Origin of the sequence: Paenarthrobacter sp. YAF11_1 (assembly GCF_052113445.1) — a bacterium.
Taxonomy (GTDB): Bacteria; Actinomycetota; Actinomycetes; order Actinomycetales; family Micrococcaceae; genus Arthrobacter.
Genome location: NZ_JBFRDF010000003.1, coordinates 114,606 through 345,291 on the forward strand (window position 1 = coordinate 114,606; position 230,686 = coordinate 345,291).

A 230,686-nucleotide genomic window follows, 5' to 3' on the forward strand; every position below is an offset into this window, starting at 1 on the left:
CACGTAGTAGTCCACGTTCTCGGTGTTCAGGAGCAGGCGGTCGTAGGCGATGATGGTCGCGCCGGATTCCTTGGCCTGCTGGAGCTGCGTACCCAGCTGGGCGCCGTCGATGGCTCCCACAATGATGACCTTGGCACCCTTGGTGACCATGGCACTGATCTGGTTCTGCTGCTCGGACACGCCGCCGTTGGCGAACTGTACGTCCGGCTTGAAGCCGGCGCTGGTGAGGCCGTCGTTGAACAGCTTCTCCGCGAGGACCCAGTTTTCACTGGTCTTCTGCGGAAGTGCGACGCCGATCAGCGAGTCCTTGGGGAACGCTTCCCCGCCTGCCGTGCTGGTGCTTGAGCCGCTGTCAGAGCGGCCGCAGGCTGTCAGCGCCAGTGCCGCGATGGCAGCGACTGCTGCTGCCTTTCCTGCTTTACCAAACATTCGCATATCTTGGTTCACTTTCTGTGTGGGTGGGGTGGAGCGAGTCTGTCAGGACGCGGATTACGCTTCCTTGGAGATGACCTCTTTGGTGGATGTGGTTTCGTCGGGCTTGATCTCGTTGTTGCGCTGGAAGTTCTTCATCAGCAGTCCGGTAATGGAACGCTTGCCCTGCGACTTGTTGTAGACATCGAAGGCGACTGCTGCCAGGAGCACCAGGCCCTTGATGATCTGGGTAAGGTCGGCGCCAACGCCCAACAGCTGGAGGCCGTTGTTGAGGACGGCCATGACCAGGCCACCAACGATTGAGCCGATCACGGTGCCAACACCACCGGTGACTGCTGCGCCACCGATGAAGACGGCCGCAATGGCGTCCAGTTCCCAACCGACACCGTCGAACGGGCCGGATGCGGTGGAACGTCCAACGAAGATCATGCCTGCCAGGCCGGCAAGGACGGACATGTTCATCATGACCAGGAAGTTGACCTTCTTGGACTGCACACCGGACAATTCAGCTGCGTGGCGGTTGCCACCCACGGCGTAGACGTGGCGGCCCAGGACGGTCTTGTCTGCGATGAAACCATAAATGAGGACCAGGACGGCGAGGATCAGGCCGGGGATGGGAAAGGAAGTGCCGGGGCGGCCCGTGGCGAAGAGGTACGTGGCGTAGAGGATGGCGCCGCAGATCAGGACCAGTTTGGTGACCTCGACCCAGAGTTCGGGAACGTCGGCGCCAAGTGCCTTGGCGGTAGCGCGGGCACGCAGGGACATGATGACCACGAAGGCTACGGCCACCAGGCCGAGCAGTACCGTGAGGTTGTTGAAGCCTGTATCCGGGCCAACCTCCGGCAGGTAGCCGGAACCGAGGAACTGGAACTCTTTGGGGACGGGGATGGTGTTGGACTTGCCAACAAACTGGTTGAAGCCTCGGAACAGGAGCATGCCTGCCAGGGTCACGATGAAGGCAGGTATGCCCACATACGCCACCCAGAACCCTTGCCAGGCGCCGATCACGGCTCCCAGGACCAGTCCGAAGAGCACGCCGGCCCACCAGGGGAAGCCCCAGTCACGCATTGCCAGGGCTACGAAAACGCCCACGAAGGCGGCCACGGACCCAACGGAAAGGTCAATGTGTCCGGCGATGATGACCAGGACCATGCCGATGGCCAGGATCAGGATGTAGGAGTTGCCGTTGAACAGGTTGATCACGTTGCCGGGGGTCAGCGTGCGGCCCTCGGTGAAGATCTGGAAGAAGACGATAAGTGCCACCAGGGCGAAGATCATGCCAAACTGGCGGGTATTGCCACCAAATAGCTTCTTGAGCGCGTTCATTGTTTTGGTCCTTGTGTCAGGAAGGGGCGAGGCTGGGCCAACGGTCAGGCGGTTTTGCGGGCGGAAGTCATGAGCTTCATGAGGCTTTCCTGGCTTGCTTCGTTCTTGTCCAGGACGCCGGTGATGGCGCCTTCAAAAATGGTGTAGATGCGGTCGGACAGGCCCAGAAGCTCCGGGAGCTCCGAGGAAATGACAATCACTCCCTTGCCCTGGTTCGCGAGCTTCTGGATGATGCCGTAGATCTCGTACTTGGCACCGACGTCGATTCCGCGGGTGGGTTCGTCCAGGATCAGGAGGTCCGGATCGGTGAACATCCATTTGGCCAGCACCACTTTTTGCTGGTTGCCACCGGAGAGCTTGGCTACGCCTTCTTCAACCGACGGGGTCTTGGTCCGCAAAGACTTCCGGTACTCCTCGGCAACGGAGAATTCCTTGCGGGTATCCACCACGGAGTAGCTGCTGATCTTGTTCAGCGCCGCCGACACCGTGGTGGTCTTGATGTCGTCCAGCAGGTTCAGGCCCAGGGATTTGCGGTCCTCAGTGACGTAACCGAGTCCGGCGTCGATCGCTTGCTTGACGCTGCGGAGGTTGACCTGCTTGCCGTCCTTGTAGACCTGACCTTTGATGAATCGGCCGTAAGAGTGTCCAAAGAGGGAACGGGCCAGCTCTGTGCGTCCGGCGCCCATGAGTCCTGCGAAACCGACAATTTCGCCGCGGCGTACATAGAAGTTGGAGCCCTTGCAGATCAGGCGATCCTGGATCTGGGGGTGGCCCACGGTCCAGTCCTTGACCTCGAAGAAAACTTCACCGATCGTCGGCTCGTGGTCCGGGAAGCGGGACTCAAGCGTCCGGCCCACCATGCCCTTGATAATCCGGTCCTCGTCTACGCCATCACGCTTGACGTTCAAGGTCTCGATGGACTTGCCGTCACGGATGATGGTGATCTCGTCCGCAATCTGTTCGATCTCATTGAGCTTGTGGGAAATGATGATCGAGGTGATGCCCTTGCCCTTGAGGCCCAGGATCAGGTCCAAGAGGTGCTGGGAGTCGGATTCGTTCAGAGCTGCCGTGGGCTCGTCCAGGATCAGGAGCTTCACGGACTTGTTCAGTGCCTTGGCGATTTCCACCAGCTGCTGCTTGCCGACGCCGATTTCCTTGATGGGGGTATCGGGATCCTCGCGGAGGCCAACGCGGGCCAGGAGTTCGAGGGAGCGCTTGCGGGCCTCGGCCCAGTCGATCACGCCCCACTTGGTGGGTTCGTTGCCGAGGAAGATGTTCTCCATGATGGACAGTTCCGGGATCAGCGCCAGTTCCTGGTGAATGATCACGATGCCGGCCGCTTCACTGGCGCGGATGTCCTTGAACTGCTGGGTTTCGGCTTGGTACACGATGTCGCCCGTGTAGCTTCCGTACCCGTAAACGCCGGAAAGAACCTTCATGAGCGTGGACTTGCCGGCACCGTTTTCCCCGCAGATTGCGTGGATTTCGCCGGCCATTACACGCAGGCTCACGTTCGACAAGGCCTTCACGCCGGGGAATTCCTTCGTGATCGAGCGCATCTCCAAAAGGATGGGATCACCTTGCGTGTCGAGGGATGTCATCAGCCCTTACGCCTCCAATGCATGACTTCGTTGTCGGCCCCGCAATGGCGAGGCTGTCTGATGAAAAAGTAAACTGGATCACCCGTCTTGTCGTCAAGACTTGAACGCATGATCCAGCTAACGATTTCGTTACCTACCGGTAATGCCCGCGTGTTGGAACACCAAAGCGGCGGCTCCCAAGGCCTCTGCCCGCGCCCCGAGGGACGACATTGCGAGGTGGGTTGTCTCGCCCACCACTGGCACGGCATGCCGCACCAGGCCCCTGCGGATGGGGTCCAGCAAGAGGTCGCCGAGGCCCGCCAGAGGGCCGCCCACCACGATCACTTCCGGGTTGATGAGGTTGGAGACGTTGCCCAAAGCGCGTCCTACCGCCAGTCCGGCGTCGTCCACCACCCGCTGTGTTGCGGAGTCGCCGGAGAGGCAGTTGCGGACAATGTCCTGAGGTGTCAGCAGGGTCTCCTGGCCGCGGCCCAACAGCTCGATCATGGTGGTGGTGGACGCTATCGTTTCGAGGCAACCCCTGTTCCCGCAGCGGCACACCAGGCCGTGCTCGTGGATGGTCGCATGGCCTATTTCACCCGTGATGCCAACGTTGCCGTAGTAGGGGAAGCCGTTGAGAATCAAGCCCGCGCCGATGCCCGAGCCGATCTTGAGGAACATCAGGTTGGAGACGCCGCTGTGGGGCCCCCATGTCACTTCGGACAACGCGCCGAGGTTGGCGTCGTTATCAACAAATACGGGGCAGTTCAGCGCCTCCTCCAGTCGGTGGAGGATATCGATGCCCACCCATTCCGGGAGGATTGCCCCTTGTGCCACTGTGCCGGAACGGCGGTCGATCGGGCCGGGAATGCCCGCGCCCGCGCCCACTACGGCAGTGCGGTCGATGCCGTATTCGCGGAGCAGTTTCTCCAGCAGCAGGACAGCCGCGGCGATGCCTTCTTCTGCCTGATGGCCCAACGGCAACTCGATGTAATCCTCGGCAATGACGTGGTAGCCCAGTGAAGCGAGGACTACGCGCAGGTGGCGGCGTCCGAAGTCGATGCCGACGGCCACCGCACCGTTGCTGTTCAGTCTGACGTTGGTTGCGCGGCGACCGGAACTGGTGGTGGGCTCGGTGGAAACGAGGCCCGCGTCCTGCATGATTTTCACGATGTTCGAAATCGTTGCCGTAGACAGCCCGGTCTGCCGCGAGAGCTCAGCTTGCGTGGAAGGACCGCTCAGCAGGCACTCGATGATGCGCTGCTGATTCAGGTGGCGCAGTGCGGACTGCGAGCCAGGTTTTCTTGGATGGCTCTTCGTTGAGCGCTGCGTAGCGGGCATGACAAGAAGATTGCCCCACAAACAACCTTGTAGTCAAGAAGTGAACACAAGGAGTCAACTCACTGCTACATACTCCAACGCAAGATCATGGGATACGTACCCCTTGTGAGGCCCGCTAAGCGTTCCACAACCACGTTGTGGGGCGCAGAGCGGGCCCCACAACGGGAGAGTTGCGGGCAATGCGTCCCGCTTTGGCGGCGTGCGGGTCCAAATGCCCCACCCCATGGACAGGTCCCGCGCCTACGCTGGAACCAAGAAACGTCCGGGCACCCGTGTGCGCCGCGACCAGGCGAAACCCTAGGTGGTAAAGATGCTGCTCTCCGTCCTGCAGGCGAACGCTTCCGTCATGGACGTCGACGCCAATCTCCGAACGATCGACGACGCCGCCCAGCGCGCCGCCCAGGCAGGAGCAGGCTTGCTGCTCACTCCGGAGCTGTTCCCCGTTGGCTACGCGCCACTGCGCTTGCATGCCGAATTGGATCCAGCCACGCTTCCCGGCATCCGGGAACGCCTGGCCGACATCGCCCGCCGGCACAGCATTGGCCTGGTGTACAGCCTTCCGGCCCTCAGCCAGCAGGGGATCGGGCACCAACAGCACCAGGCAGCGCACGACGACGGCGCGCAGCCGGCTGCCGCCGGGAGCGGCTGGCACATCACGGCTACTTTGCTGGACGCCGCAGGCGCCGAGATCCTCAACTACGCCAAAGTGCACCTCTTCGGTGCGGAGGAGCACAAGGCGTTCGTCGCCGCCCAAGAACCTCCCGCCGTCGTGGATTTCAACGGTATCCGCACCTCGATGCTGATCTGCTACGACGTCGAGTTCCCGGAAGCCGTGCGGGCAGCAGCAACCCGTGGCGCTGAACTGCTGCTGGTGCCAACAGCCCTTTCCGCCGGGTTCGACAACGTTCCGCAGGTCCTGATCCGAGCCCGGGCTCTGGAGAGCCAACTCAACGTGGCCTACGCCAACCACAGCGGGCACGAGGATGTGTACAACTTCCTGGGTGGCAGCGTCGTCGCCGGTCCGGACGGATCGTTGCTCGCTGCTGCGGGGGAGTCCCCAACATTGCTGTTCGCGGAGGTCGGCACGGACACGGTGAAAGCGGCGCGGGAGGAAGTCCCGTACCTGCGCGAACGCCGGCCGGAACTCTACAAACAGTGGGACCAGCGCAACTAGGCGACGATCCCGTCTGACCCCGGCCCGATCAATTCCTCCACGTACTGCAACGCAAACCACAACTCGGCACGCACCTGGGCATGGTTGAGGTCCATGTCCAGCAGTTCGCCGAGCACGCCGATCTGCCGCCGCACACTGTTCCGGTGCAGTCCGAGGAGTTTTGCCGAGCCGTCCCAGCTGCCGTTCTCGCTGAGCCAGCCACGCAGGACTGCCAGCAACGGATCGCGCCGGTCCGGTTCGAGTGAGAGCACGGGCGCGAGGAGACGCTCCGCCAGCATGGTTCCGGCTTCGCGCCCCAGCAACCCGGCAACCGACCACGTCACTTCATCCACCCGGGCGCTCTTGCCGGTGGTGACCACGCGGCTGCGCAGGGACGTGGCCCGCTGGTACGCGGCGGCGAGTCCAGTGAGCTCGGTCGGTTCGCCCACCACCAGGCGCCATCCCAGTTTCTCGACGTCGGCCAGCAACGCGTCGTCCACCTTCAACCGGGTAATCGCCGCGAAACCATACTCCGTGATCTCCACGAGCTTGGTGTCGAAGAGCCTCCGCCATTGCAGCAGTTCACGGACAGGCCCATCGTCAGCAGCGCCATCCACCCGGACGCCTTGCACCACGCGCATCTGCCCGGATCTGGTGGAGGACAGACTCTGGGCCAGCAGGTCCTTCAGGCCGTTGACATGCTTGGTGGGGCCGGACGTCAACGAGTCCGGGTGCAGCAGCACCGCCGTGGCCAGTTGGCTGGGGGCCAAGGACCCACTGGTCCTTTGTCGCACCAGCAGTTCCAACAAGCCCACAGCGGACTGCACCACGTTGTTCTGCGCAGGCGTCAGCGGTGCATCCGAGCCGAGGATCAACGCCCCCAGGTTCGCATCCTTGGTGCTCCGCAGCGGATGCCCAAACACCAGCGCCGAACCGGGTTGTTCGAAGCCGTCCATCTCAACGCGCGGCCCGCTGCCGGACAGCAGCCGCTCCAGCATGGGTGACAGCAATGAATGTTCGACGCCGGTGCTGCCGCCGGTATTGTGCCTGCGCGCCCGGACCCGTCCGTCGGCCCCCACCAGCACGGCCCACACCGGCACCCGCTGCACCAGCGCCGCCAGTAGTTCGTGTTCGGGCCTGGGGGAGAGGACTGCCCGCATGAGTTGGCGGTTGGTCTCGGCAAGTTGGCGGAAGACCCGCGCATTGTCCGTCTCCAGCAGCTGGGAGAATTCCAGGCCAATCGCTGCGAACGGCACGGATTCCGGGACCTCGAACAACGTGAGGTTGTGCTTGCGGCAAGCGTTCAGCAGCACATCCGGCACGCCGTCGAAGTAGGGCCTGATGCCGAACCCCAGCGCCGCCACTTTCGCGTCCACCAGTCGCTGGACGTAGGCATCCACCTTGGCCGCCGAGCCGCCCTTCCCCAGGAAAGGCAGCCCAGCGGTGAGGAGGAACTCACCCTCGGGCAGGTACGGGGTGGGGTCCTCCAGCTCACTCGGTTCCACCCACCGCAGCAACGAGGTGCCGCTGCCGCCGTCGTGAAGCATTTTCAGTTCCGGCGGCAGCTGCTCCACGAACTGTTCGAGCGTGACGAAACTCAGGCGGGCGGTGGCGGGCTCAGGCGACATTGCCCTGCCCGGCGGCGGCCGGCTCCTGGTAGTCGGGGCACTCGTAGGCGCTGTCCCGGTCGGCACCGCCGGCGTAGGCACGCGGCAGGCGGGGCGCGATCCTGTTGATGATCTCGTCCCCATGGCTGCCGATCGCAGCACCCCAGTCGTCGGCGCTCGCCGCCCCGGACTCAGGGCCGCCGAACAACACCGCGGTGTCTCCGACGTCGATTCCCGACGCATCCGGGCCGAGGTCCACCATGAACTGGTCCATGCAGACCTTGCCGATCACCGGCACGGTGCGGCCCGCGATGTTCACCACGGATCGGCCGCTGATGCCCTTGGGAATGCCGTCTGCGTAACCGAGCGGAATGAGCCCGAGGTAGCGCGGCTCGTAGGTGATGGCCTGGTGTTCGTAGCTGACACCGGTCCCGGCCGGGACTTTTTTGACCATGACCAGGGGTGCCGTCACGCTGAGCGCCGGGCGCAGGCCGAAGTCCGCCGGGTTCAGGTGATCGGCGGGTGCCAGGCCGTAGATGGCGAGCCCCGCGCGGACCATGTCGAAGTGGAATTCGGGCCGGTCCAGGATGTTCGCCGAGCTGGAAACATGCCGGAGCTCGGGGTTCAGGCCTGCGTCACGGGCTTCCCGTACAGCGTCCTCGAACTCCGCGACGGCGGTGGCGTTGCCCGGGTGGGCGGGCACATCGGCCCAGGCCAGATGGGTCCAAAGCCCCCGGACGCGGAGGGTGCCGTCCAGTTCGGCCTTGCGGGCGGCGGTGACGAGTTCCGCCCAATCTTCCTTGCGTGCACCGCCGCGGCTCAGGCCGCTGTCCAGTTCAAGATGGACGACGGCGGGACGGCCAACGCGGTCTGCGATACCAGCCAGAACCTCGAGCTGCGTGACGCTTCCGAGGGAAACGTCGATGTCGTTTTCCAGCGCCTGAAGAATGGTGGAGCTTGTCTGGGATGCCAGATACAACCACGAAAGGATGGGGACCGTGATGCCTGCTTGGCGGAGCGCGATGGCCTCGGTGAGCTGGGCGGTTCCCAGCCAATCCGCCCCCGCCTCTACTGCGGTGCGGGCCACTTCCACCAGGCCATGTCCGTAAGCATTCCCCTTCACTACGGCCATGAAGTACGGCGCCTCGGTGCGCTTTTTCAGTGCTGTGACATTGTCTGAAATCGCGGACAGGTCGACGGTGACCTGTCCGGACAGGGCGGCCGGAGCAGCTCCTTGATAGTGTGCATTACGTCTCATGGTTGAACACTATAGGTCATTTTGCACCGCGGTGAGAGGTGGCTCACATGCCAGTCTTGTGGCGGGGAAATCGAAACTACTTTGAAGGGACGTCAAGGGTGACTGTGCCTGTGAACACCAAAAACCCAGCGGAGGTGAGCGTCGTGAGGCCAAGCCTGGGCGCGCAACTTTTGCGCCGCAAGCCGATCGGCCAGATGGTCAGCGAAGCCGGAAGCGGCGAGGGCGGAAACCAGTTGGTCCGCAGCTTCGGCGTGCTCCAGCTGACCATGATCAGCGTGGGAGCCACTCTTGGCACCGGCATCCTGGTGATCCTTGGCGAATCAGTGCCACTGGCAGGGCCGGCCATCTGGATCTCGTTCGTCATTGCCGGTATGGCTGCGCTGCTCTCCGCAGTGTCCTACGCCGAAATGGCCGGGCTGGTTCCGGTGGCCGGCTCCAGTTACTCGTACTCCTACGCCACCATGGGCGAGGGCATGGCGTGGATTTGTGGCTGGTGCCTGGTGCTGGAATACGCCGTCTCAGTGGCGGCCGTTGCTGTTGGCGCCGGGCAGTACGTGAACGAGACCTTGGCTGCCTTCGGCCAAGTCCTGCCGGATGCCATGAGCCAGCCGCCGGGGGATGGCGGCCTGGTGAACGTGCCGGCCTTGGTGATAGTGGTCCTGGCCATGGTCCTGCTGGTCCGCGGAGCCCGCGAGAGCGCATGGATCAACACGGCGATTGTCATCATCAAGGTGGGCATCCTGATCTTCTTCTGCGCTGTGGCCTTCACCGCCTTCAACGCAGGCAATTTCGAGCCGCTGCTGCCGATGGGTGCCGCCGGTGTTTCTGCTGCCGCGTCGAGCGTCTTCTTCTCTTACATCGGTTTTGACGCGGCCTCCACAGCAGGCGAGGAAGCCAAGAACCCCAAGCGTGACCTGCCCCGGGCCATCATGCTCTCCATGGTGATCGTCACCAGTATCTACGTTCTGGTTGCCGTCGCAGCCATCGGTGCCCGTCCCTGGGACTGGTTCGACGGTACCGAAGCTGCGCTGGTGCAGATCCTGCACGAGATCACGGGCCAGCCGTGGATTGCTTTGGTCTTCTCCATCGGTGCTGTGCTGGCCATCGCAAGCATCGTGCTGACCGTTCTGTACGGCCAGACCCGCATCATGCTTTCCATGTCCCGCGATGGCATGGTGCCCAAAGTCTTTGGCCGCGTCTCCCGCCGCACCGGCACTCCGGTGGCCGGAACGCTGATCATCGGGACCGCCGTCGCCCTTACCGCGGGCTTGGTTCCACTCGGAGCACTGGCGGACGCCACCAGCATCGGCACACTCTTTGCCTTTGCCCTGGTCAACGTTGCGGTCATCTACCTGCGGCGCAACCGCCCCGACCTGAAGCGGAGCTTCCGGGTCCCGCTCTACCCGATCACTCCCATCCTGGGCACGCTGATGTGTGCCTACCTGATGCTCAACCTGGGCGCCGACACCTGGATCACGTTTGGTGTCTGGATGCTGGTAGGCATCGCCATTTACCTCGGCTATGGACGCCGGAACTCCAAGGTAGCCGAGCTCAGCGAGCAGGACTACCGTGAACTGACCGCCAGGGCCGTGAGCCCGGAATCTGTGAAAGCAGCAAACTCATGACCATCGCCACCGAACTCCCTGTTATCGAAGAACCAGGCGCGCCTGCTGGAGCCCCCATCACCATGCTGAACCCGGACTTTCCGTTCAGCTACGACCACTACCTGGCACACCCGGACGGACTGGGCTCCGTTCCCGAGGAGCTCTACGGCACGGAAGTCGCCATCATCGGCGCGGGCCTGTCCGGGCTCGTCACCGCCTACGAGCTGATGAAGCTTGGCCTCAAGCCGGTCATTTACGAGGCCGACCAGATCGGTGGGCGCCTTAGGACGGCGAGCTTCCCGTCCGCGCCCGGCGTGGTGGCGGACCTTGGCGGCATGCGCTTCCCGGTCTCAGGCAAGGCGTTCTACCACTACGTGGACCTGCTTGGCCTGGACACCAACGAATTCCCCAACCCCATGGCGCCGGCCACCTCGAGCACAGTGATCGAGCTCGCGGGCAAGAAGCACTACGCCACCACTGCTGACGAGCTGCCGGAGTTCTTCCTTGAAGTAGCCGATGCGTGGAAGGCCGCAGTCAACGACGGCGCAGCGTTCGCGGAGATGCAGGAAGCCATCAAGGCCCGGGACACCAAGCGGATCAAGGAACTCTGGAACGCGCTCCTCCCGGAACTCGACGAGCAGACCTTCTACGGCTTCATCGCTGCCAGCAAGTCCTTCAAGGAAGCCGGCTTCGCGCACCGCGAGGCGTTCGGCCAAGTGGGCTTCGGCACCGGCGGTTGGGACACGGACTTCCCCAACTCCATCCTCGAAATCCTCCGCGTGGTCTACACGGACGCGGATGATCAGCACCGCTCCATTGCGGGAGGAGCGCAAAGGCTCCCCGAGGCACTCTGGAACCACGCGCCGTCGAACCTTACTTACTGGCCCCAAGGCACCTCGCTGGCATCCCTGCACAGCGGTTCCCCGCGCGGAGCCGTGGACAACATCCGCCGCGCAGGGAACGGCGACCTGCTGGTCCGCGAAAGCTGGGGACGTGAAGCCACCTACCAGGCCGTGGTGACCACCTGCCAGTCATGGCTGCTGTCCACGCGCATCCACACTGAGGAAGCGTTGTTCCCGGCAGGGCTCTGGACCGCGATCGAGCGTTCGCACTACATGCAGTCATCCAAGACCTTCGTGATGGTGGACCGTCCATTCTGGAAGGACATCGATCCCGAAACGGGCCGCGAGGTCCTGTCCATGACGCTCACCGACCGCCTCAACCGGGCAACGTACTTGCTCGACGACGGGCCGGACAAGCCTGCTGTCATGCTCCTGTCCTACACATGGAATGACGACGCCCTGAAATGGCTGGCCCTCAGTGCCGACGAGCGCGTGAAGCTGATGCTGCACTCGCTACAGCAGATCTACCCGGGTGTGGATATTGCCAGCCACATCGTGGGGCAGCCGATCACCGTGTCCTGGGAAGCCGACCCCAACTTCATGGGTGCGTTCAAGGCCAACTTGCCGGGGCACTACCGGTACCAGCAGCGACTGTTCACCCACTTCAAACAGGATCAGTTGCCGGAGCACCAGCGCGGCATCTTCTTGGCCGGAGACGACGTGTCCTTCACCGCAGGCTGGGCCGAGGGCGCCGTGACCACTGGCCTCAACGCTGTCTGGGGTGTGGTGAACCATCTGGGTGGCGCGTCCGCTGCCGGAAACCCGGGCCCGGGCGACCTCCTGGACGAGCTCGGCCCGATCAGTCTGGACTAAGTTCTGTACGTTGCGGGGCCCGCACTGCGTCCCAAACCCATCGGGTGTGGATGCAGAGCGGGCCCCGCATTCGGCGTTAAGCGTGCATGTCCCGGTGCGCCGCCGCGAGTTCCTTGTAGTGCGCGGCGTTGTGCTTCACACCCTCAAACTCCTCATCGGTGAGTTCACGGCGGACCTTCGCGGGCACGCCAGCCACCAGGGAGCGTGGGGGAATGACCGTGCCTTCCAACACCACGGCGCCCGCGGCGATGAGTGAGCCCGTACCGATCACCGCGCCGTTGAGGATGGTTGCGCTCATGCCGATCAGGCAGTCGTCCTCCACAGTGCACCCGTGGACTACTGCGCTGTGCCCCACGGACACGCGCTCGCCCACAGTGCAGGGGAAACCGGGGTCGGCGTGGAGGACTACGTTGTCTTGGAGGTTCGAACCCGCGCCGACGCTGATCGGAGCCGTGTCCGCGCGGACGGATACGCCGTAGAAGGCGCTGGAGTCCTGGGCCAACGTGGCCTTGCCGATGATGGATGCAGTGGGTGCCACGAAGGCGGATTCATGGATGGCCGGGGTGTCCCCGGCGAACGCGTAAGAGGGAGCCATGGTGCCCAGCTTAGTTCCCATGTAGGTCGCAGTTGAGGTCGTTCCCAACGCTGGGAACGACCTCAAATGCGACCTAGTTGGGTGCCGGGGTGCGGAGGACCAGGAATTGGTAGTGCTGGACCCAGTTGCCCGCGCCCGGCCCGGACTCCACGCCCACACCCTCAGGCCACGTTTGGAAATGCTCAACCGCGCCATGCCCGCCGAAAACCCTGAGCACGGTGTCATCACTGCGGCGGCTGAAGAACCGCCGCGGTTCCTCAAGGTCCTCCGGGTTGAGGACCTCGCAATCCTCACCTGACCAGAGTCCGACGGCGATTGGCGCACCAGGTGCGGTGACCCGCACAAGTTCGCTGACGACGTCGTGAATTCCGCTGTTGGGGACATGCAGAAGCGTGCTCATGGTCCACGCAGCTGAAAAGACAGCATCCGCGAAGGGCAGGCTGAGGCCGCTGGCAACCGTAGCCTCCAACCCGGCCGAGCGCGCCAGGTGGACGCTCTCAGAAGACAAGTCCACCCCGGTGTAGTGCAATCCGGCGCGGACAAACTCCAAGCCCTCAACACCCGTGCCGCACCCGAGTTCGAACAAGGAATGACGGTGTTCAGATTTCAGGAGCCGGACGAACCATTCTCTGCACTCGACGCGGTGTGGCGTGAGCGCGCGGGTGTTCCGGACAGGCGCCTGACGGTCGTAGTAGACTGCCAAATCAGCCTCGTGCTCGGCGTGAGGAATGCCCCGCATACCCTCAGCATAGGAGCGGCGTCAGTTGAATACCACGGTCCGGGTGCCGTCGAGGAGCACCCGGTGTTCGGCATGCCACTGGACCGCCTGGGCCAGCGTGCGGCCTTCGACGTCGCGGCCCATCTGGACGAACTGGGCAGCCGTGCGTGCGTGGTCGACGCGGATGACTTCCTGCTCGATGATCGGGCCCTCGTCGAGGTCGGCCGTCACGTAGTGGGCGGTAGCGCCGATGATCTTGACTCCGCGCGCGTGGGCCTGGTGGTACGGCTTGGCGCCCTTGAAGGAGGGCAGGAACGAATGGTGGATGTTGATGGCCTTGCCGTTCAACTCCGTGCAGAGATCGTTGGAGAGGACCTGCATGTAGCGGGCAAGTACGGTCAGTTCAACATCGTGTTCGGCAATGAGCTTCAGCAGCTGCGCCTCGGCCCGGGGCTTGGTTTCCGGCGTCACGGGGATGTGGTGGAACGGGATGCCGTAGAACTCCGCCAACGACTCAAGGTCCCGGTGGTTGGACACGATGGCCGGCACGTCGATGGGCAGGGTGCCGGTGCGCTGCTGGAACAGGAGGTCGTTCAGGCAGTGCGCGTCCTTGGAGCACAGGATGATGGTGCGGACCTTTTCGCCAACAGGATTGATCTGCCAGGTCATGCCGAACGATTCGGCTACCGGACGCAGCGCGGCCGCCAGTTCGTCCTGGGAGGACGACGTCGATGCCTCCACGCGCATGAAAAAGTTGCCTGTGCTGGGGCTTCCGTACTGCTGGGAATCGGCGATATTGCAGCCGGCCGAAAGCAGGGCTCCGGCTACCGCGTGGACGATGCCGGGGCGGTCGGGGCAGGAAAGTGTTACTACGAAAGCGGTGGATTCAGTCACACGATCAAGCCTACCTGTGCCGCGTTGTTGTACTGTTAATGGGTCGCAACTGGCGTTGGGTGGACTACCACCAGGGAGCGGCAATCATGAAGACCACGGATCGTACGCCTGGGCCGAGGGTCATGTCTTACCGCTGTACGCACGTGACCGATCCCTCCGTCAAAAAGGGGACGCGGGAATGCTGCTGCCGGTAGCCTGACCTGTAGCACCACCCGTTGCCTAGCCAGGAGATTTCCGTGACTACCACAACCACTTCCGCGTCTGTCAGCAACCAGTCGCTTGCCGATCTCGATCCCGAGATCGCAGCAGTCCTTAACCAGGAACTTGGCCGCCAGCGCGGCACCCTGGAAATGATTGCGTCCGAAAACTTCGCCCCCCGCGCCGTCATGGAAGCCCAGGGCTCCGTCCTGACCAACAAGTACGCCGAGGGCTACCCGGGCCGCCGCTACTACGGCGGTTGTGAATACGTCGACGTCGCCGAACAGCTTGCGATCGACCGCGTCAAGGAACTCTTCGGTGCTGAGTTCGCCAACGTCCAGCCGCACTCCGGTGCGCAGGCCAACGCTGCCGCTCTCTCCGCCATGATCACTCCCGGCGACAAGATCCTGGGCCTGTCCCTGGCACACGGTGGGCACCTGACCCACGGCATGAAGCTGAACTTCTCCGGCAAGCTCTACAACGTAGCTGCTTACCAGGTTGAAGAAGACAACTTCCGCATTGACATGGACAAGCTGCGCGAGCAGGCCATCGCCGAGAAGCCGCAGGTCATCATCGCCGGTTGGTCCGCTTACCCGCGCCACCTCGACTTCGCTGCCTTCCGCTCCATCGCCGACGAGGTTGGCGCGCTTCTCTGGACGGACATGGCGCACTTCGCCGGTCTGGTTGCAGCCGGCCTGCACCCGAGCCCGGTCCCGTACTCCGACGTCGTCACCTCCACGGTCCACAAGACCCTGGCCGGCCCCCGTTCCGGCGTGATCCTTGGCAAGCAGGAGTGGGCCAAGAAGCTCAACTCCAGCGTTTTCCCGGGCCAGCAGGGTGGACCGCTCATGCACGTCATCGCCGCCAAGGCCGTTGCCTTCAAGATTGCCGGCGGTGAAGAGTTCAAGGAGCGCCAGGAGCGCGTCCTCGAAGGTGCCAAGATCATCGCTGACCGCCTCAACCAGCCCGATGTCGCCGAAGCAGGCGTCTCGGTCCTCACCGGCGGCACCGACGTTCACCTGGTCCTGGTTGACCTCCGGAACTCGCAGCTGGACGGCCAGCAGGCCGAAGACCTCCTGCACTCCGTGGGCATCACCGTGAACCGCAACTCTGTTCCGTTCGATCCCCGCCCGCCGATGGTCACCTCCGGCCTCCGCATTGGTACGCCTGCCCTGGCTACCCGCGGATTCGGTGCCACCGAGTTCACCGAGGTTGCCGAGATCATCGCCACCACGCTCAAGGCCGGTTCCTCGGCAGACGTCGAGTCGCTGCAGTCCCGCGTCGACAAACTCGCAGCCGACTTCCCGCTGTACCCGCAGCACGAGCAGTGGTAAATCCGCGTTTCCGCGGCTAAGCAACGCATCACCCGGGCACTGATCCGGAGCCCACGGGATCCGCCGCCACACCAACGGCGGCGGGTCCCGTTGGCATGAGCCAATAGGTCACCCACCAGAAAGAGCAGATGGAATGACACAGTCCACCGCACAGATCCTTGACGGCAAGGCCACCGCCGCAGCCATCAAGGCAGAACTGACCACCCGCGTTTCCGTTCTCGCCGCCAAGGGAATCGTCCCCGGCCTGGGCACCATCCTGGTGGGTTCCGACCCCGGCAGCACCTGGTACGTGGGAGGCAAGCACAAGGATTGCGCCGAGGTGGGCATCCAGTCCATCCGCCGCGACCTCCCCGAAGACATCTCCCAGGAAGACCTCCTGGAGGTTGTTCGTGAGCTCAACGACAACCCGGAGTGCACCGGTTACATTGTCCAGTTGCCGCTGCCCAAGCACATTGACCAGGACGTCATCCTGGAAGCCATGGACCCTGACAAGGACGCCGATGGCCTGCACCCGATGAACCTTGGCCGCCTGGTGGCCAACGTCAACGGTGCGATGAAGTCCCCGCTTCCCTGCACGCCCAAGGGCTGCGTGGAGCTGCTTCGCCGCCACAACATTGAACTCAAGGGCAAGCGTGTCCTGGTGGTTGGCCGCGGCGTCACCATCGGCCGCCCCATCGGTCTCCTGCTGACCCGCAAGGAAGTCAACGCCACGGTCATCCTGGCCCACACCGGAACGGTGGACCTGCCCGCAGAACTCAAGCAGGCCGACGTCGTGATCGCCGCTGCCGGCGTGCCGCACATGATCAAGGCTGAAGACCTTAAGCCGGGTGCAATAGTGCTCGACGTCGGTGTCAGCCGCGTGGACGACGGCAACGGCAAGGCTGTTGTCACCGGAGACGTGGACCCGGCAGCTGCCGACGTCGCCGCCTGGCTGTCCCCGAACCCGGGCGGCGTAGGTCCGATGACCCGTGCCATGCTGCTCGCGAACGTCGTGGAGAGTGCTGAGCGCCAGGCGGGCATCGCCTAAGTTCCCAAGCCTGAAACGAGAGGGCTCTTGCAACAATATGTGCAAGAGCCCTTTCACATGTCCGTGGGCGCTACTAGTCTGCTGAGGGTGCACAATGAAGCAACCCGCTCTCCGACACCGTCACCAACACCGTCAGAATCCTCGCAATCCAGCGTCGACATGAACCGACCAACCGTCATCAGCGCCCGGAACCTCACCAAGACCTATGGTGAGCTCACCGCCGTGGACAACATCTCCTTTGACGTACCTGCGGGGGAGTCCTTCGGGCTGCTGGGCCCCAACGGTGCCGGCAAGTCCACCACCATGAAAATGATCGGTGGAGTCTCCCAGCGCACGTCCGGTTCGTTGACCATCATGGGGCTGGATCCTGAATCCCATGGTCCCGAAGTCAGGGCACACCTTGGAGTGGTTCCGCAGCAGGACAACCTCGACGAAGAGCTCAAGGTCCGTGAAAACCTGATCGTCTACGGGCGCTACTTCGGCCTGCCCCTGAGCTACTTGCGGCCGAAAGCCGACGAACTGCTGGAATTCGCGCAGCTGACGGACAAGGCCAATTCGAAGGTCGACGCACTCTCCGGCGGCATGAAGCGGCGCCTCACCATCGCCCGCTCGCTCATCAACGAGCCACGGATCCTCCTCCTGGACGAGCCCACCACGGGCCTCGATCCGCAGGCCCGCCACATCCTGTGGGACCGGCTGTTCCGGCTCAAGGAAAATGGCGTCACCCTGATCCTCACCACGCACTATATGGACGAGGCCGAGCAACTCTGCGATCGCCTGATCGTGGTGGACAAAGGCCGGATCATGGCGGAGGGTTCGCCGGCCACCCTGATCCGCGAGCACTCGTCGCGCGAAGTACTCGAGCTCCGGTTCGGATCCGAGCGGAACGCGACCATCGGCGTCGAAATTCAAGGCATCGGTGAGCGGCTCGAAACGCTGCCCGACCGCGTACTCATTTACGCGCACGACGGCGAGGCCGCGCTGGAGCAGGTCACCGCGCGCGGGCTGCGGCCGATGACCTCGCTGGTCCGCCGTTCGTCGCTGGAGGACGTGTTCCTGCGGCTGACCGGCAGGAGCCTCGTTGACTAGGGGACCGTCGACTGGCGGAACCGCCAAACCACTCACGACGGCGGAGCGTCCGCTGCGGGCACACTCGCCTGAGGTTTCGGCTGCGAGGGCGCGGCGATGGGGTTCCTTCTTCTACGCCGAGCAGGTCCTCCGCGTCATGCGGAACTACGGCTGGTCCGTGGTGCTCTACAGCGTGGGGCAGCCGGTGGCGTATCTCTTCGCCATGGGAGTTGGGCTCGCCAGCCTGGTGGACGCCAACAGCGAGTCGGCATTCGGCGGCGTCAGCTACTTGGAATTTGTGGCTCCGGCGTTGTTGGTTTCGGCGGCAGTGATGACGGCGTCGGGGGAGTTTTCCTATCCCGTCATGGACGGCTTCAAATGGCGCCGCGTGTTCTATGGCCCGCACGCCTCGCCGCTGATTCCCGAGCAAATTGCCAGTGGCCACATCATGGCCAGCACCCTGAGGTTCCTCCTGCAATCGGTGGTGTACTTCGTGGTGGTGGCACTTTTCGGCGCTTCGCCGAGTCCGTGGGGCTGGGTATCTTCGCTCGTGGCCACCGTGGCGGCGCTGTCCTTCGGCCTGCCGCTGATGGCATATGCGGCCAGCATCAAACAGGACAAGGGGCAGTTTGCGCTGGTGCAACGCTTTATTGTGATGCCGCTCTTCCTGTTCTCGGGGACGTTCTTCCCGCTGGATTCCCTGCCGATCGCCGTCCGTTGGATCGGGTGGATTTCACCGGTGTGGCACGGGACTGAGCTGGGCCGGGTCTTCACCTACGGGATGGATCAAGATCCGTTGCTGACCATCATCCACGTGGTGTTCCTGCTGGTGACCGCGGCCGTAGGGTGGCTGCTTGTCCGGCGCCAGTTCGTGAAAAGGATGGGCTCATGAATGTCTTGACGGGTGGCCACAGCGCCACGGATCGTGCCCGTGAGCGGAAGTTCGGTTCCCTGTACTCCCGCAACGCCAAGGCAGTGGTGGGCCGCGGATTGATGGCGGCCAAGTCCAGCACCTGGCTGGTCATGGTGTCAGGATTCTTTGAGCCGGTGTTGTTCCTGTTGGCCATGGGAGTGGGCATGGGTTCGATCGTGGGCACGGTCCAAGGCCCAGGCGGCGAGGAGATCAGTTACGCGGCCTACATTGCCCCGGCGCTGCTGGCCGTTTCGGCCATGAACGGCGCCATTTACGACTCCACGTGGAACGTCTTCTTCAAGATGAACTTCGCCAAGCTGTACCAGGGGATGCTTTACACGTCCCTGGGGCCATTGGATGTAGCAATCGGCGAGATCTTCCTGGCCCTTCTGCGCGGGCTTCTGTACGCCACTGGATTTACCGCCGTCATGGGCGTCATGGGTTTGCTCACCAGTTGGTGGGCCATCCTGGTCATTCCCGCCTCGGTACTGATCGCTTTCGGCTTCGCGAGCTTCGGGATGGGCATCACCAGCTTCATGAAGACCTTCCAGCAGATGGACTGGATCAACTTCTTCCTGCTGCCCATGTTCCTGTTCAGCGCCACGTTCTACCCGCTCAGCGTCTACCCGCAGGTGATCCAGTGGTTCATCCAGGCCATGCCACTGTGGCACGGCGTGGAGCTGCTGCGGCAAATCAGTGTGGGCTCGTTCAGTCCGGCTACCGCCATCCATGTGGGCTACTACGTGGTGATGATTGCGCTCGGCATCATGCTGACTACCGGAAGGCTGCGCCGGCTGTTCCTCAAGTGATGGAGTTTTTGTACAGCTAATGCCCCGAAAACGGCGTCTTGGGGGCATTAGCTGTACAAAAACCCGGGGCTTGGGGGCCGGTGTTCGCCGTCCGTGGAAGCGGGCGCAGGCACCTTCGTGGATTTGAGAGAATGGGTCCATGCAATCTCTCGGTGACCCGCACCCGTCCACGTCCCCCGCCGGCAAAGGCATGTTCAAGGGCTTCCGCATTGGCGGCCTGGGGATGACCGTCGTCATCATCGCGTTCCTGGTGGCCGTCATTTTCGCGGCAAACCAGAACGATGTTGTGGGTTGGGTCGTCGCAGTAGTGGCCTTCGGCTGGCTGGCTCTGGCCGCTTTCGTGGTGTTGAGCATCCGCAAGGCCGCGCAGCGGGCCGGCGCAAAGCTGACCGAAGCGCAGAATGCCTTCAACGCCGCAGCCGGCCGCGCGCCGTCGTCGTCCGCTGCCGACAGTGGCGGCACGCGCGTCGTAGCCGAACGCAGCAAGTCAGATGAGGTTCGCGACCTCAAACTGGACCACTCCTTCAAGATCGTCCAGGTACAGGTCCGTGTTGTGGATGAAGAGCGGGCCAAGGGCGGTGCCGCCGATCAGGACACCATCAACCGCGCACTGGAAACCATCGCCATTACGGCCACCAATGCGCGCGACATGATCAAGTCTTCCGGCGGCTCGGACGAGCCCGTAGCCGGCACCATCATCGACTAGAGTGGACCGGGTGAGTACGGCATTGAAGAAGGACTTCCTTCGCATCGCGTCAGTTAACGTCAACGGCCTGAGGGCTGCCTACAAGAACGGCATGGCGGAATGGCTGGAGCCCCGCGACGTTGACATTCTCTGCCTGCAGGAAGTCCGCGCACCTGATGACATCGTCAGGAAGCTGATCGGCGAAGGCTGGCACATCCTCCACACCGAAGCTGAAGCCAAGGGCCGTGCCGGTGTCGCCATCGCTTCCCGCGAGGAGCCTACGGCTACCCGCGTCGGTATTGGCGACGACTACTTCGACACCTCGGGGCGCTGGGTCGAAGCCGACTACACCGTCAAAAACGGTGCCGGCGAATCCACCACTCTCACCGTCGTCAGCGCCTACGTGCACTCCGGAGAAGTGGGAACACCCAAGCAAGATGACAAGTTCCGCTTCCTGGACGCCATGACTGTGCGCCTGCCTGAGCTCGCCAAGCACAGCGACCACGCTTTGGTGGTGGGCGACCTCAACGTCGGACACACAGAGTTGGACATCAAAAACTGGAAGGGCAACGTCAAGCGTGCCGGCTTCCTCCCGGAGGAGCGGGCGTACTTTGACCGCTTCCTCGGCGAAGAAATCGGATGGAGGGATGTCCACAGGGGCCTGGCAGGTAATGTCGCCGGCCCCTACACCTGGTGGTCCCAGCGCGGTAAAGCCTTTGACACTGACACAGGCTGGCGCATCGACTACCACCTGGCCACACCGGGCCTCGCAGCAGCTGCTTTCTCCGCTGTCGTGGACCGGGCGCCTTCGTGGGACACCCGCTTCTCCGACCACGCACCGCTGGTAGTCGACTACCGGCTCTAAGCTTCCTAAGGTATTCCTCCATGACTAGTTCCACCACGACTGAAACCGGCACTGCAGCGGTACCGCAGACCACCACATCCACCAAGCTTGCCGTTGGCGCGAAGCACCGCGTCTTGTCCGGCATGCAGCCCTCCGCTGACTCCCTGCACCTGGGCAATTACCTCGGCGCCCTGGTCAACTGGGTCCGGATGCAGGACGAGTACGACGCCGTGTACTTCATCCCGGACCTGCACGCCATCACCGTGCCCCAGGACCCGGCCGAGCTCGCCCACCGCACCCGCGTCACCGCTGCGCAGTACATTGCGGGCGGCGTGGACGTGGAGAAGTGCACCCTCTTCGTCCAGTCCCAGGTCCCTGAGCACGCCCAGCTCGCGTGGGTCTTGAACTGCATCACCGGCATGGGCGAAGCCGCCCGCATGACGCAGTTCAAGGACAAGGCACAGAAGCAGGGTTCGGACCACGCCAGCGTTGGCCTGTTCACTTACCCGATCCTGCAAGCCGCCGACATCCTCCTCTACCAGCCGCACGGTGTGCCGGTGGGCGAAGACCAGCGGCAGCACGTGGAGCTCAGCCGGGACCTCGCCAACCGCTTCAACAGCCGGTTCGGGGAGACGTTCCAAGTGCCGGAGGCCTTCATCCAGAAGGAGTCGGCCAAGATCTACGATCTCCAGAACCCCAACGCCAAGATGTCCAAGTCTGCGGAGTCACCGGCCGGCCTGATCAACCTCCTGGATGATCCCAAGACGGTGGCCAAGCGCATCAAGTCGGCCGTCACGGACACTGAAACCGAGATCCGCTACGACCGCGAGAATAAGCCGGGTGTATCAAACCTGCTGACCATCTACTCGGCCATCAGCGGCACACCGGTAGAGAAGATCGTGGCTGACTACCAAGGCAAGATGTACGGGCACCTCAAGGTTGACCTCGCGGAACTCGTCTCCGGGCACCTGGCACCTATTCGGGAGCGCGCCAATGAGCTCCTTGCCGATCCCGCTGAACTGGACCGCCTCCTGGCCCTCGGCGCGGACAAGGCACGCGACATTGCTTCAGCCACTCTCGCGGACGTCTATTCCAAGGTCGGTTTCCTGCCCTACCGCGGAGATGCCCACCGCGACCTGGGAGTCCGCTAACTCCATGTGCTCCGCTGGCCAGCTCAACGTCAAGACCGACACCCGCAAGGGTGTCGGTCCGGACGACTCTCGCCAGACGGGTGTGACCGGCACCGACTGCGGCGACGGGGACACCATGTGTGTTGGTGTCATCCTCGGCTTTCCGCCGGAGATCGCCCGCGAACTGCAGGAATGGCGGGCTTCTTTCGGTGACCCCATGGCCGAGGTCATTCCCGCCCACATCACGCTGATTACCACCACACCTACCCAGGACTGGGCCGCTACGCGCGAGCATGTGCGGGAAGTGGCCCGGACCCAGGAACCCTTCCACATCACCATTTCCGGAACAGGTTCTTTCCGGCCGGTCTCACCCGTGGTGTTCGTCAACGTGGAAGAAGGCTTTGAAGAGTGCGTGCAGTTGCACGAGAAACTCCAAACCGGGCCCCTCGAACGATTGCTGCCCTTCCCGTACCATCCTCACGTCACCGTGGCGCACGATGTAGCCCAGGAAAATCTGGATGAGGCCGAAACGGTCCTCAGAGATTACCGGGCGACCTTCCCTGTGGTTAGCATGGGACTTTACGAGCACGACACCAATGGAATATGGCAGCTACGGGAAGAGCTCGACTTTGGCGGCGATACTGACGAAGAACAGCAAGCGGATTCACGCCACGCAGGCGGACGCTCCTCCGCTGCCAACTGAGCTGGCCAAGCTCAAACTTGAGATGCTTCGCAAGAGGCAGGACTGGGGCCAGTCCAAGCGCGCCGGTGATGGCCTGCCGAAGAAGGCCGGGGCATTCTTTGCCCTTTTCATGGCAAGGCTGAACACCAACCGTGCCTTGCGTTCCTTCCAGCACTACACACGCCAGCATGGGCCTCTGTTGAGTGCGGGTATTGGCTTCAACATGTTCTTCTCCGTGACGGGTCTGCTGACCACCGGCTTCGCGATCGCCGGCATCGTCTTGGGCGGCAACCCGGTACTTGAAGACGCTGTCATCGGCAGTGTGGCGTCCGCGGCGCCTGGCCTCCTGCAGGTCAATGGCGGTGAAGGGCTGGTGGATCCGCAAACACTGCTGAACCCGTCCGGCCTCGGCTGGACCGCCCTCATCGCCGCTGCCGTGACCGTCTTCACGTCCCTCGGGTGGATTGCCAGCGTCAGGGAGGGCCTGCGCGGCGTCATGAACGCTGACCCTCTCCTCCGCAACGGACTCCTGCAAAAACTGATCGACGCCGGCACCCTGTTGCTCCTCGGAGTCATTCTGGTGGTCAGTGCCGGGGCCTCCCTGATTTTTGGAACAGCTGCTGACTGGATCTTCGAGCTGCTGAAACTGGACGAGGCAGTGGCCTCGCCCATCGCCGCCACCGTCAAGATCGTGGTTCCGCTCCTCCTGAACTGCGCGACGGCGGCGGTACTGTTCCATATTGCAGGTGGCCTCAAGCTGGGGCGCCGCGCGTTCTTGGAAGGCGTGGTGCTCGCGGGCGTTGGTACCACGGTCCTGCAATTCTTCAGTACCGAACTTCTGGCCCGGTCCGGCAACAACCCCGTCCTGGCATCGTTTGCCATCATCATCGGCCTGCTGATCTGGTTCAACCTGGTGAGCCAGGTGTACCTCGTCTCGGCGTCGTGGTCGGCCATTCGCGAGGCCGATACTGAGTCGGGGGAGACCCCGCGCAAGAAGGTCCTTGGGTCGCGCCGTGTAGCGCCCCGCACCTGAGATTCTCTTCCCGGGAGACGCCATGAACAACCCACTATGGATCGGCTGCCTCCTTGGGGCTGCTGTTGGCCTGATCGTCGGCCAGTTGATCTTCAAGTCCCCTTTCCTGGGCATCCTCATCGGGGTAGGGCTTGGGGCTCTTGTCGGGGCTGCCGTGGGACCTCGAAAGAGCTGATTCGCCCGGGCGCCGGCCTCGGTTATGCGCGACCACGGAGATGCTCATTCATCGGATGTAAGCGCTCCCAGCTCTGGATTCACCGAGGATTTCGTCTCATATAGTGAGATATGAATTTAAACATCAGATGTACGCTTTCCCTGACATTCTGCGGAAAACGGTTTCTTGGGCGAGTCTGAATCGTGTCAAAGCTCTTGACGGCCTTGTCATGCGGTGGATGAATGTTGTTGACCCAACCGCCTTGAAAGGATCGACGATGATCTCCCGCAGGGAATTCCATACCTTCAGCGCCGCAGGAACCACTCTGGCCTTCGCCGCCGTCGCAATTGCCCAAACGCCGGCAGTAGCCGCTCATGAGGGTCCCGCCAGCGGCCCTGCGCCGAGCTATGCGGAGAACTCCGCCCAGATCACCGTGGACAACGGGCGAGTCCAGGCTGTGTTCGACAAAGCCAGCAACGCCCGCCTCGTATCCCTGAAGCTTGACGGGCAGGAATTATTGGGCAAGACAGGCCGGGGCCGGTTCGACCAGGTGACCAGCGTCCTTGGTGCCCCAGGCGGCGAATATGCTCCGGGTACGAGCTTTTCCGTGCGTCAGGAGCAGGACTTCGTAGTGGTCTCCGCAGTGCTCAATGCCTCGGAGTCCGGCCCCTACACCCGCCAGTGGAACTTCATCTTCCGCTCCGGCGAGCCGGGCTTCCACTTGGCACCGCGCTTTTCCCACAGCTCCGCACATGCGGGGGTGCACGTAGAGCAGCACCGGTTCGTTGCTTGGGTCGACCCGCAAATCTTCACCCATGCCAGTGTGGAGGAGGACTCCTTCGGGACGCCGTGGCGCTCTGCGGCCGCCCGGATGCCTACCCCTCAGGATCTTCAGGCCGGGCCGATGGTCATGGACGCCACGCATGACCTTGCCGGCACAGGCAGCGCGTACGCGCGCCGGTATTACACCAAGTACGATTGGGCCGTTTCCATGCGGGACCACTCGGTCCATGGCCTGTATGGCAATGGTTACGGGATCTGGTCGGTCACGCCCAACCGTGAATCCTTCAATGGTGGCCCCTTCCGGCAGGACCTCACCCTGCATCAAACGACGGAAGCGCCCGTGCTGCTCGTAGAGCCCCACGCCACACACTTTGGCGCCATGCCCGTAGATACCTACGGTGACTGGGCCAAGACGTACGGTCCGTACTTCGTGCTGCTGACCCAGGGAACGGATCCTGCCCGGATGCGCCGTGAGGCGTTGTCCTACGCCCTCTTCAACAAGCACGCGGCCTTCTACGATCGGGTAGCGCTGGAGGGGTGGGTCCCCAGCACATCCCGGGTCACGGTTACCGGCAAGGTGAAGGTCCCCGGAGAGAAGAGCATGGAGGGCGCCCTGGTCATTCTCTCCGATAACAGGGTGGCTGCCCAGGACACTACCGAAGGCTTTCAGTACTGGGCGGACATGGAACGGAACGGTTCCTTCGCGCTGGCGAATGTTCGGCCTGGCACGTATCGGCTCACGGTCACCAAGCCTGGCGTGTGGGGTGAGTACTTCATGGATGATGTGGTGGTGGATCGCGGGCAGCTCAAGATCAAGAACGTGGAGTGGAAACCGGCTGCCAACGGTAAAACCCTCTGGCAGCTTGGCACTCCTGACAGGACGTCGGCTGAGTACCGCCGCGGCGAAGAATCCCGCCGTTACGATGCCTTCGCTCTCTTCGCGGGCGACTTTCCCGAGGGTGTGCAGTACACGGTGGGGAAGAGCGGGCCGCAGGACTGGGGCTACATCCAGCACCAGGTGCTGGAGGGGAAGCCCCAGGCGCCGTGGTCCCTTTCCTTCGACCTCGCAGCCTTCGATGCGGATAAAGCTGCCGGAAAGGGGCGGAAGGCCACGCTCACGGTGGCCCTCGCCGCCTGGGCCATGGGCTCAGCCATTCCAGTGCCCAATGTGACCACCAATCTCACGATCCGCGTCAACGGGGAGCCGTTCGTCTGGGAGTTCCAGCCCTCGGACGCCAAAGGTGCCACGTACCGCAGCTCCCATGCCGGCCGGAACTTCTGCCGTGAATTCCGGTTTGATGCAGCTCTTCTGAAGAGGGGCAACAACACACTGACGTTCACCATCAACGACGGAGCGGACCCCGTGGCAGTCAACCAGGTTGCCTACGACGCCATCCGGCTCGAGTTGGACTAACAAGCTCCGGAGCGGACCCAGGCCGGGCTCCTTACCGGCCGCGTTGGAGTTGCTGGGAACTTCCCGACGCAGGTGTCCGCTCCGGTCACTTCTTCTGAAACGTATCAATCAAGGCGTCTTCCCAGCGGCGTACCTTCGAAGGGTGCCGTATGTCAACGGAAACAGACCGGAAACCACCAACGTCCCTGACCGAACCAGCCCAACCCGCAGCCCGTCGAAAACCTGCTTGGTGGCAGCGGCTGTGGCGGGACAGGATGCTGCTCGCGTTCGCGCTGCCCGGTATGGTGCTGCTCTTGTTGTTCCACTACGTCGCCCTCTTGGGGAACGTCATCGCCTTCAAGGACTACCAGCCCTTCCTGGGCATCTGGGAGTCGATGTGGACGGGACTGGAGAACTTCGACGTCCTGTTCAACGGAGATCCGGACTTCTTGAATGCCCTCCGCAATACCCTGGTGCTGACGTTCATTCAGACAGTCTTCGTCTTCCCCGTTCCGATCGTCCTCGCCCTGCTGCTCAACAGCTTGCTGTCAGAACGCATCAAGCGGCTGGTCCAGTCGATTCTCTACCTTCCCCACTTCCTCTCGTGGGTGATTGTGGTGGCGATCTTCCAGCAGATGTTCGGCGGGTCGGGGATGGTCAACAACTTCCTCCGGTCAAACGGCTGGGCCGCCGTGGACGTCCTGGGGAACCCGGACACTTTCTTCGCCTTGCTCACCTCCCAGGTGGTCTGGAAGGACACCGGCTGGGGAACCATCCTGTTCCTTGCCGCGCTGTCCCAGATCGATTCCTCGCTCTATGAAGCCACAGCCGTGGACGGGGCAGGTCGCTGGCGCCAACTGTGGCACATCACGCTCCCCGGCCTGCGGGGGATCATCATCCTGCTCCTCATCCTCAAGCTCGGCGACTCCCTCAGCGTGGGCTTCGAACAAATCATCCTCCAGCAGGCCGCAGTAGGAGTCCAAGCGTCCGAAGTGCTGGACACCTACGTCTTTAACAACGGCATCGTCGGCGGCAGTTGGGGTGTGTCCACCGCCGTCGGGTTGGTCAAGGGACTCATCGGCGTGGTCCTGGTGCTGGCCGCCAACAAGATCGCCCACGCCTTCGGAGAGAACGGAGTGTACAAAGCATGACCACCACCCAGGACTCCACGCGAACAGCAAACACCGCGACAAGGGGTGCCACTGCAAAGGCGCCCCCGGCGCGACGGAAACGCAGGACCGTTAACGGTGTCGAACCGCCCGGGCCGGTGATGCGTGCCATCAAAGGCGTGATCCTCACCGCGGCGTGTGCCGCCGTCGTACTTCCTTTCCTTGGCATTTTGTCGACGAGTATCTCCAGTCCCGAACACGTCACGCGCAACGGCGGGTTCGTGATCCTCCCGGACACCGTGAACCTGGGGGCCTACCAGTCCATCCTGTCCGGCGGGGTGGTGACCCAGGCGTTGGCGGTGTCGGGGTTCGTCACCATTGCCGGCACGTTGTTATCGCTCCTGGTGACCAGCCTCCTCGGTTACGCCCTGGCCCGGCCGGGGGCATTCGGAATGAAGACCATGCTGTTGCTGGTGCTCTTCAGCCTGCTGTTCTCGCCGGGCATGATTCCCTCCTACCTGGTGGTCAAGGAAGTGGGCCTCATCGACTCCCTGTGGGCGCTGATCGTCCCGTCCATGGTGAGTGGCTTCAACGTGATCGTGATCCGTGCGTTCTTCAGCCAGATCCCGTCAGAGCTGCTGGAGTCCGCCAGGATCGACGGTGCAGGGGAGTGGCAGATCTTCAGCCGGATTTGCCTGCCGTTGTCCAAAGCCGTGCTTGCCGTTATCGGTCTCTTCTACGCGGTGAGTTACTGGAACGCCTTCTTCAACGCCCTGCTGTATCTCAATGACAGCGCCAAGTGGCCGCTCCAACTGGTGCTGCGAACCTACGTGGTCAACAACGCCCAGCTGGACCAAGGAGACCTGAGCGGGGTCATGGAAAGCATGCCGCCGCAGCCCTCCATCCAAATGGCCATCCTGGTCCTCTCCCTGGTCCCCATCCTCATTGTTTATCCCTTCCTTCAAAAGCACTTCGCCAAGGGCGTCCTCACTGGCGCCGTGAAAGGTTAGAAAAACCATGGCCGTACACGAATACGCTTCACAGAAAGAGTTCAGCCGCAGGAATTTTGGTCGCGGCTCCTTGGGAGTCCTGGCGCTGGCAGCACTGGGTGGACCGCTGCTCGCCGCCTGCACGCCAGGCGCGTCGGGAGGTGCTGGGGGCGCCCAAGCCAAGGGAACCTTGCCGGACTTCATCCGCTACGAAGGGGTGACACCGGACCTCAAGGGCACCGATCTTGGTATCCCTGACGTGTTCTATCGCTACCCTGCGCAGCCGGTGAAGGCGTTGGCCAAGGCACCCGGGGATGGAAAGGCCATCACGTCCATGGTCCAGACGTCCTCACCCATTCCGCCGGGGATGGACAAGAATGCCTACTGGCAGGAACTCAACCGCAGGCTGGGCTCGGAGCTCCAGATATCCATGACTCCCGCCACCGACTATCCCAGCAAGTTCGCCACAGTGGTGGCTGGAGACTCCCTGCCGGACATCTTCCAGGTAGCCCGTGGGGCCAACTCTGTCCCGCAGCTCCTCCAAGCCAAGGCAGCAAACCTCACCAAACACCTCTCCGGCAGTGCCATCAAGGATTACCCGTTCCTGGCCAACATTCCAACGGAGTCGTGGTCAGCTGCGATGTTCGGCGGCGAGATCTTCGCCATCCCCATTCCCCGTGGCGTCCTCCAAAGCACCATCCAATACAGGCGTGAGGACCTGCTTGCGGAGAAGGGCATCACCGCCCAGCCGGCGAGCTTCCAGGAGTACCTTTCCCTCTGCAAAGACCTGAGCAACCCCAAGGGCAACACGTGGGCACTGACCCAGGTACCCATCAACTTCATTGCACAGACCCTCAACGTGCCCAATGGCTGGCGGGAAGAAGGCGGCAAGCTCACCAACAAGGATGAGACGCCGGAAATGAAGGAAGCATTGGAGGCGGGGCGAAAGATGTTTGCCGACGGCGTGGTGAATCCGGATGCCTTCGCCGCCAACGCCGGCCAGTACAAACAGTGGTTCCTGGCGGGGACAGCCTACTTCACGGGAGACGCCTACAGCGCCTGGCCCGCCTACTACCAGCAAGCCGCTGGACAGAAGGGCTTCAAGATCTCAGCCCTGGACGTCCCCGGATTCGATGGCGGCAAGGGTTCCCTGTGGATCGGCTCACCCACCCATAGTGTGGTGGCCTTCAACAAAAATGCCGGGGACAGGCTTGAGACCTTCCTGCAGGTGGCCAACTGGCTGGCCGCTCCCCTTGGCACAGAAGAGTACCTGTTCCGCAAGTACGGAGTGCAGGGCGTCCATTACGCGTTGTCCGGCACTGACCCCGTGCCGCTGGATACCGGCGTGGGGCAAACCCAGCTCGGCCAGCAGTACCTGGCGGACGCACCCACAGTGCTGTACCTCCCTGGCGAGGAAGCTGTGGTCAAAGCCCAGTATGAGCAGATGGGCCGGGTACTGCCCGATGGCACCGCAAGCCCGGTTGAGGGACTGTATTCCGAGACCGAGGTCCGGAAGGGCAGCCAGTTGGAGAAGAAGCTTCGCTCAGTCCGTGACGACATCCTCCAAGGCAGGCAGCCGGTGACAGCCTGGGATGATGCCGTTAAGGAGTGGCGCTCCGGCGGCGGGGACAAGATCCGTTCCGAGTTGGAAGAAGCGCTCGCCGCCAGCAAGGCCTGACAATATCCCCTGATCACACCGCAGGCCCGCTGGTACGTCGTTGGGAAACGACCTACCAGCGGGCCTGCCATGTTCACAGGTGTTCAGTCGACCGGGAAGCCCAGCTCACTGATGCGTGAAACTTCGCCTGTGGCTATGGACCTGTTCGCAGCGATCCCGACGGCGATACTCCGCAAGCCGTCCAGGTAACCTGCACGCCGGGCCAGGTTTTCTTCGCCTGGCAAGGCGCCACCCGTACCGGGTGAAACTGCACCCCGGAAGACGTCATCGAGCAGTTTCAGGTCGCCGCCACCGTGTCCCCCCACACCTACAGGAATGGGGATCTCCACGGGCCGTTCAAAGTGCTTTTGGAGGAGCAGCCTGCTGGACCGTGGTCGCATGGAATCGCGGGCGGCTGCGTCCGCCAGGGCACCCGCCGATGATTCATCCTGGGCGCTTGGGTCCACGGCCTGGTCGGCGTCCCGGGAACGGTGCGGCTTCTCCACCACGTCCAATTCCAACCTTCCGCGCGTGCCGTTGATGGCCACCCGATAGCCCTCCCACGGCGCGTGTGCGTGCAGGGTATAGGCCAGGCTGGCCCCGCTCCGGTAGCCCACCAGAACGCTCATGTTGTCCTCGATGCTGACGCCTGGGGCAAAGACGTCCTGGTCCCGGCGGTACCCGTCCACATGCTCGGCATCCTTGAACAGTTGCTGCATTCTGGAGTCGTCCGCGAGGTCCATGCTGAACCGCCCGTCCACCGCCCCCGGTGAGGACACGCCGGCATTGCCGTCGCCGTAGAACCGCAGCCCTCCCAACGCGAATACGGTCTCGGGAACGCCGGAGGTCCACCAGTTCACCAGGTCGAAGTGGTGGGTTGCTTTATGGACCAGCAGGCCACCGGACTTCTCCTTCTCCCGGTGCCAGCGCCGAAAGTAGTCAGCGCCGTGCCCGGTGTCCAAAAGCCATTCGAAGTGGACCGAAGTCACTGAGCCGATCTCTCCGGCGTCGATCAATTGCCGGACCAGTGTGTTCCGTGGTGAGTACCGGTAGTTGAACGTGACCGTGACCTTCGCTTCCGACGCGGCGGYGGCCTCGGCGATCGCAGCGGCCTTCTCCGCGTCCACCGTCAGGGGCTTTTCCACCACCACGTCCATGCCCAGCTTCAATGCGGCGATCACATACTCGTGGTGCGTGAAGTCGGGAGTGGTGATGACTACGGCATCGGCGCCTGTCTCGTCCTTCATGCGTTCCAGTTCGGCAGGGGAGTACGACGGCGGCGGCGCGGCTCCCGGCCGCAATTCGCCAAAGAGGCGGTCGTAGTAAGCCATCCGCACCGGATTGGAATCCACCCACGCAACGGGAGTGCCGACGTCGGAATGGCTGCCCAGCAGTGCGCGGACGTACATTTCGGAGCGGCTGCCCGTACCGATCATGGCGTAGCGGCGGGGTGTTTGCGAAAGGGAAGTACTCACGGCGCCTGCACCAGCCCTTCCCACGACACTGTCCAGTCGGGCGGGAATCCCGGAGCGTGACGGTCAGGTCCGTTGTCCCAGCCGGCCGCCATCAACGCGACAGCGGCCAGAAGCCCGCCATTGCCGGGCAAGTACAGCGGCAACGAATCGGTCTGGCGGTTGTGGCCGTTGGCGAGGACGGTGTTCTTGCCGGCGCTCAAAAGGAGTGCCTCCACGGCAGCTTCCGGGTCCTCCAACCGGGCGGCCGTCATGGCCATTACCGGGTAGTCCCAGCCCCAGGTGCTGCCCCAGTCCCAGTCGGCCAGGACATCCGAGAGCGTGGCGCGCATGATGTCGGGGTCGATGATGTCGGTCAGCGGGAGGACTCCGAGGGCGCAGAGCATGGACGGGTGGTCGGTGCGGATGGTGAACGGTTCACTATCGATCGCCGCGTACACGCCGTCGATCACCCGCGGAGGAACCATGCCCTCTGCAACGTCGGACCATCCAGGCACCGGTTCCAGGCCCAGCCGCTCACGCCACGCAGAAGCCGTGCGCAGGCCCCACTGCCAGTAGGCCAGCTCGAAGGTGGGGTTGGTGACCTTGGCCCGGATGGAGCCGTAGCTCTCCTGCGCCGGAATCAGGGGTGGTCCCAGCTCGAATCCCCGCGATGTGGGATGGGCAAAGCTGGCCATGAAGGCAGCTGACTCGAACACGATCTCCGCGAACTCTTCCAGGACTTCGCGGCTGGGGTTGGCCCGGTACACCAATTCGGCCAGGTGGATGGGGTGTGGCTGCTGCCAAATGAGGAATGTGCCGATCGGGCTGGGGCTCTCCCGCCCGTCCGGCCCCACCTGCTTGGGCCAGCGAACGCCGTCGAATCCCTGCGCTTTGGCCGTCTGCCGTGAAGTCTCCAACACCGTTGAGTACCACCGCAACGACGGCAGAAGCAGCTCCACACGGTTCCAATGCGCAAAGTGGGCCGCATGCCACCAGTGCATCTCCAAGTGAAAGCGGCCACGCCACGAGTTGCATACGAGCCCCGTCTCCTGCGGCGGCAATGAACCGGCACAATTGATCGCCGTGAGGTATTGGGACAGTACGATCCGGCGTTCCAATTCCTTGGCGCGCGGATCATCGGTGGCATCGAGCTCGATCGCCCCGCCCGAGGACCAGAACGCCGGCCAGTAGGCGGCGGATGCTTCGATGACTGAAAGTGCAGGTGAAAGTTCGACGCCGGTACCCGCCTCCGCGAAGCCGTCCGGCTGCTGGGCGTGGTTGGGTGGCCTGTTGTTGCCTCTCGGGATGCAGTCACCATCACCTGGGGAAAGGAAGGCAACGGAGAAGTCCAGCACAGCATCGCTGCCCGGAGTTCCGGGCGAGGCCGGGGCAATGTGGAGATGGTGGAGACCGGCCTGTTCCACGACCAGGCCCTGACCGGTGATCACCACCTGGTAGCGGGAATCGTCCAGTTCGCGGTGGGCGGTCCATGCTGCGGATCCGTGGTGTCCCACCGGCGACGGTCCACTGAGCGTCGTGGTGTGGGCATCCGGTCGTTTCCAGTCCGCGGCGTCATGCCAGGCCTCGGATCCGTAGGGGAAGCCGACGCCGACAATCAATCCGGCAGCAAGCGCCGGCGACTCCACGCTGAAGCCGAGCTCATCCCGGTCCGGGTGGCACGCCGTCGTCACTTTCACGCGGTGACCTGCCACGGTGAACAGGCTGGTGACAGAGCCTGTCCAGAGGTCCAGTGTTTGTTCCGTGTCAGTGATGTCCGCTGCCGAGAGGGGACGGTCCTGGCCGTTCTCCCTCCATCGGAAGCCGATGCGTCCAAGGTCCAATCGGTGCGCGTTGGCCCTCAGCCACGTTTCCGCCACGGAGGTGTCGGTTTCACGATCATTCACGATGTCACCCACCATGTCCACGTAAGGGACCGGGCCGCGGGGCGAATCGTAAAGGACAGTGGATCCGATGAGGTCGTAGGGATGGGGTGGTGGAACGGAGTGCCAGCCCCACTGCGCCTGCGTCCCCAGGAGTGTCCCGGGCGGTAGGTCATCACGTGCGCCCACGGGGTAGCCGGTGGGTAATGACTGCAGTCCTGTGAGGTCCATGGTGAAAGCGAACTCGCCGTTGCCCACGGAGACGGGGCTGCGCGGGTCCAGCTGCTGCTGCCGGACGCTGTGCCGCTGGACCAGTGCCTTGCGATCGATGGTGGGGGAATCCGAACTCTTGCTGTGGCTGTGCACTCTGCACGCCCTCCTGATGCTGTCTGCTTTGACTGCTGCTGGGGACAATCCGGTCAAATGGAGTTTCGGGGACGGTGCCGCCCGATGATCATCATCGCTCAGAAACCGTTTTCCGAAACGATTCAATCCTTGTCGCTGGGGTTAGGGACTGTCAACCCCTGAGGGGATGACGTGCCCGCTGCGGCGGAATCTGCCAGGACGACTGTGTCCTCGAGTTCAAGGAGAGGGAAAAACGCTGCCCGCTCGTAGGGGGTTTTGTTCGGCTGGTGCAATGTCAGGAACAGGCTCCCGTCCAGGTGCCGGCCGATCATTCCATGGCCACCATCTGTGCTCCAGAGTGGTTCGGGCTCCTGGCTCCATGGGCCCAGCACTGTCCCGGATTCGCTGTGCGCAATTCCCATGGCGTAGCCGTTGTCACCAAAGCTGGACCACAGCATGATGAGTTTCCCACTGCTGAGCCGGAAGAGGAATGGTCCGTCAGTGACGTAGACGGGAAACTCCCGGTCCCGGACTGAGGGTACATCCAGGGGCGCGGGACCAGGGCGCCTCCGAGGCGCTGAAGAGAAACGCGGGCACGCCCACGGCGCTGCTCAGGTCCGGGCTGAGGCGCTGGGCCATCATGGCGCCGTCGTGCACTTGCTTCCATTCGTGGCAGAAGACAATCCAGGGCACTCCTTCCCCGTCCACATGGAGCGTGCCATCCAGGCATTGCCAATTGACGGGAGTAACCGGCCCGTCACTCCATGGTTCGTAAGGCCCCTCCGGCTTGTCCGCGGCAAGTACCTGCGTTCCGCGGAGGCGTCCAGGCGCAATGAAGGTGGCGAACATGTAGAAGCGCCCTTGGTACTCATGGACCTCGGGTGCCCAGTACTGCTCCTGGCTCCAAAATCCGCGCGGCGGCCTGAACGCCTCAAGGGGGCCCTCCCAGGCCAGGAGGTCGCTGCTTCGGTAGCAATCAAATCCAGTGGCCTGTCCTGACCAGATGTTCTTGTCCGTGCTGCCGAACAGGAGATAGTCGCCGGACGACGGCCGGGTCAGCACGTAGGGGTCCCGGATCTGGATGTGGTCCAAGCGTAAGGTCACGGCGTTCTCCTTGAAGGATCGAAATAGTTCATACCCCAAACTATTGACGAATATACACGGCCTTGATACGTTTCAGGAACCGTTTTCTTGAGCCTGAAAGAAGCTTACCCAATGACGCGTAAACCCCTCCGACATCTCCGCAAATCCATCGCTTTCGTAGCAGCCGTCAGCATGCTGGGCCTCACGGCGGCCTGTTCCAGCCCCTCCTCCAACCAGCCGGAAGACGGGCCAGTCGAGATCAGGTTCTCGTGGTGGGGCAACGCCACCCGGGCGGACCTGACCAACAAGGCCATCAAGGAATTCGAGGCTGCCAACCCCAACATCAAGGTCAAGCCGGAATACGGCGACATCGGCGGCTACTTCGACAAACTTGCCACCCAAGTGGCAGCCAACGACGCCCCCGACGTCATCACCATGGGTGGCGCCTATCCGGCCGAATACGCCAACCGGGGCGCCCTCCTGGATCTGTCCAAGGTGGAGGGTTCACTGGATCTGTCCAAGATGGACCAGGGAGCACTGGAAAACGGCCAGGTCCAAGGCAAGCAGTACGGCGTCTCCACCGGTGCCAACGCCCTGGCCATCGTCGTCAATCCTGCTGTGTTCCAGGCTGCGGGTGTTGCCTTGCCCGATGACAGCAAGTGGTCCTGGGACGACTTTGCCAAGACGGCCGAGGACATCACGGCCAAGAGTCCCAAGGGAACCTACGGCACGGCTACCGTCCTCACCCATGACTCACTGGATGCGTTCGCCCGCCAGCGTGGGAAGTCCCTCTATACCCAGGACGGCCAGTTGGGTCTGGACAAGGAAACCGTGAAGGATTACTTCGACTTCTCGGCAAAACTCAGTGAATCGGGCGCCGCTCCCAGCGCGTCGGAGACCGTGGAGAAGCTCAACGTCAGCACCGAGCAAACACTCATGGGCATGGGCCAGGCCGGCATGATGCTGACCTGGACCAACTCCCTGACTGCCCTCAGCAAAGCCTCCGGGGCAGAGTTGAAGCTGCTAAAGCTTCCCGGTGAGACGCCCACGCCCGGGATCTGGCTCCAGTCCTCGCAGTTCTACACCATTTCAGCCCGGAGCAAGCACACGGATGCCGCCGCCAAGCTGGTCAGTTTCCTGGTGAACAATGAGGCCGCAGCAAAAATCATCCAGAGCGACCGTGGCGTGCCCAGCAATTCCGGCATGCGCACAGCCATCCAGGACCTCCTGACGCCGCAGGGCAAGGTGGAAGCCGCCTACATCGACCAGATCGGCAAGATGGACTTCGCTCCAACGTTCATCGGTCCCACCGGTTCCACGGCGGTCTCCGAGATCACGGCCCGCATCAACACTGAAGTCCTCTTCAAGCGTCTGAGCCCGGAGAAGGCAGCGGAGCAGTGGCTGAGCGAGAGTAAAGCGGCCATCGGCAAATAGGTACCCAACTAGGTGACAGCAAACGCTCTACTGAGCCGTCAGTAGAGCGTTTGCTGTCACCTACATGGGCGGGCAGGGTCCTCAGCCGGCGTCGCGGAGCTAGCGGACTTCCAGGTAGGGGTCCGCCCACGCCCCGATGATGCGCGCAACCCGTGCGGCCTGGCCCTTCCCGGTGAGCAAATGCTCGCTGCCCTCCAAGGAGATGAAACTCCGGGGGTGCCGGGCCGTACGGAAGATCTCGCTGGCGTTGTCGATCCCCACAGTGTTGTCAGTGGGGGAGTGCATCACCATCAGCGGTTTGTGAAGGGTGCGGATGCAATCGCGCAGGTCGGCGCGTTCCACGTCCTCCACAAAGTGGCGTCGGACCTCCATGGGCCGGCCGCCAAGGTCAACCACGGCGCTGCCGTCGCGCAGGATGTCCTCAATCTCGGTGTCGAACATGTGCTCAACATGCTTGGGCTCATACGGTGCGGCAACGGTCACCACGGCGTTCAGGCCAGGGACATCGCGCGCTGCGGCCAAGACGGCCGCCCCGCCGAAGGAATGGCCCACCAGCAAGGAAATTCCCCGGCCCTGCTCCCGCATGAACTCAGCGGCCAAGATGGTGTCGGACACCTTCACGCTGAACGACCCCGCCGACCATTCACCGGCAGAACCGCCCAAACCCAGGTTGTCGAAACGCAGCATGCCGACGCCCTGGTCAGCCAGTCCCTTGCAGATGCGGGACGCCGCGGGGCTGTCCTTGCCGAGGGTCAAGCCGTGCGAGTACAGGCCCCAGCCGCGGACAGGACCTTCCGGCACGTCCACGATTCCGGCCAAGGTGTCTCCGGTACTTCCCGTGAAGCTGATCTTTTCAGAGCGTGACACGCTGATCTCCTTGCGTTGCGGTGACGATTGCCGTGATGACCGGTGATGTCGGTTGATTAACGACGACGGCGCCCCTCACCAGCAGTGGTGAGTGGCGCCGTCGTCGTGGTGGTTCTTGTACGAAACGCGAACTAGATCTTGCGGGACAGGATGGCCTGCTTGACTTCTGCGATTGCCTGGGTCACCTGGATGCCACGGGGGCAGGCTTCCGAGCAGTTGAAGGTGGTGCGGCAGCGCCACACGCCTTCTTTGTCGTTGAGGATCTCAAGGCGCATGTCGCCGGCATCGTCACGGGAATCGAAGATGAAGCGGTGCGCGTTGACGATCGCTGCCGGACCGAAGTACTGGCCGTCGGTCCAGAAGACCGGGCAGGACGAGGTGCAGGCAGCGCACAGGATGCACTTGGTGGTGTCATCAAAGCGCTCACGGTCCTCAACGGACTGCAGGCGTTCCTTGGTGGGCTCGTGGCCCTTGTTGATGAGGAACGGCATGACTTCGCGGAAGGACTGGAAGAAGGGTTCCATGTCCACGATCAGGTCCTTCTCCACAGGGAGGCCCTTGATCGGCTCGACGGTGATGGGCTTGGTGGTGTCCAGGTCCTTCAGCAGCGTCTTGCAGGCGAGGCGGTTACGGCCGTTGATGCGCATGGCATCGGAACCACACACGCCGTGGGCGCAGGAGCGGCGGAAGGAAACGCTGCCGTCGATCTCCCACTTGACCTTGTGGAGGGCATCCAACACGCGGTCCGTGCCGTACATGGTCAGCTTGTAGTCATCCCAGCGTGCTTCGTCCGAGATTTCGGGATCGTAGCGGCGCACGCGAAGCGTGATGTGGAACGTGGGAATTTCACCGTCGCCGGCAACGCTTGCCGGGAGCTCGATCTTGGAAGCGGGCTCTGCCATTTCGGTCGTCATTAGTACTTACGCTCCATCGGCTCGTAACGGGTGAAGATGACGGGCTTCGTCTCAAGACGGATGCCCGCAACAGATTCCGCCGAGGAGTCGACGGTGACGGAATTGTCCAAGTAAGCCATGGAGTGCTTCATGAACTTTTCGTCATTGCGGTCCGGGAAGTCCTCGCGGTAGTGGCCACCGCGGGATTCTTCACGGTGCAGTGCACCAACGGTCATGACCTTGGCCATGTCCAGCAGGAAGCCCAATTCGACTGCTTCCAGCAGATCCAGGTTGAAGCGCTTGCCCTTGTCCTGAACGGTGACGTGCTTGTAGCGCTCTTCGAAGGAATCAATATCGCGGAGCACCTGCTCCAGGGATTCCTTGGTGCGGAACACCTGCATGTTGGCGTCCATGGTGTCCTGCAGTTCCTTGCGGATCTGGGCAACACGCTCCGTGCCGTTGCCGGTGAGCAGGCCGTCCAGGATGCTGCGGGTCATTGCCTCGGGGTCCTCGGGGAGCTCGACGTAGTCGGCTGTCTTCGAGTACTCCGCAGCGGCGATGCCTGCACGCTTGCCGAACACGTTGATGTCCAGGAGCGAGTTGGTGCCAAGGCGGTTGGAGCCGTGCACGGACACGCAAGCAACTTCACCGGCTGCGTAGAGGCCCGGGACGATGGTGTCGTTGTCCTGGAGCACTTCGGTGGTGATGTTGGTGGGGATGCCACCCATGGCGTAGTGCGCCGTGGGGAACACGGGAACCGGATCGGTGAACGGTTCCACACCAAGGTAGGTGCGGGCGAACTCCGTGATGTCCGGAAGCTTGGCTTCGATGTGGGCGGGCTCAAGGTGGGTCAAGTCCAGGAGGACGTAGTCCTTGTTGGGACCACAACCGCGGCCTTCACGCACTTCGTTCGCCATGGCACGGGCCACGATGTCACGGGGTGCGAGGTCCTTGATGGTGGGGGCGTAGCGCTCCATGAAGCGCTCACCTTCGGAGTTACGCAGGATGGCACCTTCACCACGTGCACCCTCGGTAAGGAGGATGCCCAGGCCGGCGAGGCCGGTCGGGTGGAACTGGAAGAACTCCATGTCTTCCAGGGGGATGCCACGGCGGAACGCGATGCCCATGCCGTCACCCGTGAGGGTGTGGGCGTTGGATGTGGTCTTGAAGACCTTGCCGGCGCCGCCTGAAGCGAACACTACGGACTTGGCCTGGAAGACGTGAAGTTCACCGGAAGCGAGGTCGTAGGAGACCACGCCGGCAACGCGCTTCTGCTTGTACGGGGTACCGTCTTCGCGCACTGCGTCTTCTTCGACGATCAGCAGGTCCAGAACGTAGTACTCGTTGTAGAACTCAACGTTGTGCTTGACGCAGTTTTGGTACAGCGTCTGCAGGATCATGTGGCCCGTACGGTCGGCCGCATAGCAAGCACGGCGGACGGGAGCCTTGCCGTGGTCACGGGTGTGGCCACCGAAACGGCGCTGGTCAATCCGGCCTTCGGGCGTGCGGTTGAACGGCAGACCCATCTTTTCCAGGTCCAGCACGGCGTCAATGGCTTCCTTCGCCATGACCTCGGCTGCGTCCTGGTCAACCAGGTAGTCGCCACCCTTGATGGTGTCAAAGGTGTGCCATTCCCAGTTGTCTTCTTCGACGTTGGCCAGTGCCGCACACATTCCACCCTGGGCTGCACCGGTGTGCGAGCGGGTGGGGTAGAGCTTGGTCAGTACCGCTGTGCGTGCGCGCTGACCGGACTCGATCGCGGCGCGCATGCCGGCGCCACCTGCACCGACAATAACGACGTCGTACTTATGGACCTGCATACCAGATGCTCTCTCTTTCAAAATTCAGATGGTCTGCGGAGGCTGCTCCGCTACGTCAGGCGAACCGGTTCACTCCGCGGAGCCACCGGAAACGCCGCTACGGGGCCGGGCAGAATCCGCCAGGAAGCTGAACGCCGTCAACAACAGGGCACGGGTTGAAGGTGAAGATCACCAGCGTGCCCAGGATGATGATGACCAGGGTGGCCGCGTAGAGGACCGTCTTGAGCCAGAAGCGTGTGGAATCCTTCTCGGCGTAGTCATTGATGATGGTGCGGACGCCGTTGGTTCCGTGCAGCATGGCAAGCCACAGCATGGCGAGGTCCCAGAACTGCCAGAAGGGATCGGCCCACTTGCCGGCAACAAAGCCGAAGTCGATCGCGTGGATTCCTTCGCCGACCAGCAGGTTCACGAAGAGGTGGCCGAAGATCAGCACCACCAGGACGATGCCGGAAAGGCGCATGAAGAGCCAGGCGATCATCTCGAAGTTGCCGCGGCTGGAGCCTGTGCGGTTGTACTTCGGGGCGATCTTGCCGCCCCCGATTTTTCCGCTGCGTGGTGATTCGATGGTTGTCATGGCTTAGTGGCCTCCCAGCGCGAGGGAAAGGTGGCGGATGGCGAAGCCGGCGAACGTGACCAGCCACAGCGCAAGCACGATCCACAGCATCTGGCGCTGGTACTTCGCGCCCTTCTTCCAGAAGTCGATGGCAATCACGCGCAGGCCGTTGAAGGCGTGGAAAATGATCGCAGCGACCAGGCCCGTTTCCCCCAGGGCCATGAGGGGGTTCTTGTAAGCACCAATGACGGCCGTGTAGGCCTCAGGGGACACGCGCACCAATGAGGTGTCCAACACATGGACCAACAAGAAGAAAAAGATCACTACACCGGTAATACGGTGTCCAACCCAGGACCACATGCCTTCACGGCCGCGGTACAAGGTGCCAGCTGGTTTTGTCGGCACTGATTAAACCTTCCTGCAACACAGCGGCGCTGGCATGGGATCCACGCGGGGGGAACGCCTGCTGCGAGAGCACTCGTAGCTCACGCCTAAATCTAGGCTTCGCTCACAGCATATTCAATTTAGGACGGGCTTCTCTCCTTGTTAATTCCATGTTTCCTGCCAGTATTCAGGCGATTTTGCCCAGTCCCTGAGACGAACGCCACATGCGTGGCGTACTGCAGGGCTTGGCGCTTGCGTCGGATAAAGTGTTGCGGTGAGTACAGAAGACGCGAAATACCCGGAATCGCCCATGAACCGCTTCCATGCGGTTATTCCGGCCGGCGGTGTGGGGACCCGGTTGTGGCCACTCTCGCGGGCCGCTGCGCCCAAGTTCCTCCACGACCTGACCGGTTCCGGCAGTACGTTGTTGAGGGCCACCTATGACCGCCTGGAGCCCCTGGCCGGCGAGCGGGTGCTCGTTGTCACCGGCGAGGCACACCGTGCCGCCGTTTGCCGCCAGCTCCCGGAAGTCGGGGACGACGAACTGGTGCTCGAAAGCGAGCCCAAGGACTCCGGCGCTGCGATCGGACTGGCTGCTGCCATCCTGTACCGCCGTGACCCGGACACCATCATGGGTTCGTTCGCCGCGGACCAGGTCATCAGCCCGGACCATCTTTTCCAGGAATCGGTGCGCGAGGCGATCTACACAGCCGCCACGGGGAAGATCGTCACCATCGGCATCAAGCCCACGCACCCCTCCACCGGCTTCGGCTACATCCGATCCGGTGCTGCCCTCCATGTGGAAGGGGCACCGAATGCGCTGGCAGTGGCTGAGTTCGTGGAGAAGCCCAGCCAGGAAGTCGCCAACAAATATGTAGAAGCAGGGGACTACGTCTGGAACGCGGGTATGTTCGTTGCCCCGGTGGCGCTCATGCTCAAGCACCTTGAAGCCAACCAGCCTGAATTGTTCAAGGGCCTCCAGGAAATCGCGGAAGCCTGGGACACCCCGCAGCGCGCCGAGGTCACCACACGGGTATGGCCCACGTTGCCCAAGATTGCAATCGACTACGCCGTGGCCGAGCCCGCAGCGGCAGCCGGCGATGTCGCCGTCGTGCCTGGCACTTTCCGTTGGGACGACGTTGGCGACTTCGCCGCGATCGGCCGCCTCAACAACGCCGGCGACGTCGATGAAGTGACGGTCCTCGGTGAAGGCGCCCGCGTGTTCGCGGAGAACGCCAGCGGTGTGGTGGTCTCCGATACCAAGCGCGTCATCGCCCTGATCGGTATCAAGGACGTAGTCATCGTGGACACCCCGGACGCACTCCTTGTCACCACCAAGGAACACGCGCAACTGGTCAAGGGGACCGTTGACGCCCTCAAAGCCAGCGGCGATACGGACGTGCTCTAACGCCGCTCCTTATACCGTGAGCCACCTCTTTGGTTGTCCTGCGTCTGAACGCAGCGTAACCAAGAGGTGGCTTTCGTTCTTTGCGTGCTGCGGATGGCTAGAGTTGTGACGTGCGCAATTACACGACTGAAACCGAGCCCGCTCCCGTTGTGAGTCCTTGGGTTGATGAACTGCTGCCCGGACTCATCGAATTCCGGCGTGACCTCCATGCGCACCCCGAACTCTCGTTCAAGGAATTCCGCACTACGGACAAGCTCGTGGAGCGTCTGGAAGCAGCCGGGTTGAAGCCGCGGCGGCTGGAGGAAACCGGGCTGACGGTTGACGTGGGCGAGGGCCCCATTGCCACCGCCCTTCGTGGCGACATCGACGCACTGCCGATCATCGAGGAAACCGGCCTGCCGTTCGCTTCGAAGAACCATGGCGTCACGCACGCTTGCGGGCACGACGTCCACACCACTGCCATGCTCGGCATAGCCTTGACTCTGCAGCGGATGCACAAGAACAATCCGCTGGGTGGCACGGTCCGGATCATCTTCCAGCCGGCCGAGGAAACCATGCCGGGTGGCGCGCTGTCCTGCATTGAGCAGGGAGTCCTTGAGGGCGTGCCGCGCATCCTGGCACTGCATTGCGATCCCCGGATCAACGTGGGCCAGATCGGCACCCGCATCGGGGCGATCACCTCAGCCTCGGACACCATCAAAATTGAGCTCTCAGGCCGCGGTGGCCACACGTCACGGCCGCACCTGACCGAGGACCTCGTGTTTGCATTGGCCCAGATAGCGGTCAATGTCCCGGCAGTCCTTTCCCGCAGGGTTGACGTCCGCAGTGGCGTGTCCGTTGTCTGGGGCCAGATCTCCGCAGGCTCTGCACCCAACGCCATCCCCGGCTCCGGCTATATGGCCGGCACCATGCGTTGCCTTGACCGCGATGCCTGGCACAGCGCGGGGGAGTTGTTGGACGACGTCGTCCGGCAGGTTGCCGCGCCGTACGGCGTGGACGTCCACCTGGAACACACCCGTGGCGTGCCGCCTGTGGTCAACTCCGAGCACGAGACCGCCCTCATCGAAGCTTCCGCCCGCGCAGAGCTGGGTGAAAACGCAGTGGTCCTCACTCCGCAGTCCATGGGTGGCGAGGACTTCGCCTGGTTCCTGGCAGACCTGCCCGGTGCCATGATGCGCCTGGGTACGCACACGCCCGGCGGTGAAGAATACGATCTCCACCGCGGTGACTTCATCGTGGACGAGCGTGCCCTCGGCTACGCCATCCGCGTCTTGACCGCAGCTGCGCTCCGGACCATCCGCGACCTCGAGCAGTAGTACCCAGCTGAGTCGCAGTTGAGCGCATTTTGAGCTGTCAGGACGCGCTTAACTGCGACTCAGTTGGGTCCGGCCGGCGCAGATGAGTTGTGCACAATTGAATTGTGCACTATCGTTTTATACATGAGTGACGCACCCCGCCTCCGCCACCAGGTCTGCTTTGCGTTGTATTCGGCGTCCAAAGCCGCGACGGCGGTCTACCGCCCCGTGCTGGAGGACCTCGGCCTGACGTACCCGCAGTATCTTGTGATGCTGGTCTTGTGGGAGCAGGAGCCGCGGAGCGTTCGCGACCTCGGCGCCGAACTGGGTCTCGATTCAGGCACGTTGTCACCCCTCCTGAAGCGCCTTGAGGGCCTGGGACTGGTGGAACGCCGCCGCTCCGCCGACGACGAGCGCCGCGTGGACGTGGTACTGACCGACGCCGGGACCGCCTTGAGCGACCGAGCCCAGGCCGTGCCCCAGCGCCTCGCCGACGCCGCCGGACTTTCTGCCGGTGAGATCGAACAACTCCACGCCACCCTCGGCAAGCTCACCAAAGCCCTCAACGGCTCACTCTGAGGACAGCTCACTCTGACAAACTCCCGGAAAATCCCGAGACGTCCATTCCCGAAGAGAAACGGAAACACCATGAAGACTCTCTACACTGCCGAGGCACTGGCCTCCGGCGAAGGCCGCGACGGCAACGCCCGCACCAATGACGGCAAACTGGATGTCGCACTCGCCAGCCCCGTGGAACTCGGTGGCAACGGTGAAGGCACCAACCCGGAGCAGCTTTTCGCCGCCGGCTATGCAGCCTGCTTCCACTCCGCGCTGCGCTTGGTGGGCCGCAAGGAACGCGTTGACCTCAGTGATTCCGCAGTTGCCGCCAAGATCCACTTCGGTGCACTGACTGACAGTGAAGGCTACGGCCTGGCTGCCGAACTCGAGATCGCACTGCCTGCCCTGGACCGCACCACTGCTGAAGAACTGATGGTCAAAGCGCACCAGATCTGCCCGTACTCCAACGCAACCCGCGGCAACATGGCCGTAGACCTCAAGCTCGTGGAGTTCGCAGCATGAGCGCCGTCGCAACCGAAACCCGCGAAATCCAGCTTGCCTCCCGCCCGGTGGGCCGTCCGGCTCCGGAGAACTTCCGGCTGGCGGAAGCGCAGCTCCCCGAGCTCGCCGAAGGGCAGCTCCTGGTGAAGAACCAGTTCATGTCCGTGGACCCCTACATGCGTGGCCGCATGAACGACGTCAAGTCCTACTCGGCGCCGTTCCGCCTGGATGCAGCGCTCGACGGCGGTGCGGTAGGTGAGGTGATCGCGTCCCGGTCGGACGCGCACAAGGTGGGTGACGTCGTCGTGCATCAACTCGGCTGGCGTGAGCACGCCGTAGTGGACGCCGCGGCAACCACTCCGGTTCCGTCGGGACTGGCCCCCACCTCCGCGTTCCTTGGCGCCCTGGGCATGACCGGCCTGACTGCCTACGCCGGTCTGCTCAAGGTGGCGGAGTTCAAGGAAGGCGACGTGGTGTTCGTCTCCGGCGCGGCAAGTGCGGTGGGCTCGATGGTTGGCCAGATCGCCAAGGCCATGGGCGCCTCCAGGGTCATCGGCAGTGCGGGATCGCCGGAAAAGGCAGCCCGGCTGCTGGAGCTTGGCTTTGACGCTGCCTTCAACTACAACGATGCCCCTGTGCTGGAGCAGCTGAAGGAAGCTGCGGGCGAGCGTGGCATCGATGTGTACTTCGACAACGTCGGCGGCGAACACCTGGAAGCTGCCTTGGCTACCCTCACCGTTGGTGGCCGGGTTGCCATGTGCGGAGCCATCGCACAGTACAACTCCACCGAGCCTCCGGTGGCGCCGAGGAACCTGGCGTTGGCGATCGGCAAGCAGCTGACAATGCGCGGATTCCTGGTGGGCGGACAGCGGCAGCATGCCGCTGAATTCGCGCAGAAGATGGCCGGCTGGCTCGCCGACGGGTCCGTCAGCTACGACGAAACGATCGTCGACGGCTTGGAGAACGCACCGCAGGCCTTCATCGACCTCCTGGATGGCGCCAACACCGGAAAGATGCTGGTCCGCCTGTAATCCACAGGTGAATCGCGTGTGACTTGCGCACCCAGCTACTGCTTGGTAACAAAAGGTCAACAATCTGACCTGGAGTGATCAATTGTGGTAGCTGGGTGTGTTCCAGGCCACTAGTGTGGGTTTCATCAATGCGCTTCGGCGCAGCTGCGAGCATCAGTGAAAACAGAATTTCTGCCTCAGGTATAGGAAACGGACACTCATTGACCATCCGTCGTAGCGCCAATCACTTTCTTCCTGGAGGAAAATTGAAGAAACCACTGCGTGCCACCCTGAAGCGCGGTTCAATGGCCGGTGTTGCCACTGTCGGCGCAGCAGCGCTCCTGCTGACCGGCTGTGGACAGGCCCCCGACGCCGGATCCGGCGCCGCTACCAAGAGCGACTTTGTTGGATGCATCGTGTCCGACTCCGGCGGATTCGACGACCAGTCCTTCAACCAGTCCTCGTTCGAAGGCCTCAAGAAGGCCGAGACCGATTTGGGCATCACGGTGAAGTCGGCCGAATCGAAGGCCAACAGCGACTTCGAAACCAACCTCAACGGCATGATCTCCGCCGGCTGCAACCTCACGGTGACCGTTGGCTTCCTCCTGGGAGATGCCACCAAGGCCGCCGCCGAGAAGAACACCGACAAGCACTTCGCGATCGTCGATTACACGTACGAGACTCCGATCGCCAACGTCAAGCCGATCGTCTATGACACGGCACAGGCGGCATACCTGGCCGGTTACGCGGCTGCGGCTACCACCAAGACCGGCAAGGTGGGCACCTTCGGCGGCATCAAGATTCCCACAGTCACCATCTTCATGGACGGCTTCTACGACGGCGTCCAGGCCTACAACAAGGCCAAGAACAAGACCGTCCAGGTTGTTGGCTGGGACAAGACCACCCAGGACGGTTCGTTCACGGGTGACTTCGAGAAGCAGGACACGGGCAAGCAGGTCACCATCAACCTGCTGGACCAGGGCGCGGACATCATCATGCCTGTCGCAGGACCTGTTGGTAAGGGTGCAGGCGCTGCACTGAAGGAAGCCAAGGCAGCCGGCAAGGACGTCAAGCTCATCTGGGTTGACTCCGATGGCTACCTCACCGCTCCTGAGTACAAGGACCTCATGCTGACCTCCGTGGTCAAGCAGATGGGCGAAGCTGTTGAAGCCGTGGTGAAGGATGACACGGAAAGCAAGTTCAACAACGCAGCCTACGTCGGCACGTTGGAGAACGATGGCGTTGCCATCGCTCCGTTCCACGATCTTGACTCCGCCGTCACCGCTGAAACCAAGTCCGAGCTCGATGCCCTGAAGGCTGACATCGTCTCCGGCAAGCTGGTTGTCGAATCGGCAGCGAGCCCCAAGAAGTAAATCAATTCCTGGACGCGCCGCCAGTACCGAGCCCCGGTACTGGCGGCGCGTTTTTGCCCTGACTACGCTGGGCCTCAAAGCCAGTGGCTTTGGAGCAGTACAGCCGTCCCTCGGACTCACAGAACGGTGGGAGTTGTGAAACTCGAATTGAAGGGGATCTCGAAAGCCTTCGGGACCTTCTACGCCAACCAAGACATCGACCTCGTGGTCGAATCCGGCCAGATCCATTGCCTCCTCGGCGAAAACGGTGCCGGCAAATCTACCCTCATGAACGTGCTGTACGGGCTGTACGAGCCCACAGCCGGCCAGATCCTGGTCAATGACCAACCGGTCAACTTCCGTGGCCCCGGTGATGCCATGGCCGCCGGCATCGGCATGGTGCACCAGCACTTCATGCTGGTCCCTGTCTTCACGGTCGCCGAAAACGTGGCCCTCGGTGCGGAACCGACCTCGTTCGGCGGTGTGCTCAGCATGGACGACACCCGGAAGAAAATCCGGGAAATCTCAGATAAATACGGCTTTGACGTGGATCCCGACGCCTTGGTGGAGGACCTGCCCGTGGGCGTCCAGCAACGGGTCGAAATCATCAAGGCACTGGTCCGCGAAGCCAAGGTCCTCATCCTGGATGAGCCCACCGCAGTGCTGACGCCGCAGGAAACCGATGAACTTCTGGACATCATGCGGCAGCTCAAAGCCGGCGGCACGTCCATCGTGTTCATCTCGCACAAGCTGCGTGAAGTGAAGGCTGTCTCCGACGTCATCACCGTCATTCGCCGCGGCAAAGTGGTGGGGGATGCGCCTCCCACGGCATCAGCCACCGAACTGGCGTCCATGATGGTGGGCCGCCCTGTCAGCCTGAGCCTGAACAAGGCACCCGCGCAGCCGAAGGAAACCACGTTCGTGGTGGAAAACCTGACGGTCCGCGCTGCCAACGGCACCAACGTGGTGGACGGGATCAGCTTCCACATCGCCCAAGGCGAGATCCTCGCCGTCGCGGGTGTCCAGGGCAACGGCCAAACCGAACTGACCGAAGCCATCCTGGGCGTGCAGGAGCACGTCACAGGTTCCGTAACCCTGGACGGCAAGCAACTGCTGGGCCTTCCGGTCAAGGACGTGCTGCGTTCGGGAGTCGGCTTTGTTCCGGAGGACCGCACCGTGGATGGACTGGTTGGTCCCTTCTCGGTGGCCGAAAACCTGGTGCTTGACCTGTATGACCAAGCACCGTTTGCCAGCGGCATCAGCATGAAGCCGGCCAAGGTTGCCGAGCATGCCAAGGCCAAGATTGAAGAATTCGATATCCGGACTCCTTCTGCGGCGTCGGCCGCCGGAACGCTGTCCGGCGGCAACCAGCAGAAAGTGGTCATGGCCAGGGAGTTGTCCAGGCCTCTGCGGTTGTTCATCGCAAGCCAGCCGACCCGTGGCGTGGATGTCGGCTCCATCGAGTTCCTGCACAAGCGCATCGTGGCCGAGCGCGACGTCGGAACGCCGGTCATGATCGTTTCCACTGAACTTGATGAGGTCATCGAACTCGCCGACCGGATTGCCGTGCTCTACAAGGGCAAGCTCGTGGGCATCGTCCCCGCCGGAACGCCCCGCGACACCCTCGGCTTGATGATGGCCGGCGTCGGCCCGGAAGGAGGCTCTGATGACTGAGAACGATCATTCCAAGAGCGAACCAACACCCGTCCCGCCCACTGGGGAGCAATCCGCAGCGGACCTCCGTGCGGCAGATGTCTCACTCGATACCGCGGGAGGCATGCTGGAACCGTCCATCGTTCCGGTGTCTTCCCAAAGCGGCGATTCAGGAGCGCAGCAGGGCAGCCTCATACGCCGCATCGTGATGGGCAACGGCTTCGTGTCCGTCCTGGCCGTCATCGTGGCGCTGTTCCTGGGTGGCCTGCTGATTGCCAGCACGGACGCCCAGGTTGCCAAAACAGCAGGCTACTTGTTTGCGCGGCCCGCTGACTTCCTGAGCGCGTTGTGGTCTGCCATGACCGAGAGCTACGTGGCACTTTTCCAAGGGTCAGTCTTCAACCCGCGGCAGGGACTGCAGCCGCTGCTTGAAACCATGACTGTGGCAACCCCACTGATCTGTGCCGGCCTTGGCGTTGCCCTGGCCTTCCGTGCCGGCCTGTTCAACATCGGCGCCCAGGGACAGATCATCATCAGCGCCACGCTCGCTGCTTACGTAGGTTTCGCCTGGCACCTGCCGTTCGGCCTGCACCTGCTGGTGGTCATCATCATGGGTGTCCTCGGCGGTGCACTTTGGGGGGCCATCGTTGGCATCCTCAAAGCACGGACCGGTGCACACGAGGTGATCGTCACCATCATGCTGAACTACGTGGCTTTGTTCCTGCTGGACTTCCTGCTGAACACTGCTGCGTTCCGGCGTCCGGGGGACAACAGCCCCATCTCGCCACGCCTGGACGAATCGGCAACGTATCCCGTCCTCATCCCCGGCTCCCGTCTCCACCTCGGATTCCTCGTGGCCATAGCGCTGACCTTCGGCGTGTGGTGGCTGCTGAACCGGTCCACCATCGGCTTCGAGTTCCGTGCCGTCGGCGCCAACCCCATCGCCGCCCGGACCGCCGGCGTCAAGGTATCCCGCGCCACCATCCTGGTGATGGCCATGGCCGGTGCCCTCGCCGCCTTCGGTGGTATTGCCCAGGTGGCCGGTACGGAAAAGGTGCTGACGGGCGGGGTCGCTGCCCAGATCGGCTTCGACGCCATCACGGTTGCCTTGCTGGGACGCAGCACGCCGTGGGGGACGTTCTTCGCCGGCCTGCTGTTTGGGGCTTTCCGTGCAGGGGCAGTTCAGATGCAGATCCAGACGGGAACTCCCATCGACATCGTGCTGGTGGTGCAGTCCTTGATCGTGCTCTTCATCGCAGCTCCTCCGCTCATCCGGTCGATTTTCCGGCTTGAGCCCAAGAAGAAGAACAAGACACCAAAAGCGGCTCCCAAGGCTGCCCTCGTCAACGCCTCCGGAGGTGCCAAATGAGCGCGACAACCACCGCTCCGAAGTCGGGTTCAACGGCCCTGCCGGCGTTCCGGCCTTCCATGAAAGTCCCGCTCTCGCTCGGCATCCTTGCCCTCATAGCCTTGGTCTTCTTCGGCTTCCTGGGCCCGGACCAGACAGCCGAGATGAAAATCAGCGACGCCGGTGACGCTGTTGCCGTCCCGGCGCTCATGATTCCGGGGCAGGTGGGCGGGGTGGTCTTCGGCATACTGCTGCTGGCCATGGCCGCCTATTCCATCTACCTCTGGACGCAGGGAGAGCGGTCACCCAAGTGGCTGCCCATCGCGTTTGCCGTGGTGTTCGTGTTCGCATTGCTCGTTTGGATCGTGGCCGGCGCACGGCAGCCGTCCATTTCGCTGGCCGGCCTTGTGGCGGGGTCGGTAACTCTGGCCGTGCCGCTGGTGTTCGGTTCATTGTCAGGCGTGCTCTGTGAGCGCGTGGGCGTGGTCAACATCGCTATTGAGGGACAACTTCTGGGCGGTGCCTTCACCGCTGCGCTGGTCGCCACCATGACGGGCAGCCCCTACATTGGCCTGATCGCAGCAGCTGCCGCAGGTGCCGCTGTCTCCATGGTCCTGGCGGTCTTCAGCATCAAATACCTCGTCAACCAGATCATTGTGGGCGTTGTCCTCAACGTGCTGGTCTCCGGCCTCACGGGCTTCCTTTACGGCACGCTGATGGTCCCCAACAAGGAGCAGTTCAACACCCCGGGGCGCCTGGACATCCTGCCGATCCCGCTGCTCTCGGACATCCCCATCATCGGGCCCATCCTGTTTGAGCAGTCCATTGCCGGCTACCTCATGTACATTGCCGTGGCCGTGGTGTGGTTCGGCTTGTTCAAGACCCGGTGGGGCCTGCGGGTCCGCGCCGTCGGCGAGCACCCGCAGGCTGCCGACACCCTGGGCATCAACGTCAACGCCACCCGCTTCTGGAACGTCACCCTGGGTGGTGCCATCGCAGGTATCGGTGGCGCCGTCTTCACCCTGGTGACCATCGACTCCTTCACCAAGGACATCTCCGGCGGCCGCGGCTTCATCGCCTTGGCAGCGTTGATCTTTGGCCGGTGGAACCCGATCGGCGCGTTCCTGGCATCGCTCCTGTTCGGCTTCGCGTACAACCTGCAATCCATCCTGGGCATCATCGGTACCCCGGTGCCCAGCCAGTTCATGGCCATGCTGCCGTACTTGGTGACCATCTTCGCCGTCGCCGGTTTGGTGGGTAAGTCGCGGCCACCGGCCGCAAGCGGCATACCGTACGTGAAGGGTTGACGATGCCGGCGAATGACATCGATTGGCAGGCACTGGAAGAGGCAGCACAGCAGGCCATGCGCCATGCCTACGCGCCGTACTCCAAGTTCCCGGTGGGGGCTGCGGCCCTCACCGAGGACGGCCGGATCGTTACTGGCTGCAATGTGGAGAACGCCAGCTACGGACTCACCCTCTGCGCCGAATGCGCACTTGTTGGCCAGCTCCATATGACCGGCGGTGGCCGGCTCGCCGCGTTCTACTGCGTGGACGGCCAGGGCAACATCCTCATGCCGTGCGGGCGTTGCCGCCAGTTGCTCTACGAGTTCCGGGCGCCCGGCATGCAGCTCATGACCCCGCAGGGAATCAAAACCATGGACCAGGTGCTGCCTGATGCCTTCGGTCCCGAAAACCTGGAGGAAACCACGTGACCACCACTGAAGCGTTCGACGCCGTCCAGATTATTTCCATCAAGCGGGACAAAGGCACCCTCACTCCCGAGCAGATTGACTGGACCATCGATGCCTACACCCGGGGTGTCATTGCCGAGGAACAAATGGCCGCGCTGAACATGGCCATCCTGCTCAACGGAATGGACCGCGCCGAGATTTCGCGGTGGACCTCCGCCATGATCGCCTCGGGCGAGCGGATGGACTTTTCGTCCCTGACAAGGCCCGACGGCGGCATGAAGGCTACCAGCGACAAACACTCCACCGGTGGGGTCGGGGACAAGATCACGCTCCCTCTGGCGCCGCTCGTTGCCGTGTTCGGCGTCGCGGTTCCACAGCTGTCAGGCCGCGGCCTGGGCCACACGGGTGGAACGTTGGACAAGCTCGAAGCCATCCCCGGGTGGCGCGCCAACTTGAGCAACGACGAGATCATGTCCCAGCTCCAGGACGTGGGCGCCGTCATCTGCGCGGCAGGTTCCGGGCTGGCTCCTGCCGACAAGAAGCTCTACGCACTGCGTGATGTCACGGGCACCGTGGAGGCGATCCCGTTGATTGCATCCTCGATCATGAGCAAGAAGATCGCCGAAGGCACGGGCTCGTTGGTGCTGGACGTCAAGGTGGGTTCCGGCGCCTTCATGAAGGATGAGGCCCGTGCCCGCGAGCTGGCCGAGACCATGGTGGCCCTGGGCAAGGATGCCGGAGTGCACACCGTCGCCCTGATCACCGATATGTCCACGCCGTTGGGTTTGACCGCCGGAAACGCGATCGAAGTTGAGGAATCCGTGGAGGTCCTTGCCGGCGGCGGTCCGGAAGACGTCGTCGAACTGACCGTCCGCTTGGCTGAGGAGATGCTGGCCGGTGCCGGCATCCACGACGCCGACCCCGCGGCCGCCTTGAAGGACGGCCGGGCCATGGACGTCTGGAACCGGATGATCACAGCACAGGGTGGCGACCCGCGTGCTGCGCTTCCGGTGGCAAAGGAATCCGAGGTTATCTACGCTCCCGCGGACGGTGTCTTGGTGGAACTTGATGCGCTTTCTGTGGGTGTAGCTGCCTGGCGCCTGGGCGCCGGGCGGGCCCGTAAGGAGGACCAGGTCCAGGCCGGTGCAGGTGTCCGCATGCACGCCAAACCGGGCGCGTTGGTCCGTGCAGGGGAGCCCCTGATGACGCTCCTGACGGACACTCCCGAGAAGTTCGAGCGGGCCAAGGAAGCGCTCCAGGATGCCGTGGTGATCGCGCCCGAGGGTTCACGCCCGGCGCATCAGCTCATCATCGACCGCATCGCCTAGGCTTAAGTGTTCCGGGCCGTTCGCCAAGGACGGCCCGGAACACCAGTCATCCGGCGCCTGTGGGGGAGCCGGCTACCGTAAGGAAACCGTGCAGGGCATCAACGATTTCATCCTCGCCGCGGCGGAGCAGCCATGGGTGTTGTTCCTGGTGCTGGCCTGCTGCGTGATAGATGGCTTCTTCCCACCGATTCCGAGCGAATCCGTGGTGGTGGGCCTGAGCGCCGTCTCCGGGAGCAGCGGCTCGCCCAATGTGTGGCTGCTCGGCGTGATGGCAGCCCTGGGGGCGTTCTCGGGGGACAACATCGCCTACATCATCGGCCGCCGCATCGGGATCCAGCGGTGGCGGTGGATGCGCACGCAGCGGATGCAGGGCGCCTTCCGCTGGGCAGGCAAGGAACTTCGACGCCGGTCGGCCTCGCTCATCATGGTGGCCCGCTTCATCCCCATTGGCAGGGTGGCCGTCAACCTGACGGCCGGCGCCACGCACTTCCACCACCGACGCTTCGTGGCCCTTACAGCCATGTCCGCCGTCCTGTGGGCCACGTATTCGGTGATCCTGGGCTACTTCTTTGGTGTCTGGTTCGAGGACAACCATCTCCTGGGTGCTGTCATCGCGATCGTGGTTGCCGTGATCCTGGGAATCATCATCGATCGGATCATCAGCAAAGTCCGTGGATCCGTGCCGCTGGACGGCAAGAACATCCCTGAGGAAGACGCCCCGACTCCACCCACGGTATGACGCTTCAGGCCCCGGAAGATCAGCCCGGCGGTTGACGACGGCACCCTATCAGCACCTATAGCGTTAAGCGTGTGATCCCAAGGCTGGGACGTAGCGAACGACGTCCCGGCCGTGGGACACTAGAGCGACTTCCGTCACACCGTCAAGTCATATTCGTCTAGGAGCTACCGCCGCGTGGAGTTTTTGAACCAAATGCTCGAGCATGCAGCCGGGCAGCCCTGGATATACCCGGTCCTGCTGGTCTTCTTCTTTATTGACGGATTTGCCACCATCCTTCCCAGCGAAACAGCCATCGTTGGCCTCTCGGCGCTGTCCCTTCACAGCGGAGAGCCCAACCTGTGGATCCTGGGAGCCACCGCACTGGTAGGTGCCATGGCAGGCGACAACATGGCCTACATGCTGGGCCGGAAAATCGGCCTCACCCGATGGAAGTGGATGCGACGGCCCAAGGTCCAGAAGATGTTCGCCTGGGCGCAGTACGAGCTGGACAAGCGCGGCGCGGTCCTCATCTTCACGGCCCGCTACATTCCGTGGGGCCGCGTGGCCGTGAACTACGTGGCCGGACAAACCGGCTTCCGCCACCGTACATTCTTCTGGTTGGACGCCTTCGCCTGCATCACGTGGGTAGGTTACTCCATCGGTATCGGCCTCCTCGCGGGCCAGTGGGTGCATCACAACCCGCTCCTGGGAGTCGGCATTGCGGTTGCCTTCGCCGTGGTCCTGGGCATTGTGGTGGATCACGCCCTCCGTTGGTGGCACAAATACCTGGAAAAGAAGGACCTCGCCAAGGAAGCTGCTGCCAGCACCGAAACGGCAGCAGTTGATCCCGCGGAAAAGGCGATCGCCGGCGTCGACCTCTCCAAGCCCGCCAGCTAGGCCACCAGCAGTATCAGCCAGAGTGGCTGTGGGGACTAGTCTTAGTACGTGACTGAGCCCATACTTGACGCCGCCCCTGCCCTCGACTTCGATCTGAAGAGCCTCCCCAAGGTTTCCCTCCACGACCACCTGGACGGAGGCCTCCGCCCCGCCACCATCATCGAGCTCGCTGAGGCGGTCGGCCACACGCTGCCGTCCACCGACCCCGTTGCGCTGGGTGAATGGTTCCGCGAATCAGCCGACTCCGGCTCTCTGGTCCGCTACCTCGAAACGTTCGACCACACCATTGCTGTCATGCAGACCAAGGAAGGCCTCTTCAGGGTCGCCAAGGAATTCGTGGAAGACCTCGCCGAGGACGGCGTGGTGTACGGCGAAGTCCGCTGGGCACCGGAACAGCACTTGCAGAAGGGCCTCACCCTGGACGAGGTTGTTGAGGCCGTCCAGACCGGCCTTGAAGCCGGCGTCGACGCTGCCGACGAGCGTGGCCAGCAGATCCAGGTGGGCCAGCTCATCACCGCCATGCGCCACGCCGATCGTGGCCAGGAGATCGCAGAGCTCGCTGTCCGCCACCGTGCCAACGGCGCTGTGGGCTTTGACATTGCCGGCGCGGAAGACGGCTTCCTCCCGTCCCGTTTCAAGGACGCCTTCACGTACCTTGCCGAAAACAACTTCCCGGCCACCGTCCACGCCGGTGAAGCAGCGGGCCTGGAAAGCATCCAGTCAGCCCTGGTCGATGGCCGCGCCCTGCGCCTTGGTCACGGCGTCCGGATCGCCGAGGACATCTCGGTGGAGTTCGAGGACAATTCCGACGACGACGGCGAGGACACCATTGGCATGGTGACCATCGGCAGCGTGGCGGCCTGGGTCCGCGACCGCGGCATCGCCCTGGAAATCTGCCCTTCCTCCAACCTTCAGACCGGTGCCATTTCCGGCCTTGGCGATGGGATCGAAAGCCACCCGGTGGACATGCTCTTCCAGCTCGGCTTCAACGTCACCATCAACACGGACAACCGCCTCATGAGTGGCGTCACCCTGACGGATGAGTTCGAGCTGCTGGTGGAAACCTTCGACTACGACCTCGATGACCTCCTCGAACTGACGCTCAACGCCGCCGAGGCAGCCTTCCTGCCGCTGGACGAGCGCGAAGCCTTGGTTGAGTACATCAACGATGCCTACGCCAACCTCGACTAAGGACTCCAAAGAGCTCGAAAAGCTCATCCGGACGATCGCAGCCCTGCGTGAGCACTGCCCCTGGATGGGTGGGCTGACGCACGAATCGCTGGTGGAATACCTGATCGAGGAAGCCTACGAAGTGGTGGATTCGATCGAAGCAGGCGACTCCCCGGAAAGAGACAGCGAGCTCCTCGGCGAGCTGGGTGATGTATTGCTTCAAGTAGTGCTTCACGCCCGGCTCGCCGAGGAGCGCGGCAGCTTTGATTTTGCTGACGTAGCCCGGGGCATCAACGCCAAAATGGTCCGGCGAAACCAGCACGTCTTCAAGGCGGACGGTTCCCTCCGGAAGAGTTTTCCGGCCAGCGTCGAGGAAATCATCGTCAAGTGGGATGCCGCCAAACGTGCCGAGAAGCCGGAACGGAAGGATCCCTTTGAGGGCATCCCGCCGCACCTTCCTGCCTTGGCAGCAGCACAGAAGTCCCTGGACAGGGCAGCCCGCGCAGGGTTGGACGTTTCAGGGCTTGATGGTGATGCACGGTTGGTCGATCAACAAGGTGCGCCGGCCGCCGTCGGACTTCCCGTTATCCCGGCCTCGGAAGAGGCGCTCGGTGAGCTGCTGCTCGCCGTCGTGGCCGGTGCCCGGGAGCAAGGACTCGACGCCGAACGGGCCCTCCGTTCCGCAGTTCGATCGTTTCAGAACAGCCGGGCCCAGCCTTCATGACGTGAGTCTTTGGAAGTTGTTCCGTAACCTAAGCCACTCTCGACTACGCTAGTAGCGACGAGGACGTTGAGAATTTCCCTCCTCATTCCTGTAATTTGCCCATAAGGAGCACATCCATGGCGCTTATCGATGCCATCCACGCACGCGAGATCCTTGATTCCCGCGGAAACCCGACCGTAGAAGTTGAGGTCCTGCTCTCCGACGGCCAGATCGGCCGTGCAGCAGTTCCCTCCGGTGCTTCCACCGGCGAGCACGAGGCCGTTGAGCTTCGCGACGGCGACAAAGGCCGTTACCTCGGCAAGGGTGTCCAGAAGGCCGTTGACGCCGTCATCGACGAGATCTCCCCGGCCCTGATTGGTTTCGACGCCACTGACCAGCGCAGCATCGACCAGGCCATGATCGACCTCGACGGTACGCCCAACAAGGGCAAGCTCGGCGCCAACGCCATCCTGGGTGTTTCCCTGGCCGTTGCCAACGCTGCCGCAGCTTCCGCTGACCTGCCGCTCTACAAGTACCTGGGTGGCCCGAACGCCCACGTACTGCCCGTTCCCCTGATGAACATCCTCAACGGTGGCTCCCACGCCGACTCCGATGTGGACATCCAGGAATTCATGATCGCCCCGATTGGTGCCGAGACCTTCTCCGAGGGCCTGCGCTGGGGCGTTGAGGTCTACCACAACCTCAAGGCTGTCCTCCAGGAAAAGGGCCTCTCCACTGGCCTCGGCGACGAAGGTGGCTTCGCCCCCAACCTGCCGTCCAACCGCGCTGCACTGGACCTGATCCAGGAAGCCATCAAGAACGCCGGCTACACCCCGGGTACGGACATCGCCCTGGCACTGGACGTTGCCTCTTCCGAGTTCTACAAGGACGGTGCTTACCAGTTCGAGGGCAAGGCGCTTTCCGCCACCGAGATGAGCGCCTACTACGCTGAGCTCGTTGCCGACTACCCGCTGGTTTCCATTGAAGACCCGCTGGACGAGAACGACTGGGAAGGCTGGAAGACCCTCACCGACACCATCGGTGACAAGGTCCAGCTGGTGGGCGACGACCTCTTCGTCACCAACCCGGTCCGCCTGCAGCAGGGCATCGAGACGGCCACGGCCAACTCCCTGCTGGTCAAGGTCAACCAGATCGGTTCCCTGACCGAGACGCTGGACGCCGTTTCCCTGGCCCAGCGCTCCGGTTACACCACCATCACCTCGCACCGCTCCGGCGAAACCGAGGACACCACTATTGCTGACATCGCCGTTGCCACCAACGCGGGCCAGATCAAGACCGGTGCCCCGGCCCGCTCCGAGCGCGTTGCCAAGTACAACCAGCTGCTGCGCATCGAAGAAGAACTCGACGACGCCGCACGCTACGCCGGCCGCAGCGCGTTCCCGCGTTTCAAGGGCTAGCCTTCAGCGAAAACACGTAACCGGTGGCTATGGTGGAAAGACCATGGCCACCGGTTCTGTTTAACGCGGGCCAGGTCAACAACAGCAAGCGCAGCAACCCGCCAGGCAAGCACCGGGCATTACAGGAGTGTCATGGCCACCCGTCGTCCAAAGGTCCCCAGGGCGGACGCACTGGGCCCCTCCAGTGCAGGCCGTTCCTCCGGTGCGGGCCGCCCCGCCGGCGAAACCAGGGCTACCGGCGCCAGTCCGCGGACTGCTGCCAAAGGCACCGCGGGTGCAGGGACGACTGGTTCAGCTTCCGGTAGCGGCGATGTCATCAAAGCCGAGTTTGGCGGCCCACGGATTACCGCCAAAACCTCGACGTCGGCAGGCGGCACCAAAGCACCCGCCGCCGGCAGGGAAGCCGCTGGTCTGAAGACTCCCACGGCGGGCAAAACCACCGGCAGCGCGGCAACTGGCAAGACCACCGGCAAGAAGCCAACCGTGGGCCCATCGAAGCCCGTGGACAAGACTTCCGGCAAGCCGGGCGCCAAGGCCACAGCTGAACATGATGTGGATCCAGTACCGGCCAAAGCGTTCTCCGGCAGGATGCTGGCGCTGGCAGTGGTCATGATTGCGATCACCATTATGCTGGCCCCCACCGTGAAGATTTTCCTGGAGAAGCGCGCCGAAATTTCGGCCTTGGAGGCCGAAATTGCAGGACGGAAAGCAGAGCAGACCGAGCTCAACAAGCAGCTTTCCCGGTGGCAGGACCCCAACTACGTGAAACAACAGGCCCGCGACCGCATTAACATGGTTATGCCGGGTGAAACGGGTTACTGGGTGTTTGGGGGAGAAGAAGCCGCCGGCACGCCGGGTGGCCGCACCGGCTCCGGATCGTCTGCAAACCCGGAGAATCTGCCCTGGGTGGATGCTCTTTGGGAGTCAATCAGACGATCGGCAACTGACTAGACGCGGTGCCCACCGCCGTCGTGTCCGCAGTGGACACGGCAACAAGGGCAGGAAGGGTGGCAGCGAAGTGGAAGAGAACACGGCAGCCGTGCCGCAGGAATCCCGCCAGCCATCAGCACATGATCTTGAGGTCCTCAGCCGCCAGCTCGGCCGGCCGGTTCGGGATGTCGTTGAGATCCCTGCACGGTGTGTCTGCGGCAATCCGCTGGTGGCGGCTACTGCACCGCGGCTCAGCAACGGAACACCGTTTCCCACCACGTTCTACCTGACCCACCCCGTCATCACCTCGGCGGTGTCGCGGTTGGAAGCGGGCGGGCTCATGAACGAGATGAATCACCGCCTCACGGCCGAGCCGGACCTGGCGGGCGCCTACCACAGCGCCCACGAGGCCTACCTCCAGGCCCGCAATGACATCGCCGGCCGTTCCGGAACCGGGGCTGTCCCTGAAATCGACGGCATCTCCGCCGGCGGTATGCCAACACGGGTGAAGTGCCTCCATGTACTGGTAGGGCATTCCCTGGCTGCAGGGCCGGGGGTCAACCCGTTGGGAGACGAAGCCCTGGACGCCATCACGGAGTGGTGGACCAAGGACCGTTGCTACTGCGATGGCGCGTGGGACACTTCCGGTGAGGCACCCTCCCGGGACCTGAGCCGGCACGGGCCGCAGGGGCTGCCGGAGATGGTGGGCCGCCCGGCGCCGGTTCGCAAACCGAAGACGGATACCCCGGTCCATGAGGAAGGCACTGCATGAGCCGCGTTGCAGCGATCGACTGCGGAACCAACTCCATCCGCCTCCTCATCGCCGATGTTTCAGCACACGGCGCACCGGGCCCGCTGGCCGACGTCGTGCGTGAAATGCGCGTGGTTCGGCTCGGCCAAGGTGTCGATGCCACCGGCGAGCTTGCACCTGAGGCTTTGGAACGCACGTTCGCAGCAACACGCGACTACGCCGAACTCATCAAGGTGCACGGCGCCGGGCGAGTCCGTTTCGCGGCGACGTCCGCCACCCGTGACGCCCGCAACCGGCAGGTTTTCGTGGACGGCATCCGGGATCTCCTGGGTGTTGAGCCTGAGGTCATTTCCGGGGACGAGGAAGCCGCGCTGTCCTTCGCCGGGGCCAGCAGCGTCCTGCCGGCCATGGGGGAGGACCCCATCCTGGTGGTGGACCTCGGTGGCGGCAGCACTGAGTTCGTCCTGGGCGACTCCACTGGCGTCATCGCAGCACGCTCCGTGGACATCGGCTGCGTGCGGCTCACCGAACGTCACCTTCGCAGCGATCCGCCAACCGCTGCGCAAATCGCGGCAGCAGAGGCCGACGTCGACGCCGCACTTGATCTTGCCGCGCAGACGGTCCCGCTGGACCGCGCCACGGCCGTGGTGGGCGTTGCGGGTTCCATCACCACCATCACCGCGCACGCGCTGGGACTGAGTGAATACCAGCCGAACCGGATCCACGGTGCGTCACTGGATCTCGAAACCATCACCGACGCATGCACCAACCTGCTGGAAATGACACGGGACGAGCGCGCAGCGCTTCCGTACATGCATCCGGGTCGCGTGGACGTTATCGGCGCCGGCGCCTTGGTGTGGCGCCGGATCCTGGACCGCCTGGCCAATGTCAGCAGTGGCAGGATCGCCACCGCCGTCTCCAGCGAGCATGACATCCTGGACGGCATTGCCCTCAGCATCCGGGACGCCGAATGACGTTGCGTTTTCGCCGTACCCTCTCCGCTGCCCTTGCCACAGTCTTGGCAGGCGGGGCGCTGGCGGGTGCGTTGGTGACGGCTCCTGCCGCCACTGCAGACGCGTGGCGCGACAAAGAGTTCTGGCTCAAGGATTCGGGTGTCACCAACGCCTGGCAGGTATCCAAGGGTGCCGGCGTCAAGGTGGCGATCATCGACAGCGGCATTGACGGAAACCACCCGGACCTCAAAGGCGTAGTGGTGGGCGGGACGGACGTGTCGGGAGCGGGAGCACCCAACGGGCAAAAGAGTATTGGTGCCAAGACCGAACACGGGACCCTGGTTGCCACGATGCTCGCCGGGCGCGGCCACACCACCCCCACGGCCTCGCCTTCACCAACAGCGTCAGCGACCCCTCCGGGGCCACCCACGGTCCCTCCCGCCGGGGGCCCGGACGGGATCACCGGTGTAGCTCCCGAAGCGCAAATCCTGGCAGTCTCCACCTGGCTCGGATCACCCAACCCGGGCGGCAAAACGGATCAGGAGCAGATTCCGGACGCCGTGCGCTGGGCCGTGGACAATGGCGCCAAGGTCATCAACATCTCCTTGGGCAGTACCTCGCCGGACTGGCCGCAGAGCTGGGACGCGGCGTTCCTTTATGCAGAGCAGAAGGACGTGGTGATCGTCGCCGCCGCCGGTAACCGCGTGGGCGGCAACGTGCAGGTCGGAGCCCCGGCGACCATTCCCGGTGTCCTGACCGTCGCCGGACTCGACGGTGAGGGGCGCGCCAGCGTCGATTCCTCGTCACAGGGCATCAGCATCGGCGTCGCCGCGCCGGCCGAGAAGCTGGTAGGCGGCATCCCCGGCGGCGGATACGCCGAATGGGCGGGAACGTCCGGTGCTGCCCCCATCGTTTCCGGTGTGGCCGCCCTCATCCGTTCCAAATGGCCGGAGATGAGTGCCAACCAGGTCATCAACAGAATAGTGAGCACGGCCAAGGACGCGGGAGCTCCGGGCAAGGATCCCCTCTACGGCTACGGCATCCTTAACGCCGAGGCTGCCCTTAAGGACGATGTGGCTGCCACCAGCAGCAACCCGCTGGGTTCCATCGCTGACTGGATCCGCGTCCACCGCCGGGGAGATTTCAGCGAGCCGTCGCAGGCTCCCGTGGCGAGCCCCACCAGCGCAGCACCCACGCTCGCCGATCCGACTGTCCCGGCAGCGAAGACGCCGGCGACCGTCGACGACGCCCTGCCGGCCGCCGTCGTGCTTGGGTTTGGAGCCTTGTTCCTTGCCCTGGTGACGGGCGCCGCGATCCAGTTGAGGAGGGTCTCCAAAAACGCGCCTGTGGTGGCCGAGGAGGCCGAAACCGGCGCGCTTCTGAAAGTGGATCCGCCCGCCCGGACGTAGTTAGTGAAGATTTTCACAAAGTACTGTACTCTGGACTCATGGCAACCACCCCAGAGCTCATTGACCGTCCCCGGGTTCTCGTCGTCGGCGGCGGCTACGTCGGCCTGTACGTAGCCCTCAAACTGCAGAAGAAGATCGCGAACGCCGGCGGCATCGTCACCGTCGTTGATCCACTGCCGTACATGACCTACCAGCCCTTCCTCCCGGAAGTAGCCGGTGGCAACATTGAGGCACGCCACGCCGTCGTCTCCCACCGTCAGCACCTGAAGCAGACTGAGCTCATCCAGGGCCGCGTCACCAGCATTGACCACGCCAACCGGACCGCGGTCATCGCCCCGTCCGACGGCGGCGACAACTTCGAAATCCCGTACTTCGATGTCGTCATCGCAGCAGGCGCCATTACCCGTACCTTCCCCATCAAGGGCCTCGCGGACAAGGGCATTGGCCTGAAGACCATCGAGGAAGCCGTTGCACTGCGCAACAAGGTGCTGGAGCGCATTGAAGCTGCTTCCACCATGACCGACCCCGCAGAGCGCGCCAAGGCACTGACCTTCGTAGTGGTCGGTGGCGGCTTCGCCGGCATCGAGTGCCTCACCGAAATGGAAGACCTCGCCCGCGCCGCGGTCCGCAACAACCCGCGCATCCGCCAGGAAGAAGTCCGCTTCATCCTGGTCGAAGCCATGGGCCGCATCATGCCCGAGGTCACTGCCTCGCAGGCCGAGTGGGTTGTGGAGCACCTCCGCAGCCGTGGCATCGAAGTACTCCTCAACACTTCCCTTGACAGCGCCGAAGGCAACCTCAAGCTGATCAACCTCCCGGACAAGACCCCGGCCCAGGAAGTTGAAGCAGACACCCTGGTATGGGCTGCCGGCGTGCAGGCCAACCCGATGATCCGCTCCACCGACTTCCCGCTGGAACCCCGTGGCCGTGTCCGCGTCCTCCCGGACCTGCGCATCGCAGGCGACGAAGGCATCGTGGAGAACGCCTGGGCTGCCGGCGACATCGCCGCTGTTCCGGACCTCACGGGCAAGGGCCTGCCGGACGGCACCTGCGTCCCCAACGCCCAGCACGCCCTTCGCCAGGCCAAGAAGCTTGCCAAGAACCTGTGGGCTTCCCGCTGGGACAAGCCGCTGCACGACTACAAGCACAAGAACCTTGGTGCTGTGGCCGGCTTCGGCGAGTGGAAGGGTGTTGCCAACATCAACCTGCTCGGCCGCATCGGCCTCAAGGGCGGCCTCGCCTGGCTGGCACACCGTGGTTACCACGGCATGGCCATGCCCACGGTGGAGCGCAAGTTCCGCGTGGTCTTCGGCTGGATCCTGGCCTTCTTCGCCGGCCGCGACACCACTCAGCTGATCGACCTCGACAACCCGCGCGGCGCGTTCGTTTCCGCTGCGACGCCGGCTCCCAAGCCCGCAGCTGCTCCGGCACCTGCTCCGGTGGAAGCCAAGCCGGTTGCCGAGGAAGTCAAGACCCCGGTAACTGCTGACGCCAAGTAGTCCACGCACGACGGCGGTCGCTCCCTGTGAGGGGAGTGGCCGCCGTCGACGTTTAAGCAGGTGTGCTCACCTCGGTGCCGGGTTGCTGGGCCCCTAAACTATTGCCATGTCCGGCGAAACCGATCTGAAGACACTCCTGGAATCCCTCCACCCCGTAGCCCGCGATGGCGACTACGTCTACGCCCTATGGCCGCACGGCAAACCGCTGGAGGGCGGGATCGAGGCGGCTGTCCGCGAGGCGGAGGGCCTTACGGTAGTCCTCCGCCGGGACGAGGCTGACTCGCTGGGTCTCAGCTATGACTTCGTGGCCACGTGGATCACGCTCCAGGTCCACTCGGCGCTCGAAGCGGTGGGTCTCACAGCTGCCGTGAGCGCCGCGCTGACCCACGCGGGAATCAGCTGCAACGTCCTGGCGGGCTTCCATCACGACCACCTCCTGGTGCCTTCCGCCGACGCGGGCCGGGCCATGGATGTGCTCCGGCTTTTGGGTAAAGGTCTGGTGCTCAGAAGTGAGCGTCCCGAGGACCGCGCCGAGATCCTGGACCTGACGGCCCAGGCCTTCTCCATCTCGCCGGTAACCGGTGAGCCCGTGGAAGGCGTGCCGATTGAAGTAGGCCTGTTGCGCAAGCTTTTTGGGTGCCCTGAGTATCTTCCGGAGTTCAGTATCGTCGCCGAAATGGGTGGGGAGATTGTGGGTCATGCCATCAGCACCCGGGGTTGGATCGGTGACCTGGAACTCATAGCCCTTGGCCCCATCGGCGTGCTTCCCCATTTTCAGAAGCGCGGGGTCGGTTCAGCCTTGATGCGCGAGACCGCGGCCCGTGCCACAGCCGCAGGGGAGCCCGGCATTGCCCTGCTCGGCAGCCCCCTGTACTACCCGCGCTTCGGTTACGTGCCGGCAACCTCTGTGGGTGTGCAACCACCGGAGGCGATGTGGGGCGATCACTTCCAGTTGTTGACGCTTCCCGGATGGCCCGACGACGTCCGCGGCACCTTCCGCTACGCCGGGCCATTCAATGAGCTATAGCTGGGATACCATGGTGCGGGCGCCCCAGTAGCCCAATTGGCAGAGGCAGCGGACTTAAAATCCGCGTGTTGTGGGTTCGAGTCCCACCTGGGGCACACACGAAAAAGCCTCCGAATCCCTTGCGAACCAAGGGGATTCGGGGGCTTTGCCGGTGCCTCGGGTTCGGCGCGCCGAAAGGGCCTTGGTGGCCTGTCTGGTGGTTGCCTGCCCCGCTGGAATCGCTTCCGCTGTGCCCAAGAGGATCCTCCGCGGAAATTCCCAGCCGGCTCGTAGATTCCCCACAGGCAACGAGTGTTATAGGGATGTGACCTGAATCACTTATGTTCGCCGCCCAATTGCATTAGTTTGAGTCTTAATCAGGAACACCTGAGTAATCGCATCAAAGGCAGTTCGCACCTTTCGATCGAGGAGACAACGCATGTTTGATCTTTCCCCAGCGGCGCCCCGAGCCGCCAAGCTAACAGCGCTTGGCATTGGGGTCGCTCTCTTGGCCACGGCTTGTGGTGGGTCTTCGACCCCTACCCAGACCGGGTCTTCCTCCGCCGCGGCCGCAGGCATTTCCTGCCCGGCTCCCAGCGGCGGGGCGGGAGCCGGCAACAGCCAGGCTGCCACCAACACGGGACCAGTACCTCCCTCGACCACCACCACTGACGCCCCACTGAAACTTGGATCGCTCCTGCCGACGACGGGGTCGCTGGCGTTCCTTGGCCCGCCCGAAATTGCCGGCGTCAACCTCGGCATCAAGGAAGTCAACGACGCCGGTGGCGTGCTCGGCGCGCCTGTCTCCGTTGTCCACCGCGACTCCGGTGATACCAAGACGGACATCGCCACCCAGTCCACCACCGCCCTCCTGGGCCAGGGCGTGAGCGCCGTCATCGGTGCTGCATCCTCCGGCGTTTCCAAGACGGTCATCAACCAGATCACGGGCGCCGGTGTCATCCACTTCTCGCCCGCCAACACCTCGCCTGACTTCACCACGTGGGACGACAAGGGCCTCTACTGGCGAACTGCACCGTCCGACGTCCTGCAGGGCAAGGTCCTTGGCAACTACATGGCTACCTGTGGAGCACAGACCGTTGGCATGATCGTTCTGAACGACGCTTACGGAACCGGTCTCCAGAAGAACGTCAAGGAAGCCTTCGAGGCAGCCGGCGGCAAGGTTGTTGCTGAGGAACTCTTCAACGAGGGCGACTCCCAGTTCAGCAGCCAGGTGGACAAGGTCCTCGCAGCCAAGCCGGATGCGATCGCACTGATCACCTTCGACCAAGCCAAGAGCATCGTCCCCCTGATCACCGGCAAGGGCATCAAGCCCACGCAGCTGTTCATGGTTGACGGCAACACCTCCGATTACAGCAAGGACTTCCAGGCCGGCACCATGAAGGGCGCACAGGGAACCATTCCCGGTACGTTCGCCAAGGACGACTTCAAGAAGAAGCTCCTCGCCATCGATCCCGCCCTGAAGGATTACAGCTACGCAGGCGAGTCCTACGACGCCGTGAACCTGATCTCACTGGCCTCCGAGGCCGCCAAGAGCACCAAGGGCACGGAAATCGCAGCCAAGCTGAAGGAAGTCTCTGAAGGCGGCGAGAAATGCACCACCTTCGCAGCCTGTGTCACGTTGCTCCGCGAAGGCAAGGACATCGACTACGACGGCCAGTCCGGTCCGGTCACGTTCTCCGACGCTGGTGACCCCACCGAGGCATACATCGGCATCTACGAATACCAGGATGACAACACCTACAAGCCGGTCCGTGAAGAGTTTGGCAAGCTCTAAGCCGCAGCTGATCTGAACCGCAGTCGGTAACAGGCCCCCTTCCTCATCTGGAAGGGGGCCTGTTCTGTGCTTGGCCTGTTCTCTGCTGGGCTGCGATCGCTATCCGCCGCGATCGTTACCCGCCGAAGGGGAGGAACCCTTCAAGGACCCGGGTCACCATTTCCACGCCCTGACGCTCAAAGACTGCGTCACCCACGTGGTGTGCCCACACCACTGTGCCCACTGACTGGTTGAGGTTCTCCAGCGTCCACAGGTGGTGCTCCTGCTCAGTGGTGACAACCTTGCCCAAACCCTCATGGAAGGCAGCGGCAAGCTTTGGCTGAGCGAGCAGCTGCTGGTGGCTGAGCCGGACCAGGTCATGAACCCAGGGGCGAAGCTCAGCACGGCCAAAATCGATCACCTTGATCAGTCCGTCGTCGTCCAGCCAATTCCTGGGCTGGTAATCGCCATGGGTTGTCACGAGCGCGGCAGGTCCCGGCTCCAGCGCATCAAGGGTATCTTGCAGCCTTCTCTGCGTCTCCGCGGGCAGGAGGCCGTGGGCGCGTTGAATGAGGGAGCCCGTCCTTGCAGCCAGTGCCCTTGCGTAGCTGCGTGAGGATCCCGCCGGCAGGTGCATCCTGGAGAGCAGCACGCCTGCGTCGCGGTACGTCCTGGGATCGGACTCGGAAGAGGTTCCGGCCACCAGGGTCCCGGGCAAGTACCCGGTGACCAGGAGGCCTGCCTCAGGCGCCGCGTGCCTCAGGGTGGGTACCCTGCCGTGCAGCCCTGGCAGGCCCCGCGAGTAGGCTGCAATTTCCCGCCGGATGTGGTGGCTCGTGGTGCTGGCTTTGACGATGTACTCCTGGCCATCCGGGGCAGCGACCTGAAGAACGGTGGTGTCCTGGAGGGGCCATGAGTGGTCACGAACCACGGTGAAGCTACCAAGCCATGACGAGAGGAGGTTTTGCTGCAGTTCCGTGATGGTTGCCGTCATCAGTCCAGCATGCCATTGGGTGTCATTCCGCATTGGCTGAAGTGTCCAACCGGTCTATCCAAGGTCCCGAGCACTTGGTAGGAGTATGTCTTAAACAGCGGAAGACCCCGGGTGTTGTCCCGGGGCCTTCCGTGGTGTGTGGATGCGGTGCTTAGACCTCGTCCGCCAGGGTGCCCAGATAGAGCTGAATGACCTTGGGGTCCTTCATGAGCTCACGGCCGGTACCCGTGTACGCGTCCTTGCCCTGGTCCAGCACGTAGCCGCGGTCGCAGATCTGCAGGCAGCGGCGGGCGTTCTGTTCCACCATGATGACCGAGACACCAGCACGATTGATCTCATGGACCCTGAGGAAGGTTTCGTCCTGTTTGACGGGGGAGAGGCCTGCCGACGGCTCGTCGAGTAGCAGGACGGCCGGGTCCATCATGAGCGCCCGGCCCATGGCCACCATCTGGCGTTCACCGCCGGAGAGTGACCCCGCCCGCTGGGCGCGACGCTTTGCCAGTTCCGGGAAAAGGCTGGTCACAAAGTCAAAGCGCTCAGCGAAGGCCTTGGGACGCTGGAACATGCCCATCTGGAGGTTCTCTTCGATGGTCAGTGCAGCGAACACGTTGTTGGTCTGCGGGACGAAGCCGACGCCCTGGGTGACCAGCTTGTTGGCTTTCAAGCCCGTGAGATCCTGGCCCCGGACCACCACGGTGCCGGAGTGGACCTTCACCAGGCCGAACATGGCCTTCAGCAAGGTGGACTTGCCGGCGCCGTTGGGGCCGATGATGCCGATCAACTCACCCTTGCGGGCCTCGATGCTGCAGCCGTTAAGGATGTTGACGCCGGGAATGTACCCGGCTACGAGGTTGGTGACTTTGACGACGGAATCGCCTGCCGGAGCATCTGCTGAGGCGGGCATTGCGGCGGGGCTGCTCATTTCCCATCCTCCTTCTTGGTTTCAACGATGTCGGACAGGATGCCGGCGTCCTCAGTACCCACCACCGACTCTTCGTCGGCCTCGAGCTCTGCCTCAAGCACCTTAATACCCTCTGCGTCTCCGAGGTCGACGTCGTGGTGGGCGCCAAGGTAGGCGTCGATGACGGCAGGGTTCTTCATGACTTCGCCCGGAGGTCCTTCAGCCACCACCTTGCCTTCGGCCATGACCACAACCCAGTCCGCGATATGCCGGACCATGTTCATGTCGTGTTCTACGAAGAGCACGGTCATGCCTTCAGCCTTCAGGTTCTTGATGTGGTCCAGCAGTGACTGCGTCAGCGCCGGGTTCACGCCGGCCATGGGCTCATCGAGCATCACCAGCTTGGGCCGCACCATCAGGGAACGTGCCATTTCCAGCAGCTTCCGCTGGCCACCCGAGAGGGACGCAGCGTAGTCGTCCTTCTTGGAATCCAGCTTGAACTTCTCCAACAGCACGTTGGCCTGGGCCGTGATTTCCTTCTCGCGGCCTCCCCACATGCCCTTGAACAGGGCCTTGGAGAGTCGTTCGCCGGGCTGGTCCGCTGCGCCGAGCCGCATGTTCTCCATGACGGTCAGCTTGCCCATCACCTTGGTCAGCTGGAACGTGCGCACCATGCCCATGCGTGCCACCTTGTAGGAGGAAACGCCTGCCAGGCTGTTGCCCTCGAACTGCCACTTGCCCGTATTGGGAGTGTCAAAGCCCGTGAGCAGGTTGAACAGGGTGGTCTTGCCGGCGCCATTGGGACCGATCAAAGCGGTAATCTTGTGGCGCGGAATCTCGAGGTACTCGACGTCCACTGCGTTGATGCCGCCAAAGGACCGGGTGACGTCCTCTGCCACCACAATGGGATCGCGCTTCTTGCAGCCGGGGGTGTTTTCCCCGACGGCGATGGGCCGCGAATCGGTCATGTAGTCGATATTTTCGGTATTGCGTTCGTTGGTCTCACTCATGCGAAAGCAAGCTCCTTCTTATTGCCGAAGACGCCTTGCGGGCGGAAGATCATCAGGAGCATCAGCGCGACACCCACCAGGATGTAGCGCAACTGGCCGGCCTGGACGGTGGTCAGCCAGGTGACTGCCCCTGATTCGATAAGGCCGTAGAGCAGGCTCTGGGTCAGGGACAGGACAACCCAGAAGATCATGGCTCCGATGACCGGCCCCAGGACAGTGGCCATGCCACCGAGGAGGAGGCAGGTCCACAGGAAGAACGTCAGTTCCGTGCCGTAGTTGGACGGCTGGACAGCGCCGCGGGGGAGCGTGAAGATCATGCCCGCCAAAGCGCCCAGCACACCACCGATGATCAGCGCCTGCATCTTGTAGGCGTAGACGTTCTTACCGAGCGAGCGGACAGCATTCTCGTCTTCGCGGATGCCCTTCAGGACACGGCCCCACGGGCTGCGCATGAGGAGCCACACCAGCACGCAGCACACGATCACGAGTCCCCAGCCGGCTACGCGGATGAAGAAGTCTCGGTTGTTCATGCCCATGTAGGACCCCTCGGGGAAGGGATTCATGGCGTAGAACGTGTTCTCGAATGCTGCCAAACCGTTGGCCGAGCCCGTGACGCTGGTGAGCTGGTTGGTGGTGACTACGTAGCGGACAATTTCCGCCGCTGCGATGGTGACAATAGCCAGGTAGTCGGCGCGTAGCCGGAGGGTGGGAATACCGAGGATGAAGGCGAAAACCACCGAGCAGAGAATGGAAATGATCAGTGCAAGGAAGAACGGAGCGTCGAAGCTCAGGGTAGAGATGGCGAAACCGTAGGCACCAACCGCCATAAAGCCGGCCTGGCCGAAGTTCAGCAGGCCTGAGTAGCCGAAGTGAACCGCAAGGCCCAAAGCGGCAAGTGCGTACGCCGCCGTCGTCGGACTGAATAATTCGCCAAGGGCGCTGGAGAAAATGAATCCGAAGTCCATGGCCCGCTCCTAACCCACACGCTCACGCCGGCCGAGGATACCCTGCGGTCGGAACAGAAGAACAACAATCATGATGAACAGTGCACCGACGTACTTGAGGTCGGCGGGAAGGCCGAACACAGTAGTCAGTTCCACGAAGATGCCGACGACGATCGAGCCGATCAAGGCGCCGAAGACGGTTCCCAAACCACCGAGTGTCACGCCGGCGAAGATGAGAAGCAGGATCTGCGAGCCCATGTCGAAGGTGACGCCCGGACGGTAGTACGCCCACAGGATGCCACCGAGGGAGGCGAGGACGCCGCCAACGATCCAGACGATGCGGATGACTGAGTCGACGTCGATGCCGGAGGCAGCTGCCAGTGCCGGGTTGTCCGCTACAGCGCGGGTTGCCTTGCCCAAACGGGTCTTCAGCAGGACGATGCCGATCAAGGCGATGACCACGGCGCTGATGACCAGCGACCACAGGTTGTTCGGGGAGATGGATACAGGCCCTATCTGGATTTCCGCGCTTTGCGCGCCGGGCAGCTGCTGGGTTGCTCCACCGAAGAAGAACTGGATGACGTAGCGGATGGCCAAGGCCAGGCCAATGCTGACGATCATCATGGGAACGAGGCCGGAGCCGCGCTTCCGCAGTGGACGCCAGAGTCCGGCGTCCTGGACGTAGCCGAAGAGCCCGCCACCTATCAATGCCAGCAGGATCGCCAGCCAGAAGGGGAGTCCGAATCCGTTGAACATGAAGACGAGGACGGCGCCCAACGTCACCATCTCGCCGTGGGCGAAGTTGGTCAGGCCCGTGGTTCCGAAGATCAGGGACAGGCCCACGGAGGCAAGGGCAAGAAGGAGGCCAAAGCTCAGGCCCGCTACCAGGCGGTTGAGGAGGTTCTGGCCAAAGTCCTGCTGTTGGACCACGATGCCCTCACCGAAGGCGAAGATCACCGACAGGTTGGAGGTCTGGCTGAACGTGACATCGCGGGGATTGTCCTGGCCCTCGGCCAGTGCGATGCCCTCCGGCAAGGTGGAGGTGTCCAGCTCGATGGTGTAAGTACCTTGGACGGGGACACCGATGGTCCACGCGCCATTGGCTCCGGAGGTGGCGTCACCTTCGAACCCGTTGCCTGAGGCTTTGATTTTGACGCCGGGTATGGGTGCCCGGGCATCATCGCGGAGGAACCCGCTGATGTTGTTTTGGAATGTCGTCGGTGACGGCGAAGGCGATGGGGTGGTTGCCTGTGCCGAGGGGGCGGCGATCAACAGAGTGGCGATGAGGGCTGCGAACAGCGCCCCCACAACTCTCTGTAGTCCCTTGGACCGTCTGATGGACGGGTCGCGCAGTGTGCTTCTCAAAATGGAAACCTCCACAGTGGGGGTGGTCCCGGCTGCGCCATTGCAGCCGGTGCGAACGGTAAATGGGGCTTGTGAACAGTTCTTGCCTAGCTGCCTCGATTGTGATCTAAGTCACCCATGTGTGGCCTATGTTACCGCTCAGTGGGCTGAATAAATGCCCAGTTCGGGGGTGCAAACATCGCGATCGGATAACAACTGTGAAGCTATAGGCAACTTATGATGTAGCTGTACTTAAGTAAACCTTTGTTGAGTAAGGGTGCTTCTAAACGTTCCGGAGGGTCCCCGCCGCTGCCACTCTGCCGCTTTCGTGTCACGGTTGCGTTTCGTCTGGGTGAACAAGGGAACTTTCCCTGCCACGCGCGCGTGGTAATTGGTACCGTGAATTATCACTTAGCCCTTTTTCAGGAGGACACCCGCAATGGCACTTGGCGGAAACCCAGTCTTCAACGGAAAGAATTTCCGTGGAGCAAAGCAGGCCCCGCCTGTACCGCAGAACCCGTACGGCCAGCAGTTTAACCAGGCACCCGGTCGGGCGCCTGCCCAGGTGATGGATGGCCAGGCCGCGTGGTCTGCCCAGCAGCAGAACATGACCAATGAACAGCTGCAGCAGATGTACAACCAGCCGGCTGCCGGCCCCGCCGACACCGGCCGCATGACCTATGACGACGTCATCATGAAGACTGTCGCCTGCCTCGTGGTCCTGGTGATCGGTGCCGGTGTGACGCTCTTCGTAGCTCCCGCCCTCTCCACCATGCTCATGATCGTTGGCGCACTGGGCGGCTTCGTCCTGGCACTGGTCAACACCTTCAAGAAGCAGCCTTCACCGGCACTGATCCTTGCTTACGCCGGTCTGGAAGGCCTGTTCCTGGGCGGCCTCACCCGCATCCTCGACGGCATGTACCCCGGCGTCGGCCTCCAGGCTGTCATCGGTACGCTGGCAGTCTTCGGCGTCACCCTGGTGCTCTTCAAGAGCGGCAAGGTCCGCGCCACCCCCAAGATGGTGCGTTTCTTCATGATCGCCACTATTGGTTACGCGGTCTTCGCGCTGATCAACATGGTCATGATGTGGACCGGCGCTGTCCAGGAGCCGTTCGGCCTCCGGACCAGCATGGAAATCGCAGGCATCCCGCTGGGTGTCTTCATCGGCATCCTGGCCATCGGCCTGGCAGCTTTCTCGCTGATCATGGACTTCACCAGCATCGAAGAAGGCGTCCGCGCCGGCGCCCCGGAGCGTTACTCCTGGGTTGCAGCCTTCGGCCTCACGGTCACGCTGGTTTGGCTCTACGTCGAAATCATCCGCCTCCTGGCCATCCTGCGAGGCGACGACTAACTGCTGCGGGCCCAACCTGCAAAGTAAGCCAACGCGAAATGCCCCCGAAGACTCTTCGGGGGCATTTTTGTGTCCGTGAGGGGCGAGGTCTCGACTGTAAGCGAAGGCTCAAAGAGGCGAGATCCAACCCCTCGCGGTCAGCCAACCCCTCGCGGTCAGCTCAGGCGCTCGAAAACCACGGCCATTCCCTGCCCGCCACCAACGCACAGCGTTGCAAGCCCCAGGGTTCCATCGCGCTCCTTGAGCCCGTTCAGGAGCGTACTGGTCATCCGTGCACCGGTCATGCCAAAGGGGTGTCCCAAGGCGATGGCGCCACCGTGGACGTTGAGCTTGGCAGGGTCGATGCCCAGCTCACGTGCACTTGCCACCACCTGCACGGCGAAGGCTTCGTTGAGCTCCACGAGATCAATGTCGTCCATGGTCAGCCCGGCCAGTGCCAAGGCCCGCCGGGTGGACTCAACGGGGCCCATGCCCATGAGCTCTGGGGAGAGGGCGCTCACTCCGGTGGACACCACCCTGGCCAGCGGTTGCAGGCCCAGCTCGCGGGCCCGGGTATCGCTCATGACCACCACGGCCGCGGCGCCGTCGTTGAGGGGGCACGCGTTGCCGGCGGTGACCGTCCCATCGGAACGGAAGACGGGCTGCAGGGCGGACACTGCTTCAAGGGTCACTCCCGCCCGCGGAGAATCGTCCCGATCTACCACGGTGCCGTCTTTGCGGGTGTAGGGGGTGATGTCGCGGGAGTAGAAGCCCGAGGAGATGGCCGCCTCGGCGCGGTTTTGGCTCAGGACGCCCCACTCATCCTGCTCGGCCCTGCTGATGCCATGGCTGGTGGCAACGTTCTCTGCTGTCTGGCCCATGGAGATGTAGATGTCCGGCAAACGGCCTCCCAATCGGGGATCAGTCCACGGGATATTGGATGCGGCGCGGGACGCCGTGCGTTGGGCCGCCGACTCGAAAAGAGGGTTGTGGTTGGCGGTGTCCGTTTCGCCGGCACCTGCCCAGTTCTGGTAGCGGGATACGCTCTCCACCCCGGCGGAAACGATCGCGTTGGCTTCCCCGGCTTTAATGGCGTGGAAGGCCATCCGCAGCGTCTGCAGACTTGATGCGCAGAAGCGGTTGATGGTGGCTGCCGGTACCCGGTCCATTCCGGCCAGGACGGCCACCACGCGTGCCATGTTGGAGCCGGCTTCCCCGCTGGGTTCGGCGCAGCCCAGAAGGAGGTCGTCCAGCCCCCGACCATCCTCGGCGCCTGGCTCAAACGCCGGAATTTTAGCGAGGGCGGCCTGCACCATGGCGGTGGCGAGATCATCGGGGCGCTCGTCCCTCAGGGCACCTTTGAAGGCGCGGCCAATGGGGCTTCTGGCAGTGGAAACAATGACAGCCTCAGTCATGGCCACAGCTTACGCCCGGCGCCTGCACCAGCGCCGGGCGGTTACTGGAAATCACCGAAGTGTCAGGCCAAACGGCGGGCGCCTGCCGCCGGAGTTACCGTGAAGATGTCCGGCGCGGTGTAACCGGCCTCAGCGAAGGAACGCACGACGGCGTCGCGCACCTGCTGCTCCTGGCCCACCGGTGTCAGCGCGATGGCCGAGCCACCGAACCCGCCGCCGGTCATGCGGGCACCGATGGCGCCGTTGGCGCGCGAGGTGTCCACGGCGAGATCCAGTTCAGGGCAGGAGATCTCAAAGTCGTCGCGCATGGAAACGTGGCTCGCATCCAACAGGGGACCAATGCTGGCGGGTCCTTGGCTGCCGAGAGCGTCCACGGTTTGCAGCACGCGGTCGTTCTCGGTAACCACGTGGCGCACGCGCTTCATGGTGGTCTCATCCAGCAGTCCGGAGGCTTCCTCCAAACGTTCCACACCGACGTCGCGCAGTGCTTTGACGCCCAGGATCTCGGCACCCAACTCGCAGGACGCGCGTCGGGATGCGTAACCGCCGTCGGCATGTGAGTGCGAGACCTTGGTGTCGATGACCAGCAGGACCAGGCCGGAGGCTTCGGCGTCGAACGGGACCAGGTCCACGTGCTGGTCGCGGCAGTCCAGGAAGACAGCCTGTCCCTTGGCGCCACGCAGGGACGCCGATTGGTCCATGATTCCGGTGGGTGCGCCAACGTACACGTTTTCGGCCCGCTGGGTGGCCAGTACGAGGTCCTCGGCGGCGAGTCCGGCTCCGGTGAGCTCATTCAGGGCGCTGATGACGGCGCACTCAATAGCGTGGGAGGAAGAAAGGCCGGCGCCAGACGGAACGTCAGAGTCGAGCAGGAGATCGAAGCCGGGCACTGTGATTCCACGCTCCGTGAGGGCCCAGGCGACACCCAGCGGGTAGCGGGACCAGCCTTCGCCCGAGCCCGGCTCCAGCTCTGAAAGGTCGGCCTCCACCAGTCCGTGACCGCCGAACGTGGACAGCATGCGTACCCTTGAGTCGTCGCGGACGCGCAAGGCCACTTTTGCTGTCTTGTCGATGGCGAAGGGCAGCACGAAGCCCTCGTTGTAGTCGGTATGCTCGCCGATCAGGTTGACGCGTCCCGGTGCCTGCCACACGCCGTCGGGGGCTGCTCCGAACGTTTCCTGGAAGCGGGCGGCGAGGACGCTGGTATCGGTAGTGGTGGTCATGCTCGGGTGCCTTCCAGGGTCTTGGGGGATGCCGGTGCTGCGGCAACGTTGCGGAGACGCTCCGCCACGGCTTCGGGGGTGGTGTCGTTGATGAACGCTCCCATCGCGGCCTCCGAGCCGGCCAAGTACTTGAGCTTATCGGCTGCGCGACGGGGCGACGTCAACTGCAGGTGGAGCTGGCCCGCAGGCCGCAGGGACGGCTCCAGCGGTGCCTGGTGCCATGCGGAGATATACGGCATGGGGGTTGGGTAGAGGGAGTCGAGGCGCTTGAGCAGGTCAAGGTAGACGTGCGAAAGTTCATCGCGTTCTGCACCCGTGAGCGCTGCGAGGTCCGGGACACTGCGGTGGGGGACCAGGTGGATTTCCAGGGGCCAGCGCGCGGCGAAGGGGACGTAGGCGCTGAAGTGTTCGGCCTCCAGCACCATGCGGCTGCCGTCTTGGCGTTCAGCCTTGAGGAGCGACGCCGCCAGCGTTTCCTTCCCGTCGACGTCGTCGTAGTACTTCCGGGCGACAGCACCGAGCTGGGCGGCGCGCGGCGTGACGTACGGGTACGCGTATATCTGTCCATGCGGGTGATGCAGGGTGACGCCGATGTCCGCGCCGCGGTTCTCGAACGGGAAGACCTGCTGGATGCCCGGCAAGGCACTGAGCGCTTCGGTCCGCTGCGCCCACGCCTCAATGACCGTGCGTGCGCGGGTCTCGCCGAGTTCTGCGAAGGAGCCGGTGTGCTGCGGGGTGAAGGCGACTACTTCGCATCGGCCGAATGCCGGCCCGGTGGTCCCGTGGCCACTGGCGCCCGGTGCGGGCAGCGGGGGAATGTCACCCAGGGCAGGGCCCAGGGAGGGGAAGCGGTTCTCGAACACCACAACGTCGTAATCCGATGCCGGGATTTCCGAGGGGTTCGCCGCCGTAGTGGGGCAGATAGGGCACTGGTCCGCAGGCGGCAGATGCGTGCGGGCCTGGCGGTGCGCAGCGACGGCGACCCAGTCACCCGACAGGGCGTCGTACCGGACTTCGCCGGGCTCGCCACGGGCTGGAAGCTCGCGGTGGTCCACCAGTGATTCCGGTGTTCGCTCCGGAGTGCCGGGGTCGTCGAAGTAGATCAGCTCGCGGCTGTCCGCAAGGCGGGTGCTGGTGATGCGACTCATGGGTTTATTATTCCACAAGTGACCAAAAACGCATAGTTTCTAACAAAAGCTAACATTTGACGTTGAGCTCCGGATTTCGGAATGAAGTACGGTATTGCCATGTCTGCCTCGCCTTCACCCGCCGATAACCCGCTCACGTCCGAATCCCGCCGCTTCGCCACGGGCAGGCAGTTCGAGCTTCGCAGGGGCGATGCGCTCGCCGTCATCACCGAACTTGCTGCCGGGCTGCGCCTCTACTCCCGTGGCGGCGTGCAACTGACGGAAAGCTACGATGACCACCAGATCCCCCCGGGCGCCACGGGCATCACCCTGGCGCCATGGGCCAACCGCGTGGAGGACGGGGTCTGGTACCTCGAGGGCAAGAAGCAGCAACTCGATATCACCGAGGTCTCCCGCAACAACGCCAGCCACGGGTTGCTGCGGAACGCCGCTTACACCCTGGTGGACGAATCAGAGTTCAGCGTGACGCTCGAAGCCAGCGTCTTCCCGCAGCACGGCTACCCTTTCCTGGTCCGGCACCTGGTCCGCTATGAGCTGGACGAGGCACTGGACCTCCGCGTCCGACAGACCTTGGTTAACGATTCCGAGGACAGGGCGCCCTTTGTGCTCGGGGCGCACCCCTACCTGCGCCTGGGCGACGTCGCTACCGAGGACCTGGTCCTGACGGTGCACGCCCGTACCCGGCTGGTGGCCGATGAGCGGCTGATTCCCCGCAGCACAGCTGCGGCTGACGGCCTGTACGATCTTTCCGCCGGCACTGCGGTGAATGACCTGTTGATTGATGTCGCCTTGACCGACCTGGCGTACGACGGCGGCGTGGCCCGCCATACGCTGACAGCGCCTGATGGCCGCAGCGTCAGTCTCGAACAGGACGAGCTGTCTCCGTACGTCCACGTTTTTGTCACAGATACCTTCCCCGGCCGCTCCAAAGCAGTGGCCATTGAGCCCATGACGGGCCCTGCCAACGCCTTCAACAGCGGTGACGGCCTGCGATGGCTGGTCCCCGGCGAGGCGTTCACCATGAGCTGGGGTGTTACCGCATCCCTCTAGGCATTTGGTACGTGCTGCCTCATCGTTTGCTGCCGGCTGCGCGGGCCGGTTTCCCATACGGCGTGGCCTACGGAATTATGGGTTCATGACGCCAACACCGGACGCCAAATCCCGCTCTGACCGCCAAATTGCCGAAGACATCCCCTACGGGGTGCGAATTGCTGCTGCCTGGTCGTGGCGGGCAGGGCTGATCCTGCTCATGATCGGTGCCCTGGTCTGGCTCCTGGGCAAGGTCAGCTTCCTCATCATCCCGGTCATGGTGGCTGCCCTTCTGGCCGGCCTGCTGTATCCGGTGGTGGCCTGGCTCCGCGGCCGCAAGGTGCCTAACGGGGCTGCCGTCGCCATCACCGTGGTGGCCTTCATCGGCGTCATCGCCGGCGCCCTCGCCCTGGTGGGACGGCAGCTTGCCTCCGGCTTCGGCGAGCTCTGGCAGGAGGCTTTGGCCGGCATCCAACAGATCCAGACGTGGCTGGCAGATGGTCCCCTCCACCTGACGGCAGACCAGATAGACCAGTACATTGCCGATGGTGCCAACGCGCTGCAAAACAACAGCAGCAGCATCCTCAGCGGCGCCTTGTCCTTTGGCAGCACCGCCGGACACTTTGCCGCGGGACTCGTCCTGGCACTCTTCATCCTCATCTTCTTCCTGCTCGAGGGCAGCCGCATTTGGGCCTTCCTGGTCCGTCTCCTGCCCAAGACCGCGCGAAAGGCCACTGACGGCGCCGGGCGTCGTGGGTGGACGTCCATGGTCAGCTACGTGCGCATCCAGATGTTCGTGGCGTTCGTGGATGCTGTGGGCATCGGTGTGGGCGCTGCCATCATCCAGGTTCCCCTGGCACTTCCCTTGGCGGTCCTGGTGTTCATCGGCTCGTTCATCCCGGTAGTGGGTGCCCTTGTTACGGGAGCCATTGCGGTGCTTCTTGCGCTCGTAGCCAACGGGCCCATCAACGCCCTCATCATGCTGGCAATCGTCCTGCTGGTCCAGCAGCTCGAAAGCCACATCCTGCAGCCGCTGGTGATGGGCAAGGCCGTGTCGCTGCACCCCGTAGCCGTGATCCTCTCGGTGGCAGCAGGCTCCTACCTCGCAGGCATCCCCGGAGCGCTGTTCGCGGTCCCGTTGCTCGCCGTAGTAAATACGGCGGTTCGGTACATTGCCGGGCGGACGTGGGAACATGATGAAGGATTGGGCGGTTTGGAGCTTCAACCGGCTACCGCTTCTGCGGGGCCGGGCGGAGACGCCAATTTCAAGGAGGTTCACCTCCCCAAGCCCGAATCCCGCCTCGGAAGAGGCATCGCAGGCAAGAACAAGGCCGCAGGACGCCCCTCTGCTGAGGACCCTGCCGCCGACACCACTAAAGGAGAATAGTCAGTGAATACCCTCGAAACCCTGCCCGTCACGCTGGACGATGTCCTCAAGGCGCAGGAGCTGCTCGAGGGCATTATTACCAAGACTCCGGTGGAGTCGTCCCGTGCTCTTGGCAGCCTCGTGGGCGGCAACGTCTTTTTCAAGTGTGAGAATCTGCAGCGTGCAGGGTCCTTCAAAGTCCGCGGCGCCTATGTCCGCATGGCCCGGCTGACGGAGGAAGAAAAGAAGCGCGGCGTGGTGGCCGCCTCCGCAGGCAACCATGCCCAGGGTGTGGCGGTGGCCGCAAAGAGCCTGGGCATCAACGCCCGCATCTACATGCCCCTCGGTGTGGCCCTTCCCAAGCTGGCAGCTACCCGCAGCCACGGCGCGGAAGTCATCCTCCACGGCCACAACGTGGACGAAGCACTCGCCGAAGCGCAGCGCTACGCCGACGAGACCGGCGCTGTGTTCGTCCACCCCTTTGACAATGTGGACGTCGTTGCAGGCCAGGGAACCATCGGACTGGAGATCCTGGACCAGATCCCCAACGTGGACACCATCCTCATGGGCGTCGGCGGCGGTGGACTCCTGGCCGGAGTGGCAGTGGCCATCAAGGCCAGGGCCAAGGAGCTCGGCCGTGAGATCCGGGTGATCGGCGTCCAGGCGGAAAATGCCGCCGCCTACCCGCCGTCGCTGGCCGCTGACGCACTGGTACCGCTCAAGAAGGTCACCACCATGGCTGACGGCATCGCCGTGGGCCGTCCGGGGCAGCTGCCTTTCAGCATCATCCGCGAGCTGGTGGACGATGTTGTCACTGTCAGTGAAGACTCCCTGGCGCGGGCGCTGATCTTCCTCCTGGAGCGGGCCAAGATGGTGGTCGAGCCTGCCGGTGCCGTCGGAGTAGCCGCGCTGATGGATGGCAAGATCGAAAACCCGGGGAACACCGCCGTCGTGCTTTCGGGTGGCAACATCGATCCCATGCTCATGCTCAAAGTCATCCAGCGCGGCCTGTCGGCCGCAGGGCGGTTCATGACCGTCCGCATGATGCTGGATGACCGCCCCGGCTCCTTGGCCACGATCGCGCGGATCATCGCCGAGAACGACGCCAACGTCACCGGGCTGGATCACACCCGCTTGGGTGGTTCCATCAGCATGGGCGACGTCTCCATCACCATCAACCTGGAAACCAAAGGCCACGAACATGGGGAGCAGGTTCTCGGCGCACTGCGGGCCGAGGGCTTCCAGCCGATCGTGGTGCACTGACGGGAGGAGCACCCATGGTGCTGGGAACGCCTGAAGGATCCAAAGAAGCGGACCGGGAGTCGCTGGCCGGCCGGGCGAAGGGTGGCCTGCTCTTCATGGGCGGCTTCGTCGTCCTGCTCTATGTCATCGAGATTCTCAACACGCTGATGCGCCACGGCCTGAACTCCACCTTTGGACTGCGCTCCCGTTCCATGGACGGTGTGCTGGACATCCTGACGTTCCCGCTGTTGCACGCGAACTTCAACCACCTGCTCTCCAACACTCTGCCTCTGATCATCTTCGGCTTCCTGGTGTTCCTGTCCGGCCTTCGTGTCTTTATCACCGCGCTGGCCTTCAGCTGGCTGGGCTCCGGGCTTGCTGTGTGGCTGATCGGCGGGGGAGGGGTGACGGTGGGAGCGTCCGGACTGGTGTTCGGATTCTTCGCGTTCTTGCTGGTCCGCGGTTTCTTCAACCGGAACTGGTGGCAGATTCTGCTCTCTGTGGTGCTGTTCATGGCCTACGGCAGCATTCTCTTTGGCGTGCTGCCCACGGTGATGGGTTACGTATCCTGGCAGGCGCACCTCGGCGGAGCTGTTGGCGGCATCATCGCAGCCGTCCTGTTACGTCCCAAGTCCACGCCCGCCGCCCTCTGACCCAACTGAGGGACAGCACCTGCTCTATTGAGTGCTCATTGGAGCATGTGCTGTCCCCTAGTTGGGTGAATGCGCGCCTGGGTGCCCGCACGAAAAACGCCGGCCCGCCCCGCTAAGGGGTGGGCCGGCGTCGTGTGTTTCGGGCCGGTGAGCCGCTGATCAGGCGACGTAAGGCTTGGCGGAGACGATCTCCACCGGAATTTCCTTGCCGTTGGGGGCGACGTAGCTCAGGCTGTCGCCTTCCTTGTGGCCGATGATGGCAGCACCCAGGGGTGACTTCTCGCTGAAGACGTCCAGATCCGAGTCCCCGGCGATTTCGCGGGAGCCCAGCAGGAACGTCTCTTCGTCACCGGCGATGCGGGCAACGACCAGCATGCCGGGCTCGACGATTCCGTCATCGGCAGGGGCCTCGCCAACATGGGCGTCGCGAAGCAGGGCTGTGAGCTGGCGGATGCGGGCCTCGATCTTGCCTTGCTCTTCCTTGGCTGCGTGGTAGCCGCCGTTTTCCTTCAGGTCGCCTTCCTGGCGGGCAGCTTCGATCTTCTGGACGATTTCCGCCCGGCCAGCGCCGGAAAGGTGGTCCAGCTCAGCCTGCAAGCGGTCGAAAGCTTCCTGGGTGAGCCAAGCCGCAGTGGCGCTATTGGTGGTAGACACGGATTTCTCCTCTAGATCTGACAATGCAAAAGACCCCGCCGAGGTGGCCACTAGTGGAACTCAGTAACCAACTTAACGGGGTGAAGGTTTCATCCATTGTAGTAAATCCTTTGGACGAACCCAAACCGGTTGAGGCATGGGTCACATGAATGTTATTTACCGCTGTCCGTGATCCAGCAGTTGTCCACCACTCCTGAAACAGCCGGTGACTCGGTACGCAGGACCGTGCGCTGAACGGTGGTGCTGCCGCCGTCGGGGTCGTCCTGGGGATCGTTGGGGCCGATTTCCACGACCTTCCAGCCCACCACCGCGAACTTGGAATCCAGCGCTTTAATGGCGCATTGGGCCGTGGCTCCGGGATATTTAGTGACCTGGTAGTCCACCTCCGCCTGGGTTCCGTCCACGGTGCTGTACCCAATGTCCTTGAAGGTGACAGGGGCTTGCGCGGAACCGGTGGCCACATAGGCGGCGAACCCAATCCCGATGACCAGGGCACCGATGACGATGTTCCGCTTGGTTTTGCGGGTCATGGCGCGCTTTTGACCGCCGTAGCGATTGGCTAGGCTGGTGCTTGCCGGTACTTGGGTGGCCGATAGGTCCTCTGAAGTCACCCGTCCAGTTTAGTGCCGATCCCGGCGCCCCATCACCGCCCACACAGCTTGATCCACGAAAGAGGAGCCGTCACGTGACAGCGTCCAGCAGTTCCGACCAGCAGCTGCGGCTGCTCGCCGTCCACGCCCACCCGGATGATGAGTCCAGCAAGGGCGCGGCAACCATGGCAATGTACGCCGCCGCGGGAGTGGACGTGATGGTCGCTACGTGCACTGATGGCTCACGCGGTGACATCCAGAACCCCGCCATGGAAGACGCACCCCACCCCAAAAGGGATATGGCCGGTGCCCGGCGTCTGGAGATGGCCAACGCCGCTGCCGTCCTGGGAATCCAGCAACGGTGGCTCGGTTTTGTGGATTCGGGCCTTCCGGAGGGGGATCCGCTGCCGCCGCTGCCGCCGGAATGCTTCGCGCTCCAGCCCCTGGAACGGGCCACGGCGCCCCTGGTCCGGCTGGTCCGCAGTTTCAAGCCACACGTGATTCTGAGCTACGACGAAAACGGGGGCTACCCGCACCCGGACCACATCATGGCCCACAAGGTGGCGGTGGAAGCCTTTGATGCGGCCGGCGACCCGGACCGCTATCCGGGCATGGGGGAGCCGTGGGCCCCGAGCAAGCTTTACTACGACCGTGCCTTCAGTCCGGAACGTTTCCGCGCGCTGCACTTTGCGCTGGAAGAGGCCGGATTGCAGTCTCCCTACGCCGAGCGACTGGCCGCGTGGCTGGAAGCCGATGCCGAGGGGCATACTCCCGTTCCCCCGGGACACCAGACCACCACCCAGGTGGACTGCGGCGATTTCTTCGAGGCGCGCGACGACGCTCTCCGGGCGCACCGGACGCAGATCGATCCTCTCGGGTTCTTCTTCGCAGTATCGCCGGATCTGCAGCGCACTGCGTGGCCGTGGGAGGACTACACCCTCATCAAGTCCACCGTCCCGTCCGAGCTGCCGGAGAAGGACCTGTTCGCGGGGATAAGATAGACACTCCGGCAGTTTCTATCGCCCGTAGAAATTGCCGCCAGGCCAACCAGCTTCCGGCTACGCTGCCTGTCGGCATGCATCAGCTCCCATAGAAGGTTTGAACGTGCACCACTTGATTCTCGCCCTGACCGTCACTCCGTCGCCCAACCCCTCGGGCACGCTGCGGCCCGGCCTGTCCGAGGACCAGGTGACGCCCGGTACGTGGGGCTTTGTCCTCACGGCCTTCATCGTCATCCTGACCACGTTCCTCATCGTGGACATGGTTCGACGCATCCGACGCGTCCGGTACCGGGCACAGGTGGAGGAAGCACGCATGGCGGCCGAGGACGGCCCGGCTGCGGAGGACCAGGCTGCGGAGGACCCGGTTGCGGAGGCCGGCAATCCGGCCGACGACGGCACTGTCGGAGCGCCTGGCGCATCGTCTGCCGGCCGCGCCTCGGATGAGAACGACGATGCCGGTCCCCGGACCCGCTGAATCCTCCGGTAGCGGTTCGCCCTGGGCCAGCAACACCCTGGGCTCGGAACCTTCTGCCTATTTGCGGCAGCACGCGGACAACCCCGTGCACTGGCGCCCGTTCGGCGACGAAGCTTTTGCTATCGCCGCCGAACGTGATGTCCCGGTTTTCCTTTCCATTGGCTATGCGGCATGCCATTGGTGCCACGTCATGGCCCACGAGTCTTTTGAAGACACGAAAACTGCCGGCTACCTCAATGCCCACTTCGTCCCGGTAAAGGTGGACCGGGAGGAGCGCCCGGACGTCGATTCCGTCTACATGGCCGCAACGCAGGCCATCAGCGGTGAGGGCGGCTGGCCGATGTCCGTCTTCCTCACGCCTGACGGACTCGCCTTTCATGCGGGAACCTATTTCCCGCCCGTTCCGCTGCCCGGCAAGCCGTCCTTCCGCAACGTCCTCGAGGCCGTCCATGAAGCCTGGATGGAGCGTCGTGATGGAGTGGAACAGAACGCCCGCGGACTGGCAGCCAGCATGGCCGATGGGCACGTGTCCGCGGCGGTGCGGCTCGACGACCCACCCGGGTTGCTGGATGCTTCCCTCCTTCCGGATGCCGTGGCGCTGCTGGCCCGCTCTGAAGACCCCGACGCCGGTGGGTTCGGCAACGCGCCCAAGTTCCCGCCGTCGGCGGTTCTGGAGTTCCTCATCAGGCACGCGGCTGTGCCTTCCGATACCGCTGACGCCGCCAGGGATATGGCTGGACGAGCCTTGGCGGGCATGGCGCGCTCGGCCTTGCGCGACCAGCTCGACGGCGGATTTGCCCGCTACTCGGTGACGGCGGACTGGTCCGTCCCGCACTTCGAGAAGATGCTTTACGACAATGCCCAACTGCTCCGTGTCTATGCGCACTGGGTGCGGTTGGGTGGCAACGAGGTCTATTCAGCCGACGAAGCGGCGGCTGTGGCGTCACGATGCGCAGACTGGATGCTGGAGTCGCTGAGGCTGCCAGGCGGCGCTTTGGCTTCCTCCCTGGACGCCGACACGGTTTTTGACGGCGTTCATCACGAGGGCGCCACGTATCTGTGGACGCTGGAATCCTTGACCGACGTCCTGGGCGCCGATGACGCCGTGCAGGTGGCGCGCATGATGAACATTGGACCTGAAGGGACAGTCTCGGAGTTTGGCTCGCCGCTTCACCCGGCACGGAAGCTGTCCGACGCCGATCGGCGGCTTTGGGAGCGTGTGGCGCCCGTATTGCTTTCGGCGCGCAACCTCAGGAACCAGCCAGCCAGGGATGAGAAGGTGGTGGCCGGCTGGAACGGGCTCGCGGTAGCCGGACTCGCCGAGGCCGGGGCCGCACGTGGAATTGGCGGTCTGCTGGAGGACTACGCGTTCTGCGCTGATGGCTTCCTTGCCCTCTATGCGGTGACGGGCAATACACGCTGGTACCTGCTGGCGGAGAAGTTGGTGCTCGCTGCGTGCACTCGTTTCGTGGAGAACGGACAGCTTGCCGACTCGACAGGGGAGTCCGCGCAGGTCTTCAACGCCCAGGGTCAGCACTTAGGCCTGGACCCGTTCGACAACGCCATGCCCAGCGGTGCTGCGGGGTTTGCCGGTGTTCTCCTGTCTTATGCCGCCTATTCCGGATCCCACGGGCATCGGCTCATGGCAGGCACCATCCTGGGCCTGCTCCCGGCCCTCGCAACCCGTGCACCGCGCGTTGCCGGATGGCTCCTGGCCACCGCGCAAGCCGCGCTCGCAGGGCCGGTGGAGGCCGCCGTCGCAGGCCCTGATTCGCCGCTGAAGCGCCAACTGCACCGCACGCTGTTGACGTCTCCCAGCCCCGGGCTGGTGGTCGCCGTGCAGGCGGACGACGGCGGGGTACCGGCACGGGATCCCAGCGAGCCGCTGCTTCTCCACCGGTCGGGCACGCCGGACGGCTTCCCGCAGGTCTACCTGTGCCGGGACATGGTGTGCGAACGGCCGCTGGGGGACGCAGCTGCTGTCCGGGCCCGCTTGGCGGCCATGGGAGCAGGCGACTGAGTCGGTCGATGTCGGCCTAGCTCAGCACTGCCATCATGATGGCGATGAAGTGGGCCGCGAAGGCCAATACGGTGAAGGCGTGGAAGAGTTCGTGGAAGCCGAAGTGCTTGACGCTGAAGTTGGGCTTCTTGGTGGCGTAGAACACCGCGCCTGCGATGTACAGGGCGCCGCCCACGCAGATCAGGATCGCGGCAGGGGCATTGGCAGTGAAGAACTGCGGCAAGTAGAACAACGCTCCGCAGCCAAGGGCGATATAGACGGGAACGTAGAGCCAGCGCGGTGCGTGCGTCCATAGGATCCGGAAGAGCACTCCCACGATCGCCCCGGACCAGACAAGCCACAGCAGAGTGACAGCCTCGGAACGTTCCAGCAGGGACCAGGCCAGCGGGGTGTAACTGCCGGCAATGACCAACATGATGTTCGTGTGGTCCAGCCGCTTCAGGACCATGCGGACCTTGGGGGACCAGTTTCCCCGGTGGTACACGGCGCTGACTCCGAACAGGAGGAAGCCGGTCAACGCGTAGATGGCGGAGGTGATTTTGCGGTCCGGTGTAGGTGCCACTGTGATCAGGGCGATCCCCGCAGCGAGGGCAAAAGGAGCCGCAACAGCATGGATCCACCCGCGCCAGACGGGCTTGGTTTCGAGGAGCTCAGCCATGGTTAAACCATAACTTACGTTCCGGTAAGTTACTGCAGGGTAACAATGGGTGGAGGGAATTTGACCCCCGACTGCACCAGCTCGCCAGCTGGGGACGGTAGCCTAGGATGTGCGTCGTCGTCGTACAAGCAAGGAAGTCAGGTGAGAGTCCGGTGGAGCTGCCCGGTTTCCTCTATGGCTTCTATGAGCGCAAGCTCCTGCGCTCCCTCAAGCAGGACCAGATCCCGCGGCACATCGGTGTCATGGTGGACGGCAACCGCCGGTGGGCACGCCAGTTCAATGCACCCACCAGCCAGGGACATCAGGCCGGAGCGGACAAAATCCACGAATTCCTCGGCTGGTGCCAGGAGCTCGGCGTCAAAGTAGTGACGCTCTACATGCTTTCCACAGACAACATGAACCGCTCCGGTGAAGAGCTGGACCTCCTCATGGGCATCATTGCCAACACCATGGACCGTCTCGATGAGGACTCGGACGTCTCTGTCCACGCCATGGGTGCTCCCGAGCTCCTGCCCGACTATCTCGCCGAACGCCTCAACAAACTGACGGCCCGCACGCCGGTCCACGAAAAAATCCACGTCAACGTTGCCGTGGGCTACGGCGGCCGCCGCGAAATTGTCGACGCCGTACGGGAACTCCTGCACGACGCCGCCGCCAAGGGGCGGAAGATGACCGACGTCGCAGATGAACTTTCGGTGGACGACATCTCCCGGTTCCTTTACACCCGCGGCCAGCCTGATCCTGACCTGGTCATCCGCACGTCCGGCGAGCAACGGCTCTCGGGCTTCCTGATGTGGCAAAGCGCTTACAGCGAGTTCTACTTCTGCGAAGCACTCTGGCCGGCATTCCGTAAGGTCGATTTCCTTCGCGCACTCAGGGATTATGCCGGGCGCCAGCGCCGCTATGGAGCCTAGGGCTTTCCGGTTCATCAAAAATTAACGAGCCGGACATGCGACTTGCCGGGCGTGGGTTGCGGAAATGAATGTGTCCGGGATTACGTTAATCACATCAGCAGGCAAAACCGCCCGCTGATCGGGGAGGCCAGTACATGGAGCGGATCATCGCACCAGTTACATGGGAGGCCACGCCCGGCCTTCCGGCCGAGCCGCTTCACCATTAGGCCGGGCGAACTGCCCGGGGCTGGAGTCGATGTGGCTATTTCTGAGCAACTGCCCGCAATGGTTTCCGACGGGGAAAGTGCAGCTACCTCTCGCGCCAAGAGGGTCCCACAAACAGCGCGGACCAAAAAGTCCGTCACAGGCCGGAGCTACGTGATCGACACGTCCGTCCTGCTGTCCGACCCCCATGCCTTGTTGCGATTCGCTGAACACGAAGTCATCGTCCCCATCGTGGTCATCAGCGAACTGGAAGGAAAACGCCACGATCCCGAGCTCGGATACTTCGCCCGCAAAGCATTGCGGCTCCTGGACGATCTGAGGATCGAACACGGCGGCCTTGACCATTCCATTCCCATCGGGAAGGACGGCGGAATGCTGCGGGTGGAAATGAACCATATTTCCCCCGAGGTGCTGCCGGCAGGATTCCGTGGAGGCGACAACGACAGCCGCATCCTGGCTGTGGCCAAGAACCTGGCCAACGAAGGCCACAACGTTACCGTGGTCTCCAAAGACCTCCCCATGCGCGTCAAGGCATCCGCCATGGGACTTCAGGCCGACGAGTACCGCAACGAACTCGTCAAGGACTCCGGCTGGACCGGGATGGCTGAGGTGGAGGCCAACGACGACGAAATCACCACCCTTTACGGCCACGAACCGGTCTTCATCCCCGCTGCCGCAGAACTCCCCGTCAACACCGGACTGGTCCTTCTCTCAAATCGCGGATCCGCGCTGGGCAGGGTAGGGGCGGACAAACAAGTCCGCCTCGTCAAGGGCGACCGCGATGTCTTCGGCCTCCACGGACGCTCGGCCGAGCAGCGGCTCGCCATTGACATGCTCATGGACCTCGCCGTCGGCATTGTGTCCATCGGTGGGCGAGCGGGCACGGGCAAGTCCGCGCTGGCCCTCTGTGCGGGCCTGGAAGCCGTCCTGGAACGCCGTGAGCACCGCAAAGTGGTGGTCTTCCGCCCCCTGTACGCCGTAGGCGGCCAGGAGCTCGGCTACCTCCCCGGATCCGAGTCCGAAAAGATGAACCCCTGGGCCCAGGCCGTGTTCGACACCCTTGGCGCCTTGGTGAGCCAAGAAGTCGTTGAGGAAGTCATGGACCGGGGCATGCTCGAAGTCCTGCCCCTGACCCACATCCGCGGACGTTCCCTGCACGACGCCTTCGTGATCGTGGACGAAGCACAGTCACTCGAGAAGAACGTCCTCCTCACTGTCATGAGCCGTATCGGGCAGAACTCCAAGATCGTCCTCACCCACGACGTCGCCCAGCGCGACAACCTCCGGGTAGGGCGGCACGACGGTGTTGCGGCCGTCGTCGAGACGCTCAAGGGCCACCCGCTGTTCGGACACATCACGCTGACCCGTTCGGAGCGGTCGCCGATTGCAGCGCTGGTGACGGAGCTGCTCGAAGGGGCTGAAATCTAACCCCATCGAGGCCGTGCCCGCCTAAGGTGAAGGCCAGACATCCTCTGCGTGCTAGCTCGTTCCTCGCTTCTGACGCACGCTGCCGGATGCCTGGCCTTCGCCTTTCAGCCACCCGCCGGACGTTGTCCGATTCCGAGGTAGGAGGAGAAGGCTTCGTGGCCTTGGACTTTGAGGGTCCAGTCCGGGCGTTTGAAGGTGCTTGGGGTGAGGCGGACTTTTTGGACTTCCTGGACTGAGTCTCCCCAGCCATCGCGGAAAATGCCGTTGGGTTCGTAACCAAGGCTGGTGGAGACGCCCAGGGACTGTTGATTCCAGGAGGCAGCCTCGGACTCGGCGACTTCGGCACCGAGGTGATCAAAGGCATAGCTGACGACGGCGGCCCGCATCTCCTTGCCGAACCCCCGCCGTTGGGCGGACTGCTTGAGCCAGGAGCCAGTGCCGACTGTTTTCAAGGTGTTGAAGTTCTTGGCGCCGATGTCCTGGACGCCGAGGAACTCGTTGTCATTCCAGACCGCCAGGAGGAGGGTCCAGGATTCCTTGGTGAAGTTGGCGCGGCAGCGCCAGTACCACTGGGCCATATTGGGAGCGAGTTCATTGTCCGGGAGATCGGTCCACGGGGTGCTGAACGGGCTCTTGCCGGGCTCGTGGACACCTGAACGCGCCGCGGCGACAGCGGCCGGGATGTCGTCGTCGAAAACTGGGCGGATGATCAACCTCGGGGTGGTGAGGGTAAGTCCGAACGGGGGCCAGATGTCTGCCAGCGATGTCATCGCCGTAGCTTAGCCCGGCGGCGGGAGCCATGCGAGTCACGTCGCAAGAAGCTCGTCGAGGGGTTGGGTCTCGGGACTTTGGCGCTTCGATACTGCCGGGAGCTCGCTCCTCGGCGAGGGCGGGCGCTCGTCAGGCGGCCGGGCCGATGTCCCACGGGATGTGGCGTCGAACGTCCGTGAGGTTCATGGACTCAGCCAGGAAAAGGTCGTCCAGCATGTACTCGTCCACGGCCAGGATCTTCAGCCAATGTCCTTTTCCTGACGAGTCCCCGTCGAGGCTTTGGCTGGCAACGCAAACCCCTGTGCCGGCGTCGATCCTGATCAACGTTCGTCCGGTGTGGGCCAAAGGCTCGGCAGGATCCGAGGGAACATAGGTCCTGCTGCGGGTGACGATGGTTTCCAACGCGAGGCGGCCTTCGTGGTCCACTTCCCGGGGTTCCTCCAGGAAGACGCGGTTCGTGTCCGGGAATTCGAGGGGAACCGGCGCGTTGCCGGCTAGTTCCACGGGATCCAGGGCAGCGGCAAGTCGGCCGTTGCCGAAGGAGGGCTCACCGTAGGCAGCCTCTGGACGCCGCCTGACCAAACCGGCGTCGTCGTAAACGGGTGTCACCAGATGGGCCGGAAGCAACCATGAGCGGCGTGTTGAGGACACGTACAGATCATCCCGGGAGTCGTTGATGCCCGTGGTGCTGTGCAGCAATTGGCCGTCCGGTGTTTCCAGGCGAAGAGCGCCCGGCCGCCTCAGCCATGCGCGGACCATGGTGGCGCCCGTCCCGGGCCGTTCCAGGTATTCGAAGCGGAGGCTCGTCCATTTCCACGGCGAAGAACGGCAAAGATTCCGGAATGTGGAGGACAAGTCGAATCCCTGTCCTCTTGCGCTGTAGCTCCCCATATCCACAGTTTACCTAGCCCTTCAAGCGTGCCCTGCGGCCAAAGCGGGATAGCATCCGAGGGTGATCCGACGACTCTCCGACCTCTGGGACGCCAGCCCGCTGGGCTTCTGGCTGGTGATGGCCGCGTGCCTGTACTTCGTGGTGATGGCTGTTCGGCTCACGGTGATAGACGTGCGGAGCCACCTGTTGCCCAACCGCATTGTGTTTCCGTCGTACGCCGTGGCAGGGGCGTTGTTGCTGGCGGCATCGCTCCTGACATTCTTCGCCGATGCCGGTCCGGACCGTCACCTGTCTGCGGACCTGTTCGCTGTGCCCGGACTCAGGGTCCTCGCAGGAGGCGCTGTGCTGTGGCTTTTCTACTTCGTGTTGAGGCTCATCCACCCGCCCGGCATGGGCTTTGGTGACGTCAAGTTGGCGGGTGTGCTGGGCCTCTACTTGGGGTACCTGGGGTGGAGCCACGTGTTCGCGGGGACATTCGCCGCTTTCATTCTGGGCGGACTGTGGAGCCTGGCCATCCTGATGTCTCGCCGCGGTACCCTGCGTTCGGCCATTCCTTTTGGTCCGTTCATGTTGGCGGGGGCAGCAGCTGCCATGGTGCTGATACCCGCATGAGGCTTCCCACCGCGCCAACTGCGGCCGAACTGCAACCGTGCCCGTATTTTCGCCTTCACCGTGCTGCGGCATGCTTAGCCCAGCGAGTGTTTGGATGTGCTTGAAGGCAGCAGGAGGGTGCTGTGGGACAGATCAGGTTGAAGCTCATGCTGGGAGCCTGCCTTTTCTTTGCGCTGCTGCTGACCGGATGCGGGCAGGCCATCAACAGTCCTGACCAAGCGGCCCTGTCCAGCAGCCAGCAGGGTACTACTCATCAGCCCGGCACTACCGAACAGCCCTACCCCACACGGGGGCCGGAAACTCCCTGCGAAGGAGGACCGTTGGGCTGTGCCGAGTTCACGTCCGTGCGGGGGACCGACGTGACGGGCGACGTGGCGTGGCTCGGAACGGAACCGCTGGAGATCAGTTCGTCGCAGGTGAATGGTGAATGGATCTTGTACGTTACGACGCCATGCAACTGGCTGCAGGTGACAGTTTCGGTAGGCGATGATGTCCTGACGCCGCTTTGGAGGGTCGCCACTGACAAAGGCTGCGAGGGGTCAACCGCCAGCTATCAGGCCTGGACAGAGGAGCTCTTTGAGCAGCCCGTGCAGTGGAGGCTCGAGGGCGACACCCTCACCTTGAAGAACTCACATGCCACGATCGAATTGAAGGAAAGCTGACACCATGGGTGCACCAGAGTTCGTGCTGAAACTGCGGGAAAAGATCGGCAACGATCCCCTCTGGCTGCCGGCCGTGCGGGGAGTGGTCCTAGACGACGAAGGCAGGGTGTTGTTGGGCCAGCGTGCCGACAACGGTCATTGGGCACTGATCACCGGCATGTTGGAACCGGGGGAGCATCCAGCACCTGGGCTCGTACGGGAAATCTTCGAAGAAACGGCGGTGGTGGCCGAGACTGAACGGATCATCGGCGTCGGGGTTGTGGGGCCGGTGACCTTCCCCAACGGCGACGTCTGCGACTTCCTGGACATCACCTTCCGGTGCCGATACGTCTCCGGGGAAGCCCGGGTCAACGACGACGAATCGCTCGCCGTGGGATGGTTCGGGTTGGATGAACTCCCGGAGATGAGCGCCGGAAACCTTGAAGCCATCAGGCTTGCCACGGAGCCCGAAGGCCCCGTGGCGTACCAAGTGGAGGACTAGCGTTACCGACGTCCCGCATCGGCTGTGGGGCGGTCCTTGTCAACGCCATCCGAAGCTTCAAGTTCCGCTTCCAAACGCGCGGTCTCGAGTCGCTCGGCCTCAAGGCGGTCAGCTTCCTCACCGCCCACAGCCTCACCGCGTGCCACCATTCCTGCAGTATCGGAGAGGGGGATCTGCTTGAGCGTGATGGCCAGGATCAGAGCGATGGCAATGAACGGCACCAAGTACCAGAACACGGGCGCGAGGGAATTGGCGTAAGCATTGACGATCGCGTCCCGCAACTGCTCAGGGAGCTGTGACAATGCCTGCGGATCCAACGTGCTGGTGGACTGCGAAGCCTGCTCGGCAGACGCGCCGGCGCCGGTGAAGGCCTCGGTCAACGATTCGGACAAGCGGTTGGTGAAGATCGCACCGAAGACTGCGACGCCCAGCGATGCACCTACCTCACGGAAGTAGTTGTTGGTGCTGGTGGCCGTGCCGATCTGGTCAGCCGGAACAGAGTTCTGCACAACCAGGACGATGACCTGCATGATCAGGCCCAGGCCTGCGCCGAAGATGAAGAGCTGGACACAGATCACCCAGATGGGCGTGGAGGCTGCGAGAGTGGTCAGCCACAACATCGCCGCGATGGTCAGGGCCGCACCGAGGATGGGGTACATCTTGTACTTACCGGTCTTGGAAATCCGGATACCGGAGTAGATGGACGTACCCATCAGGCCAACCATCATGGGGAGCATCAGCAGGCCCGACTCAGCCGCCGAGGTGCCCGAGGACATCTGCAGGAACGTCGGGACAAAAGCGATGGCAGCGAACATGCCCAGGCCCAGCGTGAAGCCGATAGCCGTTGCGTTGATGAAGATGGGGTTCTTGAACAGGCTCAGGGGAATGATGGGATCCTCGGCCCGGCGTTCAACCATCACAAAGGCGAAGGCAGCCAGGACCATGCCGGCGCCGAACGCCCAGGTAAGCGGCGAGTCCCAGCCCTCATCCTTCTTGCCACCGAAGTCGGTGAAGAAGATGAGGCACGTGGTGGCTGCGGAGAGGAACAGGACACCCAGGATGTCGATCTTTTTTTCGGCCTTCTTGTTGGGCAGGGTCAGGGTGAACCACGCGGTGATGAACGCCGCGATGCCAATGGGGATGTTGATGTAGAAAGCCCACTCCCACGTGAGGTGGTCCACGAAGAACCCGCCCAGCAGCGGTCCGGCCACAGCGGAGAGACCGAAGATGGCGCCCAGCGGGCCCATGTACTTGCCGCGTTCCTTGGCCGGAACGATGTCCGCGATGATGGCCTGCGACAGGATCATGAGGCCACCGCCGCCCAAGCCCTGGATGGCACGGAAGATGACGAAGCCCCAGAAATCGGTGGCGAAGGCGCAGCCCACGGACGCGAGCGTGAACAGGGCAATGGCAATGAGGAACAGGTTGCGGCGCCCCAGGATGTCACCAAACTTGCCGTAGATGGGCATCACGATGGTGGTGGCAAGGAGGTAGGCCGTGGTGATCCAGGCCTGGTGCTCCACCCCGCCGAGCTTGCCCACGATGGTGGGCATGGCGGTGGAGACGATGGTCTGGTCGAGGCTGGACAGGAGCATGCCTGCGATCAGCGCCGAGAAGATGATCCAGATGCGTTTCTGGGTCAGCAACAGCGGTTCTGCTGCCTTCGAGAGTGTACTCATGCGGGGTCCTTCGAGGTTTCAAGGGGGTTGGGGCCCAATTGCTGGTTCGTGGCCAGTGGCTGGGCAAAGAGTTTCCGTGCGGCGTTGAGGTTCTGTTCGAGGATCCCGCGGTACGGGCGGGTGTTCTGCTCCGAGAAAAACTGCTGGGCTGCCTTCTTCGAGACCGCCCCGAACAACGCCGTCGCAGTCATGACTTCGGGATGCTCAGGATCCAGCCCTTCGCGGGCGGCCACCAGAGCAGCGAATTGCCGTTCCCGGGCTTCCCCTTCCAGCGTCAGGCGTGCCAGAAGCTGCGGTTCAGCTGTGATGGCGGCGATGAACTGTTGGACCTCGGTGCGGCTGATGGACGAACGCTCCATCAGGGTCACGGTGAGTACATGCAGAGCTGCCAGAAGAGTCCCGGAGATGCTGTCCGGCGTGCGTGCAGAGTTCTGGTTGAACGACTCCAAGGCGTCTGCGGGCAACTCATCCGAGAAGGAGCCGATCACAGCGTCTTCTTTGGAATGGAAGTAGTTGAAGAACGTTCGGCGCGAAATCCCCGCCGCTTCGCAGACTTCCTCAACAGTGAAACCGCTGAGGCCATGCTCAGCGGTCAGGGAACGCGCGACGGCGGTGATTGCCGTCCGCGTGGCAGCCCGCTTGCGCTCGCGGAGGCCGCCGTCGATATTTGCACTATTGCTCACAAAGTAAAGTTTTGCACTCTAAGCTGTAAAGTGCAAAAAGAGTAGGAAGTTCTTGTACAGCAGATGCCCTTGAGGGAGGGTCTTAGGGGCATCTGCTGTACAAAAACTCCGGGGGACGACGACGGCCGGCACCTTTTCGAAAAAAGGTACCGGCCGTCGTCGTGCTATTGAGTTTTAGACCAGGAGTCAGGCCTTGTGGGCCGGTGCCGTCATGGTGGTGACGTCCAGGGCTTTGTCGAGCTCGGCCTCAGTGACCTTGCCTTCGCCCTCGCCGACGAAGCCGAGCTGCTCGGTGGCCTGGCGGATGGTCAGGCCTTCCTTGACAGCGATCTTGGCGATCTTGGCAGCGTTTTCGTACCCGATGAACTTGTTCAGCGGGGTGACGATGGACGGGGAAGCCTCGGCCAGGAAGCGTGCACGCTCCACGTTGGCGGTGATGCCGTCGATCATCTTGTCAGCCATGACGCGGCTGGTGTTGGCCAGCAGGCGGATGGACTCCAGGAGGTTGGCGGCCATGACGGGGATGCCGACGTTGAGCTCGAAGGCGCCGTTGGTGCCGGACCAGGCGATGGCGGTGTCGTTGCCGATGACCTGGGCGCAGACCATGATGGACGCTTCGCAGATAACCGGGTTGACCTTGCCAGGCATGATCGAGGAGCCGGGCTGAAGGTCCGGAATGGCGATTTCGCCGAGACCGGTGTTGGGGCCAGAGCCCATCCAGCGGAGGTCGTTGTTGATCTTCATGAAGGAGATCGCAATGTTGCGGAGCTGGCTGGAACCCTCGATGAGGCCGTCGCGGTTAGCCTGTGCTTCGAAGTGGTCACGGGCCTCGGTCAGCGGCAGGCCGGTGTCGGCCGCGAGCAGTTCAATGACGCGCTCCGGGAAGCCGGCAGGGGTGTTGATGCCTGTGCCCACGGCGGTGCCGCCCAGGGGAACCTCGGCAACGCGGGGGAGCGCTGCGTTGATGCGCTCGATGCCGTAGCGTACCTGCGCAGCGTAGCCGCCGAACTCCTGGCCCAGCATGACAGGTGTTGCATCCATGAGGTGGGTACGGCCGGACTTGACGACGTCCTTGAACTCCACGGCCTTGCGGTCAAGGGAAGCAGCCAGGTACTCGAGGGCCGGGATCAGGTCGTTGATCAAGGCCGACGTAGCGGCGACGTGCACGGACGTCGGGAAGACGTCGTTGGAGGACTGCGAAGCGTTCACGTGATCGTTCGGGTGGACAACTTTGTCACTCCCGGCGGCTGCGAGGGCGCGCGATGCCAGCTCGGCAATGACCTCGTTGGTGTTCATGTTGGAGGAAGTGCCCGAACCGGTCTGGAAGACGTCGATGGGGAAGTCGCCGTCGTACTTGCCGGTGGCTACCTCATCGGCGGCAGCGGCGATAGCCTCGGCGAGCTCACCATCGAGCACCCCCAGTTCGGCGTTCGCCAGTGCAGCGGCCTTCTTGACGCGGGCCAGGGCTTCGATGTGGGTGCGCTCAAGCGTCTTGCCGGAGATCGGGAAGTTCTCCACAGCACGCTGCGTCTGGGCGCGGTACAGGGCGTTCACGGGGACGCGAACTTCGCCCATCGTGTCATGTTCAATACGGAACTCAGTGGTGGAAGTCATGGGGCTAGCTTAGGGCGATGGGACGCCGCACAGAAAACCCGGAGGGGAGTGCTACGTGCTCCGGCGCCATGGCCGGAGCACGTCTTCCTAGAGCTTGCCGATCCCGGAAACGAGGGCCGCACGGCCCTCATCGAGCTTGTAGGACAGGCCAATGACAGCCACCCGGCCGTCGTCGATGGCGTCGGAAATCACACGGGAGCTGTCAGCCAGGCGGGCGGCGGTCTGCTTGACGTGCTCCACCACCATGTCGTTGACGTCTTCCTGGCTGTTGCGCTTGGCCGTCAGTACCGAGGGCGTGATGCGCTCCACAAGGTCACGGATGAAGCCGGGAGGCATCTCGCCCGTTTCCACCGCAGCCTTGGTGGCCTTCACTGCGCCACAGCTGTCATGGCCCAGGATCACAATCAGCGGAACCCGGAGTTCGCTGATGCTGTACTCGAGGGAGCCAAGCACGGCATCGTCAATGACCTGGCCGGCGGTGCGGACCACGAAGGCGTCACCGAGGCCCAAGTCAAAGATGATTTCGGCGGCCAGCCGTGAATCCGAGCAGCCGAAGATGACAGCAAACGGATTCTGGTTCTCAATGAGTGAGGATCGTCGCGAAGCATCCTGGTTGGGGTGCAGGGATTCGCCGGAAACAAAACGTTCGTTGCCCTCGCGGAGACGGCGCCACGCCAGGGCTGGGGTCAGGTAAGTAGGCACGAGCCTTACTTTACGACGCAGACAGGGCAGTCCGTGAAACTGTTGCGAGGGTTAAGCGGACGGTTGCGTCGAAGCAGGGGCCGAGGCGGGCGCACTTGCGGGCGCCGCCTGCTCTGCAGACTTCACGACGGCGGCAGCGAGCGTTGCGAACTCGTCCAGGCTCGCGGTGCCGCTCAAGATGATGGTGGTACCCCGGTACTCCAGGACCATGCTGCGCTTCTCCTTGCCGGAGTCCCGCAGCTCCCAGTCCTGGCCGCCGGCGTTGCGAGTGCCGGTGACGGGCAGGTTCTCCGTCTGCTGCAAAACCCAGGTGGGGTTGGCCTGGGTGGTCTGGGTGAGGCCAATAAAGGCCTCCTTGGGGGTCAGGAACCCAATTTCCCAAGTGGGGACGCCACTTCCCGTGCCTGATTCCCACCGGGCGTAGTTGGGCTTGAATGTGTCGCCCGTATCCGGGGTCACCGGTGTGAATCCTGCCACACCTGTGGCGTTGCGGGCGACGGCTGCCACGTCGACATCGGGCCTGAAGCCCTCGCCCTTGGGAGCCGGGTTCATCAAAACGATGGGGAGGAAAGCCAACACGCAGACGAGCAGCGCAATGACCATGCCAATGACCGACGCATTGGCCCGCTTGGCAGCTTTCGCCGCAATGACGGGTTTGTAGGGGGCATCCGGGATGGCCTGGGCATCGTTTTGGCTGGCCGCTGCAGCGTCCGATTGGTTCTCGGCTGCGGGCTTGTCCTGCGTTTCACTCACCTTTCCATGATCCCTTATCCCGACGGGGAACACACATCCGGGAACCTCACCACCGGTATCGGGGGCTGTGGTCATCCAACGACTCCGGGACCACGTGGCGACTATGATCGTTGATAGAGGAACCCCGGGTTGCCCAGCGCAACCATGTCCGGTCCCGTGAATCGTCACTCGAAGAAGAGGTTCAAGTGTCTCCTGCACCAATGACCCAGCAGTATTCCACGATTTCGCCGTCGCTCGCCGTCGGCCTCGACGAACCCGACCGCAACCTTGCGCTTGAACTCGTCCGTGTCACCGAGGCCGCGGCAATTGCCGGTGGCCACTGGGTAGGATTCGGTGACAAGAATAAGGCAGACGGCGCCGCCGTCGATGCCATGCGTTCGTTCCTTCACACTGTCCACTTCAACGGCGTTGTGGTCATCGGTGAAGGCGAAAAAGATGAAGCCCCCATGCTGTTCAACGGCGAGCAGGTTGGTGACGGCACCGGTCCCGAGTGCGACGTCGCCGTCGACCCCATCGACGGAACCCGCCTGACCGCCCTCGGCATCAACAACGCCCTCGCGGTGCTGGCAGTTGCTGAGCGCGGATCCATGTTCGACCCCTCCGCCGTGTTCTACATGGAGAAGCTCGTTACCGGTCCTGAAGCTGCCGACATGGTGGACCTTCGCCTGCCGGTCAAGCAGAACCTGCACCTCATTGCCAAGGCCAAGGGCGTCAAGGTCAACCAGCTCAACGTCATGATCCTGGACCGCGACCGCCACCGCCCCCTCGTGGAGGAAATCCGCGAAGCCGGTGCACGCACCAAGTTCATCATGGACGGCGACGTCGCCGGGGCCATCGCCGCAGCGCGCTCCGGCACCGGTGTTGACGCCCTCATGGGTATCGGTGGCACCCCGGAAGGCATCGTTGCAGCGTGTGCCATCAAGTCGCTCGGTGGCGTCATCCAGGGCCGCCTGTGGCCGACGTCTGACGAAGAGAAGCAGAAAGCCATCGACGCCGGACACGACCTCGACCGCGTCCTGTCCACCAACGACCTCGTCACCTCGGACAACTGCTACTTCGCAGCCACCGGCATCACCGACGGCGACCTCCTCCACGGCGTGCGCTACCAGAAGGACCGCGTTATGACGCAGTCCATCGTGATGCGCTCCAAGTCCGGGACGGTCCGCTTTGTTGAGGCCGAGCACCACGCATCCAAGTGGGAGACGTACGCGCGCAAGCCGTAACCTCCGCACGTAACAGAAGGACGGCGAGCATCGCTCGGCGGCTATCTCCTCGTACCTCGTCGATTTGATGCCGCTTTCGCGATACTCGCCGTCCTTCTCTGTGTCCGGGCGGCTTATGGTTGCGCGCAATTTTGGTGGTGTGCCCGCGATGTGTTCCGTGTCCACCCACTTTGGGATCGGGGCCCCGCCGACATGCCGTGATCTTCGGCGTGTTGGGGCGAGGACGGGCTCAAAGTGGGTGGTTAAGACACGTGTTCTGGTGGCACCCTTGTCCGTTGTGCTTCGCAGCGGCGTGAGCCTGGATGAATTTTGAGGGCTTGGATCCGCGTCCCGATCGGCCGGGGGTGCGCGTGGACCCGGGCTCCCCAGCGCAAAGGCTCGACGACGGCGCTTCCGTGAGTATCGTCGTCGGGCGCTACTCGTGATCGGCTGTTGGGCCTGATCGACGGCGTGGGCGCCGGAGGTGTGGAGGCCAGGCTTAGCGGAGCTTGTCCCGGAGGCTTCTCGCTAGTTGGTAGGCACCGTAGCGGAGTTTGTTGACCGGGAGGTCCCAGGTGCCGGGGTAGGAGACTTCTCGGCCGCCGAAGGACTTCTTGAACGCCGTGAACCCGGCCCACTTGTGGTCCGGCCGGTCCTCGGGCGCCACGCCCCAGAGGTCCACATGCTTCAAACCCTTCTCCTTGGCATCAGCCATGAGTGTCACCAGGAGGGGGATGCCCGCGCTGAGCTTTCGATGGGTGTCGTCCAAGGCCGCATGGGCGTAGACACGGGTGTCATCGGAGTCGTAGGCGAAGGCAGCAGCGATGGGTTCCCCTTCCAACTCCGCTATGAACAGTGTTCCGGCGCCGGAGGGCAGCAATGACGCAGCCACCTGTGTGAGGTACTCATCGCTTTGGGGTTTGAAGCCATTGCGGGCGGCGGTCAGGTGGAGGAAGTGCAGGAGGACCGAGATGTCGGCGGGATCCTGCGAAGCCCTGAAGGTCACACCCTTTTTGTGGATGTTCCGGTACAGGTTCCGGTTGGTCGGCTTCATGCCTGCCAGGACGTCCTTGAAATCACCGTCGAGGTCCACGATCCAGCTGAGCTCAGGCTGCTGGTTGACCGGCGCGGGCCGCAAGCCGCGCGCGCGAAGGAGGGGGCCGGCGTCGGAAGCTGAAAAACYGGCCGCTGCAGGTTCCATCCGGACGAAGACTGCATGTTCCTTCGTGGCCAAAGCCACCAGGGCAGCAGTGGCGGCGTCGAACGCTTCAACGGACTCTGCCACAGGACCGTAGGGGGCGTAGATGACCTTGCCGGCGGGGTTCTTCTCCTCAATGGCGAGGAAGCTCCAGCCCGGACCGGACTGTTCGTGGACACGGCGGCCCAGGGAACGCTGGACAGCAGCCCACGCAGGGGTTTGCAGGAAAAACTCCATGGATCAGTTCCCCAGCCCTGTGGTGACGGCAAAGGCGATGCTGGTTTCGGTGGCTCCCTGGACAGGATGGACGTTCACGGGTGCCTCGAGATCGGGGATGAAGGCGGCCGCGCCGCGCTGGAGGCGGAGGTCGCTCTTGGGCGAGTCAAGCAGCACCGAACCGGATACGACCACGACGACGGCCGGTCCGGTTTGCGCCAGGGGAACCGGCTCGGCACCCGGGCGAAGTTCAATGCGCTGCAGCTGGAATTCCTTGAAGGGCGGCCGGTACAGCTCCTGCCCGAATTCGGTGCCACTCGCTTCGACGCGCGGCACGCCGAGGGCTTCGAACCGGACCGTCTTCAGCAATTCCGGAACGTCCACATGCTTGGGGGTGAGCCCGCCTCGAAGCACGTTGTCGGAAGAAGCCATGACTTCCACGCCCAGCCCATGAAGGTAGGCGTGAATGTTTCCCGCAGGCAGGTACACCACCTCGCCGGGCTCCAGGGTGAGGTGGTTGAGGAGAAGTGAGTTGAGGACGCCGGGATCGCCCGGGAAGGCCTCGTTGATGTCCAGCATTGCCGTCAGTGCTTCCCGATGCGGCTCCAGCGGAGCACCGGCGGACAGGACGGCCACTACCTCGTTGATAGCGTCGGAGATGTCGCTGCCACCTTTGATCAGGCGGCTGAAAGCAGCCTTGAGGGCAGTAGTTTCGTCCCTGTCGGTGAGATCGGAGATGACGTCCTGGATGATGGCCGGGATTTCCACCGCCGCTGAATCGAGGACCTGTGCCAGGTGCTCAAAGATGCTTCGCGAATCAGCAGGGGAGCGGAAACCACACAGCGCCCTGAACGGAGTGAGCGGAAAGATCATCTCCGGTTTGTGGTTGTTGTCGCGGTAGTTGCGATCCGCCGCGTCGGGGGAGATGCCGGCTGCGTTCTCCCGGGCAAAGCCTTCCTGTGCCTGTTCCAGGCTGGGGTGCACCTGCAGCGACAACGGCTGTTCCGCTGCCAGCAACTTGGTGAGGAACGGCAGCCGCGGTCCGAACTCGGCCAGGCTCTCCGATCCCAGGAACCGCTGGGGATCGGACTCGATCAATGCGTTCAGGGGCTGGGTTACGCCGTTGGGGTGAAGGGCTGTGGAGGGGGAGTCCGGGTGGGCGCCGATCCACAGTTCGGCTTCGGGGCCACCTGAGGCCGGCCGCCCCAGCAAGTCTGCGATCGCCGTCGTCGAACCCCACGCGTAGGGTCGCAAAACATTCTCAATCTGGTACACGAAAGAAAGTCCTTATCGTTGCGCTGGACGTGGGGTGGAGGGGACCTGCACGCTTACAGCGGTGCGCACTGTCCGTTGGTGGCTACGAGATCCCGGATGCCTTGCTCATCGCCCTGGGCCTTGAGGCCGTTCAGGAGTTCGATGGTGATGGGAGTACCGTCCGGTGTGGTGGTCACCGGGGTGAAATCGGCCGACGGCGAGGGAAGCTGGCTTGCGGGAAGGCCCCCTGCAACTGGCCCAGCCGCCACGATGGTGCCGGCGGCAGCGCCGTTGGGGGTCACGACGGCGTCATCCGCCTTGGGCGCGTTGGACGACGCCAGGACTTCCTGGACCTTGGAGTGGATGAGGTCGAAGTCCGGCACCGTGGAGAAGGATGCGTCGAAGTCCGGAGGGCCGATGGTGAGCCGCTTGACGGGCTGGTTCTTGGACTTCAGGGCGAGGTCCACGAAGCTGCCCAGCTGGTTGGAAGAAATATTGGAATCAACAACCTTGGTGCCGGCGTTGGCGATGTCCTCGAACTTGGTCAGGAGGGTGGCCGGATCCAGTTGCTTGAGCATGGCCTGCTGAACGCACTGCTGGCGGGCAATGCGGGCGTAGTCGTCCACGAATTCGCGGGAGCGGCCGTACCAGAGGGCATGGAAGCCATCCAGGTGCTGGTCACCGGCCGGGATCCAGCCGTCCGGCATGCCGTGGATCCCGTTGGCTTCATCAGTCACGGGACCACTGATGGGAACCCAGCCGCCGGCCTTGATGCGGATGCCGCCCATGGCGTCGATGAGTTTGGCGAAGCCATCCATATCCACCAGGACGTAGGCCTGGACGGTGATTCCGAGCGTGCCGGAGACCGCCTCCAAGGTAGCCTGGGCGCCAGGATCGGCAACGCCCGGGTAGAGGTTCTGGTAGTTGTTGGTGACCTCGGTATTGACGGCGTTGATAAGGCATTCGTCACCGCAGTTGTAGCCCTCAGGGTAGATCTCACGCATGGGTGAGCCTTCGCTGAACTGGGCGTTCTGAAGGTTGCGGGGGACGGAGATGATGGCGCTCTCGCCGGTCTTGGCGTCGACACTGATAACGGAGAGGCTGTCCGGGCGGCGCCCCGTCCTGTCATCCCCGGCGTCGCCACCCATCATGAGGAAGTTGTAACGGCCGTCCACGGGATCGATCGCAGGGCCGGCATTGAAGATACTGCCGATGGCGTTCCGGCTGACGTTCAGGACGTAGGCGATGTAACCCAGCGAGCCACTGGCAAGCACCGTTGAGGCTGCCAGGACCACGGCAATGATGGGCCGCATCCCTGGAGCCAGCAGGGCCGGCCTGATGATCCGCAAGGTGTTGAGGAACAGATAGGCCCATCCCAGCGCCAAGGCCACGAGGACCACGATGATGAAGAGTGAACCAACCGGATGGGTGAAAATACTGAGCAACAGAGTGCGGTTCACCAACGCGATGAACAGGGTCACCAGCGCCAGGGCCCAGACGGTGAGCGTGACGCGCAGTGCCACCCGGCCAAGTTTCCGGTCACCGGCAACAATCTGGGCGCTGCCGGGGATAAAGAGCGTGAGGAGCACCAGCACGAAGGCGCGTTTGGTCCGCACCGGGGCGCTGGCCCCGGACGGATGGCGGACGGGATCAGTCAGGGCGGAACCGGGCTGATTCGAAGTCTTGTGCATGGTAGTCAACCGCTGCCTTCCTAGCGGGAGCTCCGGCCTGAAGCGTTGGCAGGGGAAAAGACTTCCTCTACTTTGCGGCGCAGGTTATCGCCCTTCTTGGTGGCGACGTCATTGAGCTCCTGGGCAAAATCGAGCAGATCGGCGCGGAGCTTGGCGGCGAGTTCGTCCGTTCCCGAGGCCAGCATGCGGACAGCAAGGAGTCCGGCGTTGCGTGCCCCGGCAATGGAGACCGTGGCCACGGGGACACCGGCAGGCATCTGGACGATGGACAGCAGGGAATCCATGCCGTCCAGGGTCTTGAGGGGCACGGGGACTCCGATGACGGGGAGCGGTGTCACCGAGGCCAGCATGCCGGGAAGGTGGGCGGCGCCGCCTGCACCGGCGATGATGACCCGAAGTCCACGCTCGTGGGCAGTCTGGCCGTAACGGATCATTTCCGTTGGCATGCGGTGCGCAGAAACCACGTCCGCTTCAAAGGGGATACCGAATTCTGCCAGGGCGTCCGCTGCAGCTTCCATGACGGGCCAGTCTGAATCGGAACCCATCACGAGCCCTACCAACGGGGCTGTTGCTTCTGACGTCATGCGGTCTCCTCAAGGGTGGTCTGCTCGGGCTTGCGGCCGTCGCGGATGATGTTGGCCACGACAGTGGCGCGCTGGCGGACAGAGTCGACGTCGGAGACTGAACTGCCTACGAGGTTCACGTGGCCGATCTTGCGGCCGGGGCGAACGGACTTGCCGTAGGAGTGGACCTTGGCCGCGGGCTCATAGGCCAAGGCCATGGGGAAGGCCTTGAACAGGTCCTGGTTCTCGCCGCCGAGGAAATTCTTCATGACCACTACGGGCGCCAACGCGTCGGTAGCGCCAAGCGGCAGGTCCAGCACAGCCCGAAGGTGCTGTTCGAACTGGCTGGTGATGGATCCATCCTGCGTCCAGTGGCCCGTATTGTGCGGGCGCATGGCAAGTTCGTTGATGAGGAAGCCTGCTCCGACACCCGGCGTTTCAAAAAGCTCTGCAGCCATGACGCCGGTGACGCCAAGCTCGTTGGCGATGCGCAGCGCAGCTTCCTCGGCGGCAGCGGCCACCTCAACGGGGATGTTCTGGGCCGGTGCGATGACTTCGTCGCAGACACCGTCCACCTGGATGGTGTGGACCACGGGCCAGGCCCGCGATTCGCCGCTGGGGGTGCGGGCGACCAGTGCCGAGAGTTCGCGGCTGAAGTCCACCTTGGCCTCTGCCAGCAAAGGGCTCATGGCCTGGAACCAATCGGCGGTGTCCGCGGCGTCCTCTGCTGAGTGGACAATCCTGACACCCTTGCCGTCGTAACCGCCGCGCGGTGTCTTCAGGACAACGGGCCAGCCGATGCGGTCGCCAAAAGCCACCAGCTCTTCAACGTTGTTGACTGCCGACCACTCAGGGTTGGGAAGGCCGAGGCGGTCAATGGCAGCCCGCATCACCAGCTTGTCCTGGGCGTTGACCAGCGCGTCGGGACCCGGCTGGACGTTGACGCCGGCATCCAGAAGGGCCTGCAAATGTTCAGTGGGAACATGCTCGTGGTCAAACGTCAGCACGTCCAGGCCCTTGGAGAACTCAAGGAGAGCGTCCAGGTCCGTGTAATCGCCGATCGGGGCTGTGGCCACCGCGGCAACAGCCGAAACGTCCTCACCCTCAGCCAAAACACGGAGTTCGAAGCCCAGGGCGGTAGCGGGCGGAGCCATCATTCGTGCGAGCTGGCCGCCGCCAACAACGCCAATTACTGGAAAAGTCACAAGGTTCAGCCTACCGAACCGGCGGCGGGATCACTGATTCTGCCGCTCTCGCGATTGCTTTTCCACAGGTTCCGGCGGCCTCAGGGGGCCAGTATCGGCGTTCTCACAGTCACCTCAAAGGCAGCGCGGGGAAATCGGCGCTAAAATGGACTTGGCCCATCGGCCCACCTTTTCAACGGCCATGGAGGGTCATGATCACCACACTTGCAGATCGCATCCGCGGACTCGCCTCGCTTTTTTGGCGCGAAGTAGCGAAGTTCGGCGCCGTCGGCGGTGTTGCTTTTGTCATTGACTCGGCCGTTTTCATCTGGCTTTTCTCCGGACCGATGCACGGAAGCGAAGTGTGGGCCAAGGCTATTGCAACCATCGTTGCAAGTGTTTTCTCGTGGGTCGCAAACCGTTTTTGGACCTTCCGCCACCGCAAGCAGGCGAATGTGGTCCGTGAGGCCGTGCTGTTCGCGATCATGAACCTGGTAGGGCTCCTGATTGCTTCGGGTTGTGTGTGGTTCGCCAAGTACATCCTGGACCTGAATGACAAGCCCTCGCTGTTCATCGCCGGGAGCGTAGTGGGCCTTGTCCTGGGCACCATCTTCCGCTTCTTTGCGTACCGCTTCTGGGTCTTCAACGAAGAACTGGACGCCGAGCCCGAGTTCTCGCATGACCACGAGATCATCGAACTCCACCACAAAGCCAAGAGCGAGGCCGGAGCTGCCGGCCCCGCCACCGGCGAGTTGCCGTCCGCTAAGAACGGCTGACCCGCTCGTTCTCCAGCAGGTGCTCGGTTACCTCGAGATCAGGGTGCACCAGCACTACCGAACCATCGCCGTGCCAGGCGCCCAGTGAAGCGGCCAGGCACGTTTCCAGGCCGTCTGTTGCGCGTACCAGCAGGCGGACACCGGGTTCCTGGCCAGCGGCAAATTCCTCAATGAGTGCTTCGTGTGCGAGTTCCGAGGTGCCCCGCACTGCGGGCAAACCCGGGGCGGGCTCGTTGTGCGCCATAAAAACGTCGCCGTGGGAGCGGACTTCCGCCGCGTAATCCACGACCCCGGATGGCAGCTCACCGGGCCAACGCATCGCGAGTGCCGCGAGCGGTACGGCTACCACGGCGTCGAAGCCGGACGCGTCACCGTCGTCGGGACTGTCGGTCACCAGGAAATCCGCGGGGGTGCGGTCAAAGACCACCTCCATGCCCAGCTGCCATGCCGCCAACGCCCAGACGAATGACTTCCAGTGCGCGGGGAGGTCAAGCCGGATGGTCATGCCGGGTTCCGCGTCCAGCTCGTCCTGCAGGAGATTGCTGGTCTTGGCCACCCAGTTGTCCAGGACGCGGCCCGAAAGCTCCACCCGTTCAGAGTCAGGCCCGTACCACGTGAGCCGTGGTGAGGTTGAATGGCCGGACCGCAGGGCGGTCATCAGGTTCGCTGCCGGGATGCTCATGCGTCAATCTTGCCACGGTGGCCCCGCGCCGTCCGTGGGATTATCGCCGGGATTGTGAATTGCGACACATGCCATTTTCTCCAATCGGTGGGCCCTTCGCGTCCCAAGGCTTAATTTTCCGCGGAAATTCAATGAAAGTTCACGTAAATCGATCCGGGCCTCCCGTTTTCCGCGGAGACGCGCAGCGGCACGGGCAAAATGTTGGGCGTGGCGCATCCCACGTTTCTACGGATTCTTGATTATTATCCCGGCGCAGCTTGACTGACGGGTAGTTACACGCGTGTAATTAGTAATCAAACGCCGCTGCACAGATGACCGGAACGTCGCCGGGAATCGGAAACACATCCACGCAGCAGCTGCAAAATCAGGAGGGACGCCATGGGGCAAGCGTTGCGTATCCAGGAAGATGCAGTCGTCGCAGAAAATGCGTCGGTGAAATACCGTTCGCGGGAAGTACCGGGGGATTGGTACGTCGACCCAGCGGATCCGGAAGCGGCAGACCGCTACAACCAGAATGTGCAGGACGCTTTGGAGGATCAGGCAACTGCCCTCTTGGCTGCACATGAGGCGCTGATCGGCGATCTGCCTGCAGGGCCGGAAGAAGACCTGGACGACCCTCCCATGGAGGTGCGTCGTCCGCTGGAAACACCGGGGCAGCCCGTATGGATCGGCCTTCCGGGCCAAGGCGACTTCGATGACGAAGGCGAACTTGGTTGGCAGACTGATGCGCTGTGCGCACAAACCGATCCGGAAGCTTTTTTCCCGGAAAAGGGTGGATCCACCAGGGACGCCAAGAAAGTTTGCGGGGCGTGCAACGTCCGTTCGCAGTGCTTGGAATATGCCCTGGCCAATGATGAGCGGTTCGGTATTTGGGGCGGACTCTCTGAGCGGGAGCGTCGTCGGCTAAGGAAGCGAGCGGTCTAATTCTCAAGGAAGTTCACGTTACCGCCGTTGTGGTTTCCCACAACGGCGGCAACTATCTCCCCAGGACACTGGCGGCACTGTCGGACCAAACACGTCCGGCAGATGCCGCCATTGGCATTGATGCAGGTTCCACGGACAATTCGCTGGACATGCTCCGCGAAGCTTTCGGCCAAGGCAATGTCACCACCTTCCAGCAGGCGAAATCCGGCTTTGGCGCAGCAATTCAGGCAGGCCTCCATGAGTTGGCCCCGGACAAAGGTGCAGCTGGCGAGGACCAGGTAAACCGAGCCGGCCCTGTTGACTGGATCTGGCTCCTTCATGACGACGCCGCTCCGGCGCCCGACGCCTTGGCGGAACTTCTGCACGCCGTGGAACGGGCCCCTTCGGTAACGGTGGCCGGTTGCAAGCAACTCGGTTGGGACAACGAGCGGCACTTGGTGGACGTAGGACTCTCCACGAGCCGTTGGGCCGAGCGCCTGACCCTGATCGATGCCGACGAAGTAGACCAAGGGCAATACGACGCCCGTACGGACACCTTCGCCGTGAACTCTGCCGGAATGTTGATCCGCCGCGATGTTTGGGAGTTGCTGCAGGGCTTTGATCCCGCGCTGCCCGGAAGCGGCGATGACGTGGACTTCTGCTGGCGCAACTGGCTGGCAGGCAATCGCGTGGTGGTGGTTCCCAGCGCCAGGATGTTCCACGTGGAGCACCGACCCCATGGGTTGGGCACCTCCTCAGCCGCGCGCAAAGCCCAGATCCATCTGCGGCTCAAGCACACTCCCTGGTGGAAGGTTCCGTTCCAGGCCGTGGGAGCCCTGCTTGGTGCCGTCGTTCGACTCATGCTGAGCATTTTGGTCAAGGAGCCGGGCTACGGCTTCTCGCAGTTCACAGCAACCGTTGCTGCCTTGGTTCGACCGGTCGCCGTTGCCCGGGGACGCCGCGTTGCCGCCAAGACACGCCGTGTGCACCGTTCCGTGGTCCGCGGCCTGCAAACATCAACCCGTGAAGTCCGCGCCAACAGGCGGTCTTTGCTGGAGGCGATCCGCCCCAGTGACGACGCCGCCGCGGTTTCGGACCTTCTGGCACCCGAACCCAGCGGAGATGCCGCGGACGACTTCGCCGCTTTGGCAACCAATGAACGCGGTTGGGTAGGAACAGGCGCCGTCGCGGCGGCCTTGTTGGCCCTTGCCGCAGCGTTTGTTGGATTGCTTGGGCTGCTCCGATCCGGCGTTGTGGCCGGTGGCGGCCTCATCCCTCTCTCTGCAGCGCCCGGGGACATCTGGGCCAACGCCTCCACGTGGTGGATTTCCCTCGGCGCAGGATTGCCGGGCCACGGGGATCCTTTCGGCTACGTGCTGTGGCTTCTCTCGCTCTTTGGCGGGGGAGACGGCAACTCGGCCATGGCTTGGCTGCTGATCCTTGCCATGCCGCTCTCCGCCGTTGGCGCATGGTTCGCCGCGGGCGCGTTGACCACAAAGCGTCGATTCCGGACTGTTGCCGCCTTGGCCTGGTCTGCCGCCCCCGCTCTGCTGGTCGCGATCAATGAGGGCCGCGCCGGGGCCTTGATTGCCCATGTGATGATGCCGCTGTTGCTGCTGGCAGTGCTGCGCGCCTCAGGATCCGCGGTGGGACATGGGCGTTCACACCCGGCCACTTCACTGAGCCGGCGCCCTGCTCCGATTCTCGGAAAGCCGGGCATCAACGGAACACCATCGTGGACCGCTGCCGCGGCCGGAGGGCTGGCCATGGCCATCGTCACCGCCTCGGCACCATCTCTTTTGGGACCGATCGTTGTTTCTGTGATCCTGGCGGCCGTCATCCTGGGGCAGCGCGGCAAGACATTGTGGTGGTCACTCCTGCCCACGGCTGCCTTGTTCGTGCCGTATGGAATTTCGGTGCTTGACAGGCCGCGCGCCCTGCTGGCCGACCCCGGACTGCCGTTGACCTTCGAAGCCGCGCCGCTCTGGCAGCAATTGCTCGGACAGCCGTTGGCCTTCGACCTCGACGGCGGCCTGACCGGCTTGGTCTTCTTCGGACCGGGCGCCGTGCCCTGGGCTTTGCTGCTTGCGCTGTTGCTCAGCGCGCCGGTCCTGGTGCTGGCAGTGACTGCACTGTTCCTCCCCGGCAAGCGAACGGCCTTGGCAAGGGTGTTTTGGTTGGCAGCACTGGCCACCTTGGCGAGTGGTTGGTTGGTGGGACATGTAGCCACCGGTGTCAACAACAACGTCATCGTTGGACCCTTCACCGGCCCCGCTGTGTCAGCGGCGGGAATCTTGTTGCTCGGAGCTGCGGTGATTGGCGCGGACAAGATTTTCCCGGCTCCCCGCCGCATGACCGATTCCAGTCGTCAAAAGCTGCCCTTGCGGCGCGTGGCTTCCGGGCTGGTCCTGACGCTCCTCGTGGCTGGGCCCCTTGCGGGGATGGGAGCCTGGGCAGCTCAGAACGTCCTTCAACCTTCGCCCGCGCCAGGGACGACGTCACCCAATGCGGCCGAGCCGTTGGTGTCCCTTGGTGCTAAGCGCCAGGTATGGCCAGTGGACTTCGGCACCTTGCCGGCCACCGCCGTCGATCGCGGACAGGGACCGGAACGTACCCGGACGCTGGTCATTACCAGCGGCGAACAGGGGGCGTTTACGTCCTCGTTGATGCGCGGCGCCGGCACCACCTTGGACAGTTTGTCCACCATCGCGTCGGCCCGCACCATCATCGGTGCACCGGGTCGCGAAGAAATAGTGGATGACGATGCCGCCACCGCCTCGCTTCGACGGGCAGTGGCCACCATCGTGGCCAGTAGTGGAGTGGACCCGCGCGGTGACTTGGAACAGCTGGGGGCCGGCTTCGTGGTCCTCAAGGCCGCGGATAACGCAGCCCAGTTGACGGCGAGCAGGATCGACGCCGTCCCGGGCCTGGTTGCCGTTGGACAGACCGACGCCGGCTGGCTGTGGCGTGTCTCGCCACGGAACCAGCCTGCCGCTACGGCTGCTGAGACCGCGCACCGCGTCAGGATCATTGATTCCGAAGGCAACACAGTGGCCAACCTTCCGGCAGAAGAAGTGTCCGTGGACGCTGCCGTCCCTGCGGGCGGGGAGGGCCGCAAGCTTGTCCTTGCTGAACGGTCCGATCCCGGCTGGACGGCCTGGATGGATGGCAAGCAGCTCAAAGCTGCCACGTCCGGATGGTCGCAGGCCTTTGAACTCCCGGCCACCGCCGGCGAGCTGGAAATCCGCTATACCAACCCCTGGGCCTTGTGGTTCGGCATCATGCAGGCCGTGGTGATCGGGCTGACGCTCCTGTTGGCCATACCGATGCCGGCGCGCCGCACCCGAACCGGCATGTCGAGGGATGAAGTCTCCCTCCGTAAGGAGTACAGCAGTGTCTGAGGACCAGAAGCAGGCTGTCGACGGAAAACCGTCGCGCAGTTCCGGTAAAGGCAGTTCCGGTAAAGGTTCGCGAAGTTCCAACCGGGGCGTCGTCACGGGTGTGCTCTCCGCAGTGGTCATCCTGGCCGCCGGCGGTGGTGCTGTGGCGGCGACGTCGATGATGCCGGAACCATCCGGCGGGACCACCATGGACATCCAGCAAGCCGATGTTCCGGCAGGTCGAGCACTGGGTGTGTGCCCGGAACCTGCGAGGCTGGTCAATGGAACGGTGGTGGGAACGGATGCAGGTTTCAGCCCTGTCTCCACTACGGCCGTCAGCGCCCTCAACGCAGTGGTGCTGAGTAATCCGGCCGGTACGGTTCCTGGAAGCAAGGTGACGTCGCTGGAAGGTGACGCAGTAGCTGAGATCGCCAAAACGCCGTCCAGTACTCCCACGCCAACGGCCGGACCTCCGGTGTTGTCTGCCGGTGTGGCCTCCATCTCCCCGGTGACGGCTCCAGCCGTGGTGGGGGCAGAACCCTTGGGGAATGAGCAAGCCTCCCTCGCTGCCAATCTCAGCTACGCCGCCACCGACGGAGACCTCCGAGGCCTGGCTTCGGCACAATGCCAATCGCCGGGAAACGACGCCTGGCTGTTGGGGGCCAACACGGCGGTGGGTCGAACGGCAGTCCTGAACCTGAGTAACGCCTCGGAGACTCCGGCCACGGTGAACCTGGACCTCTTTGGGGAGAAGGGCCAGATCCAGGCGCCGGGAGCACGCGGACTCCTGGTAGCTCCCGGAACCACCCGCTCGGTGAACCTCGCCGGCCTGGCCCCCAGCGAATCCGAACTTGCCGTCCACGTCCGCAGCACGGGCGGCCCGGTGGCTGCGACCATTCAGCAAAGCGTATTGCGCGGCCTCGCTCCCGGCGGCGTCGAATACCTTTCGCCGGGCTCAGGGGCCTCGAACCTGCAGGTCATGTCCGGCGTCGACATCCAGGATCCGGCGGCCACCAAGGCGCTCGCCACCAAATCCGGTTTCGCCGACGCAGCACCCGCCCTGCAGATCGCCGTTCCCGGCTCCACCGATGCCGTAGTGCAGGTCAGCCTGTACGGGGCCAACGGCGAACGCAAGATTCCCAGCGGCGGAGTGGTGACAGTCAAAGGCGGATCCGTAGCGACCGTGAACCTGGAAGGCGTCCCGGCCGGCACCTACACCGTCAGGGCCAGCTCCGACGTTGCCTTCGTGGCCTCGGCCAGGGTTACGCGGGGAGCCAAGGCGGAGGAGGCCACTGACTTCGCGTGGTCTCCCTCCTCGGCCCGTCTCGGCAGCCAGCACCTAGTGGCCGTTCCGCGCAACGGGCAGCGGTACCTGAGTTTCGGCGTCCCCGAGGGGCGCGGCACGGTCACCTATGCCCCCGTCACCGCAGACGGCTCAGTGGGCAAATCCGTAGACGTAGACATGTCCGGAGGCACCACCTCGTTGATCGAACTTCCCTCTAAGTCCGGCGATTCGGTGGTAGCCGGGTATGTAGTGTCAGCCTCCGGAGACCCCATCTATGGTGCACTGGTCCTCGGCACGCAAGGCCGCCCGGACATCTCAGTGGTGGCCATCCAGGACGCGGCCGCCGGACTTGAGAAGGTCCCGGTCTCGGTTGGCTACTAGCGGGCGTTACTGATATCTGCGGCGGTATACGGGATCCAGTGTCTCCGGGGGTACGCCCAGCATTTCAGCGGTGTACTCCACTACGACGTCATGCACCAGGTCCTGCAGTTCCTCGCGGGTGTTGCAGCCTTGCTCCACCACCCTGCGGTACACCGTGATCATGGGGGCTTCGCCGCGGCCACCGGGCGTATACGAGCCCAGGGGAGCCGTGCTTCCCATGGCGACAAGTTGTTCCAAATTGGGCGGGATCTCGTCGACGGCAAAAAGGACGCCGTCGAGCTGCTTGCCCCACATGTCCTGAAGCCGCTCTGCGGAGTCCAGCACCATGTCATCGAAGCGTTCTGCCCGGGTGCGGAAGCCGGGAAGGCTGGGGAGCATCAGTTCTCCGCGCAGTCCCCGCCCATGCCGGTTGCGCCGGCGCCGCCGGAAACCGCGCACACCCGAACCGGCGTGTTGCTCTGCCTGATCGCCATCGGCGTCAGTCCACCGGATGCTGAATCCGGGAACATGTGGCTGTGACTGCATATATCGACTTTAGTCCCGAGGAACCGCCAGCGCGACATCATGGCCTGCACCGCGCCGGAGTTGGTGACCAGCCGCCGGGTTCAGGGAGGCACGGGCAGCCAATGCGCAACACTGGTGCCAAATGGCGCTAATCTGGGATGTTGTGGGTGCTATTCGTCAATGTTCAAGATCAGCCTGCCGCCAGTCCGCGGTGGCCACTTTGACGTACGTGTACGCCGAATCGACCGCCGTCCTTGGTCCCTTGGCCACGTATGCCGAACCGCACGCCTATGATCTTTGCTCGCAGCACGCAGCGAGCCTGACGGTTCCGCGTGGCTGGGAAGTCCTGCGCCTGGCGATGCCAGCCACGCCGCCTGAACCAGGGCCCGACGACCTGCTGGCCCTTGCCAATGCCGTCCGCGAGGCGGCGTCAGCGGCTCCCGAAACACCTGCCCGGCAGAGCCACGGTCAGATGGAGCCGCCTGCAGCAATCGAGGGAACCCGGCGCGGCCACCTGCGCATCCTCCGCGAACCGTCCTGACCCGGCCCACTGTGGTGTCCCATTTCTGCTTCGGACGCAATTCGTCGCCCTGCTCCAAACAGGCTGATCTTGCGCGGTAGTCTGGAATCTGCAGATAACATCCGCCACCTGCGCCATGACGGCGCCACCCAGGGAGCATCATTCATGCCAAAGGTCAGTCCTGAACTGTTATCCATCCTGCGCTGCCCCGTGACGGGTTCACCGCTGGTCCAGGAGGGCGAGGAGCTGGTCTCCACCGCTGAAGACTCAACCGGTAAAAAGCTCCGCTACGCAATCGAGGACGGTATCCCGCTGCTCTTGCCGCCGGAGCTCCTCGCTGCGGCCCATGCAGCCACCTCCGGCCAGCACGATTCCAAGGCCTGACCCACACTTCTTCTTTCAATCCGCACGGCACCCCTAAGGACTTCCATGACTTTCGACTTCAAAGTGGCTGACATCACCCTTGCGGAGGCTGGTCGCCACCAGATCCGCCTTGCCGAGCACGAGATGCCGGGCCTGATGTCCCTCCGCGCCGAATTCGGTGCTTCGCAGCCGCTCAAGGGCGCCCGCATTGCCGGCTCCCTGCACATGACCGTACAGACGGCGGTCCTCATCGAGACCCTCACGGCCCTGGGCGCTGAGGTCCGTTGGGCTTCCTGCAACATCTTCTCCACCCAGGACGAAGCCGCTGCCGCCGTCGTGGTCGGTAAGGGAACCCCGGAAGATCCGCAGGGTGTTCCGGTTTTCGCCTGGAAGGGCGAGACGTTGGAGGAATACTGGTGGACCGCGGAGCAGATCCTCACCTGGCCTGGCGCTGACACCAACCCGGAGTTGGGTCCCAACATGATTCTCGACGACGGCGGCGACGCCACGCTGCTGCTGCACAAGGGCGTGGATTTCGAGGCCGCTGGCGCCGTTCCTACCGCCACTGAGGAAGACCCGGAAGAATACGTCCTCATCCTGGACCTCCTCCGCAGGACGCTGGCAGCTGATCCGCAGAAGTGGACCCGCCTGGCTGCCCGCATCGAGGGTGTCACGGAAGAAACCACCACTGGTGTCCACCGCCTCTACCAGCTGGCCGAACAGGGCAAGCTGCTGTTCCCGGCCATCAACGTCAACGACTCCGTTACCAAGAGCAAGTTCGACAACAAGTACGGCATCCGCCACTCCCTTCCCGATGGCATCAACCGTGCTACTGACGTCCTTATGGGTGGCAAGGTGGCTGTTGTCTGTGGCTACGGCGACGTCGGCAAGGGCGCTGCAGAGGCCCTGCGTGGCCAGGGTTCCCGCGTCATCGTCACCGAAATCGATCCCATTTGCGCCTTGCAGGCCGCCATGGACGGCTACCAGGTGGCCAAACTGGAGACGGTTCTGGCCCAGGGTGACATCTTCATCACCACCACTGGCAACAAGGACGTCATCATGGCCGAGCACATGCTGGGCATGAAGAACAAGGCGATCGTTGGGAACATCGGCCACTTCGACAATGAGATCGACATCGCCGGGCTGGCGAAGATCCCCGGTGTCAAGAAAGTGGAGATCAAGCCCCAGGTCCACGAATGGGTGTTTGAAGAGGGTACGGATTCCGAGCGGTCCATCATCGTGCTGTCCGAGGGCCGCCTGCTCAACCTGGGCAACGCCACGGGACACCCGTCCTTCGTGATGAGCAACTCCTTCGCCAACCAGACCATCGCGCAGATTGAGCTGTGGACCAAGAAGGACCAGCCCGCCGGCGAACGCGAGTACGGCAAGCAGGTTTACGTGCTTCCCAAGATTCTCGACGAGAAGGTGGCGCGGCTCCACCTGGACGCCCTGGGCGTAGAGCTGACAGAACTCAGCAAGGACCAGGCCGATTATCTGGACCTGGATGTTGCCGGTCCTTACAAGCCGGAGCACTACCGCTACTAAGCGGGCCAGCACTACCCAAATCGATGGCGAAAGGCCGGACACGCGACCAGCGTGGCCCGGCCTTTCGGCTAGAATTGGGTGTTCAGTATTGCTTGCCGGGGGACAGGAAGACGGAAACCATGACGGAAGTCGCCAAACGGAAGACGGGCAAGATCCTTGCCATCGCAGGGATCTGCGCCGCTATTGCCGTGGGCGGAATCGGCGTAGTTACCGTGCCTGGACTGCTGGCCGGCTCCTCGCAGGACGGCGGTGCTGCGGCCTCTCCCACGCCCACGGTGGAAGCCAAGCCCGTGGAGTTGGGCATCACCCCGCTGGACGGTGCCATCGAGTGGAATCCTGTGGTGGGCCCTCAGATCAAAGCAGTCAACGGCAAGGTTAAAGACGTCGTCCTGGCTCCTGCGGCCGGCGGCACGGCCGTCCAGGGCAAGACCAGCCCGGATGGAAGCACCTGGACCACCTCGGAAGTACTGAAGTTCAAGACCCAGTACAACTATTCCTTCACAGTGGTGGATACCGCCGGGAAGGAAACCAAGAAAACCCAGACCTTCACCACCGTTTCCGCGGCCTATGAGGCGGACGCTTCCATCTACCCCCGCAACGGAACCACTGCCGGTTCAGGCCAGCCGATCGAGATCAACTTCAGCGAGCCCGTGGTGGACAAAGCAGCCATGGAGAAGCGCGTGGCCATCACGGTGTCCTCCGGCCAACCAGTGGCGTGGCATTGGTATTCGGACACGAAGGTCCGGATCCGTCCCGAAGCTTTCTGGGCTTCGGGGACCACTGTCACGGTGGACATGAAACTCCTGGGCGTCGACTTCGGCAACAAGATGATCGGCAACGCTGATGTGGTGTCGACGTTCACTACCGGCCCTCAGCGCGTGGCCGTGGTGGATGACAACACCAAGACCATGAACGTGTACTCGGACGGGCAGTTGGTGCACACTGCGCCTGTGTCGCTCGGCGGCGAAGACTGGTTGTCTCCTACCGGCTACGCCGTGATCATGGAGCAGGAACGCCACTCCAACTTCAACGCGGGGACCATTGGCCTGAAGCCGGGTGACAAAGGCTACTACCCGCCGCTGGTGGTGGAGTACGCCAACCGGCTGACCTGGTCCGGCGTCTATGTCCATCAGGCCCTTGAAGCGGCCTGGAGCTCCATCGGGGTTGCCAACGTTTCGCACGGTTGCGTGGGACTGCTGCCAGCGGATGCTGCCTGGTTCTTCAACAATATGAAGACCGGCGACGTCGTGCAGATCCTCAACACCGGAGCCCCCGCAGTTGAGCCACTGGAGGGCTTCGGGGACTGGAATATCCCTTGGGCGAGCTACGCCCAGCGCTAGTCCAGCGCTAGTCCAGCGGTTACGATGATGGCAGTGATTATTTCCTGCGCTCTTTGACCCACATTTCCTGTGCCGACCACGTGTTGGCCCTTCACTTTGTGCTGCCCTCCGCGGTGATTCCGGGTGTCCCTGAGGGGAACCCGCCAGCGGGTTCCCCGGCTCTTCCCACCGGACCCTCTTTCATCACCTGGAGCACACATGACTCTTCAACCAACCCTTCGCCCGGACTGCGGCAACTGCTTTGCCCTCTGCTGTACAGCCCTGGGATTCGCCCGCTCGGCTGACTTCGCCATCGACAAACCAGCGGCGACGCCATGCCCGAACATGTCCGCCGATTTTTCCTGCGCCATCCATGAACGCCTCCGGCCGCGCGGATTCCGCGGCTGCACCGTTTTCGATTGCTTCGGCGCAGGCCAAGTGGTCTCCCAGCACACCTTTGGCGGTACCAGCTGGATGGACAACCCCTCGTCCACATCCTTGATGTTCGCCGCGTTCAAGGTGGTGAGGCAACTCCACGAAATGCTCTGGTACCTGGCCGAAGCCCAACAACGGACGTTCGACCCCCATCTCGCTTCAGCGGCAGGCCATCTGTCCGGGCGCATAGCGTCCATCGCCCAAGGCGACGCAACCGCGATCCTGAACACCGACGTCGAAACCCTGCATGAAGCAGCGCGGGCCCTCCTGATGGACGTCAGCGAGGAACTACGGGCTTCCTACGGAGCCGAGGACACGCAAACGCCCGACGACGGCCCTCACCTGGACGGTGAACACAGCGGCGCCGACCTGATGGGCGCGAACCTGGCGAACCAACGCCTCTGCGGATTCAACTTCCGCAGTGCTTACCTGATAGGAGCAAATCTCAGGAACAGCGACCTCACGGCAGCCGACCTCCTGGGAGCCGATCTCCGAGGAACCCACCTCCACGGCGCGGACCTCTCAAAGGCCCTGTACCTGACCCAACCCCAAATCACCGCCGCCGAAGGCGACCCCACCACCCTCCTGCCACAAAGACTCACAAAACCGGATCACTGGAGATTTGGCTGATGCAGCGGTAATCGGCTGGTGGGCGGTATCCGGCAGCCTGCGTCCAAGCGAAGAATGAGCGAGCAGGCAGAGGACGGCGGCCGCCCGGCTTCAGCCGGTGGCGGGCACTAACCTTCAGTGAACGGCAGCTTTTGTAGTCGCTCGCCTACGGTCGCGTTCCGCTTCTCCGCCTGGCGCAGGCGCACAAGTTCGCGGTTGCGCCGTTCCCCGAGGACTGCCCCGATGTAGTCCTCGGGGATGGTTCCGGAGGGCGGGGGAGGGGCCACGTATTTGGCCAGTTCGGAGGCGATGGCCGTGGCCATGTTGACCCGGGATGCAGGGGCCATGAGGTAGGCCTGCTGCACGAAGGTACCGGCCCTTCGTGCAGTGGCGTCCGGGACCCTGCCGATGTCCGCCATGGTCGCCCAGGCCTGGAGGTAGTGCGGTGCCACAGGCATGATGCGCGGTTTTGAGGGTACCCTCTGGCGGAGCGAATAGGTGCCGGCCACGATGTCGCCGAGGCGCTTGGATTTGTCGTTGAACAGTGCCACGCCGATCGCGAGGCCGCCGAAGGTCAGATAGATCTCAAGGACGCCAAGCAGCCCCCGGATGACGGCGTGCCGGAAGCGGATGGAACCGCCGTCGTCGCGCACTATGCGAAGTCCTGTTGCGAGCTTTCCCAGGGATCGTCCGCGGGTGAGGGTTTCAACGGCAACGGGAACAATGACGATGGAGAACACAACGCTGCTGAGGATCAGTGCACGGATCGCGGCGTCGTCGAGATCCTCCGAAGCCATGCTGATGAGGATGATCAGGAGTATCGCGAGGGCTACCTGGGAGATGACGTCGAGGATGAGGCCCAGCGCGCGGGCAGCAAAGGATGCCGGTCGCAGCTCGAGGACCACTGCCTCGCCTGTGATGATTGAACTCATGCCAGCCCCCATGCCTCGCAAACGCTGCGGGCGCTTGGCGTGCCCGCATCACCGAGTCTAGCGGCGGGACCCACCCCGTGCGTGGACTCAGGCGCTAGGGTGGTGCCGTGGACATCGACGCCTTCTCGGCCGTACATGGGGACAAATGGTCCAGGCTTCATTTTCTTGCGCATAAGCGCCGTCTCACGGGAGCCGAAGCCGATGAGCTGTTGCGGCTCTATCAGACAGTGTCAGGGCATTTGTCCCTGATCCGCTCAGTGGCTCCGGAGACAGCGTTGTCCGCCACGCTGTCCGCAGGGCTGGCGCAGGCCCGGACCCGGTTCACCGGGGCGCGCTCGAATTTCATGGAGGACCTGGCCCGGTTCTTCGTCATCGCCTTGCCCGCGGCGTTCTACCGGATCCGCTGGTTGACCGTGTGGTGCGGACTGGCTTTCGTGGTGGTGGCAGGGGCGTACGCCCTGTGGATTGGAACGTCGGCGGAGGCTCTGAGGGCCGTGGGCAGTGATGCCAGGATCCAGCAGTACGTGGACGAAGACTTCATTGATTACTACTCGGAGAACCCGGCTGCCTCGTTTGCCGGCGCCGTGTGGACCAACAACGCCTGGATTTCTGCCCAGGCCGTGGCATTCGGAGTCACCGGATTCTGGGTGCCGTACATCCTGTTCATGAACGCCCAAGGCCTGGGCATCGCCGCGGGCCTCTTCCTGGCGACAGGGAAGATGGACGTCTTCTTCAGCTACATCCTTCCGCACGGTCTGATGGAACTGACTGCAGTGTTCATCGCCTGCGCAGCGGGCCTCAAAATCTTCTGGGCCATGGTGCGGCCCGGGCCCCGCAAACGGCTGCAGGCTGTGGCTGACGAGGGGCGTTCCCTGATCACGATTGCGCTTGGGTTGGTATTGGTCCTGCTGGTTTCCGGCATGGTGGAAGGATTCGTGACGCCCAGTCCGCTGCCCGTGTGGGCGAAGATCACCATCGGTGCCGTGGTTCTGGCCGCGTATTGGGTCTACACGTTGGTGCTTGGTGGCAGGGCGGCCCGGACCGGTGTTACCGGGGACCTGGACGCGAACGACGCCGGATATCGCAGCATCGCTGCGTAGACCTTACAGTTACGTTTCGATCTGGGCGCAGCCGGGGTGGCACAGCGTGTCGGCGGAAGGCCGGGCGGTAGGCTCGAATGCAGACAAGAGAGCCGGCAGTACGCATTCGCCGGTGGATGCCTACGGAAGTGAAACCGCTGTGAGCGACAAGAGCCCAAAACCACAAGAACCGGACACGGACGTCCACGAGGACCCCAACGAACCGGCCTTCGACTGGATGAAGCCGAAGACCTCCGGTGGTGCCTCTGCGGCGGCTCCCGCCACGACGGCTGCGCCTACGCCCACGCCGGGTAAAGCGGAGCCGGCATCAGCGACGACGCCTTCCACCACGGGGGCTGCTCCCACTACTGCGACGCCGGCAGGCGGTCAGCCTGAAAGCCGCGCCGACCGGAAAGCTGCCGAAGCGGCCGACGTCGAGCCCGAACCCCCGCTGTTCGCTGACACTCTTGCGGGCAACTCCGCTGAGAAGCAGGCGTCGCACTATTCGGAACCTTTGCCGACGTCGGCCCTTCAGGTCCGACCCCCGGAGGACGAAGTGGCGCGACGCAACGCGGAACGCGAGCAAGCCGCAAAAGTGAAGCCAATCGGACCGCGGGTTTTCCAGGTTCTGTTGGCCGTCTTCTACCCGGTGATCCTCCTGGTGCTCGCCGTCCGGGCGGTCACCAGCCCCCTGTTCCTGTGGGTGGAGTACAACCGGCCGGGTTTCCCGGGTGACGGCTACGGGTTCAGCACCGATGACCGTATGACGTACGGCTCGTACGCCGTGGACTACCTCAGCAACTGGGCGGGTCCCCGTTACCTGGGTGGCTTGGTCCACCAAGACGGTGCCAAGCTCTTCAAGGACAGCGAAGTGGCGCACATGGCTGACGTCAAGCTGGTCATCCTGTCGTCCTTCGGTGCAGGGCTGCTGCTCATCATCCTGAGCATCATCGCCATCCTGTACCTGCGAAAGCGCAGCAACGGCGGAATCCGTCGAGGCCTCTTTGCCGGATCCATCGTCACGCTGGTCATCATCATTGGCCTCGCTGTCCTGGCGGCACTGAGCTGGCAGCAGTTCTTCACCGAGTTCCACCGGATCTTCTTCGCCAACGGCACTTGGACGTTCTCGTTGGAAGACACCCTCATCCGGCTCTTCCCGGGACAGTTCTGGGTAGACGCAGGCATCGTCATCGGCGCCTTGGTGTTCCTAGTAGCTACAGTGACGTTCATCTTCACGTGGCCCACCAAGCGGCGTCGGGGTGCTGACACAACGGTTGATCAAGCCCAGGTCTCGGACGATGACGCTGCCACAGATGATGCCGAAAACCTCGGCAGAGAATCAGCTGACTCCAAGCGCTAGCGGAGTTGGCTCCCCGGCGTACTCCGGGGCGTCAGAACACGAACGAGCTGCTCAGGGCGGTCTGTGCTGGCGACGACGACCCTCCCGTTCTTCATTTCAATGTTGATTTCGGGCCCTCCGACCAAATAGCCGACCATTCCTGGACCCATGATGCGATATCCATATCCGCTGGCCCCGGCAGTGTTGTCGGTGGTGACAGCGGCAATATCAGCCCTGGACACTGTCCGTTTGAAAACGTCGCAGAAGACGATCACGACGCGGTGTTCGTCCACCCTGACGGTGACGCTCATGAACGCCACCAGGGATCCCACCGGGAAAGTAATTAGCGGTACCAGCAGGAAATCGATTCGCTGTTGGACTATCGACAGAATGATGAAGAGTGTGCCGAAGGCTATGAATGCCAGCCCCAGAATTTGTGGAACCATGCTGGCCCTGGCGCGGGAATAGTAAAGCGCCTGTGCCGGCCCTGCTGAAGTTGCTGCCATGAGGTCCCCCTGAACGTGTGGTTCGTGAGGGCAACGCTACGGCCGGAACAAGGACCCTTAGATGAGGGAACAGTGAATTAGGTGGCGATTCTGGCGAAATTAGGTGGTGAAAAGCGCGAACTAGGTGGTGATTCGATGCGATCGAGGTGGTGCCGTTACTTCGCGTAGAGCTTCTCCACGAGAGCCGGGAAGTCGTTGACCACAGCGGCCCGCTTCAGTTTGAGCGACGGCGTCAAGTGCCCGGACTCGACACTGAGCTCGGCGGTGATGAACGCGAACTTCCGGATGGACTCGGCCGCGGAGACGAGCTTGTTGGCCTCATCCACTGCGGACTGAACGGCCGCCTTCACACGATCGTCGCCGGCCGCTTCGGCAGGTGACAAATCACCGACCTTGTTCTCGGCGCACCAGTCGGCAAGTCCCTCGGGGTCCAGGCTCACCAGTGCGGCGACGAAGGGACGGCCGTCGCCCACCACCACGGCCTGGCCCACCAGAGGGTGCTCGCGGAGCTTCTCCTCCAAAGGTGCGGGGGCCACGTTCTTGCCACCGGCAGTGACCAGGAGGTCCTTCTTCCTGCCCGTGATGGTGAGGAAGCCGTCGGCGTCGAGTTCGCCGAGGTCGCCGGTACGGAAAAAGCCATCAACAAACGCAGCCTCGGTGGCCGCTTCATTGGCGTGGTACCCCTTGAAAACACCGATGCCTTTGACCAGTACTTCGCCGTCCCGGGCCACCCGGATGGTGGTGCCGGGAAGGGGAATCCCGACTGTACCGATACGGGTCATGCTGGGAGTGTTGACGGTGCAAGGGGCAGTGGTCTCCGTCAGCCCGTAGCCCTCCAGTACAGGAACGCCGGCACCATGGAAGAAATGGTTGTCACGGAGGCTCAGGGGACTGGCACCGGAAACCGTGTAGCCCACATCGCCGCCGAAAACCTCGCGCACCTTGGGATAGAGAAGCTTGTTGAACGCGGCGTGCTTCATGCCCAAAAGCCACCCCGGACCGGGTCCCTGCCCACGCGCGGCGAGGTCCACCGCCGTCGAATATTCCACAGCGGTTGCTGACGCTGCGGAGAAGAGCGCCGACTTTCCGCTCATGGCGGCTTTGTGGCCGGCACCGGCGTAGACCTTTTCAAAGATGCGCGGCACGGCGAGCAGGAAGGTGGGCTTGAAAGTACTGAGGTCTGCCATCAGTCCACTGGCGCCCGCGCTGTGACCGAGCGTGATCCCCGCGGTGAGGCACACCACTTGGACGGCCCTGGCGAGGACATGAGCCAACGGCAGGAACATCAGCGTCCGCGCCCCCTGCTGCATCAGCAGCTCCGGGAGGAACGGGATGACGTTCAGTGCCACCAGGACAAAGTTGCCGTGGGTGATTTCGCAGCCTTTGGGCTTGCCGGTGGTTCCGGAGGTGTAGACGATCGAGGCGATGTCGGAGAGATTCGCTGCGCTGCGCTGGCGCTCCAGCTCGGCGTCCATGATGCCGACCCCGACGGCGGAGACGCTGGTCAGGTTGGGGGCGTCGCCGTCGTGCTCCATCCGCATGATCGCCACGGGATCGTCCCCGAGTGCGTTGGACCGGTTCACCAAGGCGTGCACCAGGTCGGCTTTGGCCGTGTCTTCCACGAAGATGCGCCGGGCGCCCGAATCGGCCAGGATCCACTCGATTTGGCTCGGGGACGACGTCTCGTAGATGGGCACTGTCACGCCGCCGGCCATCCAAATAGCGAAGTCCACCAACGTCCACTCGAAACTGGACCGGGAGAGGACCGCTACGGGGTCGCCAGGGTTGAGGCCTCCAGCGATCAGTCCTTTGGCGAGGGCAGTGACATCTGCAAGGAACCTGGCCGCGGAAACATTCAGCCAACCGTTCGCCGTTTTGTGGGCGTACAGGATGCCGAACGGATCCTTGGCGCAGCGTTCCAGGAGGAGGTCGGTCACGTTGGTGTCAGGGTGGGCCTCGACCAGAAGCTCCGTGCTGGCTTCCCTCACTGCTTGCCTCCTAGATCCACGATGGCATCCACATTCTCATCCGCCACTCCTGGTAGCTGATCACATCCGCGGTCAGGACCGGATAGAAGAACGCTGTTGCCAGGACCGCCAGGACAAGGATCAGGCCCACTACATACAGCCCGGACCGTCGCCGCCAGGGAGGATCAGTGCTGCGGCCGAGCACCAAGCCCAAGACGTAGGTCAAGCCAAGCACCAGGAACGGTTCGAAAGACACAGCGTAGAAGATGAACATGGTGCGTTCCGGATACATGAACCACGGGAGATATCCCGCGGCGACTCCGGCGAGGATGGCACCCGCGCGCCAATCCCGCCTGCCTGCCCACCAGAACAACAGGATGACCAGGGCGATGGTCCCGCCCCACCACACCACCGGATTACCCACCGGCAGGATGGCCGAGGAACAGGTCTCCACCACGCAGCCCGGAGTGCCCTGCTTTGGTGTTTGGTAGTAGAACGAGGTAGGCCGGCCCATGAGGAGCCAGGTCCACGGGCTGGACTCATACGGGTGGTCCGAGCTGAGGCCTTGATGGAATTTGTATGCCTCAAGGTGGTAGTGCGCCAGGGACCGCACGGAGTTGGGCAGCCAATCCCAACCCGCGGCGGGGTTCGTGGCGGCCCATTGGCGATAGTAGGCGTCCTTGGATAGGAACCACCCCGTCCACGTAGCCGCATAGGTCAAAGCCGCCACCGGAATGATGGTGACGAAGGCCAAGAGGCCGTCCTTGAGGATGCCGGCGCTGAACCAGCTGCGGATGCCGGCAATGCGCCGGGCGTTCAGGTCCCACAGGACCGTCATCAGGCCGAAGGCGGCCACGAAGAACAACGCTGACCATTTGGTTCCCACAGCCAGACCAAGGCAGATCCCGGCAACCAGGCGCCACCAGCGCATTCCGAGCCAGGGGCCGGCCACCAGTTGCGTGGGGGATGGTCGGCCCCGCGGCGAAGCAGCCGCCTGCGCGGCGAGGCGGGAAGCCAGACGACGGCGGCCGTCGTCGCGGTCCAACAGCAGGGCGCCGAAGGCGGCGAGGATCCAGAATGCGAGGAAGACGTCCAGCAAAGCCGTCCTGGAGAGCACCAGGTGGTGGCCGTCAATGGCGAGCAGGAGCCCGGCAACGGCGCCGAGGGTGTGCGAACGGAAGAGCTTCAAAGCGATGAGGGAGACGAGGAAAACGGTCAGGGTCCCCGTCAGTGCTGCACCGAAGCGCCAACCGAAAGGATTGTCACCGCCGAACAGCCACATGCCAAAGGTGATCATCCACTTGCCCACCGGCGGATGCACAACGTACTCCGGGGTGTTGAGCAGGACGTTCGGGTTGCCGGCATTGAAGGAGTCATTGGCGTTGGCGGGCCAGCTGCGCTCGTAGCCGCTCAGCAAATAGGAATAGGCGTCCTTGACGTAGTACGTCTCATCGAACACCAGGCTGTGCGGAGCATCCAACCGGAAGAACCGGAGAATGCCGCCCAGCACGGCAGTGATGGTGGGAATCAGCCAAAACCAGAGTCGCAACGAGGCCGGGTAGTCACGCCAGCTCTGGATCCCGCCGATCAGGCGCTCCCTGAGAGCCTGCGCTGTGTAAGCCTCGGTTGGCCGGGCGATCCACCGGTGGTGTTCAATCCCTCGGCCAGGGAGCGGCGTTGCCCCGGTGTCCTCCAATGCTGCGGTCCGCCGCGATCGCGTCACGTCCCCCGTGGGCCGGGCAGATGGTTGCCCGCCGCTGCCTGCGGCAGCTGGCGCATCGGATCCACCGGTTGCAGGGGACGCCACAGGAGTTCCGGAAGTGGTGGCAGGAACGGGCGACTGGTTCACCCGCCCATGCTACCTTTCCATCCTTGCCGCAGCGTTGAGGTGCGGTGTTGGAGGCACCGCGGCATTAGGCTTGGCAGGTGGACGAACAGCGCAGCACCCCGGATGAGGCTCCCTTCAGCGACGACCTGGACGAGGCAGTTCCTGCTGCCGGTGCCGGCGCAACTCCGGGTGTAGGCAGGATTGTGCTGGCAGCCACCCCGATCGGCAACGTAGGCGACGCATCGTCCCGGCTGATTGAACTCCTGGCCACCGCGGACATTGTTGCCGCTGAGGACACCCGGCGTTTGCACCGGCTGGTGACGGCCCTGGGCGTTGAGGTCTCCGGACGGGTCATCAGCTACCACGAGCACAACGAGGTGGCCAAGACCGGCGAACTGCTGGACCATGTTCGCGCCGGAAAGACCATCCTCATGGTCAGCGACGCTGGAATGCCCGCCGTCTCGGACCCCGGGTTCCGCTTGGTGGAGGGCGCTGTTGCTGCGGGCCTGACCGTCACGGCCGTCCCGGGCCCGTCTGCCGTGCTGACAGCCCTGGCACTCTCCGGGCTTCCCACCGACCGTTTCTGTTTTGAAGGATTCCTGCCACGTAAATCGGGGGAGCGGAACTCACGCCTCGCCGACCTCGCAGACGAGCGCCGCACCATGGTCTTCTTCGAGGCCCCGCACCGGCTTGAAGTGATGCTCCGGGCACTGCGCGAGCGGTTTGGAGCCGAGCGCCGTGTGGCTGTGTGCCGTGAACTGACCAAGACGTACGAGGAAGTCATTCGCGGAACGCTGCGCGAACTGCTGGAGTGGGCAGAGAACAACGAAGTCCGCGGCGAAATTGCGGTGGTGGTGGGTGGTGCGCCTGAACAGGAGCCCGGTAAACCCGAGGACCACGTGGCAGCGGTGAACGAACTCATTTCCCAAGGCATCCGCCTGAAGGAAGCCGTGGCAGCAGTGGCTGACGATGCCCGCGTCAGCAAGCGGGAGCTGTACTCGGCGGTACTCGCAGCCCGCTGATCCGCGCTGTGCAGCTGCACAATTTGGCGCCTGCATGGCAGTGCGTGAAGGCGTAGACACTCCTTCTCGCGGGGCAGTACCGTGGCAGTAATTCACGCCACTTCCGGCAACGAACCCCCGTGGTGCAATTCTCCAAAGCACCCAAGACGAAGGAGTCGCCATGACTGTCACGGTTGAACGCGAAAGCGAACTGCTGGCTTCCGTCCCCACCGGCCTGCTGATCAACGGTCAGTGGCGCCCGGCCGGATCCGGAAAGACCTTTGATGTTGAGGACCCGGCCACCGGCAAGGTCCTGCTCAGCATCTCCGACGCCGGCGCTGAAGACGGCGCTGCCGCCCTCGACGCCGCTGCTGCCGCCCAGGCCGATTGGGCTCGCACTGCGCCGCGCGAACGCGGCGAGATCCTGCGCCGGGCCTTTGAACTGGTCACCGAACGCGCCGAAGACTTCGCGCTGTTGATGACCCTGGAAATGGGCAAGCCCCTGGCCGAAGCCCGCGGTGAAGTTACCTACGGAGCCGAGTTCCTGCGCTGGTTCTCGGAAGAAGCGGTCCGCGTCTCCGGCCGCTACTCCGCAGCACCTGACGGCAAGAACCGCCTCCTCGTTCAGAAGAAGCCGGTGGGCCCCTGCCTGCTGATCACCCCGTGGAACTTCCCGCTGGCCATGGCCACCCGCAAGGTAGCCCCCGCCGTCGCGGCGGGCTGCACCATGGTGCTCAAGCCCGCGAACCTGACCCCGCTGACCAGCCTGCTCTTTGCACAGGTTATGCAGGAAGCCGGCCTCCCCGCAGGTGTCCTGAACGTCATCCAGACCTCCACCGCCGGCGCCGTCACGGGCCCGCTGATCAAGGATGACCGTCTCCGCAAGATCTCCTTCACCGGCTCCACCCCGGTGGGCCAGGCCCTGATCCGCGAAGCCGCAGACAAGGTCCTGCGTACCTCCATGGAACTGGGCGGCAACGCCCCGTTCGTCGTCTTCGAAGACGCCGACCTGGACAAGGCCGTTGAGGGCGCTATCGCCGCGAAGATGCGCAACATGGGCGAGGCCTGCACCGCAGCGAACCGCTTCATTGTGCACGAGTCCATCGCCGACTCCTTCGCGGAGAAGTTCGCCGCCAAGATCGCTTCCCTCACCACCGCCCGCGGCACTGAGCCCGAATCCAAGGTGGGCCCGCTCATCGACGGGAAGGCCCGCGACGGCGTTCACGCCCTGGTGTCCGAAGCCGTAGCAGGAGGTGCCACAGCCGTCACCGGTGGTGCCGCCGTCGAGGGTCCCGGCTACTTCTACCAGCCCACCGTGCTGAAAAACGTCGCAGCCGATGCCCGCATCCTCCAGGAAGAAATCTTCGGACCGGTAGCGCCGATCATCACCTTCTCCACCGAAGACGACGCCGTCCGGCTGGCCAACAATACCGAATACGGCTTGGTTGCCTACGTCTTCACCAAGGACCTCAACCGTGGCCTGCGCATCAGCGAACGCATCGAGACCGGCATGCTCGGCCTCAACGCCGGCGTCATCTCCAACGCAGCCGCACCGTTCGGTGGCGTCAAGCAGTCCGGCCTGGGCCGCGAAGGCGGATCCGAAGGCATCGAAGAGTACCTCTACACCCAGTACGTAGGTATCGCGGACCCGTACGCCGACTAGGCCGTACTGGATCCCGTCCGCCGCTCTCGCAACAAGAACGGCTGAGACACGCAAGGGCCCGGCTCCTGGAACCACAAGTTCCGGGGGCCGGGCCCTTGCTGTCGCGTTAGCGCCGTTGTGGAAGCACGCCGCGGAGCGTCCTCCACCACCGCGCGAGCCCGCGCCCAACAGCCGTAGCGAGCGAGCCCACCGCCCGGAACGGCGCTCCGAGCGCGTGGACCCACCGGCGCATCATCGACGGCGGCAGCCAGTCGGCGCGGAAGCGCACCAGCCAGCGGGCGTTGTTGCGCAACGTTTCACGCACGACGGCGATCCGCGTCGCCGCTGCTGGTGTCGCCGCTGGTCCCACCTGGCGGCCATAACGCTGCCGTTCGAAGTCCGAGGTGAGCGAGGCAACCGCCACGTGGGCGGCGTCGTCCATTCCACCCGCTTCTCCGAGGGCGGCACTGGAGCGAAGCCTGGTGGAGAAGTGCCGCGGCGTTTCGCTGGGCGTCGAGGATAAACCGTAGTCCGTCGCCAGGTCCTGCAGTTCCGCCCAGGCCAGCTCCGGGGCCGGATCCTTGTAGCCGGGCTGCAAGGCGTCGTCCTCATCCGGGGGCTTTTGGTTCAGGCGACGCCGCCGCAGGATGGTCCTGCTCAGCCGCGGAGACCACAGGAAGGCAAGCAACAGCGCCACGGCGGCGGCGGCCCCGCCGATGACCGGCAGCGGGTTCACGCTGGGGGAACCCGTCGCCGGGGTTTCCACGCCAGGAAGTGGAACCGGGGCGGGTGTGGCCGGGGCCGGTGTGGTCAGGACTTCTTTCTCGTCCGCGTTGGTGCTGAGGTTGCTGGGAACAGAGGATTCCGTGGCGTACTCGGGAACCACTCCGCGCGAAGGAGTGGGCTCAAACGGAACCCAACCGAGTCCTTCGAAGTACAACTCGGGCCACGCGTGCGCATCCCGGGCGTCTACCTCGTACTCAGGGAAAGAACCTTGGCCGACCAACGCCACGGACTCGCCCGTGAGCCGGCCTGGTGCGTAGCCCACGGCGATGCGGCTCGGAATACCTTCAGCCCGGGCCATGACGGCCATCGCGGAGGAGAAATGGACACAGTAGCCGCTCTTCACGGCCAGGAAATCGGCCAGGACGGAGAGCCCATTGCCGTCATACCCGTTCTGCACGGGCGCCTGCAGCGAGTAGGTGAACTCCCCGGAGCGCAGGTACTTCTGGATGGCCAAGGCCTTGCCGTAATTGCTCCCCGCGGACGCCGTGACGGAATCGGCCGTTTGCCGCACGATGTCAGGCAGGTTGCCCGGAATCCGGAGGAAGTCCTCTGAAATGCCCTGCGGAGTTGCTGTGGCCTGGGACAGGGAGTCTGCCGTGATCTTGGGGGCGCCGGAAAACACCACATACCGTTGCGCGCGGGTAGTGGTCTCGGTGCTCATGATGCTCAAGGTCGCCGGATCCCAGGTCCAGCGCCCATTGAGGCCGTTCACTGATGCAGGCGCAAACGGGGCAGGGAGGTAGGGGCTGGTGAACAGGCCGGCATTCACGGACGTCACCGTGTTCACTACTTCGGCCTGGACGGAGTATCCGGTTTCAATCCTGTCGGCGCCCGCGCGCCGCTGGGCCGAGCGGTCGTCCGGGGCCCAGGTTTCGCCGTCGAAGTGGTCAATGGTGACGGACCTCAGGTACAGCGGCCCGCTGGCGCTCGTGGCGTAAGTAATGCGGCCCGATCCTGTGGGGCTCCGGAGGCTGTTGCCCAGGGTGATCATGGGATTGAGCCCGTTGGAAGTGCCCCACGGACTGAGCCGGGATCCTTGGGGGAAGGTCCCTGTCTCGAATCCCGGGATGGCCAGCGGAACCACCATGGTCAGGGCCAGCGCCAGGCCGCCTGTGACCAGTGAACGCCTGAACTGGCCGGCACCCCGCCCGGAACCGGACTGGAGCCTGGCGTCAGGGGCGAACCAGTGGCTGCATCCGAGAATCAGCAGATATCCCAGAGCAGCGCCGACGAAGCCTGCCATGCCCACGCTCTGGGGTTTGATGGTGGCTGGAACCACCATGACCGCGAGGAGCCCGATGCCGCTGGCCGCGGGCATCGCCAAGGGAACTGCCAACGCGTCGATCAAGATCACCAGGAGTCCCAGGCAGGCGCAAACGACGAACACGATTCCGGCGTTGGGCGCCACAGGGGCGCTTTCGGAGACCACCGTCTCGGCAGCACGCTTGATAAGGCGTCCGACGGCGGTGAAGGTCCCGGCCGTGGGGATGAAACCCGCCAGGCTTTCCTGCCGGAAGAACGTGAAGCTGAGAATCCCCGCGAGTGAGGCAAAGGAACCAAGGGTGGCCAACAGTGGCTGGGCCCGGAGTGCCCGAAGAAGAGCCAAGGTCAGCGCGACAACCAGCACCGTGGTGATCAGGGGCATGAACCAGGCCCAGCCCCTGAGGACGCCGTTCAAGGACAAGGCAGCGCCCAGAACGGCAACAACGATAGAGCCCGCCATGACCCAGGGGTAAGGCCCGGGCCCCGGGGTTTGCGGCCGCGAGGACCCGGAGGGCTTTTGGCCGGACGTTCCGCCGGGCTGGACCGGGGCAGGGGATCCGCGGTGGGAGGTGGCAGTCATCGGGGCACCGCCGCCCCACGACGGACGTCCATGGCTGATCCTGCCGCGGCCACGATTCCCCCTTCGTCAAAGGAGGACCAAGCAGCCGCCAGTTGGGTCCTGGACGTCACCACGGCCACGCGCCAACCGGCCAGGCGCAGGATCTCCAGGACGTCGTCATTGTTCCGGGCGGCGTCAGTGACCATCAGGGCGAAAGCATTGGCTCCGTAGGCTGCCGCGGGGGCCAGGGACTTGGCTTCAGCGGGAGTCAGCGTGCCCAGCAGCGCAAGAAGGGGGCCGCGAAGGCGGTGGGCAGCGAGCTTATCCATGAGCCGGTCATCGAAAACAGCATCGGCGGATTCCGAGGTAGCTGGACCCGTAGCGGTGTCTGCCCTGTGATGCTCCGCCCGGACATGCCGGGGACCGCTGAGTTCAATTGCGGCCAGTCCTTCAGCGATGGCCTGCAAGCCTCCGATGCCCGAGAACTCTTCGGTATCCGGCTCCGGCGCCGATCGCGAACGGATGAACGCCGGGCTCCCGAAAACATCCAGCACCCGCAACGAGTAATTCCACTCCGCCAGATGTGCCGCAATGGACATCGCTGCAGTCACCACCCATTCAAAGCCGGGGCCGGTGACCAAGTCGGAGTCCTCGTCATGGGCTCCGAACATGGAACCTGTTCCTGCGGCAAAAGCTGTGAAGCGCTGGTCCAGGATGAGGGTGGCTTCCGGGGTAGTCACCGATTCCTCCTGGCGGACCATCAGCTGTCCGTGGCGTGCCGTAGCCGCCCAATGCACGCGGCGCATGGGATCCCCGTGCCGGTACTCACGGGTCATGATGTCGTCGTCGCTGGGGTTGGCCCTGATGCGTGTGGCCGTCACGCCATCGTTGCCGCGCGCACCTGCAAGCCCGGTGACGGGAAGTTCGACGGCGGCCGGCGTCACGGTGAGGATGTCGCCGTCGTCGATGGCATGCCGCCGCAGCGACAAGCCGAACGGGTCACTGAACTCTGCCGTGACCGGGCCGATGCGGAACTGTCCGCGCTTGCCGGAGCGAAGATGGTATTCGTAACGGCTGGTGCCTCCGGACGCTGAGCGGGCCGGAAAACGGAACGCCGGTGGTTCGCCGAAGCGGGGAGGCAACTGCTCCTCCATGATCACGTGCCCCGTGGAATACGAGGATCGGGCTACGGCCAAACGAACGGTGGTGGTGCTGGCAGTTTCCACGGTGGAAGGATTGAACTCCCGGTACACCTGGAATTTTGGCTTCAACACCCGGACCCCGGCGAGGGCCACCAGCGGCAGGACAAGCAACAAGACCGCGAGCGTCAGGAGATCCCGCCTGCCCATGACCCAGGCACACCCGAGCGAGACGGCTCCGGCCGCCAGCAATCCCCAGCCACGGTTGGTAAACAAGTGCTTGGGGAGCCGATCCACGAGCGCCATTCCTGCCTCCTAGGCGGTGTGCCTGTCCCTGCGCCACGCGTTGGGCGGTTCCTGGGCAACCGGCAGGGCCGCCAGGATGCCCCGAAGGATGCTCTGCGGCGTATCACCTGAACTTGCCGCTTTGCGGTCCAGGATGATTCGGTGCGCAAGCACCGATTCGGCCACGTCCACGACGTCGTCCGGCAGCACAAAGTCCCGGCCGTCCAACGCCGCGGTTGCCTTGGCAGCACGCAACAGCTGCAACAGGGACCGTGGGCTGGCACCGAGGCGGAGGCGTGCGCTGTCGCGGGTAGCCCGCCCAATGGCCACTGTGTACTCCTTGATGGCCGTGGACACATACACCTGCTGGACGGCGGCGATCATGGCTGCCACGTCCGCGGCAGTGACCACGGGGGTCACTTTGGCCAGGGGAGAGGACGCCTGGTGTGTCTCCAGCATTTCGATCTCGGCTTCCTTGTCCGGATAGCCCATGGAAATCCTTGCCATGAAACGGTCGCGCTGGGCTTCGGGCAACGGGTAGGTGCCCTCCATCTCAATGGGGTTCTGGGTGGCGACCACCATGAAGGGCAGTCCCAGTTGATACGAATGCCCGTCAACGGTGACTTGATGCTCTTCCATGCACTCAAGAAGCGCGGACTGGGTCTTGGCCGAAGCCCGGTTGATTTCGTCGCCAATCACAATGTTCGCGAATACTGCGCCAGGCCGGAACTCAAATTGCCGGGACGACTGATTGTAGATGGAGACACCGGTGACATCGGAGGGCAGGAGATCCGGCGTGAACTGGATGCGGGAGACCGTACAGTCCACGGTCCGCGCGAGCGTCTTTGCCAGCAGGGTCTTGCCGACGCCGGGAACATCCTCCAGCAGGAGGTGGCCTTGGGCCAGCAGAACCGTCAACGCGAGTTTCGCGGCGTCGGCCTTGCCATCAATGACCTTGTTGATGGACCCCAGGATGCGTTCGCTGGCATCGTGGAACCGCTCCGCGTCCATGACCTGCGGCCTGTGTCCATTGAGTGCTGCACCATCCCGCGGCAGCGTACTGTAAGCCTCGCCCTGAAGCGGGGTAGGTTCAACGGATACTTGTCGCTTGGACTCCATGGATTGCCCTTCAGCCGTGGCCACTGCATCAGCAATCCTGATGATGTGTTGCTGTTGTTGACCGTCTGTCCGTTCCAGACTACCCAGACATTGGCCGCCGCTGACATAGTGCTCAGGAATTTATGTGCCGAGTGGAATTTATCTCTGCCGACCCGGCCGCTGCCTCAGGGGGACCGTGGTCCGATTAAGGTGGGAACATGTGTAATTCGCTCGCCCCTGCTGCGTACCGCGTGTCCTCCGAGGAAACAGAGTCCCGCAAGGAGTACCCGCCGGCACCGGAAGCCCTTCCCGTTCCCGTCATGGACAACCACACGCATCTGGATTTCCGGCACGGACTGATCGAGGTCTCGGTCCGGGACGCGATGGACTCGGCTGAGGCCGTCGGCGTGCACGGCGCTGTGCAGGTGGGCTGCGATTTGGAGTCGTCCCGCTTCACCGTGCAAGCAGTGGACGCGGATCCGCGCCTTCTCGGTGCCGTAGCAATCCACCCCAACGATGCCCCGGTGTACGCCGGTCGCGGCGAACTGGAGTCAGCGCTCGCCGAGATCGAAGAGCTGGCAGCCCACCCGCGGATCCGCGCCATCGGTGAAACAGGACTGGATTTCTTCCGGACCCACGGGGAAGGGTTGGTGGCCCAGCGGTACTCATTCCGGCGCCACATCGACATCGCGAAACGGCTCGGACTGACCTTGCAGATCCACGACCGCGATGCCCACGACGACGTGGTGCAGGTGTTGATGGAGGAAGGAGCCCCGGAGCGTGTGGTGTTCCACTGTTTCTCCGGAGACGAAGAACTGGCCCGGATCTGCAACCAGAACGGATGGTACATGTCATTTGCGGGCACCATGACGTTCAAGAATGCGGGAGACCTTCGCGCAGCGCTGGCCATCGCCGAGCCACAGCGGATCCTGGTGGAAACCGATTCGCCATTCTTGACGCCCCACCCGTACCGTGGCCGGCCGAACGCGAGCTACATGGTTCCCTACACGGTGCGGTCCATGGCGGAAGTGACAGGAGATGACCTCTCCGAGCTCTGTTCGCGCTTGGCGGAAAACACGCTCGAAGCCTACGGCTCGTGGGCCTAGGGCGCTCCTTCGGTAGCCCTTTGACGCCCCCGGGATGAATACCCGGTATGCAGAAGTCTTGGTCGGTTTATAACAGATCGGTTACTGTGTTAAACAAGTAGCCGGGGTCGGGGAAGGCCTTCGGACAACTGGGCCGGTTCATTCCGGCTTCCATCAGTTGAATGTAATTGGCGGCGCAGACGCCGGCAGCAAGTGTGGGACCAGGCTTCGTGCCTGGCCCCTCCGTTTTGCGGCTGGCATTATTTCTGCGCTTTTCCCCGTGCCCGGATGGTCTGAGAGTTATGGGCAATCGTGATCAAGTTCTTCACAACGGATGGCAAGTTCAGCTTCCTCAAAGTCGGTGCCCAGTTGCTGGTTGTTGCAGCGCTGGTGGTCGGAGTTGTCGCCTTTGTGGGCAACAACAAGACAGTCACCCTCAACGTGGACGGCAAGGTAAGTTCCATCCAGACCTTCGGCGGCACTGTTGACCAGGTGGTCAAGGCAGCCAAGGTTGAGTTGAAGGACGCGGACCGGGTTTCGCCCGCCCTCGACGCCCGTGTGGATAACGGCTCCGTGGTCAACATCAACCTCGCGAAGGCGGTGTCCATTGAATTGGACGGCGCGCGCAAGACGGTGAACACGAACGCCCCCGACGTCGCCGCACTGGTGAGCGAACTTGGAGTGGCAAGCTCCTCCGAGATCTCCCAGCCGAAGGAAGCATCGCTGGAAGTCACCGGTTCCTTCGTCTCCATCTCGACTCCCAAGACCATCAGTGTTGTAGCCGACGGCAAGGACACCAGCACCACCACGACGGCGGCAGACGTCGCCACCGTACTCAAGGACGCCGGCATCACCGTCGGCGCCAACGACCGCATCTCCCAGCCTGGCAACGCGCCCATCGTCAAGGACATGGTGATCAAGGTCTCCCGCGTGGACACCAGCAAGACCGCCGAAGCCACTGAGGAAGTGCCCTTCGAAAGCGTGAAGACCGAAACCGCCGAACTGTTCAAGGGCGAAGAGAAGGTCACCCAGGAAGGCGTAGCCGGTTCCCTGGTCAAGAAGTTCAAGCTGGTCATGGTTGACGGACGCGAAGCATCACGCGCCCTCGTCTCAAGCGATGTCACCACCAAACCGGTCACCGAAAAGGTCAGCGTTGGCACCAAAGCCCGCCCCGTAGCAACTCCGGCCAAGGCAGCAGCAACGTCCAGCGGCCCCACCGGTGCCCCGAACGAAGGCATGTGGGACAGGATTGCCCAGTGTGAGTCCGGTGGAAACTGGTCCATCAACAGCGGCAACGGCTACTACGGCGGCCTTCAGTTCTCCAGCCCCACGTGGCTTGCCAACGGTGGCGGAGCCTACGCTCCCAACGCCAGCCTTGCCACCAAGGCACAGCAGATTGATATCGCCAACCGCCTCTACGCCAAGAACGGCCTCCGCGACTGGGGCTGCGCGCACGCAGCCTGAGCCGCCACAGGCGATACGATACCTAGGTGACTGAACCGAATTCCGAACCCGCCGCCGTCGCGCCTTTGCTGGGCGCCACTGACATCCGACGGCTTGCCGAGGAAATCGGTGTACGCCCTACAAAGACCCTGGGGCAGAACTTTGTGATCGATGGCAACACCATCCGCAGGATTGTGGCGGCCGCCAATATCGACTCCAACGAAACCGTGCTGGAAGTCGGCCCTGGGCTTGGCTCGCTGACCCTTGGCTTGCTTGACGCAGCCAAGACTGTTGTGGCGGTGGAGATCGACCCCGTGTTGGCGGAGAAACTGCCGGCGACTGTGCGCGCCTGGCGGCCCGGAGCGGAAGACAACTTCCACCTGGTGCTTTCCGACGCCATGAAGGTCACCGAACTGCCCGTGCCTCCCACGGCCCTGGTAGCCAACCTGCCCTATAACGTCGCCGTGCCAGTGGTGCTTCACCTCCTGCAGCACTTCCCGAGCCTGCAGCACGGCCTGGTCATGGTCCAGGACGAGGTAGCTGACAGGCTTGCCGCGACGCCCGGGTCCAAGATCTACGGTGTTCCGTCGGTGAAGGCCGCTTGGTATGGCCACATGCGCAAGGCCGGTGTCATCGGCATGAACGTGTTCTGGCCTGCACCCAAGATCCATTCGGGACTCGTGGCTTTCACTCGCCACGATCCGCCCCAAACGCATGCCACCCGTGAGCAGGTCTTTGCCGTCATCGATGCCGCGTTTGCCCAACGCAGGAAGACCCTCCGGGCTGCACTGGCCGGCTGGGCCGGGAGCGCTGCCGAGGCCGAACGTTGCCTGGTTGCGGCCGGCGTTGACCCGACCGCGCGCGGCGAAGTCCTGGACATCTCCGCCTACGTTAAGATCGCCGAAGCCCGCCACCCCGTGGACGCATGAACCCGGGCACCCGCAAACCCAGCAGCCTCCCGTTCGTGGGGGACCGCTTCCATGCCCGGACCGTCCGGGTCAAAGCGCCCGGGAAGGTCAACGTCTCCCTGAGCGTCGGCCCGCTGCGGCCGGATGGCTATCATTCGGTGGCCAGCGTCTACCTTGCCGTTTCGCTCTATGAGGAAGTGGCGGCAACCAGCACCGAGGCCCCGGGAATCACTGTCAGCATCAGCCCCGACAGCACGCTTGACCTTGACGGTGTGGACATTCCGCTGGATGAGCGGAATCTTGCCTACAAGGCCGCGGCCATCATGGCCGAAATGTCCGAGAAACCCACCGGCGTGCACCTTGAGATCACCAAGCGCGTGCCGGTGGCCGGTGGCATGGGCGGAGGGTCAGCGGACGCAGCGGCAACCCTGCTGGCCTGCGACGCCCTGTGGAACAGCGGGCTGTCCCGCGAGGAACTCGCGCATCTGGCGGCCGAATTGGGCGCAGACGTACCGTTCTCGCTCCTGGGAGGCACCGCCGTCGGGCTTGGCGTGGGCGACAAACTCTCCCCGGCCTTGGCGAAAGCCCAGATGGACTGGGTGCTGGTCTTTGCTGATTACGGGCTCTCGACACCTGACGTTTTCCGTACCCTTGACGGACTGCGCGATTCCGAGGGCGCGGACATCCCGGAACCCGTGGCCGTGGACCCCACCATTCTCCAAGCGCTCCGCCATGGAGACCCTGAGACCCTGAGCCGGGTGCTGATCAACGACCTCCAGAGGGCTTCCATTGCGTTGGCGCCACAACTCCGCGACACCATCGGACTGGGTGAAGCACGCGGTGCCTTGGCCGGAATGGTCTCCGGCTCCGGCCCCACCATCGCGCTGCTTGCCCGCGACTCCGTTTCAGCCAGGGTCCTCGCCGACGAGTTGACCCACCGCGGCCACACCGCCTTGGCAGTCCACGGCCCGGTGCCCGGCGCCCGGATCATCTCCGATACCCTCCTTTAGTACCTCCGCATTCCAGCAGTAGAAAGTAGTACCCATTGGCCCACCTGCTTGGCGGCGAAAACCTCACCGTTTCGTTCGCGACCCGCACTGTCCTCGACGGCGTCACCCTCGGTTTGGAGGATGGCGACCGCATCGGCATGGTGGGCCGTAATGGCGACGGCAAATCGACCCTTATGCGCCTGCTTGCCCTGCGCTCGACGCCGGACTCCGGACGAGTCACCAAACGGGGCGATGTCAACGTCGGCTACCTGGACCAAGGGGACGTGCTCGACGGCGACCTGACAGTGGGCGCCGCGATCGTCGGCGACCGTGCGGACCACGAATGGGCCGCCAACGCCAAGATCCGCGAAGTCATGGGCGGACTGGTGGGCGACGTCGACTGGCACGCCAACGTCCACGCCCTTTCCGGTGGGCAAAAGCGCCGTGTCGCGCTGGCTAAACTCCTCATCGAAGACCACGACGTCATCATGCTGGACGAACCCACCAACCACCTCGACGTCGAAGGCGTCGCCTGGCTGGCCCGGCACCTGAAGACGCGCTGGCGCGCCAACCAGGGCGCCTTCCTGGTGGTGACCCACGACCGCTGGTTCCTCGACGAAGTCTGCAATTACACCTGGGAAGTCCACGACGCCATGGTGGACATGTTCGACGGCGGATACGCCGCCTACGTTCTGGCCCGCGCCGAGCGTGACCGCATGGCATCCGTCGTCGAAGGTAAACGCCAGCAGCTCGTCAAAAAGGAACTGGCCTGGCTCAGGCGCGGTGCTCCTGCCCGAACCGCCAAGCCCAAATTCCGCATCGAAGCTGCCAACGACCTCATTGCCGACGTGCCCGATCCCCGCGACTCGGTGGCCCTCAGCAAGATGGCCACTGCCCGACTGGGCAAGGATGTGCTGGACCTTGAGAACATCACCCTTGACTTCTTGGGCGGCGAGACCGGGCAGAAGCTCTTTGACAACATCACGCTGCGGCTCGCACCGGGCGAACGACTCGGCCTGGTGGGTGTCAACGGTGCTGGGAAGTCCACGCTGCTGAAACTGCTCAACGGTGAAGTCCAGCCGAGCTCGGGCAAAGTCAAACGCGGGAAGACCGTGGTCACCGCCGTGCTCACCCAGGACGTCAAAGAGCTCGACGACGTCTCCGACCTGCGCGTCATAGAGGTCATCGAACGCGAAAAGCGTTCCTTCAGCGTGGGCGGCAAGGAATTCACCGCCGGCCAGCTGGTGGAACAACTGGGGTTCACTAAGGAAAAGCAATGGACACCCGTCAGCGACCTCTCCGGTGGTGAGCGCCGCAGGCTCCAACTCCTGCGTCTGCTGGTAGGGGAGCCCAACGTCCTCATGCTCGACGAACCCACCAACGACCTCGATACCGACACCCTGGCCGCCGTCGAAGACGTCCTGGACGGCTGGCCCGGAACGCTGGTGGTTGTCAGCCACGACCGTTACCTGCTGGAACGCGTCACCGACAACCAGATGGCGTTGCTCGGCGACGGCAAACTCCGCGGCCTGCCCGGCGGCGTAGACCAGTACCTCGAGCTGCGTGAAGCCGCGCTGGCGTCCGGCGCCATTGGTGGGGGCTCCGGCGCACCTACCACTGCCATCGGCTCTTCTTCCGCTGCTGCTCCGTCCGGTGCCAGCGAAGCGGAAAAACGCGAAGCCCGAAAGGACCTCAACAGAATCGACCGCCAACTCGGCAAGATCTCCCAGCAGGAGGAGAAGCTCCACACCCAGATGGCAGCGAAGTCCGAATCCGGCGACTTCGATGCCCTGGGCGAGCTCAACGCCAAGCTGCAGGAGTTGCTCGACGAAAAGGAAGGGCTGGAGCTGGAGTGGTTGGAGGCCGCTGAGATCCTCGGCGAGTAGGTGGTGGGCCGCTGTAACATCGTGTGCCTGCTGGCTCGTTACTCGAGGCACGGCACAGCGGCACACATCCTCCGCGTGCTGGCTCGTGCCTCGCCTTGACGCACGCTTCCGGATGCCTGCCGCTGACCGCCAGTCACCAACGCTCTCTCACATCCCTCGGGTTTGTGGACGACCGTCTCTCACATCCCTCGGGGTTTGTGGACGACCGTCTCTCACATCCCTCGGGTTTGTGGGCGACCGTCTCTCACATCCCTCGGGTTTGTGGACGACCGTCTCTCACGTCCCTCGGGGTTTGTGGGCGACCCTCCTGCACGTCCCTCGGGTTTGTGGGCGACCCTCCTGCACGTCCCTAGGGTTTGGGGTGGAAACTAATGCGCTGGTTCGTAGCCGATGAGCCAGCGGAGGCCGTGGCGGTCCACTACTTGACCGTCTGATGCACCCCAAGGCTTCGGTGCCAGTGGGTCCAGGATGCGGCCTCCGTCCGCCAGTTTGTCGAACCATGCGTGTAGAACTTCGGGTTCGGCAGCTCCGAGCAGCGAGAGCATGGCACCTTGAATTTTGACTGTCTTTTCACCGGTGGCAGCGTCAGAACCGAACAGAGAGACTGCACCACTGAGGACCCCATGGGCGATGGCGTCCGAAGGGCCGTCCGTGCGGTTGAATTCCTCAAAGCTGTACAAGGAAAGCTCCCCGCCGAAGATCTTCGCGTAGAAGCCCAGCGCCTCGCGGGCTGTCCCGGGAAAAGTGATGTAGAGCTGGGGTGCAGTCATGAGCTCATCCTACAAACTGGCCACCTGGGCACAAGGCGCTGACGCGTCGACAACCCGCCTTCCCGTTGCAGCCCAACCACGACAGAGCCTCGACGGCCGAACCCGAGCCCACCTGGGAGGTGAGAGAGGGCTGGTTTTAAGGGCGTGGGAGGTGAGAGAGGGGTCGGTTCGAGGGCGTGGGAGGTGAGAGAGGGGTCGGTTTAAGGGCGTGGGATGTGAGAGAGCGTGCCCAAGCGACGGCGACGAGTGCTGGCGCCGCGGAGGTGACCACGGGCGGGACCTAGGCCTCGGAATGCGGCTAAGCTTCGGAACGCAGTCCGGGTTCCTTCTGCAACCCGGTGAGGCCGTTCCAGGCCAGGTTCACCAGGTGGGCGGCGACGGCGCGCTTGTCCGGTGTGCGGCTGTCGAGCCACCACTGGCCGGTCATCGCCACCATCCCCACCAGCATCTGCGCGTACATGGCACCGTCTGCGGCGCTGAACCCGCGGCGGGCGAATTCATCGGACAGCAGGTGCTCCACCCGGGCAGTGACGTGGGAGAGCAGCGTGGAGAAGGCACCTTCGGGTTGTGACGGCGGGGCATCCCGCATGAGAATCCTGAAACCGTCGGTGCGGTCTTCGATGTAGCCAAGGAGGGCCAGGGCTGCGCGTTCCACCAGTACCCGGGGTTTGGCTTCGGTGCTGAGCGCCTCGGTGATGGAGTCCAGAAGGATCCGGAATTCGGTCTCCACAACCTGCCGGTAGAGCCCCTCCTTGGAGCCGAAGTGCTCGTAGATGACGGGCTTGGAAACTCCCGCGGTGGCAGCGATCTCCTCGATGGTGGTGCCGTCCAGGCCGCGGGCAGCGAAGAGCGCGCGGCCAATGCCGATGAGCTGGGATTTGCGCTGCTGGCCGGTCATCCTGATGCGGACTGCGGGGCCAGTGGAAACCTGTTCCAAGGGCTCGGCGGTGTCCTCGGGCCGGGGGAGTTCAGTGCGCTTGCTCACGTGACCATCATGCCTTACGGACCGGTTGCGGGCCTGGCACGGCGGGTCGGAAAGGGGTCCGGGGCGCGTCCCGGGGTGCGCCGGGGAAGGGGTGGTGGGCGGTCAAGTCGCGAAGCACGCAATGGTCATGGCAAACTAGATTCTTGTGTGTGCATCCCGGTAGCCCGGGAAACCGTCAGGCCCTGCTGCTTGATGGTGTGAATCATGCACGGTCCGCTCTGGTGTAATGGCAGCACCCCGGCCTTTGGAGCCGTGGAGTATAGGTTCGAATCCTATGGGCGGAACGGTCGGAAAATGCGCTCCTCTCTGTACCTGGAACGGCTCGAACGGTGCCTGGGTCCATTGGGATGGCAGCATTCCGAAGCCGGGTTACCCGGGACATACCGAGCAAGGAGAGCCAGTACGTGAGCCCCGAATCCACCGGTCCCGCAGCGGTCATAGTTTTGGCTGCAGGCGCTGGAACGCGCATGAAGTCCCGGACCCCCAAGATTCTCCACGAAATTGGCGGACGCTCCATGGTGGGCCACGCTCTCCTCGCAGCCCGTTCCATCACTCCGCTGAAGCTGGCACTTGTTGTCCGTCACGAGCGCGACCGCGTGGCCGAGCACGTCACCGGGCTGGATCCCGAAGCACTGATTGTTGACCAGGACGATGTCCCCGGTACGGGGCGCGCAGTGGAGGTGGCTCTCAAGGCCCTCGACGCCGCTGCTGAACTCACCGGCACCGTAGTAGTGACGTACGGCGATGTTCCGCTGCTGACGGGCGAACTGCTTGGGGAACTCGTTACGACCCATGAGGCCGAGGGCAACGCTGTCACGGTACTCACCGCGGTCCTGGACGACGCCACTGGCTATGGCCGGATCCTCCGCGCCGACGACGGAACTGTCACCGGCATCCGCGAGCACAAAGACGCCAGCGAGTCCGAGCGCAGCATCCGCGAGGTCAACTCCGGCATCTACGCCTTCGACGCCGCCGTGCTACGTACCGCTTTGGCAAAGGTGACCACGGACAACGCCCAGGGCGAGATGTACCTGACTGACGTCCTGGGGTTGGCGCGCGACGCCGGTGGCCGGGTTGCCGCCGTCGTGACCGAAGACCGCTGGCAGGTTGAAGGCGCCAACGACCGCATCCAGTTGTCGGCGCTTGGCGCCGAGCACAACCGCCGCATCATCGAATCCTGGATGCGTGCCGGTGTGACCGTGGTGGACCCGACCACCACTTGGATCGATTCGACGGTGACCCTCGACGAAGACGTCCGTCTGCTGCCCAACACCCAACTTCACGGTTCCACCACGGTGGCGCGCGACGCCGTCGTCGGTCCTGACACCACCTTGACTGATGTCAACGTGGGCGAGGGCGCGAAGGTGATCCGCACGCATGGCTCCGGTTCCACCATTGGTGCCAAAGCAAGTGTTGGACCGTTCACTTACCTCCGCCCGGGCACGGTGTTGGGGGAGACCGGCAAGATCGGCGCGTTCTACGAAACCAAGAACGTGACCATCGGCCGCGGTTCCAAGCTGTCCCACCTGGGCTACGCCGGCGACGCGGAAATCGGTGAGGACACCAACATCGGCTGCGGCAACATCACGGCCAACTACGACGGCGAGAAGAAGCACCGCACGGTGATCGGCTCGGGCGTCCGCACCGGTTCCAACACGGTCTTCGTAGCTCCCGTGACTGTAGGTGACGGCGCCTACAGCGGCGCCGGTGCCGTCATCCGCAAGGATGTTCCCGCAGGCGCCCTCGCCCTCAGCCTGGCCGCACAGCGGAACGCCGAAGGTTGGGTCATTGCCAACCGTCCGGGTACAGCTTCCGCCACTTTGGCCGAAGCCGCCCAGGAACCGGCCGCCACCCCCACATCTTCACAATCCCCGGCAACCATAGAAGAAGGCAAATAGGCATGAGCGAAATTACCGCACACGGAGAGAAGAAGTTGATTCTCGCCGCCGGAAGGGCGCATCCGGAGCTGGCGCAGGAAATCGCGAAGGAGCTGGAGACTGAGCTCCTGCCCATCGACGCCTACGACTTCGCCAATGGGGAAATCTACGTCCGTTCGGCCGAGAGCGTGCGAGGCACCGATGCCTTCGTCATCCAGGCCCACCCGGCGCCGCTGAACAACTGGCTGATGGAGCAGTTGATCATGATCGACTCCCTCAAGCGCGCCTCTGCCAAGAGGATCACGGTTGTTTCGCCGTTCTACCCGTACTCCCGCCAGGACAAGAAGGGCCGCGGCCGCGAGCCCATCTCTGCCCGTCTGGTCGCCGACCTGTACAAGACCGCCGGCGCGGACCGCATCATGTCCGTGGACCTGCATACCTCGCAGATCCAGGGCTTCTTCGACGGTCCCGTTGATCACCTCATGGCCATCCCCCTGTTGGCTGACTACATTCGCACCAAGGTTGAGGCTGACAACATCACCGTTGTTTCCCCCGACACCGGCCGCGTCCGCGTTGCCGAGCAGTGGGCCGAGCGATTGGGCGGTGCCCCGCTGGCGTTCGTGCACAAGAGCCGCGACCTCACCGTTCCCAACCAGGCTGTCTCCAAGACTGTTGTTGGCCAGGTTGAGGGCCGCACCTGCGTCCTGATCGACGACATGATCGACACCGGTGGAACCATCTCCGGCGCTGTCCAGGTCCTGAAGAACGCCGGTGCCAAGGACGTCATCATCGCCTGCACCCACGCGGTCTTCTCCGACCCCGCGGCGCAGCGCCTGGCCGATTCCGGTGCCCGCGAAGTCGTGGTCACCAACACGCTGCCCATCCCGGCCGAGAAGCGCTTCCCGTCGTTGACGGTGTTGTCGATCGCACCGCTGATTGCACGCGCCATCCGTGAAGTGTTCGACGACGGTTCGGTCACCAGCCTCTTCGACGGCAAGGCATAAGAATCTCCGTACCAGAACGGGCCATCCGCACCCTCCGGGCTTGCGGGTGGCCCCTTTTGTTGCCCGTTTTCATGTTGGACGCGTTCCGCTGCTAAACTCTTGGGGATACCTTGGCGAGGGAGAGCACATCCGGTCCACATTGCGTGGACCAGGGTTGCGGGTCTCCGTTATCGACTGGGTCTGCATCTCCTTCAACACAGGCGGAACGGCTGCTCAGCGGCCGATCTCAGCCGGGCGTAGAAGGTCTCCAGACCTCCGCCCTTGCTGATAGACAAGCCCGGATTTTTTCGGGCGCAACAGTAATCAAGGAGTACACATGTCTGAGCAGAAGCTCACCGCAGAACTGCGCACCGAATTCGGCAAGGGTTTCGCCCGCCGTGCACGCATGGCCGGCCAGATCCCGGCTGTCATTTACGGCCACGGCGCAGAGCCGATCCACATCAACCTGCCGGGCCGCGCCACCACGCTGGCAGTGCGCGTTTCGAACGCCCTCCTGGCGATCGACGTCGACGGCGAGCAGCACCTGACGCTCGTCAAGGACATCCAGCGCGATCCCGTAAAGCAGATCATCGAGCACGTTGACCTGCAGACCGTGAAGGCCGGCGAGAAGGTTACCGTCGACATCGCGATCCACGTTTCCGGTGAAGTTGCTCCGGGTGCTGTTGCCAGCCTCGAAGCCACCACGGTTTCCCTCGAGGCTGAGGCAACCCACGTTCCCACCGCCGTCGAGGTCAGCATCGAAGGCCTCAAGGCCGGCGAGAGCATCCACGCTTCGGACCTCGTCCTGCCGAAGGGTTCCACCCTCCTCACCGAAGGCGACACCCTGGTGGTCCGCATCGCTGAGACCGCTTCCGAGGCTGAAGAAGAAGCACCGGCCGCTGAGTAGTCTTATGACTGCTTGAGGCGCAAAGCCATTGAGTGGCCGGGTACCTTCGGGTCCCGGCCACTTTCCTTTGTCCTTGCACTGCTCAAGAACAGTCCCGCCGGTACATCACGTCCCCACTGATACAACCAAACGTTCCCTAGGATGAGACCATGAGCGACACTTGGCTGATTGTCGGCCTCGGCAACCCCGGCAGTGAATACAGCAACAACCGGCACAACGTGGGCCAGATGGTGCTGGACGAACTCGCTTCCCGCATGGGCGGAAAGTTCAAGGTCCACAAGGCCCGCGCCCAAATCGTGGAAGGCCGGCTGGGCATAGGTGGCCCCCGTGTGGTGTTGGCCAAGCCCATGACGTACATGAACACATCCGGGGGACCGGTTGCGGGCCTGTGCAACTTTTTCGACATCGCTCCGGACCATGTCATAGCGGTCCATGACGAAATCGACATCCCATTTAACACAATCAAGCTAAAACTCGGCGGCGGCGAGGGCGGACATAACGGCCTGCGGGACATGTCCAAAGCACTCGCCACCAAGGATTATTTGCGCGTCCGCGTAGGAGTAGGGCGGCCTCCGGGCCGGATGGAGACCGCTGATTACGTCCTCCGGGATTTCGGCACCGCCGAGAAAAAGGAACTGCCGTTCCTGCTGGACGAGGCGGCCGACGCCGTGCAGTTGCTCATGGACCAGGGCCTGTTGTCTGCGCAGCAGAAACACCACCCCGCCAAAACTTGAGCGAATCTTGAGGAAAGCCTGAGGAAAGCCTGACGGTCCCGAGGACCCTAAGGTCTACAAACTGTCGGCGCCCGGCGGTAGTGTGCATGATACGCAGGTAAGCGGTGGGGGACTGTCGCGGATGTGTAGCGAAGGATGCGAATGTCGGCGGAGTTGCTAAACAAGGGCGGGGGAGGCGCAGCAAGGGCTGCGGCTCCCGATCTTGTGGGCGGATCAACGGACAGGCAAACGTGGTCACTGCTGGCCCGCAGCCACGATCTGTCGAAGGCGGGGAAATTCCTCGAGTCACCCGAATCTTATGGCGTGGTCCTCACCGGCCAACGCGGAATCGGCAAATCCGGCCTCGCCCGTGCCGTGGTCTCCTCCCTGGGCTCCAAGGTCCACAGCCTTCAACTACGGAACACCGTTGCCAACGGCCAAACCCCTTACGGATGCCTGGGTTTCCTGCTGGCCCGCCTGCCATCCGAAGCGGTCAGTTCTCCTACCGGCATCCTGCACGCCGTGACAAGCCTGATCAGGAAAGAAGCGGCGGGACGGGACACCGTTCTCATTGTGGACAACGCCGGCGGCATGGACCCCATGAGCACGGGCGTGCTGTTGAACCTCATGGCCACCGGCACCGCCAAGGTAGTTGCCACAGTCCAGCGCGCCAGTGACCTCCCCGCGGACTTCCACCGCCTGGTCCTGGAAGGGGAACTGGGCGAGGTCCACCTCAACACCCTGAGCGAAGAACAGACCAAGCAGGTGTTGGGATCGGTCCTTGGACACTACGTATCATCAACGCTGGTTGGTTCACTGCACTCGGCCGTGGGCGGAAACCCCATGCTGCTGCACGCCCTCCTGGAAGAGCAGCGGCATACCGGCAACCTGGTGCTCAACGATTCTGTCTGGACGCTCCGGGACCGGATCAAACTGGAGGGCGCAACGGTGGTGGAGGACTTCGTCCGCTCCAAACTGGCGCGCGAAACGCAGGCCAGCAGGACCGTCGTCGAAATACTCGCCTGTGCTCAGCGCGCAACCCTGGTGGACCTGGCAGCCATCTTTGGCACCGAAGTTCTGGTGGAGATGGAAGACTCCGGGCTGCTCACCGTTGAACGGGGTAATGACCACTGGGTATCCCTCCGGGATCCCTATGTGGGAGAGGTAGTCCAGGGCTGGCTGAGCACCCGCCGCAGGCGCGAGCTCCGGCTGATGCTTCATGGCCCCAAGGAGCCTGAACTGTTGGGTCTCGCCGCACAGGATCTACTGAGCTACGCAGCATGGATGCATTCGTGCGAGGACGAGCCAATGCCATCGCCGGCCCACGCACTGGCAGCCGGACGTGCCGCCCTGGACAACTACGATCCCAACTTTGCCATCCAGTGCACCCTGTCCCTGGATCCCAAAGACGAAGAGTGGGTCCCGGGACAGCGGCTGAAGGCTGCGGCGTACCTCATGCTGGACCTGCCGTTGCACGCCGCCCAAGCTCTGGATGAGGTGTCCGGGTCCCACCTCGCGGCGCTGGACCCCGTGGAGTTCGCGGAAGTAACGGCCGCGAAATGCCAGGCAATGACGTGGATTGATGGTCGTGCGGGCATGGTGCCGGGGGTCATATCCGACGGACTTGAGACTCTTGGGGCCATGGCGGAAAACTACCCGGCAGAGACAGTGGCCAAGGCGCTCAATCGCCTCCACCTGTGCAGTTACGAGTACAACACCTACATGGGTGAGTACGCCTCAATCATCGACCACTTGGAACAGGAACTGGCCAAGGATCCCGAAGCGGACCGGGAGCACTGGCTCAGGTCCGCGTTTTTCCTGGTTGAGGCCCGCTGCATTCTTGGCCGCGAGCTTGAGGCACAGGAACTCGCGCGCACCGTTTCACGGCATTTGGGCGATACTGAACGGCCGGCCCAGCTTGAAGAAGCCTTCGCAAAGCATGCCTTCCTGGTCCTGTTGTTGTCCGGGCAGTGGCGGCAATGCATCGAACTCATGCGGCGCGCACCCTCCAGGTCGTCACGGCTTCAGTACAGGGGTGCCTTGACTGAACTGGGCATCGGCCTCGCCTACGCTTACGCCGGCAAGCCTGCCAGCGCCATTGAACCCCTCCGGTCCGCGGTTGCGCAGCTGGAACTGCGCCCGGCCATGAACATGAACAAGGTGGCCTACGCTGCCACCGCTTTCGCTTATGCCCAGGTGGGCAATTCCGTGGAAGCGGGCCGTTACCTGGACCTGTACAGGACGTGCCGCGGAGACGGGACGTACTTCTCCGAGTCCGTGGCCGATTTCTGTGCCGAGATGGCCGGGCGATGGATGGGGGATCCTGACGTCAAGCAGCGGCTCCTGGCCCGGGTCCACAACGACGTCGAGAAGCAGCGGTTGACCACAGCCGGCATCTGCCTCTTCGGCGCCACAGTTGAAGGCACCGACGACGAGTACCGGCTGCTCGCAGATATTGCCGGGCGCAGGCAAGGTCCACTGGCCCAGATATCCGGCAACCTCGCCCGCGGTGCACTGACCAAGAGTTCCCGGGCCATGCTGGAGGCAGCTGACGCCGCAGCAACCCTGGACCTGCTGGTGGTTGAAGCCAGATGCGTCGCCATGGCGCTGGACTTTGCCCGGGATGCGGGCGAGACAACTGCTGCCCGCACGGCGCAGCTGAGGCTGGAACGGCTGGAGCATTCCGTGTCCGCATTGCCGATCCAACCGCGCAGCGACGCGCCGGTATTGACGGAGCGGGAACGCCAGATTGCTAAACTCGCCGGGAAGGGTGTCAGCAACCGTGAAATCGCGATGGATATTGGGGTGTCTGTGCGAACAGTCGAAGGCCATTTGTATCAGGTGTTCACAAAGTTGGGTGTTTCGTCCCGAGGCGAGCTCAATGGACTCCTATGAGGCAGGCAGCGCCGTAGAAGCACGGAGCGCCCATGCAGGCTGAGCACCTTGTAGGCCGGGGCGCCGAGCTGGATCTTGCCACGAAGATTTTGCGCCAGGAGGGCGCGGGGGCTGTGCTCCTGGTAGCGGACCCCGGCATCGGAAAGACGGCCTTGGCGGCCGAAATTGGGGCCCGCCTGGCAGGGGAAATGGTGGTGATGCGGGTCCACGGAAGCCCCGCGTTGTCTGCTGTGCCCTACGGTGTCCTGGCGCCCTACTTACTGGACCTGCCGGTGGAACAAGCCACCTCGCCGGTGGCGATCCTGCGGGAGTTCTGGGCGCAGTTCGAGAAACGTCGTGGCGGCGAAGGCGCACGGCTTCTGCTGATTGTGGACGATGCCCACGATCTTGACGAAGGCAGCACCCAGATCCTGGCCGAATTGGTGACGGCAGGGTGGGCCAGGCTCGTGGCCACGGGCAGGCCCCGCCCCGGTCTGCCCGCCGCGCTGCTTCAGCTGTGGTACGACGGCCTTGCCGAGCGCCTGGAGCTTCATCCCCTGGATCATGAGGGCGTCACCGAGCTCGCGGAAAAGACCCTGGGCGGAACTGTCATGGCCAGTGCCGCGGACGTGCTGCACTCCGTTTCAGAGGGAAACCCCCTGCTCCTTCGCTGCCTCCTTGATGACTCACGGGCGGACGGAAACCTGGTGCGGCGGAACGGTGTCTGGTTCCTCACCCGTGCCCTCTCGGGCAGCGGCGAGGGTTTGGCCGAGGTAGTGCGGAACCGGGTACTGCGGACCAGCGAGGCTGAGAGGGAAGCGATGTACGTTATTGCCCTCTCCGAACCCGTCCCACCCGCCGTGCTGGACACGCAGGTTGGAAGGGAGACTGTGCGGGCACTGATGGACAGCCGGTTGGTGCTATCCACCAACGGGCCCGGAAGTCCCCTCAGAATGTGGCACCCCATGTACAGCGAGGCGCTGCGCCAGATTGTTTCGCCTGCCCGCAGCCTCCAGATCCGCCAGCGCATGGTCCAGCACCTGCTCGCGGAGCAGCCCACCACTGAAGGGCTGCTCCGGTTGGTGAGCTGGGCACTGGACTGCGGCGCCGACGTCGATGATGAACAGCTGCTTGAGGCCGCCTTCCTGGCTGCGAAGCTGCTCCAGAACCCCTTGGCGCTGGCAGCAGCCGGCAAGGTCCGGTCCGAGGCGCTGCGGCCGCGCGCCCGGGCAGTCATGGCCATGGTCAGCTATAACGACGGCGACTTCCGCAGTGCCGTGCGCCTGTTGGAAGAGGATCTGGGGTACTTGGACGCCGATCCGTCGGGCCCACTGGGAGCAGGGCTTTTGTGGGCCGCTGCGCGGGCGGCCACGGGGGACTCCGCGGCGGACATTGTGGCCGATGCCCGGAGCGCGGCGGCGACCTTTATCAAGGACCTTCCGGAATCAGACCCCATGGCAGGACTCGTGGGACGGCATGCCAGGGCACTGGAGTTGGCGGCGCTTGCCCACGAGGGCCACTACGCAGAACTCCGTGAGGGCCTGGACCGGTTTGAGGCAGCGCTCAGCGCAGATGAACCGGATTTTGTCATGAACCGGGTGTTCCTCCTGGCCATGCAATGCGAACTCCTGACAGCGGAAGGCCACGCCGTGGAGGCGCTGGACGCCGGCCGTGAAGCGTTGGTGCTGCTGGACGAGCCGGCTGATGACCTCCTGTACTTCAGCGACTTTGTGCTGGCGCGCTACACCTTCGCCGCACTGGGAGCGGGGGACTGGGGCGCCGCCGGGACTGCCCTTGAACGTTACTCCGCGAGATCGGCCATGGGACTCATTGTCTTTGGTGGCGACATCCAAACACTCAAGGGGTTGTCGATGCTGCGTCAGGGCAGGCTGGAGCAAGCCGCGGAGCTGGTGACTCCCGCCGTCGAGGCGCTCAGGGTCAGGGACCCCCAGCAGCTGAAGAACCTCGGCACGGCATTGGCGTTCTACGCCGCGGCCCGGTCCGGCGATACCGCGCTTGCCGAGCGCCTGGCCGGTGAACGGGCCGGCGAACGGGCCGGTGAACAGGCCGGTGAATGGGCTGGTGGGCAGACAGGGCAACAGGCAGGCCAGCAGGCCGGTGCTGCGGCGGGAGGAGCCTACGTGGAGGCGCTCGCGGAACTGTTTACCTTGGCCGGCCAGGAGCTGGTGGCCAAAGGTTCAGGGCTGGACAAGCTCAGGAAGCTCCCGGAATCCCTGCGGTTGCATCAGTTGCCGGGTGTCCTGCTGCAAAATCTGGTGCTCCGTGCCGAGCTTGGCGACGTACAGGCCATGGAATCCATCGCGGGGATCACACCATCCATGTCCGGTGCCTGGGCCGCCGGTTGGCTCTCCCTGGCGGAAGCACATCAGGGCGCTGAGGGCCAAGGCTTCGTCAACGCCGGCAACCTTCTGGCCGCCGCCGGCATGCCCGGACCAGCTGCCGTGGCCTTCGACAAAGCGGCACTGTCCTTCGACGCCGAAGGAAAGCGCCCGGAGGCCCGCCAGGCAGCGGTGCTGCGCGATGTCAGCGAAGCCAGCCTCGGTGATGCCCTGGTTCATGACCCCAGCACCGAAGCGGACCGCTCGGTGCCGTTGACGCGCCGTGAGCAGGACATCGTGGCGTTGGCAGTCTCAGGACTGACCGACCGCCAGATCGCAGAGAAGCTCATGGTGTCCGTACGCACGGTAGAGGGCCACCTTTACCGCAGTTACGCCAAGTTGGGCATTCGCCGGCGCGAAGATCTCGGAGCTGCTGTCCGTCATTGACGCCAGCGCTCTTTGAGTACTCATTTACCACGCATCACGCCACTTGGGCCCGCCGCTGCGCGGATTTTGGCCAATCAATGGAGTAATCCACGGGAGTGTTGTGCCAAAACCAAGTAGTGCCCCTCCGAGGGACTGAGTACAACAAGGTATAAGCCCGGAAAAAGCCCCGGACTAATCGAGTACCAACTACTGGTGTACCCGGTTCGCCACCCCGGCAGTATTGATCTTGGAAGAACGGTTCAGCCCCAAGCATCACCGGGATTCCGAAAGTCGCATCATCCGCATCGGTGGTCTCTTTGAGCCGATGCACCGGGCACCGCAAGGTGTTCCGGCCCTGGACGAAGCCGGCGGCGACAGAGTCTTCTGAGACCGAGACTCTCCCCCCAGCCGCCGCCGGCTTCTAGGCCAGGTAGCCCGCACTTCGCGGAAACCACACCTCCCGGACCATGGGACTGCTGCTATTGGAGTGCGCATGCTGCCGGATCCCTGGCTGGACGAAGACACCGTCACAGTCGGGCTGAGGCCATCACCCTTCCCGGACCGGACGAGGCTCCTGGATATCATTCTTTCCGCAGTACCGTCGCCCTCCACCAGTGGCATCGTGGTGGTAGGGGACCGAGGAACCGGAAAGAGCCACCTGCTGCTCTCCATCAAAGAGGGCCTCCCGGAAACCATGGACGTCAGAAGTTTCGCCGGAAAGCCGGAGCTGAAGGCCACCAGTTATGGCGCGTTGGGTGCGGTACCTGAAACCAACGGGGAAGACACGCTGCCGCCGGGACTCCACGTCCTCCGCGCCCTGACCAGCACCCTGGGCGCCGCTGAATACTTGTACACTCCACAGATCGGCCGACGCCGGAACAAACGGCGGCCCCAAACGGCAAGGCCGCCTCTGGTGCTGTTGGTGGACGACATCCACTACGTCGACCCAGCCTCCTTGGCCGTCCTGCTGCAACTGATACCCGGTTTTGGGGCAACGTTGGTCGCTACGGCCGACAGCCGTCGGCCCCTTCCTCCGGACCTCTACCAACTCTGGGAAGACGGCTTCCTTGAGCAGTACTTTCTTCCGCCCTTTACCTTCACCGAGGCGCATGCACTGACCGAAGCCGTCCTGAGTGGAAAAGTCCAACGCCGTGCCAGCAGCCTTCTAGCCGCCTTGAGCGGCTTCAATGTGGGGATGCTGGAGATCGCCATCAACGATGCACGTCGTGCTGGTCTGCTGGTGCAGAAGGACGGCTTCTGGACCATTGATGTGCGCGCCCACTGCGACTGGCCGGGCGTGGTGGCGCACGTGCAGTCCGAGAACGCCGCCAGGCCCTCCGAGGAACGGCACGCCTTGGAGCTGATAGCGCTCGCTGAACCTGTGGCGCTGGACATTGTGGAACACCATTTTGGCCGAAGCGCCGTAGAACACCTTCTGGCCAACCACCACATCAGGCTGTTGGCGGGGAGGCCGCCAATGGTCAGGATGAGTTCCTGGCTGCGTGGCGAAGGTACCCGACTGGCCGTGCCCCGCCCCAGGAGCCTGGCCCTCCGCCTTGGTGTTGAGGAACCCGTGCTCACGCGCGAATCGGCCCCCACCCTGCTGCGGTGGATGACCTGGACCCTTGACTGCGGCCTGACACTCTCCGATGAACTTCTCCTGGCCACAGCCCCGGCCGCAGACAGGCCGTCAACAGCAGAACTGGCCATGCGGGCCGCCGCAGCAGTGGCAGGGCCGGGCCGGAAAGACGAGGCCAGGCTCCTCAGGGCGCGGGCCTTGGTTGCCGAAGGCCTGTTGGGCGAGGCTGCCCCGGAACTGCGGGAGTTGGCAGCGGGTGGGGGATCGCCGGAAGTGAAGGCCGAGGCCGGCAGCCGCCTGATGGCCTTGGAACTCCTGGGGGCTGTCCCCAGTGAAGCCCCGGGCGTTCCGGAGGATGCCGGTTCAGAGGGGACTGTTTCCGGCCACGTGGTGTGGAACGTCCGGGAAGCTGAACGGTTCTTACTGACCGGATCCGCCCCGGAAGCGTTGGAACGGTCAACTGCGGCCATGGCGGTCGTTGACGCGGACCCCGCCTTGGAGATGTTCCGGCCGGGGGTGCTGCTCCGGCACGTCGTGTGCCTTCGCAGCAATCTGGCCTGGAGCCAAGTGGACTCACTCCTGGAGTGTCCTTCCGCTTTTGTGCTCCCCACCTACCTTGCCGTGTGCATCGAGGTTGCGCGCGGGTACGCCGAACTCAGCCAGGGGCTTCCCCGCGCCGCGCGTGGAACCTTGGAGCCGGTCCTTGCGGAACTGTCCGACGCCGGCCTTCCACCGGTACTGGCTTTCGCTGCGGCCGCGCTGGCCTACTCCGAAGCGCTGTGCGGAAACCCTGTGCAGGCGATGGAGCGTAGTGGGCAGAGCCTGGCCGCTTTGCAGGAAGTTGAGGATCCCGAGGGCCTCCTTCCCCAGCTCAGCTCCCTCTATCTGGCGGCGGCGCAGGACCAGATTGCCGGTAAGCCGGGCCATCTGTTGGCGCTGGCAGAACAACTCCACCTCCAGGGCAGCACGTTGTTGGAAGCCGAGGCAGTCTCCCTCCTGACACTCAACGCAAGCAGTGCCGCCGTCGACGACCTTGTGGTCCAGCGGCGGCTGTCAGGACTTGCGGTGGAAGTTCACGGAGCCGGAGGAGCCGCCCTGGGAGCGTTTGCCTCGGCATTGTTGGACAACGACCCCAAGACGTTGGAAGCGGCGGGAAGAAGCCTGTCTGCCGACAGGCTGTTTGCCCATGCTTCCGTGTGCTACTCGCGTGCTGCCAGCGGGTATGAAGCCCGAACCCGGAGTGCGGCAAGCCGGCGCGCATCGGTCCTGGTTGAACGGCTGCGCCATGCGTTCGACAGCGAGGCTGTTCCGCCGCTGGGCTGGGTGCCCGGGAGGGCCGGCGGCTGAACGTGCTGTACGGCACACCTGCGGCACCGCACGCAGGGGGCCATCGTGGGATAATGGGAAGTCCCTGAAGTATTTCCAAGGAGCGCCCCTTGACTGCCGTATCAACCCCCGCCTCACTGCTGCGGTCCGTGCATGCCATGGACAATGCGGAGGTGTTGCGGATCCGGAATGACTTCCCGGTGCTGGACCAGCTGGTCAACGGTAAACCCTTGATCTATCTGGATTCGGGCGCCACGTCGCAAAACCCGCTCACCGTCATCGAGGCCGAGCAGGAGTACTACGAGCAACGCAATGCGGCCGTTCACCGTGGAGCCCACCACCTTGCCGTGGAAGCCACGGAGGTCTTCGAGGACGCACGCCAGACCGTAGCGGACTTCATCGGCGCGCAGTACGAGGAAACCGTGTGGACCTCCAACGCCACCGAGGGACTCAACCTCATCAGCTACGCGCTGTCCAACGCAGGATTGTGGGCGGCGCAGGGCCGCGGCGATTCACGCTTGAAGGACCTGGCCATTGGTCCGGGCGACGAGATCGTGGTCACCGAAATGGAGCACCACGCCAACCTCATCCCGTGGCAGGAACTGGCCTTCCGGACGGGGGCCACCCTCAAATACATCCCCGTCACCGATGATGGGACGTTGATGCTCGACGCCGCAGCCGGGATCGTAGGGGAACGGACCAGGCTCTTGGCCTTCACCCACGCTTCCAACGTCCTGGGTACCATCAACCCGGTGGCCGAACTCGTGGCACTCGCCCGCAAGGTTGGTGCCTTGGTGGTCCTGGATGCCTGCCAGTCCGTGCCGCACCTGGCTGTGGACGTCAAAGAGTTGGACGTCGACTTCGCGGTGTTCTCCGGGCACAAGATGCTGGCGCCCACAGGTGTTGGCGTGCTCTACGGCAAGCAGGAACTCCTTGATGTCATGCCGCCTTTCCTCACCGGCGGTTCCATGATCACCACGGTCACCATGGAGCGGGCCGAGTACTTGCCGGCCCCACAGCGGTTCGAGGCCGGTACCCAGCGGATCTCCCAGGCCGTGGCGCTTGCTGCCGCCGTAAACTACCTCACCGAGACCGGCATCGACCGCATTCATGCCTGGGAATCGACGCTTGGTCAGCGCCTCGTCAAAGGGCTCGAGAGTATCGACGGCATCCGTGTGGTGGGTCCCGCCTCCGGGTCCGAGCGGATCGGCCTGGCAGCGTTCGACGTCGCCGGTGTCCACGCGCACGACGTCGGGCAGTTCCTTGATGATCGCGGCATTGCCGTTCGTGTCGGTCACCACTGCGCCCAGCCGTTGCACCGCCGCCTGGGCCTGACGGCCACCACCCGGGCGAGTACTTACCTTTACAACACCACGGACGACGTCGATGCTTTCCTTGACGCTGTTTCCGGGGTCCGGGCATATTTCCAGGCCTGACTTTCGGCAGCCCTGAACAGCCGGGCAGCCTCACACCAACGATTTTTCGCAGAACAGGCAACAACCACCATGAGTCTTGACCAGCTGTACCAGCAGATCATCCTGGACCACTCCAAGCAGCGGCACGGCAGCGGCCTGGCTGAAACGGCGGCCCCCGAAGGGGCGTCCACCGGCCAATCACACCAGCTGAACCCGGTGTGCGGGGATGAAGTGACGCTGCGGCTCGCCGTTGCTGACGGAACCGTCCGGCAGATCAGCTGGGACGGTGCGGGCTGCTCCATTTCCATGGCCTCGGCCTCGGTGCTCACCGACCTGGGCGAGGGCATGTCCGTGGAGGAACTGCGCTCTGTGATCGAGAACTTCCGCGAGGTCCTCCGGTCGCGTGGCAAAGTCCAGGCGGACCCGGAGATCCTTGGCGACGCTGCCGCTTTCGAGGGCGTTGCCCGTTACGCGGCCCGCGTGAAATGCGCCATGATCTCCTGGGTTGCTGCCGAGGACGCACTCAACCAGGCCACCGCCTAACCTCCCAGCAGCGCCCCAGCACCCCGCGCGTCAGGCGCGGGCAAAGACGTCAGGCACGCCATCGCCGTCGTCGTCCCGTTCTTCATCCGCCTGCACCTGACGGTACCGCCGGTTACGGGCCTTGAGCACGACGGCGGCCAGTAGCGCCGCGATCAGGGAACCTGCGAGGATGGCCACCTTGGCGTGGTCGTTGTGTGCCGAACCGGTCCCGAAGCTCAGCTCGCCGATCAGCAGCGAGACGGTGAACCCAATGCCGGCCAGGAGCGCCAGTCCGAAGAGGTCGATCCAGGCAATGCTGGAATCGAGGCTTGCGCGGGTGGTCTTGGTTACCAGGAAGGTGGTGCCGAAGACGCCCACGGCCTTGCCCACCACCAACGCTGCCACAATGCCGACGGCCACGGGATCCCTGAGGGCTGCGCCCATGCCATCGAATCCACCCAAGGCCACGCCGGCTGAGAAGAACGCAAAGACTGGTACGGCAAACCCTGCCGAGAACGGGCGCAGCCGGTGCTCGAAGTGCTCAGCCAGCCCTTCAGCAGGCTCTCCCTTCCTGCCGCTGGCCAGGACCGGAACGGCGAAGCCCAACAGCACTCCGGCCACCGTGGCGTGGATCCCGGAAGCGTGGACGAAACCCCACGTGGCCAAGGCGAGGGGGATGAGCAAATACCAGCTGCGGATCCGCTTTTGGACCAGGAGCGTGAAGAGAGCCAGCGGCACCAAAGCGGCCAACAGCATGAGCGGCTGGAGTCCCGTGGAATAGAAGAAGGCGATGATTCCGATGGCGATGAGGTCGTCCACCACGGCGAGGGTCAGCAGGAACGTCCGGAGGGCGGCCGGCAGGTGGGTGTTGATGACGGCCAGCACGGCCAGGGCGAAAGCGATGTCCGTCGCGGTAGGAATGGCCCAGCCCTTGAGCGTTTCCGGGGACCCGAGGTTGAACAGGACAAAGATGAGGGCCGGAACCACTACGCCGCCGATCGCTGCGGCCACGGGAACAACTGCTTTGGCGGGTTTGCGGAGTTCGCCGGCGACGAACTCGCGTTTGAGCTCAAGGCCTGCGAGGAAGAAGAACACCGCCAACAGACCGTCCGAGGCCCAGTGGCCGAGGCTCAATTCAAGATGCCAGGGCTCGAAGCCGATCTTGACGTCGCGGAATGCGAAGTAGCCGTCCGCTGCTGGTGAGTTGGCCCAGATGAGGGCAACTACGGTGGCTATCAGGAGGAGGGCGCCGCCCACTGTTTCCGTACGGAGGATCGAGAGGATCCTGCGGTACTCGGGGTAACTGGAGCGCGAGAAAACAGCGCTTGGGCTGCCGGGTTGCTGAGGGGCTGCAGGGGGCTTCCGGGCCACGGGGGCTCCTTACTTGCAAGAATCAATCGGTCTAAGGGGAGCACAAAGACTCCGCCGACCAGACTTCCCGGCACACCAATAACAATCTTACCCATCTAAGTAGCAGTTCAGGTCGTTCTCAGTGCCGGGAACGACCTGAACTGCGACTCAGTTGGGTGAAACCTAGGCGACGAGGCCCGCGATCCCGATGGCGGCCGTCGCGAGTCCCAGCACCATGGAGATGGTGACCAGGACAACGTGGACCGTGAGGAATTTAGTGGCCTTGCCTGCGGCATCGCGGGCGCGGGGGTCCTTCATGACGCGCTTGAGGAACTGCGGCCACACCACCAAGGACCAAACCCCGGCAACGATCAGGACAACCGCGAGGATCGCGGGGATCTCCACGCTAGTGGCTTTCGAGCCAGGCTTGGGCCTGCTGCGACTGGATGTTCAGGGCCTTGCCCACCATCGGCTCAGCGGCGTCTGCGATCTTGCCGCCGAGGAACGGCACCGAGGAGGACACGTTGCCTTCGAGCTCGATCCGGGTGTTGCTGCCATCGGCCACGAGCCGCTGAACGGCTGTGACGTCCAGGGGGGCACCCGAGATCTTGAGTGCGATGTTGCTGGCGCGTGAACCGTCGGCGGCGGGAGCCTCCCACTGCTCGGTCTGGGTGACCTTCAGGGTTTCGCCAACGAACTTGCGGGCAATGTCCGGCAGGCGGGTGGTGGGCAGGGTGCGGACAGTGGTGGTGCTGAAGGCACCGGCGGGGTCGCCGTCGATCGTGAACGATTCCAGGGAGCCGCCCACCAGTTCGCTGGTGTGACGCAGGAAATCTTCGTTGACGAATACGGCAGCTACGCGGTCAACGCTGTGCGGCAGGGTGGTGGATGCGCTCAGGGCCATGGGTCCTCCGTGAATGGTGGTGGTGAAGCTTTTTAGCTCCCAACATCCTACGGGGTCCCGTTGGCCACCCCTGAACCGGCGGTCTTGGGCGAGCTTTCCTGGAGGGTGATGGCCGCTGCCGAGATGTTGCGGGCCATGGACGGGAAGATGAAGCCGTGGAACGGGTAGACACCCAGCCAGTAGAGCCGCCCGGCCAGGCCGCGCGGGAAGAAGATGGCGCGCTGTTTGTAGAGGCTGCCGTTACCGTCGGGCTCCACCGCCAGCTCCAGCCACGCACCTCCCGGTGCCCGCATCTCGGCCCGCAGGCGCAGCAGGTGCCCGCGGTCAATGGCCTCCACCCGCCACCAATCCACTACCTCACCGGTGTTCAACGTCTTGGGATGCCGGCGACCCCGCAGCAATCCGGCCCCACCCTGGAGCTTGTCCAGCCACCCACGGATCCGCCAGGCCAAAGGCAACGAGTACCAGCCGTTCTTGCCGCCGATGCCCTCGATGATGGTCCACACATGCTCAGGCTTCGCTTCGCTGTGGAAGGTCCGTTCGTCGAGGAAGACTTTGTAACCGGCCCAATCTGGGTCGCTCGGAAGCGGATCGGCGTCGATGCCGGCGTTGGCCCAGGTGGTCTCCACCTGCCCGTCCCGTTCCTTGCCAAGTGCCAAAGCGACGGCGCGGCGGTAGGGCGTCAGGCCGCCGTCGGGCTGCGGGAAGTAACGGTCGACGTCGTGCTCCCGCGACACCGCGTCATGCTGGAGTGACTGCACCAGGGGCAACGACATGGACAAAGGAATGGGGGTCACCAGGGCAACCCACAAACCGGCCAGCTTCGGTGCAGGGACCGGGAGCGCAATGACCAGCCGCCGGGGGAGCCCACGCTCCACGGCGTACTCGTTCATCATCTCCTTGTACTTCAGGACGTCCCGGGACCCAATGTCGAAGGAACGGTTCACTTTCTCCGGGAGCGCTGCGGCAGCTACGAGGTAATGCAGGACGTCACGGACCGCGATGGCCTCAACCCTGTTGCCAACCCAACTGGGCGCGGGCATCACGGGAAGGGTTTCGGCGAGGTGCCGGATCATCTCGAACGACGCAGACCCGGAACCAATCACCACACCTGCCTGGAACACGATCGCGTCAACCGGCGAATCGAGGAACACCTTTCCCACGGTCTCGCGGGACCGCATGTGAACGGAAAGTTCCTCGTTCTCCGGGTGCAGCCCGCCGAGGTAGACGATCCTGTCCACACCGGCCTCTGCCGCCGCCCCGGCCACGAGCCGGGCCATGGCTTCCTCCTTGGCCTCGAATCCGCTGCCGGACGCCATGGAATGGACCAGGTAATACAGGACGTCCACGCCAGCCAGGGCTTCGGCGAGGCCGTCGGCGTCGGACAAGCTGTTCTCGACGATCTCCACGCGGTCATGCCAGGGAACATCGGCGATCTTCTGCGGCGTGCGGACCAGGACCTTGACCCGGTGGCCGGCCTCGAGGAGCCGGGGGACCAAGCGGCCGCCGATGTACCCGGTGGCGCCGGTCACCAGTACGGTCTTGGTGTCCTGCGGGGTGTTGGAATGGGTGGCTTCCGAAGGCTGCAAAGGAACTCCTGGGGCTGGGGGTAGAGGTAGGCTGGAATGACCCGGCGTTCATCTGAATTTCCGGGCATTTGTGTTGCCTGCCCTTGGACCCACCCTAGGAGTTTCTGTCATGAGCCTCAACGGTCTGCGCCGCGCATTGGCGGAGGACAAGACTTTCGCGCGCGTCCGAACGGAAGCTCAGCGGCCCTTCAGCGACCGCAACACTGACTACCAGATCAGCGCGCCAACGGGCATGCGCGCCGTGCTGCTCGCCGAAATGGCCGAGGCGCTTGCTGATGCCGGTGCAGACGGCGCCGGCACTCCCGTGGTCCTCGCCGTCACCGCGACCGGCCGCGAAGCCGAAGACCTCACTGCCGCTCTGGCCTCCTATCTCCCCGCCGAGTCCGTGGCAGCCTTTCCCAGTTGGGAAACCCTCCCGCACGAGCGGCTGTCACCGCGCTCGGACACCGTGGGCCGCCGCCTTTCTGTCCTGCGCCGCCTGACCCACCCTGAAACCTCGACGGCGGCCCCCTTGCGTGTAGTAGTGGCTCCTGTTCGCGCCGTGGTCCAGCCCCTTGTGGCCGGGCTGGGGGACCTGGTTCCGGTGACGCTGCAGGTAGGACAGGAACGCTCTTTCAGCGAGGTAGTCCGGGCACTGTCCGATGCCGCGTATGCCCGCGTGGACATGGTGACGCACCGTGGTGAATTCGCCGTCCGCGGCGGCATCCTTGACGTCTTCCCACCCACCGAGGACCACCCCATCCGCGTCGAATTCTTCGGCGATGAAGTGGACCAGATGCGGTGGTTCGCCGTAGCCGACCAGCGCTCGCTGTCCGCCCCCGGCATCCACCACCCCACTGAACTGCATGCCCCGCCGTGCCGCGAAATCCTGATTACGCCCTCCGTGATGTCCCGCGCGTCGAAGCTGAAGGCGGACATGCCGGCAGCTGCGGACATGCTGGAGAAGATCGCAGGCGGCATCGCCGTTGAAGGGATGGAATCGCTGGCGCCCGTGCTGGTGGACGCCATGGTCCCGTTCGTGGATCAGCTTCCGGCCGGGTCCTTGTCCGTCGTCATCGAACCCGAGAAGGTTCGCACCCGCGCGCACGATCTCGCAGCCACCAACGAGGAATTCCTTGAAGCGGCTTGGTCAACAGCGTCCGACGGCGGTGCGGCGCCCCTTGACCTGTCGTCCCAGGCCTCCACGGACCTGCACGCCGCCAGTTTCCGATCCCTCACCGACACCCGATCGGCCGCCTTGGCACACGACGTGTCCTGGTGGTCCATCACCTCGCTGGCCACTGACGAGGACCTGGTCCTGGACATCGACGTCCTGAACATGCGTGCCCGCGAACCGCGCGGATACCAGGGCGAAGTGGCCGAAATGCTGGAGTTCATAGGCTCCCGCGTCCGCGAGCAATGGCGGGTTGTGGTGGTGACCGATGGTCCCGGGCCCGCCCAGCGCTTGGCCGAGCTGTTCCACGATGCCGACATTCCGTGCTCCCGCGTGGAGTCCCTGGACCAGGAACCCCAACCCGGCATCATCGAGGTGACCACCGCCGCCGTCGGGCGTGGTTTCGTGGTGGACGGCCTCAAACTGGGCCTCTTGACCGAAGCTGACCTGCTGGGCCGCGCGACGGCCAGTTCCACCAAGGACATGCGGCGCATGCCGTCCAAACGCCGCAACGCAGTGGACCCCTTGCAGCTGCATGCCGGTGACTCCGTGGTCCATGAACAGCACGGCATTGGGCGGTTCGTGGAGCTGATCCAGCGCAAGGTGACGGGCACCTCGGCCTCGGATGCCGGGCTGCGGGAGTATCTGGTCCTGGAATATGCGCCCTCCAAACGCGGCGCCCCCGGCGACCGGCTCTTTGTGCCCACCGACCAGCTGGACCAAGTGACCCGCTACGTCGGCGGGGACACCCCTGCGTTGAGCAAAATGGGTGGTGCCGACTGGGCCAGTACCAAGTCCAAGGCCCGCAAGGCCGTCAAGGAAATCGCCGGTGAGCTGATCCGGCTGTACTCCGCCCGCATGGCATCCCGCGGACACGCCTTCGCCCCCGATACCCCGTGGCAGCGCGAACTCGAAGAAGCCTTCCCCTATGTGGAGACGCCCGACCAGTTGACCACCATCAACGAGGTCAAAGCGGACATGGAACGCGAGATTCCCATGGACCGGCTGGTGTCCGGTGACGTGGGCTATGGCAAGACTGAAATCGCGGTCCGTGCAGCGTTCAAGGCCGTCCAGGACGGCAAGCAAGTAGCTGTGTTGGTGCCCACCACACTGTTGGCCCAGCAGCACTACGAAACGTTCACGGAGCGCTTCTCCGGTTTCCCGCTGCGGGTGAAGCCGCTGTCCCGTTTCCAGAGCACCAAGGAAGCCAAGGAAACGGCCGAGGGCGTCAAGAGCGGCGCCGTGGACGTCGTGATCGGCACGCACCGGCTGCTGTCCAAGGACTTCGAGTTCAAGGACCTGGGCTTGGTGATCGTGGACGAAGAACAGCGCTTCGGTGTTGAGCACAAGGAAGCGCTCAAGAAGATGCGCACCAACGTTGATGTACTGGCGATGAGTGCAACGCCGATTCCCCGAACCCTCGAAATGTCCCTCACCGGTATCCGGGAAACTTCCACCCTGGCCACGCCGCCTGAGGAACGCCACCCCGTGTTGACCTACGTGGGGCCCTACACGAACAAGCAGACCTCTGCAGCGATCCGTCGTGAACTCATGCGCGAGGGCCAGGTGTTCTTTGTCCACAACCGGGTTTCCTCGATCGAGCGCATCGCAGCACAGATCCGCGAACTGGTTCCCGAAGCCCGTGTGGAAGTTGCCCACGGCCAGATGTCCGAAAGCCGCCTCGAGAAGATCATCGTGGACTTCTGGGAGAAGCGTTTCGACGTTCTCGTCTGCACCACCATCATTGAGACGGGCCTGGATATTTCCAACGCCAACACCTTGATTGTGGATGGCGCGGACAAGTACGGGCTCTCGCAACTCCACCAGCTCCGTGGACGGGTTGGCCGCGGCCGTGAACGTGCTTACGCCTACTTCCTCTATCCCTCAGAGAAGCCGTTGGGCGAGGTAGCGCTGGAACGCCTCAAAGCCGTGGCAGCGCACAACGAACTCGGTGCCGGAATGCAGTTGGCCATGAAGGACCTCGAAATCCGTGGCGCGGGCAACCTCTTGGGCGGTGAGCAGTCAGGTCACATCCAAGGCGTCGGCTTTGACCTTTATATTCGCCTGGTGGGCGAGGCTGTGGCCGAGTACCGCGGCGAGGCCGAGGAAAAGGCGGCGGAAATGAAGATCGAACTCCCCGTCAACGCCCACCTCCCGCACGACTACGTGCCAGGGGAAAGGTTGCGCCTGGAGGCCTACCGTAAGCTGGCCTCGGCCATCACGTATGAAGCGATCGACGAAGTCCTTGCCGAACTGGTGGACCGCTACGGCGAGCCACCGCTGCCGGCGCAGAACCTCATTGCCGTGGCGCGCTTCAGGGTGGGTGCCCGCGAAGCCGGCCTGTCCGACGTCGCGCTCCAAGGCAATTTCATCCGTTTCTCGCCGGCGCAACTGCCGGAATCCAAAACCATGCGCCTGAACCGGATGTATCCGGGCTCCCAGGTGAAGCCTGCACTGGATGCCGTCCTGATTCCCAAGCCCAAAACGGCCAGGATCGGTGGACGCGATCTCCAGGATGCCGAGATCCTGCAGTGGGCCAACAACGTCATCGAAGCGATCTTTACCGACGTGCCCGTCAAGGCAGGCTAACCGGATGATGGGAGGACATCACGCCGCGTCAGGAGCCGCGGCGTGGATAGCTATTGCCTCGACCGGCCCGTACGCATTGGGTTGGTACCCCCTGGATTCCACCGGAATCCTGATCGGCGCCATGGCGACGGCGGGAACTGCTTTGGTGGTCGACTGGGACCACCGCCACAGCACCATTGCGAACTCCTTGCCGCCGTTGTCCAACGTGATCGCGGTGGGCATTGAGAAGGCCAGCGGCGGGCACCGCCAAGGGACTCACTCCCTGTTGGGTGCCTCGGCCTTTGTAGTGCTGGCAGCAATGGCCGCACAGTTCCAGATGGTGACGCCCATGGGGAAGCTGTCTGTGGGCGCGGGGCTGCTGTGTATGTTCATGATCAACCTGGCGGCCAAAGCACTGAATCTCTTCCCCAAATCGGGCTGGATCACCAACTGGCTGTTCGCGTTGGTGATGGCCGGCCTGGTGACCTGGTTCGCGCCGGATCAATGGGGTTGGTTGCCACTGTCCATGCTCACCGGCGTAGTGGTGCACATTGTGGGGGACATGATCACTGTTGGGGGAGTGCCCCTGTTGTGGCCGATTGTCATCAAGCCACCAAAATTCCTGCGCAAATCGATCATCAGCGGAATTTGGCGGTCAAACGGGGCCTTTTCCATTCCACTGCTGGGGAGGGCTGGTTCCCGGCGCGAATGGCTGGTCCTTATTCCCGTGAGTGGATATGCCATGGTGGGCATGGGAGCCGCGGCGTGGACGCTGGCGCATCAGCACTGGCCCGGATTCCTTGCGGCTTTGGGAGGATTCTTTCCCTTGCAATAGGGCAGGGGGAAGCCTACTATTACGACACCTGCCGTGAGGGATATGTAACGTGGCTGGAATATTCGTTCTGACCCTATACAAGTAGTGGTCGGTCCCTAAAACTGCGTACTCAGCGGCCAGACCAAGAGATGGTCCCTCAGATTTCGAGTAGTGACTACTCGTGCCTTCGATGCGAAACCCCTAATAGCTTGGACCTCGACGTCAATTTGTTTGACTAATGGGAGGTTCACATGGATCTGCTCCACTCGCACAGTATCCATACAGGCACCAGGGGAAATATTCAGGCACCGAGGGGGACCGACTCCCTCCGCCGTTCAACGGTAGATCTGGAAGTTGTTATTCCGGCCTATAACGAGGCTGCCCGAATTCCGGGCACTCTGATCCAGGCCGTGGATTTTTTGGCCGGCCAGCCGTGGTCTTCACGCATTGTGGTGGTGGATAACGGCAGCGTTGATGAAACGGGAGCTGTTGTCCGCCGGATATCACGCGATAGGGGAAATGACGTACCCATTTCCGTGGTGGGGTGTTCGCGCCGGGGCAAGGGCGCAGCAGTGAGCAGGGGCCTGCTCAGCGGAACATCCCGGTACACGGGTTTCTTCGACGCCGATTTGGCGACGCCACTCGAGACGCTGATCCCGACGATGGCCCACTTGCAACAGGGAGCCTCGGCAGTCATCGCTTCCCGACACGCGCCAGGATCCACCTTTGTGCAGCCCCAGCAGTTGGGGCGCCGGGTGGGTGGAACAGCTTTTCGTGTCCTGACAAAGTCAAAAGTCAAAGGCATCTGGGATACACAGTGCGGCTTTAAGTTCTTCGAACGGGCATCCCTGACAGCGGCCATGGTTCAATGCCGCACCTCCGGTTTTGCGTTCGATGTGGAACTTCTTCTCAGACTCCAGCACCAAGGCGCCCGGATCGTTGAATTGCCCGTTGCGTGGACGGATGGTGCAGCGTCAACTTTCCGGCCGTTCAAGGACGGGATTTCCAGTTTTGCCTCAGTTCTCCAGCTACAGAAGGCCATGCCGTGACCGATTTCCCGGATACTTCACCTCTCTCCGGGCAGTTGACCGGAAAACGGATACTTGTTTTGAACTGGCGGGACATCAGGAATTCGCAAGCCGGCGGCGCCGAACAATACATGCATGAAATCTCGCAACGCTGGGTCAATTCCGGCGCCAAGGTGACATGGTTCACCAGCCGTGAGGAGCACCAGCCGGCAGAAGACATCATTGACGGAATTCGAGTGGTACGTTCCGGTGGACCCTTGTCCCTCTACGGAAAAGCCGCCCTCAAGATGCTGCGGACACGGAATGACTTCGACGCCGTGGTGGATTGCCAGAATGGGATACCGTTCTTTTCCCCGCTGTTCCTGCCCCGGGAAATGCCGATTGTCCAATTGATCCACCACGTGCACCAGGACCAATTCCGCACCCGCTTTTCAGCCCCAATGGCTGCTGTGGGACGTTTGCTGGAAAGCGCCGGGGCGAAGGCAGTTTATGGGCGCCGGGCAATAGCGGCGGTTTCGCCGTCCACCCGTCTGGAACTGCGCAAACTGGGCTTCTCCGGTTCCATCCATGTAGTGCCAAACGGAACCATAGAGGTGCCCCACACCGTCGGTCCCCGCGATCCTGAACCCACGGTCGCCGTGGTCAGCCGTTTGGTGCCGCACAAGCGGCTGGACTTGCTGCTGGGCCAGTTCGCCATTGCTGCGGGCAGCATACCCAAACTCCGTTTGGAAATTGTCGGAGATGGCCCTGAACGTCCGCGCCTGCAGCAGCTCGCCATGGACCTGGGCCTCGATGACATGGTGACGTTCCACGGCTACCAACCCAACCACGTTCGCGACAGCCTGCTGAACAGGGCCTGGCTCACTGTCTCCACCTCAGCCTCGGAAGGATGGGGCTGTTCGGTGATAGAGGCGGCCGCGTGGGGTGTTCCGTGCCTGGCGCTGCGTGTCCCTGGAATTCGTGACTCCGTTGTGGACGGAAGCACAGGGTGGTTGGTGGATACTGCGGCCGAATTTGGCCCCGCCCTGGTGGCGGCTCTCCAGACCCTGTCCGAGCAGCGCCTGGCCGGCGAGATGTCGGCCCGGTGCCAGGAGTGGGCCCGATGCTTTACCTGGGAACGCAGTGCAAACCTGCTCGCCGGAGTGCTCCTGGAAGAGGAAGCCCTGCGCCGCGGAGGGATCGAACCGGGGGTTTCGTCATCGGATATGTCCACTCTGGTCCACTTCGACCTGCCCGCCGGTGCCAGCCTGGAAACCATCCTTCGGCCAACTGACGAGGTCTCCGAACACCAAGGTCGGGTCTCGGTGCTGATGAAGGGCAGGGACGAATTCGAGGCCTTCGCGGTCATGAGGCGCATTGGAGTCGTTTCGGCTGAACTGCGCGCCGTTGGCCGGAGCACGCTCCTGGCCGGTCCGGGAAGCACGTTTACGCCTGCAGACGCCGTTGAGGGCATGTAGCACCAGCCCGTGGGGGACTTCTAGGGGGAATCATGACTGACACTTTGCGTGAGCTTGAGCAGAGGGCGCCTGCCACGGACGTGGGACGGCCGGGACCGGTTGCGGGACCCGAGCCGTCACCAGGCAGCGACGCGGGCGCCAAAGTCGCTGAAAACAGTGGCTTCCTGTCACTGTCTGCCGGTGTAGTGGGAGTGCTCAGCTATGCCTGCACTCTGCTGATGGCCAACATGCTGGGAACGGCGGACTACACACAGTTCGCGGCCGCTGCGATGCTCCTGGGCGTCGTGGGCATCGTTGCCTCTGCGCTTGTTCCTCTTCCCCTTTCCCACTTTGTTGCCGTCCATCCTGCAGGTACCGAAGGGCGCCGGGACGGCATGGCTTTCTCAGTATTCGTCTCCTGCATCGCCGGTGTCTCCGCCGCCTTGATCACTGGTGCCCTGGCGTTGGCTTTTGCAACGCCGGCACTCGCCGGTGCGGTTGCGCTGGGCTCGCTGGCCATCTTTCTGGTGGCGGCGCCATCGGGCTGGCTGCAGGGTGAATTGCGCTTCAAGTGGTACGCGCTGACTACCATCGGAGAGGTGCTCCTGCGATTGGGCTTCAGCCTTCTGGTGGTCGCCCTCGCCTGGGGTGCTGTGGGTGCAATCCTTGGATTCGCCTTGGGCGCGCTTGCGCTGGTGGTTGTTCCCTGGTCCTTCTATCGGGACCTCCAATGGCGCCCGGGCGTACTCCGGCAGAAGTGGCGGTGGGCCGAGACAACCGACATCGCCTCCGTTCTGTGCGTAGTCTCGGTGCTGGTGGGCGTTGACGTGGTGGTAGTTGCTTTCCTGGATGAAGGATCTGCTGCCGCAGGGTTCCAAGCCCTCGCCACCATCGCCAAGGGCCCGGTTTATGTAGCGGCAGGTACCGCCTTGGTGGCGTTTCCGTTGCTCCGCAGCCCGGGAGTAAACGTCCGGCAGGTTCTCGGTGCCGCCTTCGCTTCCTTCAGCCAACTCGCCGTAGTGGCCTTCGCCATCCTTGCCACAGCGCCCCACGTTCTTGCGGGCGTGATCATTCCGGACAGGTACCACGGATCCCTGGAACTCCTACCGTGGCTTGCTGCGGCCGGACTGGGCTACGCCGTGCTCACCGTCCTGGCAACGATCCTCCTGGCGTTGCGGGCGTACCGTCGCTGCCAGATCGGCCTGGCCTGCGCGTGCCTCCTTGTGGTGGCCGGGCTCTGGGCAGGTTGGCACTTCGCCGCCGTCAGCGGCCTGGCTATGGGCTCGGCTATCGGTGCTGTCCTGGCCGCGCTGGTGTTGACGCTTATTTCATGGCCGGTACTCGCCGAAGCTGCTCCTGCGAAGGGTTTGGGACGGTTCGCAGCCGGCGCAGGAACCCTGATCATGGTTCTGGCGGTGGCAGGCCAAGTCCAGCCCACGGTGTGGTTTGTCCTGGCGACCATCAGCGGCCTCGCCGTCCTGGCCCACCAGCGGGGTTTGCTGCCGCGAATGTTGAGGTTCGGGTCATTCCTACCGCGGTTCCGGGCACCTTCCCAGGCTGCCGGGCGTCGGACAAAAGCCCGGGTGTCTTTCCGCAACCGGCTGGCGGCCGTCATGGTCCGAGGGGTTACCAGCCCTGCAGCGGCGTTCGTTGCAGTGTCCGCTGCGGCCTTTGGGGTGCGGGCCTTCGGCCTGGAGCGCGGCTTCGAAGTATGGGTGGATGAGCTGCTGTACGTCCGGTTGGGGGAGTCGCTCACGACGGGCCAGGTACCCACCCTGCCGGATGGGCCGTTCTTCCTGCACCCGCCGGGCTTCTTCCTTTTGGAGGCCGGGGCCATCAAGCTCTTTGGCATCTCCGGCGACATCGTGGAAGTAGTCCTGCAGCTTCGCTGGCTCAATGCCGCTTTGGGAGCTGTCACGGTGGGCTTGGGATTCCTTCTGGTCAGGAGGCTGGCAAGCACGACGGCGGCATGGCTCACCGCTGTGGTCCTGGCCTTCGAACCCTTCATCCTTCGCAACAACAGCCACGCTTTCCTGGAGACCTCCGCAATGGCCTTCGTCCTGGCGGGCTTCCTCGTTCTGACGGGCATCGGCAATGCAGCGACGAAGCGGCAGAGGGAGGGGGAGCGGCACATTGCGGGCAGGCTGCCCACCATCCTGGGCCCGACTGTCCTGGGCCCGACTGTCCTGCGGCTGATCGGGGCCGGACTCCTGCTGGGATACGCCGTCCTCTGCAAGGACTTCTTCATCATCTGTACGGTGGGTCCGGTTGCAGTCGCCGCGGTCTGGAAACGGACCCTGCCATGGCGGCAGGCCGCCGTCGTACTGCTTGCAGCGGCGGTGCCGTACGCGACCTACCTGGCCATAGCGGCGTCGCAGGCACACCTTCCGGACTGGATCGAGGCGAAGACGAGCGGCCTGCTGCGGGCCTCGGGACTGGAAAAGAGCACGGGATTCACCGCAGAAGGTTCGCCGAATATCGTCACCCGGTTGATGGAACAGAGTGGGCACTTCGGTACCAGTTACCTCCTGCTCGCCCTGTGCCCCGTAGCAGGTGCCCTGTTGTGCTTCAGCTACCGGGCAGATCGTAGGCTGATAGGGCTGGCCGGCTTGGCATTGGGCGCCGCGGGGGCGTACAGCGCCGCTTTCGGAACCTTCGAAGAGCAGTATGGCTATGGCGTCATGATCGCCGGGGTATTGTGCTCGGTCCTCGTGGTGGTTGAACTCAGGGAACGTTATTCCAAGGGCCGGACTTTCCTCGCCGTTGCCGGCCTGTGCTTCGTGGTGTTGACCGTGGTGCTGGGTGCACGGACGGCCCTGACCGTGGACAACGGCTTTGTTCAGGCCAAGGACTGGGTGAAAACCAATCTGCCGCAGGACGCACGGGTCAGCGTCACCAACAGCACCGGCGAGTTCGCCTTTGCCGATGACCCACGGTTCGGGGTCTGGCCGTCGGCACCCCTGATGCAGGATGCCGGCGCCAACTACATCCTGACGCAGTCGCACCCCACCAGCCAAGGCTACGGCTACGCCAACCCTGCCATGCTCGTCTGGCTCAAGGAGCACGCAACACCCGTATTCAGTGCCGAAGGGCCCACCAACGGCGCCACCACGCTGTGGTTTGTGACCCCCGCCGAACTCAGCACCGGAGCTGCCAACGGAACCGGGACACCTTCGAAAACGTACGAGACGGAACGGTAAACGCATGAAAGTCCTGCACTTGGGTTTTGAAGATCCCCGCATGCCCGGAGCGGGTGGGGGATCGGTCCGCACCCACGAGACCAACCGTCGACTCGCGGCCAGTGGGTTCACCATCACTGTGCTGACCACCAGGTATCCGGGGTGGCGGGAGCGGGTGCAGGACAGCGTGCACTACGTGCCCATTGGCTTTGGCCAGGGAAACAACCGCTTGACCCGCCTGCTGGGGTACGTGATCCGCCTGCCGTTCGAGGTCCGCAAACGCCGGGCCTCCGCAGACTTGGTGGTGGAGGACTTTTTCGCGCCGTTCTCCAGCATGGCTGCCCCGTTGTGGGCCCAACGGCCCACCCTTGCAGTGGTCCAGTGGCTGCACGCCCGCGACAAGGCGCGGCAGTACAAACTCCCGCTGCACTGGGTGGAACGCTTCGGCGTGAGGAGTCATCGCAGGGCCATTGCTGTCTCACAAGGAATTTCGGACCGGCTGACGGCACTGAACCCCGGCATCCACGTAGACGTCATCGGAAATGGCGTGGATCCCAAAGCCTGGACACCCGAACCGACGCTTGGCCAGGACATCCTGTGCTTGGGACGGCTGGAGTTCACCGGCAAGGGCCTGGATCTGTTGTTGCAGGCCTGGGGGCGGTGCTGCCGGAAAATTGACGGGAAGCTGCTTATTGCAGGAACCGGCCCTGACGAGGCCATCCTGCGGGCAGCCATTGAGGACGCGGGCCTCTCTGATAGTGTCTCGCTCCTCGGGTGGCTGTCCGGGGATGCGAAGTTCCAGGCCCTCAGCGCCGCGCGGTTGGTGGTGTGCCCTTCCAGGCAGGAGACCTTCGGGCTTGTGGCCATCGAGGCACTGGCCACCGGGACCCCGGTCATCGCTTTCGACATACCCTGCTTGCGGGAAATCGTCCCGGAAGGTACGGGCTGGTTGGTGGACGCGTTCGACGTCGACGCCCTCGCCCGGGCGTTGGAGGACCGCTACTCCCACCCCGGGCTCGCAGACGTTGGTGCGCAGGGCCGGGCCTTCGCCGCCGGCTACAACTGGGACCGGCTGGCGGCGCTGCAGGGTGCGGCTTTTCGGGCAGCGGTTGCGGGTCCCGCCTTGACTCAATCCCGCCCGGTTACCGGTGGAAGCGGCTCTCCGACACCGCACGTCGTCACGTAGGAAGGTATGCCGTTGACCCACCAATCCAGAATCGATCGATCCCTATCCGGTGATGCGCCGTGGCTGTTTCTCTCACCACACTTGGACGACGCCGTCCTCTCCTGCGGGGCACTCATGGAGGCCCAAGCCAGCGGCCGTGAAGTGATCGTGGCGACCCTGTTTACGGAAGCCTCGCCCGGACCACATACACGGGCCGCGAAGTCTTTTATGAGCCAATGCGCCGTTAAGGATGCCGGCGAACTCTTTGAGGCCCGCAAAGCCGAGGACAAGTCAGTGCTGGCGGACATGGGTGTCCGATCTTTGCACCTTGGCGCAGTTGACGCATTGTTCCGCCAGCGAAGGGCGCCAAGGTTTGGCAGCAGCGCATGGGACCGGATTCTTCCGGAAATCACCCACCGGTACCCCACGTACAGGTACGACATCGCACTGGGACGGATCGCCAAGGGAGACCGGGCACTGATTTCGCAGTTCCGCACGGACGTGGCTGCGTTATTGGGGCTGACAGGAGCCGAACTCCTGTTCTGCCCCGTTGGAGTTGGCAAGCACGTGGACCACCTCATCACCCGTGAAGCGGGCATGGGCCATCTCGAAAACCTGGTTCTCTATTCGGATTTTCCCTACGATCTCACCGCGGAACCGGACGCGTCACGCTTGGCGCACCTGGGATATGTCCCGTGGAGTTGGGACCAGGGCCTTGAGGCCAAACCGCCACGGATCAGGCAGTACGGTACCCAGGCAGATGCGCTGTTTCCCACGGGTGATATCCCTGTCAAAGCGGAAACTTACTTCGTTCCTGCCTTTTGAGCATTTGGGCCGCTGGCTTTGGCGTAGCCGCTGGAAGCGTCGCGGTCAGCAATTTTCCCGGTTATTGGCCACTACATTGCCGGGAGCCTCGTCCAGCTTCTTGGCCCCACTCTGGCAGATGACATTGTCCGTCACCGTGATGTTCCGCAGGTCGCCTTGGAAATCAAGCCACGGCCCCGGCGTATCAGTGACGGAGTTGTTCTTCACCACAATGTCGTGCACCGCAGCGTTGCCGTCGTAGTACCCGATCTTGACGCCGTTGGGCGACTCCCAGAAGCGGTTGTTTTCCACGGTGATGTCATGGATCTCGTGCTTGCCCACTGCCAGCTGAAGTCCGGAACCGTGGGAACCGCCACGAACTTTGTTGTTCCGATAAGTGACGTCGTAGACCGATGCCCCAATGGTTTGCGCCACGAGTCCGTCGTCACCGTCGTCACCTTGGCGTTGGTCTACAGTGTTGCCCTCCACCACTCCGCCGTGGGAGTCGGTGATGTGGATGCCGTCCAATTGGTCGTAGGTGCCGCTGCTGGTCACCAGCGTGTCGTTGTTACGGATGCAGAAATTGCTGCTGGCTACAACGGCGATGGAATAGGTGAAAGGGTTCCGTGTCCTGACGTCCTCCACCAACGCATTGGTCGTGTGGCGGACGTCCACCAAGTACTCGGTCAGTCGCCCTGGGGCGTTGCCGTCCAATTCGTGGCCACTCTGGTCCGCGGTGAGATGGGAGATGGTGACGTTCCGGGCTCCATTGGTGGTGATCAACGGGTGTCCACCGAAAGGACCTTTGGTCTCCAAGAACCCAGGCCCGGCCTTCAATACGGTGGCCTCACCGGTTCCCTTGAGAGCCACGTTGCTCTTGAGGACCAGAGGCTTTCCCAGCGTGAGCGTTCCCTTGGGCAGTTGGACGATTCCGCCGCCGTCCTTGGAGGCGTCGTCGATGAGCTGCTGGAGGGCCTTGGACGTGTCCTCTGCGTCAAGGTAGCCATTGACCGTGAACTCCCTGACCTGGGTAGCCTGGCTACCGGGCGAAGTGCAGAACCCGGCGGCCGGTTCCGCGGGGTCCGGGGTTGCTGCCATGACGGCTGCGCCCAAGCCCGCCGCTGCCAAGGCAACCACAAGGAGGGCAATTTTCGGGACCGCCGCTTTCATGGCAACACCCTATCCTGCGCGGGTTTCCGTCCGGTTAAAAGGAAGCGGCCCGGACGAAAGCCCGGGCCGTTTCCTGACATGTTTAAGGCTTAGTTTTCGCCGGCGGAATCAGAGCGGCCAAGAATGGTCTGCGGGATCCAGAATGCCAGCGCGAACAGGCCCAGGCAGACGGCCATCGGCCACGGGTTGTCCAAGCTCAGGAAGGACAACGAGTAGATGGAGCCCAGGAAGAGCACGATCATGACCACGAACAGCACAATGCTTGTGCCCAGGTTGTTCTCACGTTCAATGGGGGCGCTTGTTGCGTTCTTGGACATTCGTTCCTCCTCGGCCCCGCGGGGCTCAAAAATTCTCTGGCAGTTGCGGAAGCCTCAGTAGGCGGATGAACCTTGTTCACCCTTGACGATGGCAATTCCGGAACTTGCTCCGATACGTGTTGCACCAGCAGCAATCATAGCCTGTGCATCGGCGAGGGAGCGCACTCCGCCGGAGGCTTTGACCCCGAGGTCCGGGCCAACGGTCTTGCGCATCAAGGCAACGTCCTGCGCAGTTGCACCTCCGCCGTTGAACCCAGTGGAGGTCTTCACGAAGTCCGCACCTGCTTCCACGGCCGCTTCGCAGGCGATGACCTTCTGTTCGTCGGACAACATGGACGTCTCGATGATGACCTTCAGGATGGCCTCACCGGCGTGGACCGTCTCGGCTACAGCCTTGATGTCGTCCACCAGGGCCCCCTTGTCATTGGCCCGGGCGGAGGCCATGTTGATCACCATGTCGATCTCATCAGCACCATCGAGCACTGCTCCGCGGGCTTCAAAAGACTTGACGTCGCTGGGCGTGGCGCCCAGCGGGAATCCGATGACCGAACACGTCAGCACGCCGGAACCTTTGAGGGCCTTGGTGACGGTCTTGACCCAGACCGGGTTCACGCAGACGGACTTGAACCGGTACTCGATGGCCTCGGCGCAGACCTTGAGGACGTCTGCTTCACTGGCCTCCGGCTTCAACAGTGTGTGGTCGATGTAGGAGGCGATGTTCGCCGGGGCGACGGCTTGGTTGCTCATGGGATCCTTCCGTGCAGGGCGTGGCCGGCCCGGTGGCCGCAGGGTTGTCACTGCCCGTCAAAGGACCATCTTGCCACATGGGTTGCCTGCTGCAGGGAGGGTTTGGGTGCCGTGGGAGACGGGCACACAGGGCGGGCTAAGCCGCCATCGGGACCTGCTGATCAGAGCTGCCCCGTGTGCCCAACAGCATGCCGGAAGCGCACAACATCGCAGACGACTCGGCGGAGAGAAGCAAACCAAGGCGGAGGCCGTCGCACGAAGCAGCGTCGCCGATCGCCCAGATGCCCGGGACGGAAGTGGCGAGGTCGCGCCCCACGGAGATACCGCCGTCGGACGCCACCGCCAAGCCGGCGCTCTCGGCGAGGTCGTTACGGGCGGTGCGTTCCTCGGCAATGACCACGAGGTCGCCCTTCATGCTGCTGCCGTCCGCGAACAGGATGCCAGTGGCAGGCAGGTTGGCCCCCGGTGCACCTGCGGCAGGAGCGGGGTCGGCAATCACCGCGGCAGGGCGAAGGGTGGTGCGCACGGGACGGACTCCACGGGCACGGAGCACGGCCTCTGCCTGGCCCGCGGCCGGCCCACTGCCCACCAGGATTCCGAGGGGACGGCGGCCCACCATCCTCGTGAGGTCCTTGACGGCTTCACCGATGGTGGCGGCGTCGTCGATGGTGGAGTAGCTCAGGCCGGCTTCGGCTCCGGCTACGGGAGGGAGGGAAGGGGCAGAGCCGGTGGCGATGACCAACTGGTCGTAGGAGAATTCCAGTCCGTCCACTGTGGTGACCATTTTGGCGTCGGAGTCGATGAAGCTGGCCGGTTGCCCGAAGCGGACCGAAACCTGGGGGAGCCCGGCGAGTTCCAGCAAGGCGTCCGGGCATTCATCGCGGTTGCTGAGGACGGTGATGGTTCCGTCGAAAGCGCGTTGCCGGGAGTCTGACCTTCCCGCAAGCCGCCGCACCAAAGCCTGGGCGGCGGGGCCTGCGCCTGCGATGACGATGTGGAGGGAGGGTGCGGACGGGATGGCGGACATGTTTGGCCCTTTCGCTCAGATGACCTGCTGTTGATCATCAGCGTAGGCGGCCGGTTTTTCGCGGGTGTTTCCCCGCTGTTGCCATTTCTGGCGGATCTGACGCGTAGTGTTTACCGGCCGGTAATAACGTGCGTCACACTGGGCCTGCCGCTGGTGTCAGTATCGGCGCAGGAGCTCGCGGAAACCGTTCCCCGCGAAGCCTGCCACCGCCCCTGCGCGGTCCACGAACCCGTGGGCGCCCACGGGTTCAACAGAGGCCAGGAGTCCGGCGGCATCGGCCAGGCTCATGGTCAGCTCGGTCGCCAGTCCACCCACTTCCAGCCGGGCATGCCGCGAATCAGCCCAGGCATCCAGCCCCGGGTCATCGCGTAACGTGCGGGTCACCACAAGACTTCGCCACCCGCCGTCGACCCTTACGCGGGCGCGGTAGATGACGTCGCCGCCGTGGGTCTCCACGCGCCCGCCCGCCAGGAAGGCCCGCCCGAACCGGGAGTGTTCCAGATAGCCGCTGAGCTGCGGCGCTTCGTCCCCGGGATCGGTGGGAAGGACCACCGTGGCTTTGAACGTCACGGGCGATCCGTCCAGGTCACCCCGGAGGGTGTCGTTGAAGCGGACACCTGGCGCAGGTTCTGTCATTGCCGTGCAGTTCGCATCCTTGGCCAATCCGGCGTCAGTCATCGAGTCGAGGTAGGCGCGGGCGTCCCTGTAGCCCATGCCGATCAGCGTATCGGCATCGATCCTGCCCAGATAGAACTCTGGATCCAGCGGGAGGGGGTGCCGGGGACGGACTACGTGCAGCACAAACCCGCGTCCAGCAGCCTCGGCAGCATCGAAATCAGCCAGGAGGGCGCCCATGGCACTCATCTCGATCATATGAACGTACTGTTCCAGTGGCCCGTCGCCCCAGTAGGGCGTATTTCCGATGCACCAGACCAGCCACACTTCATGGGCCCCACGCCGCAGTGCTTCGGCCACGTTGGCGTCCCTGATCCAGACGGCGTCGGTCCAGACCTTTCCGTCCCGGCGCAGGGGCGTCAGGAAGATCGGAAGCGACATGCCGGCAGCCATGAGCCCGGCGTCAATGTCCGTGGCGTCTATGGCGTGGCAGCGCTTTTCGGTGAACTCCACCACGTTGAAGGAACCCTCGACGGCGTCCGGTACCGCTGCGCGGGCCCGGATGGTGGCGTCGTTGATGCCCAAGGTGGGGAAGACCTTGCCGAGGATACCGTCGGCGTCGCCAACGGCGGGCAACGACCACGGACCCTTGAGATAGTCGCCCACAGGCAGTGCTGAGCCGAAGTCCTTGACGTCGACGCCCGACCACCGGGCACACATCTCATCCGGCGAGACGCCGGAGAGAATCATGCCGGCCGTGAGGATTCCGCCTGAGGTGCCGTCGACGTGCTGGAATTCCAAGCCGTCCTCGGTGAGAGCCTTCACTACTCCGGCCTGCCAAGCCACCCGCATGCCGCCACCGGCGAGTACCAGTGAGCGCTTTGCCGTGTGTTTCATCCTGCCAGCCCGGTGGTGGCAGGTGCGGCGCTGTGACGGCGCCAATAAATGAAGAGGAGAATTCCGGTCGCGAGGTCAAAGAAGGCGACCATCAGGGCAAGGGGTGCGAAGACGCCGTTGAGGACGCCGATGCCCACGGCCCCGAACGCGCCGGTTTTTTGGAGCCCGGACCACAGCACCACCTCGGGGGCGGGAACAGCGTTGAGCAGGGTGTGGAGGAGCAGTCCGCCGACCACCACCATGAACATTCCCACAGTGCCGAAGAGTTGGCGGGTTTCGGAGGTGGAGTCAGCGCCGATCAGTTGCAGGACTTGCCCGCCGAACGGGACCTGCACAGCCCCGGTCAGGACCGTGATGACGGCGATGACCGCGAGCACGGCGCGGAGGGGATCGGCAATGGCCCAGGCGATGGTGCCTGGCGGGTGGGTCTTTCGGGGGCGCGCCGGCTGCCCGGGGCGGGTTGGCTGGTGCGCGCTCACGCGTAGGACTCCAGCAGCCGGCCGCGGTCCACCAGCAGCCAGACCATGGCGGCCCAGGTCAGGGTGGAGACGTAGAAGCGGATGTCGTTGAGCATCATCCAGCGTTTGAGCAGCGACCTGAGCTCGGCATCGTCCGCGAAGTCGCCCCCACGGATCCGGACGTTGATGGGGATGATGATGCCTTGGCCCACCCAGGTCAGGACGATGATTCCCAGCAGGCAAATGACGGCGGGGATGACCCGGACGGTGCCCCATTCGGACCAGACAAGGATGCCGCCGGAGATGAACATGATGGGCACCACGATGGTGAAGAACTTGGTGGCCGCCCGGGTGGGGATGCCGAAGTGCATGTCCACATTGTCGCGGGCCAACGATTCCCAGGTGGGGTAGAGGAAGAACTTGAGGACCCACATGGTGCCCACATACATGGTGGCGCCGAAGAGGAAGTAGAGGGCGTTGAGCAGGAGGAGCCAGTTCACTGGGCACCACCACGGGGGTCGGCACTTGGTGCGGCGCCCGGGACCCGGCTCCGGTCCGGTGGTGCCAGCCATTCCTGCCCTTGGCCCAGGTCCACCACGCTGTCCATCATGTCCCCGCCGCGAAGGGCCACGGCCTCCAGCTGGGTGGGAGCAGTGAGGAACCACGCCTCGTAGTGGTCGTCCAGGACCCCGTGGGCTTGGGGCAACCAGGCAGTGAACACCGGTTTGCTCTCGACATGCAGGTCCTTTAAGGGCTCGACGCCGGGCGCGTCACCGAGGATGAGCCTCGCTTTGGCTTGGGCGCCGAGGGCGATGTCCCCGGTGGCTTCGAAGTAGATGTCCGATTTCCAGAGCATGTTCCGGAAGACGCAGTAGTTGGACGCGGCAAGTTTGAGGGGAAGCTGGGTTGCGCCTGGTGCCGCGGGCCGTTCGATTTCGATGTAGCAGCCCAACTGGCCGTCCTTGTCGTATTGGGCTGACACGGTGGAGTCCGTGACCACGAAGTCCAGGTTGGCCTGGTGCTTGGGCATGCCCCAGATTCCTTTGCCCCCTTTCACGGAGACTTCGGAACTGACGGGCAGGTCCACCACGAACTGGCCGAGCTTGAACGTTTTTTGGAAAAGCAGCGGGAGGATGGGCGGGGCAGGCCTGCTGCCGTGGGTGATGGCGATGGCCAGGGAGTACTCGATGTACTTGCCAATGTCCGTGGACTTGTAGTTGACCACCGTCACCACCAGCAGCCCCTTGCCGCCCAGGGTGAACGGCCGCATCTCTGAACCGGGGAGAGCAGCGGCCGCTGCCCGCTTGTTGATGGGGAACGCCGCCATCAGCACCGGCGAGTCGTCGGAATTAACGGGCATGACGTATTTGATCCCGTCCGCGAACGCATGCTGCCCGCGAAGGCGTTCCTGCCTCCGCGGAACAGGTGACGGCAGGAGCCTAAGCAAGGGTGCGGCCAGTTCGGTGAGGTTTTTCATGGCTTCGACTCCGGGGTTCGGTTCAGTTCGTCGACGATGATGGGGAAAGTGTCCTGCCAGGCGTGGTCGCCGAAGAAGACGTCCAAGTGGCCGTAGCCGGGGATGAGATGGAGAGAGTCCTTCCCGGGGCGGTGCTTTTGGAAGAACTCGTAGGTGCGTTGCTGGCTTTCGGGCAGGAAACACAGGTTGTCCAGACCTGCGATGAAGGCGAACCTCGCATCGGTCTGCGGGGCTTCGGCCACCAGGTTGTCCGGCAATTCCGGATGGTCGCCGGCGGCCACCATGTGCCCGGCCTTGATGCTGCGGCCCATTTCCTCGAAGAACGTCACGGGCACCTCGGAGAACTCGCCGGTGAGCCATTGGTGGGTGGCGTCGTCGAGGTTCTCGTGGGACCAGAGCGCGGGGCGGCCGCTGCCGTAGGTGAAGCTGACCATCTTGCAGACGGTGTTGTCGCATTCATGGTGGGTGGCTTTGACCAGGCCCCGGATGGCCCGGGTGAAGTAGCCCTGGGACTTGTAGCCCCACGCCGGCGACAGGTATGGCGTGAAGGCTTTGACCACGGGCGTGAGGTAGTTGATTTTCAGCCGCGAGAACGCCGGCACGACGGGGTGCAGGGACACCGCGTTGGACACGATGGTGTCCACGCGCGGCAGCAGCCCCGCCACGGCCGACATCGTGAACGACGTAGAGCCTTGGCAATGGATCACGGCTTTCATGGTCTCCGCACCGGTAGCGTTCAGGACGTGCTCGACGGCGGCCGGATGGTCATACACGGCGGCGTCGGCAAGCGTCCAGGACAGGGGATCAAGGTCGATCGATGCCCGCCAGTTCAGCATCCAAACATCCCACCCGTCTTCGAGGAGGACATCGACGATGGTGGTGCGGACCGGCGGCCTGAACAGTTCGGCGCGAACTCCGGAGCCGTGAACCAGGATCACCGGCCCTTTGACCGCTTCAACGGGTGATGTGACGTGGACGAGGCTCAAGGGTGTGTTGTCCCGGGCACGGAGAGGAATGACTTCAGTCCTGTGCTCGGCACGGGTGATGATCATGGGGTGCTTCCCTTCCGTGCGATGGTGATGGGTTCTTCAAGCAGCCGCGCGGCAGGCAAGCCGGTCACCGGAACCAGCCGCGCGCCGTCGTCGTTCGTTGCCAGTCGCCAATCGCGGCAGACGGTGTCCACCATCAGCGGGTAGACAGTGAGGGTGGCGTCGGACGAGAGGTGGATGCGGAGGAAGCCTTTGTGGTCCTCGATCGCCTGGCCGGACATCTTCCACGAAGCCACCTCGCCGCTGGGCGTGGCCAGGATGTACAGGGCGAAGGCCTCGCTGCCCAGCGCCCACCCGCCCAGATGTACCAAGGCAAGCACCAGGAGCAGGATCACCACGTCCGGCCAGCTCTCCGGCCAAGGAACAAGGATCACGACGGCGGTACCCACCGCGAGCGCGGACAGTTGGTACAGCGCGCCGCGGGCGAAAACGACGATGCCCGCCTGGGCCACGCCCAACGAACGCGCGAGCACCGAGGCAACCGCCAGGAGGAGCGGCACTGCAAGGATCAGGACAGTGACAAGTATTGGGGTGTCTCCGCGGGTCAGGCTGCGCAGGCTGTCCACGAAGGCCTCCCCGCGAAAGGCGCTGAAGACCGTCCACAGCGTCAGGGCGGCCACCACATGCATGATGCCCAGCGACAGTCCGAAGCCGGGGTTGCGGATGGGGAGCCAGAACTGCGAGAAGGGGTTGGCCAGTTGCGGGCCGAGCAGGCGGGAGTGTCCTTGGCCGGGGAACGTGGTGGGCATGCGGGTGAAGATGCGGCCGGTGTCTGTCTGTTCCGTGCCTGTCTGTTGTGTGCCCCTTGGTGGTGTGTGCCGCACGCTGGACGATTCACCGGGAGCGGCCGACGCGGCAGGCAGGGTGAGATGGTCCGGCAGTCCGTGGGTATCCGAGAGGTAGGCGCCGCCCAGCCCGCAGGTGATCATCTGCGTCCTGCCTGGATCCGGGGTTTGGTGTTGGTTGCCGGAGTGCTCCTGGGAAGGGGAGTCCTGGTACCTGGAGTAGTGGTGGAGGTCGCCGGTGAGCCAGAGCCTGACGCTGGCACCGGTGGCGTCGAAGAGGCCCGTTTCAGGGTTGAAGCGGCGGCGCAGGTAGTCCTGCTCGAAGAAGTTCACCTGCCGGAATTCGCCCCAACCGGGTTGGGCGGCGTCAACCCAGAAAGGAGCGGCGACGCAGAGGATGATCGCATCGCCGGGCTGCAGTTGCAGAGTGACGTTCCGGTAGAAGTAGTCCAGTTGAGGCTCGTCGATGTACTGGCCCAGTTGGCTGTCCAAGCCCAGCAGCCACCAGCCGGGGGCGCCGTTCCGGCCTGGACCGGGAGGGGTTCCGGTCAGCCGGACAGCGAAGTAGCTCCGGTTTTGGATGGTGCGCCAGCCTCCGATGCTCCGCTGCCTGGTGAACACCCGGATGAACGAGGTGAGGCCGTCGTACCAATCATGGTTGCCGGGAAGCGCCAGCATGACCGGAGGCGCGTTGTGGGGCCCGCTGTGCGCTTCGTCGGCGCTTTTTGGGGCGCTGATCGGGCCTCTCAACGCAGGTGGGAAGGCCGTCCGGTACGGGCCCGCCATCCGGTTCTCGTACGCCGCCGGGGACGCCACCGGGTAGACCTCGTCCCCGCCCAGGACCAGCACCCTGCCGCGGGGAAGTTCATGCCCGTTCACCGTCAGCGTGTCCTGGGCCAGCAAGGACGCCACTGTGTAGGTGGCGTCGAAGCCATCGCCGAGGTCGGCCGCGAAGTCGAGCCACATCTCCGTCACCGCCGGAGCCACGGCGCGCTCCTCCTCGAGATCGGCAGGCGAGGGAAGCCCACGGCTGCTGACAACGGGCTGCGCCGGTTGGCCCGGGACCGGAAGTTTGTCCAAGCGCAGGGGGTCATCTGGAAAGCTGCCCTCAAGCTCGCGCTTATCGCCAAAATCGGCAAAGACCGTTGCAGCCGCGACCTTCAACGCAGTTCTGGCCAAGGACATGGGCGAGAGCCAACGAACCGCCGTCTGGGGTGTGAAGCCCAGTGCGGCATGGTGTTTCGCGAGCTCCCGGCTTTTCATTGCTTTGACGTGAACGGGAACGGGATGCGTCTGAGACCCCGCCCGTAGACCTGCCAGAGTTCGCCGGCGAACAGCTTCCCGAAGGTCACCAAGCCTGCGGCTGGGGCCGGTCCTTCGGCCCGGAACGTGGTGAGTTGCTTGGCGAAGTCCAGAGGCCGGATGTAGAGGATGCCGGCGCCAACGACGCCTGCCTGGGCAGCGCCGCCTGCAACTGGCTGTCCGGCATCCGGCGGCACAAGGTCCGGCGTCCCCGCATCCGGCGGCACGTGGCCCCGGAGGATGGTGGCGTACAGGGTTGTGGTGTCCGCCCAGAGGTCGAAACCGGCCTCGTTGCGGATCAGTTTGTGCCCGGTGAACGTGAACGGCGTGCCGCCCGGGTCCCGCAGCCACAACCGGTAGAGCATGCGCCTGGCTGGTGCGCCGTCGTCGGACGCATCCTGGACAAACAGGTTGAACCAGCCCCGCTCTACCGGCATCCGGCCACCAAAGTAGTCCGCCAGCACGTAGCCCTCAGCCCTGGCCGGGTGGTTCGAATCGGCCGCGAACGCTTCCATGTCCTCGGCGATAATGGTCAGCTCAAACATGATCTTCCGGCTGCGGTCCCGGCCCAGGCTCCGCCCCTTTTCAGGGTCGGTGATGCCGGGACTGAACCAACCGTGCATCTGCTCGGTGAAGCGCACGGAGGTGGTCTCCTGATCGGGAGCGTCGGGAGCGTCGGGAGCGTCGGGAGCGCCGGGCCTGCCGAGTCCGCGGCTGCGCGCCTGAGGCACCTCAGACACTGCGCTCGCAGGCTGTTCCTCTGGTGCAGCCTTGCCTTTGGTAGCGTCCGGCGCCAACGCGCGCGGAGCGGATGCACCGACGTCGACGACGGCGCCTGCTGCCTCCCGCTCAACGGTTACCTTTTCGCTGGCCCCGCTGGAGCCCTCCGCATCGTCCGGACGGATGCCCCGGTGACCCGCCTTGTCCGCGTTCTCGATGATGTGGGCGCAGGTACGCTCTGCGAACGCCGCGATGGTCAGGGATGGATTGGCACCCACCGGACCGGGCATCGCGGCTCCATCAACCACGAATAATCCCGGGTAGCCGAACACCTCGCCATACGAATCGCAGACTGCTTCCCCCGGATGACGGCCGGACGGGGTCCCTCCAATGGGGTGAACCGTGATGACGCGTTTGGCCCACCACAGGGGGTTGTCAATGAAGTCCCCATCCAAGTCCTTGGAAATCGACTCCATGGTTTCGCGGACGCGGCCGAAGTACTCCTTGGACGTTGCCATGGTCCAGGCGATGGCCAGCTTCCCGTCGCGAAGGGTCATGACGCCGTCGGGAATGTCCCTGCCCATCCCCAGCAGTGGCACCGAACTGGACGACAAGCGGCCGTCGCCCAATGCTGCGGCGAGGTCGGCGGATACGTTGGAGCGGCCGGCGTCGAACAACCTGTCCTTGAGAAGTTGCCCCGCCACCTTCACGGTCCGTTTCATGGTGGTGCCCAGCTGGGCTGTTTCGATGAGCCAGTTCATGAAGGCCGGATACCCGGCATCCTCCACGTAGTAGCCGCGACCATCGCCGTCGTCGTCGTTCGAATCCGGGACCCTGATGGCTGTGGTGATCACCGGGCCGCGACTGCCGGCCAAGGTGCGGACGCCCGGCCGTGAGCCGGTGGCCGGGGGAGTCTTGGCGCCCATGATGAACGTCAAAAGGTCGCCGTTGCCGCTGAACCGGGTGCCCAAGGCGTCGCTGAGTGCAGGGAGGGAGCCACGGTTGCGGAGCAGGAGGAAGTTGGTGCCGAACGTGCCGGCTCCCAGGATGAGCCGGCGGCAGTGGATGATGCGTTCCGTGAGGAGTTCGCCGTGGCGATCCGGATGGTGCACCACATACCGGACTTCATAGCCACCGCCCTGCGTTCCAGAGTCCAGGGGCCGGATACCGCGGACGTCGTGGAACGTTCTGACATCGGCACCCTTGAAGGCCGCCGCTGATACGTAGTTGTGATCCAGCGTATTCTTGGCGCCGGCGTTGCACCCGATGTCGCATTCACCGCTGAGCGTGCAAGTGGTCCGCACCGTGGCGGGACCATGGATGCTGCCGTAGCCGGGCAGGGGCAAAAGGTGATTGGTCCGCGGCTCCATCTCAGGCGCCGCTGTGAACGTGACGGCAATGGGAGGCCGGGTGATGGACAGTCCCAGATTCGCGGCGGACTTCTCCATGGCCAGGGTCTTCGCGGTGTCCTTGTAGGGGTACGGGACTGGCTGCAGCATGGCTTCGGCGGCATCGTAATAAGGATCAAGGTCAGCCCGGGTGAAGGGCCAGTTCTCGTATCCGCCACCGGGGATGGGGGACTCGGTGACGAACCATTTTTCGTCTTTGCGCAGGAGGACATTGGCGTAGATGAGTGAGCCGCCGCCCAACCCACTGGACACCAGTCCCTCCGTGCCGCGGAACGTCCAGGCATCGAAAAGTCCATACAAGCCGCGGTCCGGATCCCAGAAGTTCCGGCCCATCTCCGACGGCGAGCGCGCGAAGCTGCCAGGAGGGTACGGTTTGCCGCGTTCCATGAGCACAACGGACTGTCCGGCCTCGGCCAGTCGAAGCGCCGCAACGGAACCTCCAAAGCCGGAGCCCACCACCACTGCGTCGACTTTTTCGATGCCACTGCCACGGTGGCGTGGCGGATCAGACGCGGGCTCATACCCCGCATCCCCACTGTTCCCGGTCCCCAGACGACCCATGGCCGTTCCTCTCAGAGGAGAGCTGACTACATAGCTGCAGCTGACGGCGCCGGGTGTGGCCGGGCGATGCCTCCGCGGACTATGGGGCTTATGTTCCCACCGGGCAGGGGATCTGTAAATGAGGTGGAGTACTTGGGTTCAGGGTGCGCTAAACAATACGGGTGTAGATCATGTCGAAGTCGTGCTCCAGCGGCCCGCCTGGGTAGGTACCGCGTTCCAGGCGGGCGGTGATGGTGTTGCTGTCCTCGGTGAAGTGGCCAACGAAGCGCTGGGGCCAGTCCGGGCCGTCCCGGAAGAGAACCCATACCTTGTCCTTGAGCGTCATATCGTAGATCCGGGCGACACCCCGGGAATCGAAATAGTGCTGCTGGAAGGCTCCGTCCGAGCCTGTGGCACCAATGACGCTGACCGCATTGGGATACTCCGGCCGCTGGACTGTGGATCGTTGGATGAGGAAGCCTCCACCTTCCAGCCATTGGAAAGTTGTCCGGCCGGAGACCTCCTTGCCAGGGACCGACGTTTCCCACTCGCCGACCAGGATATTCAGTTGCTCCAACGTGGGTTTTGGATCCCGTGCCATGGCTGCCTCTTTTCGCGTCTTCGCGCTGGTGAACAGGTTCAGCGTAGGGCTGCTCCGTTCCGCCGTACAGACCTCCGCGGAGACCGCCGAATGCCATGCGGGCAGTGCTGTGATGGCCGGGATCGGGCCTATGCGCCTGGGGTGGGCGGTGGCAGGATGGGCGCATGAGCCGAGTCACCTGTGATCTGACTGTTTCCCTTGACGGATATGTTGCCGGACCCAACCAGTCCCTGGACGAACCGTTGGGGGAGCGAGGCGAGAGCCTGCACCGCTGGCAGTTCGAGCAGAGGGAGGCCAGCGCCGCTGAGATCGCGGGCATCCTCGAAGCTGGTGCCTACATCATGGGCCGGAACATGTTCGCCGGGCCTGGACCGGGTCCTTGGGACCAGGAATGGCGCGGCTGGTGGGGTGAGGAGCCGCCGTATCATGCACCTGTTTTCGTCCTGACCCATCACCAGCGCGAGCCGCTGGCGATGGAAGGTGGCACCACTTTCCATTTCGTCACTGACGGCATCGAAGCGGCCTTGGCCCAGGCCAGGGAAGCCGCCGGGGACAGGGACGTGGCTATTGCGGGGGGAGCACAAACCGCCCGGCAATATCTCTCCGCCGGCCTCATGGACGAGCTGCGGCTTCACATCTCTCCCGTGATCCTCGGTGGTGGCGAACGGCTGCTCGACGGCGTGGGGGACGTGACGCTTGAACCGATCGAAGCGCGCGGGACCGGACTCGTCACCCACGTGCGGTACCGGGTGCAGCGCTGATCCAGCCTTGGCGCCATCCCGCCATTATTACGGCTGGCGGGTGACCCTACGCGTCTCACGGCACTCTGCGGGTACCGTGACAGCACCCTTTGGAACGGGGCGAGCGACCACAATGTCCGTCATCCGCTGTACACTCGACTATCGAACATATATTCGAATAAAGGTGTGTTGTGGGCGTGATAGTCGGCCCCCGCGTGATAGATGCGGGCTTTTCCCTGATGTCGGTTTTGCTGGCACCTCTCCCGGTGGCAGCCGGGTATCCGTCGCCGGCGCAGGACTATTTTGATGGCCGGATCGATCTCAACGAGCACCTTATCAAGGATGTCACCAGCACTTTTGTGGTCAGGGTGACGGGGCAATCCATGGAAGGTGCCGGGATCAGTGATGGTGATGAGCTGATCGTCAACCGTGCGCTGGAGCCCAAGGATGGGTCCGTCGTCGTGGCTGTCCTCGATGGTGAACTGACCATCAAAAGGCTCCGCGTCACGCCTTCGGGTGTGATCCTCCAAGCAGACAATCCCAAGTATCCGGACATCCGCGTGCCGGCACTTTCCGAACTGACCATCTGGGGAGTTGCCACCACGTGCCTGCACCACATCTGAGTCCGGCCCGTTCGCAAGGGCCCATTCCCAGCGAGCTGTGGGAACGGATGGGCGCTGAGTTCGGCCTGCCAAGCCTGGAAAAGGTCCGGAGCCGGCTTGCGCAGATACATGAGGATCCGGAACCTGTGATGCAACAACTGGTGCGGGTGTTTTCAGCGGACGGCACTTACTGTCCAGGCTTCCAGTTCCGGGAAGACCTGTCCTTGCACCCCGTGGTGTTGGGGCTGTTTGTCCGGGCCATGGCCCTGGGTATTCCGCATAACTACTTTGCCGCTTGGATGGTCACCGGATGCCCGGCGCTGCGCGAGGGCCGGCCGGTAGACCTGGTGGACCGGCTGGCGCCCGCTGTTCTCACCGCGGCTTTGGAGCGCTCTTTTGAGCATGGCCCACGAGGCGGGCGCGGTTCTGCGTGATGGGTGTCAGGACGTCGACCATTGCAGCCCAGCGTCTTTATGCTTCGGTCGACACGCGAGGATAGTGATTGCCCGGAACCGCTACGGCAAGTTCCTGAAATGCGACGCCGGAACCTGCAGATCCGGGGTAATTGACGATGAGAAGATCAAAGCCCGCGTCAAGGATCTCGCGATAAGTGCCGCCAAATCCGAGGTCGTCACGTTTGCCAGTGCGATGGGGGCCAGGTGGTCCTCCTCAAAACGAATTACGGTCAAGGGTTGAGGCCTCTGCTGGACTACCGGGTCAGATGCATATCGAGACGAGGTCTTCTTGTCGGTGCGTGGCGGTACAGTGAAGGTATTCGAAGATATGTTCGAATACGTGGCGTGTCCTGCTAAGGAACGGCCGCGCGCATGCTAGGGCCGAACGGAGGAGGACGATGTCCAAGCCAGCCATCATGCATCAGATGCAGGAGATCGCCCACGTGGATATCAACTGCTTCTATGCGTCGGCGGAGCGTGCGTTCAACCCCTCGCTGGAGGGTAAGCCGCTGATTGTGTTGTCCAACAACGACGGCTGCGCAGTGACCAGGTCTCCGGAAGCCAAGAAGCTGGGGATCGGGCTGGGGGAGCCATGGTTCAAACTTGCTCCACGGGCCGAGGAATGGGGACTCATTGCCCTGTCCAGCAACTACGAACTCTATGGGGACATCAGTTCCCGCGTCATGGAACTTCTGGCCCGCTACTCGGCGTGGCAGGAGGTCTACTCCATTGATGAGGCGTTTCTGGGGGTGAAAGGTCAGCCGGAAGACCTGCTGGAACTGGGACGCACCATCAAAGCTGCGTGCCAACGGCATGTGGGGGTTCCGGTCTGTGTGGGCATCGCCAGAACCAAGACCCTCGCCAAGTTGGCCAACAAGTGGGCCAAACACAATCCGGGCTTCAACGGAGTGTGCCGCTGGGACTCGATCCCTGAAGCCCTCCGCGAAGCGCTGATGGCGCGGCTCTCCGTGATTGAGATCTGGGGTGTTGCGACCAGGCTGACCAAACGTCTGAATGCCATGGGGATCTTCTCCATCCTGGATCTGGTCCGGGCTGACCCCGTGGCTTTGCGGGACAAGTTCTCCATTGTCATGATGCGCACGGTGCTGGAACTCCAGGGCACCCCGTGCATCCCGATGGAGGAGGAAAGGATCGGGAGGGACCAGTTGATCTTCTCCCGCTCCTTTTCCACACCGATTACGACGGCGGCGCAGCTGCGGCAGGTGCTCAGCGTCTACGGGCAGATGGCAAGTGCCAGGCTGGCCAAACACGACCTCCAAGCAAAGTTGCTGACAGCCTTTGCTGCCACATCGGTCTACAACCCCAACGACAAGTCGTTTCCCACCGTTAACGTCAAACTCCCGATGCCCACCTCGGATCCCGTCCTGCTGACCAAGGCAGCGCACGCGTTGGTTCCAAGGATCCAGGAAGGCGTGAGATACGCCAAGGCCGGCATCATGGTGACCGACCTCCGCCCCAGCGGCAACCAGAAGCCCTTGGAGATCTTCGAGAACCGGCACGAAGAGCGTGGCATCGGCCCGCTGCTGGAGCAAGTCAGCAAGCGGTACGGCCGCGGCTCCATCGGTTTGGGGCACGCGGGAATCAAGGGAGGACCGGACTGGTCCATGAAACGGGACATGCTCAGCCCCCGGTACACCACCAACTGGGATGAACTGCCCTTGGTGAAGGCGGCCTGACGTGGGAGGAAACCACCTCGTGGAGGCAGGGAGCCTACGCCCGCAGCCGGTAACCGCGCTTCACTACGGTCTCAACGAGCTTGCCATCCGGCAGCGAGGAACGCAGGCGGCTGACCGTCATGTCCAGGGCATGCACAGAGCCGCGCAGGTCCAACAGGTCCGAGAGCGCTTCCCGGGACAGTACTGCTCCGCCCGCGCCGAGCAGCGCCCGCAGGAGCAGCAGGGGAGCCGGTGCCAGGTCCACCACCTCACCGTTGATCCGCAGGCAGCGCCCGCGCAGTTCGATCGTGGCGCTCTTGGTCTCCAACCGGCGTACATGGTTGAGGGACAAGTGTTCGGTTACCAACCGGATCAGTGCGCCCATGCGGTAACGGTCCGGGATCAGTGGCGTCAGCCCGGCGTCGACCAGTGGTTGTGCGGTGACCGGCCCAACAGCGGCAACAGTGACGGGCCCTTTGAGGGCTTCGATGAGCTGCCGGTAGAGGCCCATTTCGTGGGCTGTGCTCCACATGGCGTCCACGGCTGGCGCGCTGGTGAACGTCAGTACGTCCAGGTTGCCGCCCACCACTGCCTCGATCAGGCGCGGCAGCTTGTCTTCGCCGTCGGGCTTCACCCAGCGGTACGGGGTCACCGTCAGGACCGTGGCGCCGGACATGCGGAGCCGTTCCAGCTGGCGGACATCGGTGTATCCGTGCAGCTGCACGGCCACGGTTTTGCCGCGCACACCTTCGGTCAGCAGCATGTCCACCAGCGTGGCAGTGGTTTCGTCACTGCTGATTCCGACGTCCGCAAGACCGGCAGCCCGCACGGCACCGCGGGCCTTGGGGCCTCGGACGAACATGCGGCAGGCGGACAGGGTTTCCAGGAGTTGCTCGCCGATGCCGAAGGAATCGGCGGCCTCACACCAGCGGCGCATGCCGTAGGCGGTGGTGGCGATGCAGATGTCGGGCTTGGCAGCAATGATGGTGCGGGTGTCCTCGATGAGGACCATGTCTTCCTGCACAGGGGCGATCTTCAAGGCGGGGGCGTGCAACACGCTCGCACCGCGGCGCTCCAGTGCCTCAATGAGGTCACGGGAGCGGCGGTGCGAGGTGACGCCGATTCGGAATCCGTCCAGCGGCGCATCGACGGCTTCGGAAACTCCCGGAGCGGCGGTAGCGTCGTGGACTTCGATGGCGCGTGCAACAGTCATGTGTTTTTACCTTCAGGCTTCAAGGAGCGAAGCCGCGAGGCGGCTCAGTTCAGCGGATGCTTCTGCATGATTGCGGTTGGCTTCAGCCACCCGGACCACCTCGCCGATGACCAGCACGGCCGGGTTGCTGCAGCCTGTGGCAGCTGTTTCGATCGTACCCAAGTCAGCGATGGTGGTGCGCTGCCCCGGGCGGTAGCCGCGTTCCACCACAGCCATGGGCATGTCCGCGTTCATGCCTGCCCGGCGCAGCCCTGCGGCAAGCTGGGGAAGGGTACCAATGCCCATGAGGACCACAATCGTCCCGCCAAGGCCGGCAAGGTGGGTGTGTTCCCTCTCGGTCAAGGGGGCATGGCCGGACACTACGGTGAACATGTGGCTGACTTCGCGGTGCGTGACCGGGATCCCGGCTGCGGCGGGGACGGAGATGGCGCTGGTGACACCGGAAATCACCCGTACAGGGACGCCGGCCGCAACACAGGCGGCCACTTCCTCGCCGCCGCGGCCGAACACGTACGGATCGCCGCCCTTGAGGCGGACCACGTTCTTGCCCAGCAGCGCAGCTTCGACCATGAGCTTCTCGATGTCACGCTGCGTCACCTTGTGCAGGCCCGGCTGCTTGCCAACATCCACCAGTTCGGCCGAGGTCAGGTCGGCCAGCTCCTGGTACGGTGCCAGACGGTCGTAAAACACCACATCGGCATCGCGCAAGGCGTCCACGGCACCAACCGTGAGCAGGTCCAAGGCTCCCGGACCTCCACCCACCAAGGTCACATGGCCGTCGGCGCCAGGTGCAGGCTCAAAAGCAACCGGGATTCCGGCGTCGCGGCAGCGTTCCACCAGCGGCAGCCAACCGGCCTCGCCGTCGTCCACTATCGCCACCAGGAACGGGCGCTCCGGGAGCTGACCGTCACCCGGTACACCTTCCGGTGTGCTCAGCCGGTACACGTTGGCCCCTGCGGTCTGATAGCGGCGGACGGCTTGGCGGGCAGACTTTTCCGATCCCGTGACAAGGACGTCACGGCCGGTGAGATCAATGGTGAGCTGCATGGTGAACCCCTAGTTTTCTGCGCCGACGGTTTCGCTGCGGACCGGGATAGTGGAAGCGATGAGCACGCCGCCCTTTTCCTCGTTGGTGGCCGGGCGGATCTGGCCACGCTCCGGAACGAAGGAAATGGATTGGTCCTTCTGGTCGGGGGCGTTGACGAAGGAACGGAAACGGCGGAGACGCTCCGGGTCCTTCAAGGTCTCGGCCCACTCGTCCTCGTAGGTGTCGATGTGCTTGGCCATGGCGGCTTCAAGCTCTTCGGCGATGCCCAAGGAGTCGTTGACCACTACTTCCTCGACGTGCTTGATGCCGCCGTCGAGCTCTTCCTGCCAGCGTGCCGTGCGCTGGAGGCGGTCAGCGGTGCGGATGTAGTACATGAGGTAGCGGTCGATGTACTTGAGCAGGGTTTCGTCGTCCAGGTCCTTGGCCAGCAGCTGGGCGTGGGCCGGAGTGGCGCCACCGTTGCCACCGACGTACAGGTTCCAGCCATCGGCCGTGGCGATGACGCCCACGTCCTTGCCGCGGGCCTCTGCACACTCGCGGGCGCAACCGGAAACGCCCATCTTCAGCTTGTGCGGGCTGCGCAGGCCACGGTAGCGAAGCTCCAAAGCGATGGCCATGGCCACGGAATCCTGGACACCGAAACGGCACCATGTGGATCCAACGCAGGACTTCACTGTGCGCAGGCTCTTGCCGTAGGCCTGGCCGGACTCGAAACCGGCGTCCACCAGTTCCTTCCAGATGTCCGGGAGCTGCTCCAGTCGGGCACCGAACATATCAATGCGCTGGCCGCCGGTGATTTTGGTGTAGAGGTTGTACTTCTCAGCAACCGCGGCGATGACGCCGAGGCCCTTGGGCGTGATCTCACCACCGGCGATGCGGGGGACCACCGAATACGTGCCGTCCTTCTGCATGTTCGCCAAGGCGCGGTCGTTGGTGTCCTGAAGGGAGCCGCGGCCGGCGTCCAGGACGTAGGCCGAGTGCTGGCTGGCCAGGATGGAGGCGATGGTCGGCTTGCAGATATCGCAGCCCGCACCGGTGCCGTACTTGGCCATGATCTCTTCGAAGGAAGAGAGCTCCAGGACGCGGATTGCGTCGAACAATTCCTGGCGGGAGAGGCTGATGTGCTCGCACAGCGCCTTGGAGACCTCGATGCCGGACTTCGTCAGTTCGCCCTCGAGGAGCTTCTTCAGCATGGGGACACAAGAACCACACTGCGTGCCGGCGCGGGTGCAGCCCTTGAGCTCGCCGAGCTCCTGGACGGGAGCGTTACCTTCGCAGGCTCCGCATCCGTTGATGGTGTCGCGGATGGTCCCGGCCGCAACGTTGTTGCAGGAGCACAGGATGGCGTCGTCCGGCAGCTCGGTCTCGGGAGCTTCGCCGCCACCGGCGGCGCTCAAATATGCGCCGGGCTCTGCCGCGAGTTCGCGTCCCAGCAACGGACGGAGGCTCATGTAGGGGGAAGCGTCACCCACAAAGATGCCGCCCAGGAGGGTCTTGGCATCGTCTGTGGTGACAATCTTCTGATAGACGCCGCGTGCGGGGTCGGCGTAGACGATTTCCAGGGAGTGTTCGGTCCGGGCGAACGCGTCACCAAAGCTGGCAACGTCCACACCCGACAACTTGAGCTTGGTGGCAGTGTCGAAGCCGGGGAACGTAGCCTCGCCGCCGTGCAGGCGGTCGGCAACGATCTCGGCCATGGTGTTGGCGGGTGCTACCAGGCCAAGGCACATGCCTTCAAAGTTGGCCACCTCGCCGATGGCCCAGATGCCGTCCACTTCAGTGGCGCAGAAGTCGTTGATGACCACGCCGCCGCGCTGGCCCAGGCTGAAGAGCTGTTCCTCGCCCTCTGCGGCGCGGAAGAGATCGTCACGGGGCTTGACGCCGATGGCAACAATGACGAGGTCGGCGTCAATAGTGCGGCCGTCAGCCATGAGGACACCGGTGACGTTGCCGTCGTCGTCCGTCACTACCTCCGACGGGAAGACGCCACCGTGGACTTCGAAGCCTTTTGCCTCGATCAGGCGACCGAGCGACTGGCCGGCTCCCTCGTCCAACTGGGTATTCATCAGCCAAGGCGCGCCATTGATGACGATCGGAGTGGCGCCCAGCTGCTCGGTACCGGCAGCGGACTCAAGTCCCAACAGGCCACCACCAATGGTCACGGCGTTGACCTTGCGGCCCAGCTTTTCGCGCAGCCCGGCGATGGCCTTGTTAATCGCCCACACGTCTTCGAGCGTGCGGTAAACGTGGGTGTGTTCAGCACCGGGAATAGGGAGACGGGCAGCGTCCGAGCCCGAAGCCACCACCAGGTGGTCGTATTCGTACTTGTTTCCCGCCGCGGTGAGGACGCTCTTGGCCGCGGGGTCAATCTTGACGGCGCGCTCGCCGGTCTTGAGGGTCAAAGCCTCGTGGTCCCACATGGACGCTTCCCCCAAGGTGAGGTCAACGTCGGTTTCCGTGAGGGCCTTGCTCAACGCTACGCGGTCGTAGGGGAGGTGCGCCTCTTCGGTCAGCACCGTAACCTGCCAACCTTCAAGACCGCGATTGACCATGGCATCAGCGAAACGGTGGGCAGCGGGACCGCCGCCGACGACGACGACGCGGCGCGGGTTCTCTGTACTTGAAGTGTGTCCGGTCACTGGTGGGCCTTTCGCAGATGTTGCAGACGGATCTCCGCAACTTGTGGTTCCAGCCTAGGGACGGGCAGTTTCGCTTCAGTTTCCCTTATGTTTCGTGATCTTAACTTCTGCATCACAAACGCATTTCGTGGGGTGTGAGGTCTCTTTTACGCGTTGGACACAAACCCGGACACCTGATGAAACACCCGGGTCCTAGCGTGGAAGAGTGGCCGCAAGCGTGGCCCGGTCCGGGGGAGTGACGGTGCGAAAAGCCACCACCCGGACACAGTGAGAGGGGCTGAAATGACCGTAATTCTGGACCGTGCCGAGGACCTGGCCACCACCGGCGAGTGGCACATCGTTTGCCCGGTGGATGAGCTCGAAGTGGCCTGGGGGGAAGCGGCACTGATCGCCGGCCGCCAGGTTGCCCTGTTCCGCACCACGCCCACCGAAGTATTCGCTGTGGCACAGCAGGACCCGGCAACACTGGCCAACGTCATGGCCCGCGGCATCATTGGATCCCGCGGAAGCCGGCCGACCATCGCCTCGCCGTTGCACAAAGAGGTCTACGACCTCGAAACCGGGGAGTGCTTCACCAACCCTGAACTCAAGCTCGACGTGTTCGCCGCCCGTTTGGTGGACGGCTTTATCGAGGTTGAACTCTAAGCCAAGCCGGCTAAAGGCCCAATGCTTCGCGGACATCCCTGAGGACATCGTCCAGGGATGTCCGCGCTGCTTGGCGTGCAGCGGGCAGTTCCGCCGCGGAGTCCACGGCCTGAATGACTTCCAAATAGCACTTGAGTTTGGGCTCCGTGCCACTTGGCCGGATGATGACCCGGCTTTGGTCCCGGGTGAGGTACAACAGACCGTCCGTGGGCGGCAAGGCTTCGCTTCCTTCGGCGAGGTCAGTGAAGACCTCGACGGCGGAGCCACCGAACGCTTCCGGCGCGTTGACGCGCAAGCGGTTCATCATGGCATCGAGGAGTCCCAGGTCGGCGACCCGGATGCTCAGTTGGTCGCTGGCGTGCAGTCCGTGGACCAGATAGAGGTCATCAAGGGTGTCGAAGATCGTCTTGCCCTCGGCCTTGGCCGCGGCGGCCAATTCGGCGATGAGGACTGCAGCTGAAATGCCGTCCTTATCGCGCACCAGGTCCGGTGCCACACAGTAACCCAGTGCTTCCTCATATCCGTAGCTGAGGCCGGGAACCCGTGAAATCCATTTGAAGCCCGTCAGCGTTTCCTCATGCTTGTACCCTGCGGCCGCGGCGATCCGCGACAACAGACGCGAGGAAACGATCGAGTTGGCGAAGACGCCGTCCCGGGGTTCTTCGCCTTCGCTGACTGCCATGCGGGCCACAATGTGGGCACCCAGCAGCGCACCCACTTCATCGCCGCGGAGCATCCGCCAGGATCCCGTCGAGGGGTCCAAAGCGGCGACCGCAGCCCGGTCGGCGTCGGGGTCGTTGGCCAAAACGATGTCTGCGCCCGACTCTGCGGCGGCCGCGAGGGCCAGGTCCAGCGCGCCGGGCTCCTCCGGGTTGGGGAACGCGACAGTGGGGAAGTCCGGATCCGGCTCGGCTTGTTCGGCCACGAGGGAGACGTCCGTGAAACCCGCTGCCTTCAGGACGGAGACAGCTGTTTCGCCGCCCACACCGTGCATGGGCGTCAGGACGATCTTGAGGTCCCTCGCGGGGAAGTGTTCACGATCCACCAGTCCTGCCATGGCGGATTCGTAGTCGGCGGCGATGGCCGTCGGCAGCACTGTCCAACCACTGTCTGCCAGTTCAATGGAGTCCAAGGCACCCACGGCTTCGATCCTGGCGGCGATTTCTGCGTCGTACGGCGCGACGATCTGGGATCCGCGCCCGCTTTCGGACACTGCGTGTCGTCCCAGGTAGACCTTGTAGCCGTTGTCCTGCGGCGGGTTGTGGCTGGCTGTCACCATCACACCGCCGTCGCAGTCCAGGTTCCTGACCGCGTAGGCGAGCAACGGCGTCGGAAGTGCTGCCGGCATCAGGAACGTCTCTATGCCTGCCGCTGTGAAGATCGCCGCAGTCTCTTCCGCGAAAATGTCCGAGTTGTAGCGGGCATCGAAGCCGACGACGGCGCGGGGCCGGGTGCCCGGCGCAGCGGCAGCTACCGTTTCGGTGAGGAACGCCGCCAGGCCCGCCGCGGCCCGGCGGACCACCACGCGGTTCATGCGGTTTGGCCCCGGGCCGAGCGCTGCGCGGAGGCCGGCTGTGCCGAATTGCAGGGTGCCGTTGAAGCTGTCGCCCAGTTCCTGGGCTGCTCCCGCATCACCGCCGCTGGCGAGGTCGGCCAGCTCCTCCAGGGCAGCGGACGTCGCCGGGTCTGGATCCTGGGAAGCCCACTCGCGGGCGTCGGTGAGCAGTTGTTCAAGTGCGGCATCGCTGGATGTCATAGGGTCAAAACTATCCTCAATGAGCCGCGAAGGGGCAACGGGGTGTGGGATCCGGCCTTGAGGGGTAGTTGTAATAGGTGGGATCCAGCCCTCGGAGGGCGTTAGAGCGCGCGGGAAGTGATGGTGAAGTCCGTGTCGCCCTCCGAGCTGAACGCCGAGGATCCGGTGTTGTCCCAGTCCGGGAAGAAGATGTCTGAGATGACCGCCTCTCCAGAGCCAATGAAGACCTCCACCGAGGACGCATCCAGGAGAATCGTGAGCCGGACGGTGCGATCATTCCCGGAGGACGGCAGCTTAACCTCATGGAACGGGCTGAACTTCTCCGAGAAGTTGCTGGTCCCGGCCTTTGACCGGTCCACCCTGACGGTGCGTGTTTCCTGGGTGTAGGAGATGCGGAGGCCGGCTTTGCCGTCGGAGGATTGCCGAAGGATCAGGCCGGCCTCGCTCGCAGAGACGAGGTCCATCTCCAGTTCGATCAGCTGCGTCCGGGCTGCGAAGTCCGGACCCAGGTCCTGGAGTGAGGACCCTACGGTGAGGTTTTTGCTCTTGACTTCACCGGAGCGTTCCAGCGTCTCCTTGGCGGCACCGGCGATGGCCGATCGCAACTCAAACCGTTTCCCGCCCCGAACCAAGGTGAGTTCACGGGGAACGGCCATGGAACCGCGCCACGGCGTGGTCGGCACATCCTGGGCGTAGTCCCAGTTGCCCATCCAGCCCAGGAGTACGGGCTTGTCCCCGGGCGCACCGGAAATGGAGTTTGCTGCGTAGTAGTCCGCGCCGTGATCCAGCCACTGCGATTCCTCGAGCGGTGCATCAGCGGCAGCCGCGTTTTCGGCGGTGAAGCGGGTTCCGTCGAACTCACCCACGAAGTACTGCATCCCTGAGCCGCCTGCGATGCCCCCGGGGTTGATGCTCAGGAGCATGACCCACTTCTTGGCCGTGGAGTCCTCCACGTCCATCTGCACAAGTTCAGGTACTTCCCAGAGCCCACCTTGGGCGCCGGCTCCGGAGAAGTCACTCAGGAATTCCCAGCGGAGGAGGTCCGTGGACTTGAACATCTTCACTACCTGGGCGTCGGCCACCACGGTGGTCATGACCCAGTAGCGGCCGGGTTCATACCAAGTAATTTTGGGATCGCGGAAATTGTTGTTGGTAGGGGCAAGGTTCAGGACGGGGTTCCCTTTGTACTTCTGCCACGAGGTCCCGTTGTCCAGGCTGAACGCGATCGATTGCGCCTGGGCACCTTGAGGCAGCGCGCCGTTTTTGCCGTAGGCGCTGGTGTACAGGGCCACCATGGGTGGGTTCTCCGCCGAGCCGAGGCCGGACGCATTGTTCGTATCCATCACGATGCAGCCCGAGAAGATCTCTTCTTCAGGGCTCGCCTCCATGGCTACGGGTTGCTCGTCCCAATGCACCAGGTCCGTGCTGGTGGAGTGGCCCCAGGACATGTTGCCCCACGAGTTTCCGTGCGGGTTGTACTGGTAGAAAGCGTGGTAGGTGCCGTCGTGGTAGACGAGCCCGTTGGGGTCGTTGAGCCAGTTCTTCCCCGCCGTCAGATGCGCGACGGGCCGCCATGGATCCGAAGGGGACGGGCGGTGCCCGCCCGGGGTGGGGGCCGGCGTCGGGCCTTCCGTCCGGGTGCAGGACACGGCAGAGAAGGCGACCACGACGGCGGCACTTGCGGCCAGCAATTGGCGGCGGGACAGGTGGGGGCTGGGGTAAGTCATGGGGAGAAATCCTGAGGGTTGGGGGTGGCAAGGGTGCCGGCTCTTCTGGAGCCGGCACCCTTGCCGTGGCCTGAGGGCCGGGGTGTTGCGGCCTACTTGTAGTGGCCTTCGCCGCCAACGCGGACGTTGGTGGGCAGGTAGCCAAACGGGCCAAGGCCGTTCTTGCCGAAGCTGCGGTCAACCTGCGTCACGCCGGCCTTGAAGTTCATCTTCACGGTGGGCGACAGGGAACCGCCGCGGACGCCGTCCACGTTGTCGATGAAGGACTGGACGAGCCCGCCGGGCTGCACGTAGTGCGAGTACGCCTGGAACTGCCGGCCGTTTTGGCGCGGGTCCGGACCTTCCGGAGCGTTGGCCTGCATGTTCAGGTCCGTAGGGGAGCCAAGGGCCAAGCCGCTGTTGTTGACCGGCTGGTAGTCGGAGCGGACGCCGTTGCCGACGAAACCGTAGACGCCGTCAGGGCCGCGCATGCCATCCGCGTACGTGAACTGGTGGCTGATGGTGAACAGGTAGTACTTGTTCTTGCCGTTCTCGTTCTGGATGAAGATCTGCGGACGCTCAGTCTGGTCGTTGACGCAGTTGGCGGACAAGATCGGCGGGAGGAAGCTCCACTTGGTCAGGTCCTTGTTGTCTGCGACTGCCAAGCCCACGTTCGCGGTCTGGTACCAAGCGCCGGTGCTGTTGACCTGGGCCAGAGTCTCCGCGTTGGGGTCGCCGGCCGCGTAGCCAAGGTCTTCCTGCTTGCACTTGTAGGAGCCGCGGGTGCCGCCGGTGTTTCCTTCGAAGACCATGAAGGTCTTGCCGGGGTGTGCCGGGTCAGCGAAGGTGTACGGGTCACGGAACGCGAAGCCGGGGTTCTGCGCCTTGTTCTGGTAGAGCTTTCCGTCCGGTTCCAGGAGCTTGGTGTGCTGGAAACCGTCGAAGGTCACGCCGTTCTGGTTGGCGTGGATGTTACCCAAGGCCTTGGCGATTGCGGCGTCGGGAGCGATGCCGCCGCCGCCTGCGTTCCGCTCGGCCACATCGTAGAACGTGGTGGCCGTGTAGAAGACGTTGATCTTGTTGCCCTGCATGAGGCGGGTGGAACCGGACCACTCCGTGTTGCCGATGGACGTGTTGTCCAGGAACAGGTGTCCGCCGTAGTTCCACTTGTCCTTGGCAGGATCGGCGTTGGTCTTGCGGAAGAAGTAGCCGATTCTGGCATTCCAGTGGCGCTGGTCGAAGCCGTAGCCCTCATGCCGGTCAGCCACCAAGGAGAAGACGACGTCCCAGCCCTTGTAGCTGATCTGGTTGGCATTCTCGTCGGTGAGGGACCAGGTGTCCCACACCCAGACGTCGTCGTTCATGGCCGGGAAGTCCTTGGGGATCTCCGGCATGGTGACGTTCGGGCTCATCGAGTTCTGGCCGGGCGCAACATTGGGATTGCTCTGGGCCATGATCTGCTTGGCGTCGGCCCTCGTCCACTTGGACGTGAAGTCCGCCGCGGGATCGTACGCCTGCTGTGTGTGATTGGTAGGCAACGGGAAGCCGGGCGTGGGTGCCGGCATGGTGCTCGACGGCGGATCAGCCGGCAGGTTCGCCTGCGCGGCCGGCGTCACCAGCAGGATGCTGCCGGCCACGCTGGCTGCGGCTGCGAGGGCTACTGCCTGTCGCAGCCGGCGGCGCGGCCTTTGAGGGGTTGAGTGCGTGTTCATGCTTACTCTTCTCGCGGAGTGTTGGACTTCGTGGAGTGGGGCTCATGCCCTGACCCCCGGTTGGGGGTTCTCTACAACTGGGGCGTCCATCGATCCGCTGGAGGCATCACCGAGGGACGCCATCGTTTCGAGGTGCGGCGGAGCCTCGTGGGCCTCCGCCGCGGTGGTACCGGCACGTCGACTTGCCGGGACACTTTCCACGCTAGACACGTGTTAGGTCGGACATCAAACGGTGTTGAGCGTGCGATTTGAGCTACCGGCGGGTATTTGCGCAAGCGTTTACATTGCCAACGGGCGCGCGTGCCACATGCTGGGGCGCGGGATCAAATGTTGCGCCATAAAACATATTTATCCTGAGAATTTGCTGTGCGTTTACTTCCGGTCCGGAATTGTTAGCGCGCACCCTCTTAATCAGCAAAGCGGGGCCACCATGGATGGTGGCCCCGCTTCCCGGTGACGCAGTCAGAGCTTGGCGATGATGTCCGCCAGGAGCTTGGAGATCCGCCTGCCGGCTGCCTGCCCGGCTTCCAGAACTTCGGCGTGGCTCAAAGGAACCGGGCTGATGCCGGCTGCAAGGTTGGTGACCAGGGAAATCCCGAAAACTTCCATTCCTGCATGGCGGCCGGCGATTGCTTCCAGCGCCGTGGACATGCCCACCAGGTCTGCGCCGATCCGCTTGGCGTACTGGACCTCTGCCGGTGTTTCGTAATGCGGTCCGGTGAATTGTGCGTACACGCCTTCCTGCAGGGAAGCGTCCACTTCACGGGCGAGGTCCCGGATGCGCGAGGAGTAGAGATCGGTGAGGTCAACAAACGTGGCGCCCTCAAGCGGTGAGGTAGCGGTGAGGTTGATGTGGTCGCTGATGAGGACGGGGGTGCCCGGTGTCCAGTCTTCGTTCAGCCCGCCGCAACCGTTGGTGAGTACCAAGGTTTTGCAGCCGGCTGCGGCTGCGGTGCGAACGCCGTGGACCACGGACCGTACGCCGCGGCCTTCGTAGTAGTGGGTCCGCGCCCCCAGGACGAGCGCGCGCTTGCCCTCCTTGGTCAGGACGGAGCGGATGGTGCCAATATGGCCCACCACCGCCGGTTTGTGGAAACCGGGGACCTCCGAGGCGTTCAGGGTGGCGGTGGTTTCGCCGATGAGGTCGGCGGCCTCCGCCCAACCGGATCCGAGCACCAGGGCTACGTCATGGGACTCGACGCCGGTCTCCGCGGCGATGAAGTCTGCGGCGGCCTTCGCGGCCTCAAAGGGGTCTGTGTTCATCAGCTCAGTGTTACTCACTGGTACAAGCTACCCTGCAGCCGCAGGACTTTGGTAGGGACCCCTGCGCGGGTGAGGGTGGGCTGAGTGGCAGCCGACGCTGCAATGAGCGAGAATTGAGGATTGTGACCACCCAAGTTGACTTCAGTGCCCCCCGTATCGCGATCCTGGGAGGTGGTCCCGGCGGATATGAAGCTGCCATGGTGGCCGCCTCACTCGGCGCCCACGTCACCATTGTTGAGCGGGCAGGCCTTGGCGGCTCTGCCGTGCTGACCGACGTCGTGCCTTCCAAGACCCTCATTGCCACCGCCGACCTCATGACCCGCGTCGGTGAGGCGGACGAGCTGGGAGTGAAGTTCGACGGCGACGGCACGGCCTCGAAGCCCCGCGCCGACCTCAAGCACATCAACGACCGCGTGCTCAACCTTGCCCACGGACAGTCCGAGGACATCCGTGCCGGCCTGGAGCGCCTGGGCGTGGAAATCGTCATTGGGTCCGGCAAGCTGCTGGACAACAACACCATCGAGGTCCTGACTCTCGAAGGCACCCGCACCATTGATGCTGACGCCATCCTGCTGGCCGTCGGCGCCCACCCGCGAGAACTCCCCACTGCCAAGCCCGACGGCGAACGCATCCTCAACTGGGCTCAGATCTACAACCTGGACGAGCTCCCGGAAGAACTGATCGTGGTGGGATCCGGTGTTACCGGCGCCGAGTTCGCCTCCGCCTACAACGGACTGGGCTCCAAGGTCACGCTGATTTCCAGCCGCGACCAAGTTCTCCCGGGCGAGGACACCGATGCCGCCAAACTGCTGGAAGGCGTCTTCGAACGTCGTGGCGTGAACGTTTTGTCCAAGTCACGCGCCAACGCAGTGGAGCGAACGGACGACGGCGTCAAGGTCACCTTGGGTGACGGATCGATTGTGACGGGTACGCACTGCTTGGTGTGTGTTGGTTCCATCCCGAACACGGCGGGCGTCGGCCTTGAGGAAGCCGGTGTGACCCTCACGGAGTCCGGCCACATCAAGGTTGACGGCGTTTCCCGCACTACCGCCCCCAACATCTACGCTGCCGGTGACTGCACAGGCGTGTTCGCCCTCGCCTCCGTGGCAGCCATGCAGGGCCGGATCGCGATTGCCCACTTCATGGGCGACGGCGTGAAGCCGCTGAAGCTCAACCAGGTGGCATCCAACATTTTCACCTCCCCTGAAATAGCCTCAGTGGGTGTGTCCGAGGCCGACCTCGCGTCCGGGAAGTACCAGGGCGACGTTGTGATGCTGTCACTGCTCAGCAATGCCCGCGCCAAGATGCGCAACACCAAGGACGGCTTCGTCAAGATCATTGCCCGCAAGGGTTCCGGCACCGTGATCGGTGGCGTGGTGGTGGGCCCGAACGCGTCGGAGCTCATCTTCCCCATCTCCGTGGCCGTCACGCAGAAGCTCCACGTGGACGATGTGGCCAGTGCTTTCACGGTGTACCCGTCGCTGACTGGCTCCATCTCGGAGGCTGCACGGCGCCTGCACGTGCACATGTAGTTTCGACGCCGACGCCCGTTTCGACGGTCCGCTGCACACCAGACGATTCCTACCGTCTAACATGCAGCGAGCCATCGAAACGGGCGTTTCTGCTGTCTAGGCTTGCAGAGCGGCGACGGCTTCAGCCAACGGCAGGTGCAGGGCAGGACCATGGCCGGGCAGGATGACGTTGGCTTGGACACCCTCCAACTGCCGGGCAGAGGCCAACGCGGCAACAGGGTCAGAGTGGTACATCCGGTGCAGCATCTGGGGGCCGGATGTACTGCTGATCGGGTGGCCGGTGACGAAGGAGTCGCCCACGGCAATCGCTCCGGCGTCGGGCAGCAACAATGCGACATTGCCCGGGGTGTGCCCAGGGAGCGGGATTGCCTGGGGGTGGCCCGGCAGGCTATGGAGCTTCTCCGGCATCCAAGCTTCGGCGCGGGTGGCCGGCTCTGCCCGGAGGGCCTTGGCCTTGATGACGTGGAGCATCCACCGGAAAACGCGGGGACGCCATGCCCGGACCAGGACCTGGCCAAACGTGACCTGATGCTTCTCCTTGCCCTGAACGTGGGGTAATTCCCCGGGAGAGCAGAGGATGGGCGTGCCGAACGTCCGCGAGAAGTACGCCGCGGATCCTGTGTGGTCCACGTGCCCGTGCGTGATGAGCATGGCCTTCGCATCGGCAGGCTCCAAGCCCAGCCCTCTGATGGACTCGAGGACCAGGTCACGGTCGGCGGGGTAACCGCCGTCGATCACAATAAACCCGCCATCGTCACGGACAATGAGCCAATTGGACGCCGGTCCTTCCACGAAAAAGATCCCTGGAGCCTGCTCGGAGATGTTCACGTGAGAATTCTAAGTGCCCGCTTCGGAGCGGCAAGCCAAAAAAACTACGCGGCGTCAGGCGGCAGCCGCTTGGAAGTGTTTTTCGATGATCCCCTTGATGTCCCCATGGCAGCCCCCGCAGCCCGTTCCGGCGCGGGTGGCCTTGGAAACCTCGCCTACGGTGCTGCAGCCGTCCAGGACTGAATCCTCGATGCTGGCTGCGCTGACTCCTGCGCAACGGCACACGGTCCGCTGGGGATCGTTGCTGGTGGCGCCGGTGTCCAGTTGGTCGGGCCCATCGAGCCGGAGCAGGAGTGAGCGGTCGGCGGGCAGTTCCGAGGAGCGTTCGAAGAGCACCACCAGTTCAGCAGCCGTCCGGGGCATGCCCACGGCAACGAGGCCTTCCAGCACCCCGCCGCGGGTGGTCATCTTTACGTAGCGGCCGTGTTCGGGATCGGCCCATTGGGAGACCTGCCGGCGGGCACGTCCCGAAGCAGCACCGGCTTCCAGCAATTCTTCATCCCACGGATCGGCTTGGTTGTCGCCCGCCACAGCGAGGTTGATGCCCCTTGCTTTCAGGACCACCACCCCGGGCTTCTCCACGGGCAGCGCTTCCACCGCATCCGCGGCGGCCTGGCCGTCCCGGGCAAGGACCACGAGGTATTCGGCCAACCACTCGGCCTGCCGCCACCCCGGACCCACCAAGCCAGAGGGGCCGGTCGCTGTGCGGCATTCAACACAGGAGCCGTCCGGGCAGCGTACTTCAGCACAGTCGCCGATCGCGAACATGTGGGGTTCATGATAAGTCCGGAGGTGGTGGTCCACCAGGATGCCGGCGCCGGTAGGAAGTCCACAGCCCTCGGCCAGTTCGATCCGGGGGCGGACACCACACGACAAGACGAGCAGGTCGCCGTCGATCGCTGAGCCGTCATCCAGCAGCAGCGCCGAGAAGCTGCCGTCAGGACCGGAGGTTTCAATGCCGGTGGAACGGGCATTGCCGGCCATCCGGACGCCGCCCGCCCGCAGGCTGTTGGTAAGGACGGAGCCGCTGCCGCGGTCAATGCTGCGGCCCAGCGGGAACGGTCCGTTGTGGACCACCGTGGTTTGGGCGCCTTCTTCAGAGGCCGCCAGCGCGGTTTCCAAACCCAGCACCCCGCCACCCAGGACCACCACGCGCTTGCCGCCGGCTACCGCGGCGCGAAGCACGGCAGCATCCCGCAGATCACGCAAAGCTGTAACTCCGGCCGGAAGCACGGGCCGGGAGGGATCGGGATTGAGTCCGGTGAGGTTGGGAATGACCGGACGCGAGCCAGTGGCAAACACCAGGCGGTCGTAGTGTTCAGAGGTGCCGTCTGAAAGGACTACCTGCTGGCGGGCGCGGTCGATCCTTTTGACCTTGGTGCCCAGGCGGACGTCAACGCCGTCGGACGTCAACTCGGACGCATCGGCCATCGCCAACGCCTCGGCCGTAGTGCGCCCCACGCCGAGCTCAGCAACCATGACCCTGTTGTAGGCAGCCTCGGTCTCCTGACCCACCACCAGCAGTTGAACCAGCCCAGTGCGGACGGAGGGGAGCAGTTCGTCAATAAACCGTGCTGCCACAGGCCCGAATCCAACTACAACAATGCGCTCGCTCATGATGCCTCCTTGACGTGCAGTGGCAGCCGCGTCCCGGCAGGAACCAATTCCTGGGTTGAGACTGCCCGCCGTACCCATACCCGGCTGGTCTTGAATTCCGGCATTCCGGAGATGGGATCTGTGGCCGCTTCGGTGAGGCGGTTGGCGTTTTCCTGGCCGGGGAAGTGGAACGGCAGGAAGACAGTGTCCTGTCGGACTGTGGTGCTGAGTTCGGCGCGGCAAAGTACTTCGCCGCGCTCGTTCGTGACGGTGGCGTAGTCGCCATCTGCGATACCGCGGGCAGCTGCTGTGCCTGGGTGGATGAGGAGCCGGGCCTGCGGCTGGGATGCAAGCAGCTCGCTCACACGGCGCGTCTGGGCGCCGGACTGGTAATGCTCCAGGAGCCGGCCCGTGGCCAGCGCCAGGGAATCGTCCGCGAACGAACGGACAGCCCGTTTGGAGGGAGTGACCGGAACCATGACGGCGCGGCCATCAGCGTGGGCGAAGCCGTCGGCGAACAGACGCGGAGTTCCGGCGCTGCCCACAGGGTAGGGCCAGTAGGCAGCTTCACCGCGGTCCAGCATGGCGTAATCGATGCCCGAGTAATCAGCCAAACCACCAGCGGATGCCAGGCGCAGCTCTTCAAAGACGGTCTCGGGATCGTCGCTGAACGTTGACGGGGCCTCAAGGAGTTCAGCCAGCCGCGCCATGAGCCACAACTCGCTGCGTACCCCAGGGGGAGGAGTCAGTGCCCGGCGACGCCGGATCACGCGGCCCTCGAGGTTGGTGAGGGTGCCTTCTTCCTCGGCCCATTGCGTAACGGGCAATACGAGGTCAGCCTCGGCGGCGGTCTCAGACATGAAGAAGTCGCAGACCACCAGGAAGTCCAGGCTGCGAAGACCCTTGATCACTGCGTTGGTGTCCGGCGCCGAGACCACCACGTTGGCACCGTGCACGAAAAGGCACCTGACGCCGTCGGGCTGTCCAAGAGACTTAAGAAGTTCGACGGCGGGCAGGCCGGGACCGGGGATGAGCGACTCGTCGACGCCCCATACTCCGGCGACGTGGGCGCGCGCGGCGGGGTCGGTGATCTTGCGGTAGCCCGGGAGCTGGTCGGCTTTCTGCCCGTGTTCGCGGCCGCCCTGGCCGTTGCCCTGGCCGGTGAGCGTGCCGTAGCCGCTGCGCGCAGAGCCGGGCAGGCCCAACAGGAGGCTGAGGTTGATGGCAGCAGTTGCCGTGTCCGTGCCGTCCACGTGCTGCTCCACGCCGCGGCCGCTGAGGATGTAGCTGCCGCCGGTGCGGGCGCCTTGTGCCAAGCGGCGTGCGGTTTCGCGGATCAGGGTGGCGGGGACACCGGTGATGGACTGGACCCGTTCCGGCCAGAACGCAGAAAGGCTCCGCACCACGGCCGCGTAGCCGCTGGTGTTGGCCTCGATGTATCCGGCGTCGGCCAGGCCTTCGTGAACCACCACGTGGCTGATGCCCAGGAGGAGAGCCAAATCGGTACCGGGCGTCGGCTGCAAGTGGAGGCCGCCGCCGTCGGAGGTGAACGCAGCAGTCGCCGAGCGGCGGGGGTCCACCACGATCAAGCCGCCGGCGTCCCGTGCACCCTGCAGGTGCTGGACGAACGGAGGCATGGTCTCGGCAACGTTGGAACCGAGCATGAGGATCACGGACGCGGTGTCGAGGTCCGTGACCGGGAAGGGCAGCCCGCGGTCCACGCCGAAGGCGCGGTTACCGGCGGCAGCTGCAGAGGACATGCAGAACCGGCCGTTGTAATCGATGCGCGAGGTACGGAGGGCCAGCCGGGCGAACTTGCCCAGCAGATATGCCTTCTCGTTGGTGAGGCCGCCGCCGCCGAAAACACCCACGGCGTCATTCCCGTACTGCTGCTGGGTGTCCTTCACCGCTGCGGTGATGAGCATGAGCGCCTGGTCCCAGGAGATCGGCTGGTGAACGCCGTCCGATCCTTTGAGCATGGGTTCGGTGACGCGCCCGTTGTGATGCAACAACGACGCCGATGTCCAGCCTTTGCGGCACAGCCCGCCCCGGTTGGTGGGGAAGTCGCGCCCGGATACTTCCAGGGGAGCGTCAGGCTTGGCCGGTTCTGCGAGGGGTGCGGCCGCTGCCGCTGTCCCTTGTACTGCCGAAGCAGCCGGGGTCAGCGTCATGGCGCACTGGAGCGCGCAGTAGGGGCAGTGGGTATCGGCGCCGTTGGGCATCTAGATGTGTCCGATCGTGTTGCGCTTCTGGGCAGGGCGGATGTAGAAGACCCAGCAGACGATGAGCATCAGGACGTAGGCTCCAACGAATCCGTAGAACGCCGGGGTGTAAGAGCCGGTGGCCGTGTTGGAGGCGTTGAGCACCTGGGGGATCACGAACCCGCCGTATGCGCCTATCGCGGAGATCAGGCCCAGCGAGGAAGAAGCGAGCCGCGCCGTGGTGGTGCTCGGGGCTCCTGCGCGGGCGGCCCGGCTGGAGGTTGCGAAGATGACCGGGATCATGCGGTAAGTGGCACCGTTTCCGAACCCGCTGGCCAGGAAGAGCAGCAGGAACAAGGTGAGGAAGAGCCAGAAGTTCTTCAACGGCAGCGTCCAGATCATGGTCAAGGTGATCACAGCCATGGAGGCGAACGAGGCGATGGTCATCCGGGCGCCACCCATGCGGTCGGCCATGCGTCCGCCGTAGGGGCGGGCCAGGGATCCAACCAGCGGGCCGAGGAAGGCCAGGGAGAGTGCCACTGCGCCAACATGGATGGAAGAGAAGTCCGGGAAGTAGTCCTTGATCAGCTTGGGGAAGACGCCCGCGAAGCCGATGAACGAGCCGAACGTTCCGATGTACAGGAACGCCATGATCCACAGGTGCGGTTCCTTGAGGGCGGCCAGTGAACCGGCCACGTCACCCTTGGCGCTGGTGAGGTTGTTCATGTACTTGTAAGCGCCGAAGGCGGCGATGATGATCAGCGGAATCCAGATGATGCCTGCCATCGGCAGGTTGACGGTTCCGGCGGCCAGGAGCGTGATGGCGATCGGGACGACAAGCTGGGCGACGGCGGCACCGAGGTTTCCGCCGGCGGCGTTCAGGCCCAGCGCCCAACCCTTTTCGCGGGCGGGGTAGAAGAAGGTGATGTTGGCCATCGAGCTGGCGAAGTTGCCGCCACCAAAGCCGGCGAGGCCAGCCATGAGGAGCATGACGCCGAACGGCGTTTCCGGGTTGGAGACGCAGATAGCCAGGCCCGTGGTGGGGATCAGCAGGAGCAGCGCCGAGACGATGGTCCAGTTCCGGCCACCAAACTTGGGAACCATGAAGGTGTAGGGAATGCGAAGCGTGGCGCCTACCAGGCTGGGGATGGAGATGAGCCAGAAGATCTGGTTGGTATCAAAGGTAAAACCGGCCGCGGGGAGCTGGACCACCACGATGGACCAGAGCTGCCAGACGACGAAACCGAGGAATTCGGCAAAGATGGACCAGTAGAGATTGCGCTTGGCGATGGACCGGCCTTCGGCTTCCCACTGGCCCTTGTCCTCGGCATCCCAGTTGGCAATCCAACGGCCGGGGCGGTGTTCAAGGGCGGGGGCGGCGGTGGCAGTGGACTGGACAGGGGCCAGTTCTTCTGCGGAGCGGTCAACAGTCACGGAGTGCCTCCTTGGTGGGGGACGTTGTTATTCCAAGGTAGGTTTCGCGCATTTCGTGGACTGGCTCCGTTTGTAAACGTGCTGTGACATTTCCCTATCGGCGGGGTCACCGGCGCGTGAGGCGATGGTGAGGTAGTGTGGCGCGGACCACAGGGTGAGATTTTCCTGTGCGTCCGCATGTTGGACTTGGTTGTCCAGTCAATGGACAGCGGGAACTATTATTGAACTCTCGAATATTCCTTCGCCGGGAGCCTCTCGGGGCTTCGGCCGGCGTGAAAGAAAGCTGCACATACATGTCTTCCACCGCACCATCCAAGGAAGGCGAGTCCACTAAGCCAGTGAACTCGCGGGGCAAGGTGATCTTCGCGAGCCTGATCGGCACGACGATCGAGTTCTACGACTTCTACGCCTATGCCACCGCGTCGGTACTCGTCTTCCCGAAGCTCTTCTTCCCCGACGCCACTGACATCAATGCGCTGCTCAGTGCGTTCGCCATTTTTGGCGTTGCCTTCTTCGCGCGGCCTATCGGTGCCGTGGTCTTCGGCCACTTTGGTGACAAGATCGGCCGCAAGGGCACCCTGGTGGCGTCGTTGCTGACCATGGGCATCGCCACGTTCCTCATCGGTCTCCTGCCCACGGCCTCCATGCCGGGTTGGGCCATCCTTGCCCCGATCATGCTGGTCATCCTGCGGTTCTTCCAAGGCCTGGCTCTGGGCGGCGAATGGTCCGGCGCAGCATTGCTGGCCACGGAGAACGCACCCGAGGGAAAGCGTGCCATCTACGGAACGTTCCCGCAGCTGGGCGCCCCCATCGGCTTCATCATCGCCAACGTCATCTTCATCTGGATGAATGTATCGCTGAGTGCCGAAGAATTCCTGGCTTGGGGCTGGAGGGTTCCGTTCATCCTCAGCGCCGTCCTGGTGATCGTGGGCCTCTATGTCCGTTTGAAGCTGGTGGAAAGCGCGTCCTTCACCAAGGTGATCGAGCAGGACAAGGTGCAGAAGCTCCCTCTCGCAGCCACCCTCAAGAGCCACTGGCGTCCGGTGGTGGCCGGTACGTTCATCATGTTTGCCACGTACGTGCTCTTCTACATCATGACCACGTTCACCCTCTCCTACGGCACCAAGCCCACCCTGGCCGGTGCACAGGCAGCGGCTGAAAAAGCAGGCAAGCCCATGACGGCCGATCAGATTGCCGCATTCGTCCCCGGCCTGGGAATCACCCGGTCCGACTTCCTCTGGATGCTGATCATCGGCGTCGTCTTCTTCGGCATCTTCACCGTGGTCTCCGGGCCGCTCGCTGAGAAGTGGGGCCGGCGAAAGTTCCTGCTGGGGGTCACTGCCGGCATCTTCGTGTTCGGTGCACTCTGGTTCACCATGTTCGGTCCCGGCCAGGCAGCGGCCATGGTTGGCCTCATTGTGGGCTTCACGCTCATGGGCCTGACCTTCGGGCCCATGGCAGCGATCCTTCCCGAATTGTTCCCGGCCAACGTTCGCTACACCGGATCCGCCGTGGCGTACAACCTGTCCTCCATGATCGGTGCAGCTCCTGCCTCGTTCGTGGCCATTGCGCTCTGGTCTGCAGCGAACGGCAGCACGTGGCTGGTGGGCGCCTACATGGCGGCCGCTGCGGTGGTTACCTTCATCGCGCTCTGGCTGACGCGCGAGACCAAGGACATGGACTACGAAAACAACGTGTCCTAAGCAGCCCAATAACGACGGCGGCTCCGCACCATTGGTGCGGGCGGCGACAGTCTCGCCGGCCGTAGCAGCGAGGCCACGGACGGTACCGGCCTTGTGGGCGGTGAGGGGCTGCTCCATCTTCATGGCTTCGAGAACCACGATCAGGTCGCCTTCGGCCACAACATCGCCTTCAGCAGCTGCCACCTTGACGATGGTGCCCTGCATGGGGGAAGTCAGTGCATTTCCGCCGGCTGCAGCAGCCGTGGCGCCAGCCGAACGGGAGCGCTTCTTGGACTTGCCGGACTTGGTGCCCGAACCGCTGGAAACTGCCGCGACACCGCCACCGAGGCCGGACGGAAGAACGACCTCAAGGCGCTTGCCGCCCACCTCGACGACGACGCGCTGGCGCTCACCGGCGTCGGGCGTCTCAGCGCCGGCTGCGTTGGCGGACCATGCCGGGATGCTGTTGACGAACTCGGTCTCGATCCACCGGGTGTGGACTTTGAACGGGCCTTCCGCCGGGGCGAAAGCGGGATCGGTGACCACGGCGAGGTCGAAGGGGATAACGGTGGGGATGCCCTCAACCACCATCTCCTCCAGCGCCCGGCGTGAACGCTGGAGCGCTTGTTCGCGGGTGGCGCCGGTAATGATCAGCTTGGAGAGCATGGAGTCGAAATTGCCGCTGATGACGTCGCCCTGCTCCACGCCCGAATCGATGCGGACGCCGGGGCCGGTGGGGTTCTTCAACGTGGTGATGGTTCCGGGGGCAGGCATGAAGTTGCGGCCCGGATCCTCGCCGGTGATGCGGAACTCGAAGGAGTGGCCACGGACCTCGGGGTCGTCATAGCCCAGGGCTTCGCCGCGGGCGATGCGGAACTGCTCGCGGACGAGGTCGATTCCCGTGACTTCCTCTGACACGCAGTGCTCCACCTGGAGGCGGGTGTTCACTTCGAGGAAGGAAATGGTGCCGTCCTGGCCCACCAGGAACTCGCAAGTGCCGGCACCGAGGTAGTTTGCTTCCTTGAGGATCGCCTTGGAAGACTCGTAGAGGCGCTTGTTCTGCTCCTCGCTGAGGTAAGGAGCTGGTGCTTCTTCAACAAGTTTCTGGTTGCGGCGCTGCAGTGAGCAGTCGCGGGTGGAGACCACTACAACGTTGCCGAAAGCATCGGCCAAGCACTGTGTTTCCACGTGGCGCGGGGCATCGAGGAACCGCTCAATGAAGCACTCGCCGCGACCAAACGCAGCGATTGCCTCGCGGACCGCGGACTCGTAGAGCTCCGGAATCTCGTCCATGGTGCGTGCAACCTTGATGCCGCGTCCGCCGCCGCCGAAGGCAGCCTTAATGGCGACCGGGAGGCCGAATTCTTCGGCAAACTTCAGGATTTCGTCGGCCGACTCCACGGGGTCAGCCGTGCCGGGAACCAGAGGAGCGCCCACCTTTTCGGCGATGTGGCGGGCCTGGACCTTGTCGCCCAGGGCCGAGATCGCCTCGGGGGAGGGGCCAATCCAGGTGATGCCGGCGTCGATGACCTTGGCAGCGAACTCGGCGTTCTCCGCCAGGAAGCCGTAGCCGGGGTGGATGGCATCGGCGCCGGACTGCTTGGCGACGTCGATGATCTTGTCCATGACCAAGTACGACTCAGCGGCGGTGTTGCCCCCCAAGGCGTAGGCTTCGTCGGCCAAGCGGACGTGGAGGGCGTCACGGTCAGGATCGGCGTAGACCGCTACGGAGGCAATGCCTTCGTCCCGGGCGGCTCGGATGATGCGGACCGCGATTTCGCCGCGGTTGGCAATCAAGACCTTGGTAAGAGGGCTGGAAATGGGCTGCGCCGGGTTAGCTGACAAGTTGTTGACTCCTTCTGTCCTTGAGGAGCCTAGCGCGATTGTGAGGGTTCCGCCCATATTGATGGGGGATTCCGTGTGTGAGGCGATGTTCCTTTGTAGGGTTGCTACAAATGGCTTCTACTGCTCGTCGTTGTCCCACAGTTCGGTGATTCGCACTTTCGCGTGGACCAGGAGATCCCGGAGGGTGGAGATGGAAAGCCCGACGACGGCGTGCGGATCGCCGTCCACTTTGCGGATGAATGCCCCGCCCAAGCCGTCTATGGTGAAGGACCCGGCGCAGTGGAGGGGTTCGCCCGTAGCGATGTAGGCGTCGATGTCGTAGGTGCTCATCTGGGCGAAGTGGACCTCGGCGCTGGATACGGCTCCAACTGTGGCGCCGGTTCCTTCGGGGCTGTCTGCGTCTGCACCGTCTGCTTCATCGTCAGCGTCAGCGGCGGTGTCCCGGCAGTCCACCAGCCAGTGGCCGGTGTGCAGCACTCCCTGCGAGCCGCTCATCCGCAGCATCCGTTCCCGTGCAACGTCCGCGGTGTAAGGCTTGCCGTGGGACTCGCCGTCGAACTCGAACACCGAATCGCAGCCGATCACCAACGCGCCCTCAGCTTCGGGGAGGGCAGCGACGGCCTCGGCCTTGGCACGTGCCAGCAGCAGCGCGGTATCGTGTGCGTCCGTCACGCCGTACTTGGCCTGCACCGCGTCCTCGTCAACGTCCGAAACCAGGACGTCATGCCGGATACCGGCGTCCGTGAGCAGCTTGGTGCGGGCGGGGGACTGGGAGGCGAGAATCAATCGGGTCACGCCACCCAGCCTAATACGATCATCTCTCACATCCCGCGTGCTTCGGCTGAACGGTCTCCCACGTCCCGCGTGCTTCGGCCGAACGGTCTCTCACATCCCGCGTGCTTAGGCCGAACCGTCTCTCACGTCCCGCGTGCATAAACCGAAACGCTCGCTCACTTGCCTCAAGCAAGTGAGCGAGCGTTCGTGAATTTCGGCTGTTATGTGGAAGAGCGTTAGTGGACCAGTTCCTCGGTCTTCCGACGATCGGTCCGCTCCAGCTTGGCGCCTTCAACATCGACATCCAGAAGAACACGCTCCAGCCACTTGGGGAGCCACCAGGCCTTCTCGCCCAGAAGGTACATCACAGCGGGAACGATGGTCATGCGGACCACGAAGGCATCAATCAGTACACCGAACGCCATGGCGAAGCCGAGCGGCCGGACCATGGTGAGGTGGCTGAAGATGAAGCCGGAGAACACACTGACCATGATGATCGCGGCGGCGGTGACAACGGCTGCAGCGTGGCTGAAACCGGAGCGTACCGCGTGCTTGGCAGTCTCGCCGTGCATGAACGATTCCCGCATGCCCGAGGTGATGAACACCTGGTAGTCCATGGCGAGACCGAACAGCACACCGATGAGGATGATGGGCAGGAAGCTCAGGACGGCGCCCGGGTTGGCGACGTCGAAGATCCCTCCCAGCCAGCCCCACTGGTAGACGGCAACCACGGCACCGAAAGCAGCAGCGAGGGACAGCAGGAATCCGCCGGTTGCCAGCAGGGGCACCACAATCGAGCGGAAGACCAACAGAAGCAAGAGCAAGGACAGCCCGACGACGATCGCCAAGTACGGCGGCAAAGCAGCGCCGAGCTTGTTGGAAACGTCAATGTTGCCCGCGGTCTGTCCGGTAAGGCCGATTTTCACGTCAAGGTCGTCGCTGATCACAGCACCCTTGGCGCGAAGATCGGACACGACCTGGACGGTGCCGGCACTGGCCGGGCCTTCCTTCGGGATGACCTGGAACACCGCAGTGCGACGGTCTTCGCTCAAGGCGATGGGGACAGCAGCAATGACATTCTCAACACTGCGAAGTTCGTCCGCAACATCGAACTGCTTGTTCTTGGCGTCGTTTTCGCTGAGACCTTCAGGGAATTCACCGACGACGACGATCGGTCCCGTCACGCCTTCGCCGAAGCTGCTGCGGGTGAGGTCGTAGGCCTTGAAGGCCTGCGAATCGACCGGCTCGGAGCCGCCGTCGGGAAGTGCCAACCGCAACTGAGAGGCCGGCAGTGCCAAAGCGCCCAACAATACGACGCTGGCCACCAGGGCAACCCACGGATGGCGCGTGACCATACCGCCCCAGCCTCCGCTGCTGCGCTTCTCCTCGCGTTCACGGTCGGCCGCTTCGTGGCCGGGCTCAGCGTTGTGCCTGGCAGCCTTAGCCCAAGCGCGCTTGGAGATGAGTCGGCGCCCAATCAGGGCCAGCACAGCGGGTGTCAAGGTCAAAGCTACGACGACGGCGACAGCAACTGTCGCTGCGGCCGCAACACCCATCACGGCGAGGAAGGGAAGTCCCGGAACCACCAGTGCAGCCAAGGCGATGATCACGGTGAGACCGGCGAACAACACGGCGTTACCCGAAGTACCCGTAGCCAATGCAGCGGATTCCTCCGCGTCCATGCCGGCCAGCAGCTGGGTGCGGTGGCGGTTGACGATAAACAGGGAGTAGTCGATGCCCACCGCGAGGCCGAGCATCAGGGCAAGCATCGGGGAGATGGAGCTCATGTCGATGACGCTGGTGAGGGCAAACGTTCCGCCCACACCTACAGCTACGCCGATCAGGGCCATCAGGAGAGGAAGCCCGGCTGCGATGAGGGTTCCGAGCATCAGGATCAGGACCATGGCCGCGACTGCGACGCCCACGATTTCAGCAACCCCGAAAATCTCGGAGACGTCCTCGGTGATTTCCTTGCTGGCGTAGGCCGTGACGCCGGCCGATGAGACGCCGTGGACGATCTCCTGGACCTCTTCACGGACGGCGGGGTCAACGGCGTTGATGGAGGTTTTGAACTGGACCTGGGCTACTGCGGCTTTGTTGTCGCTGGAGACAAAACGGAGGCCTTCGGAGGCTTCGAGCTGTCGCTTGCCCAGAGCCAATGCGGCGGCGCCGTCGGCAGCTTCCTTGGTTCCGGCGTCGAGCTTTTCTTTGTTGGCGGCGAGTTCGGCGCGCTGCGGAGCCAGCTGGGCTTCGATCTGTGCGGGTGTGAGGCCTGAGGCAGCCAGCTGCTGTTCCGCCCCGGCGAGTTGGGTCTCGCCCGCTTCCAGCTGTGCGCGGGAGGCATCAAGCAGCGCCTTGCCTTCGGCGGCCTTGGCTTCACCGGCTGCGATCTCGCCGGCTGACTTGTCCAGCTGCTCCTGCGTGGTGAACGGGTTCACCGTTCCTTGAATGTCAGGCATGGCTTCAAGCTTGGTCAGCGCAGCGGCCACTGCGTCCTTCTTGGCTTGGTCGAATCCGCCGTCCCCGGCATCGAAGACCACGCTGGCGGAGCCTCCCGAAGAATCAGGGAGCGCTTCCTTGAGCTTGTCCGCCATCTGCTGGGTTTCGGTGCCCGGGATGGTGAAGTTGTTGGACATGGTGCCGTGGAACGCTGCGGCCGAGCCGCCCACTGCCACCATGACGGCCAGCCAGATGGAGATGACCAGCCAGCGGCGCCGATACGAAAACTTGCCGAGACGGTAGAGGAACGAGGCCATGTCAGAACCGATCTGTGGTGGTTGGAACGGAGGGGGAGGCAGCTGAGGCGTGGAAAGAAGCGTCCGACGGCGGCGCGAAGCCGGCGCCAAGGAGCCCCATCGCATCGATGAGGTGCTGGCGAAGAACCGCCAGGGACTCCGCCGAGAGATCCGGGCCGCGAGCGGCGAACCAGACGGTCATGGCGGCCTTGCCGCAAGAGATGACTGAACCAGCCAGAGCATGGACATAGAGCTCACTGATGCCGGCGCCGAGCCTGCTGCGGGCGGCGTCAATGATCTGCTCGGTGCAGTGCTCCCAGGCTTCAAGTTCGGAGCGGGCCAGTTGGCGGTTGTCGTGGGTCAGGCTGAAGAGTTCGGCCATGGGTGCCACGGACATGGGATCGGCTAGCGCCATGAGGGCTGCTTGCGCGGATTCGAGAATCGACTCGTCCGCCGGGCGGAGCCGGAACTGCTCCAAGGCGTGGTCCATGAAGCCGTCGGCTACGGATGCCAAGGCGGCCTCGAGGCTGGGGAAGTAGTTGAAGAAGGTTCGCCGTGAGACTCCGGCGCTGGCTGCGATGTCTTCCACGGTGAAATTGCCGGACCCGTTGCTACGCAAAAGGTCCAAGGCTGCGGAAGCGATGGAGCTGCGGGTGGCCGCCTTGTTGAGTTCGCGCCGCGAAGGGGCGGCGGGCTCGGAAGGGGACGGTTCCGCAGCGGCTTCCTGACTGCTGGTTTGAATCACATCATTACACTAAGTGCAAGTTTGCACTCTGCGCAATTTGAGCCGAGTGGGCATGTGAAAAGTCCCGCCCTTGTTCGTCACTGCCACCCTTTGAACGGGAGGAGGGCGAACCAGAGCGGGACTCGGAAACGTGAGCCTAGAACTGAGTCGGGGGCGCGGGAGGAGCGGGGGGAGTCGGCTGGCTCTGCTGCTGCGCGGCCGATTTGGTCAGGTAGACAGACTGGCCCGTGGCTCCAGGCTCGCCCTCTCCCAACGGCAGGACGTACACGGCGGTTCCGTAGGCACAGACTTCGGTCCAGTTGGTCCCCATCTCAGAGGTGTCGAACCGCATGGCGACGATGGCATTGGCGCCACGTTGCTGCGCTTCATTGACCATGCGTGCCATAACTTCCTGGCGGCTTTCATAGAGTGCCTTGGTCATTTCGGGCAGTTCGCCGCCACCGAGGGAGCGGAAGCCGGCCAGCATTTGCGAGCCGATGTCCCGTGAGCGGACGGTGAGGCCCATGACTTCGCCGAAGACGGCGTCGATCCGGTGGCCCGGGATTTCATTGGAAGTGACGATCAACATGGTCCGAGCCTATCCAGAGTTGGCCCCTTTAACGGGGAAATCCCCCGGGGAGAACTCCCCGGGGGATTTCCGCCGTTCCAAAGAGACGGAAACTAGGCCTTGGACTCGGCCAGTTCGCGCTCGTTGCTTTCAGCTGCTGCCTTGTCCGCTGCGTACTCATCGGCGAACACAGCACCGTTGCGGGGTGCGTTGTACAGTGACTCGTCCAGGATGCCCTGACGCTTCGCGACGATTGCGGGGACCAATGCCTGGCCAGCCACGTTGACGGCGGTGCGGCCCATGTCCAGGATCGGGTCGATAGCCAGCAGAAGGCCGACGCCGGCCAGCGGCAGTCCCAGCGTGGACAGGGTCAGCGTGAGCATGACGACGGCGCCGGTGGTACCCGCCGTAGCGGCGGAACCGAGGACGGAGACCAGAACGATTAGTAGGTACTGGCTGAAGTCAAGGTTGATGCCGAAGAACTGTGCCACGAAGATGGCTGCAATGGCCGGGTAGATTGCTGCGCAACCGTCCATCTTGGTGGTGGCGCCCAGCGGCACGGCGAAGGAAGCGTAGCCGGAGGGGACGCCCAGGTTCCTCTCGGTGACGCGCTGCGTGAGCGGCAGCGTGCCGATCGAAGAACGGGAAACGAATGCCAGCTGCACGGCCGGCCACACGCCGGAGAAGTACTGCTTGATGGAAAGGCCGTGAATGCGGACCAAGATGGGGTAGAGGACGAACAGCACCAGTGCCAGCCCGATGTAGATGGCCGCGGTGAACTTGCCCAAGGAACCGATGGTGTCCCAGCCGTAGATGGCCACGGCGTTACCGATCAGGCCTACCGTGCCCAGCGGAGCGAGGCGGATGATCCACCACAGGACCTTCTGGATGACGGCCAGAGCTGAAGCGTTGAACGTCAGGAAGGCCTCAGCCTGCTTGCCAACCTTGAGTGCGGCAACGCCGACGGCGATCGCGACCACCAGGATCTGGAGCACGTTGAAGTTGACCGCGGTGCTGACGGTGGTGGCAGCATTGGCGCTCTCGGTCACAGTGGAGCTGGCGCCAAGTCCCAGGAAGTTCTTCGGGAAGAGGCCGATCAGGAACGCCCACCAGTCACCGGTCTTGCCGGCGTACTTGGCTTCTTCGGTGATGCCGGTTGCCGCGCCCGGCTGCAGGAGCACGCCCAGGCCGATGCCGATCAGCACCGATACCAGTGAGGTGATGGCGAACCAGAGCAGTGTGTTCCATGCGAGGCGCGCGGCGTTGGACACCTGGCGCAGGTTGGCGATGGAGCTCACCACGGCGGTGAAAATCAAAGGAACGACGGCGGTCTGAAGCAAGGAGACGTAGCTGGAGCCGATCGTCTGGAGAGTAGCCCCCAGGCCGTTCGGGGCGGTCTTGGTGCTGCCCGTGTACTTGGCGATGAGGCCGAGAATGAGCCCGACGATGAGGGCTGCGATGATCTGGACGCCGAAGGATCCGGCCCACTTGGGGAGCCGGAAGCCGGTCTTGCCAGCTGTTGGGGAAGTGTTGGTTGAGGTGCTCACCGGAACACGTTAGGTGCATGGCCAATAACATAGCGAACGGACGTTGAGAAATGTTACGCGCGCCCGGGATCTGAGCTCCCGGTTGGCCCGCGGCTTTCCGGCCCTGAGTGGGGTTTATGTGAAGTTATTCCCGGAAACAGTGTGGCGATGATCTCTGGCCATGGCGCTGACCCCCGCGCCCCTTTCCGCTGATCGCGCCCGTAACCTCTGGTGCGGAATGGGGGAACGGGTGCGAGCCCGGCGCCGAAGGGGTGCGCGCGGCGGGAAGGGGAGCGGGCGTGCGTTGTGAGTGTTTGGGCAGGTTTTTGCCCTGACAAACCGGTGGTGGGTGCGGTCGTCGTATCGAGCGCGCCCCTTTCCGCTGATCGCGCCCGTAACCTCTGGTGCGGAATGGGGGAACGGGTGCGAGCCCGGCGCCGAAGGGTGCGCGCGGCGGGAAGGGGAGCGGGCGTGCGTTGTGAGTGGGTGGGCGGGGTTTTTGCCCTGACAAACCGGTGGTGGGCGCGGTCGTCGTATCGAGCGCGCCCCTTTCCGCTGATCGCGCCCGTAACCTCTGGTGCGGAATGGGGGTACGGGTGCGCGCCCGGCGCCGAAGGGGTGCGCGCGGCGGGAAGGGGAGCGGGCGTGCGTTGTGAGTGGGTGGGCAGGGTTTTGCCCTGACAAACCGGTGGTGGGCGCGGTCGTCGTATCGAGCGCGCCCCTTCCCGCCGATCGCGCCCGTAACCTCTGGTGCGGAATGGGGGAACGGGTGCGAGCCCGGCGCCGAAGGGGTGCGCGCGGCGGGAGCGGGTGCGGGCGTGCGTTGTGAGTGGGTGGGCAGGGTTTTGCCCTGGCAAACCGGTGGTGGGCGCGGTCGTCGTGTCGAGCGCGCTCCTTTCCGCTGATCGCGCCCGTAACCTCTGGTGCGGAATGGGGTACGGGTGCGAGCCCGGCGCCGAAGGGGTGCACACGGCGGGAGCGGGTGCGCACCCCGCGGGGCAGAGATTGTTAAAGAGGCCAAGGCCGGGCATCCGGCAGGGTGCGTCAAAGCGACGAAGGAGCAGCACACCGAGGATGTCCGGCCTCTAGGCGGACCTGGCAACTCAGCCCAGCAACGCCCGGCGCAGCACGTCCAAACCAACCGAGCCGATGTTGAGCGCCTTGCTGTGGAAGGACTTGAGATCGAAGCCTTCACGGGACTCCAGCTCGGCACGGATCTGCTCCCACAGACGCTGCCCCACCTTGTAGGACGGAGCTTGTCCCGGCCAGCCCAGGTAGCGGGTGAATTCGAACTGAAGCTGGCCTTCGCTGATGTCGAGGTTGGCTTTGAGGAAGTCGAAGCCCTTCTCCGGTGTCCAAGTGCCGGTGCCCCAGCGTTCGGCGACGGGCAGTTCCAAGTGCACGCCGATGTCGAACACTACGCGGGCTGCCCGCATTCGCTGGCCATCCAGCATGCCCATGTGGTCGCCCGGGTCCTTGAGGTAGCCCAGTTCCAGCATGAGCTGCTCCGCGTAGAGCGCCCAGCCTTCACCGTGGCCGGAGACCCAGCAGACATTGCGGCGCCAGTTGTTCAAGAGTTCCCGGCGGTAGGTTGCCGTGGCGACTTGGAGGTGGTGGCCGGGCACGCCTTCGTGGAAAACGGTGGTGGTTTCGGACCACGTGGTGAAGGTGTCTTCGCCTGCCGGCACTGACCACCACATACGTCCAGGTCGGGAGAAGTCGTCGGAAGGGCCGGTGTAGTAGATGCCGCCTTCGTCGGTGGGGGCGATCATGCACTCAAGAGTCTTCATGACGTCAGGGATGTCGAAGTGGACATCGGCCAGTTCGGACACGGCCCGGTCGGAGAGTTCCTGCATCCAGGCTTTCAAGGCGTCTGTGCCCTTGATCTGGCGTGCGGGATCGTTGTTGAGGATGCTCTTGGCTTCTTCGATCGATGCACCGGGTTTGATCTGGTTGGCGATCTTCTCCTGCTCGCCGATGAGCCTCTCGAGCTCCTGGACGCCCCAAGCGTAGGTCTCTTCCAGATCTACTTCGGCGCCAACGAATGAACGCGAGGCCAGCGCGTAGCGTTCGCGCCCGACTGCGTCCTTCTCCGGTGCCAGGGGCAGGAGTTCGTCCCGAAGGAATCCACCCAAGGCGCTGTACGCAGAACGCGCGGCCGCAGTCCCGGCGTCGAGCTTTGACTGAACCTCGGACGGCAGCGGCGAGCCATCAAGCGCAGCGTTGGCGGCCATTTTGGCGAAGAAACCATCCTCAGCGGCGTATCGGCCGGTCTGCTCGATGACGATCCGGACTTGGCGGGCGGCGGCGACTTTTCCGTCGGCAGCAGCGGACCGAAGGGATGCGATGTAGCCCTCAACAGCCCCGGGAACATTGGCCGCGCGGCCGGCGATGTGCTCCCAGTGCTCCACAGTATCGGTGGGCATGAGGTCAAAAATGGCGCGAATGTCCTGGGCGGGGGAGGCAATGTTGTTCAGATCGGCGAGGTCCCAACCCGACTCGTGGATCTCAAGTTCCAGGCCGAGCCGCTCGCGCATGGCGTCGAGGGTAACGGCGTCCACATCATCAGACGGCTCAAGACCTGCCAGGGCATCCAAGGCCAACTTTGTGGCCTCCGCATGGGCCTCAGCGCCGGCAGGGGAGTAGTCCTGGTATTCGGTTTCGTGTCCCGGCAGGCCCAGCGTGGTGGCGAAGCTGGGATTGAGTTCGATCAACTTTTCTGTGTACGCATCAGCGACGGCATCGATGGCGGACTTCGGGCGTACAGGAGTGTTTGCAGTAGTCACCCACAGAGCCTAGCCGCGACCCCGCTTACGTGAAAGGGTTGTTGAACTTTTCTACGTGAGCGAAAACTAGCCGCGGCTGCGCTTCCAGGCACCCGGACCCGGGGACGGGTCCAGCCGCAGCTGCTGGCGACGCACCCAATGCCGGACGTTCGGCTTGGCTGCGTCAGCCTCCTGCTGCGTACCGAGCGAAACCACGACGGCGGCAATCGCCGCGAGCTCTTCGGCTGTCGGTTCGCCCTTGACCACCGAGAACAGCGGCTCAATGGGCGCGGCGTCCGGCGCCGAATCGGCGCGGTGCTTCGGCATGCTCACAGCGGGATGTTTCCGTGCTTCTTGGTGGGCAGGCTTGCGCGCTTGTCGCGGAGGGCCCGGAGGCCCCGGATGATCTGGAGGCGAGTGTCGGACGGAGCGATGACTGCGTCCACGTAGCCCAGCTGCGCTGCCTGGTACGGGTTGAGGAGTTCTTCCTCGTAACCCTGGATGATCTCGGCGCGCTTGGCCTCGACATCACCGCCGGCTTCGGCAACAGCAGCGAGATCGCGACGGTAAAGGATATTCACGGCGCCCTGGGCGCCCATGACGCCGATCTGGGCGGTGGGCCAGGCGAGGTTCAGGTCTGCGCCCAACTTCTTGGAGCCCATCACGATGTACGCGCCACCGTAGGCCTTGCGGGTGATCACGGTGAGCTTGGGGACCGTTGCTTCGGCGTAGGCGTACAGGAGCTTCGCGCCACGGCGGATGATGCCCTGGAACTCCTGGTCCTTGCCGGGCAGGAAGCCGGGGACGTCCACCAGCGTGATGATGGGAACGTTGAACGCGTCGCAATGGCGTACAAAGCGGGCTGCCTTTTCAGAGGCGGAGATGTCCAGGGTTCCGGCAAACTGCATGGGCTGGTTGGCCACGATGCCCACGGTGTGTCCCTCAACGCGGCCGTAGCCGATCATCACGTTGGGGGCGTACAAGGACTGCATTTCCAGGAAGTGCGCGTCATCCACGATCTGCTCAATGACTTTGCGCATGTCGTACGGCTGGTTGGCGGAATCGGGAATCAGCCCGTCCAAGGCGAGGTCGTCGTCGTTGAGTTCCAGTTCCTGGTCGTGCTCCACCACGGGGGCCTCGGACAGGTTGTTGGAGGGGAGGAAGTCCAGGAGTTCGCGGACGAATTCGATCGCGTCTGCTTCGTCGGAGGCAAGGTAGGTGGAGGTTCCGGTGGTGGCGTTGTGCTGGCGGGCACCACCAAGGGTCTCCATGTCCACATCTTCGCCAGTGACAGTCTTGATGACGTCTGGGCCGGTGATGAACATGTGGGACGTCTTGTCCACCATCACCACATAATCGGTAAGGGCGGGTGAGTAGGCGGCGCCGCCGGCGCACGGACCCATGATGAGGGAGATCTGCGGGACCACACCGGATGCGTGGACGTTGTTGCGGAAAATGTCCGCGAACATGGCCAGGGAAGCGACGCCTTCCTGGATACGCGCGCCGCCGCCGTCGTTGATGCCGACAACGGGGCAGCCGTTGCGGAGGGCAAACTCCTGGACCTTGACGATCTTCTCGCCGTTGACCTGGCTCAGGGAGCCGCCATAGACGCTGAAGTCCTGGCTGTAGATCGCGATGAGGCGGCCATCCACGGTTCCGTATCCGGAGACCACGCCGTCACCGAGCGGCTTCTTCTGTTCCATGCCAAAGGCTGTGGAACGGTGCACTGCCAGGGCGTCGAACTCGACGAACGAGCCTGGATCAACCAAGAGGTCGATGCGTTCGCGGGCCGTGTTCTTGCCCCGTGCGTGCTGCTTCTCTATCGCTTCCGGGCCGGAAGGTTGCTCTGCACGGGCCTGGCGGTCGCGGAAGTCGGCAATCTTTCCCGCTGTCGTTGTCAGATCGTGGCTCATCAAGTGTCTCCGGCTCTGTAGCTGATTTTCGCTGGCGCAGTTCGGTGTTGTTCCCGAAGCTTAAGTAGCTTCCGTACAAAGAACAGGCCCCGCAAGCCAGTCTAGTGACGCCTTTGCGGCGAACCGCTGTAGAAACCCTACAATTTTCCGCGTCCAAGCCAAGGGCATCACTATGTTACCCGTCAGTAACATAGTTGCGTTAGAGTGTCCCCATGACTTCAAGCAACGACGCTTCCCGCGCACTTTCGCAGGCTGATACTCCCTACGTGGCCGCCGGTTCGCTCACGGGCCGGACCATCCTCATGTCCGGCGGCAGCCGGGGCATCGGCTTGGCCATCGCCACCCGCGCGGCCCGCGATGGTGCCAATATCGTGCTCATGGCCAAGACGGGGGACCCCCATCCCAAACTCGAAGGCACAGTTTTCAGCGCAGCGGATCAACTGGTCGCAGCCGGCGGGCAGGCGCTGCCGCTCGTCGGGGACGTCCGCAATGATGACGACGTCGCCGCGGCTGTAGCCGCCGCCGTCGAGCGTTTCGGAGGGATCGACGTCGTGGTCAACAACGCCTCGGCGATCGATCTATCCCGCACCGATGCCGTTGACATGAAGCGCTACGACCTCATGCAGGACATCAACGTCCGTGGAACGTTCCTGCTTTCCAAGCTCGCGTTGCCGGCCCTCAGGGAATCCAGCCACGCCCACATCCTCACGCTGTCTCCGCCGCTGAACCTGGACCCCAAATGGGCCGGCATGCATCTGGCCTACACCATGGCCAAATACGGGATGAGCCTCACCACCCTGGGGCTGGCCGAAGAGCTCAAGAACGACGGCGTGTCGGTCAACTCGCTCTGGCCCTGCACGCTCATCGACACTGCCGCGATCCGGAACATGCCCGGCGGGCAGCAAATTGTGCAGGCAGCACGCGGCCCCGAAATCATGGCCGACGCTGCGCATGCTGTCTTGACAGGTACGGGGGCAACGGGCAAGTTCTTCACCGATGAAGAGGTCCTGCGCGCGGCTGGTGTTTCGGACTTTTCGCCGTACAGCCTGGGCGCGCCCGAAGACCGCCTGGTTCCGGACATTTTTCTCTAGGCGGATTCCCAGCCGCTTTTCTGGACCGTGGGCCATACCGGACCGCCGCAACTGGATAGGATTCAGCTATGGATGCCGAACAGCCAGACAGCAGCGAACCCCACCTCCCAGCCGCCGGTCCGGAGCGGCCTGCCTTGGACCGTGAATCGTTGCTGCAGCCGGACTTCTTGTCGGCCACAGGCATTCCGCAGTTGACCGTCGTCCAGTCCACAGGGTCCACCAACCAGGACCTGGTCCGGGCGGTCACCGTTGAGCCCAAAAAGTGGGCTGACCTTTCCGTTCTCACCGCCGAACACCAAACGGCGGCGCGTGGACGGCTGGACCGGCACTGGGAATCGCCCGAACGATCCGCGGTGTCGGTATCCATAGTCCTCCGTCCTGTTACAGCGGAGGGCATGCCGGTGCCCACGCAGAGTTATTCGTGGCTGTCCCTTCTTGCTGCGGTCGCCCTGCGCGAGGCTTTGCAGGAAACCGCCGGGGTAACAGCCGATATCAAGTGGCCCAACGACGTCCTGGTCAACGGCCGCAAGATCGCGGGCATCCTCGCGCAGATGACTGCCACTGGCGATGGCTCGGTTCCCGCGGTGGTCCTCGGCGTGGGCCTCAACGTGACGCTGGCCGAGGAAGAGTTGCCGGTCAAGACCGCTACGTCACTGGCCTTGGAAGGGGCCACGACGACGGACCGCACCGCGCTGCTGAAAAGCTACCTGTCCCGCTTCGCGCGGCTTTACCGCAGCTTCTGCAATTCCGAAGGGGACCCGGCCGCAGGCTTGGCCGGGGGACCTTCACTGCACAAGCGGGTGGAATCAGCCATGGTCACGCTTGGCCGGGAAGTACGGGCTCACTTGCCCGGAGATCACGAGCTTGTGGGCCACGCTTCGAGGCTGGACGAGCACGGCTCCTTGCTGGTGGTGGACCACGGCGGCAGGGAACATGTTGTGACGGCTGGTGATGTGGTGCACCTGCGCGCCACAGAAAGCGGTTATGCGTAAAGAGCTGCTTCCGGGGGAGCAGGTCATCACCATCACGCGCCAACAGGCCCGCTCACTGTTCTTTCCGGTGCTTGCCTTCCTGGTAGCACCGGCCCTCACGGGCTATGCCTGCGCCTGGATTGTGAAAGGAAATGCCCAGCGCGTGGCGCCGTTCATTACAGTGGAATGGACGCCATGGCTGATTGGCCTGTGTTTAGTACTCGCAGCATGGTTGTTGCTCGCTTACAGCTTGCGCCGGGTCATGCGCTGGAACTCCGTCCGCTACGTCCTGACGAGCAGGCGGATACTTGCCAAATACGGAATGTTTCGACGCCGGGACTGGCAGGTGTCGCTCATGGCGGTCCGCAATGTGGGAGTCCATCAGAGCATGCTCCAACGGACATTGCGCTCCGGGAATATATCCTTGGATACCGGGCACTCCGGAACGACCATCTTGGCGGATGTTCCGGACGTCGCGAAATTCCGGGGGTTCATTCTTGACGCGATGGACGAACTCCCGCAAGGTGAGGTTTTTGAGGGCCAAGTATTGACGGACTATGACCAGTTGCCATGGGAGCTGAGAGAAGGTGGAAGAGATGAGCGTTGAGGATCAGCAGTCCGGCGAGGACTTGGACCAGGAGTTCGACGCCGTCCCCGAACCTTCAGTGGACGAGGACACCGATGCGGGGCCTGCTCCGGTTGCGGTGCAGGCCGGCCCGCCCACCGGCGTCTTGTCCGCCGAGCGCCTGGCCATCAAAGCCTTGGAATCAAAGCTGCTGGGCGGCGAACGTAAGCTTCGTCGTCGTGAAGTTGCCGCAGGGGCAGGCGTATCCATTCTGTCCGCCCGCAAAATCTGGCGTGCCTTGGGATTCCCGAACTTCGGCGACGAAGACGTTGCCTTTACGGAACGGGATCAAGCGGCACTGTCCACCATCCTGGACCTTGTCCGGGCCGGAGTCTTGACCGAAGAAGCTGCCATTTCCGTCACCCGGTCCATCGGGCAGATGACAGACCGCATGGTGGTCTGGCAGATCGAAGCTTTGGTGGAAGACATGGTGTCTGAACAGGGTATTCCGGATGCAGTGGCCCGTAAGCAACTGGTAGGTCAGCTGCCCGGCCTGGTGGACTCGCTCGAAGAGATCCTGGTCTACTCCTACCGCCGTCAACTCAACGCAGGTGTGCAACGCCTGGCGGTTCGCGCCGAAGCCGGGCTGCAGGCCAGTGAGGAAGGCCGCGAAGGCGACGAAGACGATTCGCCGTTGCCCCTGGCCCGGGCCGTGGGCTTCGCCGACCTCGTCTCCTACACCAGCCTCTCGCGCCGCATGAATGAGAAGACCCTCGCGCAGTTGGTACAGCGCTTTGAGAACAAGTGCGCAGAAATTATCTCCGTGGGCGGCGGCCGGCTGGTCAAGACGGTGGGAGACGAAGTCCTCTACATCGCCGAGACACCCGCAGCCGGGGCCGAGATCTCCTTGGCGTTGGCCCAAGCCTTCACCGAGGACGAAATTCTGCCGCAATGCCGCGTCTCCATGGTTTGGGGCCGCATCCTGTCCAGGCTCGGCGACATTTACGGACCCACCGTCAACCTCGCTGCCAGGCTGACCACCCTGGCCCAGCCCGGCACGGTTCTGGTGGATGCAATGACAGCCGCTGCGCTGGGGCAAGATGACAGGTTCGTCTTGGTTCCGCAGAAGTCGGAGAATGTTCGTGGCTTCGGCGAAATCCATCCCGTGATGCTGGCCCGTGGCCGCGGCAAGGGACTGGTGCTGGACTAGGCCTCTGCAGTCCTCTGCAGGCCTCCGCTGACAGCCCGCCTTCCAAGGCTCACGCTCTCTCACATCCCTCGGGCTAAAGCCGAACGCTCGCTCACTTTCTTCAGGAAAGTGAGCGAGCGCTCGGCTTTAAGGGGTGTTACGTGAGCGGGCGTTCGGGGTGCGATTCACGTCACGACTTAGCTAATCGATGGAGTAACCCGGTAGGCTGTGGGGTGATTGTGTCGTGTTTCGCCGTGGGGGTCGGCGCCGGCTGCTTCGTGCTGCCTGAACTGTGGGGGAATGTGGGATGGCTCTGCCTGATGGGTCCGGAAAACGCCGTGCCAACAACCGCCGGCGTAAGGTCATCGCTGCTACTGCCTTCACTGCCGCAGCGGCTGTCCTGGTAACAGGTGCCATCATCTACCCGGGGTTCAAGACCACCGAGGTGGAACTGAACGACGGCGGCGTCTGGGTGGTCAGTAAGACCAAGAATGCGGCCGGCCGCCTGAATTACCCTTCCAAATCGTTGGACGGCGCAGTGACTCCAGCCAGCACCAACTTCGACATCCTTCAGCAGGCCGGCGATATTTTCATCGATGACGCGGATGGCGGGACCATCAACCCCATCAGCGCCGCCAACATGCGCCTGGGTGGCGACCAAAAACTTCCGGGCTCCGCAGAGGTGAGCTTCGGCAACAAAGTACTGGCTGTCACTGACCCGTCCAAGGGCAAGGTCTGGGCCGTTTCGCCCACCTCCATCGGCGGTTTCAGCGACGAATCGGAACCCTTGTTCGAGCAGTCGCCCGGCGTTGTTTCGGTGGTGGGTGTTGATGACACCATCCACACACTGGACCCGAAAACAGGAACACTGACGGCAACAAAGGTGGACCTCGACGGGAAGGCCGTAGATTCACAGGTCCGGAGCGACGACGCTTTGAAGGCCGACGGCGAAGTCCAGTTGGCAACCGTGGGCGACAAAGCAGTGGTACTGAACGCAACCACCGGCGACATCGTGCTGCCCGGGGGCAACAGAGTACACCTGGACGACGCACGCGAAGCCAAGCTGCAGCAGAGCGGCCCGGCCGCCGACTTCATTGCCATCGCCACACCGAAGGCACTGCTCCTGCAGCCCCTCGACGGCGGAACCGCCAAGACAGTCCAAACGGACGGCCAGGGTATTCCGGCGGCGCCGGTCCATCTGGGATCCTGCACGTACGCCGCGTGGTCCGGTGCCAACAAGTACGTCCGGGAATGCACCAACGAGGCAGATAACAGGCGCTCCGACGTTCCCAAGGCGAGTGCGTCGCCGTCGTACGTTTTCCGTGTCAACCGCGATCTCGTGGTGCTGAACGACGTCAACTCCGGCAACGTCTGGATGGTCAACCAGAACATGCAGTTGGTCAACAACTGGGATGACGTCATCCCGCCCCAACAGACCTCGGACGACGCCGAGAAGGACTCTGCGGACGAAGTCCAGCAGACAGTCCTTCCGGACCGCAGCAAACCCAACACCGTGCCGGTGGCCAAACCCGATGCCTTCGGGGTCAGGGCCGGAAAGACGACTGTCCTGCCCGTCCTGGACAACGACGCCGATGCCGACGGCGACGTCCTCACGGTCAGCGCCAGCGAGCCACTGAAATCCGGCGCATTGTCCGCCGTCTACGGCGGCACCGGCTTCCAGGTCGCAGTCCCCGTCGGAACCACGGGCTCAGAAACCTTCAAGTATTCGGTGGACGACGGCCGTGGCGGTACGGGCGGCGCGGACGTCGATCTGCGGGTCGTGCCCGCAGAGGAAAACAACGCGCCGCAGCCCAAGCCCAACCGGAACAACGCCTTGGCGGTCCAGTCCGGGAAGATCGCCAGCCAGTTTGTCCTCACCGATTGGTTGGACCCCGACGGCGATGACATCTTCGCCGTCGCCGTCTCTAGCAGCGATCCCGCGGACCAGGTCCGGGTCCGGCCGGACGGCTTGCTCACCTTCCAGGACTCGGGAGCGGGACCGGGCCGCAAAACCCTGACTGTCAGTGTCTCGGACGGGTCGCTGACCACCCAAGGGCAGATCAGCGTTGATGTTCGTGCTCCCGGTGCGTTGCCGCCTATCGCGAACGCTGACCACGTGGTTGCGGTGGCGGGCCAGGATACGGTGATCGCGCCGCTCAAAAACGACACCGACCCCCAGGGCGGCACGTTGCGGCTTGCGCAGGCACAACCGGATCCGCAGTCAACCGCTGTGGTGGGTCCGGACCAGCAGACGTTCATTTTCAACTCGACGTCGGTGGGTCCTCACTATGTGACGTACATGGTGACCAACGGACCGGCGAGTGCCCAGCAACTGGTGCGGGTGGACGTCGTGTCCGGAAACAGCGACGGCGCACCGGTGGCGGTCCGCGATATTGCGCTCCTCCCCAGCGGCGGCAGCACCGTGGTTGACGTGTTGGGCAACGACTCGGACCCCAGTGGGGGCGTCCTGGTGGTCCAATCGGTTACGGCGGCTGACGGGCTCCCGGTATCGGTCGCGGTCCTTGACCATTCGGTCATCAAGATCACCGACATCCGGGCCCAAGGGCAGCTCTCGTTGAAATACACCATTTCCAATGGCAAGGCGTCGGCAACCGGGGATATTTCAGTCCAGGTTGTGCCGGCGCCCACCAAACTTCAGGCACCCCAGGCCAAGCCGGACGAGGTATCCGTGCGTGCCGACGACGTCGTGACCATCCCGGTCCTGGAGAACGACACGGACCCCAATGGCGGAGAGCTCACCCTCGACCCCGTCCTGGCGCAGCAGCCGGACGAGGCTGCCGGCAGGATCTTCAGTGCGGGGAACACCCTGCGCTATATCGCGGGCGAGGAACCCACCACCGTCTACGCGATCTACAAGGTCAGCAACGCCTCGGGCCAAACTGACTCGCAGCAGGTCACCATCCGCATCCGCGCCCGCGACGACGCCACCAACACCCGGCCCGAGCCGCGGAACCTGACAGCCCGGGTAGTTGCCGGGATGACGGTGAAAATTCCTGTTCCCCTGGACGGCATCGACGCCGATGGCGACTCAGTGCAGCTCATCGGAATCGACAAAGCTCCCGAGCTGGGGACAGCCATCCTGCGGGACGGATATTTGGAGTTCACAGCCGGGGGCACGTCCGCCGGTACTGACACTTTCAGCTACCGCGTGCGGGACCGCATTGGTGCTGAGAACACCGGCACTGTGATCGTGGGCATTGCGCCGGCCGAAGCCGATAACCAGAAACCCATCGCTGTGGACGACGTCATAGATGTCCGGCCCGGCCGACGGGTCGCCGTGAACGCGCTGAAAAACGACTCAGACCCCGACGGCGACCCCATCGGTTTAGTGGCGACGTTCGAGGCCAACCCGGAACTCCAGGTTGAAGCGGCCGCAGGAAAGGTGGTGCTGACGGCCCCAGGTGTTACCGGGACGGAAAGCATCAGCTACCGGATCCAGGACGATAAGAAGGCAGAAGCTGCCGCTGTCATCCGCGTCCAGACCAGTCCGACGGCGCCGCTGCACGCTCCCGTGGCGGTGGACGATCGGATCACGCTCGCGGAGACCCTGGGCAAGACGGCCGTTGACGTTCCGGTGCTGAAAAACGACTCAGATCCCGACGGCGTTGCCGAAGACCTCACCATCTCCCTGCCGGACGCAAACCCGAATGCGCGAGTGGGGACAGCCGGCAACGTGGTGGTGACGCTGCTGCCCCAAGACCAGTTGATTCCCTACACCGTCACGGACATCGATGGGCAGTCAGCCACCGCGGTCATGTGGATTCCCGGTCAGGGACTCCAGTACCCCACGCTTTCCACCACGGACATCGTGGAGGTCACCGCGGGGGAGGAGATCACGCTGGCCCTCCAGGATCATGTCAAGGTCAGGGATGGCCGCCAGCCCCGCATCACGGTCGCGGACAAGATCCGCGTCCTGGGTGGCGACTCCTCCAATGTCATTGTGGGCGACGGTACCGCGCTGAGGTATGCGGCCCAGCCTGAGTACGTGGGGCCCGGGTCCATCACCTTCGAAGTGACCGACGGCAGTGGTCCGGACGATGCCGAAGGCTTGAAGTCCACTCTGACCATCCAGACCAAGGTGCTCCCGAACCCCAATGCCAATCACGCCCCCACCTTCAGCGGTGCTGCGATTGATGCCCCCAAGGGGGACACGACGGAGCTGGATCTGGCCAATCTCGCCGCAGACGTTGATGAAC

General features: G+C 63.7%; 190 protein-coding genes, 2 tRNA genes, 1 pseudogene and 1 riboswitch (2 of these 194 only partly in view). Of the genes and pseudogenes, 105 read left to right on the top strand and 88 right to left on the bottom strand.

Annotation, left to right across the window (positions count from 1 at the left end; translation table 11 throughout):
- From AB4Y77_RS06085 to AB4Y77_RS06100, 4 genes are all read right to left on the bottom strand, one after another.
- Nucleotides 1-435, bottom strand: the 5' portion of a protein-coding gene (locus tag AB4Y77_RS06085; protein ID WP_311213081.1) for a substrate-binding domain-containing protein. It extends 663 nt beyond the left edge of the window; 435 of the gene's 1,098 nt are visible here — the first part of the coding sequence; the start codon lies at nt 433-435; its stop codon lies beyond the left edge, outside the window.
- A gap of 54 nt (nt 436-489) precedes the next feature.
- Nucleotides 490-1,758: a multiple monosaccharide ABC transporter permease gene (gene mmsB / locus AB4Y77_RS06090; protein ID WP_442013298.1), complete on the bottom strand. Its 1,269-nt coding sequence runs from the start codon at nt 1,756-1,758 to the stop codon at nt 490-492.
- A gap of 44 nt (nt 1,759-1,802) precedes the next feature.
- Nucleotides 1,803-3,359, bottom strand: a complete 1,557-nt coding sequence (gene mmsA / locus AB4Y77_RS06095; RefSeq protein WP_442013299.1) for a multiple monosaccharide ABC transporter ATP-binding protein — start codon at nt 3,357-3,359, stop codon at nt 1,803-1,805.
- Nucleotides 3,360-3,488: 129 nt separating this feature from the next.
- Nucleotides 3,489-4,679: an ROK family transcriptional regulator gene (locus AB4Y77_RS06100; RefSeq protein WP_442013300.1), complete on the bottom strand. Its 1,191-nt coding sequence runs from the start codon at nt 4,677-4,679 to the stop codon at nt 3,489-3,491.
- A gap of 310 nt (nt 4,680-4,989) precedes the next feature.
- On the opposite strand from AB4Y77_RS06100, the gene AB4Y77_RS06105 reads away from it, so the two are divergent.
- Nucleotides 4,990-5,853, top strand: coding sequence for a carbon-nitrogen hydrolase family protein (locus tag AB4Y77_RS06105; protein ID WP_442013301.1), 864 nt, complete (start codon nt 4,990-4,992; stop codon nt 5,851-5,853).
- Here AB4Y77_RS06105 and AB4Y77_RS06110 read toward each other — a convergent pair.
- The gene (locus AB4Y77_RS06110) at nt 5,850-7,460 is read right to left on the bottom strand and encodes a PucR family transcriptional regulator (RefSeq protein WP_442013302.1); all 1,611 of its coding nucleotides are present in this window, start codon (nt 7,458-7,460) and stop codon (nt 5,850-5,852) included. The two genes, AB4Y77_RS06105 and AB4Y77_RS06110, sit on opposite strands and share 4 nt — an antisense overlap.
- Nucleotides 7,450-8,697 carry an alanine racemase gene (gene alr, locus AB4Y77_RS06115; protein WP_442013303.1) on the bottom strand — a complete coding sequence of 416 codons (1,248 nt, stop codon included), beginning with the start codon at nt 8,695-8,697 and terminating at the stop codon, nt 7,450-7,452. Before alr ends, AB4Y77_RS06110 begins: the two co-directional genes overlap by 11 nt.
- 194 nt (nt 8,698-8,891) lie before the next feature.
- On the opposite strand from alr, the gene AB4Y77_RS06120 reads away from it, so the two are divergent.
- Both AB4Y77_RS06120 and AB4Y77_RS06125 read left to right on the top strand, forming a co-directional pair.
- On the top strand, nt 8,892-10,322 hold the full coding sequence (locus AB4Y77_RS06120; protein ID WP_442013449.1) for an amino acid permease: 1,431 nt from the start codon (nt 8,892-8,894) through the stop codon (nt 10,320-10,322).
- Nucleotides 10,319-12,016 carry a flavin monoamine oxidase family protein gene (locus AB4Y77_RS06125; protein WP_311213089.1) on the top strand — a complete coding sequence of 566 codons (1,698 nt, stop codon included), beginning with the start codon at nt 10,319-10,321 and terminating at the stop codon, nt 12,014-12,016. The genes AB4Y77_RS06120 and AB4Y77_RS06125 overlap by 4 nt, the downstream gene beginning before the upstream one ends.
- A gap of 76 nt (nt 12,017-12,092) precedes the next feature.
- Here AB4Y77_RS06125 and AB4Y77_RS06130 read toward each other — a convergent pair whose 3' ends face one another.
- The 3 genes from AB4Y77_RS06130 to purU all read right to left on the bottom strand — a co-directional run bounded on the left by AB4Y77_RS06130 (nt 12,093) and on the right by purU (nt 14,223).
- Nucleotides 12,093-12,611, bottom strand: a complete 519-nt coding sequence (locus tag AB4Y77_RS06130) for a gamma carbonic anhydrase family protein (RefSeq protein WP_442013304.1) — start codon at nt 12,609-12,611, stop codon at nt 12,093-12,095.
- Nucleotides 12,612-12,684: 73 nt separating this feature from the next.
- Complete coding sequence (locus tag AB4Y77_RS06135; protein WP_442013305.1) at nt 12,685-13,350, bottom strand: class I SAM-dependent methyltransferase; 666 nt, start codon at nt 13,348-13,350, stop codon at nt 12,685-12,687.
- Between the two features lie 21 nt (nt 13,351-13,371).
- Nucleotides 13,372-14,223 carry a formyltetrahydrofolate deformylase gene (purU, locus tag AB4Y77_RS06140; RefSeq protein ID WP_442013306.1) on the bottom strand — a complete coding sequence of 284 codons (852 nt, stop codon included), beginning with the start codon at nt 14,221-14,223 and terminating at the stop codon, nt 13,372-13,374.
- A gap of 35 nt (nt 14,224-14,258) precedes the next feature.
- A riboswitch (ZMP/ZTP riboswitch) is annotated at nt 14,259-14,344 on the top strand.
- A gap of 115 nt (nt 14,345-14,459) precedes the next feature.
- Here purU and glyA point away from each other — a divergent pair.
- From glyA to AB4Y77_RS06215, 15 genes are all read left to right on the top strand, one after another.
- On the top strand, nt 14,460-15,755 hold the full coding sequence (glyA, locus tag AB4Y77_RS06145; protein WP_311213093.1) for a serine hydroxymethyltransferase: 1,296 nt from the start codon (nt 14,460-14,462) through the stop codon (nt 15,753-15,755).
- A 133-nt stretch (nt 15,756-15,888) separates the two neighbouring features.
- Nucleotides 15,889-16,782: a bifunctional methylenetetrahydrofolate dehydrogenase/methenyltetrahydrofolate cyclohydrolase gene (locus tag AB4Y77_RS06150; RefSeq protein WP_442013307.1), complete on the top strand. Its 894-nt coding sequence runs from the start codon at nt 15,889-15,891 to the stop codon at nt 16,780-16,782.
- A 159-nt stretch (nt 16,783-16,941) separates the two neighbouring features.
- The gene (locus AB4Y77_RS06155; RefSeq protein ID WP_311213095.1) at nt 16,942-17,871 is read left to right on the top strand and encodes an ABC transporter ATP-binding protein; all 930 of its coding nucleotides are present in this window, start codon (nt 16,942-16,944) and stop codon (nt 17,869-17,871) included.
- A 52-nt stretch (nt 17,872-17,923) separates the two neighbouring features.
- The gene (locus tag AB4Y77_RS06160) at nt 17,924-18,742 is read left to right on the top strand and encodes an ABC transporter permease (RefSeq protein WP_311213228.1); all 819 of its coding nucleotides are present in this window, start codon (nt 17,924-17,926) and stop codon (nt 18,740-18,742) included.
- Nucleotides 18,739-19,572, top strand: coding sequence for an ABC transporter permease (locus AB4Y77_RS06165; RefSeq protein WP_311213096.1), 834 nt, complete (start codon nt 18,739-18,741; stop codon nt 19,570-19,572). Before AB4Y77_RS06160 ends, AB4Y77_RS06165 begins: the two co-directional genes overlap by 4 nt.
- Nucleotides 19,573-19,711: 139 nt before the next feature.
- Entirely contained in the window at nt 19,712-20,278 is a 567-nt protein-coding gene (locus tag AB4Y77_RS06170; protein WP_207596755.1) for a hypothetical protein, read from the top strand.
- A 10-nt stretch (nt 20,279-20,288) separates the two neighbouring features.
- A complete protein-coding gene (locus AB4Y77_RS06175; protein WP_442013308.1) occupies nt 20,289-21,122 on the top strand; it encodes an exodeoxyribonuclease III in 834 nt (277 codons plus the stop codon).
- A gap of 20 nt (nt 21,123-21,142) precedes the next feature.
- Nucleotides 21,143-22,252 carry a tryptophan--tRNA ligase gene (gene trpS / locus AB4Y77_RS06180; protein ID WP_442013309.1) on the top strand — a complete coding sequence of 370 codons (1,110 nt, stop codon included), beginning with the start codon at nt 21,143-21,145 and terminating at the stop codon, nt 22,250-22,252.
- A gap of 4 nt (nt 22,253-22,256) precedes the next feature.
- Nucleotides 22,257-22,934: a 2'-5' RNA ligase family protein gene (locus tag AB4Y77_RS06185; RefSeq protein WP_311213099.1), complete on the top strand. Its 678-nt coding sequence runs from the start codon at nt 22,257-22,259 to the stop codon at nt 22,932-22,934.
- Nucleotides 22,861-23,946 carry a YihY/virulence factor BrkB family protein gene (locus AB4Y77_RS06190; protein WP_442013310.1) on the top strand — a complete coding sequence of 362 codons (1,086 nt, stop codon included), beginning with the start codon at nt 22,861-22,863 and terminating at the stop codon, nt 23,944-23,946. The genes AB4Y77_RS06185 and AB4Y77_RS06190 overlap by 74 nt, the downstream gene beginning before the upstream one ends.
- A gap of 22 nt (nt 23,947-23,968) precedes the next feature.
- Nucleotides 23,969-24,121: a glycine zipper 2TM domain-containing protein gene (locus AB4Y77_RS06195; RefSeq protein WP_311213101.1), complete on the top strand. Its 153-nt coding sequence runs from the start codon at nt 23,969-23,971 to the stop codon at nt 24,119-24,121.
- Between the two features lie 256 nt (nt 24,122-24,377).
- Nucleotides 24,378-26,297, top strand: a complete 1,920-nt coding sequence (locus AB4Y77_RS06200; protein ID WP_442013311.1) for a polysaccharide lyase family protein — start codon at nt 24,378-24,380, stop codon at nt 26,295-26,297.
- Nucleotides 26,298-26,446: 149 nt separating this feature from the next.
- Entirely contained in the window at nt 26,447-27,427 is a 981-nt protein-coding gene (locus AB4Y77_RS06205) for an ABC transporter permease (RefSeq protein WP_442013312.1), read from the top strand.
- Complete coding sequence (locus tag AB4Y77_RS06210) at nt 27,424-28,395, top strand: carbohydrate ABC transporter permease (RefSeq protein WP_311213104.1); 972 nt, start codon at nt 27,424-27,426, stop codon at nt 28,393-28,395. Before AB4Y77_RS06205 ends, AB4Y77_RS06210 begins: the two co-directional genes overlap by 4 nt.
- 7 nt (nt 28,396-28,402) lie before the next feature.
- Nucleotides 28,403-30,052 carry an extracellular solute-binding protein gene (locus tag AB4Y77_RS06215; protein ID WP_442013313.1) on the top strand — a complete coding sequence of 550 codons (1,650 nt, stop codon included), beginning with the start codon at nt 28,403-28,405 and terminating at the stop codon, nt 30,050-30,052.
- 83 nt (nt 30,053-30,135) lie between these two features.
- On the opposite strand, the gene AB4Y77_RS06220 is transcribed toward AB4Y77_RS06215, so the two are convergent.
- The 4 genes from AB4Y77_RS06220 to AB4Y77_RS06235 form a co-directional block, all read right to left on the bottom strand.
- The gene (locus AB4Y77_RS06220; RefSeq protein WP_442013314.1) at nt 30,136-31,506 is read right to left on the bottom strand and encodes a Gfo/Idh/MocA family protein; all 1,371 of its coding nucleotides are present in this window, start codon (nt 31,504-31,506) and stop codon (nt 30,136-30,138) included.
- Nucleotides 31,503-33,731 carry a hypothetical protein gene (locus AB4Y77_RS06225; protein WP_442013315.1) on the bottom strand — a complete coding sequence of 743 codons (2,229 nt, stop codon included), beginning with the start codon at nt 33,729-33,731 and terminating at the stop codon, nt 31,503-31,505. Before AB4Y77_RS06225 ends, AB4Y77_RS06220 begins: the two co-directional genes overlap by 4 nt.
- A gap of 122 nt (nt 33,732-33,853) precedes the next feature.
- Nucleotides 33,854-34,168 (bottom strand): hypothetical protein, encoded by a 315-nt coding sequence (locus tag AB4Y77_RS06230; protein WP_442013316.1) that lies wholly within the window; start codon nt 34,166-34,168, stop codon nt 33,854-33,856.
- Nucleotides 34,169-34,208: 40 nt separating this feature from the next.
- Entirely contained in the window at nt 34,209-34,814 is a 606-nt protein-coding gene (locus tag AB4Y77_RS06235) for a family 43 glycosylhydrolase (protein ID WP_442013317.1), read from the bottom strand.
- A gap of 111 nt (nt 34,815-34,925) precedes the next feature.
- Here AB4Y77_RS06235 and AB4Y77_RS06240 point away from each other — a divergent pair, with 111 nt between their 5' ends.
- On the top strand, nt 34,926-36,227 hold the full coding sequence (locus AB4Y77_RS06240; protein ID WP_442013318.1) for an ABC transporter substrate-binding protein: 1,302 nt from the start codon (nt 34,926-34,928) through the stop codon (nt 36,225-36,227).
- A gap of 99 nt (nt 36,228-36,326) precedes the next feature.
- Here the strand turns inward: AB4Y77_RS06240 and AB4Y77_RS06245 are convergent, their stop codons facing one another.
- From AB4Y77_RS06245 to sdhC, 5 genes are all read right to left on the bottom strand, one after another.
- Nucleotides 36,327-37,094 (bottom strand): alpha/beta hydrolase, encoded by a 768-nt coding sequence (locus tag AB4Y77_RS06245; protein ID WP_442013319.1) that lies wholly within the window; start codon nt 37,092-37,094, stop codon nt 36,327-36,329.
- 131 nt (nt 37,095-37,225) lie between these two features.
- Complete coding sequence (locus tag AB4Y77_RS06250; protein WP_026542862.1) at nt 37,226-38,008, bottom strand: succinate dehydrogenase iron-sulfur subunit; 783 nt, start codon at nt 38,006-38,008, stop codon at nt 37,226-37,228.
- On the bottom strand, nt 38,008-39,807 hold the full coding sequence (sdhA, locus tag AB4Y77_RS06255) for a succinate dehydrogenase flavoprotein subunit (protein WP_311213111.1): 1,800 nt from the start codon (nt 39,805-39,807) through the stop codon (nt 38,008-38,010). The genes AB4Y77_RS06250 and sdhA overlap by 1 nt, the downstream gene beginning before the upstream one ends.
- Nucleotides 39,808-39,904: 97 nt before the next feature.
- Nucleotides 39,905-40,381, bottom strand: coding sequence for a succinate dehydrogenase hydrophobic membrane anchor subunit (locus AB4Y77_RS06260; RefSeq protein WP_311213112.1), 477 nt, complete (start codon nt 40,379-40,381; stop codon nt 39,905-39,907).
- Between the two features lie 3 nt (nt 40,382-40,384).
- Nucleotides 40,385-40,765, bottom strand: a complete 381-nt coding sequence (gene sdhC / locus AB4Y77_RS06265) for a succinate dehydrogenase, cytochrome b556 subunit (RefSeq protein WP_089594138.1) — start codon at nt 40,763-40,765, stop codon at nt 40,385-40,387.
- Between the two features lie 289 nt (nt 40,766-41,054).
- On the opposite strand from sdhC, the gene AB4Y77_RS06270 reads away from it, so the two are divergent.
- The 24 genes from AB4Y77_RS06270 to AB4Y77_RS06385 all read left to right on the top strand — a co-directional run bounded on the left by AB4Y77_RS06270 (nt 41,055) and on the right by AB4Y77_RS06385 (nt 66,139).
- Entirely contained in the window at nt 41,055-42,152 is a 1,098-nt protein-coding gene (locus AB4Y77_RS06270) for a mannose-1-phosphate guanylyltransferase (protein ID WP_442013450.1), read from the top strand.
- Nucleotides 42,153-42,262: 110 nt separating this feature from the next.
- The gene (locus AB4Y77_RS06275) at nt 42,263-43,468 is read left to right on the top strand and encodes an amidohydrolase (protein ID WP_024820064.1); all 1,206 of its coding nucleotides are present in this window, start codon (nt 42,263-42,265) and stop codon (nt 43,466-43,468) included.
- A 123-nt stretch (nt 43,469-43,591) separates the two neighbouring features.
- The gene (locus AB4Y77_RS06280; RefSeq protein ID WP_442013320.1) at nt 43,592-44,026 is read left to right on the top strand and encodes a MarR family winged helix-turn-helix transcriptional regulator; all 435 of its coding nucleotides are present in this window, start codon (nt 43,592-43,594) and stop codon (nt 44,024-44,026) included.
- 69 nt (nt 44,027-44,095) lie between these two features.
- Nucleotides 44,096-44,527, top strand: a complete 432-nt coding sequence (locus AB4Y77_RS06285; RefSeq protein ID WP_207596766.1) for an organic hydroperoxide resistance protein — start codon at nt 44,096-44,098, stop codon at nt 44,525-44,527.
- Complete coding sequence (locus AB4Y77_RS06290) at nt 44,524-45,537, top strand: NADP-dependent oxidoreductase (protein WP_442013321.1); 1,014 nt, start codon at nt 44,524-44,526, stop codon at nt 45,535-45,537. Before AB4Y77_RS06285 ends, AB4Y77_RS06290 begins: the two co-directional genes overlap by 4 nt.
- A gap of 245 nt (nt 45,538-45,782) precedes the next feature.
- Nucleotides 45,783-46,889 (top strand): BMP family lipoprotein, encoded by a 1,107-nt coding sequence (locus AB4Y77_RS06295; RefSeq protein ID WP_442013322.1) that lies wholly within the window; start codon nt 45,783-45,785, stop codon nt 46,887-46,889.
- Between the two features lie 135 nt (nt 46,890-47,024).
- Nucleotides 47,025-48,542, top strand: coding sequence for an ABC transporter ATP-binding protein (locus AB4Y77_RS06300; RefSeq protein ID WP_311213116.1), 1,518 nt, complete (start codon nt 47,025-47,027; stop codon nt 48,540-48,542).
- Nucleotides 48,535-49,890 (top strand): ABC transporter permease, encoded by a 1,356-nt coding sequence (locus AB4Y77_RS06305; RefSeq protein WP_442013323.1) that lies wholly within the window; start codon nt 48,535-48,537, stop codon nt 49,888-49,890. Before AB4Y77_RS06300 ends, AB4Y77_RS06305 begins: the two co-directional genes overlap by 8 nt.
- Complete coding sequence (locus tag AB4Y77_RS06310; RefSeq protein ID WP_089594145.1) at nt 49,887-51,176, top strand: ABC transporter permease; 1,290 nt, start codon at nt 49,887-49,889, stop codon at nt 51,174-51,176. The genes AB4Y77_RS06305 and AB4Y77_RS06310 overlap by 4 nt, the downstream gene beginning before the upstream one ends.
- A 2-nt stretch (nt 51,177-51,178) precedes the next feature.
- Nucleotides 51,179-51,583 (top strand): cytidine deaminase, encoded by a 405-nt coding sequence (locus AB4Y77_RS06315; RefSeq protein ID WP_442013324.1) that lies wholly within the window; start codon nt 51,179-51,181, stop codon nt 51,581-51,583.
- Nucleotides 51,580-52,890 carry a thymidine phosphorylase gene (locus AB4Y77_RS06320; RefSeq protein ID WP_311213120.1) on the top strand — a complete coding sequence of 437 codons (1,311 nt, stop codon included), beginning with the start codon at nt 51,580-51,582 and terminating at the stop codon, nt 52,888-52,890. Before AB4Y77_RS06315 ends, AB4Y77_RS06320 begins: the two co-directional genes overlap by 4 nt.
- A gap of 88 nt (nt 52,891-52,978) precedes the next feature.
- Nucleotides 52,979-53,629 carry a DedA family protein gene (locus tag AB4Y77_RS06325; protein WP_261608898.1) on the top strand — a complete coding sequence of 217 codons (651 nt, stop codon included), beginning with the start codon at nt 52,979-52,981 and terminating at the stop codon, nt 53,627-53,629.
- Nucleotides 53,630-53,821: 192 nt separating this feature from the next.
- A complete protein-coding gene (locus tag AB4Y77_RS06330; protein ID WP_311213230.1) occupies nt 53,822-54,505 on the top strand; it encodes a DedA family protein in 684 nt (227 codons plus the stop codon).
- 48 nt (nt 54,506-54,553) lie between these two features.
- Nucleotides 54,554-55,696, top strand: a complete 1,143-nt coding sequence (locus AB4Y77_RS06335; protein WP_442013325.1) for an adenosine deaminase — start codon at nt 54,554-54,556, stop codon at nt 55,694-55,696.
- The gene (locus AB4Y77_RS06340) at nt 55,674-56,399 is read left to right on the top strand and encodes a MazG nucleotide pyrophosphohydrolase domain-containing protein (protein ID WP_442013326.1); all 726 of its coding nucleotides are present in this window, start codon (nt 55,674-55,676) and stop codon (nt 56,397-56,399) included. Before AB4Y77_RS06335 ends, AB4Y77_RS06340 begins: the two co-directional genes overlap by 23 nt.
- A 116-nt stretch (nt 56,400-56,515) precedes the next feature.
- Complete coding sequence (eno, locus tag AB4Y77_RS06345; RefSeq protein WP_026542844.1) at nt 56,516-57,796, top strand: phosphopyruvate hydratase; 1,281 nt, start codon at nt 56,516-56,518, stop codon at nt 57,794-57,796.
- A gap of 132 nt (nt 57,797-57,928) precedes the next feature.
- Nucleotides 57,929-58,747, top strand: coding sequence for a septum formation initiator family protein (locus tag AB4Y77_RS06350; protein WP_442013327.1), 819 nt, complete (start codon nt 57,929-57,931; stop codon nt 58,745-58,747).
- 67 nt (nt 58,748-58,814) lie between these two features.
- Complete coding sequence (locus AB4Y77_RS06355) at nt 58,815-59,498, top strand: DUF501 domain-containing protein (RefSeq protein ID WP_311213124.1); 684 nt, start codon at nt 58,815-58,817, stop codon at nt 59,496-59,498.
- Nucleotides 59,495-60,451, top strand: coding sequence for a Ppx/GppA phosphatase family protein (locus AB4Y77_RS06360; RefSeq protein ID WP_442013328.1), 957 nt, complete (start codon nt 59,495-59,497; stop codon nt 60,449-60,451). The genes AB4Y77_RS06355 and AB4Y77_RS06360 overlap by 4 nt, the downstream gene beginning before the upstream one ends.
- Nucleotides 60,448-61,839: a S8 family serine peptidase gene (locus tag AB4Y77_RS06365; protein ID WP_442013329.1), complete on the top strand. Its 1,392-nt coding sequence runs from the start codon at nt 60,448-60,450 to the stop codon at nt 61,837-61,839. The genes AB4Y77_RS06360 and AB4Y77_RS06365 overlap by 4 nt, the downstream gene beginning before the upstream one ends.
- A 38-nt stretch (nt 61,840-61,877) precedes the next feature.
- Nucleotides 61,878-63,338, top strand: a complete 1,461-nt coding sequence (locus AB4Y77_RS06370) for an NAD(P)/FAD-dependent oxidoreductase (protein WP_442013330.1) — start codon at nt 61,878-61,880, stop codon at nt 63,336-63,338.
- A gap of 106 nt (nt 63,339-63,444) precedes the next feature.
- Entirely contained in the window at nt 63,445-64,365 is a 921-nt protein-coding gene (locus tag AB4Y77_RS06375) for an N-acetyltransferase (RefSeq protein ID WP_442013331.1), read from the top strand.
- A gap of 21 nt (nt 64,366-64,386) precedes the next feature.
- Nucleotides 64,387-64,460, top strand: a tRNA-Leu gene (locus AB4Y77_RS06380).
- 323 nt (nt 64,461-64,783) lie between these two features.
- On the top strand, nt 64,784-66,139 hold the full coding sequence (locus AB4Y77_RS06385) for an ABC transporter substrate-binding protein (protein ID WP_311213129.1): 1,356 nt from the start codon (nt 64,784-64,786) through the stop codon (nt 66,137-66,139).
- A gap of 115 nt (nt 66,140-66,254) precedes the next feature.
- Here AB4Y77_RS06385 and AB4Y77_RS06390 read toward each other — a convergent pair whose 3' ends face one another.
- From AB4Y77_RS06390 to AB4Y77_RS06410, 5 genes are all read right to left on the bottom strand, one after another.
- Entirely contained in the window at nt 66,255-67,112 is an 858-nt protein-coding gene (locus AB4Y77_RS06390; protein WP_442013332.1) for a phosphotransferase, read from the bottom strand.
- Nucleotides 67,113-67,263: 151 nt separating this feature from the next.
- Nucleotides 67,264-68,034, bottom strand: a complete 771-nt coding sequence (locus AB4Y77_RS06395; protein WP_311213131.1) for an ABC transporter ATP-binding protein — start codon at nt 68,032-68,034, stop codon at nt 67,264-67,266.
- Nucleotides 68,031-69,023 carry an ABC transporter ATP-binding protein gene (locus AB4Y77_RS06400; RefSeq protein WP_311213132.1) on the bottom strand — a complete coding sequence of 331 codons (993 nt, stop codon included), beginning with the start codon at nt 69,021-69,023 and terminating at the stop codon, nt 68,031-68,033. The genes AB4Y77_RS06395 and AB4Y77_RS06400 overlap by 4 nt, the downstream gene beginning before the upstream one ends.
- Nucleotides 69,020-69,988 (bottom strand): branched-chain amino acid ABC transporter permease, encoded by a 969-nt coding sequence (locus AB4Y77_RS06405; RefSeq protein WP_311213133.1) that lies wholly within the window; start codon nt 69,986-69,988, stop codon nt 69,020-69,022. Before AB4Y77_RS06405 ends, AB4Y77_RS06400 begins: the two co-directional genes overlap by 4 nt.
- 9 nt (nt 69,989-69,997) lie before the next feature.
- Nucleotides 69,998-71,332 (bottom strand): branched-chain amino acid ABC transporter permease, encoded by a 1,335-nt coding sequence (locus AB4Y77_RS06410; protein ID WP_311213134.1) that lies wholly within the window; start codon nt 71,330-71,332, stop codon nt 69,998-70,000.
- 418 nt (nt 71,333-71,750) lie between these two features.
- Here AB4Y77_RS06410 and AB4Y77_RS06415 point away from each other — a divergent pair, with 418 nt between their 5' ends.
- On the top strand, nt 71,751-72,662 hold the full coding sequence (locus AB4Y77_RS06415) for a Bax inhibitor-1/YccA family protein (protein WP_311213135.1): 912 nt from the start codon (nt 71,751-71,753) through the stop codon (nt 72,660-72,662).
- A gap of 155 nt (nt 72,663-72,817) precedes the next feature.
- Here the strand turns inward: AB4Y77_RS06415 and AB4Y77_RS06420 are convergent, their stop codons facing one another.
- From AB4Y77_RS06420 to galT, 3 genes are all read right to left on the bottom strand, one after another.
- On the bottom strand, nt 72,818-74,056 hold the full coding sequence (locus AB4Y77_RS06420; RefSeq protein WP_442013333.1) for an acetyl-CoA C-acetyltransferase: 1,239 nt from the start codon (nt 74,054-74,056) through the stop codon (nt 72,818-72,820).
- A 62-nt stretch (nt 74,057-74,118) separates the two neighbouring features.
- Nucleotides 74,119-75,279, bottom strand: a complete 1,161-nt coding sequence (gene galK, locus AB4Y77_RS06425; RefSeq protein WP_311213137.1) for a galactokinase — start codon at nt 75,277-75,279, stop codon at nt 74,119-74,121.
- Nucleotides 75,276-76,427 carry a galactose-1-phosphate uridylyltransferase gene (gene galT / locus AB4Y77_RS06430; protein ID WP_311213138.1) on the bottom strand — a complete coding sequence of 384 codons (1,152 nt, stop codon included), beginning with the start codon at nt 76,425-76,427 and terminating at the stop codon, nt 75,276-75,278. The genes galK and galT overlap by 4 nt, the downstream gene beginning before the upstream one ends.
- A 99-nt stretch (nt 76,428-76,526) precedes the next feature.
- On the opposite strand from galT, the gene AB4Y77_RS06435 reads away from it, so the two are divergent.
- The 4 genes from AB4Y77_RS06435 (at nt 76,527) to AB4Y77_RS06450 (ending at nt 80,717) form a co-directional block, all read left to right on the top strand.
- Nucleotides 76,527-77,477 (top strand): aldose 1-epimerase family protein, encoded by a 951-nt coding sequence (locus AB4Y77_RS06435; protein ID WP_311213139.1) that lies wholly within the window; start codon nt 76,527-76,529, stop codon nt 77,475-77,477.
- Nucleotides 77,478-77,562: 85 nt separating this feature from the next.
- Nucleotides 77,563-78,843 carry an AI-2E family transporter gene (locus AB4Y77_RS06440; RefSeq protein WP_311213140.1) on the top strand — a complete coding sequence of 427 codons (1,281 nt, stop codon included), beginning with the start codon at nt 77,563-77,565 and terminating at the stop codon, nt 78,841-78,843.
- Between the two features lie 3 nt (nt 78,844-78,846).
- On the top strand, nt 78,847-80,085 hold the full coding sequence (ilvA, locus tag AB4Y77_RS06445) for a threonine ammonia-lyase (protein ID WP_311213141.1): 1,239 nt from the start codon (nt 78,847-78,849) through the stop codon (nt 80,083-80,085).
- Nucleotides 80,086-80,099: 14 nt separating this feature from the next.
- Nucleotides 80,100-80,717, top strand: a complete 618-nt coding sequence (locus tag AB4Y77_RS06450; RefSeq protein ID WP_442013334.1) for a rhomboid family intramembrane serine protease — start codon at nt 80,100-80,102, stop codon at nt 80,715-80,717.
- 159 nt (nt 80,718-80,876) lie between these two features.
- Here AB4Y77_RS06450 and greA read toward each other — a convergent pair whose 3' ends face one another.
- On the bottom strand, nt 80,877-81,371 hold the full coding sequence (greA, locus tag AB4Y77_RS06455) for a transcription elongation factor GreA (protein ID WP_024820099.1): 495 nt from the start codon (nt 81,369-81,371) through the stop codon (nt 80,877-80,879).
- Between the two features lie 152 nt (nt 81,372-81,523).
- Nucleotides 81,524-81,982, bottom strand: coding sequence for a DUF4307 domain-containing protein (locus AB4Y77_RS06460; RefSeq protein ID WP_311213143.1), 459 nt, complete (start codon nt 81,980-81,982; stop codon nt 81,524-81,526).
- Nucleotides 81,983-82,056: 74 nt separating this feature from the next.
- Here AB4Y77_RS06460 and mca point away from each other — a divergent pair, with 74 nt between their 5' ends.
- The 3 genes from mca (at nt 82,057) to AB4Y77_RS06475 (ending at nt 85,457) form a co-directional block, all read left to right on the top strand.
- Nucleotides 82,057-82,962, top strand: coding sequence for a mycothiol conjugate amidase Mca (mca, locus tag AB4Y77_RS06465; RefSeq protein ID WP_311213144.1), 906 nt, complete (start codon nt 82,057-82,059; stop codon nt 82,960-82,962).
- Between the two features lie 103 nt (nt 82,963-83,065).
- Nucleotides 83,066-83,437, top strand: a complete 372-nt coding sequence (locus AB4Y77_RS06470; RefSeq protein WP_442013335.1) for a hypothetical protein — start codon at nt 83,066-83,068, stop codon at nt 83,435-83,437.
- Nucleotides 83,415-85,457: a thioredoxin domain-containing protein gene (locus AB4Y77_RS06475; protein WP_442013336.1), complete on the top strand. Its 2,043-nt coding sequence runs from the start codon at nt 83,415-83,417 to the stop codon at nt 85,455-85,457. The genes AB4Y77_RS06470 and AB4Y77_RS06475 overlap by 23 nt, the downstream gene beginning before the upstream one ends.
- A gap of 16 nt (nt 85,458-85,473) precedes the next feature.
- On the opposite strand, the gene trhA is transcribed toward AB4Y77_RS06475, so the two are convergent.
- Complete coding sequence (trhA, locus tag AB4Y77_RS06480) at nt 85,474-86,115, bottom strand: PAQR family membrane homeostasis protein TrhA (RefSeq protein WP_311213147.1); 642 nt, start codon at nt 86,113-86,115, stop codon at nt 85,474-85,476.
- A gap of 107 nt (nt 86,116-86,222) precedes the next feature.
- Between trhA and AB4Y77_RS06485 the strand changes: the two genes are divergently transcribed.
- Together AB4Y77_RS06485 and AB4Y77_RS06490 are read left to right on the top strand one after the other, a co-directional pair.
- On the top strand, nt 86,223-87,029 hold the full coding sequence (locus AB4Y77_RS06485; protein ID WP_311213148.1) for an isoprenyl transferase: 807 nt from the start codon (nt 86,223-86,225) through the stop codon (nt 87,027-87,029).
- A 42-nt stretch (nt 87,030-87,071) separates the two neighbouring features.
- Complete coding sequence (locus AB4Y77_RS06490) at nt 87,072-88,661, top strand: PhoH family protein (RefSeq protein ID WP_442013337.1); 1,590 nt, start codon at nt 87,072-87,074, stop codon at nt 88,659-88,661.
- Between the two features lie 104 nt (nt 88,662-88,765).
- On the opposite strand, the gene AB4Y77_RS06495 is transcribed toward AB4Y77_RS06490, so the two are convergent.
- Both AB4Y77_RS06495 and AB4Y77_RS06500 read right to left on the bottom strand, forming a co-directional pair.
- Complete coding sequence (locus AB4Y77_RS06495) at nt 88,766-89,431, bottom strand: GNAT family N-acetyltransferase (protein WP_442013338.1); 666 nt, start codon at nt 89,429-89,431, stop codon at nt 88,766-88,768.
- A gap of 130 nt (nt 89,432-89,561) precedes the next feature.
- Entirely contained in the window at nt 89,562-90,323 is a 762-nt protein-coding gene (locus tag AB4Y77_RS06500; RefSeq protein WP_311213151.1) for a hypothetical protein, read from the bottom strand.
- 61 nt (nt 90,324-90,384) lie between these two features.
- Here AB4Y77_RS06500 and AB4Y77_RS06505 point away from each other — a divergent pair, with 61 nt between their 5' ends.
- The 3 genes from AB4Y77_RS06505 (at nt 90,385) to AB4Y77_RS06515 (ending at nt 92,079) form a co-directional block, all read left to right on the top strand.
- Complete coding sequence (locus AB4Y77_RS06505) at nt 90,385-90,936, top strand: prepilin peptidase (protein WP_442013339.1); 552 nt, start codon at nt 90,385-90,387, stop codon at nt 90,934-90,936.
- A 122-nt stretch (nt 90,937-91,058) separates the two neighbouring features.
- On the top strand, nt 91,059-91,598 hold the full coding sequence (locus tag AB4Y77_RS06510) for an META domain-containing protein (protein WP_442013340.1): 540 nt from the start codon (nt 91,059-91,061) through the stop codon (nt 91,596-91,598).
- A 4-nt stretch (nt 91,599-91,602) separates the two neighbouring features.
- On the top strand, nt 91,603-92,079 hold the full coding sequence (locus AB4Y77_RS06515) for an NUDIX hydrolase (protein WP_442013341.1): 477 nt from the start codon (nt 91,603-91,605) through the stop codon (nt 92,077-92,079).
- Between the two features lie 2 nt (nt 92,080-92,081).
- Here AB4Y77_RS06515 and AB4Y77_RS06520 read toward each other — a convergent pair whose 3' ends face one another.
- The 5 genes from AB4Y77_RS06520 to AB4Y77_RS06540 all read right to left on the bottom strand — a co-directional run bounded on the left by AB4Y77_RS06520 (nt 92,082) and on the right by AB4Y77_RS06540 (nt 97,510).
- Nucleotides 92,082-93,758, bottom strand: coding sequence for an MDR family MFS transporter (locus AB4Y77_RS06520; protein ID WP_311213155.1), 1,677 nt, complete (start codon nt 93,756-93,758; stop codon nt 92,082-92,084).
- Nucleotides 93,755-94,441 carry a TetR/AcrR family transcriptional regulator gene (locus AB4Y77_RS06525; RefSeq protein WP_311213156.1) on the bottom strand — a complete coding sequence of 229 codons (687 nt, stop codon included), beginning with the start codon at nt 94,439-94,441 and terminating at the stop codon, nt 93,755-93,757. The genes AB4Y77_RS06520 and AB4Y77_RS06525 overlap by 4 nt, the downstream gene beginning before the upstream one ends.
- A 186-nt stretch (nt 94,442-94,627) precedes the next feature.
- The gene (locus AB4Y77_RS06530; RefSeq protein ID WP_442013342.1) at nt 94,628-96,055 is read right to left on the bottom strand and encodes a class II fumarate hydratase; all 1,428 of its coding nucleotides are present in this window, start codon (nt 96,053-96,055) and stop codon (nt 94,628-94,630) included.
- An 87-nt stretch (nt 96,056-96,142) separates the two neighbouring features.
- Nucleotides 96,143-96,757, bottom strand: a complete 615-nt coding sequence (locus tag AB4Y77_RS06535; protein WP_011774029.1) for a carbonic anhydrase — start codon at nt 96,755-96,757, stop codon at nt 96,143-96,145.
- A gap of 51 nt (nt 96,758-96,808) precedes the next feature.
- Nucleotides 96,809-97,510 (bottom strand): DUF4245 domain-containing protein, encoded by a 702-nt coding sequence (locus tag AB4Y77_RS06540; RefSeq protein ID WP_311213158.1) that lies wholly within the window; start codon nt 97,508-97,510, stop codon nt 96,809-96,811.
- Nucleotides 97,511-97,710: 200 nt separating this feature from the next.
- Here AB4Y77_RS06540 and glpX point away from each other — a divergent pair, with 200 nt between their 5' ends.
- The gene (glpX, locus tag AB4Y77_RS06545; RefSeq protein ID WP_017198677.1) at nt 97,711-98,733 is read left to right on the top strand and encodes a class II fructose-bisphosphatase; all 1,023 of its coding nucleotides are present in this window, start codon (nt 97,711-97,713) and stop codon (nt 98,731-98,733) included.
- 478 nt (nt 98,734-99,211) lie between these two features.
- Here the strand turns inward: glpX and AB4Y77_RS06550 are convergent, their stop codons facing one another.
- The 5 genes from AB4Y77_RS06550 to AB4Y77_RS06570 are packed head-to-tail and all read right to left on the bottom strand — an operon-like array spanning nt 99,212 to nt 104,839.
- A complete protein-coding gene (locus tag AB4Y77_RS06550) occupies nt 99,212-100,147 on the bottom strand; it encodes a lipid II:glycine glycyltransferase FemX (protein WP_442013343.1) in 936 nt (311 codons plus the stop codon).
- A 3-nt stretch (nt 100,148-100,150) separates the two neighbouring features.
- Nucleotides 100,151-101,401, bottom strand: a complete 1,251-nt coding sequence (gene manA / locus AB4Y77_RS06555; RefSeq protein ID WP_442013344.1) for a mannose-6-phosphate isomerase, class I — start codon at nt 101,399-101,401, stop codon at nt 100,151-100,153.
- Nucleotides 101,402-101,454: 53 nt separating this feature from the next.
- Nucleotides 101,455-103,071 carry an LCP family protein gene (locus AB4Y77_RS06560; protein ID WP_311213161.1) on the bottom strand — a complete coding sequence of 539 codons (1,617 nt, stop codon included), beginning with the start codon at nt 103,069-103,071 and terminating at the stop codon, nt 101,455-101,457.
- Between the two features lie 20 nt (nt 103,072-103,091).
- Entirely contained in the window at nt 103,092-103,655 is a 564-nt protein-coding gene (purE, locus tag AB4Y77_RS06565; RefSeq protein WP_311213162.1) for a 5-(carboxyamino)imidazole ribonucleotide mutase, read from the bottom strand.
- Nucleotides 103,652-104,839 (bottom strand): 5-(carboxyamino)imidazole ribonucleotide synthase, encoded by a 1,188-nt coding sequence (locus AB4Y77_RS06570; protein ID WP_442013345.1) that lies wholly within the window; start codon nt 104,837-104,839, stop codon nt 103,652-103,654. Before AB4Y77_RS06570 ends, purE begins: the two co-directional genes overlap by 4 nt.
- 191 nt (nt 104,840-105,030) lie before the next feature.
- On the opposite strand from AB4Y77_RS06570, the gene AB4Y77_RS06575 reads away from it, so the two are divergent.
- On the top strand, nt 105,031-105,594 hold the full coding sequence (locus AB4Y77_RS06575; protein WP_311213164.1) for a GtrA family protein: 564 nt from the start codon (nt 105,031-105,033) through the stop codon (nt 105,592-105,594).
- On the opposite strand, the gene AB4Y77_RS06580 is transcribed toward AB4Y77_RS06575, so the two are convergent.
- Nucleotides 105,581-106,276 carry a TIGR03089 family protein gene (locus tag AB4Y77_RS06580; RefSeq protein ID WP_442013346.1) on the bottom strand — a complete coding sequence of 232 codons (696 nt, stop codon included), beginning with the start codon at nt 106,274-106,276 and terminating at the stop codon, nt 105,581-105,583. The two genes, AB4Y77_RS06575 and AB4Y77_RS06580, sit on opposite strands and share 14 nt — an antisense overlap.
- A 378-nt stretch (nt 106,277-106,654) precedes the next feature.
- Between AB4Y77_RS06580 and AB4Y77_RS06585 the strand changes: the two genes are divergently transcribed.
- Genes AB4Y77_RS06585 through AB4Y77_RS06595 form a run of 3 tightly spaced genes read left to right on the top strand, consistent with a single transcriptional unit; the run spans nt 106,655 to nt 112,225 of the window.
- On the top strand, nt 106,655-107,200 hold the full coding sequence (locus AB4Y77_RS06585) for a WhiB family transcriptional regulator (RefSeq protein WP_311213166.1): 546 nt from the start codon (nt 106,655-106,657) through the stop codon (nt 107,198-107,200).
- Nucleotides 107,201-107,229: 29 nt separating this feature from the next.
- Nucleotides 107,230-110,580 carry a glycosyltransferase gene (locus tag AB4Y77_RS06590; RefSeq protein ID WP_442013347.1) on the top strand — a complete coding sequence of 1,117 codons (3,351 nt, stop codon included), beginning with the start codon at nt 107,230-107,232 and terminating at the stop codon, nt 110,578-110,580.
- Nucleotides 110,573-112,225: a DUF5719 family protein gene (locus AB4Y77_RS06595; protein ID WP_442013348.1), complete on the top strand. Its 1,653-nt coding sequence runs from the start codon at nt 110,573-110,575 to the stop codon at nt 112,223-112,225. Before AB4Y77_RS06590 ends, AB4Y77_RS06595 begins: the two co-directional genes overlap by 8 nt.
- Nucleotides 112,226-112,231: 6 nt before the next feature.
- Here AB4Y77_RS06595 and AB4Y77_RS06600 read toward each other — a convergent pair whose 3' ends face one another.
- Nucleotides 112,232-112,750 (bottom strand): metallopeptidase family protein, encoded by a 519-nt coding sequence (locus AB4Y77_RS06600; RefSeq protein WP_311213168.1) that lies wholly within the window; start codon nt 112,748-112,750, stop codon nt 112,232-112,234.
- 121 nt (nt 112,751-112,871) lie between these two features.
- Here AB4Y77_RS06600 and AB4Y77_RS06605 point away from each other — a divergent pair, with 121 nt between their 5' ends.
- The 5 genes from AB4Y77_RS06605 to AB4Y77_RS06625 all read left to right on the top strand — a co-directional run bounded on the left by AB4Y77_RS06605 (nt 112,872) and on the right by AB4Y77_RS06625 (nt 117,541).
- The gene (locus tag AB4Y77_RS06605) at nt 112,872-113,270 is read left to right on the top strand and encodes a DUF3499 domain-containing protein (RefSeq protein WP_311213169.1); all 399 of its coding nucleotides are present in this window, start codon (nt 112,872-112,874) and stop codon (nt 113,268-113,270) included.
- 144 nt (nt 113,271-113,414) lie between these two features.
- Nucleotides 113,415-113,633: a Trm112 family protein gene (locus AB4Y77_RS06610; RefSeq protein ID WP_311213170.1), complete on the top strand. Its 219-nt coding sequence runs from the start codon at nt 113,415-113,417 to the stop codon at nt 113,631-113,633.
- Between the two features lie 45 nt (nt 113,634-113,678).
- Entirely contained in the window at nt 113,679-115,157 is a 1,479-nt protein-coding gene (gene ahcY, locus AB4Y77_RS06615) for an adenosylhomocysteinase (RefSeq protein WP_089594190.1), read from the top strand.
- Between the two features lie 119 nt (nt 115,158-115,276).
- Nucleotides 115,277-116,497, top strand: coding sequence for a L,D-transpeptidase (locus AB4Y77_RS06620; RefSeq protein WP_311213172.1), 1,221 nt, complete (start codon nt 115,277-115,279; stop codon nt 116,495-116,497).
- A 198-nt stretch (nt 116,498-116,695) separates the two neighbouring features.
- Complete coding sequence (locus tag AB4Y77_RS06625) at nt 116,696-117,541, top strand: pentapeptide repeat-containing protein (protein WP_442013349.1); 846 nt, start codon at nt 116,696-116,698, stop codon at nt 117,539-117,541.
- 107 nt (nt 117,542-117,648) lie between these two features.
- On the opposite strand, the gene AB4Y77_RS06630 is transcribed toward AB4Y77_RS06625, so the two are convergent.
- Complete coding sequence (locus AB4Y77_RS06630; protein WP_442013350.1) at nt 117,649-118,452, bottom strand: RDD family protein; 804 nt, start codon at nt 118,450-118,452, stop codon at nt 117,649-117,651.
- Between the two features lie 107 nt (nt 118,453-118,559).
- Here AB4Y77_RS06630 and AB4Y77_RS06635 point away from each other — a divergent pair, with 107 nt between their 5' ends.
- A complete protein-coding gene (locus tag AB4Y77_RS06635) occupies nt 118,560-119,552 on the top strand; it encodes a stage II sporulation protein M (RefSeq protein ID WP_442013351.1) in 993 nt (330 codons plus the stop codon).
- A gap of 139 nt (nt 119,553-119,691) precedes the next feature.
- On the top strand, nt 119,692-120,891 hold the full coding sequence (locus AB4Y77_RS06640; RefSeq protein ID WP_442013352.1) for a TIGR01906 family membrane protein: 1,200 nt from the start codon (nt 119,692-119,694) through the stop codon (nt 120,889-120,891).
- Here AB4Y77_RS06640 and AB4Y77_RS06645 read toward each other — a convergent pair.
- The 3 genes from AB4Y77_RS06645 to AB4Y77_RS06655 form a co-directional block, all read right to left on the bottom strand.
- Nucleotides 120,888-121,376 carry a hypothetical protein gene (locus AB4Y77_RS06645; RefSeq protein ID WP_442013353.1) on the bottom strand — a complete coding sequence of 163 codons (489 nt, stop codon included), beginning with the start codon at nt 121,374-121,376 and terminating at the stop codon, nt 120,888-120,890. The two genes, AB4Y77_RS06640 and AB4Y77_RS06645, sit on opposite strands and share 4 nt — an antisense overlap.
- Nucleotides 121,377-121,531: 155 nt before the next feature.
- A complete protein-coding gene (locus AB4Y77_RS06650) occupies nt 121,532-123,364 on the bottom strand; it encodes an AMP-dependent synthetase/ligase (protein ID WP_442013354.1) in 1,833 nt (610 codons plus the stop codon).
- 10 nt (nt 123,365-123,374) lie between these two features.
- Nucleotides 123,375-125,192, bottom strand: a complete 1,818-nt coding sequence (locus AB4Y77_RS06655; protein WP_442013355.1) for a phospholipid carrier-dependent glycosyltransferase — start codon at nt 125,190-125,192, stop codon at nt 123,375-123,377.
- A gap of 125 nt (nt 125,193-125,317) precedes the next feature.
- Between AB4Y77_RS06655 and rsmI the strand changes: the two genes are divergently transcribed.
- Together rsmI and AB4Y77_RS06665 are read left to right on the top strand one after the other, a co-directional pair.
- Nucleotides 125,318-126,193: a 16S rRNA (cytidine(1402)-2'-O)-methyltransferase gene (gene rsmI, locus AB4Y77_RS06660; protein ID WP_442013451.1), complete on the top strand. Its 876-nt coding sequence runs from the start codon at nt 125,318-125,320 to the stop codon at nt 126,191-126,193.
- 160 nt (nt 126,194-126,353) lie between these two features.
- Complete coding sequence (locus tag AB4Y77_RS06665) at nt 126,354-127,835, top strand: NAD-dependent succinate-semialdehyde dehydrogenase (RefSeq protein WP_442013356.1); 1,482 nt, start codon at nt 126,354-126,356, stop codon at nt 127,833-127,835.
- Nucleotides 127,836-127,941: 106 nt separating this feature from the next.
- On the opposite strand, the gene AB4Y77_RS06670 is transcribed toward AB4Y77_RS06665, so the two are convergent.
- The 3 genes from AB4Y77_RS06670 to AB4Y77_RS06680 are packed head-to-tail and all read right to left on the bottom strand — an operon-like array spanning nt 127,942 to nt 132,965.
- Entirely contained in the window at nt 127,942-130,443 is a 2,502-nt protein-coding gene (locus tag AB4Y77_RS06670; protein ID WP_442013357.1) for a transglutaminase TgpA family protein, read from the bottom strand.
- Nucleotides 130,440-131,867, bottom strand: coding sequence for a DUF58 domain-containing protein (locus tag AB4Y77_RS06675; protein ID WP_442013358.1), 1,428 nt, complete (start codon nt 131,865-131,867; stop codon nt 130,440-130,442). The genes AB4Y77_RS06670 and AB4Y77_RS06675 overlap by 4 nt, the downstream gene beginning before the upstream one ends.
- 9 nt (nt 131,868-131,876) lie before the next feature.
- Nucleotides 131,877-132,965, bottom strand: a complete 1,089-nt coding sequence (locus tag AB4Y77_RS06680; RefSeq protein WP_311213183.1) for an AAA family ATPase — start codon at nt 132,963-132,965, stop codon at nt 131,877-131,879.
- A gap of 197 nt (nt 132,966-133,162) precedes the next feature.
- Here AB4Y77_RS06680 and AB4Y77_RS06685 point away from each other — a divergent pair, with 197 nt between their 5' ends.
- From AB4Y77_RS06685 to AB4Y77_RS06705, 5 genes are all read left to right on the top strand, one after another.
- Nucleotides 133,163-134,050: a TatD family hydrolase gene (locus AB4Y77_RS06685; RefSeq protein ID WP_442013359.1), complete on the top strand. Its 888-nt coding sequence runs from the start codon at nt 133,163-133,165 to the stop codon at nt 134,048-134,050.
- A gap of 291 nt (nt 134,051-134,341) precedes the next feature.
- Entirely contained in the window at nt 134,342-135,493 is a 1,152-nt protein-coding gene (locus tag AB4Y77_RS06690) for a transglycosylase family protein (RefSeq protein WP_442013360.1), read from the top strand.
- A gap of 26 nt (nt 135,494-135,519) precedes the next feature.
- Complete coding sequence (rsmA, locus tag AB4Y77_RS06695) at nt 135,520-136,401, top strand: 16S rRNA (adenine(1518)-N(6)/adenine(1519)-N(6))-dimethyltransferase RsmA (RefSeq protein ID WP_311213186.1); 882 nt, start codon at nt 135,520-135,522, stop codon at nt 136,399-136,401.
- Entirely contained in the window at nt 136,398-137,390 is a 993-nt protein-coding gene (locus AB4Y77_RS06700) for a 4-(cytidine 5'-diphospho)-2-C-methyl-D-erythritol kinase (RefSeq protein WP_442013361.1), read from the top strand. The genes rsmA and AB4Y77_RS06700 overlap by 4 nt, the downstream gene beginning before the upstream one ends.
- Nucleotides 137,391-137,425: 35 nt before the next feature.
- The gene (locus tag AB4Y77_RS06705) at nt 137,426-139,255 is read left to right on the top strand and encodes an ABC-F family ATP-binding cassette domain-containing protein (RefSeq protein ID WP_442013362.1); all 1,830 of its coding nucleotides are present in this window, start codon (nt 137,426-137,428) and stop codon (nt 139,253-139,255) included.
- A 368-nt stretch (nt 139,256-139,623) separates the two neighbouring features.
- Here the strand turns inward: AB4Y77_RS06705 and AB4Y77_RS06710 are convergent, their stop codons facing one another.
- Nucleotides 139,624-140,025: a VOC family protein gene (locus tag AB4Y77_RS06710; protein ID WP_311213189.1), complete on the bottom strand. Its 402-nt coding sequence runs from the start codon at nt 140,023-140,025 to the stop codon at nt 139,624-139,626.
- Nucleotides 140,026-140,323: 298 nt separating this feature from the next.
- A complete protein-coding gene (locus tag AB4Y77_RS06715) occupies nt 140,324-140,923 on the bottom strand; it encodes a TetR/AcrR family transcriptional regulator (protein ID WP_311213233.1) in 600 nt (199 codons plus the stop codon).
- A 299-nt stretch (nt 140,924-141,222) separates the two neighbouring features.
- On the opposite strand from AB4Y77_RS06715, the gene AB4Y77_RS06720 reads away from it, so the two are divergent.
- The 10 genes from AB4Y77_RS06720 (at nt 141,223) to sufU (ending at nt 155,992) form a co-directional block, all read left to right on the top strand.
- Nucleotides 141,223-141,294: transfer RNA gene (locus AB4Y77_RS06720), tRNA-Gln, on the top strand.
- Between the two features lie 120 nt (nt 141,295-141,414).
- On the top strand, nt 141,415-142,908 hold the full coding sequence (glmU, locus tag AB4Y77_RS06725) for a bifunctional UDP-N-acetylglucosamine diphosphorylase/glucosamine-1-phosphate N-acetyltransferase GlmU (RefSeq protein ID WP_442013363.1): 1,494 nt from the start codon (nt 141,415-141,417) through the stop codon (nt 142,906-142,908).
- A 2-nt stretch (nt 142,909-142,910) separates the two neighbouring features.
- Nucleotides 142,911-143,891 carry a ribose-phosphate diphosphokinase gene (locus AB4Y77_RS06730; protein WP_011774071.1) on the top strand — a complete coding sequence of 327 codons (981 nt, stop codon included), beginning with the start codon at nt 142,911-142,913 and terminating at the stop codon, nt 143,889-143,891.
- 316 nt (nt 143,892-144,207) lie between these two features.
- Nucleotides 144,208-144,777, top strand: a complete 570-nt coding sequence (locus tag AB4Y77_RS06735; RefSeq protein WP_026542774.1) for a 50S ribosomal protein L25/general stress protein Ctc — start codon at nt 144,208-144,210, stop codon at nt 144,775-144,777.
- Nucleotides 144,778-144,926: 149 nt separating this feature from the next.
- Entirely contained in the window at nt 144,927-145,511 is a 585-nt protein-coding gene (gene pth, locus AB4Y77_RS06740; RefSeq protein WP_311215470.1) for an aminoacyl-tRNA hydrolase, read from the top strand.
- Nucleotides 145,512-145,652: 141 nt separating this feature from the next.
- Nucleotides 145,653-148,385: a helix-turn-helix transcriptional regulator gene (locus tag AB4Y77_RS06745; RefSeq protein WP_311213192.1), complete on the top strand. Its 2,733-nt coding sequence runs from the start codon at nt 145,653-145,655 to the stop codon at nt 148,383-148,385.
- Between the two features lie 32 nt (nt 148,386-148,417).
- Nucleotides 148,418-151,150, top strand: a complete 2,733-nt coding sequence (locus AB4Y77_RS06750; protein ID WP_442013364.1) for an AAA family ATPase — start codon at nt 148,418-148,420, stop codon at nt 151,148-151,150.
- A 472-nt stretch (nt 151,151-151,622) separates the two neighbouring features.
- Nucleotides 151,623-154,055: an ATP-binding protein gene (locus AB4Y77_RS06755; protein WP_442013365.1), complete on the top strand. Its 2,433-nt coding sequence runs from the start codon at nt 151,623-151,625 to the stop codon at nt 154,053-154,055.
- An 89-nt stretch (nt 154,056-154,144) separates the two neighbouring features.
- Nucleotides 154,145-155,470 (top strand): cysteine desulfurase, encoded by a 1,326-nt coding sequence (locus AB4Y77_RS06760; RefSeq protein WP_442013366.1) that lies wholly within the window; start codon nt 154,145-154,147, stop codon nt 155,468-155,470.
- Nucleotides 155,471-155,539: 69 nt separating this feature from the next.
- Nucleotides 155,540-155,992, top strand: a complete 453-nt coding sequence (gene sufU / locus AB4Y77_RS06765) for a Fe-S cluster assembly sulfur transfer protein SufU (RefSeq protein WP_311213196.1) — start codon at nt 155,540-155,542, stop codon at nt 155,990-155,992.
- A 30-nt stretch (nt 155,993-156,022) separates the two neighbouring features.
- Here the strand turns inward: sufU and nhaA are convergent, their stop codons facing one another.
- The 4 genes from nhaA to AB4Y77_RS06785 form a co-directional block, all read right to left on the bottom strand.
- Complete coding sequence (nhaA, locus tag AB4Y77_RS06770; RefSeq protein ID WP_442013367.1) at nt 156,023-157,342, bottom strand: Na+/H+ antiporter NhaA; 1,320 nt, start codon at nt 157,340-157,342, stop codon at nt 156,023-156,025.
- A 162-nt stretch (nt 157,343-157,504) separates the two neighbouring features.
- Nucleotides 157,505-157,726, bottom strand: coding sequence for an SCO4848 family membrane protein (locus AB4Y77_RS06775; RefSeq protein ID WP_089594213.1), 222 nt, complete (start codon nt 157,724-157,726; stop codon nt 157,505-157,507).
- A gap of 1 nt (nt 157,727) precedes the next feature.
- Complete coding sequence (locus AB4Y77_RS06780; protein WP_089594214.1) at nt 157,728-158,225, bottom strand: DUF2505 domain-containing protein; 498 nt, start codon at nt 158,223-158,225, stop codon at nt 157,728-157,730.
- Nucleotides 158,226-158,272: 47 nt separating this feature from the next.
- The gene (locus AB4Y77_RS06785) at nt 158,273-159,814 is read right to left on the bottom strand and encodes an SDR family oxidoreductase (RefSeq protein ID WP_442013368.1); all 1,542 of its coding nucleotides are present in this window, start codon (nt 159,812-159,814) and stop codon (nt 158,273-158,275) included.
- Nucleotides 159,815-159,923: 109 nt separating this feature from the next.
- On the opposite strand from AB4Y77_RS06785, the gene mfd reads away from it, so the two are divergent.
- From mfd to AB4Y77_RS06820, 7 genes are all read left to right on the top strand, one after another.
- The gene (gene mfd / locus AB4Y77_RS06790; protein WP_442013369.1) at nt 159,924-163,556 is read left to right on the top strand and encodes a transcription-repair coupling factor; all 3,633 of its coding nucleotides are present in this window, start codon (nt 159,924-159,926) and stop codon (nt 163,554-163,556) included.
- Between the two features lie 4 nt (nt 163,557-163,560).
- Complete coding sequence (locus AB4Y77_RS06795; RefSeq protein WP_311213200.1) at nt 163,561-164,370, top strand: metal-dependent hydrolase; 810 nt, start codon at nt 163,561-163,563, stop codon at nt 164,368-164,370.
- A gap of 230 nt (nt 164,371-164,600) precedes the next feature.
- The gene (locus AB4Y77_RS06800) at nt 164,601-165,398 is read left to right on the top strand and encodes a glycosyltransferase (RefSeq protein WP_311213201.1); all 798 of its coding nucleotides are present in this window, start codon (nt 164,601-164,603) and stop codon (nt 165,396-165,398) included.
- A complete protein-coding gene (locus AB4Y77_RS06805) occupies nt 165,395-166,834 on the top strand; it encodes a glycosyltransferase family 4 protein (protein WP_442013370.1) in 1,440 nt (479 codons plus the stop codon). Before AB4Y77_RS06800 ends, AB4Y77_RS06805 begins: the two co-directional genes overlap by 4 nt.
- Before the next feature lie 32 nt (nt 166,835-166,866).
- Nucleotides 166,867-170,013 (top strand): oligosaccharide flippase family protein, encoded by a 3,147-nt coding sequence (locus AB4Y77_RS06810; protein WP_442013371.1) that lies wholly within the window; start codon nt 166,867-166,869, stop codon nt 170,011-170,013.
- A gap of 4 nt (nt 170,014-170,017) precedes the next feature.
- Complete coding sequence (locus AB4Y77_RS06815; protein ID WP_442013372.1) at nt 170,018-171,178, top strand: glycosyltransferase family 4 protein; 1,161 nt, start codon at nt 170,018-170,020, stop codon at nt 171,176-171,178.
- Between the two features lie 6 nt (nt 171,179-171,184).
- Nucleotides 171,185-171,982, top strand: a complete 798-nt coding sequence (locus AB4Y77_RS06820; protein ID WP_311213205.1) for a PIG-L deacetylase family protein — start codon at nt 171,185-171,187, stop codon at nt 171,980-171,982.
- Nucleotides 171,983-172,027: 45 nt separating this feature from the next.
- On the opposite strand, the gene AB4Y77_RS06825 is transcribed toward AB4Y77_RS06820, so the two are convergent.
- The 12 genes from AB4Y77_RS06825 to AB4Y77_RS06880 form a co-directional block, all read right to left on the bottom strand.
- Nucleotides 172,028-173,131, bottom strand: a complete 1,104-nt coding sequence (locus tag AB4Y77_RS06825; protein WP_311213206.1) for a right-handed parallel beta-helix repeat-containing protein — start codon at nt 173,129-173,131, stop codon at nt 172,028-172,030.
- Between the two features lie 89 nt (nt 173,132-173,220).
- The gene (locus tag AB4Y77_RS06830; RefSeq protein ID WP_311213207.1) at nt 173,221-173,448 is read right to left on the bottom strand and encodes a hypothetical protein; all 228 of its coding nucleotides are present in this window, start codon (nt 173,446-173,448) and stop codon (nt 173,221-173,223) included.
- A gap of 54 nt (nt 173,449-173,502) precedes the next feature.
- The gene (gene deoC / locus AB4Y77_RS06835; protein ID WP_311213208.1) at nt 173,503-174,195 is read right to left on the bottom strand and encodes a deoxyribose-phosphate aldolase; all 693 of its coding nucleotides are present in this window, start codon (nt 174,193-174,195) and stop codon (nt 173,503-173,505) included.
- Nucleotides 174,196-174,331: 136 nt separating this feature from the next.
- Nucleotides 174,332-175,222 carry an FAD-dependent oxidoreductase gene (locus tag AB4Y77_RS06840; protein ID WP_442013373.1) on the bottom strand — a complete coding sequence of 297 codons (891 nt, stop codon included), beginning with the start codon at nt 175,220-175,222 and terminating at the stop codon, nt 174,332-174,334.
- Nucleotides 175,223-175,378: 156 nt separating this feature from the next.
- The gene (locus AB4Y77_RS06845) at nt 175,379-176,734 is read right to left on the bottom strand and encodes a patatin-like phospholipase family protein (protein WP_442013374.1); all 1,356 of its coding nucleotides are present in this window, start codon (nt 176,732-176,734) and stop codon (nt 175,379-175,381) included.
- A complete protein-coding gene (locus AB4Y77_RS06850) occupies nt 176,731-177,213 on the bottom strand; it encodes a hypothetical protein (RefSeq protein WP_442013375.1) in 483 nt (160 codons plus the stop codon). Before AB4Y77_RS06850 ends, AB4Y77_RS06845 begins: the two co-directional genes overlap by 4 nt.
- Nucleotides 177,210-177,692 (bottom strand): hypothetical protein, encoded by a 483-nt coding sequence (locus AB4Y77_RS06855; protein ID WP_311213212.1) that lies wholly within the window; start codon nt 177,690-177,692, stop codon nt 177,210-177,212. Before AB4Y77_RS06855 ends, AB4Y77_RS06850 begins: the two co-directional genes overlap by 4 nt.
- On the bottom strand, nt 177,689-178,669 hold the full coding sequence (locus tag AB4Y77_RS06860; protein ID WP_442013376.1) for an acetoacetate decarboxylase family protein: 981 nt from the start codon (nt 178,667-178,669) through the stop codon (nt 177,689-177,691). The genes AB4Y77_RS06855 and AB4Y77_RS06860 overlap by 4 nt, the downstream gene beginning before the upstream one ends.
- Nucleotides 178,666-179,721 carry an alpha/beta fold hydrolase gene (locus tag AB4Y77_RS06865; RefSeq protein WP_442013377.1) on the bottom strand — a complete coding sequence of 352 codons (1,056 nt, stop codon included), beginning with the start codon at nt 179,719-179,721 and terminating at the stop codon, nt 178,666-178,668. The genes AB4Y77_RS06860 and AB4Y77_RS06865 overlap by 4 nt, the downstream gene beginning before the upstream one ends.
- Nucleotides 179,718-181,766 (bottom strand): hypothetical protein, encoded by a 2,049-nt coding sequence (locus AB4Y77_RS06870; RefSeq protein ID WP_442013378.1) that lies wholly within the window; start codon nt 181,764-181,766, stop codon nt 179,718-179,720. Before AB4Y77_RS06870 ends, AB4Y77_RS06865 begins: the two co-directional genes overlap by 4 nt.
- Nucleotides 181,763-184,495: a GMC oxidoreductase gene (locus tag AB4Y77_RS06875; protein WP_442013379.1), complete on the bottom strand. Its 2,733-nt coding sequence runs from the start codon at nt 184,493-184,495 to the stop codon at nt 181,763-181,765. The genes AB4Y77_RS06870 and AB4Y77_RS06875 overlap by 4 nt, the downstream gene beginning before the upstream one ends.
- 148 nt (nt 184,496-184,643) lie before the next feature.
- Nucleotides 184,644-185,075, bottom strand: a complete 432-nt coding sequence (locus tag AB4Y77_RS06880) for a hypothetical protein (RefSeq protein WP_442013380.1) — start codon at nt 185,073-185,075, stop codon at nt 184,644-184,646.
- Between AB4Y77_RS06880 and AB4Y77_RS06885 the strand changes: the two genes are divergently transcribed.
- The 5 genes from AB4Y77_RS06885 (at nt 185,074) to AB4Y77_RS06905 (ending at nt 188,569) form a co-directional block, all read left to right on the top strand.
- Nucleotides 185,074-185,259, top strand: a complete 186-nt coding sequence (locus AB4Y77_RS06885) for a hypothetical protein (RefSeq protein ID WP_442013381.1) — start codon at nt 185,074-185,076, stop codon at nt 185,257-185,259. The two genes, AB4Y77_RS06880 and AB4Y77_RS06885, sit on opposite strands and share 2 nt — an antisense overlap.
- Nucleotides 185,240-185,836: a dihydrofolate reductase family protein gene (locus AB4Y77_RS06890; RefSeq protein WP_442013382.1), complete on the top strand. Its 597-nt coding sequence runs from the start codon at nt 185,240-185,242 to the stop codon at nt 185,834-185,836. Before AB4Y77_RS06885 ends, AB4Y77_RS06890 begins: the two co-directional genes overlap by 20 nt.
- 170 nt (nt 185,837-186,006) lie before the next feature.
- Nucleotides 186,007-186,438, top strand: coding sequence for a LexA family protein (locus AB4Y77_RS06895; RefSeq protein ID WP_026542753.1), 432 nt, complete (start codon nt 186,007-186,009; stop codon nt 186,436-186,438).
- Nucleotides 186,420-186,851: a hypothetical protein gene (locus AB4Y77_RS06900; protein WP_442013383.1), complete on the top strand. Its 432-nt coding sequence runs from the start codon at nt 186,420-186,422 to the stop codon at nt 186,849-186,851. The genes AB4Y77_RS06895 and AB4Y77_RS06900 overlap by 19 nt, the downstream gene beginning before the upstream one ends.
- A 419-nt stretch (nt 186,852-187,270) precedes the next feature.
- Nucleotides 187,271-188,569 (top strand): Y-family DNA polymerase, encoded by a 1,299-nt coding sequence (locus tag AB4Y77_RS06905; RefSeq protein ID WP_442013384.1) that lies wholly within the window; start codon nt 187,271-187,273, stop codon nt 188,567-188,569.
- A 34-nt stretch (nt 188,570-188,603) separates the two neighbouring features.
- Here AB4Y77_RS06905 and AB4Y77_RS06910 read toward each other — a convergent pair whose 3' ends face one another.
- From AB4Y77_RS06910 to nirB, 3 genes are read right to left on the bottom strand one after another with little or no spacing between them, the layout of a single operon-like run.
- Nucleotides 188,604-189,761, bottom strand: a complete 1,158-nt coding sequence (locus AB4Y77_RS06910; RefSeq protein WP_311213222.1) for a uroporphyrinogen-III synthase — start codon at nt 189,759-189,761, stop codon at nt 188,604-188,606.
- 12 nt (nt 189,762-189,773) lie between these two features.
- Complete coding sequence (gene cobA, locus AB4Y77_RS06915; RefSeq protein ID WP_442013385.1) at nt 189,774-190,808, bottom strand: uroporphyrinogen-III C-methyltransferase; 1,035 nt, start codon at nt 190,806-190,808, stop codon at nt 189,774-189,776.
- A gap of 9 nt (nt 190,809-190,817) precedes the next feature.
- Nucleotides 190,818-193,448: a nitrite reductase large subunit NirB gene (nirB, locus tag AB4Y77_RS06920; protein ID WP_311213224.1), complete on the bottom strand. Its 2,631-nt coding sequence runs from the start codon at nt 193,446-193,448 to the stop codon at nt 190,818-190,820.
- Between the two features lie 282 nt (nt 193,449-193,730).
- Here nirB and nirD point away from each other — a divergent pair, with 282 nt between their 5' ends.
- Entirely contained in the window at nt 193,731-194,093 is a 363-nt protein-coding gene (gene nirD / locus AB4Y77_RS06925; RefSeq protein WP_311213225.1) for a nitrite reductase small subunit NirD, read from the top strand.
- 10 nt (nt 194,094-194,103) lie between these two features.
- Here the strand turns inward: nirD and AB4Y77_RS06930 are convergent, their stop codons facing one another.
- The 4 genes from AB4Y77_RS06930 to AB4Y77_RS06945 all read right to left on the bottom strand — a co-directional run bounded on the left by AB4Y77_RS06930 (nt 194,104) and on the right by AB4Y77_RS06945 (nt 200,530).
- Nucleotides 194,104-195,849 (bottom strand): phospho-sugar mutase, encoded by a 1,746-nt coding sequence (locus AB4Y77_RS06930; RefSeq protein WP_311213226.1) that lies wholly within the window; start codon nt 195,847-195,849, stop codon nt 194,104-194,106.
- A gap of 101 nt (nt 195,850-195,950) precedes the next feature.
- A complete protein-coding gene (locus AB4Y77_RS06935) occupies nt 195,951-197,576 on the bottom strand; it encodes a glycoside hydrolase family 32 protein (RefSeq protein ID WP_442013386.1) in 1,626 nt (541 codons plus the stop codon).
- Nucleotides 197,577-197,668: 92 nt separating this feature from the next.
- On the bottom strand, nt 197,669-199,267 hold the full coding sequence (locus tag AB4Y77_RS06940) for a glycoside hydrolase family 68 protein (RefSeq protein WP_442013387.1): 1,599 nt from the start codon (nt 199,265-199,267) through the stop codon (nt 197,669-197,671).
- Nucleotides 199,268-199,729: 462 nt separating this feature from the next.
- The gene (locus AB4Y77_RS06945; RefSeq protein WP_442013388.1) at nt 199,730-200,530 is read right to left on the bottom strand and encodes a purine-nucleoside phosphorylase; all 801 of its coding nucleotides are present in this window, start codon (nt 200,528-200,530) and stop codon (nt 199,730-199,732) included.
- A 122-nt stretch (nt 200,531-200,652) separates the two neighbouring features.
- Between AB4Y77_RS06945 and AB4Y77_RS06950 the strand changes: the two genes are divergently transcribed.
- Nucleotides 200,653-202,062 (top strand): NAD(P)H-quinone dehydrogenase, encoded by a 1,410-nt coding sequence (locus tag AB4Y77_RS06950; protein WP_172322620.1) that lies wholly within the window; start codon nt 200,653-200,655, stop codon nt 202,060-202,062.
- Between the two features lie 96 nt (nt 202,063-202,158).
- Here the strand turns inward: AB4Y77_RS06950 and AB4Y77_RS06955 are convergent, their stop codons facing one another.
- From AB4Y77_RS06955 to AB4Y77_RS06970, 4 genes are read right to left on the bottom strand one after another with little or no spacing between them, the layout of a single operon-like run.
- The gene (locus AB4Y77_RS06955) at nt 202,159-202,890 is read right to left on the bottom strand and encodes an MBL fold metallo-hydrolase (protein ID WP_442013389.1); all 732 of its coding nucleotides are present in this window, start codon (nt 202,888-202,890) and stop codon (nt 202,159-202,161) included.
- Nucleotides 202,891-202,944: 54 nt separating this feature from the next.
- Nucleotides 202,945-204,507, bottom strand: a complete 1,563-nt coding sequence (locus tag AB4Y77_RS06960) for an FAD-dependent oxidoreductase (RefSeq protein ID WP_442013390.1) — start codon at nt 204,505-204,507, stop codon at nt 202,945-202,947.
- On the bottom strand, nt 204,504-206,708 hold the full coding sequence (locus tag AB4Y77_RS06965) for a molybdopterin oxidoreductase family protein (RefSeq protein ID WP_442013391.1): 2,205 nt from the start codon (nt 206,706-206,708) through the stop codon (nt 204,504-204,506). The genes AB4Y77_RS06960 and AB4Y77_RS06965 overlap by 4 nt, the downstream gene beginning before the upstream one ends.
- Entirely contained in the window at nt 206,709-208,121 is a 1,413-nt protein-coding gene (locus tag AB4Y77_RS06970) for an MFS transporter (RefSeq protein WP_311214298.1), read from the bottom strand.
- Nucleotides 208,122-208,414: 293 nt separating this feature from the next.
- Here AB4Y77_RS06970 and AB4Y77_RS06975 point away from each other — a divergent pair, with 293 nt between their 5' ends.
- Nucleotides 208,415-209,824: an MFS transporter gene (locus tag AB4Y77_RS06975; protein ID WP_311214299.1), complete on the top strand. Its 1,410-nt coding sequence runs from the start codon at nt 208,415-208,417 to the stop codon at nt 209,822-209,824.
- Nucleotides 209,825-209,863: 39 nt separating this feature from the next.
- On the opposite strand, the pseudogene AB4Y77_RS06980 reads toward AB4Y77_RS06975, so the two are convergent.
- The 9 genes and pseudogenes from AB4Y77_RS06980 to AB4Y77_RS07020 form a co-directional block, all read right to left on the bottom strand.
- Nucleotides 209,864-211,705, bottom strand: a pseudogene (locus AB4Y77_RS06980) (ATP-binding protein); the annotation flags it as partial.
- Nucleotides 211,706-211,765: 60 nt separating this feature from the next.
- Nucleotides 211,766-212,443: a Maf family protein gene (locus AB4Y77_RS06985; RefSeq protein WP_442013392.1), complete on the bottom strand. Its 678-nt coding sequence runs from the start codon at nt 212,441-212,443 to the stop codon at nt 211,766-211,768.
- Between the two features lie 215 nt (nt 212,444-212,658).
- Nucleotides 212,659-215,178 carry an MMPL family transporter gene (locus AB4Y77_RS06990; protein ID WP_442013393.1) on the bottom strand — a complete coding sequence of 840 codons (2,520 nt, stop codon included), beginning with the start codon at nt 215,176-215,178 and terminating at the stop codon, nt 212,659-212,661.
- A gap of 1 nt (nt 215,179) precedes the next feature.
- Nucleotides 215,180-215,899, bottom strand: a complete 720-nt coding sequence (locus AB4Y77_RS06995) for a TetR family transcriptional regulator (RefSeq protein WP_442013452.1) — start codon at nt 215,897-215,899, stop codon at nt 215,180-215,182.
- Between the two features lie 139 nt (nt 215,900-216,038).
- Nucleotides 216,039-216,470 (bottom strand): YbjQ family protein, encoded by a 432-nt coding sequence (locus tag AB4Y77_RS07000; RefSeq protein ID WP_442013394.1) that lies wholly within the window; start codon nt 216,468-216,470, stop codon nt 216,039-216,041.
- Between the two features lie 92 nt (nt 216,471-216,562).
- On the bottom strand, nt 216,563-217,996 hold the full coding sequence (locus tag AB4Y77_RS07005; protein WP_442013395.1) for a dicarboxylate/amino acid:cation symporter: 1,434 nt from the start codon (nt 217,994-217,996) through the stop codon (nt 216,563-216,565).
- A 1,082-nt stretch (nt 217,997-219,078) separates the two neighbouring features.
- Entirely contained in the window at nt 219,079-220,761 is a 1,683-nt protein-coding gene (locus AB4Y77_RS07010; protein ID WP_442013396.1) for a DUF885 domain-containing protein, read from the bottom strand.
- Between the two features lie 66 nt (nt 220,762-220,827).
- Nucleotides 220,828-221,067: an acyl-CoA carboxylase subunit epsilon gene (locus AB4Y77_RS07015; protein WP_311214369.1), complete on the bottom strand. Its 240-nt coding sequence runs from the start codon at nt 221,065-221,067 to the stop codon at nt 220,828-220,830.
- 2 nt (nt 221,068-221,069) lie between these two features.
- Nucleotides 221,070-222,653 carry an acyl-CoA carboxylase subunit beta gene (locus AB4Y77_RS07020; RefSeq protein ID WP_442013397.1) on the bottom strand — a complete coding sequence of 528 codons (1,584 nt, stop codon included), beginning with the start codon at nt 222,651-222,653 and terminating at the stop codon, nt 221,070-221,072.
- Between the two features lie 212 nt (nt 222,654-222,865).
- Between AB4Y77_RS07020 and AB4Y77_RS07025 the strand changes: the two genes are divergently transcribed.
- From AB4Y77_RS07025 to AB4Y77_RS07045, 5 genes are all read left to right on the top strand, one after another.
- Entirely contained in the window at nt 222,866-223,744 is an 879-nt protein-coding gene (locus AB4Y77_RS07025; RefSeq protein WP_442013398.1) for an SDR family oxidoreductase, read from the top strand.
- Between the two features lie 68 nt (nt 223,745-223,812).
- Nucleotides 223,813-224,736, top strand: a complete 924-nt coding sequence (locus AB4Y77_RS07030; RefSeq protein ID WP_442013399.1) for a biotin--[acetyl-CoA-carboxylase] ligase — start codon at nt 223,813-223,815, stop codon at nt 224,734-224,736.
- Nucleotides 224,729-225,322: a PH domain-containing protein gene (locus AB4Y77_RS07035; protein WP_442013400.1), complete on the top strand. Its 594-nt coding sequence runs from the start codon at nt 224,729-224,731 to the stop codon at nt 225,320-225,322. Before AB4Y77_RS07030 ends, AB4Y77_RS07035 begins: the two co-directional genes overlap by 8 nt.
- A complete protein-coding gene (locus AB4Y77_RS07040; protein WP_311214311.1) occupies nt 225,312-226,490 on the top strand; it encodes an adenylate/guanylate cyclase domain-containing protein in 1,179 nt (392 codons plus the stop codon). The genes AB4Y77_RS07035 and AB4Y77_RS07040 overlap by 11 nt, the downstream gene beginning before the upstream one ends.
- 286 nt (nt 226,491-226,776) lie before the next feature.
- On the top strand, nt 226,777-230,686 hold the 5' portion of the coding sequence (locus AB4Y77_RS07045) for an Ig-like domain-containing protein (protein WP_442013401.1). 2,207 nt of this gene lie beyond the right edge of the window; 3,910 of the gene's 6,117 nt are visible here — the first part of the coding sequence; its start codon is at nt 226,777-226,779; its stop codon lies beyond the right edge, outside the window.

Coding starts and splice junctions, on each gene's coding strand:
- AB4Y77_RS06110 (WP_442013302.1), bottom strand. CDS start 7,460: ATGTCGCCTGAGCCCGCCACCGCCCGCCTGAGTTTCGTCACGCTCGAA.
- AB4Y77_RS06475 (WP_442013336.1), top strand. CDS start 83,415: ATGCCGGTCCCCGGACCCGCTGAATCCTCCGGTAGCGGTTCGCCCTGG.
- AB4Y77_RS06730 (WP_011774071.1), top strand. CDS start 142,911: ATGAGCGAAATTACCGCACACGGAGAGAAGAAGTTGATTCTCGCCGCC.
- AB4Y77_RS06905 (WP_442013384.1), top strand. CDS start 187,271: ATGTCCAAGCCAGCCATCATGCATCAGATGCAGGAGATCGCCCACGTG.
- AB4Y77_RS06385 (WP_311213129.1), top strand. CDS start 64,784: ATGTTTGATCTTTCCCCAGCGGCGCCCCGAGCCGCCAAGCTAACAGCG.
- AB4Y77_RS06610 (WP_311213170.1), top strand. CDS start 113,415: ATGCCAAAGGTCAGTCCTGAACTGTTATCCATCCTGCGCTGCCCCGTG.
- AB4Y77_RS06810 (WP_442013371.1), top strand. CDS start 166,867: ATGACTGACACTTTGCGTGAGCTTGAGCAGAGGGCGCCTGCCACGGAC.
- AB4Y77_RS06215 (WP_442013313.1), top strand. CDS start 28,403: ATGGCCGTACACGAATACGCTTCACAGAAAGAGTTCAGCCGCAGGAAT.
- AB4Y77_RS06735 (WP_026542774.1), top strand. CDS start 144,208: ATGTCTGAGCAGAAGCTCACCGCAGAACTGCGCACCGAATTCGGCAAG.
- AB4Y77_RS06500 (WP_311213151.1), bottom strand. CDS start 90,323: ATGGGGAGCTACAGCGCAAGAGGACAGGGATTCGACTTGTCCTCCACA.
- AB4Y77_RS06935 (WP_442013386.1), bottom strand. CDS start 197,576: ATGACTTACCCCAGCCCCCACCTGTCCCGCCGCCAATTGCTGGCCGCA.
- AB4Y77_RS06645 (WP_442013353.1), bottom strand. CDS start 121,376: ATGGCAGCAACTTCAGCAGGGCCGGCACAGGCGCTTTACTATTCCCGC.
- nirD (WP_311213225.1), top strand. CDS start 193,731: ATGACCGTAATTCTGGACCGTGCCGAGGACCTGGCCACCACCGGCGAG.
- AB4Y77_RS06270 (WP_442013450.1), top strand. CDS start 41,055: ATGAACCGCTTCCATGCGGTTATTCCGGCCGGCGGTGTGGGGACCCGG.
- AB4Y77_RS06860 (WP_442013376.1), bottom strand. CDS start 178,669: ATGAAAAACCTCACCGAACTGGCCGCACCCTTGCTTAGGCTCCTGCCG.
- glpX (WP_017198677.1), top strand. CDS start 97,711: ATGACCCAGCAGTATTCCACGATTTCGCCGTCGCTCGCCGTCGGCCTC.
- AB4Y77_RS06405 (WP_311213133.1), bottom strand. CDS start 69,988: ATGGACTTCGGATTCATTTTCTCCAGCGCCCTTGGCGAATTATTCAGT.
- AB4Y77_RS06700 (WP_442013361.1), top strand. CDS start 136,398: ATGAACCCGGGCACCCGCAAACCCAGCAGCCTCCCGTTCGTGGGGGAC.
- AB4Y77_RS06600 (WP_311213168.1), bottom strand. CDS start 112,750: ATGCAGTCACAGCCACATGTTCCCGGATTCAGCATCCGGTGGACTGAC.
- purE (WP_311213162.1), bottom strand. CDS start 103,655: ATGACGTCAGAAGCAACAGCCCCGTTGGTAGGGCTCGTGATGGGTTCC.
- AB4Y77_RS06195 (WP_311213101.1), top strand. CDS start 23,969: ATGAACAACCCACTATGGATCGGCTGCCTCCTTGGGGCTGCTGTTGGC.
- AB4Y77_RS06305 (WP_442013323.1), top strand. CDS start 48,535: ATGACTGAGAACGATCATTCCAAGAGCGAACCAACACCCGTCCCGCCC.
- AB4Y77_RS06685 (WP_442013359.1), top strand. CDS start 133,163: ATGTGTAATTCGCTCGCCCCTGCTGCGTACCGCGTGTCCTCCGAGGAA.
- AB4Y77_RS06415 (WP_311213135.1), top strand. CDS start 71,751: ATGGCACTTGGCGGAAACCCAGTCTTCAACGGAAAGAATTTCCGTGGA.
- AB4Y77_RS07025 (WP_442013398.1), top strand. CDS start 222,866: ATGACTTCAAGCAACGACGCTTCCCGCGCACTTTCGCAGGCTGATACT.
- AB4Y77_RS07035 (WP_442013400.1), top strand. CDS start 224,729: ATGCGTAAAGAGCTGCTTCCGGGGGAGCAGGTCATCACCATCACGCGC.
- AB4Y77_RS06185 (WP_311213099.1), top strand. CDS start 22,257: ATGTGCTCCGCTGGCCAGCTCAACGTCAAGACCGACACCCGCAAGGGT.
- trpS (WP_442013309.1), top strand. CDS start 21,143: ATGACTAGTTCCACCACGACTGAAACCGGCACTGCAGCGGTACCGCAG.
- AB4Y77_RS06815 (WP_442013372.1), top strand. CDS start 170,018: ATGAAAGTCCTGCACTTGGGTTTTGAAGATCCCCGCATGCCCGGAGCG.
- AB4Y77_RS06780 (WP_089594214.1), bottom strand. CDS start 158,225: ATGGCCCTGAGCGCATCCACCACCCTGCCGCACAGCGTTGACCGCGTA.
- AB4Y77_RS06945 (WP_442013388.1), bottom strand. CDS start 200,530: ATGAACACAGACCCCTTTGAGGCCGCGAAGGCCGCCGCAGACTTCATC.
- AB4Y77_RS06580 (WP_442013346.1), bottom strand. CDS start 106,276: ATGAGCATCCCGGCAGCGAACCTGATGACCGCCCTGCGGTCCGGCCAT.
- deoC (WP_311213208.1), bottom strand. CDS start 174,195: ATGAGCAACCAAGCCGTCGCCCCGGCGAACATCGCCTCCTACATCGAC.
- mmsA (WP_442013299.1), bottom strand. CDS start 3,359: ATGACATCCCTCGACACGCAAGGTGATCCCATCCTTTTGGAGATGCGC.
- AB4Y77_RS06845 (WP_442013374.1), bottom strand. CDS start 176,734: ATGAAACACACGGCAAAGCGCTCACTGGTACTCGCCGGTGGCGGCATG.
- sdhA (WP_311213111.1), bottom strand. CDS start 39,807: ATGCAGGTCCATAAGTACGACGTCGTTATTGTCGGTGCAGGTGGCGCC.
- AB4Y77_RS06205 (WP_442013312.1), top strand. CDS start 26,447: ATGTCAACGGAAACAGACCGGAAACCACCAACGTCCCTGACCGAACCA.
- AB4Y77_RS06370 (WP_442013330.1), top strand. CDS start 61,878: ATGGCAACCACCCCAGAGCTCATTGACCGTCCCCGGGTTCTCGTCGTC.
- eno (WP_026542844.1), top strand. CDS start 56,516: ATGGCGCTTATCGATGCCATCCACGCACGCGAGATCCTTGATTCCCGC.
- AB4Y77_RS06125 (WP_311213089.1), top strand. CDS start 10,319: ATGACCATCGCCACCGAACTCCCTGTTATCGAAGAACCAGGCGCGCCT.
- AB4Y77_RS06880 (WP_442013380.1), bottom strand. CDS start 185,075: ATGGCACGGGATCCAAAACCCACGTTGGAGCAACTGAATATCCTGGTC.
- cobA (WP_442013385.1), bottom strand. CDS start 190,808: ATGCAGCTCACCATTGATCTCACCGGCCGTGACGTCCTTGTCACGGGA.
- AB4Y77_RS06155 (WP_311213095.1), top strand. CDS start 16,942: ATGAACCGACCAACCGTCATCAGCGCCCGGAACCTCACCAAGACCTAT.
- alr (WP_442013303.1), bottom strand. CDS start 8,697: ATGAGACGTAATGCACACTATCAAGGAGCTGCTCCGGCCGCCCTGTCC.
- AB4Y77_RS06315 (WP_442013324.1), top strand. CDS start 51,179: ATGCCGGCGAATGACATCGATTGGCAGGCACTGGAAGAGGCAGCACAG.
- AB4Y77_RS06865 (WP_442013377.1), bottom strand. CDS start 179,721: ATGATCATCACCCGTGCCGAGCACAGGACTGAAGTCATTCCTCTCCGT.
- AB4Y77_RS06495 (WP_442013338.1), bottom strand. CDS start 89,431: ATGACATCGCTGGCAGACATCTGGCCCCCGTTCGGACTTACCCTCACC.
- AB4Y77_RS06875 (WP_442013379.1), bottom strand. CDS start 184,495: ATGGGTCGTCTGGGGACCGGGAACAGTGGGGATGCGGGGTATGAGCCC.
- AB4Y77_RS06890 (WP_442013382.1), top strand. CDS start 185,240: ATGAGCCGAGTCACCTGTGATCTGACTGTTTCCCTTGACGGATATGTT.
- AB4Y77_RS06885 (WP_442013381.1), top strand. CDS start 185,074: ATGGCTGCCTCTTTTCGCGTCTTCGCGCTGGTGAACAGGTTCAGCGTA.
- AB4Y77_RS06230 (WP_442013316.1), bottom strand. CDS start 34,168: ATGCTGTGGTCCAGCTTTGGTGACAACGGCTACGCCATGGGAATTGCG.
- AB4Y77_RS06975 (WP_311214299.1), top strand. CDS start 208,415: ATGTCTTCCACCGCACCATCCAAGGAAGGCGAGTCCACTAAGCCAGTG.
- AB4Y77_RS06560 (WP_311213161.1), bottom strand. CDS start 103,071: ATGCACAAGACTTCGAATCAGCCCGGTTCCGCCCTGACTGATCCCGTC.
- AB4Y77_RS06290 (WP_442013321.1), top strand. CDS start 44,524: ATGAGCGCCGTCGCAACCGAAACCCGCGAAATCCAGCTTGCCTCCCGC.
- AB4Y77_RS06520 (WP_311213155.1), bottom strand. CDS start 93,758: ATGAGTACACTCTCGAAGGCAGCAGAACCGCTGTTGCTGACCCAGAAA.
- AB4Y77_RS06150 (WP_442013307.1), top strand. CDS start 15,889: ATGACACAGTCCACCGCACAGATCCTTGACGGCAAGGCCACCGCCGCA.
- galK (WP_311213137.1), bottom strand. CDS start 75,279: ATGACCACCACTACCGATACCAGCGTCCTCGCCGCCCGCTTCCAGGAA.
- AB4Y77_RS06400 (WP_311213132.1), bottom strand. CDS start 69,023: ATGAGTGAGACCAACGAACGCAATACCGAAAATATCGACTACATGACC.
- AB4Y77_RS07030 (WP_442013399.1), top strand. CDS start 223,813: ATGGATGCCGAACAGCCAGACAGCAGCGAACCCCACCTCCCAGCCGCC.
- AB4Y77_RS06830 (WP_311213207.1), bottom strand. CDS start 173,448: ATGTCCAAGAACGCAACAAGCGCCCCCATTGAACGTGAGAACAACCTG.
- AB4Y77_RS06620 (WP_311213172.1), top strand. CDS start 115,277: ATGACGGAAGTCGCCAAACGGAAGACGGGCAAGATCCTTGCCATCGCA.
- AB4Y77_RS06105 (WP_442013301.1), top strand. CDS start 4,990: ATGCTGCTCTCCGTCCTGCAGGCGAACGCTTCCGTCATGGACGTCGAC.
- AB4Y77_RS06330 (WP_311213230.1), top strand. CDS start 53,822: ATGCTCGAGCATGCAGCCGGGCAGCCCTGGATATACCCGGTCCTGCTG.
- AB4Y77_RS06210 (WP_311213104.1), top strand. CDS start 27,424: ATGACCACCACCCAGGACTCCACGCGAACAGCAAACACCGCGACAAGG.
- AB4Y77_RS07015 (WP_311214369.1), bottom strand. CDS start 221,067: ATGCCGAAGCACCGCGCCGATTCGGCGCCGGACGCCGCGCCCATTGAG.
- trhA (WP_311213147.1), bottom strand. CDS start 86,115: ATGGCTGAGCTCCTCGAAACCAAGCCCGTCTGGCGCGGGTGGATCCAT.
- AB4Y77_RS06910 (WP_311213222.1), bottom strand. CDS start 189,761: ATGACTGTTGCACGCGCCATCGAAGTCCACGACGCTACCGCCGCTCCG.
- AB4Y77_RS06350 (WP_442013327.1), top strand. CDS start 57,929: ATGGCCACCCGTCGTCCAAAGGTCCCCAGGGCGGACGCACTGGGCCCC.
- AB4Y77_RS06135 (WP_442013305.1), bottom strand. CDS start 13,350: ATGCGGGGCATTCCTCACGCCGAGCACGAGGCTGATTTGGCAGTCTAC.
- AB4Y77_RS06960 (WP_442013390.1), bottom strand. CDS start 204,507: ATGAGCGAGCGCATTGTTGTAGTTGGATTCGGGCCTGTGGCAGCACGG.
- mfd (WP_442013369.1), top strand. CDS start 159,924: ATGAGCCTCAACGGTCTGCGCCGCGCATTGGCGGAGGACAAGACTTTC.
- AB4Y77_RS06165 (WP_311213096.1), top strand. CDS start 18,739: ATGAATGTCTTGACGGGTGGCCACAGCGCCACGGATCGTGCCCGTGAG.
- AB4Y77_RS07040 (WP_311214311.1), top strand. CDS start 225,312: ATGAGCGTTGAGGATCAGCAGTCCGGCGAGGACTTGGACCAGGAGTTC.
- AB4Y77_RS06435 (WP_311213139.1), top strand. CDS start 76,527: ATGTCTGCCTCGCCTTCACCCGCCGATAACCCGCTCACGTCCGAATCC.
- AB4Y77_RS06670 (WP_442013357.1), bottom strand. CDS start 130,443: ATGACTGCCACCTCCCACCGCGGATCCCCTGCCCCGGTCCAGCCCGGC.
- AB4Y77_RS07000 (WP_442013394.1), bottom strand. CDS start 216,470: ATGTTGATCGTCACTTCCAATGAAATCCCGGGCCACCGGATCGACGCC.
- AB4Y77_RS06625 (WP_442013349.1), top strand. CDS start 116,696: ATGACTCTTCAACCAACCCTTCGCCCGGACTGCGGCAACTGCTTTGCC.
- AB4Y77_RS06310 (WP_089594145.1), top strand. CDS start 49,887: ATGAGCGCGACAACCACCGCTCCGAAGTCGGGTTCAACGGCCCTGCCG.
- AB4Y77_RS06870 (WP_442013378.1), bottom strand. CDS start 181,766: ATGAAAAGCCGGGAGCTCGCGAAACACCATGCCGCACTGGGCTTCACA.
- AB4Y77_RS06795 (WP_311213200.1), top strand. CDS start 163,561: ATGATGGGAGGACATCACGCCGCGTCAGGAGCCGCGGCGTGGATAGCT.
- AB4Y77_RS06585 (WP_311213166.1), top strand. CDS start 106,655: ATGGGGCAAGCGTTGCGTATCCAGGAAGATGCAGTCGTCGCAGAAAAT.
- AB4Y77_RS06745 (WP_311213192.1), top strand. CDS start 145,653: ATGTCGGCGGAGTTGCTAAACAAGGGCGGGGGAGGCGCAGCAAGGGCT.
- AB4Y77_RS06800 (WP_311213201.1), top strand. CDS start 164,601: ATGGATCTGCTCCACTCGCACAGTATCCATACAGGCACCAGGGGAAAT.
- AB4Y77_RS06515 (WP_442013341.1), top strand. CDS start 91,603: ATGGGTGCACCAGAGTTCGTGCTGAAACTGCGGGAAAAGATCGGCAAC.
- AB4Y77_RS06715 (WP_311213233.1), bottom strand. CDS start 140,923: ATGACCGGCCAGCAGCGCAAATCCCAGCTCATCGGCATTGGCCGCGCG.
- ahcY (WP_089594190.1), top strand. CDS start 113,679: ATGACTTTCGACTTCAAAGTGGCTGACATCACCCTTGCGGAGGCTGGT.
- AB4Y77_RS06530 (WP_442013342.1), bottom strand. CDS start 96,055: ATGACTTCCACCACTGAGTTCCGTATTGAACATGACACGATGGGCGAA.
- AB4Y77_RS06130 (WP_442013304.1), bottom strand. CDS start 12,611: ATGGCTCCCTCTTACGCGTTCGCCGGGGACACCCCGGCCATCCATGAA.
- AB4Y77_RS06365 (WP_442013329.1), top strand. CDS start 60,448: ATGACGTTGCGTTTTCGCCGTACCCTCTCCGCTGCCCTTGCCACAGTC.
- AB4Y77_RS06120 (WP_442013449.1), top strand. CDS start 8,892: ATGGTCAGCGAAGCCGGAAGCGGCGAGGGCGGAAACCAGTTGGTCCGC.
- AB4Y77_RS06170 (WP_207596755.1), top strand. CDS start 19,712: ATGCAATCTCTCGGTGACCCGCACCCGTCCACGTCCCCCGCCGGCAAA.
- mmsB (WP_442013298.1), bottom strand. CDS start 1,758: ATGAACGCGCTCAAGAAGCTATTTGGTGGCAATACCCGCCAGTTTGGC.
- AB4Y77_RS06390 (WP_442013332.1), bottom strand. CDS start 67,112: ATGACGGCAACCATCACGGAACTGCAGCAAAACCTCCTCTCGTCATGG.
- AB4Y77_RS06680 (WP_311213183.1), bottom strand. CDS start 132,965: ATGGAGTCCAAGCGACAAGTATCCGTTGAACCTACCCCGCTTCAGGGC.
- AB4Y77_RS06340 (WP_442013326.1), top strand. CDS start 55,674: ATGCCTACGCCAACCTCGACTAAGGACTCCAAAGAGCTCGAAAAGCTC.
- AB4Y77_RS06375 (WP_442013331.1), top strand. CDS start 63,445: ATGTCCGGCGAAACCGATCTGAAGACACTCCTGGAATCCCTCCACCCC.
- AB4Y77_RS06285 (WP_207596766.1), top strand. CDS start 44,096: ATGAAGACTCTCTACACTGCCGAGGCACTGGCCTCCGGCGAAGGCCGC.
- AB4Y77_RS06280 (WP_442013320.1), top strand. CDS start 43,592: ATGAGTGACGCACCCCGCCTCCGCCACCAGGTCTGCTTTGCGTTGTAT.
- AB4Y77_RS06240 (WP_442013318.1), top strand. CDS start 34,926: ATGACGCGTAAACCCCTCCGACATCTCCGCAAATCCATCGCTTTCGTA.
- AB4Y77_RS06200 (WP_442013311.1), top strand. CDS start 24,378: ATGATCTCCCGCAGGGAATTCCATACCTTCAGCGCCGCAGGAACCACT.
- AB4Y77_RS06675 (WP_442013358.1), bottom strand. CDS start 131,867: ATGGCGCTCGTGGATCGGCTCCCCAAGCACTTGTTTACCAACCGTGGC.
- AB4Y77_RS06820 (WP_311213205.1), top strand. CDS start 171,185: ATGCCGTTGACCCACCAATCCAGAATCGATCGATCCCTATCCGGTGAT.
- pth (WP_311215470.1), top strand. CDS start 144,927: ATGAGCGACACTTGGCTGATTGTCGGCCTCGGCAACCCCGGCAGTGAA.
- AB4Y77_RS06100 (WP_442013300.1), bottom strand. CDS start 4,679: ATGCCCGCTACGCAGCGCTCAACGAAGAGCCATCCAAGAAAACCTGGC.
- AB4Y77_RS06250 (WP_026542862.1), bottom strand. CDS start 38,008: ATGACGACCGAAATGGCAGAGCCCGCTTCCAAGATCGAGCTCCCGGCA.
- galT (WP_311213138.1), bottom strand. CDS start 76,427: ATGAGTCGCATCACCAGCACCCGCCTTGCGGACAGCCGCGAGCTGATC.
- AB4Y77_RS06965 (WP_442013391.1), bottom strand. CDS start 206,708: ATGCCCAACGGCGCCGATACCCACTGCCCCTACTGCGCGCTCCAGTGC.
- AB4Y77_RS06485 (WP_311213148.1), top strand. CDS start 86,223: ATGTGCGTCGTCGTCGTACAAGCAAGGAAGTCAGGTGAGAGTCCGGTG.
- AB4Y77_RS06940 (WP_442013387.1), bottom strand. CDS start 199,267: ATGAACACGCACTCAACCCCTCAAAGGCCGCGCCGCCGGCTGCGACAG.
- AB4Y77_RS06930 (WP_311213226.1), bottom strand. CDS start 195,849: ATGACATCCAGCGATGCCGCACTTGAACAACTGCTCACCGACGCCCGC.
- AB4Y77_RS06420 (WP_442013333.1), bottom strand. CDS start 74,056: ATGACTGAGGCTGTCATTGTTTCCACTGCCAGAAGCCCCATTGGCCGC.
- AB4Y77_RS06630 (WP_442013350.1), bottom strand. CDS start 118,452: ATGAGTTCAATCATCACAGGCGAGGCAGTGGTCCTCGAGCTGCGACCG.
- AB4Y77_RS06360 (WP_442013328.1), top strand. CDS start 59,495: ATGAGCCGCGTTGCAGCGATCGACTGCGGAACCAACTCCATCCGCCTC.
- AB4Y77_RS06440 (WP_311213140.1), top strand. CDS start 77,563: ATGACGCCAACACCGGACGCCAAATCCCGCTCTGACCGCCAAATTGCC.
- AB4Y77_RS06840 (WP_442013373.1), bottom strand. CDS start 175,222: ATGTCCGCCATCCCGTCCGCACCCTCCCTCCACATCGTCATCGCAGGC.
- AB4Y77_RS06665 (WP_442013356.1), top strand. CDS start 126,354: ATGACTGTCACGGTTGAACGCGAAAGCGAACTGCTGGCTTCCGTCCCC.
- AB4Y77_RS06605 (WP_311213169.1), top strand. CDS start 112,872: ATGGCGCTAATCTGGGATGTTGTGGGTGCTATTCGTCAATGTTCAAGA.
- AB4Y77_RS06395 (WP_311213131.1), bottom strand. CDS start 68,034: ATGAGCAGCCCCGCCGCAATGCCCGCCTCAGCAGATGCTCCGGCAGGC.
- AB4Y77_RS06260 (WP_311213112.1), bottom strand. CDS start 40,381: ATGACAACCATCGAATCACCACGCAGCGGAAAAATCGGGGGCGGCAAG.
- AB4Y77_RS06755 (WP_442013365.1), top strand. CDS start 151,623: ATGCTGCCGGATCCCTGGCTGGACGAAGACACCGTCACAGTCGGGCTG.
- AB4Y77_RS07020 (WP_442013397.1), bottom strand. CDS start 222,653: ATGAGCCACGATCTGACAACGACAGCGGGAAAGATTGCCGACTTCCGC.
- AB4Y77_RS06750 (WP_442013364.1), top strand. CDS start 148,418: ATGCAGGCTGAGCACCTTGTAGGCCGGGGCGCCGAGCTGGATCTTGCC.
- AB4Y77_RS06450 (WP_442013334.1), top strand. CDS start 80,100: ATGGTGCTGGGAACGCCTGAAGGATCCAAAGAAGCGGACCGGGAGTCG.
- AB4Y77_RS06710 (WP_311213189.1), bottom strand. CDS start 140,025: ATGACTGCACCCCAGCTCTACATCACTTTTCCCGGGACAGCCCGCGAG.
- AB4Y77_RS06575 (WP_311213164.1), top strand. CDS start 105,031: ATGATCACCACACTTGCAGATCGCATCCGCGGACTCGCCTCGCTTTTT.
- sufU (WP_311213196.1), top strand. CDS start 155,540: ATGAGTCTTGACCAGCTGTACCAGCAGATCATCCTGGACCACTCCAAG.
- AB4Y77_RS06825 (WP_311213206.1), bottom strand. CDS start 173,131: ATGAAAGCGGCGGTCCCGAAAATTGCCCTCCTTGTGGTTGCCTTGGCA.
- AB4Y77_RS06990 (WP_442013393.1), bottom strand. CDS start 215,178: ATGGCCTCGTTCCTCTACCGTCTCGGCAAGTTTTCGTATCGGCGCCGC.